This window comes from Nocardia concava NBRC 100430 (assembly GCF_000308815.1).
Classification (GTDB): Bacteria; Actinomycetota; Actinomycetes; order Mycobacteriales; family Mycobacteriaceae; genus Nocardia; species Nocardia concava.
The window spans coordinates 1-225769 of sequence record NZ_BAFX01000075.1 but is presented as its reverse complement, the minus strand read 5'-3'; the positions used below and the strand labels follow the sequence as shown (position 1 = coordinate 225769).

The 225769-nt window shown below is 67.2% G+C and carries 238 protein-coding genes, 1 pseudogene and 1 riboswitch (1 of these 240 cut by a window edge); of the genes and pseudogenes, 118 read left to right on the top strand and 121 right to left on the bottom strand.

Features of this window, described 5'->3' with window-relative positions; translation table 11 throughout:
• Positions 1–224, top strand: the final stretch of a protein-coding gene (locus ON43_RS16935) for an MFS transporter (RefSeq protein ID WP_083913469.1). Its footprint begins 1129 nt before the window's first position; the window shows 224 of its 1353 coding nt (coding positions 1130–1353); its start codon lies beyond the left edge, outside the window; it ends in the stop codon at positions 222–224.
• 13 nt (positions 225–237) lie between these two features.
• Here ON43_RS16935 and ON43_RS16930 read toward each other — a convergent pair whose 3' ends face one another.
• Positions 238–831, bottom strand: coding sequence for a phosphotransferase family protein (locus tag ON43_RS16930; protein ID WP_051178533.1), 594 nt, complete (start codon positions 829–831; stop codon positions 238–240).
• Positions 832–978: 147 nt separating this feature from the next.
• On the opposite strand from ON43_RS16930, the gene ON43_RS16925 reads away from it, so the two are divergent.
• The 4 genes from ON43_RS16925 to ON43_RS16910 all read left to right on the top strand — a co-directional run bounded on the left by ON43_RS16925 (position 979) and on the right by ON43_RS16910 (position 4534).
• The gene (locus ON43_RS16925) at positions 979–1614 is read left to right on the top strand and encodes a TetR/AcrR family transcriptional regulator (RefSeq protein WP_245568627.1); all 636 of its coding nucleotides are present in this window, start codon (positions 979–981) and stop codon (positions 1612–1614) included.
• An 88-nt stretch (positions 1615–1702) separates the two neighbouring features.
• Complete coding sequence (locus ON43_RS16920) at positions 1703–2830, top strand: phosphotransferase family protein (RefSeq protein ID WP_040808414.1); 1128 nt, start codon at positions 1703–1705, stop codon at positions 2828–2830.
• Positions 2831–2882: 52 nt separating this feature from the next.
• Positions 2883–3971, top strand: coding sequence for a TIGR03857 family LLM class F420-dependent oxidoreductase (locus ON43_RS16915; RefSeq protein ID WP_040808413.1), 1089 nt, complete (start codon positions 2883–2885; stop codon positions 3969–3971).
• A 71-nt stretch (positions 3972–4042) separates the two neighbouring features.
• Positions 4043–4534, top strand: a complete 492-nt coding sequence (locus tag ON43_RS16910; protein ID WP_040808412.1) for a nuclear transport factor 2 family protein — start codon at positions 4043–4045, stop codon at positions 4532–4534.
• Between the two features lie 71 nt (positions 4535–4605).
• Here ON43_RS16910 and ON43_RS16905 read toward each other — a convergent pair whose 3' ends face one another.
• From ON43_RS16905 to ON43_RS43380, 3 genes are all read right to left on the bottom strand, one after another.
• The gene (locus ON43_RS16905; protein WP_051178532.1) at positions 4606–5136 is read right to left on the bottom strand and encodes a LysM peptidoglycan-binding domain-containing protein; all 531 of its coding nucleotides are present in this window, start codon (positions 5134–5136) and stop codon (positions 4606–4608) included.
• Positions 5137–5259: 123 nt separating this feature from the next.
• Positions 5260–5829, bottom strand: a complete 570-nt coding sequence (locus tag ON43_RS16900; RefSeq protein WP_040808410.1) for a hypothetical protein — start codon at positions 5827–5829, stop codon at positions 5260–5262.
• Positions 5830–5839: 10 nt separating this feature from the next.
• Positions 5840–6844 carry a papain-like cysteine protease family protein gene (locus ON43_RS43380; protein WP_083913468.1) on the bottom strand — a complete coding sequence of 335 codons (1005 nt, stop codon included), beginning with the start codon at positions 6842–6844 and terminating at the stop codon, positions 5840–5842.
• 345 nt (positions 6845–7189) lie between these two features.
• On the opposite strand from ON43_RS43380, the gene ON43_RS16885 reads away from it, so the two are divergent.
• Complete coding sequence (locus ON43_RS16885) at positions 7190–7981, top strand: SAM-dependent methyltransferase (protein WP_040808408.1); 792 nt, start codon at positions 7190–7192, stop codon at positions 7979–7981.
• A gap of 13 nt (positions 7982–7994) precedes the next feature.
• On the opposite strand, the gene ON43_RS16880 is transcribed toward ON43_RS16885, so the two are convergent.
• The 3 genes from ON43_RS16880 to ON43_RS16870 form a co-directional block, all read right to left on the bottom strand.
• Complete coding sequence (locus tag ON43_RS16880) at positions 7995–10094, bottom strand: amylo-alpha-1,6-glucosidase (RefSeq protein ID WP_040808407.1); 2100 nt, start codon at positions 10092–10094, stop codon at positions 7995–7997.
• Positions 10091–11275, bottom strand: a complete 1185-nt coding sequence (locus ON43_RS16875) for a glycosyltransferase family 4 protein (protein ID WP_245568638.1) — start codon at positions 11273–11275, stop codon at positions 10091–10093. Before ON43_RS16875 ends, ON43_RS16880 begins: the two co-directional genes overlap by 4 nt.
• A gap of 257 nt (positions 11276–11532) precedes the next feature.
• Positions 11533–12309: an AraC family transcriptional regulator gene (locus ON43_RS16870; protein ID WP_083913466.1), complete on the bottom strand. Its 777-nt coding sequence runs from the start codon at positions 12307–12309 to the stop codon at positions 11533–11535.
• A gap of 54 nt (positions 12310–12363) precedes the next feature.
• Between ON43_RS16870 and ON43_RS16865 the strand changes: the two genes are divergently transcribed.
• Positions 12364–13374 (top strand): zinc-binding dehydrogenase, encoded by a 1011-nt coding sequence (locus ON43_RS16865; RefSeq protein WP_086007961.1) that lies wholly within the window; start codon positions 12364–12366, stop codon positions 13372–13374.
• A 9-nt stretch (positions 13375–13383) separates the two neighbouring features.
• On the opposite strand, the gene ON43_RS16860 is transcribed toward ON43_RS16865, so the two are convergent.
• Entirely contained in the window at positions 13384–14037 is a 654-nt protein-coding gene (locus tag ON43_RS16860; protein WP_157514072.1) for a hypothetical protein, read from the bottom strand.
• A gap of 178 nt (positions 14038–14215) precedes the next feature.
• Between ON43_RS16860 and ON43_RS16855 the strand changes: the two genes are divergently transcribed.
• From ON43_RS16855 to ON43_RS16830, 6 genes and pseudogenes are all read left to right on the top strand, one after another.
• Positions 14216–15496, top strand: a complete 1281-nt coding sequence (locus tag ON43_RS16855; protein WP_051178582.1) for a glycosyltransferase 87 family protein — start codon at positions 14216–14218, stop codon at positions 15494–15496.
• Between the two features lie 87 nt (positions 15497–15583).
• A complete protein-coding gene (locus tag ON43_RS16850) occupies positions 15584–18559 on the top strand; it encodes an ATP-binding protein (protein ID WP_040808405.1) in 2976 nt (991 codons plus the stop codon).
• Positions 18560–18613: 54 nt separating this feature from the next.
• On the top strand, positions 18614–18994 hold the full coding sequence (locus ON43_RS16845; RefSeq protein ID WP_040808403.1) for a cupin domain-containing protein: 381 nt from the start codon (positions 18614–18616) through the stop codon (positions 18992–18994).
• A gap of 12 nt (positions 18995–19006) precedes the next feature.
• Positions 19007–19291 carry a hypothetical protein gene (locus tag ON43_RS16840; RefSeq protein WP_040808402.1) on the top strand — a complete coding sequence of 95 codons (285 nt, stop codon included), beginning with the start codon at positions 19007–19009 and terminating at the stop codon, positions 19289–19291.
• Entirely contained in the window at positions 19288–20727 is a 1440-nt protein-coding gene (locus ON43_RS16835; RefSeq protein ID WP_040808401.1) for an amidase, read from the top strand. Before ON43_RS16840 ends, ON43_RS16835 begins: the two co-directional genes overlap by 4 nt.
• A 38-nt stretch (positions 20728–20765) precedes the next feature.
• Positions 20766–21447: pseudogene (locus ON43_RS16830) on the top strand (PAS and ANTAR domain-containing protein).
• A gap of 11 nt (positions 21448–21458) precedes the next feature.
• Here the strand turns inward: ON43_RS16830 and ON43_RS16825 are convergent.
• From ON43_RS16825 to ON43_RS16805, 5 genes are all read right to left on the bottom strand, one after another.
• Positions 21459–22415 (bottom strand): alpha/beta hydrolase, encoded by a 957-nt coding sequence (locus ON43_RS16825; RefSeq protein ID WP_245568626.1) that lies wholly within the window; start codon positions 22413–22415, stop codon positions 21459–21461.
• Between the two features lie 119 nt (positions 22416–22534).
• Entirely contained in the window at positions 22535–23290 is a 756-nt protein-coding gene (locus tag ON43_RS16820; protein ID WP_040808399.1) for a fumarylacetoacetate hydrolase family protein, read from the bottom strand.
• A 4-nt stretch (positions 23291–23294) separates the two neighbouring features.
• Positions 23295–26210, bottom strand: a complete 2916-nt coding sequence (locus ON43_RS16815) for an FAD-binding and (Fe-S)-binding domain-containing protein (protein WP_040808397.1) — start codon at positions 26208–26210, stop codon at positions 23295–23297.
• A complete protein-coding gene (locus tag ON43_RS16810) occupies positions 26207–27541 on the bottom strand; it encodes an MFS transporter (protein ID WP_083913465.1) in 1335 nt (444 codons plus the stop codon). Before ON43_RS16810 ends, ON43_RS16815 begins: the two co-directional genes overlap by 4 nt.
• A gap of 52 nt (positions 27542–27593) precedes the next feature.
• Positions 27594–28760 (bottom strand): pyridoxal-phosphate-dependent aminotransferase family protein, encoded by a 1167-nt coding sequence (locus ON43_RS16805; protein WP_040808396.1) that lies wholly within the window; start codon positions 28758–28760, stop codon positions 27594–27596.
• Positions 28761–28852: 92 nt separating this feature from the next.
• Here ON43_RS16805 and ON43_RS16800 point away from each other — a divergent pair, with 92 nt between their 5' ends.
• Both ON43_RS16800 and ON43_RS16795 read left to right on the top strand, forming a co-directional pair.
• Positions 28853–29590: an IclR family transcriptional regulator gene (locus tag ON43_RS16800; RefSeq protein ID WP_040808395.1), complete on the top strand. Its 738-nt coding sequence runs from the start codon at positions 28853–28855 to the stop codon at positions 29588–29590.
• A gap of 80 nt (positions 29591–29670) precedes the next feature.
• The gene (locus ON43_RS16795; protein ID WP_063712563.1) at positions 29671–31122 is read left to right on the top strand and encodes an HNH endonuclease signature motif containing protein; all 1452 of its coding nucleotides are present in this window, start codon (positions 29671–29673) and stop codon (positions 31120–31122) included.
• A gap of 489 nt (positions 31123–31611) precedes the next feature.
• Here the strand turns inward: ON43_RS16795 and ON43_RS16790 are convergent, their stop codons facing one another.
• A complete protein-coding gene (locus ON43_RS16790) occupies positions 31612–32346 on the bottom strand; it encodes a glutamine amidotransferase (protein WP_040808658.1) in 735 nt (244 codons plus the stop codon).
• Positions 32347–32432: 86 nt separating this feature from the next.
• Between ON43_RS16790 and ON43_RS16785 the strand changes: the two genes are divergently transcribed.
• Positions 32433–33086, top strand: coding sequence for a class I SAM-dependent methyltransferase (locus ON43_RS16785; protein ID WP_040808394.1), 654 nt, complete (start codon positions 32433–32435; stop codon positions 33084–33086).
• A gap of 86 nt (positions 33087–33172) precedes the next feature.
• Here ON43_RS16785 and ON43_RS16780 read toward each other — a convergent pair whose 3' ends face one another.
• From ON43_RS16780 to ON43_RS16760, 5 genes are all read right to left on the bottom strand, one after another.
• Positions 33173–34306 carry a polyprenyl synthetase family protein gene (locus tag ON43_RS16780; RefSeq protein WP_083913488.1) on the bottom strand — a complete coding sequence of 378 codons (1134 nt, stop codon included), beginning with the start codon at positions 34304–34306 and terminating at the stop codon, positions 33173–33175.
• A 181-nt stretch (positions 34307–34487) separates the two neighbouring features.
• A complete protein-coding gene (locus tag ON43_RS16775; protein WP_051178528.1) occupies positions 34488–35468 on the bottom strand; it encodes a terpene synthase family protein in 981 nt (326 codons plus the stop codon).
• Between the two features lie 186 nt (positions 35469–35654).
• On the bottom strand, positions 35655–36431 hold the full coding sequence (locus ON43_RS16770) for an ABC transporter permease (RefSeq protein ID WP_040808393.1): 777 nt from the start codon (positions 36429–36431) through the stop codon (positions 35655–35657).
• Positions 36428–37078: an ABC transporter ATP-binding protein gene (locus tag ON43_RS16765; RefSeq protein WP_245568625.1), complete on the bottom strand. Its 651-nt coding sequence runs from the start codon at positions 37076–37078 to the stop codon at positions 36428–36430. Before ON43_RS16765 ends, ON43_RS16770 begins: the two co-directional genes overlap by 4 nt.
• Before the next feature lie 9 nt (positions 37079–37087).
• Complete coding sequence (locus ON43_RS16760) at positions 37088–37663, bottom strand: TetR/AcrR family transcriptional regulator (protein WP_040808392.1); 576 nt, start codon at positions 37661–37663, stop codon at positions 37088–37090.
• 73 nt (positions 37664–37736) lie between these two features.
• Here ON43_RS16760 and ON43_RS16755 point away from each other — a divergent pair, with 73 nt between their 5' ends.
• From ON43_RS16755 to ON43_RS16745, 3 genes are all read left to right on the top strand, one after another.
• Positions 37737–38957, top strand: coding sequence for an FAD-dependent monooxygenase (locus tag ON43_RS16755; RefSeq protein ID WP_040808391.1), 1221 nt, complete (start codon positions 37737–37739; stop codon positions 38955–38957).
• Between the two features lie 117 nt (positions 38958–39074).
• Positions 39075–40046 (top strand): hypothetical protein, encoded by a 972-nt coding sequence (locus ON43_RS16750; RefSeq protein ID WP_086007960.1) that lies wholly within the window; start codon positions 39075–39077, stop codon positions 40044–40046.
• Between the two features lie 123 nt (positions 40047–40169).
• Positions 40170–40616, top strand: coding sequence for a nuclear transport factor 2 family protein (locus ON43_RS16745; RefSeq protein ID WP_040808389.1), 447 nt, complete (start codon positions 40170–40172; stop codon positions 40614–40616).
• Here the strand turns inward: ON43_RS16745 and ON43_RS42540 are convergent.
• From ON43_RS42540 to ON43_RS16730, 3 genes are all read right to left on the bottom strand, one after another.
• The gene (locus ON43_RS42540; RefSeq protein ID WP_051178527.1) at positions 40577–41179 is read right to left on the bottom strand and encodes a hypothetical protein; all 603 of its coding nucleotides are present in this window, start codon (positions 41177–41179) and stop codon (positions 40577–40579) included. The genes ON43_RS16745 and ON43_RS42540 overlap by 40 nt on opposite strands.
• A 29-nt stretch (positions 41180–41208) precedes the next feature.
• Positions 41209–41775, bottom strand: a complete 567-nt coding sequence (locus ON43_RS16735) for a hypothetical protein (RefSeq protein WP_051178526.1) — start codon at positions 41773–41775, stop codon at positions 41209–41211.
• 70 nt (positions 41776–41845) lie between these two features.
• Positions 41846–42727, bottom strand: a complete 882-nt coding sequence (locus tag ON43_RS16730) for an LLM class F420-dependent oxidoreductase (protein WP_040808388.1) — start codon at positions 42725–42727, stop codon at positions 41846–41848.
• A gap of 204 nt (positions 42728–42931) precedes the next feature.
• Between ON43_RS16730 and ON43_RS16725 the strand changes: the two genes are divergently transcribed.
• The 5 genes from ON43_RS16725 to ON43_RS16705 all read left to right on the top strand — a co-directional run bounded on the left by ON43_RS16725 (position 42932) and on the right by ON43_RS16705 (position 47151).
• A complete protein-coding gene (locus ON43_RS16725) occupies positions 42932–44152 on the top strand; it encodes a helix-turn-helix domain-containing protein (RefSeq protein WP_040808387.1) in 1221 nt (406 codons plus the stop codon).
• A 243-nt stretch (positions 44153–44395) separates the two neighbouring features.
• Positions 44396–45913: an aldehyde dehydrogenase gene (gene adh, locus ON43_RS16720; RefSeq protein WP_040808386.1), complete on the top strand. Its 1518-nt coding sequence runs from the start codon at positions 44396–44398 to the stop codon at positions 45911–45913.
• A gap of 67 nt (positions 45914–45980) precedes the next feature.
• The gene (locus ON43_RS16715) at positions 45981–46388 is read left to right on the top strand and encodes a DUF779 domain-containing protein (RefSeq protein ID WP_040808385.1); all 408 of its coding nucleotides are present in this window, start codon (positions 45981–45983) and stop codon (positions 46386–46388) included.
• A gap of 149 nt (positions 46389–46537) precedes the next feature.
• Entirely contained in the window at positions 46538–46819 is a 282-nt protein-coding gene (locus ON43_RS16710) for a hypothetical protein (protein WP_157514070.1), read from the top strand.
• An 83-nt stretch (positions 46820–46902) separates the two neighbouring features.
• Positions 46903–47151, top strand: a complete 249-nt coding sequence (locus ON43_RS16705; RefSeq protein ID WP_040808383.1) for a hypothetical protein — start codon at positions 46903–46905, stop codon at positions 47149–47151.
• 3 nt (positions 47152–47154) lie between these two features.
• Here the strand turns inward: ON43_RS16705 and ON43_RS16700 are convergent, their stop codons facing one another.
• A complete protein-coding gene (locus ON43_RS16700; protein WP_040808382.1) occupies positions 47155–47970 on the bottom strand; it encodes a class I SAM-dependent methyltransferase in 816 nt (271 codons plus the stop codon).
• 62 nt (positions 47971–48032) lie between these two features.
• Complete coding sequence (locus tag ON43_RS16695) at positions 48033–49586, bottom strand: succinic semialdehyde dehydrogenase (protein ID WP_040808648.1); 1554 nt, start codon at positions 49584–49586, stop codon at positions 48033–48035.
• A gap of 204 nt (positions 49587–49790) precedes the next feature.
• Here ON43_RS16695 and ON43_RS16690 point away from each other — a divergent pair, with 204 nt between their 5' ends.
• Entirely contained in the window at positions 49791–50468 is a 678-nt protein-coding gene (locus ON43_RS16690; protein ID WP_245568624.1) for a cupin domain-containing protein, read from the top strand.
• Between the two features lie 286 nt (positions 50469–50754).
• On the opposite strand, the gene ON43_RS16685 is transcribed toward ON43_RS16690, so the two are convergent.
• Positions 50755–51237: a hypothetical protein gene (locus ON43_RS16685; RefSeq protein ID WP_157514069.1), complete on the bottom strand. Its 483-nt coding sequence runs from the start codon at positions 51235–51237 to the stop codon at positions 50755–50757.
• A complete protein-coding gene (locus ON43_RS16680; RefSeq protein ID WP_040808380.1) occupies positions 51234–52736 on the bottom strand; it encodes an alkaline phosphatase in 1503 nt (500 codons plus the stop codon). The genes ON43_RS16685 and ON43_RS16680 overlap by 4 nt, the downstream gene beginning before the upstream one ends.
• A 261-nt stretch (positions 52737–52997) precedes the next feature.
• On the opposite strand from ON43_RS16680, the gene ON43_RS16675 reads away from it, so the two are divergent.
• From ON43_RS16675 to ON43_RS16650, 6 genes are all read left to right on the top strand, one after another.
• Entirely contained in the window at positions 52998–55361 is a 2364-nt protein-coding gene (locus tag ON43_RS16675) for a sensor histidine kinase (RefSeq protein WP_040808379.1), read from the top strand.
• Positions 55339–55737: a roadblock/LC7 domain-containing protein gene (locus ON43_RS16670; protein ID WP_040808378.1), complete on the top strand. Its 399-nt coding sequence runs from the start codon at positions 55339–55341 to the stop codon at positions 55735–55737. The genes ON43_RS16675 and ON43_RS16670 overlap by 23 nt, the downstream gene beginning before the upstream one ends.
• A gap of 166 nt (positions 55738–55903) precedes the next feature.
• Complete coding sequence (locus ON43_RS16665; RefSeq protein WP_040808377.1) at positions 55904–58516, top strand: sensor histidine kinase; 2613 nt, start codon at positions 55904–55906, stop codon at positions 58514–58516.
• Positions 58494–58919, top strand: coding sequence for a roadblock/LC7 domain-containing protein (locus ON43_RS16660; RefSeq protein WP_040808376.1), 426 nt, complete (start codon positions 58494–58496; stop codon positions 58917–58919). The genes ON43_RS16665 and ON43_RS16660 overlap by 23 nt, the downstream gene beginning before the upstream one ends.
• On the top strand, positions 58919–59293 hold the full coding sequence (locus ON43_RS16655; protein ID WP_040808644.1) for a DUF742 domain-containing protein: 375 nt from the start codon (positions 58919–58921) through the stop codon (positions 59291–59293). Before ON43_RS16660 ends, ON43_RS16655 begins: the two co-directional genes overlap by 1 nt.
• Positions 59274–59867: a GTP-binding protein gene (locus tag ON43_RS16650; RefSeq protein ID WP_040808375.1), complete on the top strand. Its 594-nt coding sequence runs from the start codon at positions 59274–59276 to the stop codon at positions 59865–59867. The genes ON43_RS16655 and ON43_RS16650 overlap by 20 nt, the downstream gene beginning before the upstream one ends.
• A gap of 74 nt (positions 59868–59941) precedes the next feature.
• Here the strand turns inward: ON43_RS16650 and ON43_RS16645 are convergent, their stop codons facing one another.
• From ON43_RS16645 to ON43_RS16620, 6 genes are all read right to left on the bottom strand, one after another.
• Positions 59942–60298 (bottom strand): immunity 51 family protein, encoded by a 357-nt coding sequence (locus ON43_RS16645; protein ID WP_040808374.1) that lies wholly within the window; start codon positions 60296–60298, stop codon positions 59942–59944.
• A gap of 34 nt (positions 60299–60332) precedes the next feature.
• Positions 60333–61295, bottom strand: coding sequence for a glycoside hydrolase family 5 protein (locus ON43_RS16640; protein WP_051178524.1), 963 nt, complete (start codon positions 61293–61295; stop codon positions 60333–60335).
• A gap of 1 nt (position 61296) precedes the next feature.
• Complete coding sequence (locus ON43_RS16635) at positions 61297–61869, bottom strand: PadR family transcriptional regulator (protein ID WP_051178523.1); 573 nt, start codon at positions 61867–61869, stop codon at positions 61297–61299.
• A gap of 120 nt (positions 61870–61989) precedes the next feature.
• Positions 61990–62673 carry an acireductone synthase gene (gene mtnC, locus ON43_RS16630; RefSeq protein ID WP_040808373.1) on the bottom strand — a complete coding sequence of 228 codons (684 nt, stop codon included), beginning with the start codon at positions 62671–62673 and terminating at the stop codon, positions 61990–61992.
• Positions 62670–63248, bottom strand: coding sequence for a 1,2-dihydroxy-3-keto-5-methylthiopentene dioxygenase (locus ON43_RS16625; RefSeq protein WP_040808372.1), 579 nt, complete (start codon positions 63246–63248; stop codon positions 62670–62672). The genes mtnC and ON43_RS16625 overlap by 4 nt, the downstream gene beginning before the upstream one ends.
• Positions 63249–63270: 22 nt before the next feature.
• The gene (locus tag ON43_RS16620) at positions 63271–64932 is read right to left on the bottom strand and encodes a bifunctional S-methyl-5-thioribose-1-phosphate isomerase/methylthioribulose 1-phosphate dehydratase (RefSeq protein WP_040808371.1); all 1662 of its coding nucleotides are present in this window, start codon (positions 64930–64932) and stop codon (positions 63271–63273) included.
• A gap of 213 nt (positions 64933–65145) precedes the next feature.
• On the opposite strand from ON43_RS16620, the gene ON43_RS16615 reads away from it, so the two are divergent.
• Positions 65146–65427, top strand: a complete 282-nt coding sequence (locus tag ON43_RS16615; RefSeq protein WP_157514068.1) for a ribbon-helix-helix domain-containing protein — start codon at positions 65146–65148, stop codon at positions 65425–65427.
• 50 nt (positions 65428–65477) lie between these two features.
• Positions 65478–65840, top strand: a complete 363-nt coding sequence (locus tag ON43_RS16610; protein ID WP_051178522.1) for a hypothetical protein — start codon at positions 65478–65480, stop codon at positions 65838–65840.
• Positions 65841–65865: 25 nt separating this feature from the next.
• Here ON43_RS16610 and ON43_RS16605 read toward each other — a convergent pair whose 3' ends face one another.
• Positions 65866–67110, bottom strand: a complete 1245-nt coding sequence (locus tag ON43_RS16605; protein ID WP_040808368.1) for a KasA/KasB family beta-ketoacyl-ACP synthase — start codon at positions 67108–67110, stop codon at positions 65866–65868.
• A 39-nt stretch (positions 67111–67149) separates the two neighbouring features.
• On the opposite strand from ON43_RS16605, the gene ON43_RS16600 reads away from it, so the two are divergent.
• Positions 67150–67743, top strand: a complete 594-nt coding sequence (locus ON43_RS16600; protein WP_040808638.1) for a TetR/AcrR family transcriptional regulator — start codon at positions 67150–67152, stop codon at positions 67741–67743.
• Here ON43_RS16600 and ON43_RS16595 read toward each other — a convergent pair.
• Both ON43_RS16595 and ON43_RS16590 read right to left on the bottom strand, forming a co-directional pair.
• On the bottom strand, positions 67712–68239 hold the full coding sequence (locus ON43_RS16595; protein ID WP_040808367.1) for an NUDIX hydrolase: 528 nt from the start codon (positions 68237–68239) through the stop codon (positions 67712–67714). The two genes, ON43_RS16600 and ON43_RS16595, sit on opposite strands and share 32 nt — an antisense overlap.
• Positions 68240–68329: 90 nt before the next feature.
• The gene (locus tag ON43_RS16590) at positions 68330–69541 is read right to left on the bottom strand and encodes an MFS transporter (protein WP_051178521.1); all 1212 of its coding nucleotides are present in this window, start codon (positions 69539–69541) and stop codon (positions 68330–68332) included.
• Positions 69542–69687: 146 nt separating this feature from the next.
• Here ON43_RS16590 and ON43_RS16585 point away from each other — a divergent pair, with 146 nt between their 5' ends.
• The 6 genes from ON43_RS16585 to ON43_RS16560 all read left to right on the top strand — a co-directional run bounded on the left by ON43_RS16585 (position 69688) and on the right by ON43_RS16560 (position 73676).
• Positions 69688–70065, top strand: coding sequence for an ArsR/SmtB family transcription factor (locus ON43_RS16585; protein WP_051178520.1), 378 nt, complete (start codon positions 69688–69690; stop codon positions 70063–70065).
• 20 nt (positions 70066–70085) lie between these two features.
• A complete protein-coding gene (locus ON43_RS16580; RefSeq protein ID WP_040808366.1) occupies positions 70086–70493 on the top strand; it encodes an NUDIX hydrolase in 408 nt (135 codons plus the stop codon).
• Positions 70494–70633: 140 nt separating this feature from the next.
• The gene (locus ON43_RS16575; protein WP_040808365.1) at positions 70634–71755 is read left to right on the top strand and encodes an NAD(P)H-dependent flavin oxidoreductase; all 1122 of its coding nucleotides are present in this window, start codon (positions 70634–70636) and stop codon (positions 71753–71755) included.
• A gap of 155 nt (positions 71756–71910) precedes the next feature.
• Complete coding sequence (locus tag ON43_RS16570; RefSeq protein ID WP_051178519.1) at positions 71911–72408, top strand: sensor domain-containing protein; 498 nt, start codon at positions 71911–71913, stop codon at positions 72406–72408.
• A 207-nt stretch (positions 72409–72615) separates the two neighbouring features.
• Positions 72616–73416 carry an HNH endonuclease family protein gene (locus ON43_RS16565; protein ID WP_040808364.1) on the top strand — a complete coding sequence of 267 codons (801 nt, stop codon included), beginning with the start codon at positions 72616–72618 and terminating at the stop codon, positions 73414–73416.
• A 35-nt stretch (positions 73417–73451) separates the two neighbouring features.
• Positions 73452–73676, top strand: coding sequence for a hypothetical protein (locus tag ON43_RS16560; RefSeq protein ID WP_051178518.1), 225 nt, complete (start codon positions 73452–73454; stop codon positions 73674–73676).
• Between the two features lie 3 nt (positions 73677–73679).
• Here the strand turns inward: ON43_RS16560 and ON43_RS16555 are convergent, their stop codons facing one another.
• The 4 genes from ON43_RS16555 to ON43_RS16540 all read right to left on the bottom strand — a co-directional run bounded on the left by ON43_RS16555 (position 73680) and on the right by ON43_RS16540 (position 77813).
• Positions 73680–74132, bottom strand: coding sequence for an SRPBCC domain-containing protein (locus ON43_RS16555; RefSeq protein WP_040808363.1), 453 nt, complete (start codon positions 74130–74132; stop codon positions 73680–73682).
• 61 nt (positions 74133–74193) lie between these two features.
• Positions 74194–75126, bottom strand: coding sequence for an endonuclease domain-containing protein (locus ON43_RS16550; protein ID WP_157514067.1), 933 nt, complete (start codon positions 75124–75126; stop codon positions 74194–74196).
• A 74-nt stretch (positions 75127–75200) separates the two neighbouring features.
• The gene (locus ON43_RS16545) at positions 75201–76343 is read right to left on the bottom strand and encodes a serine hydrolase domain-containing protein (RefSeq protein WP_040808362.1); all 1143 of its coding nucleotides are present in this window, start codon (positions 76341–76343) and stop codon (positions 75201–75203) included.
• Between the two features lie 66 nt (positions 76344–76409).
• Positions 76410–77813, bottom strand: coding sequence for an MFS transporter (locus tag ON43_RS16540; protein ID WP_051178516.1), 1404 nt, complete (start codon positions 77811–77813; stop codon positions 76410–76412).
• A gap of 100 nt (positions 77814–77913) precedes the next feature.
• Here ON43_RS16540 and ON43_RS16535 point away from each other — a divergent pair, with 100 nt between their 5' ends.
• On the top strand, positions 77914–78390 hold the full coding sequence (locus tag ON43_RS16535; protein WP_040808359.1) for a winged helix-turn-helix transcriptional regulator: 477 nt from the start codon (positions 77914–77916) through the stop codon (positions 78388–78390).
• An 18-nt stretch (positions 78391–78408) separates the two neighbouring features.
• On the opposite strand, the gene ON43_RS16530 is transcribed toward ON43_RS16535, so the two are convergent.
• Positions 78409–79518, bottom strand: a complete 1110-nt coding sequence (locus ON43_RS16530; protein WP_083913463.1) for a winged helix DNA-binding domain-containing protein — start codon at positions 79516–79518, stop codon at positions 78409–78411.
• 334 nt (positions 79519–79852) lie between these two features.
• Positions 79853–81019 (bottom strand): thiolase family protein, encoded by a 1167-nt coding sequence (locus ON43_RS16525; protein ID WP_040808357.1) that lies wholly within the window; start codon positions 81017–81019, stop codon positions 79853–79855.
• A gap of 187 nt (positions 81020–81206) precedes the next feature.
• On the opposite strand from ON43_RS16525, the gene ON43_RS16520 reads away from it, so the two are divergent.
• Both ON43_RS16520 and ON43_RS16515 read left to right on the top strand, forming a co-directional pair.
• Positions 81207–81878, top strand: a complete 672-nt coding sequence (locus ON43_RS16520; protein WP_040808356.1) for a YoaK family protein — start codon at positions 81207–81209, stop codon at positions 81876–81878.
• Between the two features lie 71 nt (positions 81879–81949).
• Positions 81950–82537, top strand: coding sequence for an HdeD family acid-resistance protein (locus tag ON43_RS16515; RefSeq protein ID WP_040808355.1), 588 nt, complete (start codon positions 81950–81952; stop codon positions 82535–82537).
• 87 nt (positions 82538–82624) lie between these two features.
• On the opposite strand, the gene ON43_RS16510 is transcribed toward ON43_RS16515, so the two are convergent.
• From ON43_RS16510 to ON43_RS16490, 5 genes are read right to left on the bottom strand one after another with little or no spacing between them, the layout of a single operon-like run.
• On the bottom strand, positions 82625–83503 hold the full coding sequence (locus ON43_RS16510) for a phosphoribulokinase (RefSeq protein WP_040808354.1): 879 nt from the start codon (positions 83501–83503) through the stop codon (positions 82625–82627).
• Positions 83504–83557: 54 nt separating this feature from the next.
• Positions 83558–84634: a class 1 fructose-bisphosphatase gene (locus ON43_RS16505; protein WP_040808352.1), complete on the bottom strand. Its 1077-nt coding sequence runs from the start codon at positions 84632–84634 to the stop codon at positions 83558–83560.
• 16 nt (positions 84635–84650) lie between these two features.
• Entirely contained in the window at positions 84651–85763 is a 1113-nt protein-coding gene (locus tag ON43_RS16500) for an AAA family ATPase (protein WP_245568623.1), read from the bottom strand.
• Between the two features lie 25 nt (positions 85764–85788).
• Entirely contained in the window at positions 85789–86211 is a 423-nt protein-coding gene (locus ON43_RS16495) for a ribulose bisphosphate carboxylase small subunit (protein WP_040808351.1), read from the bottom strand.
• A 16-nt stretch (positions 86212–86227) separates the two neighbouring features.
• Positions 86228–87676 (bottom strand): form I ribulose bisphosphate carboxylase large subunit, encoded by a 1449-nt coding sequence (locus ON43_RS16490; protein WP_040808350.1) that lies wholly within the window; start codon positions 87674–87676, stop codon positions 86228–86230.
• Between the two features lie 123 nt (positions 87677–87799).
• Here ON43_RS16490 and ON43_RS16485 point away from each other — a divergent pair, with 123 nt between their 5' ends.
• Complete coding sequence (locus tag ON43_RS16485) at positions 87800–88675, top strand: LysR family transcriptional regulator (protein ID WP_245568637.1); 876 nt, start codon at positions 87800–87802, stop codon at positions 88673–88675.
• Positions 88676–88759: 84 nt separating this feature from the next.
• Positions 88760–89191, top strand: a complete 432-nt coding sequence (locus ON43_RS16480) for an Imm63 family immunity protein (RefSeq protein WP_040808349.1) — start codon at positions 88760–88762, stop codon at positions 89189–89191.
• Positions 89192–89200: 9 nt separating this feature from the next.
• On the opposite strand, the gene ON43_RS42535 is transcribed toward ON43_RS16480, so the two are convergent.
• Positions 89201–89596, bottom strand: coding sequence for a DUF3291 domain-containing protein (locus tag ON43_RS42535; RefSeq protein ID WP_157514066.1), 396 nt, complete (start codon positions 89594–89596; stop codon positions 89201–89203).
• Positions 89597–89708: 112 nt separating this feature from the next.
• On the opposite strand from ON43_RS42535, the gene ON43_RS16470 reads away from it, so the two are divergent.
• The 6 genes from ON43_RS16470 to ON43_RS16445 all read left to right on the top strand — a co-directional run bounded on the left by ON43_RS16470 (position 89709) and on the right by ON43_RS16445 (position 96885).
• On the top strand, positions 89709–90725 hold the full coding sequence (locus ON43_RS16470) for a zinc-dependent alcohol dehydrogenase family protein (protein WP_040808348.1): 1017 nt from the start codon (positions 89709–89711) through the stop codon (positions 90723–90725).
• Positions 90726–90949: 224 nt separating this feature from the next.
• Positions 90950–92716, top strand: a complete 1767-nt coding sequence (locus ON43_RS16465; protein WP_040808347.1) for an MFS transporter — start codon at positions 90950–90952, stop codon at positions 92714–92716.
• Positions 92667–93179 carry a MarR family winged helix-turn-helix transcriptional regulator gene (locus ON43_RS16460; protein ID WP_218003284.1) on the top strand — a complete coding sequence of 171 codons (513 nt, stop codon included), beginning with the start codon at positions 92667–92669 and terminating at the stop codon, positions 93177–93179. Before ON43_RS16465 ends, ON43_RS16460 begins: the two co-directional genes overlap by 50 nt.
• Positions 93180–93228: 49 nt before the next feature.
• Positions 93229–94524 (top strand): hypothetical protein, encoded by a 1296-nt coding sequence (locus ON43_RS16455; RefSeq protein WP_040808345.1) that lies wholly within the window; start codon positions 93229–93231, stop codon positions 94522–94524.
• Between the two features lie 106 nt (positions 94525–94630).
• On the top strand, positions 94631–96244 hold the full coding sequence (locus tag ON43_RS16450; protein ID WP_040808343.1) for an FAD-binding oxidoreductase: 1614 nt from the start codon (positions 94631–94633) through the stop codon (positions 96242–96244).
• The gene (locus tag ON43_RS16445) at positions 96241–96885 is read left to right on the top strand and encodes a TetR/AcrR family transcriptional regulator (RefSeq protein WP_051178514.1); all 645 of its coding nucleotides are present in this window, start codon (positions 96241–96243) and stop codon (positions 96883–96885) included. The genes ON43_RS16450 and ON43_RS16445 overlap by 4 nt, the downstream gene beginning before the upstream one ends.
• Here ON43_RS16445 and ON43_RS16440 read toward each other — a convergent pair.
• Positions 96830–97501 carry an SGNH/GDSL hydrolase family protein gene (locus ON43_RS16440; protein WP_040808342.1) on the bottom strand — a complete coding sequence of 224 codons (672 nt, stop codon included), beginning with the start codon at positions 97499–97501 and terminating at the stop codon, positions 96830–96832. The two genes, ON43_RS16445 and ON43_RS16440, sit on opposite strands and share 56 nt — an antisense overlap.
• Before the next feature lie 20 nt (positions 97502–97521).
• Positions 97522–98943, bottom strand: a complete 1422-nt coding sequence (locus ON43_RS16435; protein ID WP_040808617.1) for a DHA2 family efflux MFS transporter permease subunit — start codon at positions 98941–98943, stop codon at positions 97522–97524.
• A gap of 134 nt (positions 98944–99077) precedes the next feature.
• On the opposite strand from ON43_RS16435, the gene ON43_RS16430 reads away from it, so the two are divergent.
• On the top strand, positions 99078–99701 hold the full coding sequence (locus tag ON43_RS16430) for a TetR/AcrR family transcriptional regulator (RefSeq protein WP_040808341.1): 624 nt from the start codon (positions 99078–99080) through the stop codon (positions 99699–99701).
• 5 nt (positions 99702–99706) lie between these two features.
• Here ON43_RS16430 and ON43_RS46225 read toward each other — a convergent pair whose 3' ends face one another.
• From ON43_RS46225 to ON43_RS16380, 10 genes are all read right to left on the bottom strand, one after another.
• Complete coding sequence (locus ON43_RS46225; RefSeq protein ID WP_245568622.1) at positions 99707–99850, bottom strand: hypothetical protein; 144 nt, start codon at positions 99848–99850, stop codon at positions 99707–99709.
• 320 nt (positions 99851–100170) lie between these two features.
• Positions 100171–101331 (bottom strand): helix-turn-helix domain-containing protein, encoded by a 1161-nt coding sequence (locus ON43_RS16420; protein ID WP_040808340.1) that lies wholly within the window; start codon positions 101329–101331, stop codon positions 100171–100173.
• Between the two features lie 79 nt (positions 101332–101410).
• The gene (locus ON43_RS16415; protein WP_051178572.1) at positions 101411–101911 is read right to left on the bottom strand and encodes a hemerythrin domain-containing protein; all 501 of its coding nucleotides are present in this window, start codon (positions 101909–101911) and stop codon (positions 101411–101413) included.
• Between the two features lie 261 nt (positions 101912–102172).
• On the bottom strand, positions 102173–102829 hold the full coding sequence (locus tag ON43_RS16410) for a maleylpyruvate isomerase N-terminal domain-containing protein (RefSeq protein ID WP_040808613.1): 657 nt from the start codon (positions 102827–102829) through the stop codon (positions 102173–102175).
• Between the two features lie 27 nt (positions 102830–102856).
• Positions 102857–103687, bottom strand: coding sequence for a dienelactone hydrolase family protein (locus tag ON43_RS16405; protein ID WP_040808338.1), 831 nt, complete (start codon positions 103685–103687; stop codon positions 102857–102859).
• Positions 103688–103708: 21 nt separating this feature from the next.
• A complete protein-coding gene (locus ON43_RS16400; RefSeq protein ID WP_040808337.1) occupies positions 103709–104137 on the bottom strand; it encodes a CBS domain-containing protein in 429 nt (142 codons plus the stop codon).
• 89 nt (positions 104138–104226) lie between these two features.
• Entirely contained in the window at positions 104227–105597 is a 1371-nt protein-coding gene (locus ON43_RS16395; protein WP_040808336.1) for a dihydrolipoyl dehydrogenase family protein, read from the bottom strand.
• A gap of 33 nt (positions 105598–105630) precedes the next feature.
• Positions 105631–106809: an FHA domain-containing protein gene (locus ON43_RS16390; RefSeq protein ID WP_040808334.1), complete on the bottom strand. Its 1179-nt coding sequence runs from the start codon at positions 106807–106809 to the stop codon at positions 105631–105633.
• Positions 106806–107249, bottom strand: a complete 444-nt coding sequence (locus ON43_RS16385; RefSeq protein ID WP_040808333.1) for a hypothetical protein — start codon at positions 107247–107249, stop codon at positions 106806–106808. The genes ON43_RS16390 and ON43_RS16385 overlap by 4 nt, the downstream gene beginning before the upstream one ends.
• Positions 107246–108787, bottom strand: coding sequence for a hypothetical protein (locus tag ON43_RS16380; RefSeq protein ID WP_051178513.1), 1542 nt, complete (start codon positions 108785–108787; stop codon positions 107246–107248). The genes ON43_RS16385 and ON43_RS16380 overlap by 4 nt, the downstream gene beginning before the upstream one ends.
• A 126-nt stretch (positions 108788–108913) precedes the next feature.
• Here ON43_RS16380 and ON43_RS16375 point away from each other — a divergent pair, with 126 nt between their 5' ends.
• From ON43_RS16375 to nuoN, 14 genes are all read left to right on the top strand, one after another.
• Entirely contained in the window at positions 108914–109333 is a 420-nt protein-coding gene (locus ON43_RS16375; RefSeq protein ID WP_040808332.1) for an Rv3143 family two-component system response regulator, read from the top strand.
• Positions 109334–109634: 301 nt separating this feature from the next.
• Entirely contained in the window at positions 109635–110015 is a 381-nt protein-coding gene (locus ON43_RS16370) for an NADH-quinone oxidoreductase subunit A (RefSeq protein WP_033090134.1), read from the top strand.
• Positions 110016–110126: 111 nt separating this feature from the next.
• Positions 110127–110681 carry a NuoB/complex I 20 kDa subunit family protein gene (locus ON43_RS16365; protein ID WP_040808330.1) on the top strand — a complete coding sequence of 185 codons (555 nt, stop codon included), beginning with the start codon at positions 110127–110129 and terminating at the stop codon, positions 110679–110681.
• A complete protein-coding gene (locus ON43_RS16360) occupies positions 110678–111475 on the top strand; it encodes an NADH-quinone oxidoreductase subunit C (RefSeq protein ID WP_083913462.1) in 798 nt (265 codons plus the stop codon). The genes ON43_RS16365 and ON43_RS16360 overlap by 4 nt, the downstream gene beginning before the upstream one ends.
• Positions 111475–112806 (top strand): NADH dehydrogenase (quinone) subunit D, encoded by a 1332-nt coding sequence (nuoD, locus tag ON43_RS16355; protein WP_040808329.1) that lies wholly within the window; start codon positions 111475–111477, stop codon positions 112804–112806. Before ON43_RS16360 ends, nuoD begins: the two co-directional genes overlap by 1 nt.
• Positions 112803–113498, top strand: coding sequence for an NADH-quinone oxidoreductase subunit NuoE (gene nuoE / locus ON43_RS16350; protein WP_040808327.1), 696 nt, complete (start codon positions 112803–112805; stop codon positions 113496–113498). Before nuoD ends, nuoE begins: the two co-directional genes overlap by 4 nt.
• Positions 113495–114817: an NADH-quinone oxidoreductase subunit NuoF gene (gene nuoF, locus ON43_RS16345; protein WP_040808325.1), complete on the top strand. Its 1323-nt coding sequence runs from the start codon at positions 113495–113497 to the stop codon at positions 114815–114817. Before nuoE ends, nuoF begins: the two co-directional genes overlap by 4 nt.
• Complete coding sequence (locus ON43_RS16340) at positions 114814–117282, top strand: NADH-quinone oxidoreductase subunit G (protein ID WP_083913461.1); 2469 nt, start codon at positions 114814–114816, stop codon at positions 117280–117282. The genes nuoF and ON43_RS16340 overlap by 4 nt, the downstream gene beginning before the upstream one ends.
• 7 nt (positions 117283–117289) lie before the next feature.
• Positions 117290–119050: an NADH-quinone oxidoreductase subunit NuoH gene (nuoH, locus tag ON43_RS16335; protein ID WP_040808324.1), complete on the top strand. Its 1761-nt coding sequence runs from the start codon at positions 117290–117292 to the stop codon at positions 119048–119050.
• Positions 119047–119925: an NADH-quinone oxidoreductase subunit J gene (locus tag ON43_RS16330; protein ID WP_083913460.1), complete on the top strand. Its 879-nt coding sequence runs from the start codon at positions 119047–119049 to the stop codon at positions 119923–119925. Before nuoH ends, ON43_RS16330 begins: the two co-directional genes overlap by 4 nt.
• Positions 119922–120221: an NADH-quinone oxidoreductase subunit NuoK gene (gene nuoK, locus ON43_RS16325; RefSeq protein ID WP_040808323.1), complete on the top strand. Its 300-nt coding sequence runs from the start codon at positions 119922–119924 to the stop codon at positions 120219–120221. Before ON43_RS16330 ends, nuoK begins: the two co-directional genes overlap by 4 nt.
• Position 120222: 1 nt before the next feature.
• Positions 120223–122112 (top strand): NADH-quinone oxidoreductase subunit L, encoded by a 1890-nt coding sequence (nuoL, locus tag ON43_RS16320; RefSeq protein ID WP_040808321.1) that lies wholly within the window; start codon positions 120223–120225, stop codon positions 122110–122112.
• Positions 122109–123725 carry an NADH-quinone oxidoreductase subunit M gene (locus ON43_RS16315; RefSeq protein ID WP_040808319.1) on the top strand — a complete coding sequence of 539 codons (1617 nt, stop codon included), beginning with the start codon at positions 122109–122111 and terminating at the stop codon, positions 123723–123725. The genes nuoL and ON43_RS16315 overlap by 4 nt, the downstream gene beginning before the upstream one ends.
• Positions 123722–125335 carry an NADH-quinone oxidoreductase subunit NuoN gene (gene nuoN, locus ON43_RS16310; RefSeq protein ID WP_040808318.1) on the top strand — a complete coding sequence of 538 codons (1614 nt, stop codon included), beginning with the start codon at positions 123722–123724 and terminating at the stop codon, positions 125333–125335. The genes ON43_RS16315 and nuoN overlap by 4 nt, the downstream gene beginning before the upstream one ends.
• Before the next feature lie 59 nt (positions 125336–125394).
• Here nuoN and ON43_RS16305 read toward each other — a convergent pair whose 3' ends face one another.
• Entirely contained in the window at positions 125395–126126 is a 732-nt protein-coding gene (locus ON43_RS16305; RefSeq protein ID WP_245568620.1) for a VIT1/CCC1 transporter family protein, read from the bottom strand.
• 237 nt (positions 126127–126363) lie between these two features.
• Here ON43_RS16305 and ON43_RS16300 point away from each other — a divergent pair, with 237 nt between their 5' ends.
• On the top strand, positions 126364–126687 hold the full coding sequence (locus ON43_RS16300) for a hypothetical protein (protein ID WP_040808317.1): 324 nt from the start codon (positions 126364–126366) through the stop codon (positions 126685–126687).
• On the opposite strand, the gene ON43_RS16295 is transcribed toward ON43_RS16300, so the two are convergent.
• Together ON43_RS16295 and ON43_RS16290 are read right to left on the bottom strand one after the other, a co-directional pair.
• The gene (locus ON43_RS16295) at positions 126688–127503 is read right to left on the bottom strand and encodes an alpha/beta fold hydrolase (protein ID WP_040808316.1); all 816 of its coding nucleotides are present in this window, start codon (positions 127501–127503) and stop codon (positions 126688–126690) included.
• A gap of 96 nt (positions 127504–127599) precedes the next feature.
• The gene (locus ON43_RS16290) at positions 127600–128151 is read right to left on the bottom strand and encodes a carboxymuconolactone decarboxylase family protein (RefSeq protein ID WP_040808314.1); all 552 of its coding nucleotides are present in this window, start codon (positions 128149–128151) and stop codon (positions 127600–127602) included.
• A 535-nt stretch (positions 128152–128686) separates the two neighbouring features.
• Between ON43_RS16290 and ON43_RS45760 the strand changes: the two genes are divergently transcribed.
• Both ON43_RS45760 and ON43_RS16280 read left to right on the top strand, forming a co-directional pair.
• Complete coding sequence (locus ON43_RS45760) at positions 128687–129178, top strand: hypothetical protein (RefSeq protein WP_174416470.1); 492 nt, start codon at positions 128687–128689, stop codon at positions 129176–129178.
• 141 nt (positions 129179–129319) lie between these two features.
• A complete protein-coding gene (locus ON43_RS16280; RefSeq protein ID WP_040808312.1) occupies positions 129320–130165 on the top strand; it encodes an immunity 49 family protein in 846 nt (281 codons plus the stop codon).
• An 81-nt stretch (positions 130166–130246) separates the two neighbouring features.
• On the opposite strand, the gene ON43_RS16275 is transcribed toward ON43_RS16280, so the two are convergent.
• The 4 genes from ON43_RS16275 to ON43_RS16260 all read right to left on the bottom strand — a co-directional run bounded on the left by ON43_RS16275 (position 130247) and on the right by ON43_RS16260 (position 133320).
• Entirely contained in the window at positions 130247–130729 is a 483-nt protein-coding gene (locus ON43_RS16275; protein WP_157514065.1) for a hypothetical protein, read from the bottom strand.
• Between the two features lie 311 nt (positions 130730–131040).
• Complete coding sequence (locus ON43_RS16270) at positions 131041–131793, bottom strand: pentapeptide repeat-containing protein (RefSeq protein ID WP_051178511.1); 753 nt, start codon at positions 131791–131793, stop codon at positions 131041–131043.
• 308 nt (positions 131794–132101) lie between these two features.
• Positions 132102–132983, bottom strand: coding sequence for a PhzF family phenazine biosynthesis protein (locus ON43_RS16265; RefSeq protein ID WP_040808310.1), 882 nt, complete (start codon positions 132981–132983; stop codon positions 132102–132104).
• 16 nt (positions 132984–132999) lie between these two features.
• Positions 133000–133320: a DUF1330 domain-containing protein gene (locus ON43_RS16260; RefSeq protein ID WP_245568619.1), complete on the bottom strand. Its 321-nt coding sequence runs from the start codon at positions 133318–133320 to the stop codon at positions 133000–133002.
• Positions 133321–133411: 91 nt separating this feature from the next.
• On the opposite strand from ON43_RS16260, the gene ON43_RS16255 reads away from it, so the two are divergent.
• The 4 genes from ON43_RS16255 to ON43_RS16240 all read left to right on the top strand — a co-directional run bounded on the left by ON43_RS16255 (position 133412) and on the right by ON43_RS16240 (position 136766).
• Positions 133412–134314 carry a LysR family transcriptional regulator gene (locus ON43_RS16255; RefSeq protein WP_040808309.1) on the top strand — a complete coding sequence of 301 codons (903 nt, stop codon included), beginning with the start codon at positions 133412–133414 and terminating at the stop codon, positions 134312–134314.
• Between the two features lie 301 nt (positions 134315–134615).
• Positions 134616–135452, top strand: coding sequence for an alpha/beta fold hydrolase (locus ON43_RS16250; RefSeq protein ID WP_040808307.1), 837 nt, complete (start codon positions 134616–134618; stop codon positions 135450–135452).
• Positions 135453–135479: 27 nt separating this feature from the next.
• The gene (locus tag ON43_RS16245; RefSeq protein WP_040808306.1) at positions 135480–135839 is read left to right on the top strand and encodes a VOC family protein; all 360 of its coding nucleotides are present in this window, start codon (positions 135480–135482) and stop codon (positions 135837–135839) included.
• 87 nt (positions 135840–135926) lie between these two features.
• A complete protein-coding gene (locus tag ON43_RS16240; protein ID WP_040808305.1) occupies positions 135927–136766 on the top strand; it encodes an NAD(P)H-binding protein in 840 nt (279 codons plus the stop codon).
• Here ON43_RS16240 and ON43_RS16235 read toward each other — a convergent pair.
• Complete coding sequence (locus tag ON43_RS16235) at positions 136727–137923, bottom strand: DUF418 domain-containing protein (protein WP_040808303.1); 1197 nt, start codon at positions 137921–137923, stop codon at positions 136727–136729. The two genes, ON43_RS16240 and ON43_RS16235, sit on opposite strands and share 40 nt — an antisense overlap.
• Before the next feature lie 108 nt (positions 137924–138031).
• Positions 138032–139612, bottom strand: coding sequence for an FAD-dependent monooxygenase (locus tag ON43_RS16230; protein WP_040808302.1), 1581 nt, complete (start codon positions 139610–139612; stop codon positions 138032–138034).
• Positions 139613–139698: 86 nt separating this feature from the next.
• On the opposite strand from ON43_RS16230, the gene ON43_RS16225 reads away from it, so the two are divergent.
• A complete protein-coding gene (locus ON43_RS16225) occupies positions 139699–140409 on the top strand; it encodes a TetR/AcrR family transcriptional regulator C-terminal domain-containing protein (protein WP_040808301.1) in 711 nt (236 codons plus the stop codon).
• Here ON43_RS16225 and ON43_RS16220 read toward each other — a convergent pair.
• The 3 genes from ON43_RS16220 to ON43_RS16210 are packed head-to-tail and all read right to left on the bottom strand — an operon-like array spanning position 140381 to position 142460.
• Positions 140381–141319 carry a hypothetical protein gene (locus ON43_RS16220; protein ID WP_157514064.1) on the bottom strand — a complete coding sequence of 313 codons (939 nt, stop codon included), beginning with the start codon at positions 141317–141319 and terminating at the stop codon, positions 140381–140383. The two genes, ON43_RS16225 and ON43_RS16220, sit on opposite strands and share 29 nt — an antisense overlap.
• Before the next feature lie 8 nt (positions 141320–141327).
• Complete coding sequence (locus tag ON43_RS16215) at positions 141328–141546, bottom strand: hypothetical protein (RefSeq protein ID WP_040808299.1); 219 nt, start codon at positions 141544–141546, stop codon at positions 141328–141330.
• Positions 141547–141587: 41 nt separating this feature from the next.
• On the bottom strand, positions 141588–142460 hold the full coding sequence (locus ON43_RS16210; RefSeq protein ID WP_040808298.1) for an NAD(P)-dependent oxidoreductase: 873 nt from the start codon (positions 142458–142460) through the stop codon (positions 141588–141590).
• 78 nt (positions 142461–142538) lie between these two features.
• Here ON43_RS16210 and ON43_RS16205 point away from each other — a divergent pair, with 78 nt between their 5' ends.
• Positions 142539–143219 (top strand): hypothetical protein, encoded by a 681-nt coding sequence (locus tag ON43_RS16205; protein ID WP_157514063.1) that lies wholly within the window; start codon positions 142539–142541, stop codon positions 143217–143219.
• A gap of 13 nt (positions 143220–143232) precedes the next feature.
• On the opposite strand, the gene ON43_RS16200 is transcribed toward ON43_RS16205, so the two are convergent.
• Genes ON43_RS16200 through ON43_RS16190 form a run of 3 tightly spaced genes read right to left on the bottom strand, consistent with a single transcriptional unit; the run spans position 143233 to position 145845 of the window.
• Entirely contained in the window at positions 143233–144174 is a 942-nt protein-coding gene (locus ON43_RS16200) for a LysR family transcriptional regulator (RefSeq protein ID WP_040808296.1), read from the bottom strand.
• 14 nt (positions 144175–144188) lie between these two features.
• Complete coding sequence (locus ON43_RS16195) at positions 144189–144758, bottom strand: DUF308 domain-containing protein (protein ID WP_040808295.1); 570 nt, start codon at positions 144756–144758, stop codon at positions 144189–144191.
• Between the two features lie 28 nt (positions 144759–144786).
• Positions 144787–145845 (bottom strand): glycoside hydrolase family 113 protein, encoded by a 1059-nt coding sequence (locus tag ON43_RS16190; protein ID WP_051178510.1) that lies wholly within the window; start codon positions 145843–145845, stop codon positions 144787–144789.
• Positions 145846–145949: 104 nt separating this feature from the next.
• On the opposite strand from ON43_RS16190, the gene ON43_RS16185 reads away from it, so the two are divergent.
• Entirely contained in the window at positions 145950–146594 is a 645-nt protein-coding gene (locus tag ON43_RS16185) for a TetR/AcrR family transcriptional regulator (RefSeq protein ID WP_040808599.1), read from the top strand.
• Here the strand turns inward: ON43_RS16185 and ON43_RS16180 are convergent.
• On the bottom strand, positions 146581–147234 hold the full coding sequence (locus ON43_RS16180; RefSeq protein WP_040808293.1) for a maltokinase N-terminal cap-like domain-containing protein: 654 nt from the start codon (positions 147232–147234) through the stop codon (positions 146581–146583). The genes ON43_RS16185 and ON43_RS16180 overlap by 14 nt on opposite strands.
• Before the next feature lie 77 nt (positions 147235–147311).
• Positions 147312–148448, bottom strand: a complete 1137-nt coding sequence (locus ON43_RS16175) for an epoxide hydrolase family protein (protein WP_040808292.1) — start codon at positions 148446–148448, stop codon at positions 147312–147314.
• Positions 148449–148586: 138 nt separating this feature from the next.
• Here ON43_RS16175 and ON43_RS16170 point away from each other — a divergent pair, with 138 nt between their 5' ends.
• Positions 148587–149909 (top strand): cytochrome P450, encoded by a 1323-nt coding sequence (locus tag ON43_RS16170; RefSeq protein WP_083913459.1) that lies wholly within the window; start codon positions 148587–148589, stop codon positions 149907–149909.
• An 18-nt stretch (positions 149910–149927) separates the two neighbouring features.
• Here the strand turns inward: ON43_RS16170 and ON43_RS16165 are convergent, their stop codons facing one another.
• Complete coding sequence (locus ON43_RS16165) at positions 149928–150554, bottom strand: DUF4232 domain-containing protein (protein WP_245568618.1); 627 nt, start codon at positions 150552–150554, stop codon at positions 149928–149930.
• A 39-nt stretch (positions 150555–150593) separates the two neighbouring features.
• Positions 150594–150998: a MerR family transcriptional regulator gene (locus ON43_RS16160; protein ID WP_063712570.1), complete on the bottom strand. Its 405-nt coding sequence runs from the start codon at positions 150996–150998 to the stop codon at positions 150594–150596.
• Positions 150999–151063: 65 nt separating this feature from the next.
• Here ON43_RS16160 and ON43_RS16155 point away from each other — a divergent pair, with 65 nt between their 5' ends.
• Positions 151064–152020, top strand: coding sequence for an MBL fold metallo-hydrolase (locus ON43_RS16155; RefSeq protein WP_051178507.1), 957 nt, complete (start codon positions 151064–151066; stop codon positions 152018–152020).
• Between the two features lie 4 nt (positions 152021–152024).
• Positions 152025–152633 (top strand): GNAT family N-acetyltransferase, encoded by a 609-nt coding sequence (locus tag ON43_RS16150; RefSeq protein ID WP_040808290.1) that lies wholly within the window; start codon positions 152025–152027, stop codon positions 152631–152633.
• A 65-nt stretch (positions 152634–152698) separates the two neighbouring features.
• Here ON43_RS16150 and ON43_RS16145 read toward each other — a convergent pair whose 3' ends face one another.
• The 3 genes from ON43_RS16145 to ON43_RS16135 all read right to left on the bottom strand — a co-directional run bounded on the left by ON43_RS16145 (position 152699) and on the right by ON43_RS16135 (position 155337).
• Positions 152699–153490, bottom strand: coding sequence for an SAM-dependent methyltransferase (locus ON43_RS16145; RefSeq protein WP_040808590.1), 792 nt, complete (start codon positions 153488–153490; stop codon positions 152699–152701).
• A 117-nt stretch (positions 153491–153607) separates the two neighbouring features.
• Positions 153608–154228, bottom strand: coding sequence for a hypothetical protein (locus ON43_RS44840; protein ID WP_157514062.1), 621 nt, complete (start codon positions 154226–154228; stop codon positions 153608–153610).
• 197 nt (positions 154229–154425) lie between these two features.
• The gene (locus tag ON43_RS16135) at positions 154426–155337 is read right to left on the bottom strand and encodes a coiled-coil domain-containing protein (RefSeq protein WP_245568616.1); all 912 of its coding nucleotides are present in this window, start codon (positions 155335–155337) and stop codon (positions 154426–154428) included.
• 515 nt (positions 155338–155852) lie between these two features.
• Between ON43_RS16135 and ON43_RS16130 the strand changes: the two genes are divergently transcribed.
• Positions 155853–156698, top strand: a complete 846-nt coding sequence (locus tag ON43_RS16130; protein WP_040808288.1) for a hypothetical protein — start codon at positions 155853–155855, stop codon at positions 156696–156698.
• Positions 156699–156728: 30 nt separating this feature from the next.
• Here ON43_RS16130 and ON43_RS16125 read toward each other — a convergent pair whose 3' ends face one another.
• Positions 156729–157619, bottom strand: a complete 891-nt coding sequence (locus tag ON43_RS16125; RefSeq protein ID WP_051178504.1) for a CPBP family intramembrane glutamic endopeptidase — start codon at positions 157617–157619, stop codon at positions 156729–156731.
• 175 nt (positions 157620–157794) lie between these two features.
• Here ON43_RS16125 and ON43_RS16120 point away from each other — a divergent pair, with 175 nt between their 5' ends.
• Positions 157795–158148 (top strand): hypothetical protein, encoded by a 354-nt coding sequence (locus ON43_RS16120; RefSeq protein ID WP_051178503.1) that lies wholly within the window; start codon positions 157795–157797, stop codon positions 158146–158148.
• Here the strand turns inward: ON43_RS16120 and ON43_RS16115 are convergent.
• The gene (locus ON43_RS16115; RefSeq protein ID WP_306304971.1) at positions 158145–158804 is read right to left on the bottom strand and encodes a DUF6194 family protein; all 660 of its coding nucleotides are present in this window, start codon (positions 158802–158804) and stop codon (positions 158145–158147) included. The genes ON43_RS16120 and ON43_RS16115 overlap by 4 nt on opposite strands.
• Between ON43_RS16115 and ON43_RS16110 the strand changes: the two genes are divergently transcribed.
• Positions 158738–159412: a MerR family transcriptional regulator gene (locus ON43_RS16110; RefSeq protein WP_051178502.1), complete on the top strand. Its 675-nt coding sequence runs from the start codon at positions 158738–158740 to the stop codon at positions 159410–159412. The two genes, ON43_RS16115 and ON43_RS16110, sit on opposite strands and share 67 nt — an antisense overlap.
• A 34-nt stretch (positions 159413–159446) precedes the next feature.
• On the opposite strand, the gene ON43_RS16105 is transcribed toward ON43_RS16110, so the two are convergent.
• On the bottom strand, positions 159447–160607 hold the full coding sequence (locus tag ON43_RS16105) for a serine hydrolase domain-containing protein (protein ID WP_040808286.1): 1161 nt from the start codon (positions 160605–160607) through the stop codon (positions 159447–159449).
• Positions 160608–160775: 168 nt separating this feature from the next.
• Between ON43_RS16105 and ON43_RS16100 the strand changes: the two genes are divergently transcribed.
• The gene (locus ON43_RS16100) at positions 160776–161210 is read left to right on the top strand and encodes an SRPBCC family protein (RefSeq protein ID WP_040808285.1); all 435 of its coding nucleotides are present in this window, start codon (positions 160776–160778) and stop codon (positions 161208–161210) included.
• Positions 161211–161220: 10 nt separating this feature from the next.
• Here the strand turns inward: ON43_RS16100 and trxA are convergent, their stop codons facing one another.
• From trxA to ON43_RS16080, 5 genes are all read right to left on the bottom strand, one after another.
• A complete protein-coding gene (gene trxA, locus ON43_RS16095) occupies positions 161221–161562 on the bottom strand; it encodes a thioredoxin (RefSeq protein ID WP_040808284.1) in 342 nt (113 codons plus the stop codon).
• A complete protein-coding gene (locus ON43_RS46805; protein WP_281033320.1) occupies positions 161559–161693 on the bottom strand; it encodes a thioredoxin domain-containing protein in 135 nt (44 codons plus the stop codon). The genes trxA and ON43_RS46805 overlap by 4 nt, the downstream gene beginning before the upstream one ends.
• Before the next feature lie 145 nt (positions 161694–161838).
• Positions 161839–162162, bottom strand: coding sequence for a hypothetical protein (locus tag ON43_RS16090; protein ID WP_157514060.1), 324 nt, complete (start codon positions 162160–162162; stop codon positions 161839–161841).
• A 13-nt stretch (positions 162163–162175) separates the two neighbouring features.
• Positions 162176–162478, bottom strand: a complete 303-nt coding sequence (locus ON43_RS16085) for a hypothetical protein (RefSeq protein ID WP_040808281.1) — start codon at positions 162476–162478, stop codon at positions 162176–162178.
• A gap of 40 nt (positions 162479–162518) precedes the next feature.
• Positions 162519–163748 carry a serine hydrolase domain-containing protein gene (locus tag ON43_RS16080; protein WP_051178501.1) on the bottom strand — a complete coding sequence of 410 codons (1230 nt, stop codon included), beginning with the start codon at positions 163746–163748 and terminating at the stop codon, positions 162519–162521.
• 86 nt (positions 163749–163834) lie between these two features.
• Here ON43_RS16080 and ON43_RS16075 point away from each other — a divergent pair, with 86 nt between their 5' ends.
• A complete protein-coding gene (locus ON43_RS16075) occupies positions 163835–165850 on the top strand; it encodes an ArnT family glycosyltransferase (RefSeq protein WP_040808279.1) in 2016 nt (671 codons plus the stop codon).
• 45 nt (positions 165851–165895) lie between these two features.
• Here the strand turns inward: ON43_RS16075 and ON43_RS16070 are convergent, their stop codons facing one another.
• The gene (locus ON43_RS16070) at positions 165896–166639 is read right to left on the bottom strand and encodes a TetR family transcriptional regulator (protein ID WP_040808278.1); all 744 of its coding nucleotides are present in this window, start codon (positions 166637–166639) and stop codon (positions 165896–165898) included.
• Positions 166640–166733: 94 nt separating this feature from the next.
• On the opposite strand from ON43_RS16070, the gene ON43_RS16065 reads away from it, so the two are divergent.
• A complete protein-coding gene (locus tag ON43_RS16065) occupies positions 166734–167990 on the top strand; it encodes an FAD-dependent monooxygenase (RefSeq protein ID WP_051178500.1) in 1257 nt (418 codons plus the stop codon).
• Positions 167991–168046: 56 nt separating this feature from the next.
• Here ON43_RS16065 and ON43_RS16060 read toward each other — a convergent pair whose 3' ends face one another.
• Positions 168047–169075 carry a fused (3R)-hydroxyacyl-ACP dehydratase subunits HadA/HadB gene (locus ON43_RS16060; protein ID WP_040808583.1) on the bottom strand — a complete coding sequence of 343 codons (1029 nt, stop codon included), beginning with the start codon at positions 169073–169075 and terminating at the stop codon, positions 168047–168049.
• Positions 169076–169246: 171 nt separating this feature from the next.
• On the opposite strand from ON43_RS16060, the gene dinB reads away from it, so the two are divergent.
• Both dinB and ON43_RS16050 read left to right on the top strand, forming a co-directional pair.
• A complete protein-coding gene (gene dinB / locus ON43_RS16055; RefSeq protein ID WP_040808277.1) occupies positions 169247–170476 on the top strand; it encodes a DNA polymerase IV in 1230 nt (409 codons plus the stop codon).
• A gap of 19 nt (positions 170477–170495) precedes the next feature.
• On the top strand, positions 170496–171293 hold the full coding sequence (locus tag ON43_RS16050) for a HugZ family pyridoxamine 5'-phosphate oxidase (RefSeq protein WP_040808276.1): 798 nt from the start codon (positions 170496–170498) through the stop codon (positions 171291–171293).
• A 9-nt stretch (positions 171294–171302) separates the two neighbouring features.
• On the opposite strand, the gene ON43_RS16045 is transcribed toward ON43_RS16050, so the two are convergent.
• On the bottom strand, positions 171303–172169 hold the full coding sequence (locus tag ON43_RS16045; protein WP_040808275.1) for a class II glutamine amidotransferase: 867 nt from the start codon (positions 172167–172169) through the stop codon (positions 171303–171305).
• A 111-nt stretch (positions 172170–172280) separates the two neighbouring features.
• Here ON43_RS16045 and ON43_RS16040 point away from each other — a divergent pair, with 111 nt between their 5' ends.
• Both ON43_RS16040 and ON43_RS16035 read left to right on the top strand, forming a co-directional pair.
• The gene (locus tag ON43_RS16040) at positions 172281–172475 is read left to right on the top strand and encodes a hypothetical protein (protein WP_040808274.1); all 195 of its coding nucleotides are present in this window, start codon (positions 172281–172283) and stop codon (positions 172473–172475) included.
• A 56-nt stretch (positions 172476–172531) separates the two neighbouring features.
• Positions 172532–172963: a nitroreductase family deazaflavin-dependent oxidoreductase gene (locus tag ON43_RS16035; RefSeq protein WP_218003282.1), complete on the top strand. Its 432-nt coding sequence runs from the start codon at positions 172532–172534 to the stop codon at positions 172961–172963.
• 92 nt (positions 172964–173055) lie between these two features.
• Here the strand turns inward: ON43_RS16035 and ON43_RS16030 are convergent, their stop codons facing one another.
• Entirely contained in the window at positions 173056–174270 is a 1215-nt protein-coding gene (locus ON43_RS16030) for an epoxide hydrolase family protein (protein WP_281033318.1), read from the bottom strand.
• Positions 174271–174293: 23 nt separating this feature from the next.
• On the opposite strand from ON43_RS16030, the gene ON43_RS16025 reads away from it, so the two are divergent.
• The 3 genes from ON43_RS16025 to ON43_RS16015 all read left to right on the top strand — a co-directional run bounded on the left by ON43_RS16025 (position 174294) and on the right by ON43_RS16015 (position 179845).
• Positions 174294–175523, top strand: coding sequence for a site-specific integrase (locus tag ON43_RS16025; RefSeq protein WP_051178499.1), 1230 nt, complete (start codon positions 174294–174296; stop codon positions 175521–175523).
• Between the two features lie 83 nt (positions 175524–175606).
• On the top strand, positions 175607–177271 hold the full coding sequence (locus ON43_RS16020; protein ID WP_040808271.1) for a hypothetical protein: 1665 nt from the start codon (positions 175607–175609) through the stop codon (positions 177269–177271).
• 102 nt (positions 177272–177373) lie between these two features.
• Positions 177374–179845, top strand: a complete 2472-nt coding sequence (locus ON43_RS16015) for a patatin-like protein (protein WP_083913457.1) — start codon at positions 177374–177376, stop codon at positions 179843–179845.
• Between the two features lie 27 nt (positions 179846–179872).
• Here ON43_RS16015 and ON43_RS16010 read toward each other — a convergent pair whose 3' ends face one another.
• The 3 genes from ON43_RS16010 to ON43_RS16000 all read right to left on the bottom strand — a co-directional run bounded on the left by ON43_RS16010 (position 179873) and on the right by ON43_RS16000 (position 180755).
• Complete coding sequence (locus ON43_RS16010; RefSeq protein ID WP_040808269.1) at positions 179873–180175, bottom strand: putative quinol monooxygenase; 303 nt, start codon at positions 180173–180175, stop codon at positions 179873–179875.
• Positions 180176–180238: 63 nt separating this feature from the next.
• Complete coding sequence (locus ON43_RS16005; protein WP_040808268.1) at positions 180239–180538, bottom strand: hypothetical protein; 300 nt, start codon at positions 180536–180538, stop codon at positions 180239–180241.
• A gap of 7 nt (positions 180539–180545) precedes the next feature.
• Positions 180546–180755 carry a transcription termination/antitermination protein NusG gene (locus tag ON43_RS16000; protein ID WP_040808267.1) on the bottom strand — a complete coding sequence of 70 codons (210 nt, stop codon included), beginning with the start codon at positions 180753–180755 and terminating at the stop codon, positions 180546–180548.
• A gap of 67 nt (positions 180756–180822) precedes the next feature.
• Between ON43_RS16000 and ON43_RS15995 the strand changes: the two genes are divergently transcribed.
• Positions 180823–181389 (top strand): mycothiol transferase, encoded by a 567-nt coding sequence (locus tag ON43_RS15995; RefSeq protein ID WP_040808579.1) that lies wholly within the window; start codon positions 180823–180825, stop codon positions 181387–181389.
• Positions 181390–181408: 19 nt separating this feature from the next.
• Here the strand turns inward: ON43_RS15995 and ON43_RS15990 are convergent, their stop codons facing one another.
• Positions 181409–181744: a MerR family transcriptional regulator gene (locus ON43_RS15990; RefSeq protein ID WP_040808266.1), complete on the bottom strand. Its 336-nt coding sequence runs from the start codon at positions 181742–181744 to the stop codon at positions 181409–181411.
• A gap of 234 nt (positions 181745–181978) precedes the next feature.
• Here ON43_RS15990 and ON43_RS15985 point away from each other — a divergent pair, with 234 nt between their 5' ends.
• Complete coding sequence (locus ON43_RS15985) at positions 181979–182242, top strand: hypothetical protein (protein ID WP_040808265.1); 264 nt, start codon at positions 181979–181981, stop codon at positions 182240–182242.
• Between the two features lie 90 nt (positions 182243–182332).
• On the opposite strand, the gene ON43_RS15980 is transcribed toward ON43_RS15985, so the two are convergent.
• The 5 genes from ON43_RS15980 to ON43_RS46220 form a co-directional block, all read right to left on the bottom strand.
• On the bottom strand, positions 182333–182935 hold the full coding sequence (locus tag ON43_RS15980; RefSeq protein WP_218003281.1) for a GNAT family N-acetyltransferase: 603 nt from the start codon (positions 182933–182935) through the stop codon (positions 182333–182335).
• An 84-nt stretch (positions 182936–183019) separates the two neighbouring features.
• A complete protein-coding gene (locus tag ON43_RS15975) occupies positions 183020–183613 on the bottom strand; it encodes a GTP-binding protein (RefSeq protein ID WP_040808263.1) in 594 nt (197 codons plus the stop codon).
• Entirely contained in the window at positions 183588–183935 is a 348-nt protein-coding gene (locus ON43_RS15970; RefSeq protein ID WP_040808261.1) for a DUF742 domain-containing protein, read from the bottom strand. The genes ON43_RS15975 and ON43_RS15970 overlap by 26 nt, the downstream gene beginning before the upstream one ends.
• Positions 183932–184366, bottom strand: a complete 435-nt coding sequence (locus tag ON43_RS15965) for a roadblock/LC7 domain-containing protein (RefSeq protein WP_040808260.1) — start codon at positions 184364–184366, stop codon at positions 183932–183934. Before ON43_RS15965 ends, ON43_RS15970 begins: the two co-directional genes overlap by 4 nt.
• The gene (locus ON43_RS46220; protein ID WP_040808258.1) at positions 184363–185928 is read right to left on the bottom strand and encodes an ATP-binding protein; all 1566 of its coding nucleotides are present in this window, start codon (positions 185926–185928) and stop codon (positions 184363–184365) included. The genes ON43_RS15965 and ON43_RS46220 overlap by 4 nt, the downstream gene beginning before the upstream one ends.
• Positions 185929–186315: 387 nt before the next feature.
• Between ON43_RS46220 and ON43_RS15955 the strand changes: the two genes are divergently transcribed.
• Complete coding sequence (locus tag ON43_RS15955) at positions 186316–187290, top strand: aldo/keto reductase (protein WP_040808577.1); 975 nt, start codon at positions 186316–186318, stop codon at positions 187288–187290.
• Here the strand turns inward: ON43_RS15955 and ON43_RS15950 are convergent.
• The 3 genes from ON43_RS15950 to ON43_RS15940 all read right to left on the bottom strand — a co-directional run bounded on the left by ON43_RS15950 (position 187287) and on the right by ON43_RS15940 (position 189405).
• Positions 187287–188033, bottom strand: a complete 747-nt coding sequence (locus ON43_RS15950) for an aquaporin (RefSeq protein ID WP_306304970.1) — start codon at positions 188031–188033, stop codon at positions 187287–187289. The genes ON43_RS15955 and ON43_RS15950 overlap by 4 nt on opposite strands.
• Positions 188034–188125: 92 nt before the next feature.
• Positions 188126–188542: a helix-turn-helix domain-containing protein gene (locus ON43_RS15945; protein ID WP_040808573.1), complete on the bottom strand. Its 417-nt coding sequence runs from the start codon at positions 188540–188542 to the stop codon at positions 188126–188128.
• Positions 188543–188691: 149 nt separating this feature from the next.
• Positions 188692–189405, bottom strand: a complete 714-nt coding sequence (locus ON43_RS15940) for an RNA polymerase sigma factor (protein WP_218003279.1) — start codon at positions 189403–189405, stop codon at positions 188692–188694.
• A gap of 153 nt (positions 189406–189558) precedes the next feature.
• Here ON43_RS15940 and ON43_RS15935 point away from each other — a divergent pair, with 153 nt between their 5' ends.
• Genes ON43_RS15935 through ON43_RS15925 form a run of 3 tightly spaced genes read left to right on the top strand, consistent with a single transcriptional unit; the run spans position 189559 to position 192004 of the window.
• Entirely contained in the window at positions 189559–190107 is a 549-nt protein-coding gene (locus ON43_RS15935) for a hypothetical protein (RefSeq protein ID WP_040808256.1), read from the top strand.
• Entirely contained in the window at positions 190104–190661 is a 558-nt protein-coding gene (locus ON43_RS15930; protein ID WP_157514058.1) for a class I SAM-dependent methyltransferase, read from the top strand. Before ON43_RS15935 ends, ON43_RS15930 begins: the two co-directional genes overlap by 4 nt.
• A 20-nt stretch (positions 190662–190681) precedes the next feature.
• Positions 190682–192004, top strand: a complete 1323-nt coding sequence (locus tag ON43_RS15925; protein ID WP_040808253.1) for a family 1 glycosylhydrolase — start codon at positions 190682–190684, stop codon at positions 192002–192004.
• Here ON43_RS15925 and ON43_RS15920 read toward each other — a convergent pair.
• A complete protein-coding gene (locus ON43_RS15920; protein ID WP_063712561.1) occupies positions 191988–192425 on the bottom strand; it encodes a group I truncated hemoglobin in 438 nt (145 codons plus the stop codon). The genes ON43_RS15925 and ON43_RS15920 overlap by 17 nt on opposite strands.
• Positions 192426–192739: 314 nt before the next feature.
• On the opposite strand from ON43_RS15920, the gene ON43_RS15915 reads away from it, so the two are divergent.
• The gene (locus ON43_RS15915; protein WP_040808252.1) at positions 192740–194098 is read left to right on the top strand and encodes a family 1 glycosylhydrolase; all 1359 of its coding nucleotides are present in this window, start codon (positions 192740–192742) and stop codon (positions 194096–194098) included.
• A 454-nt stretch (positions 194099–194552) separates the two neighbouring features.
• On the opposite strand, the gene ON43_RS47160 is transcribed toward ON43_RS15915, so the two are convergent.
• From ON43_RS47160 to ON43_RS15900, 3 genes are all read right to left on the bottom strand, one after another.
• The gene (locus ON43_RS47160) at positions 194553–194933 is read right to left on the bottom strand and encodes a cold-shock protein (protein WP_063712560.1); all 381 of its coding nucleotides are present in this window, start codon (positions 194931–194933) and stop codon (positions 194553–194555) included.
• On the bottom strand, positions 194923–195153 hold the full coding sequence (locus ON43_RS15905) for an Rv3202a family protein (RefSeq protein WP_040808251.1): 231 nt from the start codon (positions 195151–195153) through the stop codon (positions 194923–194925). The genes ON43_RS47160 and ON43_RS15905 overlap by 11 nt, the downstream gene beginning before the upstream one ends.
• A gap of 111 nt (positions 195154–195264) precedes the next feature.
• Positions 195265–195687, bottom strand: a complete 423-nt coding sequence (locus ON43_RS15900) for an Hsp20/alpha crystallin family protein (protein WP_040808567.1) — start codon at positions 195685–195687, stop codon at positions 195265–195267.
• 144 nt (positions 195688–195831) lie between these two features.
• Here ON43_RS15900 and ON43_RS15895 point away from each other — a divergent pair, with 144 nt between their 5' ends.
• Positions 195832–196182, top strand: a complete 351-nt coding sequence (locus ON43_RS15895; protein ID WP_040808250.1) for a MerR family transcriptional regulator — start codon at positions 195832–195834, stop codon at positions 196180–196182.
• Between the two features lie 21 nt (positions 196183–196203).
• On the opposite strand, the gene ON43_RS15890 is transcribed toward ON43_RS15895, so the two are convergent.
• Positions 196204–196881 (bottom strand): MerR family transcriptional regulator, encoded by a 678-nt coding sequence (locus ON43_RS15890; RefSeq protein WP_040808249.1) that lies wholly within the window; start codon positions 196879–196881, stop codon positions 196204–196206.
• Positions 196882–196981: 100 nt separating this feature from the next.
• Here ON43_RS15890 and ON43_RS15885 point away from each other — a divergent pair, with 100 nt between their 5' ends.
• Positions 196982–198712, top strand: a complete 1731-nt coding sequence (locus ON43_RS15885) for a GMC oxidoreductase (RefSeq protein ID WP_040808247.1) — start codon at positions 196982–196984, stop codon at positions 198710–198712.
• A gap of 80 nt (positions 198713–198792) precedes the next feature.
• On the opposite strand, the gene ON43_RS15880 is transcribed toward ON43_RS15885, so the two are convergent.
• Positions 198793–199266 carry an HAD family hydrolase gene (locus ON43_RS15880; protein ID WP_040808246.1) on the bottom strand — a complete coding sequence of 158 codons (474 nt, stop codon included), beginning with the start codon at positions 199264–199266 and terminating at the stop codon, positions 198793–198795.
• Between the two features lie 221 nt (positions 199267–199487).
• Between ON43_RS15880 and ON43_RS15875 the strand changes: the two genes are divergently transcribed.
• From ON43_RS15875 to ON43_RS15855, 5 genes are all read left to right on the top strand, one after another.
• A complete protein-coding gene (locus ON43_RS15875) occupies positions 199488–200033 on the top strand; it encodes a DUF2599 domain-containing protein (protein WP_051178498.1) in 546 nt (181 codons plus the stop codon).
• A gap of 167 nt (positions 200034–200200) precedes the next feature.
• Positions 200201–201478: an aminotransferase class V-fold PLP-dependent enzyme gene (locus tag ON43_RS15870; protein ID WP_040808244.1), complete on the top strand. Its 1278-nt coding sequence runs from the start codon at positions 200201–200203 to the stop codon at positions 201476–201478.
• Positions 201475–202737, top strand: coding sequence for a heavy-metal-associated domain-containing protein (locus ON43_RS15865; RefSeq protein WP_040808243.1), 1263 nt, complete (start codon positions 201475–201477; stop codon positions 202735–202737). Before ON43_RS15870 ends, ON43_RS15865 begins: the two co-directional genes overlap by 4 nt.
• On the top strand, positions 202734–204158 hold the full coding sequence (locus ON43_RS15860) for an alanine racemase (protein ID WP_040808241.1): 1425 nt from the start codon (positions 202734–202736) through the stop codon (positions 204156–204158). Before ON43_RS15865 ends, ON43_RS15860 begins: the two co-directional genes overlap by 4 nt.
• Positions 204158–205483 carry a pyridoxal-phosphate dependent enzyme gene (locus ON43_RS15855; RefSeq protein ID WP_040808240.1) on the top strand — a complete coding sequence of 442 codons (1326 nt, stop codon included), beginning with the start codon at positions 204158–204160 and terminating at the stop codon, positions 205481–205483. The genes ON43_RS15860 and ON43_RS15855 overlap by 1 nt, the downstream gene beginning before the upstream one ends.
• Positions 205484–205490: 7 nt before the next feature.
• Here the strand turns inward: ON43_RS15855 and ON43_RS15850 are convergent, their stop codons facing one another.
• Complete coding sequence (locus ON43_RS15850; protein ID WP_157514057.1) at positions 205491–206981, bottom strand: hypothetical protein; 1491 nt, start codon at positions 206979–206981, stop codon at positions 205491–205493.
• Positions 206982–207150: 169 nt separating this feature from the next.
• Between ON43_RS15850 and ON43_RS15845 the strand changes: the two genes are divergently transcribed.
• From ON43_RS15845 to ON43_RS15830, 4 genes are all read left to right on the top strand, one after another.
• On the top strand, positions 207151–207441 hold the full coding sequence (locus ON43_RS15845; RefSeq protein ID WP_157514056.1) for a hypothetical protein: 291 nt from the start codon (positions 207151–207153) through the stop codon (positions 207439–207441).
• Between the two features lie 65 nt (positions 207442–207506).
• Positions 207507–209375, top strand: a complete 1869-nt coding sequence (locus ON43_RS15840; protein ID WP_040808235.1) for a Na+/H+ antiporter — start codon at positions 207507–207509, stop codon at positions 209373–209375.
• A 79-nt stretch (positions 209376–209454) separates the two neighbouring features.
• Positions 209455–209919 (top strand): hypothetical protein, encoded by a 465-nt coding sequence (locus ON43_RS15835; RefSeq protein WP_040808234.1) that lies wholly within the window; start codon positions 209455–209457, stop codon positions 209917–209919.
• Positions 209916–210233, top strand: a complete 318-nt coding sequence (locus ON43_RS15830; protein WP_040808563.1) for a winged helix-turn-helix domain-containing protein — start codon at positions 209916–209918, stop codon at positions 210231–210233. Before ON43_RS15835 ends, ON43_RS15830 begins: the two co-directional genes overlap by 4 nt.
• A gap of 2 nt (positions 210234–210235) precedes the next feature.
• Here the strand turns inward: ON43_RS15830 and ON43_RS15825 are convergent, their stop codons facing one another.
• The gene (locus ON43_RS15825; RefSeq protein ID WP_040808232.1) at positions 210236–210658 is read right to left on the bottom strand and encodes a hypothetical protein; all 423 of its coding nucleotides are present in this window, start codon (positions 210656–210658) and stop codon (positions 210236–210238) included.
• Positions 210659–211216: 558 nt separating this feature from the next.
• Here ON43_RS15825 and ON43_RS15820 point away from each other — a divergent pair.
• Both ON43_RS15820 and ON43_RS15815 read left to right on the top strand, forming a co-directional pair.
• Positions 211217–211615, top strand: a complete 399-nt coding sequence (locus tag ON43_RS15820) for a hypothetical protein (RefSeq protein WP_040808231.1) — start codon at positions 211217–211219, stop codon at positions 211613–211615.
• 97 nt (positions 211616–211712) lie between these two features.
• Entirely contained in the window at positions 211713–212339 is a 627-nt protein-coding gene (locus ON43_RS15815) for a TetR/AcrR family transcriptional regulator (protein ID WP_051178564.1), read from the top strand.
• Here ON43_RS15815 and ON43_RS15810 read toward each other — a convergent pair whose 3' ends face one another.
• Positions 212340–212678, bottom strand: a complete 339-nt coding sequence (locus ON43_RS15810) for an ArsR/SmtB family transcription factor (RefSeq protein WP_040808230.1) — start codon at positions 212676–212678, stop codon at positions 212340–212342. It lies immediately after the preceding gene.
• An 88-nt stretch (positions 212679–212766) separates the two neighbouring features.
• On the opposite strand from ON43_RS15810, the gene ON43_RS15805 reads away from it, so the two are divergent.
• Positions 212767–214002 carry an MFS transporter gene (locus tag ON43_RS15805; RefSeq protein WP_083913454.1) on the top strand — a complete coding sequence of 412 codons (1236 nt, stop codon included), beginning with the start codon at positions 212767–212769 and terminating at the stop codon, positions 214000–214002.
• Positions 214003–214159: 157 nt separating this feature from the next.
• Here the strand turns inward: ON43_RS15805 and ON43_RS15800 are convergent, their stop codons facing one another.
• Together ON43_RS15800 and ON43_RS15795 are read right to left on the bottom strand one after the other, a co-directional pair.
• Positions 214160–215311, bottom strand: coding sequence for an RNA-guided endonuclease InsQ/TnpB family protein (locus ON43_RS15800; protein WP_040808228.1), 1152 nt, complete (start codon positions 215309–215311; stop codon positions 214160–214162).
• Between the two features lie 189 nt (positions 215312–215500).
• Positions 215501–215947: an LLM class flavin-dependent oxidoreductase gene (locus ON43_RS15795; RefSeq protein WP_051178497.1), complete on the bottom strand. Its 447-nt coding sequence runs from the start codon at positions 215945–215947 to the stop codon at positions 215501–215503.
• A gap of 117 nt (positions 215948–216064) precedes the next feature.
• A riboswitch (M-box (ykoK) riboswitch) is annotated at positions 216065–216239 on the top strand.
• Between the two features lie 209 nt (positions 216240–216448).
• On the opposite strand from ON43_RS15795, the gene ON43_RS15790 reads away from it, so the two are divergent.
• From ON43_RS15790 to ON43_RS15780, 3 genes are read left to right on the top strand one after another with little or no spacing between them, the layout of a single operon-like run.
• Positions 216449–217162, top strand: coding sequence for an MgtC/SapB family protein (locus ON43_RS15790; RefSeq protein ID WP_040808226.1), 714 nt, complete (start codon positions 216449–216451; stop codon positions 217160–217162).
• The gene (locus ON43_RS15785; protein WP_040808225.1) at positions 217159–218898 is read left to right on the top strand and encodes an ABC transporter permease; all 1740 of its coding nucleotides are present in this window, start codon (positions 217159–217161) and stop codon (positions 218896–218898) included. The genes ON43_RS15790 and ON43_RS15785 overlap by 4 nt, the downstream gene beginning before the upstream one ends.
• A gap of 15 nt (positions 218899–218913) precedes the next feature.
• Positions 218914–220233: an ABC transporter ATP-binding protein gene (locus ON43_RS15780; protein ID WP_040808223.1), complete on the top strand. Its 1320-nt coding sequence runs from the start codon at positions 218914–218916 to the stop codon at positions 220231–220233.
• 6 nt (positions 220234–220239) lie between these two features.
• Here the strand turns inward: ON43_RS15780 and ON43_RS15775 are convergent, their stop codons facing one another.
• The 4 genes from ON43_RS15775 to ON43_RS15760 all read right to left on the bottom strand — a co-directional run bounded on the left by ON43_RS15775 (position 220240) and on the right by ON43_RS15760 (position 223562).
• Positions 220240–221004: an SDR family NAD(P)-dependent oxidoreductase gene (locus tag ON43_RS15775; protein WP_040808221.1), complete on the bottom strand. Its 765-nt coding sequence runs from the start codon at positions 221002–221004 to the stop codon at positions 220240–220242.
• A gap of 81 nt (positions 221005–221085) precedes the next feature.
• Positions 221086–221841: a MerR family transcriptional regulator gene (locus ON43_RS15770; protein WP_281033317.1), complete on the bottom strand. Its 756-nt coding sequence runs from the start codon at positions 221839–221841 to the stop codon at positions 221086–221088.
• 118 nt (positions 221842–221959) lie between these two features.
• Positions 221960–222757, bottom strand: coding sequence for a CPBP family intramembrane glutamic endopeptidase (locus tag ON43_RS15765; RefSeq protein ID WP_040808218.1), 798 nt, complete (start codon positions 222755–222757; stop codon positions 221960–221962).
• A gap of 70 nt (positions 222758–222827) precedes the next feature.
• Positions 222828–223562 carry an SDR family oxidoreductase gene (locus ON43_RS15760; protein WP_040808557.1) on the bottom strand — a complete coding sequence of 245 codons (735 nt, stop codon included), beginning with the start codon at positions 223560–223562 and terminating at the stop codon, positions 222828–222830.
• A 130-nt stretch (positions 223563–223692) separates the two neighbouring features.
• Between ON43_RS15760 and ON43_RS15755 the strand changes: the two genes are divergently transcribed.
• On the top strand, positions 223693–224568 hold the full coding sequence (locus tag ON43_RS15755) for an AraC family transcriptional regulator (RefSeq protein WP_245568610.1): 876 nt from the start codon (positions 223693–223695) through the stop codon (positions 224566–224568).
• 8 nt (positions 224569–224576) lie between these two features.
• Here the strand turns inward: ON43_RS15755 and ON43_RS15750 are convergent, their stop codons facing one another.
• A complete protein-coding gene (locus ON43_RS15750) occupies positions 224577–224993 on the bottom strand; it encodes a PPOX class F420-dependent oxidoreductase (protein ID WP_040808217.1) in 417 nt (138 codons plus the stop codon).
• A 78-nt stretch (positions 224994–225071) separates the two neighbouring features.
• Here ON43_RS15750 and ON43_RS15745 point away from each other — a divergent pair.
• A partial coding sequence (locus ON43_RS15745) for a class I SAM-dependent methyltransferase (protein WP_157514055.1) occupies positions 225072–225769 on the top strand: 698 nt, incomplete at its 3' end.

Sequence of the window (225769 nt, the reverse complement as noted above, 5' to 3'; positions counted from 1 at the left end):
TCGGCGCGCCCTTGCTCGGCTGGATCACCGACACCTACGGCGCCCGCATCGGCTTCGCTGTCGGCGGCGCGATCTCCGCCCTCGCCGCCCTCGGTATCGGCCTGATCCTTACCCGTATCGCGGGCGTGCGCCTGCGCGAGCTTCATGTACCTTCGACATGGCGCGAAGTGGTGAATCTCCAACCGCCGCAGCGCGATAGCGGCCGCGAACCGGTAGCGGCCTGAGTCGGTTACCCGGCTAGCAATCGATCGGCAACCAGCCGGGCCACGGACGCGGGCCGATGTCGCCGCGCACGGAGGCGAGGCGGCAGGCCGCCTGGGCGCGTTGGCGGGGATCGGTGGTCGCGATGCGGGCGGCGGCGATGGCCATCGCGAATTCCTGGATATCCCGGAGCAGATAGAAGCGGCCGCAGCGGGCGACGTCCTCGCCGTAGGTCCGGCAGAATTCCACATATTGCGTCGTGGCCAGCCAGCCGAATGACCAATATGCCATCGCCACCGGGATCAGATCCCATTCCGGCGGGCCGACGGTGGCCGCGTTCGAATGCAACGGGGTCGCGCAGTCGTCACCGCCGGTGAGCACGCCGTCGATGCGGGTCGAGCCGTGGATGACACATCGGGATCTGCCCTCGGGCAGGCCGTGCCAGCGGCCTTGCAGTTCCGAAAGATGCCCGCGCAGCCATTGCCGATCCTCGCTACCCAGACCGCGTGCCGCGTCGATTCCGCGGGCCAGTCCGGTGAACGGATCGAATTCGGCCGACTCGACGTCGCCCGGTGGCGGGAGTTGGTGGACGTGTTTCAAGGTATCGGCCAGCCGGATGAGTTCGAGCATCGCGGGCCCCCTTCGCTGAACACCAAGCGGTATGGGTGTTTTCATGGAGTTCGCAGCCGCGCCGAGTCTGGATCGCAGCCTGGGGCAGGAATCGTGTTGCTGGTCCGGCCGCGGACCCGGCCAGCAAACCACCGCTATCGTCATCACGTGGCCGAAGTGGGATCAACAATGCAGTCCGCGGCGGGGACTCGCCTCAATAGGAAGGGGCGCGAGACCCGGCAGCGGCTGCTCGACGTCGCCATCGGGTGTCTCGCCGACGGATCGGGCGAACCGCTGTCGGCGAATCGGGTCGCCAAGGAGGCCGGGGTCAGCTGGGGCACCTTGAAGCATCAGTTCGGGGATATCGACGGGCTGTGGGCCGCGGTGCTGGTCGAGCTGACCGACCGCACCGGCGCGAACAGCCCTGAGGTGTGGCCGCAGATCACGGGCACGATCCGGGAACGCGTGTGGGAGATGGTCGATGCCATCTGGACCATCCTGGACACCCCGATCGGGCGGGCGGTCGAGACGCTACGCGCGGGCCTGCCCAACGATCAGGTCGAGCGGCAAGCCGCCTTCCCTCTGACCGCAGCGGCCATGGCCGCGTACGAGGACGCCTGGCTGAAGGCCTTCGAATATTCGCTGGCAGACCTGCCTTTGGACCCGCAGAAGGTGTCCAGCGTTCGGTCCCTGATTCCAATGGCCATGCGCGGCATCAATAACGAGCGCCGCCTGTCCTCGAGCTCCGAGGTGGCCGCGGCACGCCACTGTCTGGTCGATGCGATAGCGGCCTACCTGCAATAACAGAGATTCTTTGAGAACCCTCGTTGACAATTGCGGGCGGGAGGTCCAGGGTTACCTCCAGCTTTCGCAATCCAGTCAGGAGTGATCCATGTCTCCGTCGCCCGACGACAAGGGCATGCGGCTGCAGCGCAGCAGCCGCGACACCGCAACCCTGATCCCCCGCCTCACCGAATGGGTGGCCGAGCAACTGCCGGGCGGTGCGGACCCCGAAATCACGCTCGGTTCGGGCATAGACAGCAATGGCATGTCGGCGGAAACCCTGACCCTGACGCTGAATTGGCGCGAATCCGGTGCCCCGCAGTCGGTCGAGTTGATCGCGCGCATGGCCCCCGCGCCCGGCGACTTCCCGGTCTACGAGCACTACGACCTGCAGGGTCAGTTCGACGTGATGCGGATTGTCGCCGAGGCCAGCGGGGTCAGTGTCCCGAAGGTGCGGTTCCTCGAACCCACCGGCGAGGTGCTGGGCACCCCGTTCCTGCTGATGGACCGCATCGACGGCCTGGTGCCGCCGGATGTCATGCCCTACACCTTCGGCGACAACTGGCTCTTCGACGCCACCCCCGAGCAGCAGCGCCAGGTGCAGAACAGCACCCTGGAAGCGCTCGCCAAACTGCACGCGATCCCGGATGCCGCAACGACTTTCGGGTTTCTCGACCCCCGCTACCCCGGCGCGACCCTGCTCGAGCGGAACCTGAACCGCGCCCGCGCCTGGTACGAATTCGCCGTCCGTGACACCGGTCCCTCTCCCCTGGTGGAGCGAATCCTGAAGTGGCTCACCGCGAATCTCCCCGAGCCCGGCGAGACCGTGCTCTCCTGGGGTGACGCGCGACTCGGCAACTGCATGTACCGCGACTTCGCACCGGTCGCCGTCCTCGACTGGGAAATGGCGACCATCGGCCCCCGCGAACTCGACTTGGCCTGGCTGTTGTTCGGCCACCGTACTTTTCAGACGATCGCGAACAACTTCGGCTTCCCCGGCATGCCGGATTTCATGCGCGAGGACGACGTGAAGACCGCCTACTCCGAGTACTCGGGCGTCGAGATCGGCGATCTCACCTGGTACACGATGTTCGCCGCCCTGAACTACTGTGTCGTCCTCATGCGCGCTGGCGGCCGGCAGGTCCATTTCGGCGAGATGGAGCGCCCCGACGACGTCGAGGTGTTCCTGCATCACAAGTCGCTCGTGGAACAGCTGCTCGCCGATCTCGGCGCCTGATTCACCGCAACACCATCATCCTTCCGAAACGCTCTGGGGAAGAACAACTCTCATGGTCGAACAACTGAACGAACTCGCCTATTACTGCATCACCCGCCACCCCGCCGACGCCCGCGTGCTGTTCCCGGAGGCCCGCACCGCGGAGGAGATCGGCCTCGGCTCCTGCATGATCGGTGAGCGCATGACCGTCAAGGACTCCGCGGTCCTGTCCGGCGGCCTCGCCGGCTGCACCACCGATCTCGGAATCGCCGCTGCCGCAACGAATCACCACACCCGCCATCCCATGGTGACCGCCACCATGGGTTCGACCATGCAGGCCCTCACCGAGGGTCGCTTCGCCATGGCCTTCGGGCGCGGCATGGCGGCGAACTGGAAGGCGATCGGCCTGCCCGCCGTCACCGAGGCCCAGCTCCGGGATTTCGTCGGTATCCTGCGCCGCCTCTGGGCGGGCGAGACCATCGTCAACCATGACGGTCCCGCCGGTTCCTGGCCGGTGCTCTACCACCAGAACGGACTGGACGACGCGCCCCCGATCGGCTTTGTCGCGGTGGGGCCCAAGACCATGGAACTGGCGGGCGCCATCGGTGATTTCGTCGTCCTGCACACCTTCTTCTCCGACGAGGCGACCGCGAATTCCGTTGCGGCCGTGCGCCGTGGCGCCGAGCGCGCGGGCAAGGATCCCGACAGCGTGCGCATCTGGTCGTGCCTGGCCACCGCGAGCGATGCGCTCTCCCCTGAGGATCAGCTGCGCCGCCGCACCGGCCGCTTGGTCACCTACCTGCAGGCCTACGCCGGCATCCTCATCGCCGCCAATGGCTGGGATCCGGCGGTCTGGGAGCGGATCCGCTCGACCCAGCTCTACCAGGACGCGGCGGCCGCGGGCCCGATCGACGCTTCCGCCTCGGTCGAGACTCTCGAGCAGCTCGACGCTCTCATTCCCGACGAATGGCTGGCCTCCGCCGCCTACGGCACGCCGAAGCAGTGCGTGGAGAAGATCTCCCGCGAATACGACCTCGGCTGCCATTCGGTGATCATGCACGGCGCCAGCCCGCACGAGCTGGTCTCGGTCGTCGAGCACTATCGCGCCAACCGGCCCACGTTGCGCCGCGCGGTGGCGGCGAATCCGGGCAAATTCGCCTGAGTGCCCGATCGGCGGGCCGCCGCCGATTACCGTGGTTAAGCGATAGTGATTAACGCGAAAGGAATTGCGCCATGGGTAAATTCAGCCGAGCCGAGCTGGAAGAGGCGCTGCACCACTACAGCCGGGTCGTCGACCGTTGTTCCGAGACCGGCGACTGGAGCCCGTTCGCGGACCTGTTCGTCGAGAACGTCGAGTACATCGAGCACGCCTACGGCACCTTCCATCACCGCGAGGACGTGCGCGCCTGGATCGTCGAGGTCATGAAGCCGTTCCCGCACATGCGTTTTCCGCACGAGTGGATCGCCTACGACGAGGACAATGACGCCATCGTGGTCGGCATCAAGAATCTGCTGGACCATCCCACCGAGCCCGGCGTCGAATTCTGGTTCCCCAACACCACCCGTCTGGTCTATGCCGGTGACGGATTGTTCGCCAGCGAGGAGGACATCTACAACCCCGCCCGCGACGCGGCCCGCGTCATCGGCGAGTGGATCAAGGCGGGCGGCGTCATGCACAGCACCCCGCAGGTCGAGATGAAGTACATCGTCAAGCCCTCGGTGTAGCGACGCGCTTGTGCCGGGCCCAACGAAATCGGGCCCGGCACAAGCGTTTCGGTTCGGGTACCTGCCTCCTGTCAGGGGATGGTGAGTACCTGCCCGACGCTGATCATGTCGGGGTTGTCGAGTCCGTTCGCACGGACGATTTCCATGAACCGGTCGCGACTGCCGAGCTCACGCTCGGCGATCGCCTCCAGCGTGTCACCGGCCGCGACGGTATACGGGTGAGGCCCGGGCGTACCTGTCGGCATCGATACCTCGTCGGCCGAGGTGGGTATGTCGGTGGCCGTCCGGCTGGCCCAAACGACCTTGTCACCGGCATACATCACCAGATTCCGGTCCGGCAGCAGCACCAGCCGGTCGCCGCCCTTGCCGTTCGTCCCGGTCGACCAGGCGGCACTGCCATCGGACTTGTAGAGCACGAAATTGCCGTCGTCCTGCATGACACTGCGCTGCACATCCTGCCCGTGTGTCCCGGAGGCCCATACCTCGCCGCCGGGCTCGGTCAATGTCAGATTGCCGTCGTTCTGCAGGGTCAGGGAGTAGTCCCCATTCTGCAGGGACTGCCCCAACCCCAGCTCATCACCGATCCGCACCATATCGCTCACGACTGTTCCTTTCGAAGAAGGTTCACTCGCTCTCGATCAATGACATTCCGACCACGATCCATGCGGTGATCAACGGTACGCCTGCCCGGAATACGCCCGTGCCGAGCACCGCCGCGGCGGGGGTCAGGCGGGCGGGGCCGTGGTGTGGCGGGCCAGCTCGGACAGTTCGGCGAGGAAGTCCGCGGTGGGAACGGGCTTGCCCTCCTTGCCGATTGGCGATGGTTCGAGGGGGACCAAGAGGTCATCGGTCGGCGAATGCAGCCATAGCGCCATCACGTAGAGGGCGGGAATGCGCAGCAGGCGCAGTTCGTATCCCTTCTTCTCCAGCTGGGGCAATCTGCGGATGGTTTTGACGGCCTTGTCGGTGCCCAGGACGAAGGGGCCTTCGGTGAATTGGGAGACTTCCTGGGTGCCGTCGGGGGCGGGGGTGGTTTCGGCGCTGGCGATGATCTGGTTGCCGTCGGTGACCAGGTAGCGCCAGCCGACGGAGTGGGCGCGGTCGAGTCCGGCGTTGGCGGCGAGGTCGTCGAGGCTCATGGTGAAAACCTCGTGCGGCGTGGACAGGTCGAGGTTTTCCTTGCGGGCGTTCTTCAACGCCTTGGTGGAGAACTTCCCGTGGTCGGCGAAGGCGTGCAGGCGTCCCTTGATCTTGTCGGGTACGTCGGCGGGCGGTTCGGGCAGATCCAGTGGCATGGCGTGCTCCTCAGCGCTGGGTCTTGTAGGAATGGGTCCAGGATCCGGTGCCCTGGTAGCGGTTTCGGTAGTTGTCGTAGGTGACGTCGGAGTCGCCGTACCAGGGATCGGCGACGCTGACGTAGTCGACCCCGCCGGAGACGAAGCGTCCGCGCAGCACCATGAAGTGCCCGCCGCCACCGGCCCAGCCGATTCGCGTCCCCAATGGCGCGGGCCTGGCGAGCTCGGTGGCCAGCTGCGTGATGGTCAAGGGCGAGCCCAGGATCTGATTGAAGTGCCCGACGCGCTGCAGCGCCCGATCCAGCCACCACGGCTGATTGCAGGGTGCCACCGATCCCGCGCCGCCGCAGCAGTCGTTGCGGCCCACCTCCGCATTGACGACCGTGCACTGGGTCCACGCGGTCGCGGCGTCGTAGTAGGCGGCCACGCTGGTCGAGGTCGCGGCCCAGCACCACTGGGTCTGCTGCTGGTGCTGCATCGCGAAATCGAGCCGCTGGTCGGCCAGTTCGAGGAAGTACTTCTCGTGGATGCCGCCGTCGGCGGCGAACTGGCAGTTGACGATCCCGCCCCCGCCGGCGCTGTAGGCGGTGACGCCGGTGCCGTTGAGCCGCAGATACACCTTCGGGAACCCGATGGATTCGAAGGAGAACGATCCGTCGGATTGCGGGCTGGCATGGAATCTCTCATACGGCCCCGGACCGCCGGTGCTGTACTGGCAGTTGACCGTTCCGCCGCCGGAGGCGGTCTGCGAGGTCACCCCGCTGCCGTCCATCCGCAGGTAGACCTTCGGAAATGCCGCCGACTCGAAACTATACGAGCCATCGGTCTGCGGCCGGACCTTGAACTTCTCATAGGATCCGGCGGTGTATTGGCAATTGACCACGCCGCCTCCGGAATCGGTGCTGGTGGTCACCCCCGAGCCGTCCAGCCGTATGAAGACGTTGGCGAAGGCCGTCGACCGAATGGTGATCGGCGCATCCCCCAGGCTGGCGAGATCGGCTGCTGACAATGGCATGATGAGCCTTCTTTCGTCCGCTTCATCCCGTGTCCGGCGCGGATTCCCTTCCGTCGATGGCGATTTCGTCCGCGCCGGTGAGATGTGTCCAGTTGAGCGCATACCACCCGGCGCAGGAAGGGTCTTTGGTCCCGAAACGGACAGTTATTCGGACGCCGTAAATCAGCGAAACCGGTTGGCTTGCAACATAACTCGAGAAATTTTGATCGACGGGCGAACCGCTCTCCGGGCGTCCTCGGATTCGAGGTGACTTTTCGTGCCGCGTATCTGACCGATCGGGCCGTCCGCGGGACTAGTCTGTCCGAATAATCAAGTAGTACGTCCGGCGGTCGAAGCGGTGATTGGATGAACGGAGAGCTCCCCCTGGACGTCCCGCACACCTCCCGGATTTACGACTACTTCCTCGGCGGCAAGGACAATTACGAGGTCGATCGGCAGGCTGCGCAGGAAATCCTGAAGGCGTGGCCCGATATTCGCACCGCGGCCCGGGTCAACCGCCAGTTCATGCACCGCAGCACCCGATTCCTGGCCGAGGCCGGGATCCGCCAGTTCCTCGATATCGGCACCGGGATTCCCACCGAACCCAACCTGCACCAGATCGCCCAGCAGACCGCCCCGGACTGCCGCGTCGTCTACGTCGACAACGATCCCCTGGTGCTGGCCTACGCCCGCGCGATGATGATGAGCGGCGAACAAGGCGCCACCACCTACATCCACGGCGATGTCACCGACCCCGCGGCCATCCTCCGCGATCCGGACCTCACCGATATCCTCGATCTCACCGAGCCGGTCGGCCTGAGCCTGATCGCCCTGCTGCATTTCGTCGAGGCCGACGTCAACGCCATCCTCGCGACCTTCCTCGACGCCCTGGCCCCCGGCTCCTACCTCGTGATCTGCACCATCACAGCCGATTTCGCCCCCGCCCAGGTAGCGGCCGCCCAAGACGTCTACCGCATCCGCAAGATGCCCGCCCAGGTCCGCACCTACGACGAAGTCACCGCCTGGTTCAAGGGCCTCGACCTGACCGAACCGGGCATAGTGCCCCCGCATCGCTGGGGTCTCGCCGATACCGTGGAGATCCCGCACTCCTTCGACGCGAAGATCTCCTGCTACTGCGGGGTGGCGCGCAAGCCCTGAGCGAGCGGTTGCCCTACAGCTGATTCAGCTGCCAGTCCGGCGGCAGCCCTTCCACTTTGGCGTCGGTGCCGCGCGCCTCGATGGTCACCGTCGCCGGGCCGAGCCGCAGATCCGTCAGCCGAATCGTGCCCGCTCGCTCGGGCAGGCGGGGCGCGATGGTGAGGGTGCGGGCGGGTACATCGGGGGCCAATCCCAGGAACGAGCGCATGAGCAGAAGCGGTGCGGCGCTTGCCCACGCCTGGGGTGAGCACGACGTGGGATACGGTACAGGGGAACGGAATTCGGTGCGGGGGAAGCCGCAGAACAGCTCGGGTGGGCGGGCGCCGAATTCCAGGATCGCTTCCAGGAGGCCGGTGGCCAGTCGGACGCTCAGGTCGAGTGCACCAGGGATGTGGCCGTAGCGGATCAGGCCGGCTACCGCGATGGCGGTGTCGTGGGGCCAGACCGAGCCGGTGTGGTAGCCCATCGGGTTGAATCGGCGGGCCATGGATGACAGTGTGCGCAAACCGAATCCGCTGTCGAGGTCGGTGGCGCCGAGGCGCTCGATCAGTTCGGCGGCGCGTTCGTCGGGGACGATGCCGGTCCACAGGCAGTGACCGGGATTGCTGGATACGACGTCGACGGGCTGTTTCGCGCCGTCGAGGGCCATGGCGTAACAGCCGTGCTCCGGCATCCAGAAGGCCTCGTCGAAGCGGGTTTTCAGGTCGGCCGCCTGCGCGCGGAGACGTTCGGCGGCAACACGGTCGCCCGCGGCCTCGGCCAGCTCGGCGCGACCGAGCCGGGCGGCGTAGACATAGCCCTGCACCTCGCACAACGCGATGGGTGGTTCGGCCAGGCGGCCGTCGGCGAAGCTGATCGCGTCCCAGCTGTCCTTCCAGCCCTGGTTGGCCAGACCGCGATCGGTCTTGCGCCGGTACTCGACGAAACCGTCGCCGTCGGGATCACCGTCGGAGTCGATCCAGGCCAGGGCCGCGTCCGCCGCCGGAAGCAACTGCGCGATGGCCGCGCCGTCGACACCCCAGCGCCGGCATTCGGCCAGCAGCATCACGAACAGCGGTGTGGCGTCCGCGGTGCCGTAGTAGACCGTGCCGCCCAGCACCCGATCACTGCCGGGACCGTGACGCCGCTCGTGCATGATGCGGCCCGGCTGCTCCTCGGTGAGCGGATTCGACTCGACCCCTTGCAGTTTCGCCAGCTGCCGCAGGGTACCCAGCGCCAGATCGGAATCCAGCACCAACGCCATCCAGGAGGTGAGCAGGCTGTCGCGACCGAACAGCGCCATGAACCAGGGCGCGCCCGCCGCCACGTAGGAGGTGCCGTCGGCCGGATCGTCGAGGCGCAGCACACCGAGATCGGTTTCGGTGCGCTGCAGGATGGTGTTGAGCCCGGCACCGCTCGCGGTGAGGGTCGTGGTGCTGGCGCGCCAGCGGCGAATCTTGTCCGCCGGGCTCTCCTCGTCGCCGTCGTCGAAATTCATCGGGGTGGCGCGGTGGTCGATGATCGGCTGGCAGTACACCGTCGTGCACCAGCTGCCGTGCGCCGGGACCACCACCTGCCAGGTCAATGAGCCGGGCTGGATCTCGGGATTCTCGGTGGCGGTGAGCACGACACCGCGACCGTGCCGGGCGCGGTCAGTCAATCGCAGCCCGTCCTCGGTGGCGGCGGATTCGCAGCTGCCGCCACCGACGCGTCCCTCCTTGACCGCGAACAGATCCGCGAAATCGGCGTCCACGCCCAGGGCTACGTGCACGGCGGTGTCCTCGTCGCCGAGGTTGCGCACGGTGATGATCTCGCGCATCCCCTCGCCGATCATCCGGCGCCGCTGCACCAGCACGGTGGCGTCGGCGATGCCGTGCGGCGGCGGTTTGCGCGCGACGAATCGCGCCCGGAACGGTTCCCGCAGCACCACCGAAAGCTGTTCCGGCGGCAGGCCGTCTACGCGCAGCTCCCAGCGCGACAGGATGCGCGCGTCACGATAGAACAGGCCGTGCGCGGTGCCCGAATGCATATCCCCGAGTTGGTCGGACAGGCAGAAGGCGCCGCCCTCGACCAGCGTGACCACGCCGGCGCCACCCTCGATGAGGACGGGTGGGCCGGCGTTGAAAACACTCACGCGCGTCCGCTCGGCAACTGGAGCGGCCGGGTCGCGGTCGGTGTCCGCCGACGAGTGCGCCGGACGACAGGCCGAGGCGCCGGTTCGGTCGCCTGCTCGATCACCCGGCGATAGGCAGCCTCGTACCCGGCCGCGAATCGGTCTGTCGCGAACAGGCTTTCGACGCGTTCACGGCAGGCGTACGGGTCGATCTCGCCGACACGGGCAATGGCGTCGGGCAACTCCTCCGGGTCGTCGCAGATCCACCCGGTGACGCCGTGCTCGATCACCTCCTCGACCGCGCCGCCGCGCAGCGCGACCACCGGCGTACCGCAGACCATGGCCTCGATCATGACGATGCCGAACGGCTCCTCCCACTGGATCGGGAACAGCAGACACCGTGCGCCGGCGAGCAATTGGCGCTTGGCCACGGCATCGGCCTCACCGAACACATCGTCGCCGTCGGCGAGCAGCGGGGCCACGAACTTGCTGAAGAAGGTGCGCTCGGGCAACTCGTTGCATTTGCCCGCCAACACCAGGCGCAATCCTGCGGTGTGCGCCGCCTCCAGGGCCAGATGCGGTCCCTTGTAGGGCGCATATCGTCCCAGGAACAACGCGTAGTCGAGCTTTTCGGTGCGGAATGGCCATTCTTCGGGGCGAATCGCATTGTGCACCCGCGCTATCCAATTCAGATCCGGTGCCAATGACCGCTGCCGGTCGCTGATCGCCACGAGCCGCACGCTCCGATCGAAAGACCGGTAGTACTCGTGCATTTCGGGATCGACCGGGCCGTGTACCGTGACGACGGTGGGAATGCCGAGCATTCGATACGCGGCCGCATTGCCCGGACCGGCGAAGGTGTGATCGTGCACGATATCGATCGGATCCCGGGCATGCAGATCCTCGATGATGCGCCAGGCCTTCATGGCATTGACGATCTCCGGATACGGCTCGCCCAACCGTCGGGTCTGCACCTCATCCCACACGCGGATGAACTCGGCCTTCGTCCCTGCCCGCCCCGCGCCGAGCAGGGTGACGCGATGGCCGTGCGCGACCAGCTCATCGGCCAGCGCGGCCACGACGGCCTCGACGCCGCCGTAACCCACCGGCGGGATATCGAAATACGGTGGTGCCACGAGCACGATATGCAGGGGCCGACTCGCGGCGGCGGCCACATGCTGTGGCGAATTTTCGGGTCGAATCTTCAGTAAATCCAGAGCATTCGCAAGCGATTCCTCGGACGGAAGTTCGCTACTCATTTCAAGACTCCTCGTAGTGAGTTGAATTGAGCCAAACCCTCGTCTACCGTGACACGAACACCCTGTGTCGGCAAGGATTTCATGTCCGATTCGAACCGCCGTAATTCAAAAGTTATGGGAATGTTTATGTCAGCGAATTTCGGGGTACCTCAATCGACTCCAGGAAATTTGAAATGCATTTTCCGGCGTATCGGAATGTTCTAGGCGCTGCGATAGCGGCCCGGGGTGGTGCCGACCAGGTTGGTGAAGGCCGCGATGAAGTGGCTGGGGTTCGACCACCCGCAGGCGTGGGCGGTGTGGGTGGCGTCATGGCCCTCGGCCAGCAGAATCAGGGCGTGGTAGATGCGGAGCTGAGTTCGCCACTCGTAGAACGTCATTCCCAGCTCGGTCTGGAACAGGCGGCTCAAGGTGCGGGAACTGGCGCCGATCGCACGGCCCAGCTCGGCCAGCGAGGTGTTGTCGGCGGGATGGTCGTAGAGGCGCTGGGCGAGCGCGCGCAGGCGGTCATCGCGGGGTTCGGGCAACTGCAGCGGCTGTTCGTGCGAGTCCTGGAACTCATCGACGAGGACCCGGCGCAGGCGGGTCTGCGCGGCGTTGTCGTACCTACGCTCGGCGTCCGGACCGGTCAGGGCCAGGACGAGTTCGCGCGCCAGGTCGGAGACCGCGAGGATGGCGGGCCGGTCCGGGATCGCGCGGGCCAGCGCCGGCGGCAGGAACAGGATTCGCATGTCGGTGTCGCCGTGTGCGCGGTGGTAGTGCGCGAATTCGGCTGGGGTCCAGGCGATTCGGTTGGCGGGGACGATCGAGGTACCGGCCTCGGTGTGCACCGACAGCACGCCGCGCGCCGCGTACACCAGATGCCCGCGCGGATGGGAGTGCGCCGCACTCGTGCCGCCCGACGGCCACAGATGCGCCCCGCCGGTGGACCACAGCCGCGAGGTCGGGCCGGTTTCTGATGCTTGGCGGCGAGCGGGCATAGGTTGGCATTCTATCGGTAGCCCGCCGCACCGCCACCCGGCCAGAGTGGGGGCATGCGCGAAAACACGAGCACGACCGAAAACATCGGCACCACAATGCGAGCCGCGGTCTGCGTCGGAGCCGGCGGCCCCGAAGTACTCGAGCTCCGCGAACTCCCCGTGCCGCGGGTCCGGGAAGGCTGGAGCCTGGTGCGAATCATGGGCACCGGCCTGAACCGATCGGAATTGCGTACCCGCCAAGGACATTCGCCGTCGGTGCGCTTTCCGCGGGTACTCGGCATCGAATGCGTGGGCATCGTGGCGGCCTCGACCGACCCCGGGCTGCCCGAGGGTACGACCGTGGCCGCGGTCATGGGTGACATGGGCCGCGAATTCGACGGCGGCTACGCCGAATACGCCCTGCTGCCCAACCCTCTGTTGATGCCGCTCGAAACGACCCTGCCCTGGGACGTGCTGGCCGCCCTGCCCGAGACCTACCTGACCGCGCAGGGCGCACTGGACGCCCTGGGCATCAGGTCCGGCGACCGGGCCCGCCTGCTGATTCGCGGCGGGACCTCCTCGGTGGGCATGGCCGCGCTGTCCATCGCCACCGGCTACGGCCTCGAAACCGCCGCCACCACCCGCAGCCGGGACAAGGCCGACGCGCTCACCGCGGCCGGCGTCGACCATGCCGTCCTCGACGACGGTGCGGTCGCAGCGCGAGTGCGCGAATTCTGGCCCGACGGACCGGATTACATTCTCGACCTCATCGGCACCGCCACCGCCGCCGACTCGCTGCAATTGGTCCGCCGAGGCGGAACGGTCTGCATGTCGGGCACTCTGAGCGGCTGGCTGATCCCCGACTTCGAGCCGATCGCGCTGATCCCGCCCGGAACCAAGCTCACCGCCTTCCACAGCGACACCTACAAGGGCGCGACCGCACTGCTGCAACGCGTCGTCGATCAGGTCGAAGCCGGTGTCTACCGCACCAATATCGACCGCGTCTTCCACCTCGACGAGGTCGTGAAGGCGCACCACTACATGGAGGACAACCAGGCCACCGGCAAGCTGGTCATGCTCCCGTGACGTCGATGACTAATGCCTGATTTTGCCGCCCCAGTTGTAGGTCTTCTTGTCGTACGGAGAAGTGGCCTGGTACAGCGTGAAGACGGTGTCCGCCGCGGGCAGCACGCTCATGGTGCACTGGTACATCTTCGCGCCGGTGGGATGGACCGGGCTGGCGATCTCGGAGACTGTGAAGTCGAGTTTTCCGCTGGTGCGGTTGATCCGGCCGTGCAACGCCCCGGGTATTCCCGCCGGTGCGCCGATCGGATACGCGGCCTCGTACCAGGTTCCGGGCTTCCCGGACTGTGCGGGGTATTCGTAGCCGATGACCCAGAACCTGAGCTCCGAGACCGCCACCTGGTTGGCGTTGCGCAGCACATTGTGCAGTTGATGCTGATTGGCCTCGCTCACGTAGTAGCTCATCTGGATCGGGGCCTGCGGATCGCCGTCCCAGTGCAGGCTTTCGATGATTCCGCAGGTGCGCATCTGTTTCGTGGCCGGCTCGTAGGCGATTCCGATGCCCGGGTACTGCGGAGTGTCGGGGTAGGTCGCCGGGGTCAAGACGTCCGGTGCGAGTTTGGTGGTGGCGTCGACGTGTAATCCGATCAGATAGCCGCACGGTTGTGGTCGCGGGTGCTTGTCGGGCGCCGCGGCGTATTTCCAATCCAGGCTGTAGTCGTACATTTTCGTCATTGTCCGCGCGACGGTGATCGAACACTTGAAAACCATTGTGCGACAGCATGATCGAAAGCAATTCGACCGGAACCGGTTGGTATGTCGTGGTGGCGCCGGGTGGCGAGCCGCCGCCGAGGTCACTACGGTGGGCCGGGCAATCGGGAAGGCCCAGACAATGGGGGTGAGCATGCCGGTATCGGCGTTCGACCAGGTGGCAGTCACACGGAAGGCTGCGCCGCAGCGGCGCTCGATACCTCTGCCGGTGGTGTGGGTGGTGGCGGCGCTGGGTGCGCTGGCCGGGTGGTACTACCTCGGGCAGGTGGCCGCCGCACCGAAGATGATGCTGCATCTGGTCGATCTCGGCGCCTACCAGGTCGCGGCCGAACGCGTGGTGGACGGGATTTCGGTCTACGACAACCCGTTGCGCGGGCACACCCGCGGGGTGTTCGAATTCGTCTACACGCCATTCGCCGCGCTGATGTTCGCGCCGCTGGCGTTCCTGCACGGATCGGTGTTCACCTGGGTCGGCGCGCTCGGCAATTTCGCCCTGCTCATCGGCTCGGTGTGGGCGGCGCTCACAGTGCTGGGCTACCGGTGGGATCGGCGGATGCTGATCGTGGGCCCGGCGGTCGCCGGACTGCTGACCCTGTGCGAGCCGATTCGCGAGACGATCGCCTTCGGCCAGGTCAATATCCTGCTGCTGCTTCTCGTGCTCGCCGATATGGCCCTGCCCGATTCCTCCCGCTGGAAGGGCGCGCTCACCGGTATCGCGGCCGGAATCAAGCTCACCCCGGTGTTTTTCGTGCTTTACCTGCTGGTCACCCGCCGATTCCGGGCCGCCGCCACCGCGATCGGCGCGCTCGCGGCCACCATGCTCGTGGGTGTGGCAGTGCTGCCGAAGGATTCGCTGACCTTCTGGAGCGGCGCCTTCGCCGACCCGACCCGCGTCGGCGTGCCGGAGAATCCGCAGAACGAATCGCTGCGCGGCATGATCGCCCGGTCCTTCGGGGCCGGCACCGCGGATCAGCTGTTGTGGCTGGCCGCCGCGCTGGCCATCGCCGCGGTCTGCCTGCTGCTGGCACGGTGGCTGTGGGCGAGCGGCCGCGAACTCCCGGCCGTCACGCTGTGCGGCCTGACCAGCACCGTGGTCTCCCCCTACAGCTGGATCCACCACTGGGTCTGGCTGGCTCCGCTGCTGATCTACCTGGCCCACTTGGCGATTCGCCACCGCAACCTGCCCACCGTGGCGGGCCTGCTGGTGACCTTCACGGTCTGCTCGGGCGGCGTCTTCGACCTCGTCGATCTGCACTACGGCAGCGTCTTCGACGTCCCGAGCCACGGCTTACTCGGCGTCTTCGACCACAACGCCTACATCTGGCTGACCATGGTCCTGTTCGCGGCGACCGCCCTGTGGCTGTACCGCACGCAGGTGGTGACCCGATCGGACCGGGCCGAGTCGCTGCGCTGACCGGTTTTCCCGTTGAAGATCATCCGTCGCGACCCGGACGTACAATTCGGCCAGATTCTCTGCTCGACCCGCTGAGCTGGAGGTGAGTTGTCCGCAACCGCCGCTCCGGGCACGACGGCCACGGTCGTCGCGCGGCTCGAAGCGGTGCGCGGGGGTAGCGGCGGCCTGGTCCTGGTGACCGGTGAGGCCGGAATCGGCAAGACCCATCGGGCCCGCGAATGGGCCGAGGTGGCCGAAGCGGCCGGATTCACCGCGGTCTGGGCGGTGGCACAGCCCGGCGCACCCGCTTACTGGCCGTGGATTCAGGTGCTGCGGGCGCTGTCGGTGTCCCGGGTCCTGCGCGATGTCGACGAAACGCTGGATCTGCGCGCACGATTCGAACTGTTCGAGCAGGTGACGGTCGAATTGGTGGAGGCCGCGGACCGCTCCCCGCTGCTGATCGTGCTCGACGATATGCACCGGGCCGATATCGCATCGGTGCGATTGCTGCACTATCTGGCCGAATCACTGCGACGCGCTCGGGTGCTTGTCGTCGCGACCCTGCGGCCCGTCCCTGGCGACGACGGCTGGGCCGAAGTCCTCGCCGCCGCCGAGGCGCAGCCCGTGCCGCCGTTGGGCGAGGCCCAAGTGGCCGAACTGCTCGCGACCGCGACCAACTCGTCGGCGGATCACCTTGCCGTGCAACGCATTCTGCTCCGCACCGGAGGCAATGCCTTCTTCGTCCGCGAGCTGGTCGGGCTCGTCGCGCACGATCCGCAAGCCCTGGAACAACTCCCGGAGACCGTCCGCGCGGTGGTCGCGGCGCGCGTGGCCGCCCGGTCGGCCGCCTGCCGTCAACTCCTGGCGGTGGCGTCGGTGCTCGGCATCTCCTCGCCGCTGCGGCGTGTGCTCGATGTCCTCGCCGAGCCCGTGGCCGAGGTCGGAGACCTGCTCGACGAGGCCGCCGCCGCGGGCCTGCTCGTGCTGGTCGACGGTGAGACGGTGCGGTTCGTCCACGAGATCGTGCGTGACGCGGTGTACGGGAATCTGCCCACGGCGCACCGCCACTACTGGCATGCGGAGGTCGCCGCGCGCATGTCCGCCGAGCAGCATCCCGAACCGGCGGCCATTGCCGACCACTGGCGTCGCGCCGGACCGGAGCATGCCGCCGAGGCTGGACGGTGGTGGCAGCGCGCCGGGGAGCAACGGCTGTCCGCTCTCGCGTATGAGGATGCCGCGCAATGCTTCGACCGTGCGTTGGAGTCCGTCGACGACATCGGCATCTGCCAATTGCGACTGGGCGACGCCTGTCTGGCCACCGGAGATGTCGAGCGGGCCCGGGCGGCCTACCTGGCGGCCGTGGCCACCGGACGACGCGACGGTGATGCGGACCTGGTCGCCGCGGGCGCGCTCGGCCTCGGATCCGGTCCGGCGGGGTTTGAAGTGACGCTCCAGGATCGGGAACAGATTTCCGCGCTAGAGGATGCTCTCGCTCTGCTTCCTGCGGAATCCGCGGCCACCCGCGCCAGAGTCCTGGCCAGATTATCTGTGGCACTGACCTATTCGACCGACAGTGGGCGGCGCGCGGAGTTGGCCGAGAGTGCCCTGCAGACCGCACGAGCCGCTGATGATGAAGCCGCCCTCGCCGCGGCGCTGGCCGCCCGCTGCGATATCCGCTCCGGCCCCGAGCACGTGGCCGAACGCCTGACCGACACCGAGCAGATCATCGACATCGCGCAGCGTGAGCGCGATGCGTCCCTGGAACTGGTCGGTCGCCGCATGCGGATTGTCGCCCGGCTCGAGCTCGGCGATATGGCCGGATTCGGCGAGGACGCCAGACAATTCGAGATTCTCGCCCGGTCCCTGCGGCAGCCGCTCTACCTCTGGTACGGCCCCCTGTGGCGGGCGATGACCGCCCTCGCCGCGGGCCGGTTTCCCGTCTGCGCCGAGGAACTCGCGGAAGCCACGCGCCTGGGTGAGATCGCGGGCAGCGCCAATGCCTTCGTGCTCACCTCGACCCTGCGCTGGTGCCTGGCCGCGGACACCGCGGACCGAGACGAACTCATCGAGCTCGGCCACCTCCTCGACGACATCGACGCGGTCTGGGTGTCGTTCACCAAGGCACTGGTGCACACACAGCTGGGCAATGTCGACGAAGCCCGCACCCAGCTCGATATCGCGGCACGCGAACGCGAGGCGCTGCCCCGCGACGGCAATTGGCTCGCCACCCTCGCCCAGGTCGCGGAGACGCTGGGCGTCGTCGGCCCGCACCCGATCGCCGAATGGGTCTACGAACAGCTACTCCCCCACGCGGGATTGTTCGTCGTGGAGGGCATCGGCGCGGCCCTGCGTGGATCCGTCGAGCGGCATCTGGGCCTGGCGGCCGCGACACTGGGCCGAAACGATCTCGCCGCAACGCATTTCGATCGAGCCTTGGCCGCGAACCGCCTCCTCGGAGCGCCGCTGCTGGTGGACAAGACGCTCGCCGACGCCCAGCGCTCACCTGCCAGCACACCGGCCGTCACGGAGGCGCACTTCGTGCGTGCGGGTGAGCTGTGGGAGTTCACTTTCGGCGGGCGCGCCGCGACCGTCCGCGACTGCAAAGGGCTGCACGATATCGCGCGGTTGCTGTCGCGGCCCGGAGTGCCCATTCCGGCGCTCGACCTCGTCGCAGCCCCGGGCCGCTCGGACGGCCATGCCGAAAACCTTTATGAGCCGGGCGATCTCGGCGAACTCATCGACGACCAGGCGCGCCGCGACTATCGCCGCCGACTCTCCGAACTCGAAGCCGAGGCCGACGCCGCCGACGCGGCCGGAGACACCGCGCGCTCGGCCCGCATCGCCGCCGAGCGTGACGCCCTGGTCGCACAACTCAGCGCCGCGTTCGGACTCGGCGGCCGCCCCCGCCGCACCGGCAGTCCCGTCGAACGCGCCCGCACCACGGCCACCGCCCGCATCCGCGACGCCATCCGCCGCATTACCGCGGTCCACCCCGAACTCGGCCGCCACCTGCGGCTCTCGATCAAAACCGGCACGGTCTGCTGCTACGAACCCGACGGTGAGGTCCGCTGGCTCACATCGTGAGGCCGTTTCTCACGCCTCCCGAGTAGCAACCGCTACTCACCGAGGAGGCATCCGATGCCACGCACCACCAAGTCCGAAGCGCCCATCGCCGTCGACGAGGACGTCATCGAGGCCCGCTATGTCGAACTCAACGGCTACACCGTCGGATTCGAGACCTTCAAGCAGGATTTCGATCCCGCCCCGCTGTTCACCGGACTGCCCGATGACCGCTGCCAGTGCTCGCACTGGGGCATCGTGGTCAGCGGCCGCCTCGTGCTGCGCTACGCCGACCACGAGGAGACCTTCACCGCCGGCGACGCGTATTACGCCGCGCCCGGCCATCTTCCGCTGGTCTTCGCCGGTTCGGAGGTCATCGAGTTCAGTCCGACCGAGGCGTTCGGGCAGACCATGAGCGTGTTGGAGCAGAACATGCAGTCCGCGGCCACCGGATCGTGACGGGAGGCGGTCATGTATCTCGCGGCTTACCATTTCGACGGCGATCCGGGCGTGCTCGTCGCCGCCTATCACCGGTTGATGGCCGATTTCCCGGAGGAATCGATCCTGCTGCACGCGGCCGTCCGCCGCGCCGACGGTCTCACCGTCTATGACGCCTGCCCCGATGTCGAGACCTTCCGCGCCTTCAGCACCGGTCCCGAGTTCCGCGAAACCCTCACCGCCGCAGGGCTTCCCGCGCCGCGGATCGAGCCGCTGGGTGAGGTCGAATCGAGCCGGGTCCGGGAGGTGACGATATGAGCGCCCCGGTCGTCCACGACCCGCTCGCCGCACTGGACGCCACCGCGCAGGCCGCGCTCGTCCGGTCCGGCGAGGTCCGGCCCGAGGAGTTGGTGCGGGCGGCGATCGACCGCATCGAGCGACTGAATCCGACGCTGAACGCCGTGGTCGACACCTGCTACGAGCAGGCGCTGGCCGCGGCGGCCGCGGCCGGCGGTCCGTTCGCGGGCGTGCCGTACCTGCTGAAGGACCTCGTCGTTGAGATGGCGGGCAGCCCGCTGACGGAAGGCTCGCGGTATCTGCGCGGGCACGTGTCGTCGCTGGATTCGGCCCTGGTCACGCGGCTGCGGGCGGCAGGGCTGGCCATCGTGGGCCGGTCGAACGCACCCGAGTTCGGGATGACCCCGACGGTCGAGTCGGAACTGCACGGTCCCTGCCGAAACCCTTGGGACATCACGAGATCCACCAGCGGATCCAGCGGCGGCTCGGCCGCCGCGGTCGCCGCCGGGCTCGTGCCGATGGCACACGGGAACGACCTCGGTGGTTCCCTGCGCTACCCCGCGTCGGCGTGTGGCGTGTTCGGATTCAAACCCACCCGGGCGCGGGTTTCGCTGGCACCGCTGTACGGAGACGTGATCAACGGCCTGGCCGTCGAGCACGCGATCACCCGCTCGGTGCGCGACAGCGCCGCCCTGCTCGACGCCACCGCGGGCGCGGAACCCGGCGACCCGTACCTCGCACCCGCCCCGGCTCGGCCCTTCGCCGAGGAGGTCCACATCGACCCGGGCCGCCTGCGCATCGCCTACACCGCACGCACCGCCGACGGTACGCCCGGCCACCCCGATTGCGTTGCCGCGCTGAATGACGCGGTGGCGCTGCTGGTTTCGCTCGGCCACGAGGTGGTCGAGGCCGACCTTCCCGGACTCGACGACCAGGTGGGCGCGGCCATCGGCACCATGTATCAGGCGGCGGTCGCCTGGATCGTCGCCCACTGGACCCGCCGCCTCGGACGCGCACCGGCCAACGGCGAACTGGAACCGCTCACCGGCGCGTTCTGGCAAGGCGGGCAAGCGGTTTCGGCGGCCCAGTACCTGCTCGCCATGGAGGACCTGCAACGCTTCGCCCGGCGGGTGGCAGCCTTCCTCGGACCGTACGACGCCTGGCTCACCCCCACCCTCTCGACTCCGCCTCTACCGCTGGGTGAGATCACCTCCACCCCGGAGGACCCCATGCGCGCACTGCAGAACGGTGGCCGCACAGTCGGCTATCCGGGTGTCGTCGCCAATATCACCGGCAATCCCGCCATGTCGGTCCCGCTCTGGTGGAACTCCGACGGCCTCCCGATCGGCGTTCACTTCCTCGGCCGCTACGCCGACGAGGCAACCCTGTTCCGCCTCGCCGCCCAACTCGAATCGGCCCGCCCCTGGTCGACCCGCGTCCCACCCGTCAGCGCGTAAGACCACACTCCCGGCGATGTCCAGGCCATACTGTGCGAATGGTGTCGCCCCAGGGATTCCCGGCCGTACCGTCTTCGGTCCCACCGTCGGGTGGGCAGTCGGCGCGGCCCACGGCCGGGAGCTTCCGGTTCTGGTTCGCGAGCCGGCGCTGGGAGTGGTCGCCCGAGGTCTATTCGATGCACGGCTATCAGCCCGGCGAGGTCGAACCCACCACCGAACTGCTGCTCGCGCACAAGCATCCCGACGATCGCGAACATGTCGCGGAGACCATCGCCCGCTCGGTCAGCGAGGGCAAGCCCTTCTCGAGCCGGCACCGCTTCATCGACACCCTCGGCAAAGAGCACCAGGTGATCGTGGTGGCGGAGAGCATTTCCGACAGTTCGGGAAACCCGGTCGGTACCGCGGGCTTCTATATCGACCTCTCCGACACCCTCGCCGAGGCCGAACGCGACGCCCCTCGACCAGCGCCTACCCGAGCTCGTCGAGGCCCGCGCCGTCATCGAACAGGCCAAGGCCGTCCTGATGCGCATCTACGGCATCAGCGCCGAACAGGCCTTCAAGATTTTGGTCTGGCGCTCGCAGGAGACCAACGTCAAACTGCGAGTCCTGGCCGCCCAATTGATCGCCGAACTCCCCTCGGTCCCGCCGCCGTCGCCCGCCATCGTGGCCGCCTTCGATCATCTCCTGCTGACCTTGCACCACCGCATCCCCGAGCTCTGACCGCCGCGCGCTCAGGCTCCGATCGCGGCGGCCATGATCGGCCAGAATTCGTGGAGATCGTCCTGCCAGTAGCCCCACGAGTGCGTGCCCGGATGCGAGCGATAGGTCGCGGGGATGCCGAGATACGACAGCCGCGATGCCAGCCGACGGGTGCACTGGCTGGTCGCGGCCTCGATCGCGCCGCCCTCGATGATCTGGGTCAGCAGGGTCTGCGTGCTGCCGTCGACGCGGTAGTCCTCGAGATTGTCGTGGCTGCCGGGAATCCCGGTGCCGCTGGAGAGATACAGCGTGTGACCGCGCAGCAGATCCGCGTGCAGCAGCGGGTCATTGTCGGCCCAGGCGGGGCTGCCCAATGGGCCCCACATGTTTTCGATATCGCCGCCGCCGTGCACGTGGGTGACCAGGTAGATGTAGGCCTGCCCGAGCGGGGTGCTGGTCTCGGCGCATCCGCTGAAGGCCCCGACCGCCCGGTAGAGCTGCGGGGCGGCCTCGGCGAGGGCCAGCGCCGCGGTGCTCGACATCGACAGTCCCACAAGGGCATTGCGGCCGGACGAATGCAGCACGGCCTCCATGATCGGCGGCAATTCGTCGATCAGGAATGTGCGCCACTTATTGCGGCCGAGGACGGGATCGTCACGCTGCCAATCGGTGTAATAGGTCGAGCCGCCGCCTTTGGGAATGACCACGGTGACACCGGTCGCGGGGGCGAAGTCCTGTAAGTCGGTCATCTGCGGCCAATCGACATCCTGTCCGGCGAGGACCGCGCCGATCAGCAGGTATGCCGTCGGGCGGCCCGCGCTGCCGCCGTCGGGTATCAGGACATCCTGTTCGATGACGCGGTCCATGGCCGCCGAATAGACGAAGATCGCGAGTTCGTTCGGGCCGCGCTGTTCGATGTGATCGAGATAGGCGCAGTCGGCTTGCGCATTCGAGACGGCCATGGGGACCAGGGCGAACAGGATGGCCATGACTGCCGTGTGAACCGTATTCCGCAGCGTACGAGAAGGTCTCATCGGCCCGGCAACCTTTGTATCGGCATATTCGGTTGCTTCTCAGGTTAGGAAGTTCAGCACCCTTGCGTTGTGGGTCACGGTATTGATTCGGTCACGGTATTGCGCAGCGTGCCGATTTCGGTGATCTCGACTTCGACGGCATCGCCGGGGACCATTGCGCCGACTCCGGCGGGACTGCCGGTGAGCAGAAGATCGCCGGGCTGCAATGTGATGAATCGGGTCACGTAGGCGAGCAACGCCGGGACGTCGAACACCATGTCCGCGGTCGATTCCGATTGCACCACACGGCCTTCCAGCCGGGTCGTGATGCGCAGGTCGGATGGGTCGTCGATCTCGGTCTCGATCCACGGGCCGAGTGGGCAGAACGTGTCGGTGCTCTTGGCGCGTGTCCACTGGCCGTCGGCCCGCCAGTCGTGGGCGGTGACGTCATTGGCGCAGGTATAGCCGAGGATGAAGTCCGCTGCCCGGTCGGCCGGAACCCGCCGGGCGGTGCGACCGATGACCACGGCCAGCTCGCCCTCGTACTCGAGCCGTCGCACGTCGACCGGTCGGCGGATCCGGGTCCCGGGTCCCGTGATCGCGTTGGGCGCCTTGAGAAAGAGGGACGGCTGCTCCGGTAGCGCCCGTCCTTGCGAGGCGAGGTGCCCGGCGTAGTTGCTGCCGGCGCACACGATGGTGGCGGGTTCGCACGGTGCCAGCAGTTCCAGCTCCGGCAATCGCGCGACCAGCTCTCCGGGCTGCGCTGCGCCCCAGGGGAACTCGTGCACCCGATCGCCCCGCAGGACCCCGCGCCCGACCCTTCCGTCGAGCGCGTATCGAACGATCCGCATCCTGTTATCCGTTCTCCGCCAGTGCTTCTCGCACCAGCTCGACCGGATGCCACGCCGTCCGTCCGGCACCGTGGAAGATCTGCTGCCGGCACGAGACTCCCGTCGCGGCGACAATGGTGTCGTCCGGTTCGGCGGCCAGGGCCGGGAACAGCCGATCCCCGCCGACCGCCAGAGATGTCTCGTAGTGCTCGGATTCGAAGCCGAAGGACCCGGCCATGCCGCAGCAACCGGAGTCGATCTCTTCGACGACGGCTCCTGGGATCCGTCGTAGCAGGGCCATGGTGGCGGCGGTGCCGACCTCGGCCTTCTGATGGCAGTGCCCGTGGAACACGATCCGCCGGCCAGCGAAGCGTGAATCCTCGCGCAGCCGCAGGCGTCCCGCATCGATGGCCTCGACCAGCAGTTCTTCCACCTGCTGCACGCGGGCGGCGACCGCGCGCACCGATTCCTGATACGGGAGCAGTGCGCGATGCTCGTCGCGGAGCATGAAGAGGCACGAGGGCTCGCAGCCGACGATCGGCGATCCGGGAATCGTCGTGGTGGTCAGTGAATCGACCAGTGCCGCTGCCTTTTTCTTCGAGTCATCGAGCAGGCCCTTGGACATGCTCGACCGCCCGCAGCAGCCGCTGGCCGCCAGCTCCACGTGCCAGCCCGCCCGTTCCAGCAGTTCTATCGCGGCCTGCCCGATGTGCGGCTCGGTGAAGGTGGTGAACGAATCGGCCAGCCAGTTCACCGTTCCCATGGGCGCGGGCGTGCCGACCGGGTCGCGCCGCCCGAACCATCGAATCAGGTTGGCCCGCTGGAACTCCGGGAGCGGCCGGGCCGCCGTGATGCCGAGTGAGCGGTCCAGCAGGCGGCGGAGTGGCCGGATGCGGCCGGGGACATTCGATACCGGCGCGGTCGCCGACCCGAGCCGGTTGAGCGCCCGGATCGACCCGAAGATCCGGGAGCGCAGCGGCGTCCCGTGGATCTCGTGGTGATGCGCGAGCGTTTCCGCCTTGAGCGAGGCCATATCCACGCTCATCGGGCATTCGGTCTTGCACGCCTTGCACATCAGGCACAGATCGAGGATCTCGTGCAGCCGCTCATCGCCCAGCGCGGCATGCGGGTCCGATTCCGACAGCGCCTTGACCAGTGCGTTGGCGCGGCCCCGAGTGGCGTGCTCCTCGTTCTTGGTGGCGATGTAGGACGGGCACATGACGCCGGGTCCGGCCTTGCGGCACAGGCCGATGTTCATGCAACGATCCGCCGCGCCGCGCATGCCGCCGACGACCTCGAATCTCAGCTTGGTCGTGATCGGTGGCGCGGGCGGCAGCGCGTCGCGGTCGCGGAGATTGTCGGTCATGGACGGCGCGTCCACGATCTTGCCCGGATTCATGATGTTGCCGGGATCGAAGAGCCGCTTGACCTTCCGCATCACCTCGTACAGCTCATCGCCGAAGATCTCGCGATTGAACTCGCTGCGCGCCAGCCCGTCCCCGTGCTCGCTGGAGTTGACCCCGCCGTACTCGGCGACGAGATCCTTCACCGCCTCGGCCACCGCCCGCATCCGCACCACCTGCTCCGGGTCGGTCAGATCCACGAACGGGCGGATGTGCAGGCAGCCCACCGAACAGTGCCCGTAGAACCCGGCGTCCATGTGGTGCTGGTCGAGAATCTCCTTGAACCGCTTGGTGTACGCGGCCAGGTGCACCGGGTCGACGGCGGTGTCCTCCACGAACGCCAGCGGACGGCGTGTGCCCTGACCGGCCGCCATGAGCAGCCCGAGACTGGACTTGCGGACCTTGAGCAACGCTTTCTGATCGGCGGGCCGGACTGCGCGCAGCGTGTGATAGCCGTGCCCGTTCTTGCGCCAGAGTGCCTCCAGCTCATCGAGTTTCGCGATCAGTGCCGACTCGTCGTCGCCGCTGAAGGAGACGAACAGCAGCGCGCCCGGATCTCCGACCAGGATGGTGCCCAGTTCCGCGTACTCGATCTTCTGCCGCGAAAGCTCGAGGATCGTGCGGTCCATCAGCTCCACTTGATGCGGGTCGCAGCTGAGCGCGTCGGTGGTGGCGGCGATCGCGCTCGGAGTGTCATCGAAATGCCCGACCGCGTAGACGGTGTGCGCGGGCTTGGGCACCAGATCCACCAGCGCGTGGGTCGCGATCACCAGGGTGCCCTCGGCCCCGACCACGAACTTGGCCAGATCGAAGGGCGTGCCGTGCCCGAATCCGACCAGCCGATCGAGGCGATACCCGCCCGCGCGCCGCCAGAACAGTGGCATCCCGGATCGAATGGCCTGCTCATTGGCGATGACCAGCTCGGGGAGTTCGCGATAGATGCGGCCCTCGAGCGTGTCCGCCGCGGCCCGCAGTTGCCGCTCTGCTTCGTCGACGGGTTCCAGCCGTGCCCGCGAGCCGTCGGCGAGTACCACGTCCAGTGCCCGGACGTGATCGATGGTCATGCCGAAGGTCAGCGAACCGCTTCCGGCGGAATTGTTTCCGATCATCCCGCCGATGGTGGCGCGATTGCTGGTCGAGGTGTCCGGCCCGAACATCAGACCGTGCGCTGCTGCGGCCTTGTTGAGCTGATCCTGCACCACGCCCGCCTCGACGAGGGCGGTCCGGCTCTCGGCGTCGATGATGATCCGATTCAGATGCCGCGACATGTCCAGCACCAGGCCGGGTCCCACGGTCTGACCCGCGAGGCTGGTTCCGGCACCGCGCGCCACGATCGGCACGCCGTGCTCGGCCGCCACTTGCACCGCAGCCTGGACGTCTTCGGCGTGCCGTGGAAAGGCAACGCCCAGTGGGGTGATCGCGTACATGCTGGCGTCGCGGGAGAACAGATGCCTGCTGTAGTCGTCGAAGGCGACCTCACCGTCCATGGCGGCGCGCAGGGCCTGTTCGAGTTTTGTCGCCTGCTCGAGTGTCGTCATTGGAATTCCTTGTTGTCCAGGGTCAGCGGCTGTCTCGGCGCCGGCGGGGCCGCGGGGACGCCCTGTGTCGCGGCCCGCAGGGGCTTGCGCAGGGTCAGCACCAGCAGCGCCGCGATCCCGAACACGACCCCGAAGAACACCTGCGTGAGTGCGTATCCCCCGCCGCTGAGGTCGCTGAGCCAGCCGCCGATATACGGTCCGAAGAAGCTCCCCAAGTTCCCGACCCCATTGATCAACCCCATGCCCGCGCCCGCCGCGGCGATCGGCGTGAGTTTGGTGACCGTCGCCCAGAACGGGCCGTACCAGGCGATGGACGCCGCAGTGCCGAAGATCATGGCCAGCAGCACGATCCACTTCTGTTCGGCCGAAACGAAACTCGCGCCCGCCAGAATCAGGGCGGCCGCCCCGAGCACCACCGACATGTGCGCGATATGCCCGCCCCGGCGGTCGGCGGAGCGCCCGACCAGGATGATGGCCGCACCGGCCGCGAGCTGCGGCAGGATCGCCACCAGCCCCACCTTCATATCGGTGTGGAAGGCCTTCTTGAGCACGCTCGGCATCCAGAGCGTCAATCCGAGCAGGCCCATCTGGGTCATGGTGTAGATGAGTGCGAACCGCCAGACGATCCGAGAAGTGAACGCCGCCTTGAACGTTCCCCTCGGCTGCAGCTGCTCGCCTTCCTGCATGCGCGCGTTCTCGATGTACTCACGTTCGGCTTGTGATAGCCAGCCCGCCTTGGCCGGGGTGTCGCGCACGATCGCCAGCCACGCGATGAGGCCGACGATCAGTGGGGCGCCGCCCTGGATGATGAACATCCACCGCCAGTCCAGATAGGTGAGGATGACGCCGGAGAACGGTGCGGCGACAATGGCCGCGATCGGGGTGTAGAGCTTGAAAATCGCGAAGGCGCGGCTTCTTTCGGCGAAGGGGAACCAGGCGCGAATGGTGGTCATGAGCGCGGGCTGGACACCGCCTTCGGCGACTCCGAGGAGAAATCGAGCGAGGAGCAGTTGGCCTACCGAATGTGTCAGGCCCGAGGCCATGGCCGCCACACTCCACAAGACCATGAGAATTGCGATCCACTGCCGGGCGCTCCAACGCTCGGCCATGTACCCGCCGGGAATCTGTAGCAGTAGATATCCCCAGAAGAAGATGCCGCTGGCCAATCCCTGCTGCGCCCCGGTGAGGTGCATATCCGTTTTCAGGTGCGGCAGCGCGAAACTGATATTGGTGCGGTCGATATAACAGATGACGTAGATGAAGACGACGACCGGAAGAATATAGGTCCATCGCTTCATGTGGGACAGTCGCCGGACAGGGGAAGTCCGCATCACGACTACCTCCTCGGAGTCGAGAAAGAAAAGAATTGGTGCGCTGGGGAATTCACTCCCCGCGTAGCACCTCGAGGGCGTCCTGCAGCCCACCCGGATCCACGGTGATACCGGCCAACTCGAGGCCCATCTGCACCCCGGCCAGGGTTCCGGCCAGCGTCAGATCGTTGAGATCGCCCAGATGCCCGATCCGGAATACCCGGCCGGCCAGCTTGCCGAGACCGGTGCCCAGCGACATGTCGAAGCGGTCCAGGATGATTCGCCGCACCTTGTCGGCATCGTGCGCACCGCCGACCAGGACGGCGGTCAGGGAACTGGAGTATTCGCGCTCATCGGCGCACAGCACCTCGAGTCCCCAGCCGCGCACGGCGGCCCGAGTGGCGGCGGCATGGCGATCGTGGCGCGCGAAAACGTTCGCCAGGCCTTCTTCTTCGAGCATCAGGCAGGCCTCCCGCAGGCCGTAGAGCAGGTTCGTGGCCGGGGTGTACGGGTAGAAGCCGTGCTCGTTGGTCTCGAGGATGGGCGACCAATCGAAGTAGGAGCGGGGCAGTTTCGCGGTGCGGGAGGCGGCCAGTGCCTTCTCGCTGACGGCGTTGAAGCCCAGGCCCGGCGGCAGCATCAGACCCTTCTGCGAGCAGCCGACGGTCACATCGACGCCCCATGCCTCGTGCCAGTATTCGATGGAGCCGAGCGAGGAGATCGTGTCGACCAGCAGCAGTGCGGGGTGATCGGCCCCGTCGATGGCCGCGCGAATCTCCGGAATCCGGCTGGTGACGCCGGTCGAGGTCTCGTTGTGCACCACCATGACCGCTGAAATGCGGTGCGCGGTATCGGCGGAGAGGATCTCGGCGACGGCCGCCGGATCCGCGCCGTGCCGCCAATCCCCCTGCACGAATTCCACCTCGAGCCCCAGCCGTTCGGCCATCTCTCGCCAGAGAGTTGCGAAATGGCCGGTCTCGAAGGCGAGCACGCGATCGCCGGGTGACAGCGTATTCACCAGCGCCGCTTCCCATGCTGCGGTGCCGGAGGACGGATAAATGATCACCGGCCCGGTGGTCCCGAACACCGGCTTCAGTCGCTGGAGCAAATCTTTTGCGAGATCGGCGAATTCAGGACCCCGATGATCAATGGTCGGTTGTGCGATGGCCCGCAGGATCCGATCGGGAACATTGGTCGGGCCGGGAATCTGCAGGAAATGGCGTCCACTGTGGGCTGTCATAGCGGGAACTTCCGTCCTGTGCCGTGATATGGCACACTGTGCCGTGAAAAGGTGCAGCAAGGGTAGGGATGCGAGATGAAGGAGTCAATACCTTGCGAAATGTCTTGAACACCTTGCGGGTTCTCGAGGAAGTCGCCGCCCGCCAGCCCATTGGAGTGGGCGAGTTGGCCCGCGTGCTCGACCTTCCCAAGAGCACGGTGCAGCGCGCCCTCGTCACCCTCGACACCGCCGGCTGGATCCGCCCGGCCGCCGGGGAGGTCACCCGCTGGGTCATCACCACGAAAGCGCTTGCGGTGGGCGGCAGTGCGGGCGGCGACCGGGGGCTGCGCGGCACCGCCCTCCCGATCCTCGAGGACCTCCGCCGCCACACCGGCGAGACCGTGCACCTGACGATTCCGGAGAACGGCAAGATGGTGCTGATCGAGCGCCTGGAGACCGACAAGCCGGTCCGCACCTCCATGGCCCTGGGGCACGCCCTCCCGATGCACGCTTCTGCCAACGGCAAAGCGGTCCTTGCCTTTACGCCCGCCGAGACTCTCCGGCCGCTACTCCGCGACGACCTCCCGCGCTATACCGACACCACCATCACCGACCCCGACGCCCTCCGTGTCGAACTGAATCACATTCGAGCCCAGGGCTTTGCGGTCAACCGAGGCGAATGGCGCTCCGACGTTGGCGCCGTGGCCGCGGCGGTCCTGACACCCGAGGGACACCCGATCGCCAGCCTCAGCGTCAACCTCCCCATCGCTCGCCTGACTCCGGAGTCCGAACCCACCTTCGGCGCAGCCGTAACCGCCGCCGCGACAACGCTTTCGGCCCGCCTCATTTGACTCATTTTCAAGTCTGAAAGCCGTTGTATCACAATGGAATTCGGCTTCCATGGCGATCTTTAGGGGCGTAGAATTAGCACATGGGTTCGAAAGGAGTGACATTCGACGGCTGCGGCCTCACCGACATGGTGGCCGCAGTACAGGCCTTCGCCGACCGCATCCTGGGCGGTGAGCTGACAGCGTTCTCCGACGAGGAGATCGTGACGATGATGCAGCAGGTCGAGACCAGCAAACGGCAACTGTCGTCGCTGGATTCGAAACTGATCATCGAGGCGACCGATCGCTCGCTGCCTGAAACCTCCGGTGCCGGAAGCCCGGTGGCGTTCCTGCGTCACACCCTGCATTTGACCCGCCACGACGCCTCGACCCGCATCAAGATCGCCCAGCAGGTCGGCGAATTCCACCAGGCGAACGGGCAACTCGCGCCGCCGGTGCTGGAAGTCACCGCCGAAGCCTATGAGGCAGGCGACATCTCACGTGATCATGTCCGCAACATCGTCGACGTGATGAACCACCTGCCCGCCGATGTGCCGGTCGAAACCCGCGCGGAGACCGAGCAGATCCTGGTCAACTACTGCTGCGAGGGCTGGCCCGATGACCTGCCCCGCATGGGCCGCGAAATCCTCGCCCGCCTGGATCCCGAAGGCACCGTGGTCAGCGACGCCGATCGTCACCGTCGCCGCGGGATCAAGGTGGGGCGTCCCGGGATCGATGGGATGTCTTGGATCGAGGGCTGGATCACCCCGCAGTTGCGGGCGTTGTTGGATGCGTTCTTCGCCAAGTACGCCCGCCCCGGCATGTGCAACAGCGACGACGCCGACAGCCCGAAGGTGTCCGACGCTCTCATCGACTCCAAGGTGCTGGATGCCGCCGCGCGCCGCGACCGCCGTGATGCGGGGCAGCGGGTGCATGATGCGTTCATCGCCCTGTTGCAGCCCGATTTGGATCTGCGCAAGCTCGGCTCCCACCGCGGCATGCCCGTCCAGGTCACCCTGCAGATGAACCTCAATGATTTGGAGCGGGGTTCGGGTCTTGCGACCACCGCCTCCGGCGTCCAGATGTCGATCAACGAAGCATTGAAGATGGCCGGTGGTACCCGCCCGGTGTTGATCGTGAACGACGACAAGGGGATTCCGCTCTACCTGGGCTACGGGCAGCGCATCGCGTCCACTGGGCAGCGGTGGGGATTGCTCGCGCGCGATCGTGGCTGCACCTTCCCCGGCTGTGATGCTCCGGCGGATATGTGTGCCGCGCACCATGTCACCGACTGGGCCAAGGGTGGCCCGACGGATCTGGACAACCTGGCGCTGGTGTGCGATCACCACCACGCTCTGGTGAACGACAGCGTGAACGGGTGGAAGACGGTGATGTTGGGCAAGGAGTCCGCCCAGCGTGGCCGGATCGGGTGGATCGCGCCGAAGGCCCTCGATCCCACGGGCACACCGCAGGTGAACGAGAAGCATCACGTCGGGCAGCGGGTCGCCGCTGCGGTGGAAGCCAGTTGCCGGGAGTGGGGTTCAACGGCTGCGTGAACCCCGGCTGCTCGTGTCGGGCTGGTGTGCGCAGGGACGGGGAAGTGTGGTCACCTCGCCTGCCCTACCGGACTTGGGCTGACGCCGGGTCGGGAGCCGCCCCCGCCGATCCCGGCCCACGGACTGCACGCATCACCTTCACAGACAACAGAACAAGAACCAAACCCCAAGCACCAGTGATCATTGACAACTCCACAGGGTTTCTCACCCCGTCTGTTCGTCGAGCGGCACATCCTGGAGGGCCTTTGTCCGGTTCCTCCCTAATCCCACCTCCAGGATGTGCCTCTCGACGACAGCAACCGGGCGAATCGGACACGCGCCGGGCGTCTTTGAGTGTTGTTCCCCGGGCCGCTGCGCGCCCGAGCCTCGAGGGGGCTGGTGCCGCCACCGAGGCGCCCAACCCAGCCCCCTCCCCACTCCTCCTCCTGGCATCTTTTGTCTTTGTTTCTTTTCTCTCTTTATCTTTTCTTCTTTTGTCTCTTGTTCTTTCTAGCCCTGGTACCGAGCGACGAAGCGACGCAGGATCTCCTGCGGCACCGTGATGTGTTCCCGATGGCCGAGCTCGGTCAGTGAATCGGCCTCGCTGGGATCGAAATACCCTTCGTGCCTGTAGATTTCGATTCGCAATGCCAGCCCGTGGCCATCGAGCTCCGGGTGGAACTGGGTTCCGTACACGTTCTCGCCAACCCGGATCCCCTGAACCGGACAACCTTCGGACCGAGCCAACAGAACCGCCCCCGGCGGGACATCCTGGCAGGACTCCTTGTGTCCCACGAACGCTCGGAACCTTTCTGGAAGCCCATGCAGCAGAGGATCTTTCACCGCGCTCTCGGTCAACTCGATAGTCGTCGCACCGGCGGTCTCGGCGTAACGTTCGGTACTCACCCGCCCACCCAACGCGTCCGAAAGCATGCTCAGCCCGTAGCAAGCCCCCAGGTACGGAAAGTCTCGCCGGACCACCTCGAGCAGTAGCTTCTTCAGCTTCGGCTCGAACACCTTCTGATAGTCGTACTTCTTGGATTCCGGATAGCTGAGGTTGCTGGGTCCGCCGCCGACGATGACTCCCCAGTAGTCGTCCAGATCCAGATCCGGCATCCCATGATTCATCTCGACGCGCTCCACGTCAGCGGCGGCGAGTCCGCCCGCGTCGAGGATGGCTTCATACTCCTGATCGGAGGCCGCTTGCTCGGGTCGCAGCTGCAACAGCAGACAAGGCTTGGGCATGCCCACATTGTCAATGCTGCGCCTGCCGGGTTTGACGCCTATCGAGGGATTGACCTCGAGTGGGCTCGAGGTTGCACGGTGGAACCATGACAAGACCGGCAGAATTCTGGAACACCGTCTATGACGAGGACACCGCGCCGTGGGTGATCGGCGAACCTCAGCCCGCGATCGTGGCGCTCGAGCGTGCGGGCGAGATTCAGGGCCGGGTCCTGGAACCGGGCTGCGGCGCAGGCGAACACACCATACTGCTGACCAGTCTCGGCTACGACATCCTCGGCATCGACTTCTCCCCCAGTGCCATCGAATACGCCCGGGCCAATGCCGAGGCCCAGGGAGTCCCGGACGTTCGCTTCCAGGTCGAGGACGCCCTGACCCTCGCCGACAACCCGGACTTCGTGGCCGCCTACGACACCGTCATCGACAGCGCCCTCTTCCACGTCTTCGGCACCGAGCCCGAGGCCCGATCCGCCTACGTTCGCAGCCTGCACGCGGTCTGCAAACCGGGCGGCGTGCTCCACCTCCTGGCCCTCTCCGATGCCGAACCCGGCTTCGGTCCCCGCATCAGCGATTCGGTGATCCGCGAATCCTTCGGCGACGGTTGGGAATTGGAGCGACTCGAGGCCACCCGCTACCGAGGACGTGAGACCGCCTTGGTCGGAGGTCAGGCCGCAGCGCCGGGTGTGAATCCGGAGGATCTCGTGGATGTTGCTGCCTGGATGGCACGTATCCGAAGGCTTTGATAGAGTCTGGCTACCTCACCAGGATATTTCCGAAAAGCCAAAGTACCTGTAACCGACGGTTACAGGTACTTTGCTTTTAGATCCTCTCAGTGATCGCGATAGGCGACGAGCTGCGCCAGAGCCGTCAGATCCTCGGAGGCGTATTCCTCCGGTAGTGCCGCGAAGGCCGCGTCCAACGCCGTCGAGGCACGACGCAGCGTCCGCTGCCGACCCCCTGCCTGCTCGATCATGTCCGCCGCCCGCGCCGCGCGGGACGCGGTCATGGGATGGCGGGAGTGATAGAGCCGCGCCAGATCGCGGCCCGCGGCCGTCTCGGATTCGAGGGCGCAGACCACCGGGAACGACTGTTTGCGGTGAATCAGATCGCTGTGGGCCGGTTTTCCGGTGACCTCCGGATCGCCCCAGATGTCGATGAAGTCATCGACGAGCTGGAAGACCAGACCCAGTTCGGTGCCGAAGGTGTGCATGGCGGACACGACGTGATGATCGGCTCCGGCGCACAGCGCACCTAGGGCGCAGGCGCAACCCAGCAGGGCGCCGGTCTTTCCGGCGGCCATGGTCAGGTACTCGTCGACGGTCACGGTCGGCCGGGTTTCGAACGAGCAATCCTCGTATTGGCCGCGGCACAACGTGACCGTGGCCCGGGACAGCCGGATGACCGCCTCGGAGGTCACCGTTTCGGGCGCGCCGTCGCACATCACCCCCAGCGCGAGCGCCTGCAGCGCATCACCGAGCAGCGTGGCGCTGGTTTCGCCCCAGATCCGCCAGACCGTCGGGCGGCCGTGGCGGAACGGATCGGTATCCATCACGTCGTCGTGCACCAACGAGAAGTTGTGCAGCAGTTCGACGGCCGCGGCGGCGTACACCGCCTCCTCGATACCGCCCCCGCAGGCGCGGGCCGCGGCGAAGGTCAGCGCGGGCCGCAATGCCTTGCCCTGCACGCCTTCCACATCGACGCCGTCGGGATCACACCACCCGAAGTGGTAGCCCGCCATCCGGTCCAGCGGCTCCGCCAGTGAACGGACCGCGGACCGCAGCACCGGATCGATCGCGACCCGGGCCTCGGTCAAACGTCTCCGGGCTCTTCGTTCGGTCGGCCCGTCGAGCGGGCGGGATAGGGATTCGGCGGCGCGCACACGGATTTCGTCATGACCGGCGAGGGCGGTCGCGGCCGGGCGGGACAATCCCCACCGGCGCTTGCCCTCGAAGTGCTGTCCCATGGTGAATTTGATCGGTTTCGACGCTCGCATAATCGGCCCCGCTCTCTCGGACACGGATACCGCAGCCACCCGGGAGGCAGCTGGGCAGCCATGCTTAGAAGAAGCTCATAGTCCCATCACAACCCGAAACCTGGGGGTTGCCTGCGGATTCCAGTTCGGCAACGGCCGTGGTCTCGTAGTCTCAGGTCAACGGCAGACCGTGTTCGAGCGCTTCCGCGGGTGCGCTCATATAGCGGGCCGCCTGATAGTGGTAATCGTGGTTGGCGCGCACGTAGACGGTGTAGTTCCCGGCGGTGGCCAGGATGTCCGCGCGCTCGCCGCCGGTGATGCCGGCATCGCTCAACTCGGTCGGCAGCCGCTCGACCGCATCGAGCATGCGCTGCACGCAGTCGGAGAGCATCTCATTGACCAGTTGCTGAGCCTGAACTCGACTGTGCCCGTAGTGATACTGAGCCAACAGCACCGAATTGTACAGATAGCCGGAGGCCTCGTCCGAGGCGACGGAGAGCACATCGTTGAACAGACCCATATGCTCGACGGCCGCCTCGCGCAGACCGCGCATAGCCGGCAGATGTCTCGCCGCCGCGGTCAGATCGACACCCTCGGCCCGCTCACTGATATCCAGAAATACGAACAGCGCCACCCCGTCTCGTCGATGCGCGCGGTAGGTCTCGAGATCGGGCAGATTGCCCGAAAGCCGTCCCACGCTCTCCGCGTAGTAGGTCCACAGCCAGGCGCGGATCTCACCGCGCACACTCTCGCGCCACGTCGTCGATCGGCCGTGGCACAGCCGCTCCCAGAGGTCGGCGAACGCCACGGCCAGCACCCCGGAAGGCGTTGCGGTACCGTCCAGTACGGATTCAATGGCGGTAATCGCGTCCAAACACCGCCGGGGATCGGGGATCTCGATATCGAACTGGTCGTCCACGATGAAAGCCCAGGCGGTGTACTGGCTCAGCAGCGTCAGCTCCCCCACCTCGGCACGTGGGCACCACAGTGCGTACATGCGGGCCGGGCGGGTACGCTGCATCCGGCGGCGGGTGAGCTCGGTGGGCACCAGATCGTATGCTTCCAGCCAGGACCACATGCCGGCTTCGGCTTCGGGTTCCGCCGGGTTGACCCCGGCGGCGTCGAACGGCATGAAGAATTCGAGTGCTTCCATACGAAACTACCTATCCCCCAACCATTTTATCGAGGACATCGTAACGATAACGGCATTTCGGACGCTTGCACTCGCATCTGAAATCCCACTCATTAGGATTCTGCGGGCTGGGTGGTCGTCAATCGAGCAACGACACAGCGGCAATCCAGAACCGGCACGCACTGTCAGCCCGATGGCACCGGGGGGTCAATCAGCCAGCGGCACAAGGCGTTGCGCGTCATCGAACAGGGTACGCTCGGCCACGCGGGTCGCGGCCAATGCCGCCAAGGTGGTCGCGGCGAGCAGCATGTACATCACCACGATCTGGTAGCGGATGGCCGTGAGTGGATCCACGCCCGCCAGAATCAAACCCGTCATCGCACCCGGCAGACTGATCAGGCCGACCACCTTGGTCGAATCGATGGCCGGGATCAACGCGGTCCGCAACGCCGAGCGCTGGTTCGGCAGGAACGCCCGATGCGCCGAAAGTCCCAGCGCCAGCCGTGCTTCCACGGCATCGCGGGCGCGCCGGGCATCCTCGACCAAGCGGCGCAAGGCGATTCCGGTCGCCTGCATGGCCGAGGACACGATCATGCCGCCCACGGGCACGACCACGCGGGCCTGGGTGGAGATGATGCCCAGGACGATCAATGACCCGAGGGTGATGGACGCGCCGAAGGCCACTCCGATGGTCGCCGAGCGGACGGCGTGCGGCAGTCCCGAACCTCGTCGACCCGCCACCTGGCCCGCGATGACGATCATGAGGATCACCCAGCCGAGGGCGCCGGGCAACCCGGTGTGGCGGAACAGGATCAGCAGGATCGCGCCCACCGCGACGAGCTGCACCCCGGCCCGCGCGGCCGCGATGAGCAACTCCCGCGTCAGATTCAGCCGCTGCCGATAGGCGATCACCGCCGCCAGCCCGACCAGCAGCAGCGATGCGCCGACACCGGTCCAGTCGGGCACCGAGAGACCCTCGGTCATGGCTGGTTCCCCGCTTTCGCGCCGCGCGTGAGCCGACCACCGGTCAGCGTCCACACCTCATCGGATACCTCGGCCACGAACCCGGGGTCATGGCTGACCAGCACCACACTGCCGCCCGATCCCACATGCCCGCGAATCAATTCCGCGATCGCGAGCGCCGATGCCCCGTCCAGTGCGGAGGTCGGTTCATCCAGCAGCAGTACCTCGGGTTGCACGGCGAGCGCCCGGGCCAGGCAAACCCGTTGCGCCTCACCGCCGGACAGCTCGGCGCACCGCCGGGCCGCGAACTCGCGGGGCAATCCGACCGCCGCGAGCAATTCCTCGACCCGGTCCGCGCTCACCTCACGCCCGACGCGGACGTCCTCGCCCACGGTGTCGGTGAGCAGCACCGGCCGTTGCGGCACCAGGCCCACCCGGCGCCGCAACTCCAGCACATCCAGCTCGACCAGCGGAGTGTCATCCAACAGCACCCGCCCGGTGTCGGGCTCTCCGAAGCGATTCAGCAGCCGCAGCAACGTCGTCTTGCCCGCACCGCTCGGACCCACCACGGCCGTACACCGTCCCGCGGCGAAGGTCGCGTCGACCTCGCTCAATATCGAGGCGGACCCGTGTCCGAGGCTCACTCGGTCCAAGACGATGCTGGGCACGACCCCACCCTAGGCCGGAGTCGACCCTCGAGCTGGAGTCGAGGCCGTGATCCGCCGCAACCCTTCCGCGAGATCGGCCCCGGTGGGCGCGGTCTCGGGATCGATCAGCGATTGGGCCGCGACACCGATCAACAGCGCCTGGTAGAGCGCGCCGACCGTCCGGCCCGCGTCCTCATCCTCGGTCCCGTTGAACAACCGTGCCAGCCCCGTGCGCGATTCATCGGTCGTCGCGGCGAGCTGTGCGCGCGTCTCCGGATGCGAGAGTGCGTCGAAGGTGGCCGCCCACAGCCCGCGATGGGTCGTGACCGACTCGCGCACCGCATCCCAGTGGGAGGCGAAGCGCCGCAATGGATCCGGATCCGCGTCCGCCGCATCGCCGAGCGCGCTGCCGAGTTCGTCGCCCCACTCCCGAGTGGCCTCGGCGAGCGCGGCGGTGAGCAGCGCCTCCTTGGATCCGAAGTGGTAGCCGATGGCCGCCATGCTCACCCCGGACGCGGTCGCTATATCGCGCACGGTGGTGCGGGCGTAGCCCTTGTCGAACAAGCACGCCCGGGCGCCGGCGAGCAGATCCTCTCGATTTCCCATGGCCAACACTCTAGCGCATCCGCCTGAGACAAATGTCTTGCGCATTTGCCCAACACCGTTCTATGGTTGGGACATGCAGCAGATGAGCTCCAAGAACGTCCTGATCTCCGGCGCGAGCATCGCGGGTCCCGCCCTCGCCTTCTGGTTGAAGCGCTACGGGTTCAATCCGACGATCGTCGAGAAGTCCCCCACCCTGCGTCCCGGCGGCCAGGCCATCGATGTGCTCGGCACGGCCACCGAAGTGGTTCGGCGCATGGGCCTGCTCGAGGCGGTGCACGCGCGCAGCACCGGCAAGCGCGGCACCTCCTACGTCGACGCGAACGGCAAGGCGCGCGCCACCATCTCCAGTGAGGAGTTCAATGGCGTCGGGGCCAACGGCGACACCGAGATTCAGCGCGGCGATCTGGCCGAGGTGCTCTACGAGGCCACCCGCGCGGACGTCGAGTACCTGTTCGGCGATTCCATCGCGGAGCTGTGCGAGGACGAGCACGGCGTGCACGTCACCTTCGAGCACTCCCCCGCCCGCACCTTCGATCTGGTGATCGGCGCCGACGGCGTCCACTCCCACACGCGCAAGCTGGTTTTCGGGCCCGAATCGGACTTCGTCCACCACATGGGTTACTACATCTCGATTTTCACGACCCCGAACCTGCTGGACCTCGACCACTGGGAACTGGACTACAACACCCCGGGCACGATCGCCGGCAGCTACAGCGCCCGCAACAACACCGAGGCCAAGGCCATCTTCGCGTGGGCTTCCGACCCGCTCGACTACGACTACCGCGACAACGACGCCCAGCGCCGCATCCTCACCGAGACCTTCGCAGGGCAGGGCTGGGAGGTCCCGCGACTGCTCGCCGCGCTGCCCGACGCCCCCGACTTCTACTTCGACGCCATGGCCCAGGTCCGCATGGACAGCTGGTCCAAGGGCCGGATCGCCCTGGTCGGCGACGCCGGGTACTGCGCCTCGCCGCTCTCGGGCCAGGGCGCGGACCTCTCACTGGTCGGCGCGTACGTGCTGGCCGGTGAATTGGCCGCCGCCGCAGGCGATCACACGGTGGCCTTCGCCCGCTACCACCAGGAGATGCGGCCCATGGTCGACGCCTGCCAGAAGTTCGCCGAGGGCGTCGGCGGCTGGTACGCGCCGAACAGCAAGGCGATGATCGCCTTCCGCAACCTGAACGTGAAGCTGCTCCCCTACCTGCCCTGGCGCGGACTCATCGGCGGCGCACCCCAGAAGGTGGCGCGGACCATTGATGCCAAGGATTACCGGATCGGCGACCGCACCGCCTGACCTGGGTACGGTGAGCTCGTGAGCACGCGGATATTCGCTTCCAGAATTCTTGCGGCCGTGGGGGATCCGAGACAGCCTGGGCCCGCGACCACGCCCGGACAGGATGCGGTCACGGCCGTGACGTCGGCCTGGCTGATCGGCGGATTGATGACCGACGCCTGGGCGCATTCGAATGTGCCGGAGCTGGAATCGTTCTTCACGCCCTGGCACGCGGCGTTCTACGGAGGCTTCGTCGCCACCGCGGCCTGGGTGCTGTGGTTGGTGTGGCGGAATCTGCGGGCCGGTCTGCGGGGATTCGCGGCGGTGCCCACGGGATATCGGGCGACGGTGATCGCGCTCGCGGTGTTCGCCTTATCGGGGCTCGCGGATATGACCTGGCATCTCGTCTTCGGGATCGAGGAGACGATCAATATCCTGTTCAGTCCCAGCCATCTGGGGCTGGCCGCGTCGATGTTCATCATCGTGACCTCCCCCGTGCGGTCGGCGCTCGCACGAGCGGAACTACCCGCGGCACCACCGCTTCGGCTGTTGTGGCCCGCACTGCTGGCGGCCGGGCTGGCCGCGGCGCTGGTCATGCTTTTCCTCGGTTACGGCAATGCCGAGGTCCGGACTTCCGGATTCATCGTCGGCGTCTTCTCCTCCACCGAGTTCCCGCTGGTGGATTTGCAGGCCTCGAATCTGGTGATCACCAATCTGGTGTTGATCGTCCCGCTGCTGTATCTGGCTCGGCACTGGCGACTACCGTTCGGCGCGGCGCTATTGACGATGGTGCCCACGGTGATTCTGTCCGGAGCCGAGTCGTCCCTGCGCAACAGCACCATCCTGTGGACCTTCGTGGCCGCGGCCGTCGTGGTCGATGGGCTGCTGGTGCTGCTGCGCCCGAGCGGCGACCGTCGCGCCGCCTATCAGCTCTTCGCCGCCCTGGCCCCGCTGCTGACCTGGGCTTTGTACTTCGCGGTGGCCTCCTGGAAGATCGGTGAGCTGCCCGGCATCGTCGAGTTGTGGACCGGCGCACCGGTTGTCGCGGCCCTGCTCGGCTGGCTGCTGGCCGCGTTGCTGCTACCGCCCCGTTCTCCCGCCCGGCAATGACGGACCGGTCTGAACGAGATCTATTGCATCCCCGTATCTTTCGGAAAACGCAAGATCAACGCTCGCCTCGCCGTACGGTGGCCCACCGTCCCTGAACAGTTATCGGCACGACTCGGAGGCACCATGCTGTCCCTGCAGGAGATTTCGGACCGCCTGGAAATCGAGGACCTCATGGTCCGCTATTCCCATGCCGTGGACACCCACCAGTGGGAGCTGCTGGACGAAATCTTCACCCCCGACGCCCACATCGACTACACCGCCATGGGCGGGCCGGCCGGTGACGTGGAATCCACCAAGAAATTCCTCGCCACCGTGATGCCGAATTTCTCCGCCTTCCAACACCTGATCAGCAATTCCTCCATTCGCGTGGAGGGTGACCACGCCACCGCGCGCACCATGTGCCACAACCCGATGCTGGTCACCCACGCCGACGGCACCCGCCAGCTCATGCTGTGCGGACTCTGGTACCACGACACGTTCGTCCGCGTGCAGGGCGAATGGCGCATCCAGCAGCGCGTGGAGGAGAAGAGCTACATGTTCGTCGCGCCCGACGCCGTCCCCAAGAGCTGATCGAACAGCTCGCGGTAGCCGCGCAGCGCCTGGCGCATCTCCTCGGTGTCGGCGGCATCACCGCGCGCCCACCGGCTTTCGAGCTCCTCGCGCCGTCGCGAGCACCGATCGGTGAGCTGCTGCAGCGCGTCGGCCACCAGCGCGTCCGCCCGCGTCACGGCATCCTTGGGATCGTCGACGAACTGCGTTTGAACCTCGCGCCACTGCTCGCGCAACTTCGCGGATCCGGAATCGGCTTGCGTATGGCCGTTTCCGGGATGCTGCGCCCGCCCGGGCTCGCCCTCGGCGAACAGCCGCTCGCCGGGCTGCCGTCGGACGCCGGGCTGCTGTTGTCCCTCGGGCTGCTGTTGTCGCGGCACGGGATCCGCAGCGCCGAACATCGGATCGCCCCCGGGGTGATGTTGGCGTGCGGCGGGGTCGGCGAACGGCCGGTCGGTGGTGCCCTGCTGCTGCTCCATACCGGTCCGGGGATCGAAATACCCCTGGTCATCACGGGTGGGCTCACCCTCGCGGGTCGGCGGGCCGGGCTGGAATTCGTTGCGCGGGTTGGGTTCCTTGCTCATGGCAGTACCTCGATGGTGAAGACGGGCTATCAGTGGTGGGGTCGGGCGTCGCCGGAGTGGCCGCCGTCGAGTAGATCGGCGAACAGTTCGCGGTAGTGGACGATGGCCGTGCGCATGTCCTCGGTGGAGACCGCACCGCGTTCGGCGCGGACGGCGATGTCGTGCGCGCTGCGGAACTGGCCCAGCGGGCGGGCATGTTCCACCGAAAGATCCGCCAGCTGCTGGTCATAGCTGTCGCGCGGATAGCCGCGATCGGTCATCGCCTGATTGACCAGCCGGTCGGCCGCATCGAGCGCGCCGCTCGGGTCATCGATGAACTGCTCCTGGATATGCGTCCACGCCGCCTCGTAGCGGTGCTTCTCGTCCGGTGACAGCTCGCGCAATTCCAGTTGGTCGTGGCGCTTTTCGCGCTCGACCAGCTCCTGCTCGGCGACCTTGCGGTTCTGCGCTTCCTGGACGGTCCGGTCGTATTCGGGGCCGAAGCGCTCCCGCAGCTTCTTGCTGCGTGTGCGGGGTCGTAGTGCCGCCATGACAATCAGCAGCACCACGACCACCACCGCGATGATGATCACGACGACCCATGCTGTGCTCGACATTCGATCCTCCTGGTCGAGTCCGCTCTGTGCCGACGTAATGCCTCGCCGCCGCGACCTCAAACCGGAACGATCACTCCCCCTTCAAGAGCTCGATGATCGGGGCGAGCTTGCCCATGTTGTGTTCGAGCACGGTGATGTAGTTGAACCCGAAGCGCTCCCGGCGCTCGCGCAATGCCTCGGCCATCTGCTCGGCGGTGCCCAGCAGGATGACGGGCAGATCCTCCACCGCGCCGTCGAAGCCGAACGGAAGGTGCTCGGTCAGGTAGGCCATGGTGGCCTCGCGCTCCTCGGGCGCGGCGATGCCCTGGACGAGCAGATTGAATTCGACACTGCCGTCCCGGTTTCCGAGCAGCCCGCGCACGTAGTCGGTCTTCTTCTCGGTCGCGTCCGCGTCGGCGAGGGTGAGTTTGCCGCTGTCGGCGGAACTGGCGCCGGTGAAGGCGACGATGTCGGCGTGCTCGGCGGCCAGCCGCAGCGCACGCTCACCCCAACCGGCGAGGAGCAGCGGCGGCCCGTCGGGCTGAGCCGGGCGCGGCTTGTACTCCGGATCGGCGAACAGCCTCCGCAGGGTCGTGACGGTCTGCTCGAGATGGGTGACCCGCTGGCCCGGGGAGGGGAACGGCATTCCGGCGGCCTCGAATTCGGCCTGCACATACCCCGACCCGAGCCCCAGCTCCACGCGCCCATCGGTGAGCTGATCGAGTCCGGCCACGTCCCGCGCCAGCAGCACCGGATTGTAGAAGGGCGTATTCAGCACGAAGGTGTTCAACCGCGGCCGTTCGGTGACATCGGCGGCCAGCATGAGCGCCGGGAACGGCGCGGGCAGGCCGAGATGATCGGGCACGCCGATGACGTCGTAGCCGAGCGCCTCGGCGCGACGGCACTTCTCGATCCAGTCGGTGCGGGAGGACGGTGCCGTGAGGTTCACGCCGAAGCGGAAAGGGAGGACCATAGATCTTGTCTACCAGTGGAATCCGGCGTCGAGCATCCGTCGAGGCGAACGGGGCCGAGGGCACGTCATCGGGGTGCGGCGAAGGCTGCGAAGCCGCACCCGATGAATTACTGCACGGACTGCGGCGAATGCCGCCCGTGCGGCGGAACCGCGCGCCATCATGGGATATTGCCCGGTCCGGACGCACCGCGAGGAGTTTGCGCCATGACACAGCTGCCCGCCCCGGCGCATCAGCGTGCGGAGTTGGAAAAGGCGTGGGCGCGTTGGACGTCCGGGTCCGGCCAGCCGCCCCCGAGCACCGATGTGGTGCTGCGTCACGAGGTGGTGGAGTCCTGGGAGCGGTCGCTGCGCACCGTGGATCCGGCCCGCGCCGTCGCGCCCGCCACCGATCGGGACGAATTGGGTTCGCGCTGGGCCGAATCGCCGTTGCGCACGCCGATCACCGAGATGGCGGGTGAGCTGCGGGCGCTGGCGGAGGATTCGGGGCTGGTCGCGGTGGTCACCGATGACACCGGGACCGTGCTGTTCAGCTGTGGCGACCGGTCGGTCCGCCGACGGGCCGAGACCGTCAATCTCGCGCCGGGCGGCTGCTGGGACGAACCGTACATGGGCACCAGCGGCGTGGCGCTCGCACTGCACAGCGGCCGGCCCGAACAGGTCTGGGCCGCGGAGCATCTGGTGGAGGCCCTGCACGGCTGGGTCTGCTACTGCGCGCCCATCCGGGCCGCCGACGGCCGCCAGCTGGGTGTCCTGGATCTATCGACGTATTGGGATCGCTCTCATCCACTCATCCTCACGACCGTCCGAGCCCTGGTGACTGCCATCGAAGCCCGAGTGCATGCCGGACAGACCCGCCCCACCGGGCACACGCGATTGGAATCGCTGGGTGTGCCGCGGCTCTACAAGGCGGGCAAGCAGGTGTCGATGCGCCCGCGGCAGCTGGAGATCCTGACGCTGCTGGCGCTGGAGCCGGAGGGCTTCACCCCGGATCGCTTGCACGAGGCCGTCTATGGCGAACGGTCGGTGTCCTCGAGCACCCTCAAGGCCGATGTCTCCCGGCTGCGCGCCGCCACCGACGGCCAGATCGCCGACCGCCGCTACATGCTCACCGAACCCCTCGCCTGCGACGCGGTCGAACTGCTGGCCGCACTCGAGGCAGGCGACCTGACGACGGCGGTGCGGCTGTATCGCGGCCCGCTGCTGCCGGATTCGGATGTCCCGGGCATCGTGCAGTGGCGCGAGCATCTCGACGTCTGTCTGCGCACCGCGGTGCTCGCGGACCGCAATCCCGAGCACGCCCTGCGCTTCGGTCAGCGCTGCCCCGACGATATCGAGATCCACGAGCACGCCCTGCAACTGCTCCCCCACGGCGACAGCCGCCGTGCGCTGGCAACCGGTCGGCTGCACACCGCACTGCACGCGTAGGCAGTCCGGGCTCGGCCCTTCGGGCCCGGCGATCACGCATCGGGTGCAAGCTCGCACACTGCGCCACGCACACCGAGTCCTCGCCCGAATTGTCGGTTACCGCAGGCGAATTCGCAGGTCACCGCTCGGCAATCGAAGGCAGTGACTCAGCAACGTTTCGCCAACCGGACGCCAACCTCCCGCCAACCTTCGCGGTTCATAGTGACCCCCGTCACCGCAGATATGCGATCAGGGAGCCGCGCCATGATCTATGCCAAGCCTGGCACCGACGGGAGCATCGTCAGCTTCAACCGCCGCTATGACAACTTCATCGGGGGTGAGTGGAAACCGCCGATCGAGGGCAGATACTTCGACAATCCCTCGCCGATCGACGGTGAGACCTTCTGCGAGGTGGCGCGTTCGGGCTCGGCGGATATCGATATGGCCCTGGAGGCCGCGCACCGGGCGGCCGACGCCTGGGGTGCCACATCGGTGACGGATCGTGCCAACATCCTCAACAAGATCGCCGACCGGATCGAGGCGAACCTGGAGAAGCTCGCCGTCGCCGAGACCTGGGAGAACGGTAAGCCGGTCCGCGAAACCCTAGCCGCCGACCTGCCTTTGACGGTGGACCACTTCCGCTACTTCGCCGGGGCGATCCGGGCGCAGGAGGGCACGATCTCCCAGATCGACGCCGACACCGTCGCCTACCACTTCCACGAGCCGCTCGGCGTTGTCGGACAGATCATTCCGTGGAACTTCCCGATCCTCATGGCCGCCTGGAAGCTGGCCCCCGCGCTGGCCGCCGGCAACTGCGTGGTGATCAAGCCCGCCGAGCAGACCCCGGCCTCGCTGCTGCTGGTGATCGAGCTCATCGCCGATCTGCTGCCGCCCGGAGTCGTCAACGTGGTCAACGGATTCGGCGTCGAGGCGGGCAAGCCGCTGGCGTCGAGCCCGCGCGTGGCCAAGGTCGCTTTCACCGGTGAGACCACCACCGGCCGGTTGATCATGCAGTACGCCAGCGAGAACATCATTCCGGTCACCCTGGAGCTGGGCGGCAAGAGCCCGAACATCTTCTTCCCGGATGTGCTGGCCGCCGATGACGACTTCCTCGACAAGGCGGTCGAGGGCTTCGTGATGTTCGCGCTCAATCAGGGCGAAGTCTGTACCTGTCCGTCCCGGGCGCTGATCCACTCGTCGATCTACGACGAGTTCATGGCTCGCTGCATCGAGCGCACCAAGGCGATCAAGGGCGGCAATCCGCTCGATGACTCGACCATGATCGGCGCGCAGGCCAGCAACGACCAGTACGAAAAGATCCTCTCCTACGTCGATATCGGCCGCAAAGAGGGCGCGAAGGTGCTCACCGGCGGCGAGATGCGCAAGGTGGAGGGCTTCCCCAATGGGTACTACATCGAGCCGACCATCTTCGAGGGCCGCAATGACATGCGGATCTTCCAGGAGGAGATCTTCGGTCCGGTGGTAGCGGTGACCCGCTTCGACAACGAGGTCGAAGCGGTCACCATCGCCAACGACACCCTCTACGGCCTGGGTGCGGGCGTCTGGAGCCGCGACGGGAACACCGCGTATCGGATGGGCCGGGCCATCAAGGCCGGCCGGGTGTGGACCAACTGCTTCCACGCCTATCCGGCGCACGCGGCGTTCGGCGGCTACAAGAAGTCCGGTATCGGCCGCGAGAACCACTCCATGATGTTGGACCACTACCAGCAGACCAAGAACCTGCTCGTCTCCTACTCGGCGCAGAAGCTCGGATTCTTCTGAGGCGCACGCCATGACGGGCATGGGACACCGCCGAACCAGACGGGCCGCACAGTCTGCGAGGAGCGTGATGAAAGCAGGTTCCGTATCCAGAGTGACCATCACCGAAGCCGCGACCGACATGCTGCAGCGGCTCATCGACCACCACGGTCCGGTGATGTTCCACCAATCCGGCGGCTGCTGCGACGGCAGCTCCCCGATGTGTTACCCCCTCGGCGAGTTCCGGGTGGGCGCGGCCGATGTGCTCCTCGGTCGCGTCTTCCCGGACACGGCGTTCTGGATGAGCGCCGACCAGTTCGAATACTGGCGCCACACCCACCTCACGGTCGATGTCGTCCCCGGCCGCGGCGGTGGTTTCTCCCTCGAAGCCCCCGAGGGAGTCCGATTCGTCATCCGGTCACGCCTGTTCACCGATGCCGAAGCAGCGGTGCTGGAAGCGGCTCCCGCTCCGCTGCGAGGCAACGAACTGGCCGGATGAAGAAGGGTGGCGCGGCCGGTTTCTCCGGGTCGGCCGCGCCATCGCAAACTCGCCGCGCGTCGGCCGTGACACGCGCGAACTCGCGAAAAGCCAAGCTATACAGGACAATTCGGGTTCCCATGGGGGTTGGTGCGCAATAGTCTTGGAACATGAGTTCGAGTCCGGCCTCCAGGTCCTGGTCGACAAGCCATACCAGCAGCCATACGATTGGCAATATGGGTAAGGCGACATTCGTGATTCCGGATGACCTGCTAGTAGCAGTGAAGCGGTGTGCCGGAGTCGGCAAGCAATCCGAATTCGTCACGCGCGCCATTCGACGCGAATTGCTGCGTCTCGAGGTCGAAGCTATTGCCGCCGCCGAGGCGGCAGCGGGGGGACCGGACCTCAGCTTCGAGAAAGCCTTTGAAGAGGACGGATTCCCGAGCCCGTGACAACGCCGCCCATACCTGGCTATGGTCCGCAACGACGTGGGGAAATCTGGACAGTTCGGGCCCCGAAAGGCCCTGAGTTCTCGGTGATCGTCGCCGATCCAGATTGGCTGGCCGCGAAAAGGCCTGTCATTGCGGCCTTTCAAGTGATCGCCCGAGCTGAGCGATTGACGGATCTCGCATTGCTGTCCATGGACCTTCCGGACGGCCGCGTAGCTGCTTCCTACAAGCTGGTAACGCCGTTGCGGGAGCGCTATTCGGTACTTGAAGGACAGCTGAGCGGCGCGGATCTGGATCGTTTCGAGACATTGATCAGCCGCCGCTGGGATCTCTGACGATTACCGCGGGACGCGGCCTGTGCCGATCCAGGCGGTGGTGGAGAGTGGGGTGCCCGGGGTGTAGTGGCGGCGGAGGTAGTCGATCATGATTTGCTCCTGGGCGGCCCATTCGGTTTTGTCGGTTCGGCGGCGCATGGCTTGCAGGGGTGCGCTGCCGCGGGTCATCTTTTCCCACATCTGATCCGCGTCGGAATAGGTGAAGGACTCGGCGCGCGGGCGCACGGTCACGTTCTCGAATCCGGCTGCCAGGAGCTCCTTTTCGAACACTGCGGGGTTCTCGAGGCTTTCCATGTTCGCCTGCGGTGCGGGGAAGCCGGGGATTCCGGCCTGGTATGCCTCGAAGAGCAGGGTCATCAAGGGTGAGTCCGCGACGGGGGCCCAGCTCGACACCACCACGGTGCCGCCGGGGCGCACCACGCGGTGCAATTCCGCGAAACCCTTCGCGCGATCGGGGAAGAACATCAGGCCGAACATCGAGAAGGCGGCGTCGAAAGTGTTGGCGGCGTAGCGCAATTCCTGACCGTCGCCGACGCCGGTGAGGACGTTGCTCACTCCGCCGCGCATGATCGCGGTTCGTAGCCGCCGGATCATCGCCGGGGAGAAGTCCACCGCGACGACCTCGCCGACCTTGGGCGCGGCCAGCAGCGCGAGCACTCCCGGCCCGGTCGCGACGTCGATGACCCGGGAACGCCGGGTCAGGTCGACCGAGTCGACGGCGTGAATCGCGAACGGGCGCATCAGATCCGACATGATGTCGTCGTAGTTCTCGGCTATCTGGTCCCACGCGTCCGGCGCGGCAAGTGGGTTCTGCGACATTCGACCACCCTTCCGACGGGTACAGCGTACGCGCGCCGGGCGGGTGGTCCAGTCGAGGCTTGTCAGCGGCCGGGGAGGAAGCGGAAGCTGCGGGCCAGGGTCATGAGCAGGCGCTGCCACTTGTCCTGGGGTAGGAAGGCGGGGGCGTCGAGGTTGAGGAAGCGGGTGACGACGATGGACTGGGGTTCGGTGAACTTCAGGAGGCCGTCGGGGCCGTGGCGGCGGCCGACGCCGGAGATGCCCATGCCGCCCATGGGGGCGCCGGTGGTGCCCCAGGCGGGGGCGTAGCCCTCGTCGACATTGACTGTGCCGGCGTGCAATTGCTGGGCGATGCGCTCGCCTTCGGCCTTGCTGGAGGCCCAGACGCTGGCGTTGAGGCCGTATTCGGTGTCGTTGGCTCGGGTGATCGCCTCGTCCACCGAGTCGACCGGGTAGATGGAGACCAGCGGGCCGAAGGTCTCGTTGCGGCCGCATTCCATGGCGTCGGTGACATCAGCGAGGACGGTCGGTTCGAAGAACAGCGGGCCGAGGTCGGGGCGGGCATTGCCGCCGGTGAGGACCTTCGCGCCCTTGGAGACCGCGTCGGCCACGTGCTTGGTGACCGTCTCCAGCTGGGATTCGGAGATCAGGCTGCCGATATCCGTCGAGAAGTCGTATGCCGCACCGAGTTTGGCGGCCTTCACCGCGGCGACGAACTTCTCGGTGAACTCGTCGGCGATCGGGCGCTCGACGTACATGCGCTCGATGGAAATACAGAGCTGGCCCGCGTTGGAGAAGCAGGCGCGGACCGCGGCCTTGGCGGCCTTGTCGAGATCGGCTCCGCGCGTGACGATCATCGGGTTCTTGCCGCCGAGTTCGGCGGAGAAGCCGATCAGGCGGCGACCGCACTGTTCGGCCAGGGTGCGACCGGTTGCCGAGGAGCCGGTGAACATGAGGTAGTCGCACTGGTCGACGATGGCGGTGCCGACCACGGTGCCGGGACCGGGGACCACGGCGTAGAGATCACGCGGGAGCCCGGCGCGGATGAACAGTTCGGCATTGGCCAGCGAGGAGTACGGGGTCTGGCTGTCGGGCTTGACCACCACGGCGTTTCCGGCCACCAGCGCGGGAATCGAATCGCCGACCGACAGCAGCATCGGGTAGTTCCAGGGCGCGATCACGCCGACAATGCCCTTGGGAACCGCCCGCACCGACGCCCGGTTCAGCACCGGGAACGCGCCGGGCACACTGTGCGGTGCGAGCAACTGCGGTGCCACCCGGGAGAAGTAGCGGGCCGCGAGCATCAGGCCCATGACCTCTTCCTGCGCCGCCCACCGCGCCTTGCCGGTCTCGGCCTGGATGATGTCCATGAGGAATTCGCGATTCTCGACCACCAGCGCCCGGTAGCGCTCCAGCACCTCGGCGCGCTGCTTGGGCGTGCGCGCGGCCCATTCGACCTGGGCGGCACGGGCTTTGGCGATGGCGGCGCTGACATCGGCGGCGGTCCCGACCGGCACCGAGCCGAGGGTCGCTCCGGTGAACACCTCGGTGATCGCGCGGGTCGCGTGCTCCTGGGTGGAATCCACGGCCGCGAACGAACCCAGCCGTTCGAATACCGCGGCAGCCGGCACCGGCATCATCGCCTCCTACTTACGAGTAACTTAGGGATACACACAATCTACCCCGTGTCACCCGCACCGGGCCGCGACTGTGTGATCCCGGCCGTTCGCATCGGCCATGCGGCCGGAAATGTCGGTATCGCCGCAGATTTGCCGATTCGCCCGGCTATCCGGGAGTAATGTTCTCGGCGGGGTGCTTTGATCCAGAAGGAAGTGCCCACGATGACCAGGTTCGTTCAGGCGATCGAGTTCAAGACCACCCATATCGACGAGTTCAACGAGAAGCTCGACGCCTGGCTCGCCGCGACGGCGGGCAAACGCACGGCGCTGCACAGCATGGAGACCAAGGATCGCGACCGCGCCGATACCTATCTGCAGATGGTCGAATTCCCCTCCTACGCGGAGGCGATGCAGAACTCCGATCTGCCGGAAACTACCCGCTTCGCAGAGGAAATGGCCGAACTCTGCGACGGGCCGGCCATCTTCCGCAACCTCGACCTGCTCCGCGAGGATGACTTGTCCGACGGCCAGGGCGCCCGGACGCTGATCGTGAGAAGTCTCGACAACCCCGACGAAACCCGGCCGTTCGAAGCCGGAGCCGGTCGGCTGGATCTGATCGAAACTCCGTCCGGCGCGGTCGGCCGCGCCGTGTTCGAACCGGGCTGGCGCTGGTCCACCCACGTCAAACCGATCGCCGGAACAGACACCTGTCAAGCCATGCACGTGGGCTACTGCCTTTCCGGACGAATGCACATCCGCATGGACGATGGCAGCGAAACCGATGTCGGGCCCGGCGATTTCATGTTCTGCCCTCCAGGCCACGACGCGTGGATCCTCGGCGACGAGGCGTGCGTGATGCTCGATTGGGCCGCCGCGGCCGATTACGCGAAACGTCATTGACCCGGATCGGTGACGACGAGATCGAGCATGGGGCGATGCGGCACTCCGCTGCGAGCGGGGTGCTGCATCGCTGTCCGTAATGCCGGGATAAAGACTTCTACCTGCGCAATCTGTAACCGATCGGGTGCCCGCGGCGAACAACAGGCAGTAGTACCCCGGGCAGGGATCGCGTATCACCCGGAAAGAGATTCGGTGGGCGAAGGCAGCGCCCGCCGATCCGGCCGCGATCCCGCATCCGCACGAGGGGTGTGGATGCGGGATCACCGGAAGCCGGTGCGGCCCTGCGCTATTCGTTCACCAGGACCGGAATCGAGAGCACTGCCGCCGCGACCGACGCATCGGACGGGGCCGAGGTGATGGCGAAGGAAATACCATCGTTGCTCGGCACATGAGGGCCGCCCGAGACCGGCTCCTCATCGGCATGGGCAAAGGTTCCGGTACCCACCAGACGGCCGCCCGCGTCGTAGAAGGCCGCGTTCAGCTCCAGCGCGAGCACATCGCTCACATCGGTGGTGATGGCGAGAGTGCCTCGCACCGTGGCGCCCTCGAGCCGCGTGCCGCTCAACCGCACCCGGTCGGTGAACGGCCCCGGCGACAGCCGCACCTCACCGGGCGCGACGGATACCGCCGCGGCGGGCGGCTCGGCCGTCCGCGGTGCGGCCGCGGGAGCCGCCGCGGGCTTCGGTGCCGGAGCCTCGGGCGTGGACGAGCAGCCCACGACCGACGCCGCCAGCAGACCCAGGATCAGCACACCGGCCGCACGCCTCACGGCAGCAGCGCCTTGTGCATCTTGGTGTACAGCGAGGTGTTGTCCTGGCTGGCCGCGAACACCTGCGCGCCCGGACCGAACGCGTAGATCTGCACATCCGCGCCGGTGTGGTTGCCCGACAGGTAGGTCAGCCACAGGCTCGCCTCGGGCGAACCGTCCTGCACGCCGGCCGCGTCATCGGGGGTCCGGAAAGTCGCGGGCGCGAAGTTGCGCGGATCCGCCTGTCCCGCACCGTTGATGAACCCGGTCGAACGCGCCGGATCCTTCACGTTCTCCTTGCCGTCGCGGCCGGGCTTGCTGTTGTTGGCCGGGTTGGTGGCGTCGACATTGGTCGGCGGCGCGACGGCCTCGGCATTGGTGAAGGTGTTCTTCTCGATGATGTTGAAGCCCGCGCACTCGTGGTCGGCGGTCACGATCACCATGGTGTGGCCGTCCTTCTTGGCGAAGTCCACGGCCGCGGCCACCGCGTCGTCGAACGCCTTGACCTCGTCGAGGGTCTGGGCGGCGTCGTTGGCGTGCGAGCGCTTGTCGATCAACGCGCCCTCCACCTGCAGCAGGAAGCCCTTGCCGCCCTTGTTGTTCGAGAGCAGGTCGATGGCCTTGGTGGTCATCTCGGCCAGCGTCGGCTCCTGCTTCTGCGGGGCGCCGTCGGGCAACGCGTTCTTGGCGTTGGTGACGGTCAGGTTCCCGCGGTTGAACAGGCCGATCACCTTCTTGCCGTTCACCGACTTCAGGTCGGCGGCGGTGGCAACCTTCTGGCTCTCGGCCGTCTGCGCCTTCAGCGCCGGATCGCCCATGCTGCCCAGCACCTGATAGCCGTTGTCCTGCATGACCTTCTGGTCATCGGGCTCGAAGCGGGCCAGGCCGCCACCGAAGATGACATCGGCGGTGTTGTTGCGGGCGATCTGCTCGGCGATCGGGGTGACCAGCATCTTGTCCGCCGGCTGCGCCTCAAAGCTGCCGTCGGCCTTCTTGGGCAGGCAGCTCGATTCGCTGAACGTCGGTCCCTGGCAGCCGCGCAGCAGGGAGTGACTAAACATGGCGGCGGGGGTGGCGTCGGTGATCTCAGCGGTGCTGACGTTGCCGGTCGCGAATCCGGCCTGCTTGGCCTGCTCCATGAGCGTGGGCACCGGCTTGCCGTACGCGTCGACGCCGATGGCGGCGTTGTAGGTCTTCACACCCGAGGACCAGGCGGTCGCCGAGGACGCCGAGTCGGTCACCAGCGACGGCTGGGCGCTGTTGGGTTCGACCGCGTAGGTCGCGACCGCGCCCACGTAGGGCAGCTGCTCCATGTTCAGGCGGCCGTTCGCTCCGACGAACCGCTGTCGCGCGGCGGTGACATGGGTACGTCCCATGCCGTCGCCGAGCAGGTAGATGATATTGCGCACCTCGTTGTCGGCCTTCTTGTCCGACCCACAGCCGGCGACCAGGGACGCCCCGGCCACGGCGGCCGTGATGGCGGCGATCGCGCCCAGCCAGGCGCGCTTTCGGTTCTGCACTTCGTCTCCTCCGTCCTCGCGCCCGGGTCACCGTGCGCGGCCCGCTGTCCCGGGCGCGGCTGAAGGTAGTGCTGCAGGTTTGCCCGCTCGCGACTCACAGGAAGCCCACAGTTGGATCGCAGGTAAACGAATGATCTTGGTGCCGCGTCGACAGCGCGGCCGTCACCCGGCTTATCGGTGCCCGGTCGGCGATGTCAAATCCCGTCCCGCACAAAAGGACTCACATCGCAGCGGCCCCCGCACCGCAGTTACGTTGCAGCGATGCGCTTTCCGAAGTTGGGGGTTCGGACCCGGATCCTGGCCATCGCGCTGGTCCCGAGCCTGGCGCTGGTGTTCATCGGCGTCGGCGCGGCCGGCACCCTGGTGGACCGCTCGCATCGGGCCCGCAACTGGGCCGACGAGATGCAGGCCGGTATCGCGCCCACCCGCGAGCTGATCGAGGCCGTCGAGGCCGAACGGCAGCTCACGTTGTGGCAGATCGCCGGTATGGATATCGATGTGCGGCAGCTGACCACGGCCCGCCAGCGCCTGGACAACGCGCTGCGCGTGCTCGCGCCGACCCAGTCGACCCTGACCGCCATGGGCCCGGAGTCCATGGGCAAGGCCACCGACGCCATCGCCCAGGTGACCAAGGCATTGGCCGGACTGCGCTCGGGAATCGACACGGGCACGGTAGCGCTCGCCGATGCCTATGCCTTCTACAACCGCATTCCGCAGAGCGTGATGGCGGGCGTGGAGGTCGCCCAGAAGACCGCGCCCGACGCGGCCACCGCCGTGGAACTGACCCAGGCCGCCGACGTGTTGCACAGCCTGGAAGCCATGAGTCGCGCCTACGCGCTGGGCGCTTCGCTGATCGAGGGCAACAACCTCTCCCCCGCGCTCGGCATGGAATACCTCAGTCTGGTCGGCTATTACCGCACCCGGGTCGACGGCATCGCCACCTCGCCCGATGAAGAGCAGGCTGCCGCCGCGAAGGCGCTGGTCTCGAGCGCGGCCTGGCAGCGGCTCGGCATGATCGAACCCGTACTGGCGCAGCGCACTCTGCCCCAGGCCGACACCTCCGGGTCCGGCGGTGCGGCGAAACGCGCCACCCCGCAGTCGCTTCCGATCTCGATCGCCGACTGGCAGCGCAGCTCCGAGGAGGTCACCCACGGCCTGGCCGACCTGTGGCAGGCCGAGAATACCGAGGCCCAGCACCTGGCCAGCGCCGCCGCCTCCGACACCACGCGCAAATCACTGTGGGCCGGGATCGGCATGGTCGTGGTGGCTCTGGTCGCGATCCTGGTCGCGCTGGTGCTGGCCAACCGGATCATCGGCAGGCTCCGGCGTTTGCGCGACCGCACCTTCGCCCTCGCCGACGAGCAGCTGCCCGAAACGATGCGGCGGCTGGCCGCGGGCGAACACCTCGACGCCGAGGTCGAAACACCCACCCTGGACTTCGGCCACGACGAAATCGGCCAGGTGGCCGAGGCTTTCGGCCACGCCCACGCGAGCGCCGTCACGGCCGCGGTCACCGAGGCCCGCACCCGCGAGGGCGTGAAATCGGTGTTCCTCAATATCGCGCATCGCAGCCAGGTGGTGGTCCACCGCCAGCTCGAGATCCTCGACGCCGCGGAATCGCAGCAGGAGGATCCGGCGCTGCTGGACATCTACTTCCGGCTCGACCATCTCGCCACCCGGGAACGCCGCAATGCCGAGAACCTGATCATCCTCGCGGGTGGCCGCCCGGGCCGCCAGTGGCGCAATCCGGTGCCGCTGCTCGAACTGGTGCGCAGCGCGGTCGGCGAGACCGCCGACTACACCCGGGTCCGAACCGGCCGCCTGCCACAGGCTTTCATCGCCGGTCTGGCCGTCGCCGACCTCATCCACCTGCTGGCCGAGTTGATCGACAATGCCGCCAGTTTCTCCCCGCCGCAGTCGCGGGTGGAGATCTCGGGCGCGTCGGTCGGACGCGGTGTCGCGGTCGAGATCAGTGACCAGGGCATGGGCATCCCGCCCGCCGACCTGGAGCGGCTCAACGATCTGCTGAGCGCGCCACCGGATTTCGCCGTGACCAGCCTGTCCGAGGATTCGCGCCTGGGCCTGTTCGTGGTCTCGCGGCTGGCGGCCCGGCACGCCGTCTCGGTGCGCCTGTCGGACTCCGATTACGGCGGCATCCGCGCGATCGTGCTGATCCCTTCGGCGGTGATCGAGGGCGAAATCGCCGCCGCCGAACCGAAACCGATCGAACGGCAGCCGCAGCGCAGCGCTGAACTCGAGCAGGCGGCCGCCCAAACCGCCGTGGAGTATCCCGGTGCGGGACCGGACTGGGCCGATCGGGTCAACCAGTTCCGTGCGTCCAACCGGGACCACTCGGCGGGCATTGCCGCGCCCGCGGTCCCGGCCGAATCTCGCCCGGAGCTGCCGCGACGACGCCGCCAGGAGAACCTCGCTCCCGAATTGGCCGAGGCGCCCACCCCCGAGACCACCCCCACGCCCTCCGCCGAACGCAGCGCCGAACAGGCGCGAGACCTGTTCTCGGCCATCGAGAACGGCACCCGGCAAGCGCGGCTGGCCGATCCCGGCGCGCACCCGGCCACCCCCTCCCGACAGAAAGACGACGGTGAACACCTCCCCCGCTGGTGATTTCGATTGGCTCCTCGACGATCTCGTCGACAAACTCGCGGGGGTGCAACACGTCGTGGTGCATTCCACCGACGGCCTGCTGCTGGGCCGATCGGCCGGGCTGAGCCGCGAGGACGCCGAGCACTTCAGCGCCATGTCCTCCACGCTGTTCGGGCTGTCCCGCAGTGCCGGACACCGATTCGACGGCGGCGCGGTGCGGCAGGCCGTCATCGAGCTCGATCGCGCGGTTCTGTTCGTGACGGCCGCGGGCGCGAACGCCTGCCTGGCGCTGCAGGCGGGGTCCGAAGCGAACCTGGGCATGGTCGCGTACGAGATGAACCTGACAGTGCATCGCGTCGGTTCCTTCCTCTCCGCAGCGCCCCGCCACCGCGCCTGAATCTCGTGAATTCCGCTGCGCCGCCTTTGATTACCGATCGCGGCAGAGGCCTGAGCAGCGGCAATCCCTGCGATGCACACGCATACATGAATCCGGAAGTCAATCTTGTTCCCGCTCAGCGGGACCCACGCGGCGAATGTGACATACGTCCCGTTACCTTTGCCCGATGTTCAGAGCGAGGCTCGGGGTCCGGACCCGCGTGCTCGCCATCGCACTCGTCCCGAGCCTGGCGCTGCTCGCGATCGGTGTGGGTGGCGCGGGGTACCTGGTGGTCGAGGGCAAGCACGCAAAGGAATGGGCGGAGGCGTTGACCAACGCGGCCCCCACCACCTATGACCTGATTGCCGCGGTGCAGCAGGAACGTCAGCAGTCCATCGCCCAGATGAGCGGCGGTGAGGACGCCAACCCGAAGACCTTGGCGCAGGCCCGCGTTCGCCTCGACAAGGCGTTGCAGGGCCTGGCCGCGATCACCCCGACCATGGCGAAACTCGGCCCCGCCGGCATCGGCAACGATGTGGGTGGCTTGACCACCCTCAGCACCCAGCTCGCCGGTGTGCGCGCGCAGATCGACGCCAATGGCATGGGCGTCTCCGACGTCTATTACTTCTACGGCAAGCTGCTCGAGGTCGTCTGGATCGGCACCCGCATGGTGGCCGACAATGCTCCCACCTCCGAAGTGGCGCTGGAGGTCGCGAACGGCCTGCAGGTCGTGCAGGCTTCCGAGATGCTCTCGCGCGAGGCCGCTGTGGCCGAGGTGCTGCTCGCGGGCGGCACGCTGCCGCCCGAGCTGGCCATCGAATTCTCCCGGGTGGCCGGTACTTACCGCGTGAACCTGGGCGTCCTGGCCGGTGGTGACGGTGGCACCGGTGACAAGGACATGCAGGCCCTCATGAACGATCCGGACTGGACGAAGATCGTCATGATGGAGAACACGCTGATCTCGCGTGCGCTCGATCCGATCACCGTGCCGCCCAGCAAGCCCGGCGCCGCACCGCAGCTCGCGCCCCTGACCTTCACGCCGCAGGAATGGCACGACACGGTCAACAAGCTCAACACCCAGATCCTGCACCTGTGGGACCAGATGAGCAGGCACAACGAGGGTTTGGCCGCCGAAGAGGGCGACCGCAACGCCCGCGACTCCGCGCTCGCCGGCGGTGGCATGCTCGCGGTGTCGGCGCTGGCCTTCCTGGTCTCGCTGGTGCTGGCCAACCGGATCATCCGCCGGCTCAAGGGCTTGCGCAACGAGACGCTGGTACTGGCCGACGAGGGACTGCCCGAGATCATGGCCAAGCTGCGCGAGGGCAAGCCGGTCGATCCGGTCGCCGAGGCCGCGGTGCTGGACTTCGGTTCCGATGAGATCGGCCAGGTGGCAAAGGCGTTCAACCACGCGCACGCCGCCGCCGTGACCGCCGCCGTCACCGAGGCCCGCACCCGCGAGGGCGTCAAGGCGATGTTCCTCAATATCGCCCACCGCAGCCAGGTCATCGTGCACCGGCAGCTGGAGATCCTCGATGCCGCCGAGTCGAAGCAGGAGGATCCGGCGCTGCTGGACATCTACTTCCGCCTCGACCACCTGGCCACCCGCGAACGCCGCAATGCCGAGAACCTGATCATTCTCGCGGGCGGTCAACCGGGCCGGCAGTGGCGTAATCCGGTGCAGCTGCTGGAAATCGTGCGCTCGAGTGTCGGTGAGACCCTCGACTACACCCGAGTCAAGATCGCCCGGCTGCCGGAGGTGTCCATCGCGGGCAGCGCCGTGGCCGACCTCGTGCACCTGCTCGCCGAGCTGGTCGACAATGCCGCGGCCTTCTCCCCGCCGCAGTCGCAGGTCGAGGTGCGCGGCGGCATCGTCGGCAAGGGTGTGGCCATCGAGGTCATCGACCAGGGCATGGGCATGCCCGAGGCGGAGTTCGCGCGGATCAACGAGATCCTCCGCGACGCACCCGATTTCGGTGTCAGCATGCTGCCCGACGACTTCCGCCTGGGCCGCTTCGTGGTCGCCCAGCTGGCCGCGCGCAACGGCATCTCGGTGCGGTTGACCGAATCGGACTACGGCGGCGTGCGCGCCATCGTGCTGGTGCCCAACAGCCTGACCGTGCAGCCGTCGGGCCGCACCGGCGAAATCCCGGCCGTGGCACGGCAACTCGATGTACCCGAGGCCTCGGCGGCGTCGCGGGCGGTGGCGGCGCTGCCGCAGCTGCCGGCGGCTCCCGCCTCGCAGATCTCGAACTACGAGCTGCCCATCGTCGGCTACCAGGCCGAGCCCGCCCCGCCGGTCGCCCCCGCCGCGCCGGTCAACCCGGTTGCGCCGGTCGCGCAGACGCCGCCGCAGTTCGAGCCTTTCGGTCCGTCGACCGGATCGCATGTGCCGCCGGTGATGTCCTTCGGTGCGGCCACGCCGTTCGACCCGCCGACCAACCCGCGGCCCGCGCCGGAACCCCCTACTCCCCCCGTACCGCCCTCGGAAAACGGTTTCCGGGCACGCGAATTCGGACGTTCCCATTACACTGGCTCCGACGTCCGGCCCGCGCTCCCGCGTAGGCGCCGGCAGGCAAGTCTCGCACCGGAATTGGCGCAGGAGCGCACGACCACCGAGTCGTCCTCCGAGTCCACCCGCACGGCCGAGCAGGCCCGAGACCTTTTCTCCGCCATCGAAAACGGAACCAGGCAGGGCCGCAAGGCCGATCCCGGTTCGTTCGGGCCTGAGTCGCAGGCGCTCTTTGGGCAAACACAGTCGGAACGACAGGAAGGCGACGGTGACCACCTCAAACGCTGGTGATCTCAACTGGCTACTCGATGATCTGGTCGACCGGCTCGCAGGCGTCCGTCACGCGGTGGTGCATTCCACCGACGGGCTGCTGCTGGGCCGCTCCTCCGCCATGAGCCGCGAGGACGCGGAACACTTCGGTGCCATGTCCTCGACCCTCTACGGTCTGGCGCGCAGCGCCGGCGGCAGATTCGACGGCGGCGGCGTCCGCCAGGCGGTGATCGAGCTCGAGCGCGCGGTGCTGTTCGTGACCGCCGCCGGCAGCCACGCCTGCCTCGCGCTGCAGGCCACCGAACAGGCCAACCTCGGCATGGTCGCCTACGAGATGAACCTGACCGTCCAGCGCGTCGGCAACTACCTGTCCACCACGCCCCGGCAGAACCTGGCCGGACAGGGCAACCCGCGGCTGTCATGATGCCGGGGCCGGGGGAACAGTGGTTCGATGACGCGGCCGGTCCGCTCGTGCGCCCCTACGCGCGGACCGGTGGCCGAACCATGGGCGCGGGGCACGATCTGGACATGCTGACGGTGGTGGTGGTGCCCAATACGGCCCCGCCGCTGCGGCGCGTCGAGCCGGAGTACACCGAAATCGTGCGGTTGTGCCGGCTCCCGCTGTCGGTAGCCGAGGTGTCGGCCGCCCTGCGGCTGCCCTTGGCGGTGACGAAAATCCTGGTGGGGGACCTGATTTCAGACAACATACTCAACTTCCGGGCCCCGGCCTCCCCCGAGGCGGCACCCGGTGACCTCAACATTCTGCGAGCGGTACTCGATGGCATTCGAAAACTCTGATACCGCCCAGCCCATGGCCGCCTCGGTGAAAATTCTCATCGCGGGCGGCTTCGGCGTGGGCAAGACCACGATGGTGGGGGCGATCAGCGAGATCACCCCGCTGCGCACCGAGGAACTCATTACCGAGTTGTCCGCGGGCGTGGACGATCTGCGCGGCGTGGAGGGCAAGACCACCACCACGGTGGCTCTCGACTTCGGCCGCATCACCATCGACCAGAACCTGGTGCTCTACCTGTTCGGCACCCCCGGGCAGGACCGGTTCTGGTTCCTCTGGGACGAACTTGCGCGCGGCGCGCTGGGCGCGGTCGTGCTGGCGGACACCCGCCGCCTCGAAGGCTCCTTCGCCGCAATCGATTTCTTCGAACGCCGCGGCGTCGCCTTCACGGTGGCGGTCAACTGCTTCGAGGGTGCGCCGCTCTACACGCCCGCCGAGGTCCGCGAGGCCCTCGACCTCGACGAGCGCATCCCGGTCCTGCTCTGCGATGCCCGCGACCGCGGCTCCTGCAAGAACGTGCTCATGACCCTGGTCGAGTACCTGATCGACCGCGCGGCCTCCACCGGCGCGCGGGTCTGATCCGCTTCCGCAGCAACGAGAATCGCGTCCACCCGAACTCCGGGTGGACGCGATTCTCGGTTTCGTGGACTCGGTCAGTCGAACCATTCGGGGTCGCCGGCTGCGATCAGTTTGCGCAGGGCGGACGGATCCTGGAGAGCTGTCTGCAGCAAGGTGCCGAGTCGGCGGAGGGCCTCGGCGTCCTCGCCGTAGGCGACGAACATTCCGGCCTCGGGGTCGAAGTTGATTCGTTCGGCCAGCCCGGCCTCCTGCGTCGCCACCGCCGAGCGGGCCACCCCGGCCCAGCCGTAACCGCCCCCGTCGTAACCGAATTCGGCGAAGACCGGTTCGGTGCTGAGCATGTTGTTGTCGGAGAGCATCAGGCAGTAATGGCCCGGCTTGTGGTCGTACTCGAAGAACACCAGCGGTGCGAAGGTCTCTCGATCGGTCACATCCGCGACAGTAACCGCTGAGACCGACAAACGCTCAGGCCAGGACCGCCCGCGCATCACCGGTCAGCGCTTCGAGCAGTGCCTTGTTCCAACCTCCGGAGGCCATGTCGTACAGGGCGAAGCTCGGGCCGAACGACCATGCGCCCCAGGAGAATCCGCGTTCCTCGGCGAGCAGGCGATTGAACGCGGTCCAGCGGGCCCGGGATGCGTTGTCGGCGTGCACCGAGGTTCCGAATTCGCCCAGGAAGATCGGACGGTCCGCCGCGGCGGCCCAGGCGGCGATCCCGTCGAATCCCGCGGTCAGCTCGGCCCGCTGCGCTGCTGTGCCGTCCCAGGTGTTGCCGAGCCAGGACTTCGGGTCGCCGAACGGTGTGGTGCCGAGCCATTCTTCGCCCTGCATGGTGAAGGTGATGGGCCAGTACTGGTGCACGGTGACGATGAGATTGCGGTCGGCGGCCGGCAATTCGAGCTGGGGCAGGGTGCGGGCGTTGTTGTACGCCCCAGGGCCCAGGACGACCGCTCGGTTCGGGTCGACCGCGCGCTGCGCCGCCAAGATGCGCGCGATGTAGTCGTTCCAGACTGCGTCGAGCGCATCACGCGGTTCGGCCAAGGGCTCGAGCAGGATTGACTCGGGGTGATCGGCGAACCGGGTCGCGACTTGATCCGTGATCGATAGCAGCCGATCCAGATGCTTGGGCGGATCCGCCATCAGCTCCGGATCCAGAAAGTTGGTGAGCACTAACGCGAGCCCGCGGTCGGTGGCCTGCTCCGCCAGGGTCGTGACGCGATCGAGCACCGAGCCCTCGATCCGGAAATCGGTTCCGGTGTGCGCGGCCCAGCACACCCCGAGTCGCACCGCCGTGAATCCGGCGTCCCGGCACAGATCGAGTTCCTGCTCCCCCACCGGTAGCGTCCATCCCTGCTCGATATCCGCCCCCAGATCGAGCCCGAGGTTGATGGTCCGCGCCAGCAGCCGGTTGGTGTCTTCGATAGCCATGTCACTCAATTCCTTTCGGCCAAACCAAACGACCCGTTCGCAGGTCGTCCGCGAAATTGACCAGCCAATCGCGCTCGGCGCGCCGCAGCGTCTGCCCGTAGGTCTGGTCGGTGAGGAAGATCGGCGGGACGTCCCCGGCGGCGGCCACCGCCGCGTCGACGGCGTCGATCTGCGCGTCGATCCGCTGGGCGCGCCGCGTCACCAGGTCGATGACCTCCGCCTCGGGCAGCGCGAACATGAACAGCAGGGCGGTGGTGAAGGCGGCGTGATCGTGTACCGGGTCGCTCAGGAGTTCGCGCAGCCACTCGGCCAGGGTGTGCAGGCCCGCGGCGGTGATCCGATAGACGGTGCGCTCGGGCCGGTTCCCTTCGCGCGCAGCGGCTCCCGCCTCGATGAGTCCCGCCGCGGCCAGGCGTGGCAGCGCGTCGTACATCGAGGCGTTCTTGAGTTTGAGCACCGCGTCATGACCGCGCTCGCGCATGACGGCTCGCATCTCATAGCCGTGGCGCGGTTTCTCCGCCAGCAGTCCGAGCACGGCCAGAGTCACCGGAGTCCGCAACAACCGTGGCGCCATACCACCCCATTGGTCGAAATCGTCTAGTCGAATTCGACTATAACTCCGGGCGTGGGAAAGCGCAGCGCCCCGCCGAATCCAGGATTCGGCGGGGCGCTGCGGAAATGCTTGCGGGAACGGTCAGTTGAGCTCGACGTCGGCGAAGTCGCTGATCCAGCGGTGGTCGCCGCGGGGGCTGTTGGGCTCACCCGGGCGGGTCACGCCGATGGCCTGCCAGCCCGCCGCCACGGCGGCGTCGACTTCGTCCGGATGATCCGAGAGGAAGAGAATCTGTTCCGTCGGAACGCCGATGGCGCCGGCGATCTTCTCGTAGGAGGAGGCTTCGCGCTTCGGGCCCGCCGTGGACAGGTCGAAGTGGCCGCTGATGAGCGGGGAGAGGTCGCCGCCGCGGGCGAAGGCGAACCAATCCTTCTGGTTGCGCACCGAACCCGAGGAGTAGATGTAGAGCTCGAGTCCGGCGTCGCGCCAGGCGCGCAGCACCGGGGGCACGTCGGGGAAGAACTCGCCGTGCAGCGAGCCATTGCGGAAGCCCTCGGCGCAGATGATGCCCTGGGCGGCCTTCAGCGGCTCGGACTTCACATCGGTGTTCAGCCAGTTGATGAGGATCTGCGCGACCTCGGCGGCATTCGCGTCCGGGCGCTGGGCCTGGGCGCGGGTGGCCTCCAGAATGGGATCGGCCGCGCCGCCCTCGTTTTCGGCCAGCCAGCTCGGGAGCCGGTCGCGGGTGTAGCCGTAGAGCTCCTCCCGCACCGAACTGGTCGGGCTGGTGGTGCCCTCGATATCGAGCACGACCACCTTGATCATGCCGGGGCCAGCAGTTCGTCGAGGGTCGGGAAGCCGCCGGAGATCTTGTCACCGGTGAAATCGCCGATCCAGCCGTCCTCTTCCTCGAAGAAGCGCACGGCCACGAACTCGGGGCGGGTGCCCATGTCGAACCAGTGCAGGGTGCCCGCGGGGACGGACACGAGATCGCCCGCGGTGCAGACGGTCGCGAGGACCTCATCGCCCAGGTGCAGGTAGAAGCAACCCGCACCGGCGGCGAAGAAGCGGACCTCGTCCTCGGCGTGGCGGTGCTCGTCGAGGAATTTGGTGCGCGCGGCGACGGCCTTGGCGGGCCATTCCGGGTCGGCGTCGTCGGGGTGGATGCGGGCCACGTCGATGAACTTGTAGCGGCCGTCGGCGTTCAATTCGTCGATGCGCGACTGGTATTCGGCCAGCAGTTCCTCGGTGGTGGTAGCGGCGCTGAAGCCCTCCAGCAGCGGCCAGCGCTCGAAGGTGATGCCGCGCTTGCCGAGCTCGGCGGCGATCACCGCGTCGTCGGAGGTGCGCAGGATGACGTCACTCGAGTCCTTATCGGACATGATCTGCAGCAAAGTCATAGCAGGGTTCCTTTCTCCGGAACTAATTCTGGCCCACCGGGATCTCACGGTGACCGGTCAAATTGGTCAGCTCGCACATGGCCTCAAGGCACTCGGCTCGATCGCGTGCCTGCGCGAGGGTCGCGCCCCAGGCGGTGATGCCGTGCCCGGCGATGAACAGCACGGGCGGGGCATCCGGATGCTCGGTCAGATACTTCTCGATGTCCACGCCGATCTGCGGGACATCGGCGTGATTCGGGAAGACCGGGATGTCGATGACATCCGGGCGGGCCGAACCCAGGCCCTTGATCAGCTCGTAGCCCGCGAAACGGGTTGTGGTGACGCCGGATCCGGCGGTCTTGATCGACACGGCGGTGGCGTGCGGCGGATGCACGTGGACGACCGCGTCGGCGCCGCGGGTGCGGTAGACGGCGGTGTGGATGGTGGTCTCGGCGGATGGCTTGCGGCCGGAGGCGTCGACCGGCTTGGAGTCGACGACCGCGACGGTCACCATGTCGGTGGCGGTGAGCTCGCCCTTCGACAGGCCGCTGGCGGTGATGACGGCCGTATCGCCCTGGCGGACAGAGATATTGCCCGCCGTGCCCGGCATCCAGCCGCTGGCGTACAGGCCGCGGGCGATATTCGCGATTTCGGCGCCCGCTGCAATCGTGCGCGCCGTGTCAGTCGAGGCGGCGGAAGTCCGGGCGGCACTCGGGTCGGCGAGCACGCCGAACTCGGTCACCACCGCGGTGACCAGCTCGGCCGGGGTGACATCGAAGGCCGGGTTGAACGTCTTGGTCCCTTCGGGAGCCGTTGCGACGCCGCCGAATCCGGTCACCTCGGCGGCCGCGCGCTGCTCCACCACGATGTCGGAGCCGCGCGCGGTCGAGATATCGCGCGTCGATTCCGGCGCGACCACGATGAACGGAATCCCGTGATGCTTGGCCGCGATCGCCAGCATGTAGGTGCCGATCTTGTTGGCCACGGCTCCGTCGGCGGTGATCCGATCCGCGCCGACGACCACGGCGTCAACCTGCTCGGTAGCCATGGCCCACGCGGCGGCGGAATCGATGGTGAGCCGATGCGGGATACCGGCTTCGGCCATCTCCCACGCGGTCAGCCGTGCGCCCTGCAGCAGCGGGCGGGTCTCGTCCACGATCACCTCGGCGAGCGCGTCGCGCTGGTGCAGCACTCGCAGCGCGCCGATGGCGGTCCCCCACGCGGTGGTCGCGAGCCGACCGGTATTGCAGTGCGTGAGCAGCCGCAGCGGTCGATCGCCGCACAGCTTCTGAATCAGATCCGCGGCCTCGGTGGCGGCGGCCAGATTCACACGCCCGTCCTCGGCCAGCATTTCCAGCGCCTCGTCGAGCATGGCCTGCACGCCCTCGGACAGCTTGGCGAGCGTGCGCTGCACACCCCACGCGAGATTCACCGCGGTCGGCCGGGCATCGGCGATGCGCGCGGCCTCGGCTTCGACCCGCGCGGCATCGACCACGCCATCGGCCGAGGCGGCCAGCGCCGCGATCACCACACCGAACGCGCCGCACACGCCGATCGCGGGTGCGCCCCGCACGGCCAGGGTTTTGATGGCATCGATGACCTCGTCGACCGTCGTGATCCGAAGCTCCCGCACCTCGTGCGGCAGCGCCCGCTGGTCGATGGTGACGAGCACACCGTCGGCCCACGCGATCGAACTCTGATCCATCTAGTTATGTCCTCTTGACTGTGTGATTGCGGCAGCGCCCACGGCCGCGGGCACACTCCACCGTATCGAACCCGGATCGACGCCTGACCGGCAGGTTTCGGATCAATGCAATCCGAATGCGCGGTTTCCGCCCGGAATGCGCGCGAGGACGGTAATGCGGCGCTCGGCGTTGTCAGCTCGCGTCCGGCGCACATACCGGATTACTCTCGCGGTATGGCTCGACAGCGTCGCACCCGGAAGATCACCGTGACGATGCCGGAGGACATAGCCGCCACCCTCGACGACTGGCGCAACTCCGGCCGCATTGCCTCGATCTCGAGTTTCGTCGCCGAATCCGTGAAGGCCCGCGTCGACCGCGCCGAATCCCTGGCGAGACTCGAGAACGCGCTCGGCGGCCGCCCGCCGCTGGACCTGATCAACCGCGCCCGCGCCGTTCAAGGCTTGCCCCCCTTATCGGATGAGGAGGAGGCCTCCGGCGACCGCGGCGCGGCATGACCCCCGCCGCTGCCCCGACGCTCGGGGGCGTTGTCTTCGATACTGCGGCGTTGACCGCCTGGGCCCATCGCGTCGCCTATGTGCAATCGGTCGTGTGGGCCACCGCGGATGCCGGCCACACGATCATCGTCCCTGCCACCGCCTTGGCCGCGGCCCGCGCACTGATTCCGCCGGGCCGCCTGGACATCCTCTCGGTGCTGCTGGATCTGCCGAATACGGTCATCCAGCCTCTGGACCGCCCCGCCAGCGATCACCTCGGCGACACATTGGCCGATCGGCCGGACGCGGATGCCCTGATTCCCGCCGGGCACGCCACTCTGGAAGCGGTGAGCCGGGATTGGCCCTGCCTCACCGACCGGCCGGACACCCTGCGCAAGCTGGACCCGCGGGTTCAGACCGACAAACTGCCCTGATCGGCTCGGGCGCAACTGGTTTCGCTCAGGCTCGGCCGAGTGCGAGGGTGACGTTGTGCCCGCCGAAGCCGAACGAATTGCTCAGCGCGTAGCGCAGATCCTGATAGCGCGGCTTGTCGGCGACGACGTCGAGGTCGGTATCGGGGTCCGGGGTCTCGAAATTCAAAGTGGGCGGGACGATCTGCTCGTTGAGCGTCCGCAATGTGAGCATGGCCTCCAGTGCGCCGACCGCGCCGATGGAATGGCCGAGGGCTGACTTGGGCGCGTACACCGAGGCTTTCGGTGTGACCGCCATGATCGCCTTGGCCTCGGAGGCATCGCCGACCTGCGTGCCGGTGGCGTGGGCGTTGATGTGGTCGATATCCGGGCCGGTCAATCCCGCGGTCGCGAGGGCCTTGCGCATCGCGCGGGCCGCGCCGTCGCCGTCGGGAGCGGTGCCAGTGATGTGGTAGCCGTCGGAGGTGATGCCCGCGCCGAGGACCCGGCCGAGAATGCTGGCACCCCGCGCCCGCGCATGTTCCTCGGATTCGAGGACCAGCAGCGCGCCCGCCTCGCCGAAGACGAACCCGTCCCGATCCTTGTCGAAAGGCCGTGAGGCGCGCTCGGGTTCGTCATTGCGGGTGCTCATGGCGCGCATCATGGCGAAACTTGCGATCGGCACCGCATCGATGTGGCCCTCGACGCCACCGGCGACCACCACGTCCGCCTCGCCGGTCGTGATGAGCCGCCAGCCGTGCGCAATCGCCTCGGCGCCTGACGCGCACGCGGAAACCGGTGCGTACACACCGCCTTTCGCCCCGATCTCCAGTCCGACCGTGGCGGCGGACCCGTTGGGCATGACCATCGGCACCGTCATCGGCGGAACCTTCCGATAGCCGCCTGTCTTCATCAGGTCCACGGCATTGACCAGCGCCTCACCACCGCCCAGCCCGGTGCCGACGGCCACCGCGAGCCGTTCCGCCTCGACCGCGGGCGTCCCCGCCTCCTGCCAGACGCGGCGCGCCAGCACCAATGCCAACTGCTGCACGAACGACATCCGCCGCTGTTCGATCCGGGTCAACTGCTCCCCTGGGTGCTGTACCAGCCGCCCGCCGATCCGCACAGGAAGATCATTCGCGGCGACGAAATCATCTGTGAGCGTGCCGATTCCGCTATCACCCGCGAGCAGCCGCGACCAGGTCGACTCGAGATCCGCGCCCAGGCAGGTGGTAGCCGCCATCGCGGTCACGACGACACCCCGCCGAGTTTCTGTACCAGTTGTTACAGTCATGCCGACATGGATACCTGTAGCACCCGCTACAGTCAACTTGTGCCCCGCCCACTCGACCACGCCCGCCGCGCCCAACTCCTCGAGGGCGTCATCGCCTACATAGCCACATATGGCCTGGCCGAACTCTCCCTCCGCCCGCTAGCGGACTACCTGGGCACCAGCTCCCGAATGCTGATCCACTACTTCGGCACGAAAGAGGCAATGCTGGTCGCCGCCTTGGAAACCCAACGCCCCGACATCCCCGCCCTCTTCTCCGACATCGACTCCGCCGAAGTCCTCCGAGACCGCCTCTCCGCCTCCTTCGCCCTCAACACCGCAGGCGAAGCCGCAAGCAGTCTTCCGGTCCTACTCCAGGTCCTCGGTGCCGCAACCGTTCCCAACAGCCCCTTCAAGTCCTATGCCACGGACGCCATCGAGGTCCTGGTTACCGCAATGACGGCCTCCCTCGCCCGAATCGACCCCACCCTCCCCCACCCCGAAGCCTCCGCCACCCTCCTCATCTCCGGCATGCGCGGCCTCCTCCAGGACTGGTGGATCACCGGCGACACCACCCGAGTCCAGCGCGCCGTGGATCTCCTGGTGTCCCAAGCCATTCCGCCCCTCAACGGGGGTGTAGGGAGGCGGCGAGGGTGAGGAGGTCTGGGAGGTGGGGGCCGTCAGTGGCTGCTCGGCGGATGGCCTCGGAAAGAGGAAAGGCCGCGACCTCGAGGATGGTCTCGGCGTCATCGGGATTGGTGGGTGCGGTCGTCAGGGTGACGTCGGCGGTACACCAGAGCCAGGCCTTGTTCGGGTGGGGTTGCCAGGGCCGGTAGGGCGTGGGGTGGTCGGTAGTGGCGTAATGCGCGCCGAATTGATGGATGGGGCCGGCCAATTCGGCACCGGCTTCCTCGGCGAGCTCCCGGATGACGCAAGATTCGATCGATTCTCCTGCCTCGCGGGTGCCGCCCGGCAGGATCCAGACGTCACGATCATCGCGACACAGGACGACGCGCTCACCAACGAAGCAAACAACGTGAATGTTCGTAACCAACTCATCAGGCGGAAGCTCGGTAGAAAACTGAACATCGAGCCCACCCCACTCCCACCGAGCCGGCGCATAGAGCACTGGAAACCGATCCGCAAGCGTCATCCCCCGACGCTACCGCCCCCTCGGATCGATGAGAATGCACTGGTGGACACAAACGTCGAGAAGACTTGTCCACCAGTGCATTCTCACGGGCTAGGCGGGGGCTTTTGTGGGGTGATTGCGGCGGATTGCCAGGGTGGCGATGGTGGACAGGGTTAGGAGGGTGAGGGCGAAGGTTGTTGTGCCTGTGGGGAGGCCGATGGCATCGCTCAGGTAGCCGGCGCTGACCGGGAGTAGGCCTGCGGGGATGTAGCCGCCGATGTTGAAGGCCGCGTTGGCTTCTGCGAGGCGGGTGGTGGGGATCGCGTCGCTCAGTAGGGAGAGGCCGCCGAGTTGGCCCAAGCCTTGGCCCGCCCCGGCGAGTAGGGCCGATGCGATCAGGGCGATCGACGACTGGAGTTGGACCGCGATTATGAGGGCCAGCATGCCCGAGGCGGTCGCGGCGGCGGAGGTGAGCATGGTCGCGGGGCGCGGCAGGGAGCGGGCGGCGAATTGGACGGCGGTGGCGGTGGAGAACATGGCGAAGGCCATGGCGCCGGCGATGATTCGGCTGGTGGTGCCGAGGAGGCCGGAGAGCAGGGCCGGGCCGAGGGAGAGGACGAACGAGGTCGCGGTGATGCCGGGAGCGAAGACGGCTACGCCCAGCAGGAGTTGACGGACATTCGCGGCGGGGACGCCCGGGATTCGGATCCACGACCCGGTGCCGCGATGAGTCGGGCGGACGAGCGGCATGCGCAGGACGGTGACGAAAGCCGTTGCCAGCAGCGCGATCTCCACGAGGAAGACGGTCACCGTGGGCGCGGGGACGGCCTCGGACAAGACTCCCGACAGCAGTGGGCCGACCCCTGCACCCAACACCATCGCGGTGGAGGCGAAAAGGGCGCCGAGATGCTTGCGGTCGGGACCCGCGACATCGGTGACGGCGGCCATGCCCGCCGAGACCGCCGCGCCGACCGGGATTCCGGTCAGTAGACGGGCGATCATCAAGGCGATGACATTCGGTGCGGTCGCAAAGATCAGACAGGCGATCGCGGCGAGCACCAACGCGGGAAGCAGGACCGCCTTGCGGCCCAGGCGGTCCGAGGCCACTCCCGACACCAGCAGGGACCCGAGTAACCCGACGATGTAGAACGCGAACACCACGGTCATCGTCCCCTTGGTGAATCCGAATTCGCGCTGCCACAGCACGTAGAGCGGCGTCGCCGCGTTCGAGAGCACGAAGACCGCCGTCACCGGCCAAGCGGCGAGCCAGATCCACCACCTGGGCGCGAGCGCACGCGGCGATTCGGGACTGGTCGATTCCACCGCTGACGTCGGACGGGATTGTGTCGCAACCACTTCCAGCACCTCCACTCATAGTTCGAACAAACTCGAACTAGTACGAATGAAGTCGAACATAGCATGCTGTACGATCAAACTCGTACAAGCGCCGACCGTGGAGGAGCTCGCCGATGCCGACCAAAGTGCACCCCGCGCAAACCTTCTCCCTCCCGCCCGAACCGGCGGTCGTACCAGATCCGCTACCCGAGCCCGCGACAGAGGATCTGCGCCTCGAGGTCGTCATGGGCGCCCTCAGTGACCCGCTGCGGCTGTCCATCGTCCAGAAACTGCTGCTCGAATCCGAGGACTACGACCACTCCTGCGGCTGGTTCGGCATCGACCGCCCGAAATCCTCACTGACGCACCACTTCAAGGCCCTGCGCGAGGCGGGTGTCACACGTCAGCGCCAGTACGGCTTGGAGCGCCGTAGCCAAGTCCGCATCGACGACCTCGAAGCACGCTTCCCGGGCCTACTCGCCCTCGTCGCCGCCTGGCAACCCGCAGACTGACCGCCCGCTAAGCTGCGCGAATGCAGACGGAGCGGGAGCAGCGGCTGATCGACACGGTGGCCTGGGTGCGGATCGAAGACGGAAAGATCTTGTGCGCCAGGCCGCGCGGCAAGGATGTCTTCTATATCCCGGGCGGCAAACGCGAGGGCGCCGAGACCGACCTGCAGACCCTCGTTCGCGAGATCCGCGAGGAGTTGACGGTCGAGATCACGCCGGAAACGGTCGCCCACGTCGGCACCTACGAGGCCCTGATGCCCGACGCCGTCGTCCGTATGGCCTGCTACACCGCCGAATACTCCGGCACCCTCGCGGTCAGTAGTGAGATCGAGGAGATCGCCTGGTTCACCTTCGCTGACCGGCCGCACGTGCCACCCGTGGACCAGTTGCTGTTCGACGATCTCGCGGCCGACGGCCTGCTCGCGCGCTGATCAACGCTGCGAAAACTGGAACATGTACGCAACCTGTACTCGCCGGTAATCATACACAGTCTGGTCACAATGTAGAACATGTTCTAGTGTTGTGGGCACAACGTTTCCAGTGCCGGAAAGTTCAGAGGAGCCCACCACCAATGCGTACCGAGATCTGTGATCGCCTCGGCATCGACGTGCCTATCTTCGCCTTCACCCACTGCCGCGACGTGGCCGCCGCGGTCAGCAATGCGGGCGGTCTGGGTGTGCTCGGCGCGGTCGGTTTCACCGCCGAGCAGCTCGAGGTGGAGCTGCAGTGGCTCGACGAGCACGTACAGGGTGTCTACGGCGTCGACCTGGTCATCCCGTCCAAGTACGAGGGCAAGGGTGTCGAAGGCCTGAGTCCGCAGGAGCTGGAAGCCCAACTGGCCAAGCTGGTTCCGCAGGGTCACCGCGACTTCGCGGAGAAGATCCTCAACGACCACGGCGTGCCGCACCTGCCGCCGGAGGAGAAGCACAACCAGCTGCTGGGCTGGACCGCCACCACGGTCGCCCCGCAGATCGAGGTCATCCTCAAGCACCCCAAGGCCAAGCTGGTCGCGAACGCACTGGGCACCCCGCCCGATGACGTGATCAAGCAGATCCAGGACTCCGGCCGCCTGATCGGCGCGCTGTGCGGTTCGGTCAAGCACGCGCTCAACCACAAGAACGCCGGGCTGGACTTCGTGGTCATGCAGGGCACCGAGGGTGGCGGCCACTGCGGTGAGATCGCTTCGATGGTGCTGTGGCCGCAGGTCATCGACGCCATCGGCGATATGCCCGCGCTCGCCGCGGGTGGTATCGGCAATGGCCGTCAGGTCGCGGCCGCGCTCGCGATGGGTGCCGCGGGTGCGTGGACCGGTTCGCTGTGGCTGACCGTCGAGGAGGCCAATGTGCCGCCCGCGCAGATGCAGACCTACATCGACGCCACCAGCTCCGACACCGTGCGCTCGCGCTCGTGGACCGGCAAGCCGTGCCGCATGCTCAAGAACGACTGGACCGAGGCCTGGGAAGCGCCGGAGAACCCGAAGCCGCTGGGCATGCCGCTGCAGATGATGGTCGCCCTCGATGGCGTCAAGCGCGGCCACCGCTACCCGGAGCAGGCCAAGGACGTGAACTTCAACCCGGTCGGCCAGGTCGTCGGCATGATGAACAAGATGGAGCGTTCCGCCGACGTGGTGCAGCGGCTCATCACCGAGTACCTGGAGTCCTGCGAGCGGCTGAACAAGCTCAACAACGCCTGATCCGGGGCGGTGACGCCGTCTGCTCAGCGGGCGGTGACACCGCCTGGATCTCAGCGCAATTCGGCGCGTCGGGTAGGGGCTGCCCGGCGCGCCGACGCGTATCCGGAATCGCCCGGCTACCTGTTCGGACGACCGACCAGCGTTAGTGTGTCGGTATGGGGAAGGTCGAGCGGGTCCTGCGGGCCGCGTACTACGCGCTGCTCTCGATCTCGGTTGCCTTCGCGCCCATCGGGGTTCGGGCGCGAGTGGTGCGCCGGGTGTTTCGGTCGCCGTTCGAGCTACGCGATCCCGGTCCGTGGCGGACCGTCCTGCATTCGATACTGGCCTTCGCCATGGCCTTGCTGGCCTGGTTCGCCGCCTTCCTGATGATCATGGCCGCACTGCGGGGCATCTTCTATCCGCTGATCGCCGCGCACGATTACGAGCACTCCTGGGGCGGGCCGACATTGGCGGGCGCCTGGGCGGTGCACTTCGTCGGGGGCGCGCTGCCGTTCCCGTTGTGGATTCTGCTCATCGCCGGTTTCGGAAAGCTCGAACAGGCGCTCGCTCAACGGTTGCTGGCCCGCACCGGCCCCTGGTGGTCGCTGCCGCTGGCCGTTCTGCTGCTCGCCGGCGGCGCGGTGTTCTTCATAGCCTGGTTGCATCAGATCTAGCGCGACACGGTCAACGCGCCGACAACCGCGCGGAAATCCCTGCACCACCATTGTTTTCGATCTTGGCGCAACGGACCATGGAATTGCGGCGAGTATGCCGCGAGTCCGGTTCCGGGCGCGCGAGCGTGGAGCGCGGTGTGACACCGGTCTCCGAAACACACGTGCGACTTGCCGTTTCGGGTCGCTGATTGCCAAGGTTTGCGGGATATGTTGCACAAGAAGCCTTCCCCAGCCCTGCGCCGCTTGCTGCAAGCGGTGGTGTCGCTTTTGGTCGTGGTCGCGATCGCCGTCCTGGTCGCCGTCCTCGAAAAGCACGGCGGCAACGACAAACCCGACTCCAGCGGTCCACCCATCCCCGATCGCGGCGGTCAGCCGGTCGGATCGGCCAAGGAGATCACCAGTCTCCTGGGAAAACTCAAAGTGGCCGATGAGCTAGCGATGACCGGCTACTCGCGTGAGCGATTCCCGCACTGGGACACCGAGAAGCCCGAGCACGGATTCGGCGACGCCTTCGCCCAATACAGCAAGTGCACCACCCGGGAGGTCGTGCTGCTGCGCGACGCCACCGGGCCGGTGAAGCTGGATCCGAGCAGCTGCAAATTCACCCTCGGCAAGGACGGCGGCTGGCGCGACCAGTACGGCGTCCCGGACAAGAAGACCAACGGCCTCAAGCCCTACAAGTGGACCACCGACTCCTCCGGCCTCGACATCGACCACATCGTGGCGCTCGCCGAAGCGTGGCGTTCGGGCGCCGCGAAATTCGACGACGACACCCGCCGCCATATCGCCAATGACGCGCTGAACCTGGTGATTTCCGATCCCACCGCCAACCGTTCCAAGGGCGATCAGGATCCGTCCAGCTATATCCCGCCCGGAACTTTCCGGTGCGCCTATATCGGGCACTACATCCAGGTGAAAGTAAAGTACGGATTGAACGTCGATGCCAAGGAACAGACCGCACTGCAGTCCGCGGTGCAGGACTGCGTCAGCAAGGGAGAGTTCACATAGTCGCCATCGTCGAAATCCAAAGCCACGCAGCCGTCATGACCCGGGAAGAGGGAACGGTTTCCGGGGATCTCGATGTGACGCTGGACTATTCGGGCCACGGGCTGGTGCGCTACCGCGGCACCGCCACCTGGTACACCATCGGCAATCTGGAGGACGAGGAACCGCGCAGCTGGTCGAGCGTGGAGGATCTGGCCACCGCAATCGAGAACGAGAGCGGTAGCCGCGACTCCTTCGGAAACACGGCCCCGTTCGAGGCGTGAACGCTAGTCGCGCACGGCCTTCAAGGCTTCGGCCCGCGTCTTCACGGCGTTGGTCATGCCCTCGAACCCGGTGGTCAGCGCCTTGCCGAGCAAGCCGGAGACCACCGGAGCCAGCGGCCCATTGAGCTGGAAGTGCGACAGGTAGCGGGTGCGCCCGTCCGCCAGCGAGGTCAGGACATGCGACCGCTCGCTGCTGAGCAGCCCCAGCGGCGCGGGCTTCATCCGGTAACTGAATTCCTCACCCGGCGTGACGGAATGAATGAACTCCCGCTGCTGCTTAGGCTTCGGCCCCACCAGCCGCACCTTCATATCGATCGGCGCCCCCGGCTCGAGGCTGGTCCTGCACTCCAGGCAGAAGGGATTCCACTCCCCGTACTTCTCCACGTCGGTGAGCACCTGCCAAACCAGCTCGGCGGGCGCGTCGATCTCCACGGTTCTGTCGATGACAAAGGCCATGCGAGAACCATACTGAAACAAGTTCCACCCCGCCCCCCGACCCCATCCCCCGAGCCGCCCCCTAACGCCGCTGAGAATGCACTGGTGGACACAGTTTCTCGATGTTTGTGTACGCCAGTGCATTCTCAGCGGGGACGGGGGCTCCGGCTTCGCGGAGGGCTGTGGCTACTCGGGTGAGGAAGAGGGGCGAGTGGGTGTGGAGGTGGGGGGCTGTGGCGCGGATGATTGTCCAGCCGAGGGATCGGAGGTCGGCGTGGCGGTCTATGTCGTGCGCGTATTGGCGTCTGTCGGTCCAGTGCTGGCTGCCGTCATATTCGACCGCCACTTTCCATTCGGGCCATCCCATATCCAGGCGCGCGACGAACCTGCCGTTGTCGTCGAAGACCGGAATCTGAGTCACGGGGCGTGGAAACCCGGCCGCCATCAAGAGGAGCCGCGCCTTCGACTCCTGCGGCGATTCCGCCCCTGCATCGACGTACTCGATCAACGCGCGAAGTCGAGCGATCCCGCGCGCACCCGGGTGGTCCGTACATACGTCCAGAATCCGCGCAGGCTCCAACCTTGTGACGTGGCACAGCGAATCCAGTACCTCGACAGCGTTTCCGAGCGGTAGCCGCCGTCCGAGGTCGTAGCCGGTCCGCTCGGCCGATGTCGCCAACACCGTGCCTATGCTCACGATCTCGTGCGGCAGCAGGTCGTACTGCCTGACAAGGATTCCCCTCGGTGCTCGTGTGAGACCGTCCGCGACCAGCTCGGCCGGTTCCTCCGCGAACCAACCCACCCCTAGTAAGGCCAGCGCTGAGAACCCGGCCAGCACAGCGCCACTTCCACCCCAGCAAGCGGCGGCCAGCGTCCGCACTCGGAAATCCATCTCCACGTCCTTGGGTACATAAACGTCCGGGTACACGCGCCGATACGACCTCCTCAGCTCGTATTGGCTGACGGTTCCCGCCCGCATTGCCGAGCTCCCACGGATCGGCATCCCGAATTTCATGCGGGCATTTTGTGCGGTGACCGCTGGGAGCACCCCGTCCTTTTGAACTTCGCACCCCCCTGATACTCGCCGGGCTACGGGCAGAGGGCGTGGGTGAGGAGGGTGAGGATGTCGGGGTCTCTTTCGGGGGAATCGGTTAGGGCGATGGTGGCGGCGCGGCCTTCTCGGGTGGCGCCGGTAATGGTGAGGTAGCCGGAGACCTCGCCTACGTGGCCGAAATAGTGGGCGCCGCAGGAGAGTTGGGCGCCGCCGATGCCCAGGCCGTATTCGATGGGGTTGTCGGAGGAGCGGGGCAGGGTTGTCAGCATTTCGCGCAGTTGGGGGTCGGGGACGATGGTTCCGGAGAGCAGGGCCAGGAAGAAGTGGTTGAGGTCGTTGCCGGTGGAGATCAGGCCGCCCGCGGTCCAGGCCACCGACGGTTCGGAGCGGGTGACGTCGGTGGGGATGCCGGCGACGAGGGTGTAGCCCTCGGGGTGGGGGCCGCGGATGCCGGTCTCGCCGGGGGCGGGGAGGTAGGTGTCGGTGAGTTGGAGCGGGGTGGTGATGCGGCCGGTTAGTTCGTCGGAATAGGTTCTGCCGGTCAACTTTTCGATTAGCATGCCCGCGACGATGAAGTTGGTGTTGGTGTACTGGAATCGCTCCCCCGGCGCGAACTGCGCGGGTTTGCGCAGCGCGATGGCGATCTCCTGGGTCGGGGTGAAGGTGCGGCCCTCGGTGGCCGCGCGGACCTCGTCGAGTTCGGGATCGTCGGCGAGTTCGGGTAGTCCGCTGCGGTGTTGGAGAAGCTGTCGCACGGTGATCTGGCGGCCGTCGACGCCGTTGCCGTTCAGCAGGCCCGGGAGGTAGGTGTCGACGGGCTCGTCCAGGCGCAGCTTGCCCTCTGATACCAGCTGCAGAATAAGTGCCGCCGCAAAGGTTTTGGAGACGCTGCCGATCCGCACCTGCTGCGGCGGGGCCATGGGGATGGGGGCCTTGGTGGCGCGATCGGCGACCCCGGCGGTGAGGGTTACCGTCTGGCCGTTCTCGGTGAGCGTGGCGATCACGCCGGTGGTTCCGTCGCTCACCAGCTTGTCGATATCGGTGCGGATTCGGTCGACTCGTTTGGGCGACACCGCCATCGGGGTGGTGGACACCGGCTGCGGGGTCGTGGTGCTCACCGTCCCGCAGCCTGCCGCGCCGACCGTCAGCAGCGCTGTCACCATCAGCCCGATTCGCATACTCCGACCGTAGGGACGGCCGGGGCGCCGAACATCCGGACAACCCCTGAGACCGCCCCTGAGAAGCTACCCGGAGACCGGTGCGGGCTTGGGCATTCGCGCGGCCAGGCCGAGCGCGCCCGCCACCACGGATGCGGCCACAATGGCGTACCAACCGTGTTGGAACGCTTCGAGAGTGGCGTGCAGGCCTTCGGGGGAACCCAGCACCGCCACGAATACCGCCACACCCACCGCCATGCCGATCTGCCGGGCCATGCTCAGCACCGCCGATCCCGTAGCGAATCGCTGCGGCGGTAGTCCCGCCGTGCCCGCCGCGACGCTGGTCGGCATGGTCAGACCAACGCCCAGTCCGGTCACCAGCATGCCGCCGAGCAGTCCGGCGGCGTAGTTCGGCTGCAGCGTGATCGCCTGCGCCCACCACACGAGTCCGGCCGCGAACGAGACTCCACCCAGCGCCAGCACCGGCCCGGCGCCCACCCGGGCGATGAGCTTGCCCGCCGACACCGCGACGAACGGCACCATCAGCGGACCGGGAGCGATCGCCAGTCCGGTCTTCAGCGCCGACCACCCCCACACGCTCTGCATCCACAGCACCGCCGAGAGCAGCATCCCCGCGAACGCGACATTGAACAGCAGCGAATTGCCCATCATGAGAGCGAAATTCGGCACCCGCAGCAATCCGGGATCCACGACCGGACTGTGATGGCGGCGCGACGAGATCACGAACACCACCGCGAACACGACCGTCGCCGCGAACGCGCCGATCACGCCGACTGAACCCCAGCCCCAGTCCGGCCCCTTGACCACCGCGAGGATCAGCGAAGCCACCGACGCGATCAGCGCCAGCGCCCCGAGCCCGTCCGGCAGCGCGCCACCCGAGCCGGCGGGCCTGGGCAGCAGCCGCACACCGACCACCAGCGCGATCACGCCGATCGGCACATTCACCAGAAACACCCAGCGCCAATGGAATTCGACGAGCACGCCGCCGATCACCGGCCCCAGCGCCGCACCCAGCCCGCCGAAAGCGACCCAGAGCCGCACGGCCGTGGCCCGCTTTTCGGGCGGTGTGGCCGCCATCAGCAGGCCCAGCGAGGACGGTGTCAGCAGTGCCGCGCCCGCCGCCTGGGCGACCCGGAAGGTCACCAGCGCACCGGTATTCCACGCGACCGCGCACAGCGCCGACCCCAGCACGAAGATGCCGAGCCCGGCCAGGAATGTGGTCTTGTTCCCGTTCCGGTCGCCGAGCCGCCCGGCGGGCACGAGCAGGGCTGCGTAGACGATCGAATACGCGTTGAGCACCCACGAGAGTCCCGCGATGCGCGCCCCGGAGAAATCCTCGGCGATCCGCGGCAGTGCCACATTCACGATGAACAGGTCCAGGCTCGACAGCACCACGGCCACCGCGACGATGCCCAGCACCAACCGCGGATCGACAGCCCGCCGTTCCTCTTGCACGACAGCGGTACTCATCGATCTCCCCCGCCCGGCCGGCAACCGACCCCAGTGAGTTTCTTCATGAGACCGACCATAGGTCAGTGAGTCTCTTGAAGCAACTGACTATGCTGTGTGTATGCGGCGAACCAGCTTCGAGGACATGAACTGCTCCATCGCCCAATGCCTGGAGGTGGTGGGTGAATGGTGGACCCTGCTGATCGTCCGAGATGCGCTCTTCGGCGTCACCCGGTTCGATGACTTCCGCTCGCGGCTCGGCATCGCCCGCAACGTCCTCACCCAACGCCTGGAACACCTTGTCGCGCAGGGCATCCTGGAGAAGACCCCGTATCAGGAGAACCCGGTTCGCTACGACTATGTGCTCACCGACAAGGGGCGCTCGCTATGGACGATCGTGGCCGCCATGCGGCAATGGGGTGACGAATGGGCCGCCCCCGACGGTCCCCCGATCGAGGCCGTCCACAAGACCTGCGACCACGTCATGACCGTCCAGCCCGTGTGCTCGGAATGCGGCGATCACCTCACCGCGAAGGACCTTCGCCTGCAACTCGGCCCGGGCGCGCACGATCCGGACCTGCTGCCGAGCCGTACGTAGAGAAGACCTGCGACCGGTTCAGGCCGGGCGGACGGCGTGCACCGGCTGGCCGGTGGCCGCCGCGATGCGGGGTAGCTCGGCGGTGATCTGCGCGGTCGGAACCGGTGCGCCGTCGAACATGGAGACCACCAGATCGCCCTTGTCGAGGTCCCAGGTTCCGGCGATGCGACCGCCGACCAGAACGAGCGGCGAGATCCAACCCGCCGTGCGGCTGACCTTGGCGCGATGATCGCCCGGGAGCAAGGCGGTGTCGCCGGTTCCGGGTCCCAGGACGTACTGGTCGAATTGGCCGAGGAGATGAACCGCGGAGGACGGCTTGATCTTCCGCAGTTCGTCGAGGTGTTCGGTGAGGAAGAAGCCGGTGCGCCCCTCGACGTCGACCTCGGTCAGCTCATCGCTCAGCGCCGAAAACCAGCGCCGCACAGTCGTTTTGCTCAGGAAGCCGCGCGTCAGCCAGTTGTTGAAGATCTCGGGCGTCGCGGGCCCGTACGCGCCCAGATAGGTGCGAATGACGAGCGGCGCAGCTGTGTCGGGATCCGGAATACCGGACCATCCGGGAATCACATGGGCCGGATTGCTGAACGTGACCGAGGTACCCCGACTCGATCCGTAGCAGAGGGCTCCCTGCCAGGCCAGCGGCTTGAGCATCGACCCCCACCCCGACCTCAGATGCGCCTCCAACGGCTGAAACCGAGGTTCGGCGATGAGTTCCCCGACCAACTCGTCGCGCGTGAGCACCCTGCCATCGAGAATCTCACCGACCGCCTTCACCATCGCGGCGACATCCTCCGGCGTAGCCCCGGCAGCCTTGGTCCACGCCGGTTTCTCCCACGTCCGCGCCGACGCCATCAGGGACAATGCCGCCGCCCCTACCTCCGGCGTGAGCGCATGCAGCGTCCCCCGCATGGCCCACGTCTTCATCAGCTTCCCCTCCCCCAACGCCTCCATGACCGCTCCCGGCGTTCCAGCCGAACGTCGCAGCGCCACAGCCGTTTCCGCCGCCGAGGTGACCTGCGCCTGCACCCCGCAGAGCCGCTCGACCACGGCCACAACGTCACCCTTGGTGCGCGGCTCCACGAACTGCCGCCGCACCCGCCACCCGAAAACCTGATCCCACGAAACCTTCACAACGCCTCCCACCCGTCCCGCGCGGCCGCACAACCGACCTCAGCTTAGAACCGCACCCCGACACAATCCGCACTCTCCCGCAGGAAGTCGGGCCCGCCGCGATCGTTCACGTCGCTCGGGCCGACCGCTCGTGCCGCGGACGCCGCTCCGGATCATGTTGTCGTAGGAGCGGCTTCGACCGGTTCCTCGGCCGGTGGGACTACGAAGACTTCCCGGGTCCGGCGGCCCCCTACGCCGCCGGACCCGCCGCCTCCCGACCCGGATCGGGCGCATGAACCCCCAGTTCGCGCCGGTGCGCCGCACTGCCGATACCGCCGCAGTGCGGCGGCAGTCCTCAGAGGCGTTCGATGATGGTGGCGTTGGCGAGGCCGCCGGCTTCGCACATGGTCATGAGGCCGTAGCGGCCGCCGGTTTGCTCGAGGTGGTTGAGCATGGTGGTGAGGATGCGGGTGCCGGAGGCGCCGAGGGGGTGGCCGAGGGCGATGGCGCCGCCGCGGGGGTTGAGTTTGGCCGGATCGGCGGCGAGTTCGTGGGCCCAGACCAGGGGGACGGGGGCGAAGGCCTCGTTGACCTCGTAGGCGTCGATGTCGTTGATGGACAGGCCCGCTCGGGCGAGGACCTTGCGGGTCGCCGGGATGACGGCGGTGAGCATGAGCAGCGGATCATCGCCGGTGACGGCGAAGGAGTGGAAGCGGGCGCGGGGCTTCAGGCCCAGCTGGGCGGCCTTCTCCTCGCTCATGATGAGGGCGGCGGAGGCGCCGTCGGTCAGCGGCGAGGAGTTGCCGGAGGTGATGGACCACTCGATTTCCGGGAAGCGGGCCTTGAATTCGGCGTCGACGAAGGCGGGCTTCAGACCGGCCAGGCCCTCGACGGTGGTGCTGGGGCGGATGGTCTCGTCGGCGGTGAGGCTGCCCGCGGCGACCAATTCGTTGTCGAAGCCGCCGGATGCGGCGGTGGCCGCGGCCAATTGGTGCGATCGCGCCGCGAATTCGTCCAGCGCCGCCCGGTCGAACTTCCAGCGGGCCGCGATCACCTCGGCCGAAATACCCTGCTGCACAAGCCCGTTCGGGTACCGGTGCGCGATCGGCCCCCGGTTGGCGTCCTTGCCCTGGGCGTTGGAGAACATCGGCACCCGCGACATGGATTCCACACCGCAGGCGATGGCGATGTCGTAGGCCCCCGCGATCACGCCCTGCGCCGCGAAATGCGCCGCCTGCTGTGAGGATCCACACTGCCGATCCACCGTCGTGGCGGGTACCGACTCCGGAAATCCGGCCGCCAGCACCGCGGTACGCGAGATATTGAACGCCTGCTCACCGCTCTGCGTGACGCAACCGCCGATCACATCATCGACCAGTGCCGGATCGATCCCGGTGCGCTCGACCAGGCTCTGCAGCACCCCGGACAGCAGTGTCGCCGGATGCACTTCCGACAGGCCGCCACCGATTTTCCCCTTGCCGGAGGGGGTGCGGACGGCGTCGACGATGACGGCGGAAGTCATGACTTCTCCTAGTTCCCACTGTACGGACCGGACGCGAATTCCGGTTAACATATGCACTGTACCGCACCGTGGCGCACGCCGTCAGCCGCGCGGATTTTCACCTCCCGGCCATCGTGATTCAGGTTGCTAGCCTGTTGCTGTGACTGCGACACGCAATCGGAACCCCGAACCCTTCTGGGACCTCGAGATGCGACTGTCCGCGGTGCTGTCGGTTCTGGCGGGATTCATCGGCGCGGCCGCGTACACGCACTCCGAGGGCTACTTCGTCACCTTCATGACCGGCAATACCGAACGCGCCGTACTGGGCAACTTCGCCGGTGACCACGTTCTCGCGCTGGGCGCGTTCGCGATCATCGCCTGCTTCCTGGCGGGCGTCTTCGTGGCCTCGCTGTGCCGTCGCTTCTGGTGGACCAATCACCCGCACGGCGCGACCATGCTCACCACGGGCGCGCTGCTGGGTGCGGCCATCGTCGACGCGTTCCTCGAGGAACGTGGGATCGGCCTGGCCCCGATTCTTTTCGTGGCCTTCGGCATGGGTTCGATCAATACCTCGTTCGTGAAGAACGGCGAGGTGTCCATCCCGGTCAGTTACATCACCGGCACGCTGGTGAAATTCGCTCAGGGCGTCGAGCGGCACGTGGCCGGCGGCGGCACGGCCCGCGACTGGCTCGGCTATGCGACGCAATATCTTTCGTTCGCCGCGGGCGCGCTCATCGGCGGCCTGGTGTCACTCGTGATCGACGGCTACTACATGCTCAATGCCGCCTTCGTCGGCTCGCTGCTGGTGTCGGCCTATACCTGGCGCGCGGACATTCGCTGGGTCCGGCGGAATGTCCGGATTTCCGCGGAAGAGGATTGAGACACGTCACAGCCGCGCAACACTTGGTTAATTAAGCGCAATTCGCCCTAAGTGGTCATATTCTGACCTGCATGACAACCAGCAAAGAGGGAGTTAACGAGGGGCCGGTTCAAGCACTGGCCCGCAGTGCGTGGCAGTCGATCCTGGTCACCGGTCTGCTCTCGGTGGTGCTGGGCATCCTGATCCTGGTGTGGCCGGGACCCACCCTGGTCGTCGCCGGCGTCCTTTTCGGCATCTACCTGCTCGTGTCCGGTGTCTTCCAGCTGATCGCGGCCTTCGGTCTGCACGTCAGCGCCTGGATGCGGGTGCTGTCGTTCATCACCGCGATCCTGTCCTTCATTCTGGGTTTCTTCTGCTTCCGCAATGAGTTCCAGGCCATCGGCCTGCTGGCCCTGTGGATCGGCATCACCTGGATCTTCCGCGGCACCGCGGTGCTGGTGGCCGCGGTGTCCGATGCCCTGATGCCGGGCCGGGGCTGGCAGATCCTGTTCGGCATTCTGCTCATCGTCGGTGGTGGCCTGCTGATCGTGGAGCCCTTCCGCTCCATCGGCGCACTGGTCATCGTGGTGGGCTGCTGGCTGATCGCCATCGGTGTTTTCGAGGTGATCACGGCCTTCACGGTGAAGAGCCGCGCCAAGGATGTTCCCGCGGGGCTCTGAGTCTTCGAGGGGTTCACGGCGCACCACAACCATCCACGGCGGTCGCCCTTCGGGGTGGCCGCCGTTTCTGTTGCGCCACAGGCGATCTCAGCGCAATCGTTTGGGCCGCTTGTCCATCAGCCGCAGAATCAACGGCGTGAAGATCAGCTGCATGGCCAGATCCATCTTCCCGCCCGGCACCACGATGCTGTTGGGCCGTGACATGAACGAATCGTGCAGCATGGACAGCAGATATGGGAAGTCGATCACCTTCGGATCGGCGAAGCGGATCACCACGAAGCTCTCGTCCGCGGTCGGAATGGTCCGGGCGGTGAACGGATTCGAGGTGTCGACCGTCGGCACCCGCTGGAAGTTCACATACGTCCGCGAGAACTGCGGGCAGATGTGCTTCACATAGTCGGGCATGCGCCGCAGGATGGTGTCGATGATGGCCTCGCTGGAGTATCCGCGTTCGGTCTTGTCGCGGTGCACCTTCTGAATCCACTCCAGATTGATGATGGGCACCACGCCGACCAGCAGATCCGCGTAGCGCGCCACATCGACGTCCTCGCCGACCGCCGCGCCGTGCAGGCCCTCGTAGAACAGCAGATCGCTGCCCGGCGCGAGTTCCTCCCACGGTGTGAAGGTGCCCGCGGGCTGTCCGAAGGGTTTGGCCTCATCGTCATCGTGCAGATACCGCCGCACCGCGCCGACCCCGGTCTCCCCGTACTCGCGGAACAGCGCTTCCAGCTCGCTGAGCAGATTCGCCTCCGGCCCGAAATGCGAGAAGGTCAGATTGCGCTGCTGTTCGGCCTCGGCCATGGCCAGCTTCATCTCGTTGCGGTCGTAGCGATGGAACGAATCCCCTTCCACGATGGCCGCGTTGATTCCCTCGCGGCGGAAGATCTCCTGGAAGGTTCGCGTGACGCTGGTCGTCCCCGCACCGGACGACCCGGTGATCGCGACCACGGGATGTTTGACCGACATGGCACCTCCTCGATTGCCGGACAACAGATTTCGCGCATGCCCGCGCGAGAGGGATCAATGCCGGGCCGACCGGAACAGCGAACGCGAACCGAACAGCGAGGCGTCGAAACTCGGCCCCTCCTCCGGCTCGCGGTGATAGCGCTCGATCCGCTCGACCTCATTGCGGGACCCGAAGATGAACGGAATCCGCTGGTGCAGCTCCTCCGGTCGCACATCCAGCACCCGCTCGTGCCCGGTGGTCGCCGCGCCGCCCGCCTGTTCGACGATGAAGGCGATGGGATTGGCCCCGTACAGCAACGAGACCCGGCCCGGACGATCCGGATGCCGGGTATCGCGCGGATACATGTACAGCCCGCCGCGGGTCAGGATGTGGAACGTGTCGGCCACCAGCGAGGCGACCCAGCGCATATTGAAGTCCCGTCCGCGCGGCCCCTCGACCCCTTCGAGGCATTCGTGGACATACCGGCGCACCGGTCGCTCCCAGAACCGCTCGTTGGCGGCATTGATCGCGAAACCCGAAGTGTCGTCCGGAATTCGCATGCGCGGGTGGGTGAGCACGAACGCGCCCACCTCACGGTCGAGGGTGAATCCGTCCACGCCGTTGCCGGTGGTCAGCACCAGCATGGTGGCCGGACCGTAGAGCGTGAAGCCCGCACACACCTGCTGCACGCCCGGCTGCAGGAAGTCCGCACCGGTCGCCTCGCGCCCGTCCTCCGGTGCCCGCAGCACGCTGAAGATCGTTCCCACCGGCAGATTCACATCGATATTGCTCGAGCCGTCCAGCGGATCGAAGGCCAGCAGATACTTCCCGCGCCGGTACTCGCTCGGCACCGGATGGCAATCGCGCATCTGCTCCGACACCAGCGCCGAGAGCGGCCCGGTCCACTGACTCTCGGCCACCATCACGTCATTGGCGATGGCATCCATCTTGCGATGCACGGTGATCGGCAGATTCTCGGCATCGGTCGCACCCAGCGAGCCGATGATGGCTCCCCGGGTGACCTGGTTCGCGATGATCTTGGTGGCGGTGGCGAGCACATTGAGCAGCGCCGAGAACTCCCCGGACGCGCCGGGCTGGCGGTGCTCGGACTCGATGGTGTAGCGGGTGAGGGTCTTCAGTCCTTCGGGCACAATCGCTCTCAATTCGTCATGGAGGGGCCCCCTCGTCAGCAGACCCGTTCGAGTCGGTAGGGGCGTCCGCGAACACGCTGCTGCCCAGGACGTCGCCGTCGGTCAGCGTGATGAGATCCGTGCGGCCGACCGGCCGGTGCAGCTCCACCAGGCGCTTGGCCTGACGCAGCCGGCACCGGTCGAGGGCATTGCGCACGCTGCGGGCATTGGCGAAGCGGGGGCGGGCCATGCGCAGCAGCAGATAGCGCGAGAATGCCTCGGCGGCAGCGGGATCGAAGCGGAAATTCTCCTGGCGCACCATGAGTTCGGCGATGGCCATGAGTTCTTCGTGGGTATAGTCGGGGAACTCGATGTGGTGGGCGACCCGGGAGGACAGGCCCGGGTTGGCGGAGAAGAAGGTCTCCATGCGATCGGGATAACCGGCGAAGATCACCACGAGGCTGGTGCGCTCGTTCTCCATCTCCTGCAACAGGATTTCGATGACCTCCTGCCCGTAGTCGCGCTCGTTCTCCGGGCGGAACAGGTAGTAGGCCTCGTCGATGAACAGCACTCCCCCGGCGGCCTTGGCCAGCGCCTCCTTGGTCTTGGGCGCGGTATGGCCGATGAACTGGCCGACCAGGTCGTCGCGGGTGACGGTGTGCACCTTGGGTTTGCGGATGTATCCGAGGGCGTGCAGCATCTCGGCCATGCGCAGGGCGACGGTGGTCTTACCGGTGCCGGGCCCGCCGGTGAAGCTCATGTGCATGGTCGGGCGGGTAGCCTGGAGCCCGAAGCGCTGACGGGCGCGATCGATGAGCAGCAGGGCCGCGATTTCCCGCACTCGCCGTTTGACATTCGCCAGGCCGACCAGTTCGGCATCAAGGCGGGCGAGCGTGTCCTCGACGTCCTTGCCCGCGATATCGGTCGACAGGTCCAGCAGCGCGTCGTCAGCGAGTTGCGACGGCGGGCCGTCAATTGGACGGAGCAGGTGGTCGGCCGCCGAATCCTCCGGTCCGGGAGGGTGTCCGGCGGCCGTACCGCGCACCGGTGCGGGGCTCGTGACCCCGGGTCGATGCATCTGGAACCCGCCCGCCGGACGGCCGGCTGCAGGCTGCCGGCCGTCCGGAACCGCGGGGCGTTCCGCGCTCACGATATCCTCCCGTTCCGAAACGTCTTCAGCCGCCATACCTTTCGCCCGGACGGTCGTCGGTGGCATAGGCGTGGAAGCCGTAGTGCTGGCGACGGTCGTCGGATTCGGCGCGATCCAGGCGGAAGCCCGGCTCGTTGACAGGGCGCTGCACGATGAAGCTCAATGCCGTGGTCTGGCGGCCGTAGGAGGCGTCGTAGGCGTTCACGCGAATGTAGTGGCGCGGGAACGTGGCCCGGCAGGCGTTGATCTCGGCGAGTACACCGTCGGGCTCGTCCAGATCGAACAGCGGCAGGCCCCACATCTCCCAATAGCTGTTGCGCGGATGCGGATCGTCGGTGTACTCGATCGACACCGGCCAGTTGTTGAGCAGTGCGTAGCGGACCTGGGCGGCGATTTCGGTGTCGTCGAGATCCGGCAGGTGCGAGAAGGTGCCCTGGCGCAAATGCATTGGTGGTCCTCGACTTTCAGCGCGTGGCCGTGGGGACGGCGTCGGGGGCGTCGGTGGAGGTGTAGTCGAAGGTGACATCACCCCAGGTCGCGAGCGCGACATCGAGCGGGCGGCAGAGTTCGGCGGCGCGGCGCAGCACGTCCGGGCCCTCCTTGAGCAGATCGCGACCCTCGTTGCGCGCCTTGACGACCGCCTCGAGCGCGACCCGGTTGGCCTCCGCGCCCGCGGCGATACCCATCGGATGTCCGATGGTGCCGCCGCCGAATTGCAGGATCACGTCATCGCCGAACAGGTCCAGCAGCTGATGCATCTGACCGGCGTGAATACCGCCGGAGGCCACCGGCATGACACCGGGCAGGCTGGCCCAATCCTGATCGAAGAAGATGCCATTGGCCGGATTCATCGGCACATGGCCGTCGCGCAAGGTGTCGTAGAAGCCGCGCACCGAATGCGGGTCGCCTTCGAGCTTGCCCACGACCGTGCCCGCGTGAATGTGATCGACGCCGATCAACCGGCACCACTTGGCCAGCACCCGGAAGCTCACGCCGTGCGTCTTCTGCCGGGTGTACGTGGAATGCCCGGCCCGGTGCAGATGCAGCAACATGCCATTGCGGCGCGCCCACTTGGCCATGGACTGCATGGCCGTGTAGCCGACCGTCAGGTCCATCATGATGATGCAGCTGCCCAGCGACTTGGCGAACTCGGCCCGCTCGTACATGTCCTCCATGTCCGCGGCGGTGACATTGAGGTAATGGCCTTTCAATTCACCGGTTTCGGCAATCGCGCGGTTGACGCCCTCCATGGCGAACAGGAAACGGTCGCGCCAGCGCATGAACGGCTGCGAGTTGATGTTCTCGTCATCCTTGGTGAAATCGAGACCGCCCTTGCAGGCCTCGTACACCACGCGGCCGTAGTTGCGCGCCGACAATCCCAATTTCGGTTTCACCGTGGCGCCGAGCAGCGGGCGGCCGTATTTGTTGAGATATTCCCGCTCCATAACGATTCCGTGCGCGGGACCCTGAAAGGTCTTGACATATGCGACGGGAATCCGCATGTCCTCCAGGCGCAATGCCTGCAATGGCTTGAAACCGAAGACATTGCCGATGACCGAGGAGGTGAGATTGGTGATCGAGCCCTCCTCGAACAGGTCGAGGTCGTAGGCGATGTAGGCGAAGTACTCCCCCGGACGGCCCGGCACCTCGTCCACCCGGTAGCACTTGCCCTGGTAGCGGTTGTGCGCGGTGAGGCGGTCGGTCCAGACGACCGTCCATGTCGCGGTGGAGGATTCGCCGGCCACCGCGGCCGACGCCTCGACCGGGTCCACGCCCTGCTGCGGGGTCACCCGGAAAACCGCCAGCACATCGGTGTCCTTGGGCTGATAGTCGGGCGCGTAGTATCCCATCGAGGCATACGACTGCACACCCGGATCCCACCGGCTGCGCTGATCATCGTCAGATCCGGCCATCTTTCCTCCTGCGAACCGGGTTGGGCCACTTGTGATTCCCAGGATGACGGGGCCGTTAACGACAAACAATTCGATTGTTTCTGTTCTCGCTCAACCTTTTCGTCAGGTTTGCTACTGTTGAGTATGGGTACGGTGAGCGCGGTGCGCATGGAAACCTTTCTCGCCGTTGCCAAGCACTCCAGCATTCGCCGCGCCGCGGCGCAGTTGCACATCACCGAAGCGGCGGCCTCGGCGGCCGTGGCACACATCGAGAAACAACTCGGGGCCAAACTTGTGGCCAAATCCGGGCGGGGCATCGCGCTCACCGAGGCGGGGCGGGTGTACGCGGACTACTGCCGCAGCATTCTCGGGCTGATGAAGGAGGCGCACGCGGCGGTGCGCGAGGCCGAGACCGGTCGGTTGCGTATCGGGGTGGTGGCGACAGCCGGGGAATACGTGCTGCTGCGGCTGCTCGCCTCGTTCCACAACCGGTATCCCAGTATCGAATTGGCGCTGTCGATCCAGCCGCGGGATGTGCTGTTCCTCGAATTGACCCACCACGAAACCGATCTCGTGGTGGCGGGGCGGCCGCCGCGGGACGCGGGGCTGGTCACCCGGGCGCGGCGGCCGTGCCAGCTGGTGGTGGTCGGCGCGCCGAAGCTCTGGCCGGACCCCTGTGAGGCCACCTGGCTATTGCGTGGCAAAGGATCCGGTACCCGCGACACCACGCTCGCATTGTTCGACCGGCTCCAAATCCGGCCGCCCACACTGACTCTCGGCACGCACGGGGCTGCGCTGGCCGCCGCGCGGGAGGGGCTGGGCATCACCCTCATCCACTCCGATGCCATCATCACCGATCTCGATGCCGGGCAGCTCGAGGTGCTGGCGGTGGAGGGCACACCCCTCAACCGGCCCTGGCATGTCGTCACCACCCGCACCCCGACGCCCACCGCCCGGCTGTTCCTGTCCCACATCACCGATCCGGACCGGGTCGGCGACAAGGCGTTCCGTGGCGTATGAGGCAAAGAGGCGTCTGAGCTGGTCAGCGACTCGCGGGCCGACCCCTGCGCAATCCGAAGATCAACTTCGGGCAAGATTGTCCGGGTGCCATTCGACCCCGAGGAAATTCAGCAGTCGGTGCTGCTGTGGGTCGACCGCCTCCACCGGGTCGCGCCCCGCCCAGCCGCCCACGTCCCGCCCATGATCGCGGGCCACCACGGCCACCTGGACTTCGCCGAGCCGTTCTTCCGCGTCACGCCCGATCGCCTCAGTTTCGAGGCGTGGGAGCGCAACAAGCAGATCCTCGACAAGCCCACGACCTCGCCCGAGGAGCTCTCGTACTGGGTCGTCGACCATATGGCCCGTCAGATCGCCCTCGACACCGTGCACCAGCATGCGGCCCGGCCGCCGACGCACGACGCGCGGCGGATCTGGTTCCCGGAATGGCATCGGCTGGTCTCGGCCGTGCACCCCGAGTGGGGCGGGCGGACGCTCACCCATATCAATGGGATTCTGGCCGAGTACCCCTTCCACTGACGTTCGACGTCACGCGCCCGGGGCGGTGAGCCGGGCGCGGGCTTCCGCCCAGGACAGCGGCAGGTTCTTGCCCGCCTCCTTCGACTCGACGAAGCGTGGGTTGCCCACGCGCCCAGCCATATCCGCGAGCATCTCGGCGTGGGATCCGGCGCGCACGAAGGCCTCCATCGCGTCCTTGTCCGACCAGGCCGACAGGGTCCGGAAGGTCTTGACGGTCAGCAGGGCGTCGAGGCTGTAACCGGCGCAGCCCGGGGCGTCCTTCAACTGGCTTCGGATCTTCAGAGTCCAGCGCAGGAACCGCGGTATGTCGGCATACCGTTTCAAGGGCAGTTCGGAGGTGAGCACATGCAGCTCCGCGCCGTCCTCGGGCTTGTAAACACCGCTGGTCCAAGGCAATTGAGGCATGGCGATCAGCCTGACAGTCCGCCCGGTCCCCCGCAAGCGCAGCGCTGGCGAATCGGTGGCTACCATGGCGTGAGGTGTGTCTTCCGGCGCTTTTCGGCGAACAGGAGATCTCATGCGAGGCACCGTCTTACACGCGCCGTTCGACATTCGATTCGAGGAGCGGCCCGATCCCTGCATCGAGCAGCCGACCGACGCGATCATCCGCACCGTCGCGACCTGTGTCTGCGGCTCCGACCTGTGGTCCTATCGCGGCATCAACCCGGTTACCGAGCCGCGGCCGATGGGGCACGAATACGTCGGGATCGTCGAGGAGGTCGGGGCCGAGGTCACCTCGCTGCGGCCCGGCCAGTTCGTGGTCGGCGGCTTCGCCTACTCGGACAACACCTGCCCCAACTGCCGCTACGGCATCCAATCGGCGTGCATGAACGGCGGATTCATGGGCACCTGCCAGGCCGAACTGATCCGGATTCCCCTGGCGGGCGGCACGCTGGTCGCCTTGCCCGAGCAACCGGACGCGGATTTGGTGCCGAGCCTGCTGACCCTCTCCGATGTCATGGGCACCGGCTGGTACGCCGCAGTTGCCGCGGAAGTCCGGCAGGGCTCGACGGTCGCCGTCGTCGGCGACGGCGCGGTCGGACTGTGCGGCGTCCTGGCCGCGAAAGAACTTGGCGCCGAACGCATCATCGCCATGAGCCGCCACGAATCCCGCCAGAAACTGGCCCTCGACTTCGGTGCCACCGACATCGTCACCGAACGCGGCGACGACGGCGTCGCCCGCATCAAAGAACTCACCAACGGCACAGGCGCCGACGCCGTCCTCGAATGCGTAGGCACCGCCGAATCCATGACCCAGGCCCGCCACTCCACCCGCGTAGGCGGCACCGTCGGCTTCGTAGGCGTCCCCCACGGCATCCAAATCTCCGGCGACGACCTCTTCCGCACCCACGTAGGCCTCCGCGGCGGCCCCGCCCCCGTCCGCCGCTTCCTCGCAGACCTCATCGGCCGCGTCCTCGACGGCCACATCACCCCCGGCAAGGTCTTCGACCTCACCCTCCCTCTCGGCGAAGTCGCCGAAGGCTACGCCGAAATGGACGAACGCCGAGCCATCAAAACCCTCCTCCTGCCCTGAGGGTATGCCGCGGCCCACAGCCGGTTTCAAGATCAGGGAGCTCTCAGCGTTGAAATCTGTCCGATTTCGAGCGCTGAGAGCTCCCTGATCTTGGTATCGGAGCTGGTGGGGGCAGTGGGCGGGGATGGGTGTCCGGTGAGTGGGGCTTGTCACCATTTCGTTAGTTAGCGACATGCAACTATATTTGGGCGCGTTGTTTGTTCGTTGACTTGCGGGAGGCTCTGATGGCTGCGGCCCCAACCACCGGTGTGGATGCCGGTGATGTCCAGACCATTCGGAGGCGGCTCCGGATCGAGCATGATCATCCGCATTACAAGTGGGTGGCCCTGTCGAATACGACGTTGGGGATGCTCATGGTGACGATCAACTCGTCGATCGTGATCATCTCGCTGCCGGACATCTTCCGAGGGATCGATCTGAACCCGCTGGCGGCGGGGAATGTCAGCTACCTGCTGTGGATGATGATGGGCTTCTTGCTCGCGTCCGCGGTGCTGGTGGTGATGTTCGGGCGGCTCGGGGACATGGTCGGGCGGGTGAAGATCTACAACTACGGGTTCGTGATCTTCACGGTCACGGCGATCGCGTTGTCGTTCGATCCGTTCACCCATGGGGGTGGTGCGGTGTGGTTGATCGGGTGGCGGGTGCTGCAGGGCGTCGGTGGCGCGATGCTGATGGCCAATGCGGCGGCCATCCTCACCGATGCGTTTCCGGCCGAGCAGCGCGGATTCGCGCTGGGGATCAATCAGGTTGCGGCGGTGGCCGGTTCGTTCCTGGGGCTGCTGCTGGGCGGGCTGCTCGCGCAGTGGGATTGGAAGGCCGTGTTCTGGGTGAGTGTGCCGTTCGGCATTCTCGGGACCGTGTGGTCGTACCGGTCGCTGCACGACAATGGGCAGCGGAATCCGGGCTCGCTGGATCTGCCGGGCACCATTACCTTCGCGGTGGGTCTGACCGCGCTGCTGACCGGCATCACCTATGGCATTCAGCCGTACGGGGATTCGAATACCGGCTGGTCCAACCCGTGGGTGCTGGCGGCGGTGTTCGGCGGTATCGCGGTGCTGGCGCTGTTCTGCTGGATCGAGACCAAGGTGGAACAGCCGATGTTCCATCTGTCGCTGCTCAAGAATCGGGCGTTCGGGCTGGGTAATCTGGCGGGGCTGATGTCGTCGCTGGGGCGCGGTGGTCTGCAGTTCATGCTGATCATCTGGCTGCAGGGCATCTGGTTGCCGCTGCACGGGTTCGACTTCGAGTCGACGCCGCTGTGGGCGGGTATCTACCTGCTGCCGCTGACGGTGGGATTCCTTGTGGCGGGACCGGTTTCGGGCAAGCTGTCCGACCGTTACGGGCCGCGGCTGTTCGCGACGCTGGGCATGGCGATCACCGCGGTGACCTTCGTGCTGCTGGTGGTGCTGCCGGTCGACTTCTCCTACTGGGCGTTCGCGGTGGTCATCGCGCTCAACGGTCTGGGCTCGGGCATGTTCGCCTCCCCCAATACCGCCGAGGTGATGTCGGCGGTGCCGGCCTCGCAGCGCGGTGTGGCCTCCGGCATGCGCGGCACGCTGCTCAATGGCGGTATGGCGCTGTCGATCGGTGTGTTCTTCTCGCTCATGATCATCGGCTTGTCCAATTCGTTGCCGGGCGCCATGAATTCGGGTCTGCAGGAGCAGGGCGTGCCCGCCAACGTCGCGGAGAACATCTCCGGTCTGCCTCCGGTCGGCAGCCTGTTCGCGGCCTTCCTGGGTGTGAACCCGATCGAGGCGCTGCTCGGCCCGACGGGCATCCTCGACCATCCTGGCGTGCACAAGGACGTGCTCACCGGCCAGGAGTTCTTCCCGCACTTGATCTCCGGACCCTTCCACTCGGGTCTCGTCGTGGTCTTCCTCGGCGCCGCGATTATGATGCTGATCGGCGCGGTGGCCTCGTGGTTCGCCGGTAGCCCGACCGTTGCGGACGAGGCTGCCGAGCTCCGGGAAGCCGCCCGCGAGGGAATCTGAGACGGAGGAGATCACGCTGCCCGAGCCGACGAGCGTCGCCGACCCCGACCAGCTCACCGAAGCCGCCGAGCTGTATCACGCCATCGGCCGCCTCCTGCGCCTGCTGCGCCAGTCCGGCGACCTCGGATCACTGAGCCCCGGCGCGGCATCGGCCCTGGCCTCCCTCGCCCGCCAGGGCCCGCTGCGGCTCGGCGACCTGGCGGGTATCGAGCGGGTCAGCGCCCCGACCATGTCGCGGATAGTGACCGGCCTCGAGAAGGGCGGGTTCCTGACCCGGGACGCGGATCCGGAGGACGGTCGCGCGCAACTGCTCACGGCCACCGCCGCCGCGCACGACCTGGTCACGGGTCTGACCTCGGCCCGGATCCAGCGTTTCGCGGGGGCGATGGAACATCTGACCCCGGCGCAGCGCGAGGCGGTCAGGTCCGGACTGAACACCCTCATCGAAGCCCTCGACACCTAGCAATTGTCCAGTGCGCCAGCGACTTCGGTGTCACTGCTAGATTGCGGGAGTGGCAGGGATTTCCTTCGACGAGGCGGTCGTCGCACTGGCCGAAGCACCGGAAGGCGATTCGCGCGAACGCCTTTGGATGATGCTAGGCCTTCCGCCCGACACCGAAGTGCCCGAGTTCTTGCCCGGGGCATCATCGGCGATCCTGTACTCGTGCGCGGTCGCCTGGGATGGTGTCTCCGAGGGTTGCGGTACCGACGACGTACCCGCGGGAGACTGCCGTCATCTGCCCATTGTTATTGCCCTGCTGGGTAGTTCACTCGATGAGGTCCGCGAGCGGGCGAGGTCGGTGCTGTTGGCGTTCGGTCTGCCCGTGGTGGGAGCGTTGCGGGCGATACCGCCCTCGAACCGGTTGGCGCGGCGGGAAGCGTTGGCGGTGCTGGCCGAACTCGGCTGGCATCTGATCAAGCGCGAAGATCTGGTGATTCTGGAGCGATTGATCCGGATGAAGCAGGTGCTCGAGCCGCTCGAACCGCTGGACTTCGAGCGGCTGTCCGGATCGTGGTTCGCGGTGCCGACCAGCGATCAGGCCGCGGTCCTGGCCGCCTTCGACCTGTATGACCCGGTCCCCGCGACGCTGCGGATGGGATTCGCGCCGTGGCTGGGAGTCAGGCCCGCACGGCTGCCCTATGAGACGGCGATGAGCCTGCACGGTCTCGATTTTCGTGACACCCCGAGCCGGAAGGCGTTCATCCGGGAGCACACCGGAGAAGCCTATCCCGAAGTCTTCGTCACCCCGGCGCTGAATGGCTGGACCCTGTTGTGCTACGCGGACGACATCATCGGCCGGAGTCCGGAATCCCGCGTCCAGCGGCGACTGTTCACGATGCCCGCGCAGCAGCGGTTCGAGTTGCATCGGTGCCTGGAGGAATTGAGCCTGCGATTCGGATCGGCACACTGGTACGAGCAATTCGTGGACGACTACGCGCCGGGGCGATGGAGTCAATGGTGTGTCGCCCGCGACGGTGAGGTTCGAATGCACTGCCTGTCCGGCGGCCAGGTGACGGTCTACCGGTCCCGGGCGCGGCCCGCATCCGAGGAGGCCGACCAGGTCGAGGCCTATCTCGACATGGTGCGCGAGCACCCCGGCCGGCGTGACCCGTCCGAGGTCGACGAGGACGACATCGAAGGCGGAGATCCCTTGCAGGATCAGCTATTCGGCGCCCGCGGAGCTTCGGGCCGGCTGTCGGTGGACCTGACACGCCTCGGACCACTCACTCATGTGCAGGGCACCGGAGTGCTGGCCGTGCCGGCACACCTTCGACACCGGATGCGCCGCGGAGTGCTGCCGATCTAGCTCGCGACCCAAGGTCTCGGCCCTCGCGATCTTCTGCTGGACATTGAATTGACTCCTCAGTAAATTACGGCGCGTTCAATTAGGTGCCGGTCGAAGGAGCGAGCCGATGGCGCGGTCATGGTGGGGTTGGGGCAATGTCGAGGACGCCGTGATCGGAGCGGAGCGCGCCAAGCTGACTCAGCGGGTCGCGGCGATGATGCCGGGCGCGGATCTGACCGTGCACGAGCCGCCCGCACTGGAGTCCCTGCCGGTCCCCGCGCCGCGTATCGCAGCACCAGAGGCATTGGCGGCGTTGGCATCTCGGGATCTCGCCGATCGCGTCTCGCACGGAACCGGGCAGGCGTTCCGGGATGTGGTGCGCAATCTGCTCGGCCGCGTCGACAGTGTGCCCGATCTGGTGTTGCGGCCCGGGACCGAACAGGATGTCGTCGATGTGCTGGATTGGTGCACGGGTGCGGGGATCGCCGTGATTCCGTTCGGCGGAGGTACCTCGGTGGTCGGAGGTGTCGAACCGCGGGCTCTCGGGGACTACGCCGGGGTGGTGTCGCTGGATCTGGGCCGGTTGAATCGGGTCGTCGAGGTCGATCGCACCAGTCGTGCGGCACGGATACAGGCGGGGATTCTCGGGCCCGCGCTGGACGGCTCGTTGCGGCCGGAAGGATTGACCCTGCGTCACTTTCCGCAGTCGTTCGAGTTCTCCACGCTCGGCGGGTGGCTCGCCACCCGGGCGGGCGGGCATTTCGCGACCGTCTACACCCATATCGACGACATGGTCGAATCCATGCGGGTCGTGACGCCGACGGGGATCAGCGAATCACGTCGCTTGCCCGGTTCCGGTGCGGGGCCGTCGCCGGACCGCATTTTCCTCGGTTCCGAGGGCACGCTCGGTGTGATCACCGAGGCCTGGATGCGGCTGCAGGACCGCCCGCGTTGGCGCGCAACGGCTTCCGCGCTGTTCGACGACTACGGTTCGGCCGTGAACGCGACCCGCGTGATCGCGCAGTCGGGATTGTTCCCGACCAACTGCCGGCTGCTCGATCCCGCCGAGGCCTTCCTCAATGCCGGGACCGCGACCTCGGGTGGTGTGCTCGTGCTGGGATTCGAATCCGCCGATCATCCGGTGGACGAGCCGATGCGCCGGGCAGTGGAGATCTGCGGGGACTTCGGCGGCAGAGCGCCCGAGGGCGTCGCGTCGACCGACTCGGAGGAGAACTCGACGCCCGGCGGGGCGGCCGGGACCTGGCGGTCGTCGTTCCTGCGGATGCCCTATCAGCGTGACGCGCTCGCCGCGCAGTCGATGATCGTGGAGACCTTCGAAACCGCTTGCACCTGGGATCGATTCGAGCAGCTGCGGGCCGCAGTTCTGGACGCTGCGCAGGCCGCGTTCGCCGGGCTGGGGATCACGGGCGTGGTGACCTGCCGGTTCACCCACGTCTACCCGGATGGTCCCGCACCGTATTTCGGTATCTACGCCGCGGGTAGCTGGGGGCGGACCGTGGAGCAGTGGGATGAGATCAAAGCCGCTGTGTCGCAGGCCTTGGCGAGCAATGGCGGAACGATCACCCACCACCATGCGGTGGGACGCGATCACCGTCCCTGGTACGACCAGCAGCGGCCGGAACCCTTCGCCCGCGCGCTGCACGCGACGAAAGCCGCTCTGGATCCGGCGTACATCCTCAACCCGGGCGTACTGATCGACCGCGACGAGGCGGCGCGATGACAGGTCCCGCCGCGAGCCGCGCGGGTACCAAAGGCGTTCCGCGGGAGCAGCGTGAGCAGCAGCTGCTCGATATCGCCACCCTCGAGTTCGGTAACCGCGGCTACGCAAATGCCTCCCTCGCCGAAATCGTGTCAGCAGCAGGCGTTTCCAAGCCTCTTATCTACGCCTACTTCGGCTCCCGAGACGAGCTGCATGCCGCATGCGTGCATCGGGCGGGCAAGGTGCTGGTGGCCGCCGTCGCCGAGGCCCAGGCCGCGCAGGGCGCACACAACAAGGCCCTCGCGACCCTGACCGCGATCTTCCAGGCGCTCGACGGCCGCACCCAGAATTGGCGAATCATCTACGACAGCACCCTGCCCAGACCCGGTGCCGCCTACGAGACCGCCCGCCACTACCAAGACGCCCTCAACACCATGGGTTCCGAGGGCGTCGCCGAGATCCTCGCCGACGCCGGAATCCTCGGCCCGGAAGACCATTCCCTGCTGCTGACACTGTGGTTCAGCATCGTCTCCACCACGGTGTCGTGGTGGGGCGACCACCCGCAGAACACGCCCGAGGACATGACCGACCGCTGCGTGCGACTGTTCACCGCCGTGTCGACAGGATATGCGCGAGCCGACGAACCACCTCGGTCGCGATGACCGCTTGACCCGAGGTCGAGAAGTGGATCCGGTCCGCGCTCAGGAGATTCTCGCGGTCGTTGACCGGGTGGTCCCAGAAGTCGATGACGACGGCGTCGTACTCGGCGGCCACTCGCCTGGTGATGGCGTTCATCCCGCGAATTCGCTTGTCCCAGTCCGCGATTGTCGGCACGACAAAGGCTCTGCCGGGGATGAACGTCGTCAACAAGGCACGGGTGCCCGCTGCCCGGTCGTACATGAGACGCGTCGCCTTCTCGATCCGCTCGAAGTCCGGAGTGCGTCGGAAAATGTCGTTCGCGCCGGAGGGTAGATGCAGCAAGTCCGGACCGAATTCGGTGATGCGGTCGAGTTGGTGTGCGACGGTCTCGTCCGTGGTGACTCCGATTCGGGCTAGGTTGAGGTACTCCAGATCTGGACGCACCCGTCGCAGAATCTCGGCGACCCGATCGGACCAGCCCTTGTCGGCATATCCGGGCGTCGGGTCGCCGGTTCCGGCGGACAAGCTGTCGCCGACGACGCCGTATCGTCGCCATGGCGCGTCGAAAAGCAGTGCGGCGGAGGTCAATTCGGATTGGCAGAGTGGATCGGTTTGTTCGGTCAATGTCTGAACAGACATGGTCACCTTCTCGAGTTCGATTACGGCTGACGAGTGCGCGGCGTGATGCCGAAAGCTGTTGCCGCGCCGAGCACCGCGACTACGGCGATGAACAACCAGCCGTGCTGGAAGACGCTCACCATGCGGTCGGCCGGGACGTCGAGCGATCCGAGCAGCGCGACCAGGACGGCGACACCCAGCACATAGCCGAGCTGGCGAGCGGTGTTCACCACGGCACTGCCGGTCGCGGACTGGTCGGGCGGCAGATCCACCGCGGCGGAAGCGATCATGCTGGGCAGCGCGAGACCGATCCCGACGCCGGAAATCATCCAGCCCGGCAGCACATCGGCGGCGTAGTGCACCGGTGTGGACGCCGTGGCCAGTACGAGCACCACACCGAGTGCGAGCAGCAGATTCCCCACGGCCACAACGACACCGACCGGCATCCGCTTGATCAGGCGCTGGCTGACGGCGGCGAAGATCGGCACCATGAGCGGTCCGGGCATGATGGCCAGACCGGTCTCGATGGTGCTGAAGTGAGCCGCGTTCTCCAACCACAGGGCGATGCTGAGGAACCACGCGCCGAAGGCCGTGCAGAACGCCAGTACGGTCGCATTGGCCCAGACGAAGGTCGGAACCGCGAACAGGGCGGGCGAGACCACCGGATCCGAATGCCGCAACATCCGAACCACGAACAGGGCCACACTGACCGCTCCGAGAGCCAGTGCACCGACCGTTGCCGCACTGGCCCAAGACCATTCGCTGCTCTTTACCAGTCCTAGTGACAGTGCTCCGATCGCCACGATCAGCAGCGCCACCCCGAGCAGGTCCGGTACCCGAGCCGATATCCGCTGGCGCAGATTCGGCACCAGCCGCAGGGCCGCGATCCCGGCCACCACGCCCACCGGCAGATTGATCAAGAACACCCAGCGCCACGAGGCCTCGACCAGCGCTCCGCCGACGACCGGACCCACCGCCGCGGCGAAGGAAGACGTTGTCGCCCAGATCTTCACCGCGCCCGGCACCCGCGCGGGCGGCAGCACGGTGAGCAGCAATCCCAGACTGGCCGGAGTAAGCGCGGCCGCACCGACCGCCTGCAACACCCGGAACGCCACCAGCGCCCAGAGTGTCGGGGCCACCGCGCAGGCCAGGCTCGCCACCGTGAAAACGGCCAGCCCGACCAGGAATCCGGCCTTGCGCCCGAACCGGTCCGAGAATCGCCCGGCCGGAATCAGCAGGGCCGCATAGACAATCGCGTATCCATTGAGCACCCAGCTCACGTCGGCCAGTGACGAGCCTCGATACGACTCCCCGATCGCGGTGAACGCGACGTTCACGACGAAAACGTCCAGCATCGCCATGAAGGCGGCCGAACACAGGATCCATATGAGCGCTGTCGGGCGGTCCCGGACCGCCGGCGCTCTCTCGGTGGTCGCTGTCCCCGTCGCTGCTGTGCCATCCATCAGGCTTCCCTCCAAATCGGCACCGGCCTCGGCATCGCGCCGATTCTCACCGCTGCAATTCAAACAATACGGTCGCCCGTATGTAAATCACAAGAGCCTTTGACGTGCCGGAACGATGGCATACGATCGACTGTATGGATACCTCCGGCCCGGCGACGACCCCGGAAACCACCGACGGTCGGCTACAACGGGGCGCCCGATCGCGGCGTGCGGTGACCCGCCGCGCGGTCGATATCGCCTCCCTCGACGGACTCGACGGCCTCAGCTTCGGTCGCCTCTCCGACGACCTGAGCCTGAGCAAGGCCGGTATCCAAACCCTGTTCCGGACAAAGGAAGCCCTTCAGCTGGCCACCGCCGAGGCGGCCCGCGAAGCCTTCGTCGACGCGGTCATCCACCCCGCCCTCGACTCCCCCGCCGGCCTCCCCCGCCTCCGCGCCCTCATCGACAACTGGATCGAATACGCCTCGGCCCCACTGTTTCCCGGCGGCTGCTTCTGGGGCGCGAACCTCCCGATCTTCGACAGCCGCCCCGGCCCCGTCCGCGACGCGCTCCGGGACCAACAGCGCGCCTGGCTCACCACCCTCGCCACCCAATTCCGCCAAGCCGTCGACGCCGGTGAAATCCCCGAAACCGACCCCGACACAGCCGCTTTCCAGACGAGCGCCCTCCTCAACGCCCTCAACGTCTGCCTGCGCCTGGGCGACGACACCGCCACTGCGCTGACCCGCCGCGCGCTCGACTCCCTACTCCGCCCCTGACCCGTTCACCGCGAACCCATGTCGGCCGCGCCGTCGGGCGGGATGAGCCACCGCGCGAATGTCTGCTCCGGGCTCACCGTGATGACATCGGCCCGCTCCACGAGATCCCCCGGCACCCCGCCATTCTCGAAATGCTCGAGACTCGGCACGATAACCGCATCCACCCCCAAATTCGCCACCAACACCCGCAACCGATAAATCGGCCGATCGGTATGTGGCCCGAACACCGCCACCCTCCGCAAGTCATATCCCAACCGCGCGGCCAACCGCCGAATCCGCACCTCATCCCACTGCCGCCGCGCCCCCGACACATCCTCTCGCAGATAACCGATCGCCCCGGGAATCATGGTCCGCCCTCTCAGTGCTCGATACCGCTCGCCGCTTCGGATGGTGGATTCAGCTTCGGTCCACAGGAATTCAGCGGCAATGGCACTTTCGCTGGAGGCGGCGCGGAAGTGCCACCGGGCAATCAGTACTCGAGGTGGATGAGATCGGCGAGGGAGCGCATATCGGGGGTGAGGGTGCGGCGCTTGCCGATCATGCGGGTGAGGAGGTCCTTGGCCAAGCGTTGCTCGACGAGCCAGGGGCGGGCCTCGCGGGAGAGTTGAAGGAGGATGTCGAGGGCGGGGTCGGGGCGGTGCAGGGTCAGGTGCGCGTCGGCTACGTCGAGAAGGTGCCGGTTGCGATTGTCGGAGGTGGGGCGCAGGCCGGTGGGGACATCGCGAGCCAGGCGGAGCGCGAGGTCGGGGCGGTCGTCGATGACGGCGTTCTCGACGCGCTTCATGGCGACCGTGGCCGGGCCGAAGAGAGTCCAATAGTCGTGGTAGACGGTCGGTTCGCGCTTGACCGCGACGGCGGCGGCCTGGGCGAAGCGCATCATGTCCTCGGCGTCGTCGGGCCGGTTGTCGCGGATGGCGGCGGCCGAACCGCGCAGCAGCAGCCAGCCCCAGGTGGAGAGCTCGCGCTCGGAGGCGGTCGAAATTCGCGGCTCGATCCGGTCCGCCCACGTGACGGCGAGTTCGTCGACCTGCTGGAATCGCCGCTCCACCAGCAGCAGCCAGCACAGCGTGACGACAACGGAGGCGGCGTCGAGCACATCATCGGTTGATTCGGCGGCCGCCAGCGATCGTTCGAGAACCGTGCGCGCCGTGCGTAATTGCCGCGTCTGCACCATTACCGAGCCGGCGAGCTGCAGAATCCGAGCCTGCAGCCGAGGCGGGGCGCTGCCTGAGAATTCGACCAGCCCCGGCAGTACCCGCGCGAGTTGCTCGTAGTCGTTGTCGTGGTACATCCGCACGGCCGAATTCAGCGACTCCGCCACATCGCCTGCGGTGACCGGCTCTTCGGAGGAAGGCTCGCGCGGCGAATTTATGGCCCGCCGGGTCTCGGCCCAGAACTCGCCGTTGCGGCTTTCGGGCGGCCGCGGTTCGTCGCCGATCAGCGCCGTCAGCGGACACCCCAGCCCAACCGCGAGTCGCCGCAACGTCTCGATCCGGGCGTCGTCCCGCTCGCCCTGCTCGATCTTCCGAATGAACGACACCGAAACCCCGGACCCCGCAGCCAGTTCACGCTGCGTGAGCCCCCGCCGCTTCCGCACCGATCGCAAGCGCTGCCCCAGGTCGCCGCTCATGATTTCAGCGTAGAACCACCCGGCCCTGTCCCGCAGCGATCGGGAGGGCAGCGGGTCGGACAGAGGACGGGTCGACCGATCAGGACTTTTTCGTGTTGGAGAGGCCGAAAAGGGATTCGGCGGGGTGTGGGGTGGCGAGGGTGTTCAAGGCCTCGACTATTCGGCGTTCTTCCCAGCGGAAGTGGGATTCGAGGATTGCTGCCAAGCCGGATAGTTCGTGTTGGACGGTGGGGGCGTTGTTGGGTGTGAGGGTGGTTAGGAGGGTGTTCAGTTTGCGGATGATGTTGGCTACCAGGACGTGGTCTTCGCGGAGTTCTGTTAGTACCGGTGTCAGTTCGGGGAACTGGCGGCCCAGTTCGGCGAACGCGGTGTTGTCTTCGCTGGTGTGGTGGTTGGTGAGGGCTTGGCAGAAGGCTGTGCAGTGGGCTCGGAGGTTCGCGGGGCGGGATGTTTTGCCGGTGATGTAGGCGTCGAGTTCAGTTGTGAGGCGGGATAGTTCGGTGCGTAGCCAGTTGTGGACTTCGATCAGTTCTTGGCCGAGGGCTTGGGCACGATCCGTGTGGGGGTTGGGTCGGGGCATGGTGGGTCCTTTGATCGAGGGGTGGCGCGGCTCGACGCCGCGGCGGATGGCCACAGGGATGGGTCGGCGCTGCCGGTGAATTGGTGTGCTGCTCACGCGCGTAGGAGGCGCGCGGGAAATGGGGTCAGACGACCCGGATGTGTGGACCCATGGCAGCCTCCTCGATCACGGTGCCTCCATGCCAACCGCCGTCCACTTGGCGGCGTCACGCGACACCGCCGACCAGAATACCTGGACCGTCGGCGGCGACGGGGCAGCGCGTTATCCGATGGAGAACGGCAGTTTCGTGGCCAGGTCGCCCAGTTCGGCTCGCTGCGCGGCAGACGGGGTGCGGCGTCCGGTGCCGATCAGGAGCGCGTCTTCGTCGGAGAACGTTTGAGGGAACGTGGTGCCGGTGATCTGCTCCAGCATCTCGCGGGTTCGGGCGAGGCTCTCGGCGGATGGGCGCGGCACGTGGGGCAGGTGGGCGATCAGGTCGAGGTGGTGCAGGGTCCATTCCAGGACGTAGGCGTCGAGATAGTCGGCGGCGGTGAGGACTTGGTCGCGGGTGCTGACCCGCAGGGTCGGGTCGCACAGTTCGGCGGCGCGGCCCGCGGCCGAGCCGACATCGTCGAGGTGGAATTTCAGCAGGGCCGGGTCCTCGTAGGCGGCGGCCAGCCGGACGGTCAGGGCATCGAGTGGGTCGTCACCGGTCGGCGGTTTCGCGGGGACCTCCCAATAGGTCACCGCGTTGCGGGTCGGTTCGGACTCGGCGGGCGTCACAAGAGTGATCAGGACGTCCTGGGCGTCGATGATCAAGTGGCACACCAGGTCTCGCACCAGCCAGCCGGTGCAGCCGGAGGGCTGGGCGAAGTCCTCGTCCGAGAGGTCGGCGACCGCGGTGCGCAATGCTTTCCACGACTGCGAGAAGAGGTCCACCATCGCAAGCTAGCAGCCGCGGGGTCGCTACGCCGTCGGTGCTGGTTGCAGGCGGTCGCGGAGATAGGCGAGTATCTCGTCGCGAGCCTTGATCGTGGGGTGGCCTGCTTCGTCGACCAGGTGGGCGGTCACCACGCTGTGCGGTGTCTTGACGATGTGCTCGAAGAAGGGCGGCGGCTTGGGGTTGGCATGTTCGCCGGAGAGGACCCGGCCGTCGAATCGGTCGCCGAGGAGTTGGGTGTAGGCCGCGAAACGCTGGCCGGTGCACCACTTGTCATTGTCGAACCGGTAGGCCAGGGCGCGCAGGTCGTCGCGTTCGAACCGCTCCGCGATCGCCGTCGCGTCCTCGGGCGACAACTCCAGACCCGCCGGATCATCGAGCGGAAGCGACGGATGGTTGATGACCGGGGCGATGACCGCAGGTTCGAGAGTCATGGTGAGCGCGAAGTTCCCGGTGAAGCACATGCCCACCGCGCCGACGCCCGGACCGCCGGATTCGGCGTGCGCCAGGCGGGCGAGGGCGCGCAGCCAGGTGGCGATCGGGCTGGTGCCGCCGCCGGCGAAGGCGCGGAATTCCTTGCTGACGCACGCCTTCCGCATGATGGGCTCGCTGAGCTCCACCGACGGGTACGCGCCGTCGACGCCGAACAGCGACGGGATGTAAACGGTGAAACCCGCATCGCGCACCCAGCGGGCGAAGCGCGCCACGTCCGGGCTGATGCCCGGCATCTCGGGCATGACGATGACCGCGGGGCCGGTACCCGCGACGTAAACGGCCTTGTCATCACCCTCGAGGCTGATCACTCGCCGGGTGAAATCGGCGAGCGTGTCCTCGCGCGTTGAATTTTCGAGTTCCACAGTGGGATGTTAACCGGGATATTAACCGTGGAGGTAGCGAACCAGCGCCTCACGCTCGGTTTCCAGCTCGGAGATCTGGCTCTTGACCACATCGCCGATGCTGACCACGCCGATCATCCGGCCGTCCTGCAGGACCGGCAGATGGCGGATGCGGTGTTCGGTCATGGTGGCGTTGAGGGTCTCCACGTCATCGTCGGGTGCGCAGGTGTGGACCGCGGCGGTCATGATCGAGCTGACGGGCGCGTCCAGGAGGTCCGCGCCGTGAGTGTGCAGGCGGCGCACGATGTCTCGTTCGGAGACGATGCCCGCGATGCTGACGTCGTCGGCCGAGACGACGACCGCGCCGACGTTGTGCGCCGACAGGACCCTGAGCAGTTCACGCACAGTTGCATCCGGTGCAATCGTGACTACGCCGCTGCCCTTCCGGCGCAGAATTTCCGAGATTCGCATATGTCCACCGCCCAACGCTCGGGACTACCAACGGCTACCAGAATGACTCCGATGCCCGAGCGTGAACAGCAACGATTACGAGCAGATGCCTAACTGGAAGCAAGAGCATCGAGGGCGGATTCGATGGCGCGGTGGAAGGTCGGGTAGGCAAGGATCATCTGGCGCAGCGTCGCCGTCGGTACCTCGGCGTGGACCGCCACGGCCAAGGCGCTGAGCACCTCTCCGCCCTGCGGACCGGCCGAGGTCGCACCCACGAGCACGCCGCGATCGGCATCCTCGACGAGTTTGATGAAGCCGTCATTGCCCGCCTTGTGAATCCAACCGCGCGTGGAGGCAGGCACTTCCGTGCATCCGGTGCGGATTCGCAGTCCGGCGTCACGAGCTTGGGCCTCAGTCATACCGACCGCCCCGACTTCCGGATCGGTGAACGTCACCCTCGGCACGGCGCGATACTGGGCGACCTCGGTCCCGTCGCCGAGGATGTCCTGCGCTGCGATCCGAGCCTGATACATGGACACGTGGGTGAAAGCGCCCTCGCCCGCGATATCGCCGATGACCCACACCCTGTCGGCCGCTCGCATCCGATTGTCGACGGGGATTGACTTGGCCCCCTCGTCCAGCCCGACCGCCCCGATTCCCAAGGCCGCCAGATCGGTTCGCCGCCCCGTGGCGACCAGCAGGCGCTCGGCGCGCAGCGATTCACCATTGTCGAGTTCGAGGGTGAACTCCCGGCCATCGTGGCGAACGGCGCTGCCGCGCACGCCACTACGCACGTCGATGCCCTCGCGCTCGAACACCTTCGCCAGCAGCTCGCCTGCCTCGGGCTCATCCCGTGGCAGCAGTCGTCCGACCACGCTCACCCGCGCCCCGAAGCGCGCGAAGATCTGCGCGAACTCCACGCCCACCGGTCCCCCGCCGAGCACGATCAGCGATTCCGGCGCCTCGGTGACCGTCACCGCGTCCCGATTGGTCCAATACGGTGTCCCCGCCAGCCCGTCCAAGGGCGGAACCGCCGGAGCCGTACCCGGATTCAGCACGATGCCGCGCCCCGCCTGGAACACCCGATCACCGTGCTCGGTCGTCACGGTCACCTCGCCGGGCCCGGTGATCTTCCCCCAGCCGCGCACGAACGTCCCGCCCGCCTTCTCGAACCGCTCGACCGCGACGGTATCGTCCCAATCATCGGTGGCCTCCTCGCGAATCCGCCGAGCCACCGGCCCCCAATCGGCCGTCACGGCCGCCGTCCCCGCCATCCCGTCCACCCGCCGCGCCTCGGCGAGCAGCCCCGCCGACCGCACCATGATCTTGGTGGGAACACAGGCGTAGTAAGGGCATTCACCGCCCACCAGCCGCCCCTCGACCCCCACGACGTTGAGCCCGGCCCGAGCCACCCGCGTAGCCAGATCCTCACCGCCCGGTCCCATTCCGATGACGACGACATCCACGGATTCGGCTGGCACTAGCTCTCCTTCGTTCGGCGATCCGCTACGACGCTATCGCCCGTGCTGGGAGTCGAAGGTGAAGACCCGCCCGCCCAGCAGCAATTGGCTGCCGGGTTCCAGCACGGTCGCATGCCCGGGTGTCGCGCGCACCCAGTCGGATCGGCCCGGTGGGCGGACGTGGGTGCCGTTGGCGGAGCCTCGATCCATCACCAGGACATCCCATTCCACCAACCGGATTTCGGCGTGCACGCGGGACATGCCTCCCGAGGCGTCGGGGATACGGATCGCCTGCGCGCCGCGGCGGACCTGTTCGGAGCGCTCCGGTTCGCGGCCGATCACCAGATCGGAGTCCAGGACGTAGGAGGTTCCGTCGTCCAGGAGCAGCACGCCGAGCGGGGGCCGAATGCCCTCGGTCAGTACCAAGGTCAGCTGCTCCATACGGATACCGCACACCGCGCAGAACGACACGCGCGGATCGTTGAGATGCCCTTTCGCGCATTTGTATCCGTACACCAGCGTCCCCACGGCCGGAGTTGCGGGCGCTGCTACTTTGCGCGTACTGCCGGAATTCGGTTCCCGTCGACCTGAATTCGGCTCTGGCCGAGCGGGTTCGGGCCGGCCGTTGCGTGGTTCCGGATCGCGCACACGACGCCCGGAATCGACCCGTGCCCGGCGAAGTCCGGGTCCGCCACGGCGAGCGGGCTTTTCGGACTTCTCCCCCAGCCACAGCACCGCGCCCGAGCCCGGCATGCGCCCGGAGTTCAGCGACCACACACCCGGCTGCGGCAGATCTTCGCGCGGTGTCTCCTCGTCCACGAACACCGCGGCCGCCCGCATCGGTGCGGGGCTGACCACCCGGTCGACGGTGAATCCCGCGTCGCGGCCGTGCAATACCTCGCGATGGTCCTCGCCCTGGAGAATGGCGGTGACTCGCCCGTGCAGGAATACGGCCAGCCCGCGATTGCCCGGCGTGAGCACCCCGAACTCCACCCGTTCCTCGTCCTCACGACCCATGAGCCAGGTGCTCACCAATCGCGCGAAAGTGCGCCCGGTGCGGCGGGTTTCCCGCGAAGCCGCCTCGACAACCATTTCGAGCAGTTTGTCCAGCACCGCGACCGGCTCGGATTCGGCGGTCAGCGCTCTCGAATCCCGGTGGGCCACAACCACGACCACCCCGTCCTGGCTGGCCACCAGGTGCGGCCCGGGCACGACCTCCACGCGGCCGGTCATATGACCCGGCCCCCGTTGTACCGCCAGCGCGGCAGCAGCACCCGGATCGGACCGTTGACGAACATCCAGAACACCAGCCACGTCAGCGTGAAGTCGATGAGGAAGGCGAGCGCGCCCGGGCGCAGATTCCGCGGCAGCACGATTGCCGTGTAGCGCACCAGCATCCACATGAGTAGACCCTCGTTCACGATGGTCACCAGCCCGAACAAGGTCGGCCAGTCCTTGTCCCATCGGAACTGCTGGAGCCCGTGATACAGCAACTCCCACCCCACACCGACCAGTATCACCGCGATCAGCACGGTGAGGGTCACCCGGTAGCCCTGTTCGACCGACAGCCGCCCCATGGGTAGCAGCGGCGTCAGCACCGCCGCGACCAGGAATCCGATCACCCCGAGCACCAGCACGCGAGTCTGTATGCGCCCGTTCAGCGTCGGAGTCATTCCGCGATCTTCCGATTGTTGACCCACAGCCACCACTGCCGCACCGACCGCCACGGCGTCAACCGGCTACAGAATCCCAGGCGGGCCAGATCGTCGGCGATCTCGAGCGCCGCGTACTGCAACCCAAGAAATGAGTCCACCGCGGCGTAATAGCCACCCAGCGTGGCGCTGCCCGAGGCGTACATACGGCCGTTCCCGCTGCGCGTCCCGATCAACTCGAAGGTGCGGTCCACATCCAGCCGCCCGAGCGGATTGCGCCGCGCCCCCGCATGATCGAGCAGATCGGCCAGCAGCCGATGCTCGCGAATATCGGCCTCCAGACCGGTGCAGTCGATGATGTAGTCGGCATGGGTGTCGATCGGATGCGACGCCATCGGCAGCGACGAATCCGATTCCGGCAGCACCGTAGTCACCACCCCCGGCCGGGTCCGATCCGGCCGCAGATTCCGCGCCGACCCGACCATCACCTGATACCACCCCTGCGCTCGCCCGCGCGCCAGCTGCTCCTGCCATGCCGCCCGCTTGGGAGTCGTGGTGCCGCCCATGGTCTTCAACGCCTCGGCGCGCTCGCGCCCCTCGAGTTTGCGCAGGCGCTGCTTGAGCTGCCCACCGAAGGCGGCCTTGGGAAAGTTGAACGCCTGATACGCCCACCCGTCCCCGCCCGCACGCCGCGCCAAACCACTCGGCCCGTGCGGCCCGGCCACATAGGTCCGGAACAGATGCAGGATCTGGGTGTTCAGCCGCAGCCGATCCCGATCGTCGATCAGCCGCTGCAGCACCCGGCTGGCAACAATCCCGCTGCCGCGCACCATGACCGTCCCCGGCCGCCGCTGCAACGCCTCGTACACGTGCTCGTGCGGCTCATAGGCGTTCACCACCCGCGTCGGATCGCGATACCGCTCCCGATACTCCTGCAGATCCGGCAGCAACCGGAGCCCCGGATACCCGACCGCGATATGAACATAGCTGCTGCGGAACGCGATTCGCTTCGTCGCCGAGCGGCCCTCGGGTGGCGTGAAGACGGTGAAGTACCCGCCGCCGTACCGCTTGCGCACCATGCGTACTTGCCCTTTGTGCAAGGACCGCGCGAACTCCACCCGCTGGAACTCCCGCTCCAGCGCCGTGAACACCTGCCCCGCCCGCGGCGTGTAGTAATCGACGAAAACCGGCTCGGTCAGCACATTCCACAGCGGTTTCAGCGATTTGTCCGCTATCGCCTCTCTGACCGCATACGACGGGAACCCCCACAAATTGTCCGGCGTCCCGCCGGAGTCGCTGCGCAACCGCTCCCCACGCGGAATCTGCGACATCCGGGTCAGGTACTCGTACGACGCCCACGGGACATCCTGCGGCCCCAGTACCGCCATGGCCGCCCCCGGCACCCCGTAGATCCGCAACGCGTCGAACAGGGTGAACGACCCCAGCCCGCTGCCCACCGTCACCAGGGGCACATCGATGACCGGAATCCCCGCCTGCCCCACCAACTCATCGGTCCACACGTCGGTTTCGATGAGGCGTTGCGTGATGTCTCCCCTCATTTGCCGGATGCTACCGGTCGCGTCTTACCGATAGCCTGCCAACGACTTATTGCGAGACAGGCGATTCCGCGACGCGCCCACGAGTTCCGGCGAAGCTGCCCCGCGCGCCCCCACCAGCGACGTAGCATGCGGAACGTGGCCGAAGCCAAACGCCCCGCCGCGGTGCGGGTCCTCGTCTACAGCAATGACGCCGATACCCGGAGCCAGGTGATGCTGGCCCTGGGCAGACGGCCGCACCCGGAACTGCCGCCCATCGAGTACCTCGAGGTGGCCACCGGACCGGTCGTGATCGAGCGCATGGACGCGGGTGATCTGGATCTGCTGATCCTCGACGGCGAGTCGGCCCCGACCGGCGGGCTGGGTCTGGCCAAGCAGCTCAAGGACGAAATCGCCGACTGCCCACCGATAGTCGTGCTGACCGGCCGCCCCGACGATGCGTGGCTGGCCAATTGGTCGCGCGCCGAGGCCGCGGTCTCGCATCCCATCGACCCCATCCGGCTCACCGATGCCGTGCTCGGTGTGCTCGGCGGTAGCTTCGCGGCCTGACGCTCCATCTTCCGCGGCCTGATTCGGGGCCGATCTTCGCCAGCCCGGCGAACAGGGCATATCCACGTCACGTGACATCCGCGATTGCGTCGATTCGGTCATAAAAGACCGTTCCGAATTCGATCAAACGCAATCGCGAATCGTCATGTATCTTCTGGTCCGGGTTGTAATCTGTGCCGTAGCTCACACGAGCGCGGGCATCGGTATCAATGACGATCACACCGAATCAATGACACCGCCGCCTCACTCGCTGCTGCCATCCGTCATGCGTTGTCCAGCTCGCAGGAGGGGTAGTTCCGTTGTGAATATAGAAGTGCCGACCCTTGTACTCGGTGCGGTCGCCGCCGCGTTCGGGGTGTTCTCGATCTTCCTGGCGGCCCTCATCGGCCCCAAGCGCTACAACCGGGCCAAGCTCGAAGCCTACGAATGCGGTATCGAACCCACGCCCCACGCCGTCGCCGGCGGGCCGGGAAATGCTGCGGGCCAACGCTTTCCGGTCAAGTACTACCTGACCGCCATGCTGTTCATCATCTTCGACATCGAGATCGTGTTCCTCTACCCGTGGGCCGTGCACTTCGATGCGCTCGGAGTGTTCGGACTGGCGGCGATGGCGTTGTTCATCTTCAACGTCTCGGTCGCCTACGCCTACGAGTGGCGGCGCGGCGGGCTCAGCTGGGACTGATTGGCGCACAACGGGTATCGCGCCACCGGTTGGTTCGATGACAAGCGCCGATCCACGTACAAGACGCCCCGCACTCGCCGGGGCGTCCCGATCCGGGAGATGTAGTCCGACATGGGTCTCGAGGAGAAACTGCCCAGCGGGTTCCTGCTGAGCACGGTGGAAGATTTGGCCGGCTATCTGCGCAAGAGTTCGCTGTGGCCGGCGACGTTCGGCTTGGCGTGCTGCGCGATCGAGATGATGGCCACCGGCGGCGGGCGATTCGATATCGCCCGCTTCGGCATGGAGGCGTTCCGCGCCTCCCCGCGCCAGGCCGATCTGATGATCGTGGCGGGCCGGGTGAGCCAGAAGATGGCCCCGGTGCTGCGCCAGGTCTACGACCAGATGACCGAACCGAAATGGGTGCTGGCCATGGGCGTCTGCGCATCCTCGGGCGGCATGTTCAACAACTACGCCATCGTGCAGGGCGTCGACCACATCGTGCCGGTCGACATCTACCTGCCCGGCTGCCCGCCGCGGCCGGAGATGCTGTTGAACGCGATCCTGAAGCTGCACGAGAAGATTCAGGAGATGCCGCTGGGCGTCAATCGCGAGGAGGCCGTGCGCGCGGCCGAGGCCGCCGCGCTGGCCAGCACCCCGACCATTCAGCTGAAGGGGCTGCTGCGATGACCTTCGATGCACCCGCCGGCACGGAATCTCCCCCGGAGGATGCCGTGAAACCACACGGTGAGAACACCCCGTCCAATCCGTACGAGCCGGACGAAACCCCCGCTGCCGCACCGGAATCACCGGCTGCGGCCGCTCCCGTCGATGAGGTCATCGGCGTCCGGCGCGGCATGTTCGGCGTCAAGGGCACCGGCGACACCTCGGGCTACGGCCGCCTGGTGCGCACCATCAAGCTGCCCGGCGGCACCCCGCCACCCTACGGCGGCTACCTCGACGAGATCGTGGTGGAACTGCGAAACGCGTTGACGGCGGCTCGTTTCGAGGAGGCCATCGAGCGGATCATCGTCTTCCGGGGCGAACTCACGCTGCATGTGCGCCGCGAACACCTGCTCGAGGTGGCGAAGACCTTGCGCGACAACGAGGCCCTGCGCTTCGAACTGTGCCTGGGCGTCAACGGAGCGCACTACCCCGACGACAAGGACCGCGAACTGCACGCGGTCTATCCGCTGAACTCCATCACCCACAACCGCCGGGTGCGCCTGGAAGTGTCGGTGCCGGACGCCGATCCGCACATCCCGTCGCTGTATTCGGTCTATCCGACCAATGACTGGCACGAGCGGGAGACCTACGACTTCTTCGGCATCCTCTTCGACGGCCACCCGTCGCTGACCCGCATCGCCATGCCCGACGACTGGCGTGGCCACCCGCAGCGCAAGGACTATCCGCTCGGCGGAATCCCGGTCGAATACAAGGGCGCGCGCATCCCGCCGCCCGATGAGCGGAGGTCGTACTCCTGATGAACGACATCGACACCAAGTCCCAGTCCGCCACCGCGGATCGCCCCGAACGAGCGGTCACCGTCGTCGGCAACGACTGGGACGAGATTCGCACTGCCCTCGACGGGGTCGCCGAGGAACGCATCGTCGTGAACATGGGCCCGCAGCACCCCTCCACCCACGGGGTGCTGCGGCTCATTCTCGAAATCGAGGGTGAGACCGTCACCGAGGCGCGCTGCGGCATCGGATACCTGCACACCGGAATCGAGAAGAACCTCGAGTACCGGCCGTGGGTGCAGGGCACCACCTTCGTCACCCGCATGGACTATCTGTCGCCGTTCTTCAACGAGACGGCGTACTGCCTGGGCGTGGAGAAGCTGCTCGACATCACCGACGATATTCCCGAGCGCGCCAATGTCATTCGCGTCATGCTCATGGAGCTCAACCGCATCTCCTCGCACCTGGTGGCGCTGGCCACCGGCGGCATGGAGCTGGGTGCGCTCACCCCGATGCTGTTCGGGTTCCGCGAGCGCGAACTCATCCTGGACGTGTTCGAGACCATCACCGGTCTGCGCATGAACCACGCCTACATCCGGCCCGGCGGCGTCGCCCAGGATCTGCCCGACGACGGCGTGCAGAAGGTGCGCGAGCTGCTGGACCTGCTGCCGAAGCGGTTGCGGGACATGGAGTTGCTGCTCAACGAGAACCCCATCTGGAAGGCCCGCACCCGCAATGTCGGCTACCTGGACCTGACCGGCTGCATGGCGCTCGGCGTCACCGGTCCGGTGCTGCGGGCCACCGGGCTGCCGCACGATCTGCGCAAGTCCCAGCCGTACTGCGGTTACGAGAACTACGAATTCGACGTCCAGGTCGACACCGGCTGCGACTGCTACGGCCGCTACCTCATCCGCGTCAACGAGATGAAGGAGTCGGTGAAGATCGTCGAGCAGTGCCTCGACAAGCTGCGGCCGGGCCCGGTCATGGTGGAGGACAAGAAGATTGCATGGCCTGCCGACTTGCAGCTCGGGCCGGACGGTCTCGGCAACTCGCCCAAGCACATCGGCAAGATCATGGGCACCTCCATGGAGGCGCTCATCCACCACTTCAAGCTGGTGACCGAGGGGCTGCGCGTCCCGCCCGGTCAGGTGTACGTGGCGGTGGAATCCCCGCGCGGTGAGCTGGGCGTGCACATGGTGTCCGACGGCGGCACCCGGCCGTATCGGGTCCACTACCGCGACCCCTCTTTCACGAATCTGCAAGCGGTGGCGGCGATGTGCGAGGGCGGCCTGGTCGCCGACGTGATCGCCTCCGTCGCCTCCATCGACCCGGTGATGGGTGGTGTCGACCGTTGACCGAGATCCTTTTGAATCTGACCGTGCGGCCCATCCCGTATCCGGAGAAGGTGCACGACCGGCTGCAGGTGGAGGCGCAGGAGATCATCGCGCGATACCCGCAGTCGCGTTCGGCACTGCTTCCCCTTTTGCATCTGGTGCAATCGGTGGAGGGGTATGTGTCGGGCACCGGCATCGAATTCTGTGCCGAGCAGCTGGGATTGACCGATGCCGAGGTCACCGCGGTGGCCACGTTCTATTCGATGTACCGGCGTACGCCGACCGGTGACTATCACGTCGGTGTCTGCACGAACACACTGTGTGCAGTCATGGGCGGGGACGAGATCCTCGCGGAACTCAAGCAGCACTTGGGGATCAAGCACGGCGAGACGACCGCCGACGGGGCGGTCACCCTCGAGCACATCGAGTGCAATGCTGCCTGCGATTACGCGCCCGTGGTGATGGTCAACTGGGAGTTCTTCGACAACCAGACCCCGGAATCGGCCAAGGAGCTGGTGAATTCGCTGCGACGCGGCGAGCCGGTGACCGGATCGCGCAGCGGCATTCCGCTGTGCACCTTCCGTGAGACCGCCCGCATTCTCGCCGGATACGAGGATCAGCGGCCCGGGGCCACCGACGGCGCGGCCGGGCCCGCGACCCTCGCCGGTCTGCAGGTCGCCGAACAGGATTCGACCGACGGAGGCGCTCAGTGACGACCGCTCTCACCCCCGTCCTCTCCAAGCACTGGGCCGATCCCGAGGGCTGGACCCTGGCGGCGTATCGCCGTCAGGGCGGCTACCGGGCGCTGCCCAAGGCGCTGAAGATGCAGCCGGACGAGGTCATCGCCACGGTCAAGGACTCCGGTCTGCGCGGCCGTGGCGGCGCGGGCTTCCCCACCGGCATGAAGTGGGGCTTCATTCCGCAGGGCCCCGGACCCGAGGGCGCGCCCACCAAGCCGCACTACCTGGTGGTCAACGCCGATGAGTCGGAACCGGGTACCTGCAAGGACATTCCGCTCATGCTGGCGACGCCGCACACCCTCATCGAGGGCGTCATCATCGCCGCCTATGCCATCCGCGCCTCGCACGCGTTCATCTACGTGCGGGGCGAAGTCGTGAATGTGCTGCGCCGGTTGCAGGCCGCGGTCCAACAGGCTTATGCGGCAGGCTATCTCGGGCAGAACATCCAGGGCTCGGGCTACGACCTGGAGATCGTGGTGCATGCCGGTGCGGGCGCGTACATCTGCGGTGAGGAGACCGCGCTGCTGGATTCGCTCGAGGGCCGCCGCGGCCAGCCGCGTCTGCGTCCCCCGTTCCCGGCCGTGGCGGGTCTCTACGCCTGCCCGACCGTGGTCAACAATGTGGAATCCATTGCGTCCGTGCCGTCTATCATCGCCAATGGCGTGGAGTGGTTCCGGTCCTTCGGCACCGAGAAGTCGCCCGGATTCACCCTCTACTCGCTCTCGGGTCACGTGACGCGACCGGGGCAGTACGAAGCACCCCTCGGAATCACGTTGCGGGAGTTGCTGAAATACGCGGGCGGCGTCCGCAAGGGCCACACGCTGAAGTTCTGGACCCCGGGCGGCTCAAGCACGCCGATCTTCACCGACGAGCACCTCGACGTCGCCCTCGACTACGAGGGCGTCTCGGCGGCGGGCTCGATGCTGGGCACCAAGGCGCTCCAGATCTTCGACGACACCACGTGTGTCGTGCGTGCGGTGCTGCGCTGGACCGAGTTCTACGCCCACGAATCCTGCGGCAAGTGCACCCCCTGCCGCGAGGGCACCTACTGGCTGGTCCAGTTGCTGCAGCGCCTGGAGAACGGCCAGGGTCACGAAACCGATCTGGCCAAGCTGGCGGATATCGCCGACAACATCAACGGCAAATCCTTCTGCGCCCTCGGTGACGGTGCGGCCAGCCCGATCTTCTCCTCCCTGAAGTACTTCCGCGACGAGTACGCCGAGCACATCCGCCTCGGCGCCTGCCCGTTCGACCCGGCCCGGTCCACCGTCTGGGCCCAAGGAGCGCGATGACCTCGACAGTGAGCTCCACAACCGGCGGCGGGGTGGCACCCGCCGACATGGTGACCGTAACCATCGACGGCACGGAGGTTTCCGTGCCCGCGGGGACGCTGGTGATCCGGGCCGCCGAGCTCATCGGCACCCAGATCCCGCGCTTCTGCGACCATCCGCTGCTGGACCCGGTCGGCGCGTGCCGGCAGTGCCTGGTAGAGGTCGAAGGGCAGCGCAAGCCCGTCGCCTCCTGCACCCAGGTGGTGGCCGACGGCATGGTGATCCACACCCAGCTGTCCTCCCCTGTCGCCGCCAAATCGCAGGAGGGGGTGATGGAGCTGCTGCTCATCAACCATCCCCTCGACTGCCCGGTGTGCGACAAGGGCGGTGAGTGCCCGCTGCAGAACCAGGCCATGTCCAACGGCCGCGCCGAATCCCGCTTCGACGGCGAGAAGCGCACCTACCCCAAGCCGATCCCGCTGTCGGCAGCCATCCTGCTGGACCGGGAGCGCTGCGTGCTGTGTGCACGCTGCACCCGGTTCTCGCAACAGGTGGCCGGTGATCCGTTCATCGAACTGATGGATCGCGGTGCGCTGCAACAGGTCGGCATCGCGGCCGGGGAGCCGATGGACTCCTACTTCTCCGGCAATACCGTGCAGATCTGCCCGGTGGGCGCGCTCACCGGCAGCACCTACCGATTCCGGGCACGGCCGTTCGACCTGGTGTCGAGCCCGGCTGTGTGCGAGCACTGCGCCTCCGGGTGCGCGCAGCGCACCGATCACCGGCGCGGCAAGGTCATGCGGCGGCTCGCCGGTGATGACCCGCAGGTCAATGAGGAATGGAACTGCGACAAGGGACGATTCGCGTTCGCCTACGCCACCGAGCAGGACCGGCTCACCACGCCGCTGGTCCGCAGCTGGGACGGCAGCCTGCAGCCCGCGTCGTGGTCGGAGGCCATCAACGCCGCCGCGCGCGGATTGGCTTCGGCGCGCGGGAATGCCGGTGTGCTGCTGGGCGGTCGCGTCACCCTCGAGGACGCCTACGCCTACTCGAAGTTCGCGCGGGTCGCGTTGAACACCAACGACATCGACTTCCGGGCGCGCGAGCACTCCGGTGAGGAGGCCGACTTCCTGGCCGCCCGCATCGCCGGACAGGGTGTCACGGTCGACTACGCGGCCCTGGAGCGTGCACCGTTCGTGCTCCTGGTCGGGTTCGAGGCCGAAGAGGAATCGCCGATCGTGTACCTGCGGCTGCGGAAGGCGGCCCGCAAGAACGGGACACCGATCTACTCGCTCGCCCCGTACGTGACGCGGGGTCTGCAGCGGATGTCGGGCACCCTGCTGCTCACCGCGCCCGGCGCCGAGCCGCACGTGCTCGAATCCATCCGGACCGGCGAAACCGATGAGACCACAGCCGGTTACACGCGCCTGGGCGAGGTCGCCTCGCTGCTGCGCGAGCCCGGCGCGATCATCCTGGTCGGTGAGCGGCTCGGCGGCATCCCGGGCGGACTGTCCGCCGCGGCGCGGCTCTCCGACGAGACCGGCGCGGCTCTCGCCTGGATTCCCCGGCGGGCCGGGGAACGCGGCGCACTCGAGGCCGGTGCACTGCCGGTGCTACTGCCCGGCGGGCGTCCCATCGCGGATCCCGCTGCGCGCCACCAGGTTCGGGAAGCCTGGAACTGCGAGGACCTCCCCGTGACCCCGGGCCGGGACACCTCCGCCATCCTGGCCGCGGCACCGACGCTGGGCGCGCTGCTCATCGGCGGCGTCGAGGTCGGCGATATGCCGGACCCGCATGCCGCGCTGCGGGCCATCGACGCCGCCAGCTTCGTGGTGTCGATGGAATTGCGGCGCAGCGATATCAGCGACCGCGCGGATGTCGTCTTCCCGGTGGCCTCGGCCATGGAGAAGGCGGGCACCTTCCTCACCTGGGAGGGCCGCCACCGCCAGTTCGATGCCGCCCTGCGTGATTCCACCGTGCGCCGCGAGGCCGCGCCGATGGCCGAATACCGGGTCCTCGACGCCATCGCCGCGGATATGGGCATTCGCCTCGGCCTGCCCGACGCCGCCAGTGCCCGAGCCGAATTGGCGGATCTGGGCGCGTGGGACGGGGCGCCCGCCGCGACTCCGGTGCACCGCCCGCACCCGATCGCCCAGCCGAATCCGGGCACCGCGGTGCTGTCGTCGTGGCGCATGCTCATCGACCGCGGCCGACTGCAGGACGGCGAACCCAACCTGGCCGGGACCGCCCGCACCCCCGTGGTGCGGCTGTCGGCCCACACCGCCGCCGAAATCGGCGCCACCACAGGCGATCCGGTGACGGTCGGCAACGATCACGGCCACATCACCCTGCCCCTGGTCATCACCGAGATGCCCGATCGCGTGGTGTGGCTGCCCATGAATTCCCCCGGGTCGGACGTGCTGGTGCAACTCGGCACCACACCCGGCCACCTCGTGCGCATCCGTCGGGAGGACCACCGTGAGTGACCTGAGTATGTTCGGCCACGATCCGTGGTGGCTGGTTCTCGTCAAATCGATCGGCATCTTCGTATTCCTGCTGCTGACACCGATGATCGCGGTGTACGCCGAACGCAAGATCGTGGCCTTCATGCAGATGCGCGTCGGCCCCAACCGGGTCGGGCCGCGCGGTTCGCTGCAGTCCATCGCCGACGGCGTGAAGATGCTCCTCAAGGAGGACATCATCCCGGCCATCGTGGACAAGCCGATCTTCATTCTCGCGCCGGTGATCTCACTGATTCCGGCCGTGATGGCGTTCGCGGTGATCCCGTTCGGGCCGCAGGTGACGATGTTCGGGCACAAGACCCAGCTGCAGCTGACCGATATGCCGGTGGGCGTGCTCTACATCCTGGCCATGGCCTCGGTCGGCGTGTACGGCATCGTGCTGGCGGGCTGGGCGTCGGGCTCGACCTATCCGCTGCTGGGCGGGCTGCGCTCGACCGCGCAGGTCATCTCCTACGAGATCGCCATGGCGCTGTGCTTCGCGGCGGTGTTCCTGCTCTCCGGAACCATGGCCACCTCGGGAATCGTCAAGGCGCAGTACGGAACCTGGTACGTCTTCCTGCTGCTGCCCTCATTCCTGATCTACGCGGTGTCCATGGTCGGCGAGACCAACCGCGCGCCCTTCGACCTGCCCGAGGCCGAGGGCGAACTGGTCGGCGGCTTCCACACCGAGTACTCCTCGCTCAAGTTCGCCATGTTCATGATGGCCGAGTACATCAACATGGCGACGGTATCCGCGCTGGCCACCACCCTGTTCTTCGGCGGCTGGCACGCACCGTTCCCGATCAGCCTGTGGGCGGGCGCGAACTCGGGCTGGTGGCCCATGCTGTGGTTCACCGCCAAGGTGTGGACCTTCCTGTTCGTGTTCATCTGGCTGCGCGGCACGCTGCCCCGACTGCGCTACGACCAGTTCATGAACCTGGGCTGGAAGCTGCTGATCCCGGTCTCGCTGGCCTGGGTCATGTACGTGGCGACGCTGAAGGTGCTGCAGGACAACGGGACCCACATCCAGACGGCGGGCATGGTGATCGGCGGGATCGTGGTCGCGCTGGTGCTGATCGGCATGGTGCTGCGTGCCGGCCACGCCGGTGACGACCGCACCAAGGCCTCGCCGGATCCGGACTCGACCCGGGCCTACTCCGATTTCCCGGTGCCGCCCATGCCCGCGGAACCGCCCGCTCCCACGGCGAAACCCGGTCTGCTGGAACCGCTCGGCGGCTTCCTGGTCACCGGCGCCACCATGTTCAAGAAGCCCAACACCGAGCTCTACCCCGAGGTGAAGACCCCGACCGCGCCCCGCTATCACGGACGCCACCAGCTCAACCGGCATCCGGACGGGCTCGAGAAGTGCATCGGCTGCGAACTCTGCGCGTGGGCCTGCCCGGCCGACGCCATCTACGTCGAGGGCGCGGACAACACCGAGGAGGAGCGGTTCTCACCCGGTGAGCGCTACGGCCGCGTCTACCAGATCAACTACCTGCGCTGCATCGGCTGCGGCCTGTGCATCGAGGCGTGCCCGACGCGGGCGCTGACCATGACCAACGAGTACGAGCTCGCCGACGACAATCGCGCGGACCTCATCTACGAGAAGCAGAACCTGCTCGCCCCGATGCAGCCGGGCATGGTCGCCCCGCCGCACGCCATGTACCCGGGCGCGGACGAGGGGGCCTACTACCGCGGTGAAGTTCCCGGTGCGCCAAGCGAACTCGCCGGAGCCGAAGGGACGAAGAAATGATCGACCTCACGGCCCAGCAGACCCAGCAGATCGTCACCCACACCTCCACCGGTGAGGCCGTGCAGTTCTGGATCCTCGCGGTGGTGGCGGTGGTCGGCGCGCTCGGCATGGTCTGCGCGCGCAAGGCCGTGCACTCGGCACTGTGCCTGGCCGCCACCATGATCACGCTGTCGGCGTTCTACATCGCCGAGAGCGCGCTGTTCCTGGGGATCGTGCAGATCGTCGTCTACACCGGCGCGGTCATGATGCTGTTCCTGTTCGTGCTCATGCTCGTCGGCGTGGATTCGGCGGAGTCGCTGCGGGAGACGCTGCGCGGGCAGCGGCTCGCGGTGATCATCGTGGGCATCGGGTTCGGCATGCTGCTCATCGGCGGCATCGCGCGCGGGGTGACCGGCAAGAGCGTCGCCGAGACCGGGCCCGGGCTGGGCGGCAACGACACCATCGGCGCGCTGGCCGAGCTCATCTTCGTGCGCTACGTGTGGGCGTTCGAGCTGACCGGGTCGCTGCTCATCACCGCGACCATCGGGGCCATGGTGCTCGCGCACCGCGAGAAGTTCGGGCCGCCAACCGATCAGCGCACGCTGTCGAAGGAACGGTTCCGGCAGGGCACGCGGGTCACGCCGCTGCCCACGCCCGGCGTGTACGCCCGCCACAATGCCGTCGACGCGCCCGCGCGGCTGCCGGACGGCTCCTTCGAGGAGCTGTCGGTCAGCACCATCCTGCGGCACCGCCGCGATCGCGCCCACACCGAGGCCGTGGTGCTCACCGTCGGCAACGGCAACGGTGACGAACTGGCCTCGAACGGCAACGGCCACAACGGCAATGGCCACAACGGCGCGAACGGCAACGACTCCCACGAGGAAGGCTTGCGGTGAATCCGGACAACTATCTGTATCTCTCGGCGCTGCTGTTCACCATCGGCGCGGCCGGAGTCTTGGTGCGGCGCAACGCCATCGTGGTGTTCATGTGCATCGAGCTCATGCTCAACGCGGTGAACCTGGCCTTCGTCACCTTCGCCCGGGTGCACGGCAATCTCGACGGGCAGGTGTTCGCGTTCTTCACCATGGTGGTCGCCGCGGCCGAAGTCGTGGTCGGACTGGCCATCATCATGAGCATCTTCCGTGCCCGCCGCTCGACCTCGGTCGACGACGCGAACCTGCTGCGGTACTGATATGGATACCGCGCAGATGATGCTGTGGCTGCTGCCGGCGCTGCCGCTGGCCGGGGCCGTGTTCCTGTTGCTGGTCGGCAAGTTCAGCGACAAGTGGGGGCACACGGTCGGAACGCTGATGGCGCTGGGCTCCTTCGGGGTGGCGGTGTGGGCGTTCACCGAGATGCTGGATCGGTCGAATGCCGAACGGGCCGTGCACTACACGCTGTTCGAGTGGGCGCCGGTCGCCGGGCTGAAGGTGGACTTCGCGCTGCAACTGGATCAGCTGTCGATGTGCTTCGCGCTGCTGATCACCGGTGTCGGCTCGCTGATCCATATCTACTCGATCGGGTACATGGCCCACGACGAGGGGCGGCGACGATTCTTCGCCTACCTCAACCTGTTCCTGGCCGCCATGCTGGTGCTGGTCCTCGCGGGCAACTACCTGGTGCTGTACCTGGGCTGGGAAGGCGTCGGTCTGGCGTCGTACCTGCTGATCGGGTTCTGGTACCACAAGCCTTCCGCCGCAACGGCGGCCAAGAAGGCGTTCGTGGTCAACCGGGTCGGCGACATGGGGCTGGCCATCGCGCTGATGATCATGTTCGCCACCTTCGGGTCCATCGACTTCGGCACGGTCTTCGGGGCGGCCGGACAGGCGAGCACCGGAACCCTCACGGCTATCGGGCTTCTCCTGCTGTTGGGCGCGTGCGGTAAGTCCGCGCAGGTGCCGCTGCAGTCCTGGCTCGGGGACGCGATGGAGGGTCCGACCCCGGTGTCGGCGCTCATCCACGCGGCCACCATGGTCACCGCCGGTGTGTACCTGATCGCGCGGTCCAACCCGATCTTCGATCTTGCGCCCGGTGCACAGGCTGCCGTCATGGCAGTCGGTGCAGTGACTTTGCTGTTCGGTGCGATCATCGGCTGCGCCAAGGACGACATCAAGAAGGCCCTGGCCGCGTCGACCATGAGCCAGATCGGGTACATGGTGCTGGCCGCCGGACTCGGGCCGGTCGGTTACGCGGCCGCGATCATGCACCTGCTGACCCACGGTTTCTTCAAGGCCGGGTTGTTCCTCGGTGCGGGCTCCGTCATGCACGCCATGGACGACGAGACCGATATGCGGCGCTACGGCGGGCTGCGCAAGCTGCTGCCGGTCACCTACGTCACCTTCGGGCTCGGATACCTTGCGATTCTGGGTGTTCCGCCGTTCGCGGGGTTCTGGTCCAAGGATCGGATCATCGAGGCGGCGTTCGCGCACGGCGGGTTCGGCGGGATCGTCACCGGGATCGCGGCGCTGTGCGGTGCGGGTGTCACCGCGTTCTACATGACCCGGGTCATGATCTTCACGTTCTTCGGTGAGAAGCGCTGGAAGGAAGGCACGCATCCGCACGAGGCGCCCGCCTCGATGACCGGGCCGATGATTCTGCTGGCCTTCGGATCCGTGTTCTCGGGCATGATCTTCGCCTACGGGTCGTCGCTGACCAACTGGCTGGCCCCGGTGGTCGGCGAACACCACGGCGAACCGTTCATCCCGGCCTGGGCGATTACCTTCTTCGCTTTGGCCGTGGTGGCTGCGGGCATCTGGGTGGCCTACGACCAGTACGCGGGCAGCCCGATTCCTGAAACCGCCCCGGACGCAACGCCGCTCGTGGTGGCCGCGCGCCGCGACCTGTACGGCGACGCCGCCAACGAGGCCGCGTTCATGCGTCCCGGTCAGCACCTGACCCGGTCGCTGGTCTTCGTCGACAACCGCGGGATCGACGGGCTGGTCAATACGACCGCGGCCGTCATCGGCGGACTGTCGGCTCGAATCCGGCGGGTGCAAACCGGATTCGTGCGCTCCTACGCCCTGTCCATGTTCACCGGCGCGGCCCTGGTGGTCGCCGCCCTGCTGGCGGTGAGGTTGCTTTGAGCGATTTTCCTTGGCTCACCACGCTGTGGGCGGTTCCATTGGCGGGAGCGGCGCTGTCGCTGCTGTTCCCAGCGGGATGGCGTACCGGGGTGCGGAGTTTCGCGCTGCTGGTATCGCTGGGCACGCTCGGTGTCGGTATCTGGTTGGCCACCCAGTTCAAGACCGGTGGCGAGCAGTACCAGTTCGTTGAAAAGCACGAGTGGATCCCGGCTTTCGGGGCCGGCTACACGCTCGGGATGGACGGCATCGCGCTGGTGTTGGTCCTGCTGACGGCCGGGTTGGTGCCGCTGCTGCTCATCGCGGGCTGGCAGGACGAGCGCGAGGTCGGCAGCGGGCCGCGGGTGGCGCACATCTATGTGGCGCTCACGCTGGTGGTCGAATCGATGGTGCTGATCTCGTTCACCGCGTTGGACATTCTGCTGTTCTACGTGTTCTTCGAGGTCATGCTCATCCCGATGTACTTCCTCATCGGCGGGTTCGGCCCGCGGACCGGGGATCTGGCGGCGCGGCAGCAGCGCTCGCGGGCGGCGGTGAAGTTCCTGCTGTACAACCTGTTCGGCGGGCTCATCATGCTGGCGGCGGTCATCGGGCTGTACGTCATCACCGCGCGGGACAAGCTGGGCAGCGGGGGCGGCGGGACCTTCGACTTCCGGACCGTCATGGAAGCCGCCAACTCCGGTCACCTGGGTGCGACGCCGGGAGTTTTGAACGCGCTGTTCCTCGGGTTCATGTTCGCGTTCGCAGTGAAGGCTCCGCTGTGGCCGCTGCACACCTGGCTGCCCGATGCCGCCGTGGCGGCGACCCCGGCCAGTGCGGTGCTCATGATGGCGGTGGTCGACAAGGTCGGGACCTTCGGCATGCTGCGGTACTGCCTGCTGCTGTTCCCCTCGGCCACATCGACTTACGCGCCGTTGATCAGCGTGCTCGCGGTGATCGGGATCATCTACGGGGCCTTGCTGGCGATCGGGCAGACCGATGTCATGCGGCTGATCGCCTACACCTCGATCTCGCACTTCGGTTTCATCATCCTCGGCATCTTCGCACTCACTACACAGGGCGGGACCGGGGCGACGCTGTACATGGTCAACCACGGCATCTCCACGGCGGCGCTGTTCCTGATCGCCGGATTCCTGGTGTCGCGCCGGGGTTCCCGGCTCATCGCCTCGTTCGGCGGGGTGCAGAAGGTCGCGCCGATTCTGGCGGGAACGTTCTTCATCTCCGGTCTGGCCACGCTCTCGCTGCCCGGGCTCGCGCCGTTCATCAGTGAATTCCTGGTCCTGATCGGGACATTCACCCGATACCCGGTGGCGGCGATCTTCGCGGCCTCGGCTTTGGTGCTGGCCGCGCTGTACGTGCTGTGGATGTACCAGCGGATGATGACCGGGCCGGTCAAGGAGGGCAATGAGCGCCTCTACGACCTGCTCCCCCGCGAGATGGTCGTCGTGGTGCCGCTGATCGTCGCGCTGCTGTTCCTGGGCGCGTATCCGAAACCGGCGCTGGACCGGATCGATCCGGCCGTCGCCCGGACCCTCACCACCATCGGCCAGCACAACCCGGCGCCGGCCGTGCAGCCGGAAGCCGCCCAGACGAACACCGGAGGTGCCCACAAATGAGTGGAGGTGTACTGCTCGCGGCGACCGTCCCCGCGCCGAGCATCGAGTATCGGGATCTGTCGCCGATGCTGATCGTGTTCGGGGTCGCGGTCGCGGGTGTGCTGGTGGAAGCATTTGCGGCCCGGCGGTTCCGGTATGTGATCCAGTTGGTGCTGGGGCTGGGCGGATTGGCCGTGGCGCTCGGCGCGGTGATCGGGCTGCGGGATGTCCGTGAGACCGCGGTGGTGGGAGCTGTTGCCATCGACGGGGTTTCACTGTTCCTGCAGGGCACCATTCTGGTGGTCGGGATTCTCGGGCTGCTGTTCATCGCCGAGCGGCGGGCCGACCGGATGCCGGTGCGGCGTGAAGGGCCCGGTACTTGGAGCCTCACCGCCTCGCGGGCCGGGGTGGACGGGTTCACCCCGCAGGCGGCCTCGACGCCGGGCAGCGCGGATGAAATCGCCGCCACCAAGGCCGGAGTCGCGACCACCGAGGTGTTTCCGCTGACGCTGTTCGCGATCGCGGGGCTCATGCTCTTTCCGGCCTCGAACGATCTGCTGACGATGTTCGTGGCTTTGGAGGTCTTCTCGCTGCCGCTGTATCTGCTGTGCGGGCTGGCGCGTCGTCGACGTCTGCTCTCCCAGGAGGCGGCGCTGAAGTACTTCCTGCTGGGCGCGTTCTCCTCGGCGTTCTTCCTCTACGGCATGGCGTTGCTCTACGGGTACGCCGGGACCATCCGGCTGGAGGGGATCGCCGAGGCGGTCACCCGCGACGCCGGAAACTCGCACATCCTGGCCACTCTCGGGGTCGCCATGCTGGCGGTCGGGCTGCTGTTCAAGATCGGTGCGGTGCCGTTCCAGTCCTGGATTCCGGACGTCTACCAGGGTGCGCCGACCTCGATCACGGCATTCATGGCCGCTGCCACCAAGATCGCGGCAGTCGGTGCGATGTTGCGCGTGCTGTATGTGGCGGTGCCCGATCTGAAGAACGATTGGCGTCCGGTGCTCGCGGCCGTCGCGATCGCCACCATGGTCGTGGGCGCGATCCTCGCGGTCACTCAGACCGACATGAAGCGCATGCTCGCGTATTCCTCTGTCGCCCATGCCGGTTTCATCCTCACCGCACTGGTCGCGGCGACGTCCTCCGGTGTCTCGTCCACGCTGTTCTACCTCGCTGTCTACGGCCTCGGCACGCTCGGCGCCTTCGCCATCGTCAGCCTGGTCCGGGACGAAAACGGTGATGAGGCAACCGGTCTGCCCGACTGGGCGGGAATGGGCCGCCGCTCCCCCTGGCTGGCGACCATCTTCTCGCTGTTCCTGCTCTCCTTCGCCGGTATCCCGCTCACCAGCGGCTTCATCGCCAAGTTCGGCGTTTTCGCCGCGGCCACCGGCGGTGACGCGGCCACGCTGGTGATCGTCGGTGTCATCTCGAGTGCGATCGCGGCCTTCTTCTACATCCGCGTGATCGTGCTGATGTTCTTCACCGACCCGCCCACGACTCCGCCGACGGTCGTCTACCCCACCATGACCAGTACGGTCATCGCCATCACGGCGGCAGCCACTTTGGTTCTCGGCATCTTCCCGCAACCCCTGCTCGATCTCGCCAAGAACGCCGCCACCTTCACGCACTGACACCGGAATAGAGAAGGGCCCGCAGCGCGATTCGCTGCGGGCCCTTTTTCGTTCTTCGATCAGATGGCTATGCCCACCAGGTGACCGATCACGTAGGTGGTGATCATCGCCAATGCACCGCCTGCAAGTACGCGCACAGTGGCGCGAGCGACGGGCGCTTGGCCCAAATGCGCGCCGACCGCGCCGGTGAGGGCCAGGGCAGCGAGGACCGCCGTCATGGTCAGCGGGACTCGCATCGCCTGCGGGGTCAGGATCGCCAGCAGTGGGAGGAGGGCGCCGAGGGTGAAGGACAGTGCCGACGAGAGGGCCGCATGCAGGGGGTTGGTCAGTTCGTCCGGGTCGATGCCCAACTCGGCTTCGGCATGGGCGGTGAAAGCGTCTCGGGCGGTGAGCTCTTCGGCGACGGCCTGGGCGGTGGCGGCGGACAGGCCCTTGGCCCGGTAGATGGCCGCCAGTTCGGCCAGTTCTTCCTCGGGTTGTTCGGCGAGTTCGCGGCGTTCGGTTTCCAATAGTGCGCGTTCGCTGTCGCGCTGGGTGCTCACCGAAACGTATTCGCCCAGGGCCATGGACACAGCGCCGGCGGCGAGGCCGGCCACGCCCGCGGTGAGGATGGCTGTGCTATTGCTCGTGGCGGCGGCCACACCCACGACTATGCCTGCCACCGAGACGATTCCGTCATTGGCTCCCAGAACACCCGCGCGTAGCCAGTTCAGACGGGTCGCGAATCCCGTCGCGGCATGTGGTTCGGCCGGATGCGCGACGGCCACCGAACCGTTGAAATCGTCCCTCACCAGGGGAACGGTAATGCTTCACACGAATTCCCGCCAGCAAAGAAAGGCTCACCGAAATTAGGTAATGCATTGCATACCAAGCATTTTCGGGCCGAATAGGGGCGGAGTGACGCGGGACACCGGGGTCGCGACACGTTTGCGACAGGCGGTTTCTCGGCGGATCAGCCTATACGTGCGACAGGTTCGCCGTAGCGTTGACATCGGCGCGAATCGGAAACAGTCGAGAGAGCGGCGGCAATGCGGCCACAACCGGCAGCGATCGGATACCTGCGGCACGACGTGTCGGGGGCACAGCGGCAGTGGGACGAGGCCCAGATTCAGCATCTGGCTCGCCGGCTCGGCTACGACCTGTGCAAGACACTGGTCTTCGGCCCCGAAACCGATCGGCCCTATGTGCGCGTGCGCACAGTGCTGTCACGGCTCGAGGCCGACGCCGTCATCATTCCCAGCCTCGCGCATTTCGGCGGCCGGATTCCCGACGATATCGTGCAGGTCGCCGACATCATCACGGTGAGTCCCGAGAACACCTACGCGCGCTGGGTGATTCCGCCCATCGAATAGCTAGTCGAGGATCTCGCGCAGACGCTTGGCGAAGGCGTCCGGCTGTTCCAGGAATCCGGTGTGGCCGCCCGGGAACATTGTCGGCTCGATGTTCAGTTCGCGGCCGAGAGCGCGGGAGGTGTGGTCGCAGAACTTGTCGGTGGACTCGTCGCCGATGCCGATGATGATGTTCGTCGGGGTGTTGCGCAGGGCGTCGAGGGAGGGCTGCCAGCCGGAGGTGGTGCGCAATTCGTGGCGGTAGAAGAAGTCGTCGGATTCGATCGAGCGGGGATCGCGCTCGCCGCCGAACATCTGCTGGAGCACCTCTTCGGGCATGAACAGGCCGGTCATGGCGAAGAACTTGCGGACCGCGCCGAGTACGTCGCCGGTCTCGTAGACCGCGATGATCTCCTCGGTTTTTGCGCGGATCTCGTCGCGATCGTCGAGCAGTTCGCGCAGCGGCGGCTCATGGGCGATGAGCGTGGGGACCAGGTCGGGGCGGGCGATGGCCAACGCCAGACCCGTGATCGCGCCGCCGCTCGAGCCGAGCACGGTCGCCGGGCCCTGCCCGATATGGGTGATGACCCGGGCCAGATCGTCGGCCCGCAGCTCGGGGGTCGAATCCTTGTCCGTGTCATGGAGAGTGCTGCGGCCGTGCCCGCGCGGGTCGCTGCACAGCACGGTGTAATCGGTGGCGAGCAGCTCGGCCACCGCCGCGAACGGGCCCGACTCCATCGGGGCGCCGATCAGGGCGATGAGCGGGCCGCTGCCGCGGACCTCGTAGTAGATGGTGCCGTCCGGGACGGCGAGGGTTCCGGAGGTGACGGGTGCGGTCATGGCTGCTCCAAGCTGTTGACGACGCGGACACCACTGATGACGGTACGACCGCATCGAATTCATCGCCGCCCGAACGCAATTCCCGTCTTGAATCCGTCAATCCTGCCGACGCGGTTCAGGCAAGGCGCAGGCCATACCCTCGGCCATGCCCGTCGGGCGCACGCCCAGCGCCTGATTCACCCGCGCCCGCTGGTTCTCCCACGCGATGGCGGCGGCGAGCTCGGCCAGCTGGCCCTTGCTGATCCGGGCGAGCAACTGGGTACGAATGTCCTCGAGATCCAGCGAAGTCGGCGTCACCGTAATGGCCTCGGCATAGGAGATGACAAGCTTCTCCAGCTTGTTGTAGGCATCGCTGTCCCGGTATTTCGGCAACTCGGTGACCTGCGCCTCGGTGACCCCGCCGAAATGCGCCAGCGTCGAACCGATGTCCAGACAGAACTCGCAATTGACCAGAGCCGCGGTCTTGAGCTCGGCCAGCTCCTTGAGATGCGGGTCCAGCCGATTGGAGAACATCAGCATGGTCTCGTAGATCATCGTGCCGATCAACAACAGCGGCCGCCGGACCAGCCACCCGGCCAGATCGCCCTGATTGCGCCGCGCGCGCCGAAATGCCTTGATGTAGTTCCAGATTCGGGTGATGGCTCGCATGCTGTGTCCCCTTCGCTAACGCGGATCCTCCCAATGGATCCATCCTAAGACGAAAACGACACGCCGTAGTAGAGATTTGCCCGAATCGGTGATCGAGCTCGACCGCCCTCGCGGGGCGGCGCACCGGGGCATCGGACTTCCAGGAACGCAGAATCCGCAGCGCCTCGTGACTCGGCGACCCTCCGCCGCGGTTTAGGTGACCAGCGTCTGCTCCCGGGCCGTAAGCACCCGCAGCACTTGCCAATCCCGCTCCCCCACCAACTGCATCAGGCGCGATCACCCGGAGTCCGCGCCGCGGCCATGCGTAGTCGGTCGGCAGCTTCGGCTGCAACCTGATCCGAATTCACGAACACCCGCGAATCCGAGGCTCCAGGAACACCATTCGCACCAGCGCCCGCTGCGCCACCGGTATCTCCTCGAAACGAGGGCATTCGGACAGGACGACGGATCAGCCTGCCAAGAACTCGAGGCGGTTGCCGACTGGGTCACTGGTGTGGAATCGGCGTCGACCCGGAATCTCGGCCGGATCTGCCCAGTGGATCTCGTGGCCGGCAGCCGTGACCGCAGTCGCGACCGCGTCGACATCCGCGACGAAGGCGGGGTGAGCTTTGCGCGCTGGGTGGAATGGATCTTCGATGCCCACGTGCAGCTCCCCGTCCGGACCACCACGGCCCGGGACCGTGAACCAACAGCCGCCGCGGACAGCGAGCAACGGGGGTTTGGGAAGTTCGGTCCAGCCCAGGACGCCGACATAAAACGCTCGCATGCGATCTTCGGCACCTGGCGGGCAAGCGATCTGGACGTGATGAATCATTTTCCCCTCCTGACATCCCTTACAGGACAACCGTACTGCTTGATGTCGGATGGCGTCTGCCTGAAGCATCCGGAACTGCCGCGGACCGCGCTGACCGAACCGGCCAACGCGGCGCGGCGGAAGGTCACCTGGCCAAGCCCGTTTGAGGTCGGCCGAACACACTCCATTGCCGATGAGCGAGCCTGCTCCTTACGCGGGCGAACCCTTCCATGACCTTTGCAAAGAACACTCGCCGTTCGCGATCGGCTCTCGGGCTGGCGACTCCTCGCAGTGGGCCTGAGGATAACGTGGGTATCCGCCCTTCATCGCCGGTCTCGAAACGGCTTTGCGGACACTAGCTTTGCGAGGAATCCAGTGACAGTTTCGCTCCCACGCCATGGCGCGCCACTACCCGACCATGAGCGGCTTGCTCACGATGCACGGGCCGAGGCATCGGCGTTCATCGAGGTACTCGAACGATCGCCGGAGATGATCGATGTTGCGCACGGCCTTGCCGAGTTGAATCTGCAGGCGCGCTGCTGGATTGATGCGGAAGCGGCAGCTGCGGAGACATGGGAGGCCGCGGTTACGGCCATGGAAACGGCTACGGCGATGTTCGCCATCACGAGCTCAGACATGGGCAGCGTGGAATGCAGGATCGGCGACAAGCAACTGACCCTTCCGAGGATCGGATTGCGGACGTGCGCTCACGTGGGGAACTGGCTTAACGCCTTCTACCTGGCCGCCGCGTGCCGTGACGGCGATCGTATTACCGAACTGTGCGGGGTCTCGGTGGATGCGTTGCGGTCGGTGGGCGGTGCGGACGAATTTCTGTACCTGTGGGCCGAGATCCTGCAGGCATTCTGGACCGGGCGAGAAGGCTTGGAGGACAAGTTCCGTGCCGTGTTCGAGGTATCGGCCCCCGAGGTAGCCATCGGAACACCGCGTGAGCTGCTGCAATTCGTGCTGTACCCGCCGATCGACGTACTTTACCGGTACCTGTTCAATGACGTTGAGGCCTTCAACGAGTCACTGGCTTGGGCTCTCGAACTCCATGCGCTCTACTGGACTTCGGAGGCCGACCGGATCGAAGATGTTGCCGGTGGGCTGTCACTCCCTTTGCTTGCCTTGGCCTGTTTCGCTTTCGACGCCGAGATTCCCGTGGCGGTGGAATCAGGCTATCTGCCCAAGTATCTGATGAACCGTGCCTGGTTCAACTGATTCAGAACCCACGTCCCGACAACCATCGTTGCAAAGCACAACATCCTGAACTGCCGATGATCGTACGAGTTCGGGCGCGATTCACAGTGTGGGACCGATCACGGAACGCAGTCCCTGGTTGAGACCGTCGTCAGAGTCGGGGTCGTCGGCCCACTCTTCGGGCAGATGCACCTCGTAGGGTGTACGACCCCATGCTGATCCGTCCCACCAGCGAACGAAAGTCACGATGTAGGAACTCAGATCGACCCTGGGGTGAGGGGCCCTGCGGTCAACCGCCAGTGCCCAGTCGGGGGCGTAGGCCCAAGGGTCGAAGTCGGTTTCGAACAGCTGGCTGGATTCATCCCCACCGAAGAGCAACGCCCGGTTGTCGTCAACTCGCACCAGAACGAACCAGTTCGACGAGCCGTCTTCATTGATCAGCCGATCTCCGGCCGACCACGGTGGGATCTCCGAACCCTTCACCTCGATCACCTGGGCGCCATCCCCCTGGCGATTCAAGAACGCGTGGCCCTCGGCGGCGACACGAGACCACAGCTCTTCGGCCTGAGGCAAAGCAAATTCCATGCGCAGCAACGTACTACGCTGCGCAGACACTCCATGAGATACGTCGGCATTCGCACTTCAGATCATGAGCGAACACCGGGCTTCTGCCTTCGATCCAGACGAAGAGCGTCCGGGTGAGAACTTACTCAATCCCCAAAGTTTCACAATCAGCGTGCACGGTAATGCCGCGGATAGCGCGGTTCGAATCGGCCAGACGGTCGGCCCCTGAAGATCGCTGGGGCCGACGGTCTTTGAGCTCCGAGCGGTGGGGCCGTGCCCCAGCCGCCGAACGTCCGACTCTGCCGATGAGCGAGCACGCTCAGATCAGCTGTCTACCTAACAGCCTCGCTCGGCGGGAAGTCGATGGGATTGGCGAATTCGCTGCCCCAGAGATCGATAGAGCCCTGGAACTGCGTGTCGGTGAAGTCCGCGACGGCGGTTATGGATGCGCGCTGGAAATTGACCGTGCCGGAGAACCTCGCGCCTCCGAAGTCGACCGGACCGCTGAATCTTGTCTCGCTGAAGTCGGTGACGACGCCGAACTTCGCTCCCGTGAAGTCGACCGCGCCGGAGAAGCGGGCGTGCTGGAAGGTGACCCAATCGAAGGTTGCGCCACTGAAGTCGACGTTGCTGTCGAACTCCGCGAGTACGAAACTGGGTGTCTCGTAGAAAGATGCGCGCGCGAAATCGACTGTGCCGCGGAACTTCACACCCTCGAAGTCAGCACTACCGAACACCGCACTGCGGAAGTCGGCGTCCTCGAGAGTTGCTCCGCGAAGGTCGAAGACGTGCGCAGACCAGTCGACTGCGTAGTCTGGCTGCAAACGTGTGGATATCGCCTGGGTGATCGTGCGGCGGGCGGCCTGATCGTCTTGGCGGTAGGTCCGAAGGTACCCGCACAGACTGTCGATGCAATCCTGGCGGCCTCGCCAATCCCATTCATCTGCCAGGTTGGCCAGCGCATGCACGCCCGCGATGCGGTCAGCGATGTCGTCGGCGCCGAGCTGAGAGGTAGCGGTGTCGAAGCGTTCGAGATGACTACGCTCGGCGCGGCCACGTCGAGGGCGGAGATCGAAGCCGAACATTCCGGCCACGATACCGTCGAGGATCTTCTACGGCTCCCGGTGCGACTTCCTTTGCTTAGCAGTTCTAAAGAGGCGGTGTCCTGTAATGGCTCCCCTTTAGGTCAAGTCCTGAGTGGGGTTTGAGGGTTAGCCTGTTTGGTGGGCCCGGGTTGTGGCTTGTCCGAAGGATCGAGTGCGGGTTGAAGCTCGGTCGCGCTGGAGGCAGTAGTCGTTCCCGATTGCCCTCCCGGGCCCGCCCATTCGCGACGTCGCTGGTCGGGTCGATGTGCTCAGAGCTCAGGCCAGGGGGAATCTACCGTGAGCAACGGTTAGTAAGAGCGTCCAATCCCGTTGCGGACCACTGCTAATCCGCCGATGCGGGTTGTGATGCCTGTTGGGGTGCGGCGGGCCGAGGCGAGCACGGTGGCTGGGTGGCCGAGGGTGTCGCCCTGCTCTACCTCGATTGCTAGCGACTGGGCTCCGGTGGTGTCGAGTAGGTGGGCCGCTAGGCAGCCGGTGCTGTTGGCGTTGGCGATGTCCTCGTCGACGCCGATCGCGGGGGCGAACATCCTTGCCACACAGGGTTGGTCGGCGACGGGCGGTGCGTAGACGAAGCAGCCGAGGAATCCGTATCGATGGCACGCCGCTGTCAGCCTGCCGAGGTGGGGGCGGACTCGGAGCAGTGCCGGGCGGTCGCGGACCGGGACCAGGATGCGTGGTGTGCCGGGGGTGGCGATCCGGGGCGCGGCGGTCGGATGCTGGTCGTCGGTGGTGAGCCCGAGCGCGGCGATGATCGCGGTGCGCTCGGGCGGTGACGGGTGGCGCAGTGCGACCAGGCCCTGGTCGAACCACACCTCGATGCCGGCGGGGCGGCGGATTGCGACGGTGTCGAAGGTGCGGCCGCCGGTGTGTTGGCGGTCGCGCAGCTCGCCCAGTGCGGTGCGGGTCAACCGAACCGCCTGCGCGGCAACGGTTCCGTGGCCGCAGCCGGAGAGTTCGGCGGTGGCGGTGAAGAACCGGACCGGGCGACCACCGTCCGGCGTCCGCTCTCGGCCGAGGAACGCGGCGTGCGAGGTGCCGACGGCGGCAGCGACCGCACGGCGCTCCGTGTCGGTGGCCGCCGGGTCGTCGTCGGTGACGGCCGTCGGGCTGCCACCTCGGCCGTCGCGCCGTACGCACGCGTCGACCACGGTGATATCCGGCCAGGACATCGGGGAGCGTTCTGCCTCAGTCGCCTTCGATGATGCGGAAGTCGCGTTGGAAGCCGGCGGGGAGGGCTGTCAGCGCCTTTTGGTAGGCCTCGCTCTCGTATGCCGCGACGGCCTTTTCGAAGTTGTCGAACTCGACCAGGACGACCTTTTGGGTGATTCCGGCCTCGTGGGCGACGACTCGACCGCCACGGGACAAGACGCGTCCGCCTGCGGCGTGGACGGCCGGACCGGCGAGCTTGTTGTAGTCGGTCAGGATCTCGGGGTCGGAGATTTCGGGGTAGACACTGATCCAGTAGCCCTTGGCCACGGCAACCTCCGCGTTCGGTTCAATCGTCATATGCGCAGGTTAGGGCCTAGCGGGTGGTCGAGGGAAAGAGCGGGGCGGGATAGGCTCAGAACGGATCGTTATCAATCGACGGGGAGGGCATGTGGCGCCGGATACGGTGAGCCTGCGGTACTTTCTGGTGCTGGCGCAGGAGTTGAACTTCACCCGCGCGGCCGCACGGATCGGTATCGCACAGCCCGCGCTCAGTGCCCGGATGCGCCGATTGGAGGCGGAACTCGGTACGCCCCTACTGATTCGGAATACCCGTAGCGTCGAATTGACCACGGCCGGTGCGGCTTTGGCGGAGTCCGCACCGCCCGCGCTGGCGGCGCTGGACCGAGCATGGGACACCGCGCGGAATGCGGGGGCCGGAGAACTCGGCACGCTGCGCATCGGATACAGCCTCAGTGCCGGGGCCGAGACGGCACCGGCACTGGTGGACAGGCTCATTCACAGCAGCCCGGGACTCGAGGTCGGCGCGGTACCGATGACGACACCCGAGATCTCCGCCGCGGTCGCGGACGGCCGCATCGATGCGGGGATCACTCGCGGCGAACAGCCGGGTCGTGGCGTGCGCCGATTCCTGCTGCGGCGGATGCGCGTCGGGGTCCAAATGGCACAGCATCATCCACTGGCCGAACACCCGGAGATCGATATCGCCGAGGCGGCCGCATATCCGCTGCGACTGCCCGACCGCGCGGCCAACCCGGCGGTCCACGATCAGCTGTCCGGCCTGTTCCGCGATATCCGGCCGCACCCCCGATTCGTCACGCCCGCAGTCTCTTTCGACATGTCGCAACGCGATCTACGCGACGGGCTCACCCTCGCGCCCTCCGGTGAGACCGCGATCGTGACCCAAACGAACGGTCTCACGTGGCGACCGTTGCGGGGCGCACCCGGCATGACCTTCCACCTGGTCCTCCCGCGCGTGCAGTCGCCACTACACCGCCGGATCCGCACCGTCGCCAAAACCCTGGCGCACGAACTGAACTGGCTCCCCGACTGACGAAAGCGCACCGCGAACCCGAACTGCGCTGCGGCGTTCCTGGGGGTCCCGTCCCCGGGGACGACTCCTCCTGGTTGAGCCGGGCCCGGGCCGCGAGGCTCGATGCCATGACAACACTTTCCATGGATACCGCCGATGCCGGACACAAGGCCGCCGACGCCATCGGGGTTGCCTGCCTCGCCGCCCTCTGACCAGCCTGGCCGCCGCGAATCGGGGTTGGCCCACCCGCCAAACCTATGTATCTTAGGAAACGAGCTACGGAACATAGGTTTGGCGGGTTGATCGCGGTGAAAGAGGAGAGATGGCAGTGAGATCCGAGCAGTTGCGGGTGCCTGGCGCGACGCTTTTCTACGAGGTGCGCGGGAGCGGGCCGCTGGTGGTGTTCATTCCGGGTGGGGGCGGGGATGCGGCGTCGGTGGATCCGATCGCCGAGGTGCTCGAGGATCGGTTCACGGTGGCGTCGTTCGATCCGCGGGGATATTCGCGCAGTGTGTTGGATGGGGCACAGGAGACGCAGCGGGTCGAGACGCAGAGTGATGATGTGTTTCGGCTGTTGAGCCATCTCACCGATGAGCCTGTCTTGATCGTCGGCGGGAGTTCTGGGGCGATTGTGGGGTTGGATCTGCTGGCCCGGCATCCGGATCGGGTGGCGCGGCTGGTGGCGCATGAGCCGCCGTGTTTTGCGGTGCTTCCCGATGCGGCTGAGCAGCGCGCCATGATCGAGGAGGTGCATACGCTCTTTCGGACCGAAGGCCTCGCGGCCGCGTCGGCGCGGTTCCTGGCCGGGATCGGCAATGCGATGAAGCCCTCCCCCGAGGTGTCCGAGTTGCCGCCGCGGACGGCGGAGATGTGGGCGCGTCTCATGGCGAACGGGCCGCTCATGATGGAGTACGAGCTGCGTGAATTCACTTCCTACATACCCGATTACGCTGGGTTGAGCGCCGTGGCGGACCGGCTGGTGCTGGCCGTCGGGCGTGAGACCCGGGGATGCCTGCCGTACCGGCCCGCGGTGGAGATCGCCGAGCGCATCGGTATCGAGGTGACCGAATTCCCGGGTGCGCACAATGGAATGCGTACCGAAGCAGCCGAATTCGCCGAGCAACTGGCCGAGACTTTCGCCGCTCACCTGCGGGTTTAACGTCTCGGCCGCTGTTAGCGTCAGCACATGATCACCGGTGCGCACACCATCCTCTACGCCAGCGACGCCGAGGCGGCACGGGCCTTCTTCCGTGACGTCCTCGGCCTGGCCCACGTCGACGCGAACGACGGGTGGCTGATCTTCAAATCGCCACCGGCGGAACTCGCCGTCCACCCCACCGACCCCGCCGACAGCGGCCGCGCCGAGCTGTACCTGATGTGCGACGACCTCGACGCGACCATGGCCGATCTCGTAACCAAGGGAGTCGAGTTCACCTCCGAGGTCGCCAATGCGGGCTGGGGCCTGCTCACCCACCTGCGGGTGCCCGGCGCCGGGGAGATCGGGCTGTACCAGCCCCGGCATGCCACGGCCTACGATCTGCCCTGAGCTTCATCCGGATTCGTTCCAGCCGTTCGCTTTTCGTGTAAGCCTGTACTGAGGCCCCGAAATACGGGACAGCAGGGAGAGGCTCACATGATTCTGGTGACGGGCGCGACCGGCAATGTCGGCGCCGAACTCGTGGCGGCGCTGGCGGACGGTGCGGAACCGGTGCGGGCGCTGGTACGCGATCCGACCAGGGCCACACTGCCCGCCGGAGTCGAGGCGGTAGCGGGCGATCTGGGCGCACCGGAATCCCTGGCGTCGGCCCTCGACGGCGTGCGGGCGCTGTTCCTGCTGCCCGGCTACCCCGGCATCGCGCAGGCCGCGGCCAAGGCGGGTGTCGAGCACATCGTGCAGCTGTCGGGTGTTTCCGCGGCCACCGGTGACACCGGCAATGCCGTCACCCGCTACATGATGGCCTCCGAACAGGAGGTCACCGAGTCCGGCGCGGCCTGGACCATCCTGCGCCCGTGCGCTTTCGACTCCAACGCGCTGCGCTGGCTACCGCAGCTCAATGCCGGGGACTCGGTGCGCGTCCCGTTCCCGACAGTGCGTACCGCGAATCTGGACGCCTTCGATCTGGCGGCGGTGGCGGCGCGAGCCTTCGCCGATCCCGCATTGCGCGGTGAAGTCCTCTGGCCCACCGGACCGGAATCGCTGCTACCCGCCGAGCAGATCGCGATTCTGGGCGAGGTCCTGGGCCGCGATCTCGAATGCGTGGGCCTCAGTGACGAGGAGGCGCGCGCCGACATGTTGAAGAACACGCCCGTCGAATACGTGAACGCCTTCTTCGATTTCTATGTCGACGGCGCCATCGACGAGTCCATCGTCCGGCCCACCGTGCAAGAGGTCACCGGACGCGCCCCGCGAACCTTCCGGCAGTGGGCCACGATTCACGCCGACGCCTTCCGCCAGGCGGGCACCGACAGGTAGGTCGCCGCGCGCAGCAGCCACTCGACCGGACCGTACGGATGCCGCCGCAGCCACCACATGCTCACCCGCAGCTGCACGAGATAGGTCGCGACCGCGATCACCACGACGAGTGCCGGCGGCACCCGATCGGCCAGGGCCAGACCGTAACCGGTGTAGATCAGCATCATCACCACCGACTGCCCGATGTAGTTCGACGCCGCCATGCGCCCCGCGGGCGCGAGCCACGACACCGGACCCGCCCACCGGAACCGGACCAGCCAGACGATGCCCGCCATGTAGCCGAGCGTCAGGAATGGATTGCTCAGCTCCTGCAACCCGAACCAGAACGTGGGCAGCACCGGGTGCACCGTCGAGAGGATCACGGTGCCGACGGAAATCGGCAGCCCCACACCGAAACCGACCAGCAGGGCGCGCGGCAGCCAGCGGCTGATCCATTCCGGGTCCTCGAACACACGCCGCTTGCCCGCCGCGAGGCCGACCAGGAACATCCCCAGTGCCGGAATGCCCTGACCAATCCATGTGAACAGCATGAACTTCGGTCCGAACGACAGCTGCGCGGCGAGGGTGTCACCGAAATTGCCGGTGAAGCCATCGTGCATGCGCTGCAAATCGAAGATCTCCCCGATTCCTGTCAGCCCGCCATTGCCGGGGATGAATGCCAGCGCGGCGAACGCGAAATACAGCACCAGCCCGGTGATGAACGCCGTCCGCGGCCGAATTCCGCGCAGCAGCACCAGGATCAGGCACAGTCCCGCGTACAGCGTGAGGATGTCGCCGAGCCACAACAGCAGCACATGGGCCAATCCGATGAGAAACAACGCCAGACACCGCCGCAGTAATCGCGGCACAGGCGCGGCACCGGTCCGTCGCGCCGCCGCGATCTGCAGGGTGAACGAATAGCCGAACAGGAACGCGAACAGCAGATAGAACTTCCCGAGGAACAGTCCGTCGATCAATCCGTACGCGAACCGGTCCACGGTGCCGTCGAACATCGGATGCGGATCCTTGCCCGCGCCGGGCGACGACCAGAGCATGGTCGCGACCACGGTATTGGTGACCAGAATCCCGAAGAGCGCGAAGCCGCGCAGGCTGTCGACGACGCCGATTCGTTGGCCTTGGACCGCACCGGACACCTGCGTATCGACCTGCTGGGACATGCTATCCACGCTAGGGCTGGCGCGTTGCCCGGCACATCCCTCGCGGACCCTGATTCCCATGCGACCTCAGCGGTATTGACAGCTGTCCACAGTCATCCCCTGGCCGGACTAGCGGCGCGCGAGCACCCGCTCGAGCACATCGGTCAGAACCTCGGCCGGGGTCCCGGGCAGTGTGGCTGTCCGCCAGGCGATCATCTGATCGGGACGCACCAACACTGCACCGGATGCATCAATGCCGACAGTGCGCAGCCACTCGGACTCGGCGGCCGGAATACGATGCACCGTCAGGTCGAGCGCGAGCGTCCGTCCCACCTTCCGCGCGGCGTCCGCCCAGCTCTGATCAGCGGTCAGCAGCGTGACACCCGAGACCAGGTCCAGCGTCGACACCCGTTCACCGTCCTGCTCGAGCCAGCGATGCGGCAGCCGGGAGCCCGGCGTGCCGTCGAGCACCAGCGAAACATCTTCGGTATCGGGCAGTTCCGGCTGCGCGCCGATCACCGCGGCCGAGTCGTACCGGTACCCGACGTGCACCAGCGGCGCGTTGAGCACACCGCCCGCCCGGCGCGCGGCCACGATCTCCGGACCGTTCTCCCAGTGCAATCGCGGATCCGGCCAGCGCAGCAACGCCTGCTCGAGCGTCATGGCCGCGACCGCGTGCCGCTCGACCTCATAGGTGTCCAGCAGCCCCGGACCGGCCCAACCCTGCTGCACGGCCGCGATTTTCCACGCCAGATTGTGGGCGTCGGCGAACCCGGTATTGAGGCCGAACGCACCCAGCGGCGACACCGCGTGCGCCGCATCGCCGACGAGGAACACGCGCCCGTCCCGGAACCGATCGGCCAGCAATCCCCTCGGCCGCCACGGCAGGACGCTCACGACCTCCACCTGCACGTCGGGATCACCGATCGCCGCGCGAATCAGGTCGACGCAGCGCTCCTCGGTGAATTCCTCGACTCCGTCGGTGCCCGGGACGTGCAAGATCCACTCCTTGGCGGCGTCGACGGTCACGAGCATCCCGCGCACCGCCGGATTCTCGATATTGCAGGTCACGAACCGCCGCCCCCGCAGGTACGGGGTCAGATCGGCACGGAACAACAGACTCATATTGGTGTCGCCGAGCGGTCCCGGGCCGCTCGTGCCGATGCCCAGGGCCGTGCGGATATCGCTGCGCACGCCATCGGCCGCGATCAGGTAGTCCGCATGCACGACCTCGCCGTCCGAGAGCACCGCGCGCACCCCGGATTCGTCCTGGGTGAACGACTCCAGCCGCGTCGAATACCGCACCACCGCACCGCGTTCCCGCGCGGCGGGCAACACCACACTGTCCAGCAGATGCTGCGGGCACGGGCCGCGCAGAATGCCAGGACTCGTGTCATCCTGCGCGGCCGGGACCGCGGGCGCGGGTCCTTGCATCGACTCGAAATCCATATCGGCGAGGCTGGTCGCACGCACCTTGCCGACCATCCCGGTCAGATCGATGCTCAGCGCGTACACCGCGTCCTGCAGCCCCTCCGCACGCAGCATCTCCGTGGTCCGCCGCCCCACGCCGGTGGCGCGCGGATGCGGCGAGGGGCCGTCGAGCTGGTCCACCACCAGCGGTGCCACGCCCTTGCCCGTGAGGAACAGGGCGGCGGCCAAGCCGACCGAGCCGCCACCCGCGATCAGCACCGGAATCTTGTTCTCTGCCATCACAATCCCCTTATGGATACACCGTAGCCGTTCTGGATACACCGTAACCACAGTGTTAGGGTGAGCGCAACGGAAGGAGAAGCGCGATGACGGAGGACACGCCGCAATTGGTGTGGAGCAAGGAGCGGCGCGATCCGGCGCGGCGCGCGCCGAGCATCGATCGCATCGTCGGCACCGCGCTCGCCATCGCCGATGCCGAGGGCCTCGAGGCGGTGTCCATGCGCCGGGTGGCGAGCGAGCTTGCCTCCGGTACCGCCTCGCTCTACCGATACGTCGCCAATCGCGACGAACTGCTGGACCTGATGATCGATGCGGCACAAGGCGAATCGGAGCAGCCGACCTTGTCGGGCGACGGCCGGGCCGACCTCGCCGCCGTCGCCCGTCAGATGCGCGACATGCTGCTGCGGCACCGCTGGCTGGGACCCGAGCTCGCGGGCCGACCCGCGCTCGGCCCGAACGCTTTGCGCCGCTTCGATATCGCCATGGCCGCCGGAATCGAGCTCACCGCGGACATCAGCCTGGCCGCGCAACTGATCGACACCGTGTCGGCCTATGTCTTCGGCGCGGTCAACCAGGAGCTGGCCGAACTGCGGGCCCAACGACGCACCGGGCTCACCGAGGAGCAATGGCGGGCCAGTGTCGCCCCGTATATGCAGGAGGTCATCGCCAGCGGCGAGTACCCCCATCTCACCCGGCGGATGCGCGAGGCGGAGGACCCGACGGCAACGCAGAGTTTCGAATTCGGCCTGGCGTGCGTGCTCGAGGGTGTCAGTCGAGCCGCGCGCCCGCCTCGGTAACCCGGCGCAGCAGTTCCTCGAATCGGCCGTCCTGTTCGGCCACGGCAGCGGCGGCGGTCAGGTACTCCTCGGTCCAGACGTCGAGTTCCAGGAACTTGTTCAACTGCTCCGGGGGCATGGCGGCGGCGATGGGAATCAGCTCGGCCCAGGCGTTCTCGCGCGCGGCGGAGGTCACGATGTAGGCGAGCACGTCGGCGTCCATCCCGGCCGTCACCTCGGCCACCCGCACCAGGGTCTCGTCGCCGAGCAGGGCCAGGACGGTGAGCGCCTCGGTGAACAGGTCCTTTTCGTATCCGGCGCGCAGGACATCCCGGATGCGGTCGTCTTCCAGATTCGCCAGCACGAACTCGAAACGGTCCGCCACCGTGTCGAGTTCGGCATTGAACGCGACCATCAGCAGGTCCTCACCCGATTCGATATAGGGCAGTACCGCCAGCAGTTGCGCGTCCGAGGTCGCCACGATGAACCGGGCCAAGGTCACATAGTCCTTGCGGCGCAACAATTCCCGCAGTACCGGCACCAGTACGTCGGTGTCGAAGCGCTGGACGATCGGCGTGGCGGCGTCGGGATCGACATAAGCCGAGACATCGGCGAGGAACTCGACCGGTACATGCCCGATCAGGTCCACGGCCCGATCCGGGCTGAGCGAGCTGGCCACCATGCCGCACAGCATGGGCCCGAAGAACCGGGTCGCGATGGTGACCGCGAGACTGTTCGGAATCATGCCGCTGACCCACGCCAATCGCTCGAACATGGGCCGATACGGCGCGTCCAGCGCCCGATACATGCCGCGCCGCAAGCGCCGCAGCGCGACCGGATCACTGTCGAGCAGAAAGTCCAGATCCTCGGGCGTGATGTGTAATTCGCGAGCCAGCTTCACCACTTCGGCACGGGATGCCAGACTCGTCATGCGTCACCTCAGGTAAAGAGCACGCGGCGCGCCATCCGCCGCAATAATGGCGGCACCAGGGTGAGTCCGTTGTCGATGGCCGCGCTCAATTCCCGCTCGCGCCGATCGCGCGCCCTTTCGAAGGCCGCGCACAGCACCGCGTACCGCCCCTCGTCGAGCTCCCCCAGTGCTTCGATATCCGCGCGCGGAACCCGACTGATCCCCGACAGTCGATCCAATTCCGACACATCGCCCAGCCTATCCGAATTGCTTTGGGCGCATCGATCTTTCAGCCGCGAAGCAGATCGATGACCTTGGTCTCGGAGAGCTCGCCGTGCCCGGCGGCGACCAGGCGCTCGAAAATCTCCAGCGCGGTGTGCCCCAGCGCCGCCGGGGTGCCGACCGCATCGGAGAGTTCGACGCCGATGCGGGTGTCCTTCAGGCGAAGTGCCGCCGTGAAGGCGATATCGCGATCATGGCTGCCCGCCAGCATCTCCCGGCACATGCGGATCACCGTCGGACTCGCCGCGCCGCCGCGCGACAGTGTGGCGCCCACCGTCGCCGGATCGAGTCCGGCCAGCTCGGCGGTGCGCAATGCCTCGGCGGTGGCGGCGATCTGGATCGACCCCAGCAGGTTCTGGATCAGCTTGTAGCTGGTGCCCGCACCGACGTCCCCGAAATGGACGATGTCGGTGCACAACGGTTCGAGCAGCGGACGGGCCTCCTCGAGATGGGCGGTATCGGCCCCCACGAACAGGATCAACTCGCCGGCCGCCGCGGCGTCCGGCAGTCCGGTCACGGGCGAATCCAGATACCGAAGACCGTGTGCCGTCGCCTGTTTCGCCAATTCCAGCACCCACGGCCGGGAGATGGTCGAGAACTCGACTGCGAACGCGTTGGCCGTGTACTCCCCCGCCAGCGCCCCGTCCTCGCCGAGCCAGGCCGCCCGCGACGCATCGTCATCGGCCACCATCGCGAAGATCGCCTCCGCGCCTCGCACGGCTTCACGCGGCGTCGCCGCGAACGTCGCTCCCGCCGTCACCAGTTCGCCAGCCTTCTCCGGCGACCGGTTGAACACCGTCACCTCATGCCCCGCGGCAACCAGCCGCCCGGCCATCCCCGCACCCATCCGCCCCAGCCCCAGAAACGCAATCGTCGCCACGCGCGAACCATACAGAGACCGGTTCCGTCCGGCTAAGTGGATTTCGGGATCGGATCCGATCCCGGGTGGGGGAAACACATGATCTGGGCGATTTCGCTTGCACCGCTGGTGCTCTGGCTCGTCGGGGCACGGACCGCGCGGGTGAGGCTCGCCGTCGGTGTGCTGCTCGCGCTATCGGGCGTGGCTCTGGTCGCGGTGGGGCGGGGCTGGATCCTCGGTACGGAGCAGACGACTGTCGAGGCCGGGTTGATCGTGGTGATCGGAGTGATGCTCATTTGCGGACTGGTGCTGGACCATCGTGCGGCCGGCCCCGGACCATCGCCTGTCCGCACTCGCATCGCGGTGATCCTCTGTGGCGCGTACGTTCTCACCACCGTCGTCTTCGGCGGGATAGCCATTCTGGCCGCGCACGGCCAGCGCGCGTCGGTGCCGTCGAGTTCGGAACTCCTGCCGCTGCCCGCGGGGCTCGTGGTCGTGGACAACCACTCGCAGGGTTGCGGCACGTCCCCGACCATCTGCGGCCGCATTTTCGAGATCGGCAGTGCGAATGGCAACGACGGCGGGGTGGCCGCGACGCTCATCCGGCATCTCGGGCAGGAGCACGGCTGGCCGGAGAAGGGCTCGGATCCGGACCCGCACGCCATCTGGAATCAGTGCCGAGAAGCCGGGTGGGGCTTCGATCGCCACCAGCTGTGCGTGGCGGTCCAGGATCACGGCACGACGGCGACCGTGTGGTTCGAGACCAAGGCCGACAACTGATCACCGATCGGGGTCAGCGCGAAACATGCTGGGCCCATTGGGGTTCCCAGATATCGGCTCTAGAAGTCTCCGCATACCTGACAGTGAGGTGTTCGCGGAGGGTGGCGAGGGCGGGATGGGGGTTGTCGGCGCGCCAGATGAGTGACAGCGGGTAGATCGGAGTGGGGTGGCGGATCGGGATGCGGCGGAGGTCGTAGCTGTCGGGCCACAGGAACCGGGTTCCTTCGCCGACCAGCGTTGCCAGATCGGGAGAGTCGGCGAGCTCGTCCAGCAGGGACTCCTTCGCGAAGACCGGGCCGAGGACGTCGAGGGTGAAGCCGAAGGTAGTGGTGAGTTCGGTGTAGTAGTCCGCGGTTTCGCCGTGGGAGGGCAAGCCCGGGATGCAGATCCGGTGGCCCGCCAGTTGCGAGGGCGTGAGAGTGCGGGCATCGGCGAGCGGGTGGCGGGGGCCGACGAGGAGCTCGTGTGGCTCGTCGATGACCCGGGTGGCTCGGACCGCTTCGGAAAGCCGCAGGTGTGTGGGGATGGCGTGGAAGGTGGCGTCGACCGTTCCGGACTCGATGGCGGCGACGGCGGTGTCCACGTCGCCTTCGAGTGTGACGATATCGAGTTCGATGTCTGGATGGCCGCGGTGGAAGTCCTGCAGGAGACCTGCGGTGACGATGCGCCGGGCCACTACATCGACGCGCAGCCCACGCCGGCCCGGTCGCACCGAGGCCTCGGCGCGGACGGCTACCCGGAGCAGTTCTCGGGCATGGGGCAGGAAGGCCTCGCCGTCGACGGTGAGCCGCGCGCCGCGAGCGGTGCGCGCGAAGAGCCGCACTTCGAGATATTTCTCCAGTGCCGCAATGCGTTTGGACACCGCCTGCTGTGTGATCGACAGCTCGGCGGCGGCGTCCTGGAACTGACCGGCTTCCGCGACGGTGACGAAGGTGCGCACGGCGGTGAGATCCACCCGCCACACCCTACTTAGACGACGGACGGTTCCGCGCCCCGCTCCACGCGCGCGCCCAGCAGCATCTCCGAGACCCCGAGCACGACTGTCAGCAGGCCGACCGAGACCGACAGCGCCGTCATGGACTCGTAGGGAATCACCACGATGATCACGCCGACCACCAAGGTCGCCAGCCCGACCAGCTCCAGCCGCCCCGCGCCCTGGAACTGCTCCGACCACACCCCCACAATGGCCAGCACGATCCCGCGCACCACCCAGCCCATACCGATCCACAACGACAGCAGCGCAACGGATTCGCCGCTACTGAACGTCCAGGCCGCCAGTCCCAGCGCGATGATCGCGCTCGCCGCCTCGGCCAGCTTGAGCGGGGTGCTGATCCGCGCCCCGAACGCCACGACCAGCTGCACCGCCGCGGACGCCACCAGCACCAGCCCGAACAGGGTGCCCGCGACGGTGGCCGACTTGCCCGGCCACACGGCCAGCACCACACCCAACACGATGGAACAGCCGCCGGTCACGACCAGCGACTGCCAAGCCCAGTCGGCGAATACGTCGGTTCGCCCTTCGAATCGAGTGGCGGGCATGCACCCATGATATGACCGAAATGCCCAGCTAAATGGACGTTTGCATGATCCCCGGCGCGTCGTGCGCGCTGCCGTAGGACCGCGCGACGGCGGTGAAGGCCGCTTTGGGTTCCCAGGTCATGTCCGGATAGGTGGTGCCGTGCCGGTCCTCCAGGACCTTCACGATGCCGAGGCTGGCGCGATCGAGGTCGTCGCGGGGATCGCCATCGGGGCGGTGCGGGTGGCTGTGCAGGGCGAACAGGAATACGAAGGTGCTGTCGACGCCTTCGCTGTCGAAGATCTCGAGCAGTTCGCTCAGGTAGGTTGCCTGCCCGGCCTCGTCGCGGGGGTAGTCACCGTTCAGCCGAATCGCAGCGCCGCCCGCGTCGTACTCCACGATCTCGTTGCTGCGCGGCGCCACATCGGCCGCGCCCTGCCAGGTGGCCGTGCCGAATCCGGTGACCGCCAAGGGTTTTCCCTGTGCGACCAGATCGCGCACGCCCGCGCGGAACCGATCGGCGACCTCGGCGGAGCGGATGAGTTCGATCGAGACGATGTCGAACGGCGTCCAGTCGATCCGCTCGAACGGTATGGCGCAGTAGGTGATCCGGCCTCCGAAGTGCTCGCGCACCACGGCGACGGCCTTGCCGAGGAAGTCGTCGAGCCGGGCGACCAGCTCACCGACTCGCTCATTGCGGCCGTACGGGTCTCCGAGCAGGGATTCGAGCCGCTCCCAGACGGTGTTCCCGGGCAGGAATTCCGGGTTCATCAGGCTCAATTCGACGCCGGTGACGAACACGACCTCGGCTCCCGTCTGCCGCAGCCGCTCGGCGCGGCGCGCGCAGTCGGCGAACAGGGACAGGATCTGCGCATTCGTTTGTTCCAGGGGGTAGGGCGAGAACCACACCTCCAGCCCGAGTTCGGCGGCGCACCGGGCCGCCAGTTCCAGCCGGTCGGCATCACCCCCGACGATCTGAACGGCGTTGCAGTGCAGATCATCTCGGATGATGGTCAGCTCCCGCCGGACGATCTCGGGGTCGAACTCCTTCCGTGACGCCTGCCCGTTCTGGATGAAGCCGGTGTCGTAGGTCATCCCTCTGGCTCGCATATGCCTGATCCCTTCGGTCGTTGGTTGGCAAACGCCAAGGTAGCCGCAAAACATGCGTGCACGCAATATTTCGCACACGCACGTTTATGTGGCAGGATCGAATCGTGCCAACGAGACCGGCGGGATTGCGCGAACGCAAAAAGCAGGCCACCCGTGCAGCGCTGCGGGAAGCCGCGCTGCGGTTGGCCCGGGAACAGGGACCGGACAATGTGCGGGTCGAGGACATCGCCGAGGCGGCCGGCGTCTCGCCGCGGACCTACAACAACTACTTCTCGAGTCGTGAGCAGGCGATCGTCGCCGCCGTCACCGCCGAGCGGGAGACGAGCATCGCGGCGATGGTGGCGGCTCGAACCCCGGAGGTTCGGCTCGCCGACGCCATCGTCGAGGCGATCGTGGCGCAGTACACCGACCCGGACGAAAGTCGCCGCGACGCACTGTTGTTCATCACCACGCACCCGGCACTGCGCGAGGCGTACCTCAGCAGCACCGGCTCGATCTCGAAACCCCTTGCCGCCGCGATCGCCGAACGCCTCACCGGCAGCGATGAACTCACCGCCCGCGTGCTGGCAGCCGGTGTGACCGCCGCCGTCCGCGTCGCACTCGAGCAATGGCTACAGCCGATGGTCGGTACCTCGGCGACCACCGGCTTCGTCGTCGCGTCCGGCTCGCTGCCCGGCCTGCTCCGGGCCGCACTCACCCCGCTGCTGCCCGCATTCGACGCGGCCGAACAGGACCTCAGGGCGCGCTGAGGAAGATCCCGCGCCGCAGCGTGCCGTCGGGGGCCACCCACGGGGCGTCGACATGGCTGCGGTCGGAATGGGTGGGCGCGCCGATGCTCAGACGGCGGTGCAGGCGGATCAGTTCCGCGCCCGCGTTGGTGGAGCGGTCGGAGTCGAAGGCGATATCGGTGTGGGCCTCGGTGTCGATGACCGTAGGCCGGAATCCCGCTGCGGGAGTGAGGATGTCACCCGGCACCAGGTGCACGGTCAGGTCGGGGGTGTCGCTGGTGTTCTGGTCCTGCGGGGTGGCCTTGCCCGCGAGCAGGTGCGCGGCCTGTTCGATGAACACCGGGTCGTGGGCCGCGTCGTAGAACCAGCGCGGGCCCAGGACACCGTGCTCGGCGGTGCCGATGAGGGCGTGGTCGAGACCCTCGACGGGAGCGCCGCGGTAGGTCATGGGAACGAGGTAGACAACCGGTTCGGCGCCCGAGGTATCGGTGATGACCATGAGCTCGATGCCGACCTCGCCGTCGGGATCGTCGAGGCGGAAGCCGCCGGATTTCGTGAGGGCGGGCTCCCCGGAGCCGAGATACCAGTGTCTGGTGGGCAGCCACCGCGTCAGCAACTCCAGTTTTCCGGGCTTCACGGTCGTCTCATGGATCTCCGCCATGCGCCCATCCTGCCAGAAGCGCCGGACTGGCGGCCGAATCTGGTGCGGCTGTGGATGATTCGGTTTTCGGGGATCGCTCAGCGGAGTTTGCGGAAGAACTCCCGCAGGTCGGCGGTGAGCAGATCGGGGGCTTCCATGGCCGCGAAATGGCCGCCGCGCTGGAATTCCGACCAGTGCACGAGCGTGTTCTGCCGCTCGGCGATGCCGCGCACGGTGTGATTGCCGGGGAAGACGGCCACGCCGGTGGGGACACCGGAGTTCGACGGTTCCGCGCCCCACTGCTGGGATTCCTTGTAGAGGCGCATCGACGATCCGGCGGTGTCGGTGAACCACAGCACCGACAGGTTGGTCAGCAGCATGTCGCGGTCGATCGCATCGGTCGGGGTCGCCTTGGCCGGATCCTTGAAGGTGTTCACGACATCGAGCACCCACGCCAGCAGGGCGGCCGGGGAATCGGACATGGCCGGGGCGAGGGTCTGCGGGCGGGTGGAGTGCATGCCCGCGTAGCCGGAGGTGTCGCGGCTGCTCCAATCCTGCAGGTAGGCCAGCTTTTCCTGGTCGCTGGCGCTGTAGCCGGAGCCGTCGTCGTTCCAGGACGGGATGGTGATCGGGTCGTTGAGGTGGACACCGACCACGTGCTTAGTGGCAATGCGGCCCACCTGGGGCGCGATGAACGAGCCGGCGTCGCCGCCCTGCGTGCCGTAGCGGTCGTAACCCAGCGCGGCCATGAGCTTCGCGATCAGCTCGGCGCTGCGCTCGGTCGACGCGTCACCGGCGCGGTGGGTCGGCCCCGAGAAGCCGAAGCCGGGCAGGGTCGGGATCACCAGGTGGAAGGCATCGGCCGGATCGCCGCCGTGGGCGCGGGGATCGGTGAGCGGGCCGATCAGCTCGGTGAAATCCTCGAAGGGCCAGCCGTGGATGAGCACGAGCGGCAGCGCATCGGCTTCGGGGGACCGGACATGCGTGAAATGCATTCGCTGCCCGTCGATCTCGGTACGGAACTGCGGCAGCCGATTCAGCGCGGCCTCGTGGGTGCGCCAGTCGTAACCGCTCCCCCAGTACTCGCACAGCTCCCGCACGTAGGCGGTGGGAATGCCGTAGGTCCAGCCCACGCCGGGCAGCTCCTCCGGCCAGCGGGTGCGGGCCAGGCGGGTGCGAAGATCTTCGATGTCGGTGTCCGGAACAGCGATTCGGAAGGGCTCGGTGGGAGTCATGTCTCCACCCTAGGAAGGATGTAGGTCCGCTCCGGTCCTATACCGGCGGCCGTTCCGCTGCGGCCCGCCTGCGTTCTACGCTGTGAGACAGAGCGATTCAGCCGCGACGAGGCGGCGCATGCGAAAGGGATCGGCACTGTGAGCACCGCTTATCCGCCCGGACCGCCATTGCCGAGCATCGTGCAGACCGTGCTGTACGCCAAATGGCGCGGCGCACTGCTGCAAGGGGCGGCGCGCCGGTACGGCGACGTCTTCAGCCTGCGCCTGGTCGCACCGTATGCCGAGAAACTGGTGATCTTCTCGCGGCCGGAGCACATCCGGGAGATCTTCGCCGCCGACCCGGCGGATCTGCATGCCGGCGAGGGCAATCGGCTGCTCGGCCGCATCATGGGCGAGCATTCGCTACTGCTCACCGACGAGGACGAGCATGCCCGGGCCCGGCGGCTGCTCATGCCCGCATTCGTCGGTTCGTCGCTGCGCGGGTATCGCACGGTGGTCGACGCCATCGCCAAGACGCATGTCGACCGCTGGGCCTCCGGATCGACGGTGCACACCCTGGACCGCATGAACGACCTGACACTCGATGTCATCATGCAGGTCGTGTTCGGCATGACCGATGAACGCCGCCGCGATGAACTCGCACCCCGGCTGCGCCGCATCGTGAATATCAATCCGCTCATCTTCTTCGGCTGGAAGTACCCGTTCCTGGAACGCCGCGGCATGTGGAAGCGCTTCGTCGACAATCAGATCGCCATCGACGAGCTGCTCTACAGCGAGATTGTGGAGCGGCGCGCGCACCCGGATCTGGAGGGGCGCGCCGATGTGCTGTCGCGGCTGCTGGCGGTCGGGTCCGGTGAGAATCCCTCCGACGCACCGCTGTCCGACGCCGAACTGCGCGATCAGCTGGTGACGCTGCTGCTGGCCGGGCACGAGACGACCGCCTCCGCGCTGTCGTGGGCGTGCCACGAGCTGGCCGCCAATCCGGAGATTCAGGCGCGGGCGCGGCGCGCGGCCCACGATGGTGACGAGAAGTATCTCGAGGCGGTCCTCAAGGAGGCGATGCGCCTGCATACGGTGATCGCCGCGACCGGACGGAAACTGACCCGCGACATGACCATCGGCGGCCTGGACCTGCCGAAGGGCACCGTGGTGTCGACCTCGATCCTGCTGGCGCATCAGCGCACCGAGGCCTTCCCGGACGCACTGACGTTCCGGCCGGAACGGTTCCTCGACGGCGAGGTCGCCGTGAATACCTGGCTGCCGTTCGGCGGCGGGGTGCGCCGGTGTATCGGGGCCGGGTTCTCGCTCATGGAAGGCACGGCGGTGCTGCGGGAAATCCTTACCCGGCACCGGCTTTCGCTGCCCGCGGGCGCGGGGCACGAGAAGTCGCGGATTCGAAACATCACCCATGTCCCGGCGGATGGTGCACGCGTGGTGGTGACCGCCGACAGTTCGGTGTAGCGACGGGGGTTGTGGCCGTCAGCCGGTGACCGGGTGGACGTGCAGGGCACAGCTGTCGATGGTGACCGCGACGGTGCGGGTGTCGGTCGTATTGGGCGGTGTCACCAGCAGACTCGTGTAGAGCGGGCATCCGCTTCCGGAGCTGTCGAAGGCGACGCCCTCCACCACCGCATTGGCCGGATGGCCGGACAGGAGCGTCACCGCCGGCGGCTCGTCGCTGCCCTGCGGCAGGCCGCCCATATAGCCGCGTGGTGTGCGGTCGGCGTGCAGCAGCGGTCCGCCCGCGCCCGTATCGACGCCGGGGTATCCGGTCAGCGTGCAGGGGGCCGCACCGGGGGCCAGCGCGAAGGTGATTTTCACGCCGCGGTGTCCGGTGCCCGGCGACATGACCTCCGCGGTGACATCGACCTGTCCCTTGCCGCACGCGGCGTACGGGGCCAGGGCCGTGGGAGTTCCCGGGGGCGTGGTAGCCGAGGCCCCGGTGGTTCCGGTCGGGTCGACGCTACCGTCCGGCATCGCAGTGGTGGTCGCCGTCCGGCTGGTCGTGGTGAAGAACGGCGGTGACTGGGTGTTCGAGTTCGAGCAGCCCGCCGCCAATGCCATCGACCCGACGGCAACGACGAAAATCCCTCCGCGAAAACGCATTTCCCAACTCCTCCCGGTTCGGAAACAGCCCACTCCAGCCTAGGCGCGATCCGCGAACTCGGCGGTCGGCCGCGCATGCTCGCGCACCGCGAACTCCGTGCACTCCGGACAGTCGCTGATGACCGGATGACTGCACGCGCCCAGGTGCTCGAGGAATCGATCGGTCGCCTCCAGTAGCGCGATGCGCTCGCGCACCTCGGCCCGCCGTCGCGCGATCATGGCCATGCGGTCATCGCACGCCCCCAGCCCGAGCTGCCGAATCTGGTCCAGCGACAACCCCGTCCGCTGCAGTTTCTGGATCACCCGCGCGTAATCCAGAATGTGCTCGTTGTAGCTGCGATGCCCCGACGGGCTGCGCGGCGGCGCGAGCAGCCCGACCGACTCCCAGTGCCGCAGCACGTGTGTCTCCACACCGAGCGCCGCCGCGGCGTCACCGATTCTCATGTCCTGGACCGTGGCCACGATTCACCCCTTTACTTCATGTCGACCTTAAGTATTAGCGTGCCAGCATGTCCGATCCAGTACGCAATCCCAGCTTGTTCCAATGCTGTGCCGCCGTAACCACTTCCATCACCGGCGCCATCCGCCCGCGGCGCGCCGACCAGCGGTTCCTGCGGTCGCTCACCGATGCGGGACTGCCCACACCCCAGCGCACGGTCACCGTGACCGCACTGCGGCAGACCGAGCGTTCGGTGCCGACCTCGGCCGTGGTGGAGGGCGTTTTCCACCCGAAGCGCATCGGCAGTTCGCTGACCTCGTTCGTCATCCAGCACCCCGACGCCACCTTCATCGTCGATCCCAGCTTCTGCCTCGACGCCGAGCACCGCGCGATCGCGCAGCTTCCCGGTCTGCTGCGTCCGGCGGTGCGCCCACCGGCCGACACGATTCCCACCATCACCGCCCTCGAGGCCGAACCGGGCCTGCCCGCCCTCGATTTCGCGCTGCCGACCCACGCGCACTGGGATCACGTCTGCGGCCTGCTGGATCTGCCCGGACTTCCGGTCCACATGCACAGCGTCGAGAAGGACTGGATCACCACCGGACCCGTGGCCCCCGTCGGCGGTGTCCGCGACGGACTGCTCGACCGGCCCATGGTCGAGTACGAGCTGGACGGTCCGCCGGTGCTGACCTTCGCCCGCAGCCGTGACCTGTTCGGCGACGGCAGCGTCGTGCTGGTCGACCTCGCCGGGCATACGCCGGGCAGCGTCGGCGCGCTCGCGCACACCGCGCGCGGCTGGGTGCTCTTGGCAGGCGATGCGGCCTGGCATGCGATGCAGGTCGAGAAGATTCGCCAGAAGTCCGGGTTCCCGGGCATTTTCGTCGACGTGGACCGCGATCTCACCTTCAAGACCCTGCATCGACTGCACCTGGCCCAGCGACTGGTGAAAGTTGTCCCCACCCATGACCACGCTGCCGCACAGCATTTGACCACGCAGTATCAGGAGGCCGCCGAACCGCTACCGTGATGGCATGGGGATCACCGTGCGCCCGGCGCAACTGTCCGATATTCCCGAGTTGTCGCGTGTGCTGGGCATCGCGTTCTCCGACGATCCACTCATCGAATGGCTGATTCGCGACGACGCCACCCGCGCCCGCCGCACCTCGATCCTGTTCGCGGCCCAGGCCCGCCACCACTTCATCCCGCTCGGCGGGGTGGAGGTGGCGTGCAATGACGCGAATTCCGTAGTCGGCGCGGCACTCTGGGCCCCACCCGGCCACTGGCACGTCGAGGACGCGGCCACGATGCGCCAGCTCCCCAGCCTGCTCCGCGCCTTCCGCCACCGCCTGCCCGCCGCGGGCCGCATGGCCGACAGAATGATGGCCGCCCACCCGCGCGAACCGCACTGGTACCTCGGCGTCCTCGGCACCCTCCCCGGCGTCCGAGGCCAGGGCTACGGCCAAGCCCTCCTCAACTCCCGCCTCGACCGCTGCGACGCGGAAGGCATCCCCGCCTACCTCGAATCCAGCAAACCCAGCAACGTCCCCTACTACGAACGCTTCGGCTTCGAAGTCACCGCCACCCTCGACGCCACCGCCGGCGGCCCACCGCTCTGGTCCATGTGGCGCAATCCCCGCTGAACGAGAATGCGCTGGTGGACATCGCCTCTCGGCGTTTGTGTCCACCAGCGCATTCTCACCGGGTATTACGGTTTGCGGGCCATGGCGCCGACTACTAGGGATTCCCAGATAGTTAGGTCGGGGCGGGGGGAATCGGGGTCGGCGGGGTCGGGGCGCCATCGGGCGCAGGGGCGGAGGCCGTCCTCGTCGATAGTGAGGGTGCCGAAGCAGGACAGGATTTCCTGGTCGGTGCGGAAACGGCCGCGGCCGAAGGCTTCCAGGATCTTGTTCGCGGTGGCGACGGCCTCGCGGGTGGTGCCGGATCTGAACTGGGAGGCGTAGATTCGGCTGCCCGAGGCGATGCGGTCGGTCCAGTACTGGACGATGCCCGTCGGATCCTCTTCGTCATTGACGAAACTGAGGGTGATACCGAACAGCAGGGCGACCGGCTCGTCGAAGTTGATCAGCCGCTGGACCTCGACGTGCTTCTCGATCCCACCGGGATCGCGAATGTCGGCCTCCAGCACCACGATTCCCTCGTCGACGGCCAGCAGGGCCCGGCCGTGCGCGACCACGAACGGGTCGTCGTCGATGTACACGACGTGGGCGTCGGGCTGCACCTGACGCACGATCTCGTGCACATTCTGTGCGGCGGGCAGACCGCAGCCCATATCGATGAACTGGCGGATGCCCGCCTCGGCCATCACCTTCGCGGCCCGCAGGATCGCCTGCCGGTTGGTGATGGCCAATTGCTCCGATCCCGGTAGGTCCTCGATGAAGTAGTCACCGAGATCCTTGTCGACACCGTAGTTGTCGCGCCCGCCGAGCACGTAGCTGTATACGCGTGCCACGCTCGGCCGAGATTGCCGCGCTCGCATGGCATTGATGTTCAACCTTCACACCCCTCTTTCCCCACCGACGATACCGCTATCCACCAGGTAATCCTGCGGCATCCACGCAACTGTCGCCAGTTGTCCGCGCGCGGCGGAACGGGTCTATTTCGTGGTGGTCGCGGCGGCCGGGGTGGTCGGTAGGTCGGCGGTGGTCGTGGGGGCTGCCGTGGTGGCCGGGGCCGTGGTCGTCACCGGTGCCGCGGTGGTGGTCGCGGGGGTTGTCGCGGCCGCTTCGGTGGTCGTGGTCGCGGGCACGGTGGTAACCGAGGTGATGACGACGACCGGATCCGGGCAGTGGCCGAGTTGCTCACCGAGGATATTGATTTCGGCGTTGCTGCGCGGGTCGCCGGCGTAGTTGATCTGGTCCGTGCACTTGACGTACGGGGCCGGGCCGGGCTGATCGGTTGCCGGATCGGTGCCCGGCTGGGCGGGCGAATTCGCCTGCGGCGGTTGCCCGTTGCCGCCCTGAGGGGACTGCTGTCCCGGATTCCCGCCGCCCGGCTGGCCCGCGGGAGCACCCGGAGCTGCGCCGGGACTCGTCGATGCCGGTACCGAACTCGTCAGTGTCACCGACGTTTTCACCGAGGTCCCCGTCGCCGACGACTTTCCCGAATCGCTCGAGCAACCCGCCACCAACGCCACCACCGGCGTCACCGCGAGCACCGCGATTCGCGTCACCATCCGCACGCGCGACCGACCGTTCCACCCCGCCAAAGCGGACATCAAATCCTCCTGAGGGCGCAGCCCCAGCCCCGACTCATCCGCTGCACCAGAACAACTTTCACCGGTCCGCACATCGAACCGGCCAATACGAACCAAGGGGTATCGACACCCCCGGATCGACCCTATGGGCTCGGGTTGGCGGAGGGAATCGGGCTCGATGCCCCTACTTCTGTGGGGGATTTATCGATTGCGGCGTTTCATTTATCGATCGAGGCCGGTGTGCGCTGCGCGAGCAGGGCGTCGAGTTGCTTTTCCGCCCGTTCGGCACGGGCGAGGATCTGGGTGCGCGCATCGTCCAGGGCGGCAAGACGTTCGGCGGCTTCCTGGCGGGCCTTCACTACGGCGGCGGCCGATTCCTTGCGGATGGCGGTCACGTCCTCGGCGGCCTGGCGGCGCACCTCGGCGAGCTCGGTGCGCAGCCGGTCCAGTCCGCCGCGTGCCTGCTTGAGCTCGTCCTTGGTCTCGGCGACGACCTGATTGCGTTCGGCCACCGCGGCTTCGGCGCGTTCGATGGCGCGCTCGGCATCAGCGGCACGCTGGACGGCGAGGTCGCGCTCCGCGCCGGCGGCGGTGATGCGCTGGCCGCTGTCGCGGCGGACCTGCTCGATCTCGGCGGCCGCCTTGGAGCGCGCCAGCTCGATATCCTCGTTCGCCTGCTGCCGGGCCCGCTCGACGTCCTCGGCGGCTTCACGTCGGATGGTGCGGATTTCGGCCTCCGCCTCGGCGCGCGCGGCGAACACGTCATCGGCCGCCTGCTTGGTGACCCGCTCGACCTCCTTCAGCGCGTCATCGCGGGCGGCGATCGCCTCGTTGATCCGCGCTTCGGCCTCTTCCGCCGCCAGCGCCGCATCCTCGGCCGCCGATTCGGCTGCCGCCCTTTCCTCCTCGGCCTCCCGCCGCTTCTGCTCGGCGGCCACCGTCGCCATCTCCGCCTCGGCAATCCGCCGGGCCGCATCCGCCTGCACCGCCTGGACCTGCGCCTCTGCCACGGCAGGATCTGCGAGCGTGGACAATTCGGCCACGGCCGCGGTCAGCGTGGTGCCCAGCTGATCGGCCAACGTGCGGAACTGTCCGAGCAGCTCATCGGCGCGAAGACGGGCCACGGTCACCGGACCCTGTTGCGTCACAGTGACGTTCGTGCCCGGGGTTTCCCCCTTCGCTTGTTGCCGTCGCTGCCGTTCCCGCCAGGCCCGCCACCGCGTGTGGTCGGGGTGCTCACAGTATTCCGACGGCCTTCCCGGCCCTCCGGCGCGAGTGATCGGTTTAGCGCAGCCCGGGTAGTTGCAGATGCTCGACACAAGGGAATCGTAGCGTTGGTTTCGTCAAATCCAACGGAACAACACGAAACGAAACCCCAAGGGACTCAAATCAACTGATTCCGTTCTGACCGCCGATAAGTGAACGTTATCGGGGGTCAGGATTCCCGCTCCCCCGTTTTGACCTCGCCAACAATACGTTTGCGTTTGGTCGCAGCCAACGCTACTAAATAGCAGCGAATCTCACGAAAAACTGTGCTCGGTTGTACGCCAGTACCAGAAAGCCTCGTTAGTCGTTCGTTGGTGGATGCAGAGTCTCGCCGCCGATCCTCGGTGCAGGAACAAGCCACCAGGAAGGTGAGAAGACCATGACCAGTGCCCCCAAGCCCGTGGTGAAACGTGCCGTAATGGTCGCGTCGGCGTTCGCACTCGGCGCCGGCGCGCTGCAGATCGCGGCTGCCCCGGCCTATGCCGTCGCGGGACCGACGACCAAGTACGAGTGCCGTGACGTGCAGACTCCCGGGAAGCTGTTCCCCGGCGATGAGGTCGCGTGCACTCTGACGGTGAGCACCGCCGGGAACGACGCGTTCAGCAATATCGTTGCCGAGGTGACGATTCCGGACAGCACCGTCTATCAGTCCGGCGGCACCCGCCAGGGCAACAAGGTGGTGTTCAACCTGGGTGAGGTCACCAAGACCAAGAGCGGGTCCGCCACCATGACCGTCATGGTCGCCACCCAGACCCCCGACAAGACCAATATCGCCAGCCAGGCGGTGGTCAAGGGCTTCGCGCCGAACGGTGCGTTCGACACCAACTCGCAGTCCAACACGCTGGTGACCACCACCGCCGGCACCGGACAGGCCGCGAAGATGGTCGCCAAGGAAGATCGCGCCTCGGTGAACACCGCGGGTCGCGCCGAGACGCCCATCGCCGAACTGGTCGATGCCCCGGCCGGGGTCACCCCGAAGATCGAGCTGGTGACCAGCACCGAGCCCAAGAAGGGTTATGTCGGAGCGTCGATCATCGACAACGGCCAGAAGATCGCCTGGACCGCCCTGTGCACCGCGACCGCGACGGAGAAGACCGAGTCCTTCACCATCAAGATCACGGCCCCGGGTCAGACTCCGGTCTTCGCGAAGGAGACGGTCCTGCTCGGCGACAACGTGGCGAACCAGGGCTTCGTCCCGCCCGCCAACTGCGCGCCCAAGCCCTGATCCTCGGCTGATCCGCGCATGCGGACCTGATCAGACGCGGTCGGTGTGGCTCTCGGAAGCCGCACCGACCGCGTTTCCGTGTGTATCAAGACTTTTGAGCCGACCGGTCAACACTCTCCAGGCGGCAACTACGCCCAGGGGTACGGCGACGATCGCGGTGAGGACCATATCGCCCAACTTCGCCGCCAGCAGCTGACCGGCGAGCAGCGACAGCACCATATTGTTTCCGGCATGGGCCAGGCTGGCGGTCCAGATGCTGCGGCTGCGCTGGTACAGCCAGGTCAGGATGGTCTCCTGGAACAGGAAGGAAACGGTCCAGATGGCCAGGCCCAGCGCCACATTGGTGAAGTTGATATAGCCGACGAACGCCAGCGGGTAGTGCCAGATCGCCCAGATCAGCCCGGTGGCCAGCACCGACTTCAACGGGTTCCCAGGGAACAGCCGCGGACGTAGATAGCCGGTCCAGCCGAATTCCTCGCCCCAGTAGATCGGCATGAGCACCACCACGAGGCCCAGCAGCAGGGGTACTTCCACCGCCAGCGACGCTCCCGTATCCGAGCCGGGCGCACCGGAATCCGGCCACCACAGTCCGGTAACCACGGCCAGCGCGACAGTCGCCGCGGCCAGTCCCAGCGGGCCGAGCCAGGCGGCCAGGTACCAACGCTTGTTCGCCCGCAATCGCAGGGCCAGACCGGCATCGGCGAATCCCTCACGGGTGACCCAGCGTCGGACGATCACCGCCGCGACGGCCGGAGCCACTCCCATGGGCAGCTGCACCACCGGATTGATGATCGAGAGTCCGAGACCCACCACTGCGAACAACTGCCACAGCCATGAGGCGCCGAAGGCGATCAGTAGAAAGGCCCCCACCCCACGGGGATTGGCGACAACCGTCCCGCACTTGCGCGCAACCAAGGTCATGACCCAATCCCAGCAGGCCGGGTCGGTGCGATCAGCGGTGTGAGCCCCCGGATTCCGGGTGGGGCCAGCCACACTGCGGGCCAGGCGACACGGGCGGCAGGGTCGTCGACCGATGCGACTAACCTGGGTAGGTCATGCGGTTGCGCTGGGTCAATGCGGAAGGACGGAGTCCGAGGTGTCCGAGGAACCGATCAGCTGGGATCGTCTGAAGACGCGGCGGCCCACCGATGCCGATCGTGACGCACTGCGCACGGAGTGGGTCGACCGGGCCCTGGAGGTTCGGCGCAATGGGTGGGACGCCTACCGGTCCGAATGGTCGAGCGGCGACCTCGCCGGTGTCGCGTATCTGCTGGGCGATACCGCGATGCTGGAGGAGCTCGAGGAGTACGAGGGGTCGGTGCTGACCCGCTTCGCCGGAAATCTGTACGGATTCAACGGTGCTCGCAAGGACATCGAGGCCGGACTGGTCGGCACCCAGGCGTGGGTAGCGACCGTTCAGAAGGAACTGAACGGTCGCGGTTCCGCCTAGCTCTCGACGGAATCCGTATCGAGGGAATCCGCGCGGCGGTCGAAAGCGACACGGGCACGCTCATGGGCGGTGGTCAGGAGCTTCTCGACAGCGGTCTCGGTGCCGGTCGAGGGATTCACGACCGATAGCCAGGCGGCGCTCGAGTACATCGGGTGTGGGATCCAGGTGTCGGCTCGGCCGGCGTCGGCAGGGTGCTGGGCGGTCTCGCGTGGGGCGTAGCCGAGGGTGTCGATGAACGCTGCCTTGCCCGCGCTGATGTTGAGGCGGAAGGCGCCGGGGCGGTTGAGGTCCGAGGCTGTGTCGTCGGGGTAGTCCTTGGTCACGATGGTGGCGAAGGGCTGGGTTCGGGTGGGGATCTGGCCGTCGGGGGCGTAGTAGAAGAACTTGTCGCCCCAGGCGAGCTCCGGGAAGGTGCTGCCGGGTCCAGGGGCGAGGGTGAGGACTCCGCCCAGGTTCTCGATGAACTCGGTGATCTCGTCGATATCTATGAGTTCTATCGTGAACTTGAAGTGCTTGTGGAGACTTGGGCGCAGAAACCGGAGGTCGGGTGGGTCGAAGTCGCAACTCGACGGTTTTTCGTACCGCGGAGGTGGCGCGGCTGTCGGGGTACTCGGTGCAGCAGATCCGCAATCTCGAACGGGACGGGGTGCTGCCACCCGCGACGCGTACGCCGAGTGGATACCGGGTATATGACGACATCCATGTGGTGTCTGCTCGCGCCTATCGCGCTCTCGCCGCCGGAGCGGGACCGGTCGAAGCCAAGACGATAGTGCGCGCGGCGCACGACGACTCCCCCGCGACCATGCTCGGCCTACTCGACTCGGTGCATGCCGGTCTCGCCACCGAACGCCGCGACCTCGCCGCCACGCGGGCCGCGGTGCGGCACATCAGCGAGGAGCCGATCGCCGATGTCCGCGGTGCGGATGCGATGACCATCTCCGAACTGGCCGATGCCCTCGGCCTGCGCACCTCGACCCTGCGGCATTGGGACACAGCGGGATTGGTGTGCCCGGGCCGCGCGCCGACCCGCGACGCCCGCACCTACGCGCCCTCCGATGTCCGCGACGCCCGCATCGTCCATCAGCTCCGCCGCGCGGGTTACGGCATCCCCGCTCTGCGCATCCTCATGACCGAATTCCGGGACGCCCGGCGCTGGAGCGATGTCCTGACCCGGCTCGAAGTCCGCGACGCGAGTATCGAATCACGCGCATTGGCTCTGCTCGAAGGGGCGGCCGAACTCCACGCCTTGCGTGCGCTCGCTTGACCGGTCGCAACCTGGGCAAGGGTTGGCGCGTCTGTCAGCACAGAGCGTGATCGATCAGTGCTCCGGCCGTCTTCTCTTGCGCCAGAATGCGTTCGGGGGTGTCGCCCAGAGCCTCGGACATCGAGACGACGACGCTGCGCGTGCCATCGTCGGTGACGCCATTGAGGGTGATGTATCCGCCGTCGCCGCCCTCGTGACTCCAGTAGGTGCCGCCGCACGACAGCGGGCGCTGCGCCAGGCCGAGTCCGTATCGGCCGCCCGGCCACATCTGTTCGAACTCCGCGCTCACGGGAACGGTCTGCTTCATCGCGGCCAGTTGGCGGGCGGGGAGCAGGCGACCCCCGAGCAGTGCGAGGAAGAAAGTGTTCTCGTCGCGGGTGGTGGTGACCCAGGACAGGTCTTCGGGGTCGATCGGAATCTGCTCGGTGACATCCACCCGGGAATCGGCGCTGAAGAACTGGTAGGCCTTGGCGTGCGGGTCGGGAAGTGTGGATGCCGTTCCGAGCCAACGGGTTCCGTCGAGGCCGAGGGGTCGCACGATGCGGTCCTCGATCTCCTTATGGACGGGCCGACCGGTCACCTTCTGGGTGATCATGCCGAGCAGGATGTAGTTCGTGTTGGCGTACGCCCAACCCTCGCCGGGCGCGAAGTCCGGCGCGTGGGCCATGGCGCGTGCGACCAGCTGCTCGGAGGTGTAGAAATCGTGGCGCTGCTGGTAGTACTCGTCCGCGGTGGTGTATCCGGGCAGGTCGTCGTGGATTCCACTGGTCTGCTGCAGCAATTGCCGCAGGCTGATCCGGCCACCGTCGTTGCCATTGCCCTGCATCACTCCGGGCAGCCAGCGCTCCACGGTGTCGTCCAGCCCCAGTTTGCCCTCGGCCTCCAATTGGAGGATCACGGTGGCGACCAGCGTCTTGGAGGTGCTGGCCATGCGGAAATAGCCGTCGGCCGAGACCGGGTCGCCGGTGTTCAGATCGGCGACACCACTGGTAGCGACCGTTTCGCGACCGTCGGCCGCGATCGCCCGAGCCTGCACCCCGCTGATCCCGAGCGCGTGAATCGCCTCGACATCCTGGCGTAGCTGTCCTCCGGACGCCGAATCGTCGGTCTCGACGACAGCGGCAACAATGCCGGCGGCCAGTACCGCGCCGACACAGAGGGCAATGGCGAGACGCTTGCGCGAAGTCGAACTCATTGCCTGAACGCTAGTTTCATGAACCAACGCGGCGGATCCGGCAAACACCCCGAAATCCGGGTGGGGGTACTCCCCCAAGCCCGGGTCAGCGACTGTCGCGTTTATCCAATCGCAGGTCGCCGAGTCGGCCTAGCGTGGAATCAACATCAATGTGAGAGGCGGACCATCATGACGGACATTCCCGATGCGGTTGCCACCACCACTGTGCCGCACCCACCCGAACGCGTCTGGCAGGCGCTCACCGACCCCGCCGAGATCACCGAGTACTTCCTCGGCACCCACGTGGTGACCGATTGGCAGGTGGGCGGTGACATCGTGTGGCGCGGCGAGTGGCAGGGCAAGACGTACGAGGATCACGGCCAGGTCCTCGAGTTCGAGCCGGGGAAACGATTGAAGGTGAGCCACTACAGCCCCCTCACCGGGCTGCCCGATGTCCCCGAGAACTACCACACCGTCACCTGGACGCTGGAACCCGCGCCCGGCGGAACCACAGTGACCATCCGGCAGGGCAACAATAAGAACGAGAGCGAAATCGCGGAATCCGAGAAGGTCTGGCAAACCGTCCTCGACGGCCTCGAACGGTTCCTCGCACAGGCGAATTGACCCGATCGCCCTAACTGACCGCAGCCTCGGACAACGCGGCATCCAGTTCGGATAGCAGCCTCTTCTTCGAGCGGGCGCCGACGAGGGTCCGGACGAGGCGGCCATCATGGAACAGCAGCAACGTCGGCTGGGACATGACCTTGTACTCCCTGACAACACCGAGGTTTCGGTCGGAATCCAGCTTGTAGATGGTCAAGCTGTCCGACCGCTCGACCGCGATCTCGGCCAGCACCGGATTGATCATGCGGCACGGCGGGCACCATTCGGCCCAGACATCGACCAGCACGGATCCCTCGTGTCCCAGGACCTGAGTCTCGAAGGTGTCGTCGGAGACGGAAGCGATATCGCTCATAGGGAATCAGCCTTCTCGTGTAGCCAGCGCAGCAATTCCGCCACGTGTTGGTCCGGAGGGAAGATCGGGTAGAAGACGTGCTCGATCACGCCGTCCCGGATGATGAGGGTCATGCGCTTGTACAGCCGCACACCCTCGAATTCGAAGGTGTGCGCCGGTAGTCGGACGTCTGGCTGGACATCCTGAAGACGCTCTGCATCCCGGCCGCCAGCAGCGCGCCGAACCGTCGTGGAGATCTGGGCGACCAGTTGGCGAGCCGAAACCGGCGGATCGAGGTCAGGACGCTTTACGGTGGTCGTCGTTCTCGTGATGGGCGATGACAGCGAGGATTTCGCGCACCCACGCGGGCCGCGGCTCCCCCGTGCCTGCGGTAGCGATGTCGCGTTCGATCAGCGACCGAATGTAGGCCGATTGAGATAGTCCCAACGCCGACGCCCTCGCCTTGCACGCGAGATCGAGGTCGTAGGGCATCTTGATGGACCTCGGAACAACTACCTGCTCGGCGTCGGGCCCGATGGCCATCCCCAGATCGGCCTCGGTGACCGTTTCACCGCTGTACACAAGGCTGTCCTTGATCGCGGCAACCTCGGCGGGGCTCATGTCGTCAAAATTGTCAGTCATTGTGGGTCGCCTCCCAACTTTCGAACTCCGCGGTTTGCTCGTCGGTGAGACGGGTCGCGTCGAAGATATAGATGTCGCGCCCGGTATGGCGAGCGAACACGGCCAAGGCGTCGCCGGTATCGGTTCGGCCCCAGATGACGAGCGTGCGCAGCCCTGTCGACGGCGAGTGGGCTAGTTCCAGCCGAACTCGCCGCTTGCCGGTCTGCCAGGCGTTGACCAGGTCGAATACGTCATCGATGTTCACGCCGGTCTTGGCCAACATCTGCGCCAGTGCCCAATACCACTCGATCGCCACAGTACGAGACTACCTTTGGAACTACCGGTTCGGGGTGGCCTCAGCGAGTGGGGTGCATCGTCGCGGAGATCTGGGTGACCAGTTGGGTTGGGCGGGGGAGGTCGGCTTGGGCTTTGCCGTTGGTGAGGATGGCGGCGGAGAGGGAGCGGGCGGGGTCGGACCAGGCGTATTGGGTGGTGAGGCCGCTGCGGCCGAAATGGGATTCGGTGTGGCGGCCGAATTTGGAGCGGCGGGCGCCGAGTTCGTAGCCCGCTACGGAGACTCGGCCCGCTACGCCGGGGAGCCAGGGGGCGGGGCGCGTTGCCGCGGCCAGGGTTTCGGGGTTCATGATGCGGATGCCGTCGAGTTCGCCGCCGCGGGTGAGGATCTCGTAGAAGCGGGACAGTTCGGTGGCGGTGGTGACGAGGTTGCCGGAGGGGAGTTCGGCGGTGAGGAAGGCGCGGGCGGCGGCTTCGTCGGTTGGGCCGGACAGGCCGCCGCCGAGAGCCCGACCGGCGAGGTGCCGCCAGATCTTGTTGGGCCCGGGGCCGACCCTGACGCTGGGGACCACCAGGTCGACGTCTTCGGGTCGGACGCCGAAGTTGTTCCAGCGGAAGCCGAGTGGATCGAGCACCTGTTCGCGGAGATGGTCGCGCATCGACTTGCCGGTGGCGCGCCGGACCAGCAGCCGCTGGATGAGTCCGCCGGTCATGGCGTGGTAGACGCGGAAGCGGCCGGGCTTCCAGCTGGGGACCAGATCGGCCAGGCCGCGCACGGCGAGCTCCTCATCGAGAACCATGTCCGCCCCGCGATAGGGCGCGGTGATGAACGGGACACCCGCGGAATGCGACAGCACATCGCCGATCGTGATCCGGTCCTTGCCGTGACTCGAGAACTCCGGGACGTATGCGCACACGGGATCGTCGAGCGCGAACGCGCCCTGCTCGATGAGCATGAACATCAACGCCGCGGCAACACCCTTGGCCGTGGAGAATCCGCAGAACGGTGAATCGGGTGTCACCAGGCGCTTCTCGGCATCGGGTGCATCCTTGGGCGCATTGCCCCACCCGTATCCGATGGCCCGGTTCAGCACGATGTGTCCCCGATGTCGCACGCACACCTGGATGGCCGGGGTCGTGCCCATCCGATACCAGTCCTGCACCGACTGCCAGATCGCGTCGATATCGCCGCGCGTGAGACCCGCGTCGGCCGGATCGGATTCGGGTCCGAGGGTGGTCACCGCGTCGAGGTCCGGGTCGATCCGCACCAGCGCTGTCATACCTGCGGTCATTCGACCAGCATAAAGAGATCTTGCTTCACAGGATTCTCCCAGCGAGGAGCCAGACTCCTCACCGCCTGGTCGGACAGACTCTCGCGGTGACCGTGACCACTGCCGAGTTGGCCCCGTCCGAACCGACCGCCCCCGCGACAGAGACATCTGTTGACCTCGCACCGGCCCGCTGCTGGGAGCGGGTGGCGTTGGCACTGCTGCTGATCGGCACCGGTGTCGCGTATCTGTGGAACATCACCGTCAACGGGATGGGGAACAGCTTCTACGCGGCGGCGGTCTGGTCGGGCTCGCAGGATTGGAAGGCGCTGCTGTTCGGGTCGCTGGATCCGGGCAACTTCATCACCGTCGACAAGCCGCCGGTTTCGCAGTGGGTGATGGGGCTGTCGGGGCAGCTCTTCGGATTCAGCGGTGCGAGCATGCTTGCACCGCAGGCAATTATGGCGGTGGGCGCGGTCGCGCTGATGTATGGGGCGGTCACGCGGGTGACGCTCAGTCGTGGGGCGGGGTTGCTGGCGGGGCTGGTGCTCGCGGTGACTCCCGTGGTGGCGTTGATGTTCCGGTTCAACAATCCGGACGCGGTGATGGTGCTGCTCATGACGGCGGCGGCCTATTGCACGGTGCGGGCGCTGCCCAAGGCGAGCCTGAGGTGGATCGTGCTGGCCGGTGTCGCATTGGGATTCGCGTTTCTGGCCAAGATGCTCGAGGGGCTGATGGTGCTGCCCGCGCTCGGGCTCGCGTATCTGATCGTCGCGCCGACGACGCTGCGTACGCGGCTGCTGCATTCGCTGGCGGCGCTCGCGGCGCTGATCGTGTCCTCCGGCTGGTTCGTGGTGCTGACCATCCTGTGGCCCGCCGACTCACGGCCGTACCTGGCCGGATCCAAGGACAACACCTTCATGGATCTGGTGCTGGGCTACAACGGTTTCGCCCGCTACCTGGGCAAGAACCATGCGGGCGGCAGCGGCAGAAACCCCTTCGAGATGCCCGAGGGCTACCAGATTCCGGAGGCGCTGAAGCAGGGCGGATTCGGTCCCGGCGGATTCGGCAGTGGCCCGGACCGATTGTTCACCGGGGAGATCGGATTCGAGATCTCGTGGCTGCTGCCCGCAGCGCTGCTGGCGTTCGTGCTGGTGCTGGTGTCGCGCGGACGGCGGCCGCGCACCGATCTGATGCGTGGCGCGACACTGGTGTTCGGCCTGTGGCTGGTCATCGACGGGGTGCTGTTCGCGGCGATGAAGGCGGGCATGCACGCCTACTACACGCTGGCCATCGCACCGGCGATCGCCGGTTGCTTCGCGCTCGGCGTGCACGAGCTGTGGCGGCGTCGGGGCGAGGCGTTCGGCCGGGTCGGCGGCGCGGCGCTGATCCTGGCGGCGGGCGTGTGGGGTTTCGTGCTGCTGCAACGCAATTCCGGGTGGCAGCCGTGGCTGCGCTGGACGATCCTGGCCGTCGTCGTGATCGCGGCGCTCGGACTCATCGCCCTGGCGTTGCCGCCTGCCGCGCGCTGGAATCGTCTCCGGGCCCGCGCGACGACCGTGCTGCTCGTGGTCGGTGTCATTGCGGGCCTGGCCGGTTCGACCGCCTATGCCGCCGCGACCCTGCCGCAGTCCCACACCGGCGGCAGTCCGGTCGTCGGCCCGCCGCGCCCGAAGAAGGCCGGACCAGCCGATCCGTTCCGCCGCCAGCTGGCGATGCTCTCCGGCGGCGAGGCCGACCCGAACCTGGTCGCTCTCCTGCAGAGCACCCATACCCGCTGGTCCGCAGCCGTCGACCGGTCCTCTCCCGCCGCCGGTCTCGAACTGGCCAGCCGCACACCGGTCCTGGCCATCGGCGGCTTCACCTCCGCCGACCCGGTCCCGACCCTGCCGCAATTCCAGGACATGGTCCGTGACCACGAGATCACCTACTACCTGGTCCCCGAGGTGAAACTCCCCGACTCGTGGCGCGTCGACCCGTCGGCTCCCGCACAATCGACTCCCCAGCAGGGCATTTGGCGTCCCGCGGGCAACAAGGAAATCCTCGACTGGGTGACCGCCCACTACACCGCCACCCAGAAATTCGGTGACCTGGCCGTTTACGACCTGACCGCCGAACCGCGCTGACCGACTCGAGCGAAGCCGTCTCATAAATATCTCGTATTTATGAGACTAATCGTCGGCCATCGTGAGATGCCGGTAGACGGTCGCCCGGGATACGCCCAGCTCGGACGCGATCTCATCGACGGTGAAGTCACCGGTGTCGCGCATGCGACGAGCGGATTCCACCATTGCCGAGGTCATCGCCCCCGGACGGCCGCGGCCGGGCCGACGATGCGCAGTCTCCTTCGCGACCTCGGCCCGTGTCCCGCCGCGTCGAGGTCGCGAGCCCAGGAGTCGTTGCGCGCCCTCGAGAATCGCGGCTCGCACCTCGCCCTCGGGCTGGTCCGCGAAGATCACCACCGGATCACTGAGCGCGGCATACACCTGCGCGGCACGCACCCGCGCGGCAAGGTCGGCGTCCGGTCCGGCGATCAGCTCCTGTGCCGACAGCGCGATGTCACGCAGTCGCGCATAGGTCCCGTCGTCGGCCGATAGCGCCTGATCCTGCATGTGCATCCGCAGCAATCGGGTATGCCGCAGCCACGTATCGAGCAGCCCCTCCACCACCGCCCAGCGCCGCGCGTCCACATCCGTCATCGGCCGGATCGACTCCAGCAGCGCCTCGGTCTCGACCAGCAACGGCTCGACCAGCGCCACGACAATGTCGCTCTTGCTCGGGAAGTGATAGAGCACAGCGGTTTTGGTCAGCCCCACCCGCTCGGCGATCTCCCGCACCGAGACGTCATGGAACCCGCGCTCGGCGAACAGGGTGAGCGCGGTCCGCAGGATTCGGGCACGCGAGTCGTCGGTCATGAGATCCGATCCTACCCCTTGACTGACCGTTGGTCAGTGACTTATCTTCGAATCACTGACCAACGGTCAGCATTTTTGAGATAGGGAGTTCGTCATGTTGAACCAGAAGATCCTGATTTCCGGCGCCGGTATCGCGGGGCAGACGCTGGCGTATTGGCTTGCCCACCATGGCTTCCAGCCAACCATCGTGGAGCGGGCGCCCGGGCTGCGGACCGGCGGCCAGGGCGTGGACATTCGCGATCAGGCGATCGAGGTGGCCGAGCGCATGGGCATCATGGACCGGGCGCGGGCGCTCGCCGCCGATGTGGCCGGTATGCGGTTCGTGCGTGCCGACGGCGACGAGATTGCCCGCATCGATATCGGAGGCATCAAGGAGAAGAACGAGAGCGCCGAAGTGGAGATCATGCGCGGCGACCTGGTGCGGATTCTGCACGAGATCACCACGGACACTGTCGAATACCTCTTCGACGACTCCATCCAGGCCCTCGATCAGGATGACGACGGTGTCACCGTCACCTTCGCGAAGGGCTCGTCACGGCGCTTCGATCTGGTGATCGGCGCGGACGGTCTGCACTCCGCGGTCCGGCGGCTGGCCTTCGGCCCGGAATCGGATTACGTGCGCTTCATGGACCACTACTTCGCCTTCGGGAATGCCGACGCGGCGCTGGGCCCCGACCGGTGGGTCACGGTGCACAACACCCCCGGCCGGATGTCGGGCGTCTACCGCTCGGGCAACCACCCGCAGGCCAAGGCGTACCTCATCTTCCGCAGCCCGCAGCGTGAGGTAGACCTGCGCGACCAGCAGGCGGCCCGCGCGCTGCTGTCGGAGGAGTTCGGCGGCGAAAAGGCCTGGCACGTACCCGAATTGCTGGCCAGCGTGATCGCCGACCCGGACGCCTACATCGATGCTCTCGGCCAGGTCCGGATGGATTCCTGGTCCACGGGCCGGATCGCGCTGGTCGGCGACGCCGCCTATTGCGCCTCCCCGGTCTCGGGCGCGGGCGCCGAAATCGCCTTGATCGGCGCCTATCGCCTGGCCGGTGAACTGGCCGCGGCCGCGGGCGATCACCGCATCGCCTTCCAGCGCTACGAACAGGGCCACCGGCCCCTGATCGACCGCAAACAACAGGTCGGCCCCAACCTGCGACTGATGGTGCCGAAGTCCCGGCTGGGCATGGTGGTGCGCAACACCATCACCCGGCTGCCGCTGCTCGAATCGATGGCCGGCATGGAACGCATCATGTCCCCCAAGGCCACCGAGTCCCTGCCTCGGTACGGATCCGCCGCGGATTCGACGAGCGTTTCGGAGGGTCCTGCCGCCAAAGGCGCATCGCACGTCTCGACGACGTAGCCGTCAGGACGGACAACGACGAATCCGGCCCCGGGGAAGGGGCCGGATTCGTGACGTCAGGGCAGGCGGACTTCGGCGGTGGCCAGGCCGAAGACCTTGCGGCCGGCCGATTTCGCGACGATGACGACTACGGCGGTGCGGGCGTCGAAGTCAAGGGACTTGATGCGGCCGGTGAACTCCACCGCGCCGGGGGCACCCGATTCGATGATCGTGTAGTTCGACAGCCGGACGCTGTAGCGGGTCAATGCGCCTGGGTCGCCTAGCCATTCGGTGACGAAGCCGGCGCCCAGGCCCATGGTGAGCATGCCGTGGGCGATCACGTCCGGGAGACCGGCAAGGGCGGCGACCTCATCGTGCCAGTGGATGGGGTTGGCGTCGCCGGAGACCCCGGCGTAGTTCACCAGGTCGCCGCGGGTCAGGCGGACGGATCGGACGGGGAGCTCGGCGCCGACGCTGAGATCCTCGAAGCGGAAGGCGCTGCGCGGCACCCGGGTCCGTGAAATCGTCGAAAGACGCGGAGCGGTTCCCGAATTCGGTTCCGAAGGCCCGTCCGGGTCGGCGTCCGTGGTTCGGGACGTATCGAGGCCGCTCATCATGACGCGTTCGATCGTGGCGCTGATATCGGCATTGACGTCTTCACTGGTGAGCCCGACGACCGTGGTGTGCATGATCTGCACGATGTCGCCGGTCTGATCGGTGAAGGTGTTGGTGATGGTGAGCAGATCCTTGCCCGCGATGCGCCGGACCGTGGTCAGTTCGACATCGCTGACCAATCGGTCGCCGGTCACGATCGGCTTGTACATCTCGAAGACCTGATCGGTCTGCACGACCACGTCGTAGCCGGTCAGCACGGTTTCCAGCAGCCTGCGGTTGGCCAGCATGGCGGCGGTGGAGATGAAGGTGGTCGGCGCGATCAGGCCGGTGTAGCCGAACTCGCGGGCCGCGTCCTCGCTCCAGTGCGCGGGATGGAAGTCCTGCACGGCGCGCGCGTACTCGCGGATCTTCTCCCTCCCGACCTCGTAGTAGTCGTCCGTCCGATAGCGATGACCCACGAGACCCAACACATCGAACGCCGCTTCCACCAAGGCCACTCCTCCATCCGGATTGTGTCGACCACCCGGAACCGGTACCGGCGGCACCGAATTCACGAGTGAAACCTCACCATCTCACACGACCGCGCACTGCTGCCGAAAATGTCGAACCTCTGCGCCCGATCCAGGGACCTCAACACATCAGACCGATGGGTATGCGAACATATGTTCGTGTCCGGTCCCGTGGTGAGCCCCAGCGACCGCCCCGAGCGGGCGGCCATTCTGCATGCTGACCTGGACTCCTTCTATGCCTCGGTGGAACAGCGTGACAATCCGCGCCTGCGCGGCCGGCCCGTCCTCGTCGGCGGCGGAGTCGTGCTGGCCGCCAGCTATGAGGCGAAGGCCTTCGGGGTTCGGACGCCCATGAATCTGCGGCAGGCGATGAATCTATGTCCGCACGCTATCGTGGTGCCGCCCCGGATGTCGGCGTATTCGCAAGCCAGCAAGCAGGTTTTCGAGATCTTCCGGGACACCACCCCGGAGGTCGAGGGTATTTCGATCGACGAGGCGTTCCTCGATGTGGCCGGACTGTGGCGGATCGCCGGGGCGCCGGTGGATATCGCGCAGCGGCTGCGGGCCCGGGTGCGGGCGGAGGTCGGGTTGCCGATCTCGGTCGGGGTGGCGCGCACCAAGTTCCTCGCCAAGGTGGCCAGCGCGGTGTCCAAACCCGATGGGCTGCTGGAGGTTCCGCCGGACAAAGAGCTGGAATTCCTGCATCCGCTGCCGGTGGAGCGGCTGTGGGGTGTGGGCGAGGTGACCGCGCGGGAGCTGCACGAACGCGGCATCACGCGGGTGGGTCAGCTCGCCGAGTTGGGTGAGGGGCCGCTGGCCGCGGTGCTCGGACCGGCGGTCGGCAGGCATTTGCACGCGCTGTCGTGGGCGCGGGACCCGCGGCGGGTGGATACCGGTCGGCGGCGGCGCTCGATCGGTGCGCAACGCGCGCTCGGGCGCCGGCATCGCAGCGATGAGGAGATCGAGGCGTATCTGCACGGTTTGGCCGATCGGCTCGGGCACCGGTTGCGCACGGCGCGGCGGGTCTGCCGAACGGTGGTGCTGCGCATGCGTTTCGATGATTTCGGGCGCGCCACCCGCTCGCACACCCTGCCCGAGGCGACCGATCGCGGGGCGGTGATCCTGAGCGCGGCGCGCACCCTGCTCGAGACCGCGCAGCCGCTGATTCACGAGCGCGGGGGTCTCACGCTGATCGGGCTGTCGCTGACGAATCTCGACAATGCCGACACCATGCAGCTGTCCCTGCCGTTCGAGGCGCGGGCGGAATCGACCTTGGATTCGACCCTGGACGCGCTGCGGGACCGTTTCGGCGCGGGCACCGTCACCCGCGCGGCACTGCTGCGCCGGGGCGAAGGGCTTTCCGTCCCAATTCTTCCCGATTGAGCGGCGTAGCCTGTCCCCCATGGCCCTCGACCACGGCGACCCGGGTGACGCGCCCTCGGCTCCCCCACCGCTGACACCGATCGCGATCACCACCCGCCCGACCCCCGCCGACGAGGCCAGAACGGTTGCGGCGGCGACGAATACGGCCACCTTGGCGACGCTGACCACCGATGGCGGACCGTGGGCCAGCTTCGTCACCTACGGACTGCTCGCGGGCCAGCCGGTGCTGTGTGTCTCGCGGCTGGCCGAGCACGGCCGCAATCTGGCCGCCGATCCGCGCGCGAGCGTCTCGATCGTCGCGCCGGACCTGCCCTCGGATCCGCTGGCGGGGACGCGATTGACCTTGGCGGGCATCGCGGAACGGCCCACCGGCGAGGAGGCGGTCGCGGCGCGCGAGGCGCATCTGGCCGCGGTTCCCTCCGCCAAGACCTATATCGACTTCAGCGATTTCACCGTGTGGGTGCTGCGCGTGCAGCGCGCCCGCTGGGTCGGCGGTTACGGGCGCATGGATTCGGCCACCGCCGAGGAGTATGCCGCCGCCACCGCGGATCCGATCATTCCGGCCGCGGCCCGCGCCGTCGCCCACCTCAATGACGACCACGCCGATGCGCTGCTGGACATGGCGCGGGCGCGTGGCGGTTACCCGGACGCCACCGCCGCGGTCTGCGAGCGCGCCGACCGCTACGGGCTCGATCTGCGGGTCACCACGCCGCGCGGGATCGCCGTGACGCGTATCGGGTATCTCGCACCGATCGATTCGATCGCAGAATTGCGTGCGGCGACGGTCGATTTGGCGCGCGCCTCACGCGAGGACTGACCCGCGAGATCAGCGCGCGCTCTGCGAGGCGGCGACGTTCGCGTCCAGGTGCGCGAGGGAAAGCAGATGCCGGGGCGGGGAATCCACGATGATGCTCGACCGCACCTCGAGTCGCCCCGTCACGTGGAGCAGTTCGCCGGGAGCCATCGCCCGCCAGCCCGGATCCTGGTCCATGGGCTCGCTGGCGATGACGACGGCGGGGTAATCGGCGAGGGTGCCGCTGTGGGTGCGGATGCCAGGACCGCCGCGATGGTCGAGATGCTGATCTCCTTGTGCGCCACCGGCCGCGCGCCGCAGAACGTACAGCTCGTGGGTGTCCGGGTAGCGCAGCGCCCACAGGCCGGTGGCGGTGGTGAGGATCAGATTGAGCGCGTAGACCGGTAGCCGGTCGGCTATCCATCGGACCGCATCGGTGATTCCGGCGGTGACATCGCCGGAGTGGTGGTCGACGCGTTTGGTGATGAGCGCGAAGAATCGCTCGGAATCGGTGTCGCCGTGGACAAGTCGGCGATAGTCACCGAGTTCGGTCTCGAGTTCCTCGAGTCCCTGCAGCACCCCGTTATGGGCGAACAAGCGCCCACGCTGCTCGAACGGATGCGTGTTCCTGGTGCTGAGCCCACCGGTGGAGGCGAATCGCACATGCGCCACGAATGTCGCCGATTCCCGCTCGCGTGCCTCCTGCGCGAACAACCGATCCGAATAAGCCGCGATCGGTTGCTTCTCCACCAACGGCGCACCCTCGGCGGTGAATGTACCGAGCCCGACTCCGTCCGGTTCGCGGTGACTTTGCTCGGACAGACTGTCGGGCGCGTCCAGCAACCAGAACGTCGCGCGCACCCGCTCCGGCGCGGCTGACAATCCGAACAGTCGGCACATGAACGTCTCCTCACGCAAGAGGCGAAGCTACTCGGACTGCACGACAGTCCGGCCCTTCTGGGGGATGATTGGGCCATGTCGGACACGCCGTCTGTGCTCGAGCATCATCGTATGCCCGAGCACGACGCCATGCGCCTCTCGGGCACCGTCGAGGCCATGATGTGGATCCACCGCAATTGCATCGAGGGCGACGGCGATAGCGAGCAGTCGTGCGGGCGGCGGCAGCAGCTACTGGATCTGCGCACCAAATACGGCTGGGACTGGCCTCTTCCGAAGCCGGACGCCGCATGGCGATTGCAACACTGAGTCGTGGTGCGCCCGCGTAGCGGAATACGCGGCGCGCCAGGGCAGTTGAAGCGCGCGTGACCGACATTGCCCGTCAGCGGCTGAACGAGGACATAATCCAGCAATTCCGCGAGGGCGGCGGGCGGGTCGGCGGGCAGTTCGCCGACACACCGTTGCTGCTGCTCACCACCGTCGGGGCCCGAAGCGGCGAAGAGCGGACCTGGCCGCTGGCGTATCAGCGCGATGGTGAGCGCGTGGTGGTGTTCGCCGCCAACGGCGGACGGGCGCATCGACCCGGCTGGTACCACAACCTGATGGCCAATCCGGCCGCGACGGTCGAGGTGGGGACCGAATCCTGGCGGGTCACCGCCACCGTGCTGACCGGGGACGAGCGGAACCTGTTCTGGGAACGCCAGCTTGTGGTGTCCCCGTTCCTGGCCGATTTCCAGGCGAAAGTCGATCGGGAGATCCCCGTCCTCGCCCTGACTCGCACGTCCGATCCGGCCTGATTGCCCCGATTGCCGGTGCGGCGGCGCAAAGGCCCCTGACACGATTTGTCGCCGGCGTCGGCACACTCTTGTTGTCAGCGACGGCCACCTTGTCAGCGACGGCCACGGAAGGTCCGGCGGAGATCCTCGGTCCATTCCGCCGGGATCTCCCACGGGATGAAGTGGCCGCCATGATCGTGGGCGGTGACGTTCACGAGGTTGTACCACTGGCCGCGGTCGCTGTCGCGGAAGTGCTGGGCGCGTTGGGCGGTGGTGACGCCGGGCGGGTTCTCGTGTGCGACGAAGGTGAGCCCGGTGGGCGCCTCGACGACCGGCCAGCGGTCGTGCGACGGAGTCCAGGGATAGCGATTGTGGTTGGCGTACAGGCGCATCGAGGTGCCGATAGTGTTGGTCGCCCAGTAGATGGTCGCGTGGGTGAGCAGTTCGTCCTTGGAGAACACGGCTTCCACGTCGCCGTCGTTGTCGCTCCAGTGCATCCAGCGCTCGAGGATCCAGGCCAGCATGCCCGCCGGTGAGTCCGACAGGCCGTGGGCCAGCGTCGCGGGGGCGAGCATCTGGGCGGTGAGGTGCACGGCAAAGCGCTTCTCCAGCTCGATGATTCGCGCGTGGACGTCGGCTGGCAGGCCTTCGGGGATGGGGCGGCCGCCGGTGATGTCCCAGGCGCGCTCGCCATTGAACAGGTCCAGGCGCTGGCCCGAACCGATGTGGATGCCATACAGGGAGTCGGCGTATTTGTGGCCGAGCTGACCGGTCACGAGCGCACCGACATCGCATCCCGCGGCGGCGTATCTGCGGTGGCCCAGCACCTCGGTCATGAGGGTGTGCCAGAGGTCGGCGATCTTCCAGTAGTTCAGGTCCGGGCGCTGCGGGATCGGGGTGGAGAAGCCGAAACCCGGCAGTGAGGGGACGATGACGTCGAAGGCGTCGGCGGGGTCGCCGCCGTGGGCCGCCGGGTCGGCGAGCGGGTCGATGACCTTCGACCAGTGCCAGAAGGTCCAGGGCCAGCCGTGGGTGAGGATCAGCGGGGTCGGGTTGTCGCCGGTGCCGGGTCTGCGCAGGAAATGGATCGGGACGCCGTCGATCTCGACCCGGTAGTGCTCGTAGGCGTTCATCGCCTTTTCCTGTGCGCGCCAATCGAACTCGTTGCGCCAGTAGTCGACCAGTTCACGCAGGTAGGCGGTGGGTACGCCGTAGAAGCCGTCGGCGTTGCCGTCGTCGTCGTACCAGCGGGTCAGGGCGAGGCGGTGGCGGAGGTCGTCGAGTGTTGAGTCGGACACGCGAATCGGGGTCTGCTGCAACGGGAACACCTCTTCAATCTAGGGTCGGGGGCATGCCAGATCCGACGCAGGTCAGCCCGGAGTCGCCGGAGGAGCGGGGCGCGGTGATCGCGGTGCCCGAGGAGGTGCGCGGGGAGCTGCGGCGCGGAGTGCGCAGTGTGCTGGTCGATGCGGCAGCATTGCGGCTGGTGCGGGACCGGTTCGACGAGGTGCAGGCCGGGTCGCTGCGGCGGTATCTGGAGGCGTCGCAGTCGGCGAATACGTTGCGCGCCTATCGAACCGATTGGATCGCGTGGGCGGCGTGGTGTGCGGCGGAATCGCGGCAGGCGCTGCCCGCCGATCCGCTCGATGTGGCGGTGTATCTGGCCGCGGCCGCCGACGCGCGCCGGGAGAACAGCGAATGGGCCTTCAGCGCTGCCACTTTGGAGCGTAAGGCGGCCGCGCTGGCCGCCGTTCACGCCGCGAACGGGCTGCCGTCGCCCACCCGCGCCGATGTGGTGCGGCTGACCTTGCGCGGTATCCGCCGCACCCGGCGCAGCCAGCCCAAGCGCAAGCGTCCGGTGCTGCTGCACACCCTGGACCAACTGCTTGCCGAACTGCCTCCGCCGGGGTGGCCCACCGAACCGGCGCGACGGCGCGACACCTTGCTGCTGCTGGTCGGCTTCGCGGGTGCGTTGCGGCGCAGCGAAATCGCCGCGCTACGGGTCACCGACGTCATGGTGACGACCGACCACACCACCGGTGAACCGCTGCTGTTGATCCAACTTCCGACCACCAAGACCGACCCCACGGGCGTGAACGAACAACGCGTGGCGCTCCCGCGCGGTCAACGTCCCCGCACCTGCCCGGTCTGCGCCTTCGCGGACTGGACCCGCCTGCGTGAAATCCACACCGACGCCGACCTCCGCAGCTGGCTAACCACCAGCCCGCCCCCAGATCCCCACATCCACCGCTGCCACGGCTTCACCGGAACCACCCTCACCGACCCGGATCTCCCCCTCTTCCCCTCGATCTCCCGTCACGGCGGCATCGCCTCCACCGCGATGTCGGGCCGCGCGGTGGCCGAGCTCGTCAAACGCTATGCCGCGCGAGCAGGCCTGGACCCCGCCCTCTTCTCCGGCCACTCCCTGCGCGCCGGCTTCGCCACCCAGGCCGCCCTGGGTGGAGCCAGCGACCGCGAGATCATGCGCCAGGGCCGCTGGTCCAACCCCCGCACCGTCCACGGCTACATCCGCACCGCGAACCCCTTGGAAGACAACGCCGTAACCAAACTCGGCCTATAGAGCGGCTGGGGAGGGATCGGTCCGTGATGCGGAAATGACGCACATGTGATCACCGTTTCCGCTGCTTGACCGATTCTGTCGGCATGCGATCTCTTCTCAAGCCGACCGCGGCCGCCGCCACCTTGCTCCTCGGGCTGACGCTGGCCGGCTGCGGCGGCGATACCGGGTCCCCGGCCGCGGCCCCCACGAAGTCGTCGAAGGGCACGGGCACGACCGGCACCGAGCCGGACTACACGCCGACCGGTGCGCTGCTGGCCGATTCCGGATTCCGGCCCGCCGTCAATGGTTTCGGCTTCCAGAACTACGGCAACGACGAGAATCCGGCCAACCTGACCCCCGCCACCATGCGCACCCTCTTCGGTGACGCGGTGTGCGCCAATGTCCTCGACGGCGCGTGCGCCCTCATCCCGCAGGCCGAGGCCTGGATGGAGCAGCAGAACAAGGGCATGGGCGGCGGCCACTGCTACGGCATGTCGGTGGCCAGCCTGCTGCTGCACTCCCAGGCGCTGACGCCGTCCACCTTCGGCGCGGCCAGCACGCCCGAACTCGGGCTCGCCAACAATCAGAAATTGCAGGAATTCATCGCGAAACAGTTCGTCGGACAGAACTTCGCGGAGGTCAAGGCAGGCCAGATCAAGGGCACGCCGTCGCAGATCGTCGACAAACTCGTCGAGGTGCTCAAACCCGGGGCGCCGGAAACCTATTCGATCGGCTTCTACAAACGCGATATGACCGGCGGCCACGAGGTCACCCCGTACGCGATCGAGGACAAGGGCGCCGACAAGGCCGCCATCCTGATCTACGACAACAATTACCCCGGCATCACCCGCCATATCGACGTGGACCGGAAAGCCAATACCTGGACTTACGAAACCGCCTCGAACCCCGCCGAGCCCAGCGAACCGTACGAAGGTGACGCCACCACCGGCTCCCTCGAACTCGACCCCACCAGCCCGGCCCAGCACGTCGTCGCCTTCCCCTACACCGGCGATGAAGCCAAGGGCGGCAAGGGATCCGCGCAAAGCGGCGTCCCCACCCTCGTCTACCTCGACGGCGACCCGAAGGACCACGGCCACCTGCTCATCACCGATGACACGGGCCGCCGCATCGGTTTCGTGAACGGCAAGCGCGTCAACGAGATTCCCGGCGCCCGCTTCCTCGAGAACAAGTCCAACAATTCCACCTACGCCACCGAACCTGACTACGAAATCCCCTCCGGCATCCACTTCACGATCACCGTCGACGGCACCGGCATGAAGAAATCCGACCCGACCGACGTCGTCATCCTCGGCGACGCCTTCGAGGTAGCGGTAACCGGCATCAAACTCGCCCCCGGCGCGAAATCAACCATCGACATGTCCATCGACGGCGACCGCATCACCTATTCCTCCACCGACGCCCAGTCCCCCGACATCGAGATCGGCGAAAACTACGAACAAGCCGACTACACCTTCACCGCCCAACACGCAGCAGTCGCCCCCAACGGCACGGTAACCGTCACCCTCCCCCTGGACCGCAACGTCTTCACCGTCGACGCCACCAAATCCGGCACCAAGTCCGACATCGGCATCCACCTCGAACGCACCGACGACCACTCCGAACGCACCTTCGACAAATCAACCATCGCTGTACCCGCGGGCGGCACCGCAGCCCTCGACTTCGACGCCTGGGATACCGGCAGCACCACCATCGCCCTGACCGTAACCGACAACGGCACCCCCCGAACCACCCCACTCACCACCAAGTAGCGGCAGGTCTCGTCGAAGGAGTAGTGCGATACGCAGGTGTTTGTTGCTGTCGAGGATTAGGGTGGTGATATCACCTGTTGGTGGCTCTGCGAGGGGGGCTCGATGGCTCAGAATGCTGAACTGCGGATTGCGCTTGTTTGTTATGGGGGCGTGTCGCTGGCTATTTATATGCATGGCATAACTAAGGAACTGCACAAGCTTGTTCGGGCGTCTCGGGCGTTCGATGAGAGGGGTGCGGGTAATTCGGAGGCTGTTAATCCGTTTGTTGATAACACGGGGGCGGCTGTTGATACGGAAGGGGTTTACTTCGAGCTGCTTTCGCGGTTGAACCGGGAAGGGCGGGCATTGTCGGTGGGGATCGACATCATTGCGGGGACGTCTGCCGGGGGGATCAACGGGGTGGTGTTGAGTAAGGCGATCGCGCAGAATGCCGATCAGGGGCAGTTGAAGAAGTTGTGGATCGAGCATGCCGATCTGCGGGAGCTGCTGCGGTGGCGGATCGGCGGCACGCTGCGGTTTCGGATCGCGCTGGCGGCCACGGTCAAGATCGTGACGTTCTGGTCGGAGCGGGCGGTGCTCAATGGCGGGCTGATGTCGCGGCTGTTGTATCGGGCGCTGGCGGATATGGATGCGAAGAAACCGGTTGGGTGGGCGGCGAATTCGTCGGGGCCAGTGGCCGATACATTGATTCCGCCGGGCGGGGAGCTGTCGTTGTTCGTGACCACGACGGATCTGAAAGGGTTCGATGTCGCCGTGGCGTCGAGCAATGGCGGTGTCGGACAACGTGACCGCCAGCATGCGCAGGTGCTCCAATTCCTCCGCGACGACGACAATACGACGGCGTTCGGGCCGGACGCGACGCCCACACTGTCCTTCGCCGCGCGGGCGACCTCCGCATTTCCCGGCGCATTCGAACCGGTCAATACCGAAACCTTTCCGACGGAGGCGGAGTGCCCGCCGGGTACCACCATCGATATCCGCCGATTCCGTTACAGCTACCCGGAACTCGGGCTGGAGGCGGAGCGCACCTGGTTCGCCGATGGCGGCGTGCTGGACAACGCACCCTTCGATCTGGTCGTCGACGCGATCGCCCGCCGGCGGGCGGCGACGCAGGTGTATCGCCGGTTGGTCTATCTCGAGCCGGATCCCGGCTGTGCGCTCACGGCCCCACCCGCGGGCACGAACGACGGTGCCGCACAGCCCAATTGGGCCAAGGAGCTCCGCAAGATTCTCACCGGAATCAGGGGCAGCCGGTCGTTGATCCCGGATCTGATCCGGCTGCGGGACATGAACGAACGGATCGCCGAGGTCGGGGCCATCAGTACGCAGCAGGAGGTCGAGGTGCTCGACCACATCACCGCGGCCCTCACATCGATGCGGGGTCAGGAACGGCCGACGCCGCGTTCGGGCTCATACGGTCTGACCGAGGCGATCGACGCGGCGCCGGAGCCGGACTTCTTCCACTCCGAGGCCGAGTTCCGCGAGGTGTTCACCCGCATGCACGAGCAGGCTGTCACCGCGCTGGGCTCGACCTGGAACACCTATCAGCGACTGAAGGCCGATACCGCCGCCCGCTGCCTCGCCGACGCGATCGTGGCGGAGTTCGCCCTGCCCGGCGAGTCGGGGACCGCGGTGTTCATTCGCTGCGCCATCGCGTCCTGGCTGCGCGGCCAACCCTATTGGAGCGCGGCGAATTCCAAGGATCTGTCGGATTTGCTGCAGGGAATCGACACGCCCTACCGGCACCGCCGGCTGTTGTTCATCGTGGCCGGTCTCAACCAGCTGTATACGGTCGACGGCGGGCCGCCGCGCGAGGACATCAACAACCTCAAAGGCCAGGCCTGGGAGCAATTGGAGAAGATCGCCAAGGCGCCCCGTGAGGCGGTCGCAGGGATGAAAGAGCACGGTCTGCTCGCCTTCCTGAACCCGGTTCAGTTGCAACAAGGCACTTTCCAGGGCGAGCGGTTCACCGCGCCGGAGGATTTCGCGCACAAGGCGTCCGCGCAGTTCAACGACCTGTTCAAGGCCTACAGCGCCCACCTGCGCGACACTCTCGAGAACGCCGGACAGCGACTGTGGAAGCCGTTCGCGGACACCACGCCGAATTGGACCAAGCGCGATCGGATCCTGCTGGCCAGTCGCTACCTGGGCTTCGCGCTCTGGGACGGGCTGCTGTTCCCCACGATCTCGCTGTCGGAACTGCCGCAGTTCACCCCGATCCCGCTGGTCCAGTTCAGCCCCCTGCGGGCCACGGCGCTCAAACCGCCTGACGGCGAGGGCAAACTCAAAGGCGTTGCGCTGCACCATTTCGGCGCGTTCGCCCACGCACCCGACCGGGAGAACGACTACCTGTGGGGCCGCCTCGACGCGGTCGAACTGATCCTGCGCACCATCGACGAAACGTTCCCGAAGGCGCACCCGGTGGGACGAGAACTGCTCCCCCAGGCATTGTCCGCGGTGCTCGCGACCGAAACCGACCTACGGCGGATCCCGCCGGAGCTGACGGCGTCGCTGCGGGAGCAGATCACCGCACTCGGCGCCGAAAACGAGGGCGGGACCGCGCGCTGGCCATAGCGCGGAACCGCCGACCGACTACGGCTGTCAGGCCACCGGTTCCGCGGCCAACTCGATGACCTGGGCGGGGCCGGCGCGGAACGCCGGACTTGCCGCATCGGCCTCGATCATGTGGGGAGTGACGTCGTGGGCGGCGAGTGCTTCCTTGGAGGCCCACTCCTCCAGCAGCACAAAGCGATCCGCGTCGCCGCTCACCCGATGCAGGTCGTACTGCAGGCAGCCCTGCTCGGCGCGGACGATCGGCGCGAGCCGTTCGAAGGCCGCCACCTGCTCCTGCCCGCGCCCGGGCTGGGTCGTGATCATGATGAGAAGTCGTACAGAATCTGACACGCGCGAAAGCCTAGGTCCCCGGGTCCGATCGCGCGCGCCAAGATCAACAACGACCGCCCACGATCACCCCTTCAGTCGCGCGTGCAGACGATCGAACCGGTTGCCCAGCTCGGTGTATTCGTCGAGCCACCCACTGCTGGCCGCGATTTCGCAGAAACTGCCGGTCGGCGCGAACAGGTAGCCCAGCTCTCGCAGCCCACTCGGATCTCCCTGTCGCAGCCGCGCGGCATGCTGATCGAGATCGCTCACCAGCTCGTCGACCTCGTCGTAGCGCCGTTGCCAATCCAGGATCTGCGGTGTGGCCCGCACGATCGCGCGCACCCGTTCGAGAATGGCGATGATCTCCGCCACCTCCGACTGCATCGGAAGGTCAGCCCAATTCGACTTCGTGGAATCCGACGGTGAAGCTGTGGCGGCGTTCGCGCAAGACATTGCCCTCGCGATGGACCGAGCCCTCCGTGAAGTCGATCCGCAGCTCTTCGCGGCGGGGATCGACGGATTGCACCACCCCGCACACGCCGGTGAACGGCCCCTCCGGGAAGTACACGACATCGCCGGGACTGAAATCGGTAAGGCTCACGCCGCCACAGTAATCCACCGCGATGATCTATGCCCGCAGGCGCCGCGCGGTGATCTACCGTGGCGGAATGACCGATAGCGAGACGCCGTGGGAGCCGCCCCTGGCGGGCACCGAGGTCGAGCACCTCATCGGCGCGCTCGAACGCCTTCGCACCACCTTTCGCTGGAAATGCGATGACCTGGATGCGGTCGGCCTCGACACCCGTATCGGCGCGTCGGCCCTGACCCTCGGCGGCCTGCTCAAGCATCTCGCCCGCGCCGAGGACGAGATGTTCACGGCCAAGCTCTCCGGTTCCCCGCCCAGCCCGCCGTGGGACACCGTCGACTGGCGCGCCGACCCCGAATGGGATTTCACCTCGGCCGCCGCCGACTCGCCCGCCGATCTCTACCGCCTGTGGGACACCACGGTCGACCGCTCCCGGTCGAAACTCAACGCCGCCTTGGCAGATGGCGGCCTCGATCAGCTGGTCCACCTCTCCTGGCCCGGCGGCCGCCACCTCAGCCTTCGCCGCCTGCTCTGCGACCTCATCGAGGAATACGGCCGTCACACCGGCCACGCCGACCTGCTGCGCGAATCCGTCGACGGCCGCGTCGGCGAGGACCCGCCACCGGGCTGGCGCCCCCGGTCCCGCTGACCTCGAGCGCTGACGGCGGCTACGACGCGGGCGCGTCTCGCAGGCGGTCGCGCTCGGCGGTGAGCGCCGTATTCGACTCGCGCAGTACCGTATTGGCGTCCTCGAGGTCGAGGATGCGCCCGATCCCGACCAGGTTGATCCCCTGACCGGCGAGGGCGATGATGCGCGCCAGCCGCGCGAGATCGTCGCCGCTGTACCGGCGGGTGCCTCCGCTGCTGCGGGTCGGAGTGATCAGGCCGTGCTGCTCGTACAGGCGCAGGGTCTGCACCCCGACCCCGGACAGCTCGGCGGCCACCGAGATCGCGTACACCGCCTGTCCCGACAGCGGCAGATGGCCTTGATCGCTCACCGGCATCCGGTGCTCCCGTTCTCGTCGTCACCGCCTGGTCGCGGTTGCTCCACATTACCTCTGCCCAGATCTTGCACTCAGATGACGAGAGTGCTAAACAATATCTCTGTCAGATGACATAGATTATCTGCAGACCGATTGCACAGTGACATCAGACCTCTTCCGGCGACGGGTGGGCCCGTTCAGCGGGCAGGCTTGCGGGCTCACCCGACCCATCGGCTCAGACAGGAGGATCCGCCGATGTCCAGCCTGGAACAGCGCTTCGCCGAGTTCATCGCCCAGCTGCGCGGACTCGACACCGCCGCCGCGGCCGAGCAGGCCGACGCGCTACGCACCCGGCTCGAGGCATTGGAGTTCGAAATGCGCCTCACCCCCGCCGCGACCCCGCGCCTCGCCGCGCTCACCGCCCGCTACCGCGAGGCGGCCGAGCTGCTCGTCACGTTGCTGTCCGCCCCCACCGCGCAACCGAACCGACGGGGCCGAGATCCGGCGGTAGAGACCTGAACCAGGGATGAGAGGACTTGATGTCACCGATCGAGGAGGTGTGGATCCTTCGATGGCCGCGGCTGATGCCCCGATCGAAGCCGCCACACGTCAGCGCAGAGCCAGCGAGTCCGCGAGAACCGAACGCACCGCACCCCATTCGGCGGCGAGGATGGAGTAGTAGGCGGAATTGCGGACGGTGCCATCGGCTCCGGCGAAATCGCCCCGCAGGATGCCGTCGAATTGGGCGCCGAGGCGTTCGATCGCGCGGCGGGAGCGCTCGTTTCGGACGTCAGTACGGAAGCGGACCCGGTGCACCTGCCAGGTGGTGAAGGCGTGGTCGAGCATGAGCAGCTTGGCCTCGCGATTCGCGCCGGTGCGCTGCGCGGAGTGCGCCAGCCAGGTGGAGCCGATCTCGACGGCATCCGGGGTCGCCGGGGGCTCGGAGTGCCACGGCCACTGCTCGAGATGAAAACTGCTGCTGCCGATCACTTTACCGGTGCCGGCCCACCGCATCACCAGGGGCAGTTGCCGGTTGGCGTCCCGGGCGGCGAGTTGCTGTTCGACCAGCCGACGCATGCCGTCCTCGTCGGCAGGCAGGTGCGCGAACGCGTAGGACTCACGTGATTCCACCGCACCGGCCGCCAAGAACGGCACATCCTCCACCGACAGCTCGGTCAGCTGAACGATCTTCCCCGACAACACCAACGCCACGACCCACCCCAAGACATCTGCGCCACACGGCTTTCCGCCGCCATCGGTGAGCCTACAATGCGCGCGATTGCCGACGGCAAGTGGTCAGCGTGGGTCGATCAGGTGCTCGACCAGGGTGATGAGCGATTCCAGGCAGGGGGCGCGGTCTCGGGCGTCGAGGCGCATGAGGGGGGTGCCGGGGTCCAGGTCTAGGGCGTCGCGGACTTCGTCGAGGGGGTAGCGTGGCGCACCCTCGAAGTCGTTGACGGCCACCGCGTAGGGGACGCCGCGTTCCTCGAGGATGGATAGCGATTCGTCGGCCTTCTCGAGGCGGCGGGTGTCCACCAGCACCAGCGCGCCCAGCGCACCGACGGCCAGGTCTTCCCAGATGGGAACGAAGCGGCGCTGGCCGGGCGTGCCGAAAAGGTACAGGGCCAGGCGCGGATTCAAGGTGATGCGGCCGAAGTCCATGGCGACCGTGGTGGTGGTCTTGCCCGGCAGTCCGGCCATATCGTCGACGCCGACGCTGGCCTCGGTGATGGTCTCCTCGGTGCGCAGCGGCCTGATCTCGGAGACGCTGCCGACGAACGTGGTCTTCCCGACGCCGAAGTTCCCGGCCACCAGCAGTTTTACGGTGCGGGTGACGGTCTGCGGCACATAGTCGACGACGCGCTCATGCGGAGAGAGCGCGGAGTCCATGGAGTACCTCCTCCAGAAGAGCTTGTCCCGGCAGTTCCTGCGCCGGGGTCGGGATGCTGAGGTGCCCGCTGTCGAGCAGGTCGGCGACCAGGATCTTCACCACCGAGGGCGGCATATCCAGATGCGCCGCCAATTCGGCGAGCGTCAGGACGCCGCGCCGGGCGAGCCCGAGGATGCGGCGGGCGTCGGGGGACGCGCCGGGGGCCGGATCGGCCACCGCGACAACCAGACTGACCAGATCCAGCGCCCGCGTGGGACGGGATCGGCCGCCGGTGCGCACATACGCCCGGACCAGATCGGGGTCGCGCCGCGGCCGGCTCATGCGCGGGGCAGGTCGGCCCTGGTCCGCGACATACTGCCGAGTTCGCGCCCGACTCGCACGGCCAGTTCGTTCATGCGGTGCGCGACCAGGCTGACGTCCACGTCCTGGGTGGTCGAAACCCCCAGCAGCGCACCGGCTCCGGCGGCGGTGATGAAGATCATGCCGTCGGCGTACTCGGTCATGTTCTGGCGCACCGCGTTATCGGCGGTGCCGCCGCAGAATTCCGCGAGCGCCTTGCCCAGGGCGCGCAGGCCCGACGCGGCCGCGGCGAAGCGTTCGGCGTCGTCGATGCTGACCCCGCCGGTGTGGGCGATGCGCAGACCGTCCTCGGATAGCAGGACCGCGAACCGGACCCCGGGCGCTTCGAGATCATCGAGCAACCAAGCAAGCCGGTTGGTTTCACTCACGGCCGTCGCGGGCGTACCGGTCACGATGTCATCCCTTCGGAGTGCTCGAACGCGGCCGCTCGGCCACGTTGGGAGCCGCTGTACCAGGCAGCGGCGATATCGGGTCGCGCGGAACCGGATTCCGTCGTGACCGCGCGGACGGTGGCCGCCACGGACACCGTCGCGGAGCGGCGGCGCCGCTTGGGCAGGCCGCCGGGGGTGAGGTCGGAAGGCACCGAATCCATGGCTACCAGTGTGGGTTCCGGCTCCGGCGCGGGGACCGGAGCGGGTGCGGGCACGGGGGCCGGGGTGGCCACCGCGATCGGCGCCGGCGCGGCCAGCAGGGTCTCCGGAATGAAGACCATGGCGCGCATGCCGCCGTACATATTGGGTCCGTCGATGTAGACGGAGAAGCCGTAGCGGCGAGCCAGCGCGGCCACACCGGGGAAGCCGACGCGCGGGGTCGGTCCCAGCGCGTGGATGTCGACGACCTGGTCGCCGGCGAGCACCCGGCGGGTCTCCTCCAGCTGCTCCGGGTTCATCCGGACACCGGCGTCGTCGATGATCACCGTGACGCCGTGGTGTCCTTCCTGGAAACCGATGTCCACGTAGGAGGTCGGCGGCGAGTAGCGCAGCGCGTTGTCGAGCAGGGTCGCGACGGTGTGCACCAGCGGCTCGACCACGCGGCTCACCACCGGGCGCTCCAGCTCGGTGGCCCGCACGCGGGTGTAGTCGCGCACGCGGCCGGTCGCGCCGCCCACCACATCGGTGAGGGTCTGCTGCGGCCAGCGGCGGCCGGGCAAACCGCCACAGACGATCACATAGGACTGCGCCTGACGGATCATCTGCTGCACGGAATGGTCGATGCGGGTGAGGGTTTCGAAGGTCTCGTCATTGCGGTGGCGGCGCAGCGCGGCGCTGACCACCTGGCTCACGTCCGCACCCAGGCTCACCACCGAGGCGCCGAAGGCGCGCACCGCGGCCGAGGTGGCATCGCGCGCCGAGGCTTCCACCTGCGCGCGGGCCGCGTCGGCGGCCTCGGCCACGGCGACCCGCGAGGACTCGACGGCCTGCGCCACCGCGACCCGGGAGGCCTCCTCGGCCTGGGCGATGGCCACCTGCGCGGTTTCCTCGGCGCGCTGGGCCAGCTCCTCGGCCCGGTTCGCCCGTTCCTCGGCCTGCGCGACCGCGGTCTGCCGCTCGGATTCGATCTGCGCCACCGCGAGCTGAGTCTCGGACTCGGCCTCGCGCCGAACCCGGTCACGGGTCTCGGCGGCAACCTTCATCAACTCCTCGCCGCAACGGGCGGTCCACTGCCACACCAGCTCAGCGATGCGCGATTGCTCGAGGACCACGGGCAGATCCACGGTGGGATTGTCCGGGTCCGAGCGGCGCACGGCCGCACCGATGGCGGGCACCACATTGTCGGTGAGGTTGGCGATCATCTCCTCGACCGCGGCGTCGCGTTCGGCCTGGTCGGCGCGCAGTGCGGCAATCCGTCCGCGTTCGATGCGAACAGCCCGCCACAGCAACAGCAGCCCGACCATGGCCACCAGTAGCACGGCGGCGAGAACCCAGGAAAGCAGCACGGCGTTGTCTTGATTCATCAATTCTCTTGTCGTCCGGCCGATCCTGAAATCGGCGGAGCCACCATAGCAGAATCCTCTGTCTCCCCTTACCTTTCGGTATCTCCGAGCAAACCGCAACCCGGACCCCGTGCAGCTCATCGCATTTCAGTGCGAATCCTCGCTGCGGAAGAACCCAGGCGACCGGTCGGATCGAAGCCGAGGTCCACGCGGGGACACCTGGTCATGTGACCATCAGGCCGTCGCCCGACCCTGCCCAGCAACGGCCCGCCCGCTGCACCGCACCCCGCCCGTCAGCAATCTCCCAGCTCACACGGGTCGCGCGCGATCGCGATCCATTTGGGAATCAATGGAATTGATCGGAATTCCGATTGGTCGGGTTCGCCGGGGGCTGACAGCATGGGCGGTATGCGTGAACAGCGGCTCGGGGATGGTTTGTCGGTGGCGGGGATCGGATTGGGGTGCATGGGATTCTCCCAGGGGTACGGGGAGGCCGACGACGCGGAATCGACCGCGGCGATCCGGGCCGGTGTCGAGGCGGGGATCACCCTGTTCGATACGGCGATGAGCTATGGGCGCGGGCACAACGAGCGTCTGGTCGGCCAAGCGCTGGCCGGTCTGGATGTCGCAGTCGCGACGAAGTTCGGGATCGTCCGGACCGAGACCGGGGTCGGGCTCGACGGCAAGCCCGAGCACGTGGCCGGATACTGCGACGCCTCGCTGGAGCGGCTCGGGCGCGAGGTGATCGACCTGTACTACCTGCACCGGATCGATCCGGAGGTGCCGGTGGCCGAAACCGTCGGCGCGATGGCCGAATTGGTGGCGGCCGGGAAGGTACGCCACCTGGGCATTTCCGAGGCGACCCCCGCCCAGCTGCGCGAGGCGGCGGCCGTGCACCCGATCGCCGCGGTGCAGTTCGAATGGTCGATGCTGTGGCGCGAACCCGAGCGCGATATCGTGCCGGTGGCCCGCGAACTCGGCATCGGCCTGGTCCCCTACAGCCCCCTCGGCCGCGGCTTGCTCACCGCCACACTCGATTCCACGACCGTGGCGACCAGCGATTTCCGCCGCAACGACCCGCGCTTCCAGGGCGAACATCTCGACGAGAACCTGGCCCAGGTCGCCGCGCTGCGGGAACTGGCCGCCCGCCTGGGCATTTCGGCCGGGCAGCTCGCCCTGGCCTGGCTGCTGGCCCAGGGCCAGGATGTGGTCCCGATCCCCGGCAGCCGCCGCGCGACGCGCATTCTGGAGAACGCGGCGGCCGCGGCGATCGAGCTCAGCGCCGAGGATCTGACCGAACTCGAGAAGCTGGTCCCGGCCGACGGCTGGTCCGGCGACCGCACCTCCTTCGCGGTCCCGACGACCAGCCGCGGCGGCGACTAGCGGTCGGCGGCGGGCCGGTACAGCAGGGTCATCAGGCTGAGACCGGCCAGGCCGCCGAGGATTTGGGCCGCGATGAACGCGGGGACCGAGGCCGGGGCGATGCCGGTGAAGGAGTCCGACAGCATGCGGCCCAGGGTGAGAGCCGGATTGGCGAAGGAGCCGGAGCTGGTGAACCAGATGGCCGAGCCGATGTAGGTGGCCACGGCGATCGCGGTGACGCCGCGACCGTGGCGGGCCGCGGCGAATCCGACGGTGATGAGTCCGGCGGCGGCGAGGATCTCGCCGATCAGGTGTCCGCCGGTGACGCGGTGCTGGGTCGCGATCTGCAGCGCGGCGCGATCGAACATGGCATTGGCCAGCAGCGCACCGAAGATCCCGCCGGCGCACTGTGCCGCGATGTAGGCGCCCAGTTCGCGGGTGCTCAGCCCGGTTCCGCGGCGGCGCCCGCCCAGCCAATCGGCCAGCGACACCACCGGATTGAAGTGCGCGCCCGAGATCGGCCCGAACGCGAGGATCAGCACCGCCAGCCCGAAGGCGCTGGCGGTGGAGTTCTCCAGCAGCCGCAACCCGAGATCACCGGGCGACATCTGCTCGGCGGCGATACCGGACCCGATCACGACCGCGGAGAGCGCGGCGGTCCCGGCGAACTCGGCCACCGACCGCCGCGCCAGTGACATCCCGGCGCCCTCGGGCGCGCTCTGCTCACGGACGGCATCGATCACCGGAAGTTCATGGTTTGGCACCCGATTACAGTGCCAGACCAGGCCTTTTACCGGACCACGCGACGGCAGAATATATCAAATACATTCGGTCGGTTCCGCGCTGTCGCAGGCGGTCATTCGGTGCCGCCGGTGCCCACCTCCGGCAGGCCCTCGGTGATGCGCAAGCGGTCGGCCATGACGGCCAGCAGGTTCTGCGACTCCTCGCTCAGGTCGAAGGCGCGGGTCGAGAGCTCGCGCAGGCTGTGGAACTGCAGGCGGGACAGCAGGGCGTAGTCGGCCTCGGCGGCGGAGAGCACGTGGTCGTCGGCGAAGTAGCCGGGGCCGACGCGGAAGTAGCGGGCCAGGGCGGCGACGGTTTCGACCGACGGATCGGTGCGCAGGCCCGAGCGCAACTGGCTGAGGTAGGGCTTGGAGATGGGGTGGCCCCAGGCCGTGAGTTGCGCGGCCACTTCGCCATTGGTGTGCACCCGCTCGCCGGGGGCGCGCACGGTGGCGAACAGGGAATTCAGGCGCGCCGCGAAATTCGGCAGCACCGGCGGCGCGGGGGTGCGGGGGGTGTGCAGTTCGGCGGCGCGGCGCGGGATGCGGGCGTAGAGCCGCTGCAGGGCGGGCTCGTTGAGCGAGGATTGATCGAGTAGTTCGGCGACGCGCGCCACCAGGTCGGGGGCATGGTCGTGGCTCATCGGTCCGTCTCCTTGCCGTCGAGGCCGGTCATCCAGCCGTGGTCTTGTCTCAGGCGGGCCCAGCGCGCTTCGACGGCCTTGACCGACGGGAAGCCGAACAGGTGCTGGATTTCGCTGCCGCGCAATCCCATCGCCTTGCCCCAGACCAAGCCACGGTCGCGGTCGCACAGGCCTGCGAGGCGACTGCGGAAGGCCAGCCGGTCCACCACCGAACCGGCCACGTCCTCGGTGGAGGCCAGCACGTCCATCAGATCCGGGCCGTCCTCGGTCACGATGGCCACCGAGGCCGCGCTCTGGAACTGGTACAGGTCCCCGGTACGGCGGCTGCGGCGGAACTGCTCCACGAACGCCATCACGCACGCGCCGATGAAATAGCTGGCCAGGCTGCTGCCCAGATCCGGATCCCAGCCGTCGCCGTCGATCGCGTTGCGCCGGAAGCGTTCCAGCGCCCGGGTGACGGTCTCCTGCACGAAGTCCTCGGCGAAGCGGGTCTCCACCAGCAGCCGCTCCTGTGGGGTGGGCCGCAACGGCATCCGCTTCTGCTCCGCCACCGTGAAAACCCACCCGCTGCGGACCCACGGCCCCAGTACCGCCAACCCGTGGCGAACCAGCCTGTCCGCCAACAGTTTCCAGGCGGGCCCCTCGAATCCGGCCTTCCGAACCAGCTCGAACAGCTCATGGTCGACCGGATATCTCTCGGGATCGGTCATATTGTAGGCGTCCTCACCCTGCACCTCCTGATCGCTGACGAACACGTTATAGCGGTGGCAAACATGGTGCCCCTCTTTCAGCTAATGGCCAGTATTCGCCAGTGTGTAAATCGTTCCTTGACAGGCTGTTTGATGTAAACGCATCCTTGACACATGAGTGATGCCCAGCACAGAGATCCCGCTGATGAGCGCGCGATCCTGGCAAAACTGTTGTCCACCAATGCCGAATTCGTCACCGAGGTGCTGCGTCCCGCCGAGGGTAGGCCCGCGCCGTCGGTGATGGCGGCGCTGCGGGCGGCGCGCAGTCTCGACGGGGTCGTCGACGATGTGCTGCGCTCGCTGGTGCGCCAGGCCCGCGACGAGGGCCGCACCTGGGCCGAGATCGGCGAGATCTTCGGCACCTCACGGCAAGCCGCCTTCCAGCGCTTCGGCGGCGCGAGCGGCGGCGGGTTCCAGATTCCGCCGATCCCGATCCCGGAGATTCCACCCATGCCCGAGATGCCTCCCATGCCGGAGATGCCGGACTGGTCGAAACTGCCTGGTATGGGCAAGATTCCGGGCATGGGGAAGATTCCGGGCTGGCCGTTCGGCGGGCACGAGCGCCACGGCCACCGCCCGCCCGGTGGGCCGCACGGACATCCGCACCATGGACCCGAGGGCCACCGCGGGGAGCGGGATCCGTACGACGAGCCCGGCGAATGAGAGTGGCGACCGTGTCCGGCGCCGAGACCGCGCGGGCTCGCTGCGATCGAGCGCGCCGGCGGTTGCTCGCGGTGGCGCGCTGTCGCTACGCCGAGGATCGCCTCGCCGATGCGGTGTCGTCGGGTACCCGCCAGTTGGTGCTGTTCGGCAGCGCGCTGGACACTTTCGCCTCGCATAATCCCTACCGCGATGTGCGAGTGCACCGCGTCGCCGCCGCATCGACCGAGATCGCCCTGCAGGCACCGGGATTCGACGCCCGGTCGGTCACCTTCGCCGTTCATCTCGGCGGTTCGGTGATGGCACTCGATGCGAGATTGCGTCTGCTGCGGGCAGGTTCGGCGGGTACGGAGATCGTCTTCGACATCGTGCCGGAGCAGGCGGGCCGCATCGACCGCCTGCTGCGCGGGTCGGGCTGGTCGGTCCTGGAAGAGCTGGACGGGAGTGCCCTGGCCGCCCGCTATCTGGCCGACGCGCCCGACCGGTCCGATTCGCTGGAACCGCGGCTGGTGTGGGCGCGGGTCGGCGATAATGCCGGACGCCTGCCCAATTCGTAGTCCGCCGGACGAGGAGTGCCATGCGCTCGTACACCCGCCGCCATGCCGTCGCCGCCCTGGCCGCCACCGCGACCGCCCTGCTCGCGAGCACCACCCCGGCCTCCGCGACGCCTCCGGCGAGCCTGCCCGGACTCGGCCCGGACTTCTCCTGGGGCGTGGCCGCGGCCGGATTCCAGAACGAAGGCCATGCGCCGGACAGCAATTGGCGGCGGTATGTGGCCACCCACCCGGACTACGACCCCTACGGCGAGAGCGTCGACTTCTACGACCGCTACGCCTCCGACCTCGCCCTGGCCGAGAACTTGGGCGTCAACACCTACCGGCTCAGCATCGAGTGGGCGCGCGTGCAGCCGCGGCCGGGAACCTGGGACGAGGCCGGATTCGCCTTCTACGACAAGGTGATCGCCGCGATCCGGGCGGCGGGCATGCGCCCGATGATCACTCTCGACCACTGGGTGTACCCGGGCTGGGAGGCCGATCAGGGTGGCTGGGCCCGCGCGGGCATGGTAGAGGACTGGCTGACCAATATGCGCACGGTGGTGGACCGCTACGCGGCGGCGGACCCGATGTGGGTGACCATCAACGAGCCCTTCGCCTACATCATGAACGAGGTCCGCAACGGCGGGCTGCCCGCCGCGGACATCCTGACCATGCAGGCGCGGCTCGCCCAGGCGCACAACGGCATCTACGACTACATCCACGCCCGCCAGCCCGGCGCGATGGTGACCAGCAATGTCGCCTACGTGCCCGCCGCGGACCCGATCGTCAACGGCGGCATGCTCGATCTGATCGCCGGCAAGCTCGATTTCGTCGGCATCGACTACTACTACGGCCTGTCCCCCGACACCGCCGCCCGGTACACCGCCTTCGCCGCCAACGAGCTGTGGAAGCTGCCGTTGCAGGCCGACGGCCTCTATTACACGTTGCGCCACTTCGCCGATCGCTTCCCGGGCAAGCCGCTCTACATCGTGGAGAACGGCATGCCCACCGACAACGGTGCGCCCCGCGCCGACGGCTACACCCGCGCCGACGACCTGCGCGACACCGTCTACTGGCTGCAGCGCGCCAAGGCCGACGGCATGAACGTCATCGGCTACAACTACTGGAGCCTCACCGACAACTACGAGTGGGGTTCCTACACACCGCGTTTCGGCCTCTACACCGTCGACGTGCGCACCGACCCGAGCCTGACCCGCCGCCCCACCGACGCCGTGGACGCCTACCGCGCCATCACCCACGACGCCGGTGTCCCGGCCGGGTACCTGCCCACCCGGCCGCCGGCGACCTGCTCGCTGGTCGACGCCCTCGACAGCTGCGCGGACCCGGTCACCGTCCCGAGGTAGCGCCGAAGGTGCTCGACCACACCCAGATTCGTGATCCGTTGCGCCGCGGTGCGCTGCGCCGGGGCCGCGGGGTGACGATGTCGTCGGCGAGCGCGGTGGTGGCCTCGAGGATGCGGTACGCGACATCGGTCGCCACCCCGGCCGCGGCGAGGGCGGCGGCGAGATGGCCCACCACCCGGTCGAAGTGGCGGCGGGTGATCCCCAGCCCCTGATGGATCTGGCGGATCGGGGCGCCGCCGTAGACGGCGGGCCCGCCGAGCACGGTCGAGTAGTAGTCGATCTGGTGCTGTTTGACGCGGTCGAGGTCGACGCCGACGAAGAACTCGGTCAGCTCGGCGTCGGCGCACACGCGCCGATAGAGGTCGTCGACCACCGTGGTGAGGGCGGGCGTGCCGCCGATGCGATCGTAGATGCTGGGCATGCGTGTTCCTTCTCTGGCTGGTTGCACCGGACTGTGACTCCCCCTCCTGAAACTGCTTGGGCCACAGGCCGGTACCCCTCGAAAGGTAGGCGTGGCGGAGCACACAGCGACACTGCCGGTCGCGAATGGTGGCGCAAAGCGGCTGGTGAGGGCGTCGCGCCGGTTTTCCGGACCGGAAATCCGGGCCATGACCGGCGGCTGACCGGACGAACCGGACAGCGCGACACGCCCTCCACCGACCCGGAATTCAGCTAACTGACAGCTACGCTCCGAATTGGGACATTCCGACCATCCGTCCCGGAGGAGGACACCCGATGCGCAGACCCCTGCACGCCCTCGTCCTGGCCGGACTCGCCGCGGCCGCGACGCTGCTGCCGGTCGCGGGTGTCGCACAGGCCACCCCGGCCGTTCCCCCCGCCGCACCGGGCTCCCACGGTGGGCTGGGTCCGGACTTCCTGTGGGGTGTGGCCGCCTCCGGCTTCCAGTCCGAGGGCCATGCGCCCGACAGCAACTGGATGCACTACATCGACGGCAATCGCGGCTGGGACCGCTACCGCAATTCCATCGACTTCCGTTCCCGCTTCCAGAACGACATCGCCCTGGCTGCGAGCCTGGGCTCGAAGGTGTTCCGCATCGGCATCGAATGGGCGCGCCTGCAACCCGAGCCGGGCGTCTGGGACGAGGACGGGTTCGCCTTCTACGACCAGGTCGTCGACGATATCGTGGCCAATGGCATGGAACCCATGCTGACGCTGGACCACTGGGTGTATCCGGGCTGGGAGGCCGACCGCGGCGGCTGGCGCAATCCGGGCATGGTGGAGGACTGGCTGGCCAATGCCCGCAAGGTCGTCGACCGCTACACCTCGCGAAATCCGGTGTGGGTCACCGTGAACGAGCCGGTCGCCTACATCATGCACGAGGTGCGCCAGAACGACACCGACGCCGACGCCATGCTCGACAAGGTCGCCGAGGTGCACAACCAGATCTACGACTACATCCACCAGGTGCAGCCCAAGGCGCTGGTCACCAGCAATGTCGGCTATGTGGCGGGCGCGGAGTCGCAGGTCAACGGACCGCTCATGGAGCGCATCGGCGACAAGCTGGATTTCATCGGGGTGGACTACTACTTCGGCTACGAGCCGCCCAAGTCCAATACCGTGAATCTGCCCGACGGTTCGGCCGCGCCGCCGGCGGGCATGTGGGAGCTGCCGATCCGGCCCGAGGGCATCTACTATGCGCTGCAGCACTATTCGCGCCAGTTCCCGGGCAAGCCGCTGTGGGTGGTCGAGAACGGCATGCCCACCGAGGACGGCAGGCCCCGCGCCGACGGCTACACCCGCTCGGACCACCTGCGCGACACCGTCTACTGGCTGCAGCGCGCCAAGGCCGACGGCATGAACCTGGTGGGCTACAACTACTGGAGTCTTACCGACAACTACGAGTGGGGTTCCTACACACCGCGTTTCGGCCTCTATACCGTCGATGTGCTCACCGATCCGAGCCTGGCCCGCAAGCCCACCGACGCGGTGGACACCTATCGGCAGATCATCACCGCCAACGGTGTGCCCAAGGGCTACGAACCGGTGCGTTTCCCCTCCGACTGCCAGCTGGTCGATCCGCCCGCCAGCTGCGACTCCCCCGTCACCGTTCCCACCGCGACCCCCGCCCCGTGACGGCGTCCGGGCGCTGATCGCGGGAACCAGTAATTCGGGCCGCCCGATTACGGGCGGCCCGAATCATTGGTCAGTGAGCGGTTACTGGCCGTGCGGCCGGTCGAGAGCGGCGCACGTAAGGGCTGCGAGCGTGCGGATGACGGGGGTCGGGTGATCGCGGGGCAGCCGGATCGGCGGGCATGACGGGCTGCATGATCGTGTCCCACCAAGGGTGCAGCGGGCTGGGGTCGGGCCAGTACACCACTGACGAGTCGTCGGGATCGATTGCGGCGGCGGGTATCCGGCGCGCGGGGTTGCGAGGGCGCGCGTGGCCGCTCGTCTGGGGCGGATGTGTGGAACTCATAGCGATCACCGGAGTTTGGTTGTGCTGGTCAGGATCTGTGATGCGGTCGCGTTCCGGGCGAGCGGTCCCTACGGGCGATGGCGGATCGCCCACCGCCCGTAGGGATCCGGCTCACGCGGCGCGCGCCCTGCAGCGGGCCCGGTACGGCCGATCGGCCCGGGTTCGCGGCGATCGGCCGCTGCCCGCCGCGGGTATGGGCAGGGCATTGGTGGTGCGGGTGTAGGGGACGACGCGGGTGGCCTCGGGGCCGCGATCGGTGTCGGTGGCGGTGAACACCACCAGCTGCCCGGCACTGAGGGTCTTGAGTCCGGGGACCTCGATCACCCGGTAGTCGACGAACACCGCGGGACCGGCATCGGGTGTCAGGAACCCGAAGCCCTTCTCGGTGTTGAACCAGGCGACGTGGCCGTGCTCCCAGTGCGGCAGTTCCCCCGCGTCGTGGGCATGCGGCTCGCACCGGGAGGCGGCGTGGATCGGGCTGTCAGTCGGCATCGTGGTCGTAGTCGTCATCGCAGTCCAGTGGGGTGATCCAGGCTTGGTCGATACGGTCGGTGAGTGCGGCGTGCTCGAATGCGCCACGCACGATTTCCGGCGGCGGCACCAGCGCGGTCGGATCCAGTCCGGCCTCGTGGTCGCTGTCGCGGACGAGAAGGTTCTGTTCGGCACGGTCGAAGTCGCTGCCCGCCGGGGCGAAGATCGCGGTGCTGCTCATGGTTCTCCCTCCTCTTGTGTCGATGGTGTTCGATGCGGTGAAGGGCCGGGTGAGCCCGCAAGAACCACAGCAGACCGGGCCCACCCGTCGACGGACGGAATCCGAACGGACTCAGGCGTTGATGGCCTGAGGCTCGCCGTTCTGATGGCTGATCTCGATCTTGCGGGGCTTGGCCTTCTCCGCGACCGGGATCACCAGACGCAGCACGCCGTCGCGGTAGTCCGCGCGAATGGCGTCGGTGTCGAGGTCCTCGCCCAGGAACAGCTGGCGGGAGAACACCCCGCGGGTGCGTTCCGCGGCGATCATCGAGCGGTCCGGATCCAGTTGCGGGCGTGACGCTTTCACGGTCACCACATTGCGTTCGATATCCACGTCCAGGGATTCGGCGTCGACGCCGGGCAGGTCGAGTTCGACGTAGAAGTCATCGCCCTCGCGCCAGGCGTCCATCGGCATGGCCGCCGGACGGGCCGATGTGCCGAACATCTGCTGGGTCAGGCGATCCAGATCCCGGAACGGATCGGTGCGCATCAGCATGGTCGCCACCTCCACTCACTCCATTCTCTCTAGGTGGTGTAGATAACCTCTGCCATCTGGCTTAGATTTGTTTTAGCACTCACGACAATCGAGTGCAAGCCTCCTGCTGAGGTAATCTGTTGACATCGAGAAAGAAGGAGCGGGATGCCGGATCGACACGACCCTCTGACCAGCGGCGGCAGTGGTCACCGGCCGGGCCCGGGGCAGGCGGTGTACGGGATCTCGGTAGCCGCCGAACTGGCCGGGATGGGTGCGCATTCACTGCGCTTGTACGAGCAGCACGGGCTGGTCACCCCGGCCCGCAGCGCGGGCGGGACCCGCCGCTACAGCGATGACGACCTCGCCCGGTTGGCGCGCATCGCCGAGTTGGCGGGCCAAGGGATCAACCTCGCGGCGATCGCGCGGATCCTCGACCTCGAGGATGCCAATACCGAACTGCGCCATTCCAATGCCGCGCTCACCGCCGAACGCGATCGGCTCCGCGAGACACCGTGATGCTCTGCGACACACCGTGATTCAGAGGTCGAGTTCGCGCACCGCGCGTTCGATCTCCTCGACCAGCGTGGCCCCGCCGACCTCGTGGGCCGCGGCGCGGAACCGGTCGCGGAAGCGATCGAGGTCGTAACCCACGCCCTCACCGGAGTACTCCGCGCCCGAGGCCTCGCGGACCGCGCGGATCATCTCGTCGGCCAGCGCCGCGATATGGGTGCGAATCAGCTTGCGCAGCACGCCCGACAGCGCGATATCGGTGCCCACGTCGTAGAGGATCAGCGCACCCGAGAGCATGGCCGGTTCGGGCACCCGCCAGCGCTCGCCTTCGCGTTCGAGGTAGCCGACCGCGATCAGATCGTCGAGGATCTCCGGGCGGCGGTCACCGAGCAAGGCGGTCAGGCCCTCGTCGTCGAGCACCGTCCCGGCCTCGGGGTCGCCGCTGTAGCGCGGATCGAAGACCTCGCGCCAGTCGCCGTCGCCGGGCACCTCGGCCTCGAACACCTCCCGGATCGCGTCCAGGCGCAGCCCGCGCGCCTGCATCGCGGTGATCGCGCGCAGTCGTTCCAAGTGGTCGGGCCCGTAGACCGCTTCCTTGCCGGCCCGCCCGGGCTTGGGCAGCACGCCGACCGAGTGGTAGTAGCGGATGGTGCGGGCGGCCACACCGCTGAGTTCGGCGAGTTGCAGGCGGCTGTATCGATCCACGCGAACAGCATAGATACCGTTATCGGCGAACGTTGACAGCCACAACTGTCCGCGTTAGCGTAACCGCCGCCACACTGTCGACGACGACAAGGGAGTTCTGATGACCCAACGCGACACCGATTTCGACGTACTCATCGTCGGATCGGGTTTCGGCGGCAGTGTGAGCGCACTGCGCCTGACCGAGAAGGGTTACAAGGTCGGGGTGCTCGAGGCCGGTCAGCGTTTCACCGACGACCAGCTGCCCGACACCAGCTGGGATCTGAAGAACTTCCTGTGGGCGCCGAAGCTGGGCTGCTTCGGTATTCAGCGCATTCATCCGCTGCGTGACGTGCTGATTCTCGCGGGCGCGGGCGTGGGCGGCGGGTCGCTGAACTACGCCAACACCCTCTACGTGCCGCCGACGCCGTTCTTCGAGGACCCGCAGTGGCGCGACATCACCGACTGGCACGACGAACTCATGCCCTACTACGAGCAGGCCCGCAAGATGCTCGGCGTGGTCACCAATCCGCACATGACTCCCGCGGACGAGGTCTTCAAGCAGGTCGCCGACGACATGGGCTGTGGTGACACCTTCGTGCAGACCCCGGTCGGCGTGTTCTTCGGCGAGCCGGGCAAGACCGTGCCCGACCCGTACTTCGGCGGCGCGGGCCCGGAGCGCACGGGCTGCATCGAATGCGGCGAGTGCATGACCGGCTGCCGCCACAATGCCAAGAACACGCTCGTCAAGAACTACCTGTATCTGGCCGAAGCCGGTGGCACGCAGGTGATTCCGATGACCACGGTCACCACCGTGCGCCCGCTGCCCGACGGCACCTGGGATGTGGAGACCGAACGCACCGGCGCCTGGTTCCGCAAGCAGCCCAAGACCTACACGGCCAAGCACGTGGTGCTCGCCGCGGGCACGCGCGGCACCCAGCAGCTGTTGTTCGCCATGCGCGACAAGGGCGTGCTGCCGAAGCTGTCCGCGCGGCTGGGCGTGCTGACCCGCACCAACTCCGAATCCATCGTGGGCGCGGCCACCCGCAAGGTGAATCCGGAGGTGGACTTCACCCGCGGTGTCGCCATCACCTCCTCGATCCACCCGACCCCCGACACCCACATCGAGCCGGTTCGCTACGGCAAGGGCTCCAACTCGATGGGCCTGCTGCAGACACTCATGGTCGACGGCGGCGGCAGGATTCCGCGCTGGCTGCGGTTCCTGTGGACGGTGCTGCTGCATCCGCTGACGCTGCTGCAGTTCATGTCGGTGAAGAACTGGAGCGAGCGGACCATCATCTCCCTGGTCATGCAGCATCTGGACAATTCGATCACCACCTACACCAAGCGCGGACTGTTCGGTCGCAAGCTGACCTCCAAACAGGGCCACGGCGAACCGAATCCGACCTGGATCCCCGCGGGCAACCAGGTCACCCGCGCGGTGGCCGACAAGATCGGCGGAGTCGCGGGCGGCTCCTGGGGCGAGGTGTTCAATATCCCGCTCACCGCGCACTTCCTGGGTGGTGCGGCGATCGGATCGGACGCCGAGCACGGTGTCATCGACGCCTACCACCGCGTCTACGGGTACCCGACGCTCAGCGTGGTCGACGGTGCGGCGGTGTCGGCGAATCTGGGTGTGAACCCGTCGCTGACGATCACCGCGCAGGCCGAGCGCGCGGCGGCCATGTGGCCCAACAAGGGTGAGGTCGATACCCGCCCGGCGCAGGGCGCGGGGTATGCGCGAATTGCACCCGTTGCACCTTTGCGGCCGATGGTGCCCGCGAGCGCTCCGGCGGCGCTGGTGCTGCCGATCGTCGAAATCCGGAGCGGCGGGGCCGAATCCACGCCCGCCTGACCAGCACAAACACAGAAGGTCCGCCGATCATCGGATCGGCGGACCTTTTTCGTTCAATGAGATACCGAGCGTGCGTCGTGTCAGCGGGCGTGGATGTGGGCCATCGGGGAGGTCGGGGGCGGCACGTCACCGATGGGCGCGCGGAATTCCTGCAGGGCGGCAAGCACATCCACGTGGCGGGCGGCGTAGCAGCGCACCTGCGGCAGCGCGTGGGCGACCTCGCTGCGCTCGAGCGGTTCGGCATCGATGTAGCCGACCTGGTCCAGGCCCACGCCCAGGGTTTCGGCGATGCGGCTGATGGCCGCGGACTTGCGGCCCCAGCCGACCTCGACGGCGGCGAAGCGCTCGGCCACCCCGTGGCGGCGCAATTGCTCTACCGTCCAGGCCCATTCACCGCGCGAGGCGATGGCGTGCATGACACCGCGCTCGTTGAGGATGCGCAGCGAGCGCGCGGCGTCGGCGCGCAGCGCACCGGCGCTCGAGTCGGACACCACCCCGTCCCACAGGGTGTTGTCGCACTCCCACACAAGCAGTTTCACGTTCGCGGCGTTCATGAGCCCCTACCAGTCAGCAACCATCCGGTACCAAGGGTGCCGGACGGTCCCCTCTTTCACGAACCGCCCTGCGCGTGCCATCGTAGGGGCTGTCTGGGCCAATGCACCAGCTCGGGGCAAACCCGGAACGCTGAAGTTCCTATTACCCTGCGCATTCGGTGCGCACCTGATCGCCGCTGGTAGCGTCGGATCCGGGCGGGACGGATCGGAGGATAGGGTCGATGGCCATGCGGCGGCGCTGGAAACTCGCGAGTGGCCCGGCTGCGCTCGGACTGGCACTGGTACTGACCGGTTGTGGCGCGGCCGAGGAGTCGGCTCCGGTGGTGGTGAGTTCGCTGACGCTGGAACCGCGCCCGACGACCACACTGCCGCAGCCCACCGGATCGGCCGCGCCCATCGCGGCGCCGTCGCCGACCGCACAGGCCGCAGCGGGACTGCCGACCGCGGATCCGTACCCCGATCAAGCGCTCATCGATCACACCGAGTGGACCGACGAGATCGACGGCCGCCGGCTGCGGGTCTATCCGACCCAGGCCGGACGCAAGGACACCTTCCCTGCCGCATTGGACCGGGCCTGGCAGGAAGTGCTGGCCGCCGCGCCCGACGGCGATACGCCCGGCATGTTCGATCAGTTCCGCTGCCACTGGGAGTGGGCGCGGGTGGTCGCGCCCGACAAGACCAGCTGGAATCTCGAACCGTGGCGGCCCGCGGTCGGCTACGACGCGACGGTGTCGGCGATGTGCAATCCTGGCGGCCCCGAGCGCTGAACGTTCGCGCTGCCGCGTAGAGCCTTTCCTTCGGCGTGGTAACGAAGCCGTACCGACGAAACCGCTTGCCCGCGAGAACCTTCGAGCGCTCGCGTTTTTGTGCGTATCGTTGAAAAGGTCCAGCGTTGGGGAGGGTCCAGCGCGAACTCCTGGGAGGGAGGGCACCGGTGCGCGCCTCCGCACCCGCGACCTCTACACCCACGCCGCCCGCCGCCCGGGAACCGGCGCGTCCCCCGGTGCGCCGACTCTTTCCCGCCCTGGGCGAAACGTCCGATATCTACTTGGATTCGGCCTCGACCACCCAGAAGCCGCTGCCGGTGATCCGCGCGGTGCACCGGTATCACAGTGAGCGCACCGCCAATGCCGGGCGCGGCACCTATCCATGGGCGACGAGCCTGACCCGCCGCCTCGAGGAGGTGCGCGAGCGGATGGCCGAATTCATCGGGGCCGCACCCGATGAGGTGGTGTTCACCGGCGGGTCCACGGCCGGATTGAACGCGGTGGCGCTGTCGTGGGCGCTGACCAATCTGCGCGACGGGGACGAGATCCTCTACAGCCCACGCGATCACGCCTCGAATGTGTATCCGTGGCACCATCTGCGGCGATTACTCGGCGGATTCGGGCGAACCATCCGGTTGGTGCCGTATCGGACCAACCAGCTCGGTGAGGCCGATATCGAGGATGTCGCCGCGCGCATCAGCCCGCGCACCCGGCTGATCACCGTGGGCCATCTGCATCACGTGTTCGGAGCCCTCACCACGCTCGAAGAGTTGCGCGGGGAGATCGATCCGGATATCGCGCTGTGCTTCGACTGCAGCCAGTCCGGTGGGCATCTGCCGGTCCGGGTCGAGGAATTGGATGCGGATTTCGCGGTGTTCTCCGCGCACAAGATGTTCGGCGCGCCCGGCACCGGCGTGCTCTACTGCCGGCGACGGCGGCATGCCGAGCTGACGCCGTTCCTGCCCGGCGGCAATTCCGCGGTGGCGCTGGGTGATTCGGGGCTGCTGGCCGGGTCGATGCCACAGCTGCTCGAGGGCGGCACCCACAATCTTCCGGGCATTCTCGCGCTCGGGGCTGCGCTGGATGTGCTCGAGGAGCTCGGGCTGGACGCGATCACCGAGCACAATCGCGCCTTGACGCAGCGGTTGATCACCGGCCTGCGCGAGGTCCCGGGCGTGGAGTTCCTGCCCGGTCCGGCCTATGCGCCGTGCGAAACCGGCTACGGGATCGTGTCTTTCACCCTGGACGGGATCACCGCCACCGATCTGGGGTTCGTCCTGAGCGAGCTCGGGTTCCTGGTGCGCACCGGAGCGCACTGTGTGCCCGCCGATGATGTGCCGATGGACGAGGATTCGGTGCGCGTCTCGACCCACGTCTACAACACCTTCGACGAGATCGACCGGTTCACCGAGTGTGTCGCCACGATTGCCGAGGAGGTCTCTTGACAACGAATGGCCCCGAACCCCGCTACGACCGGCGCGCCGCCTCCCGGGTGCTGGCGGCGCTGGCCCGGCCCGGGCTGGGCGCGCCCGTGGTGCTACCGCCGGTGCGGCGCATCGAATACAGTTGCGCGCCACTGCAGCCGGAGCCGGGATCGCATCTGACGCTGTCGCAGCGGCTGTATCTGGAGCGGTTCATGCGGCCGTGCCGCGCCGAGCAGGTGACCAGTGCGACCCACCGCATCGCCTGGACCGATTCCGATGGCATCCCCAATACCGGGCACTTCCACACCGGCGGTCTGGGCCCGATCGTGCCGATCGCCATGCGCGAGACCGTGCTGACGCTGTGGCACGCGCTGGAGGCCGATACCGCGCTGGCCCAGCGCATGACGGAGCTGAGCCCGCGCGACGAGGCGGTGCTCGCGGGCACCACCACCGACCATGAACCGTTCGAGATCTTCCGGGTCGGCATCGAGGCGGCCGGGCGCGCGCTGGCCCAGCACGCGCTGCTGGCGCGGTGGACGCCGTATCGGACCCCGGCCGAATTCGCGGTGGGGATGCGGGATTCGGGGATCTACGGTGCGGTGGCGACCCGCTGGTTCTGGGAGCTGCAGGCCTCGAGCTACCGGCGCGGCATGATCGCGGTCACCCTGGCAACCCAACCCGATGGGACCGTGCGGTATTCGGCGGAGACGGTGGCCACGCTGCGCGCCATGAAGGACATGACCATCGAGGACGCGCACCGGGTCATGCGCCGCGCCACCCACGTCGAGGGATTGAGCGTGGCCGAGGCGATCGCGAAGTATCACGAGGACCTCGATGTGATCTCGCGCCAGTACGCGCTGCTGCCGCCGGGGACGCGGCCCGCGTGCCTGGCGGCCATGCCGCATCAGCTCGACGGGGAGCATTACAGCATCCTGCCGCTGGTCATCGACAAGTTCACCGATGCGTTCACGCGCATCGTGGACCGGGTCACCGTCGCCGAGGTGCCCGCCGACACCGGTTCGGAGACAGCCGAACTGAGCGCCGAGGACCGCGTGTTCTACGTGCCCGACATGACCTGCAAGCACTGCATCCGCACCGTCACCGGCGTCCTGGAGTCGATGAGCATTGGCGTGGCCGAGATCGATCTGATCAGCAAGCGTGTGATCGCCGAATTCCGCAGCCCCCGCAATCGCCACCGCGCCTTCGAGGCGCTGCGCGACAGCGGCTACAACCCGACCCTGGCCACACCCGCGCCGGCGGCCAGCGAAACGGCAGTATGAGCACTGCCGCGGCGCCGGGACTCCCGGCGAAGATGCATGCACTGGTGCGGGCTTTCCTGGCCGAACCGGGCGCGGTGGCGGCGGCCGTCGTCGAGTTCGGGTCGCCGGCACATCTGGTGTTTCCGCAGGTGTTCGCCGAGAACCTGGAGCGGTTGCGGGCGCAGCTGGCGGGACGGGTGAGCGGGTATCGGATCTGCTACGCGCACAAGGTGAATCAGTCGCGGGCGTTCGTGGCGACGGCCGAGGCGGCGGGGGTGGGGATCGATGTGGCCTCGGAGGCGGAGCTGGCCAGTGCGGTGGGGGCGGGGTTCGGGCCGGGGCGGATCGAGGTGACCGGGCCCAAGGGTGAGGGGTTCGTGCGGGAGCTGGTGGGCAGCGGGGTGACGATCAATGTCGACAATCTGTGGGAGCTCGAACGCATTGCGGCCCTGGCGCGGCCGGAGGCGCGGGTGCCGGTGCTGGTGCGGGTCAGTGGGTTCGCGGGCACGCCGGTGAGCCGGTTCGGGGTGCCGGTGCATCGGGTGGAGGCGGTGTTGAAGGTGCTGGCGGCCGAGCGGGAGCGGATCGAGTTCCGGGGGTTCGCGTTTCATCTGGATTCGGGTGAGCCCGCCGAGCGGGTGCGGGCGGTGGAGAGTTGCCTGGTGTTGACCGAGCGGGCGTACGCGGCCGGATTGACGCCGTCGGTGCTGAATATCGGGGGCGGATTCCGGCAGGTCTTCACCGCCGACGCCGATGCGTTCGATGCGTATGTGCACGCGCTGCGCGAATCGCTTTTGGGGCGTGGGGAGCCGATGACCTGGGGCGGCAACACATTCGGGTTCCATCTCGAGGATGGCGCCGTGCACGGGACACCGGTTTTTCACAAATACGCTAACACTGTGGATGCCGAGCGGATGCTGGCCGACCTGCTCGATACCGGGCTGGAGTCACACGGGGGTCGCACCATCGCGCAGATCGCCGGGGAGAACCTCCTGGACATCTGGCTGGAGCCGGGCAAGGCGCTGGTGGATCATGCCGGAATCACCTTGGCCCGGGTGGAATTCGTGAAGGAGACCGCCGATGGCAGCACGCTGGTCAATCTGGATCTCAGCCGTGACACGGTGACCCCGGCCGATCAGGAGGTGATGGTGGATCCGATCCTGGTGCCCGCCGGTCCGGTCACGAATTCCGGTGCGGTGGGGGTGTTCCTGGCCGGGCGGCTGTGCCTGGAGCGGGATCTGGTCACCAATCACAAGGTGTGGCTGCCGCAATGCCCCGCGCCGGGGGATTTCATCGTGTTCCCCAATACCGCCGCCTATCACATGGATTTATCGGCAGCGCGTGCGTCCATGCACGCGGTGCCGCCCAAACTCGCGGTGGCGCAACGGTCCGGGACGTTCCGGGTGTGCCGCGACCTCGACTACCGGCACGAGGTGGCCTGATGCGCTACGACCACATCACCGAACTGATCGGCAATACTCCCCTGCTGCGGCTGGATCCGGCCGTGCACGGGCTCGCGCATGTGGAGCTCTACGCGAAACTCGAGTCCTGCAACCCGTTCGGGTCGGTCAAGGACCGGGTGGCGTGGGGCATGATCCGCGACGATCTCGATGACATCCTCGCCCGCAAGCAGACGTTCATCGAGGCGTCGAGCGGCAATACCGCCAAGGCGCTGCGGATTCTGGCGGCCATGCACGGGATCGGGTTGCGGGCGGTCACCAATCGCATCAAGGTCGCCGAGGTGCGAGAGCTGTTGCAGCTGTTGGGCACCGATATCGAGGAGCTGCCCGGGCTGTCCGAATGCCCGGATCCGACCGCGCCCAATGACGTCTATTCGGTCATCGAATCCACCATGGCCCGCACGCCCGGCGCCTGGTATCACCCCTCGCAGTACACCAGCGAGAAGAACATCGAGGCCCACTATCAGGGCACCGGTCGCGAGATCCACGAGGACCTTGCCCGCGACGGCATCACCCGGGTCGACTACCTGATCGGCGGCCTGGGCACCACCGGCTCCACCCGGGGCACGGCAACCTTTCTGCGCAAACACAATCCGGAGCTGAAGACCATCGCCGTGGTCTCCGAACGCAGCGACTTCATTCCCGGCATCCGGTCCGAAACCGAGATGTGGGATGTGGGGTTGTTCCAGCCCGACTTCTACGACCGCATCATCCCCATCGAATCCACGCGCGCGGTCGACGCGACCATGCAACTGGCCACCGCCCACGGCGTCCTCGCGGGCCCCACCAGCGGGGCCACCTATGCCGCCGCGCTGGACCACCTGAAAACCCTGGCGCCCCAATCCGATCCGCTGGTGGCGGTGTTCATCGTCTGCGACCGGCTCGAACCGTACCTGTCCTACATCCGCAAACGCCGCCCCGAACTCTTCGGCAAACCCGGCCGCGCGCCGGCACCGACGCCGGACGAATTGTCGGCCACCCCGACCCTGTCCCCCGACGCCCTCGAATCCCTGGACCTGACCTCACGTCCGACGATCGTCGACACCCGGGGCGCCATGGCCTACCGCATCGCCCACATCCCCGGCGCTTTGAACATCCGCGACGACCAGCTCGACGACGTGCTCGTCCAGGGCATCCCGTTCTCCCGTTCGCGGCCCGTGGTTTTCGTCTGCCCGGTCGGCGAGATCTCCCTGCGTTTCGCCGCGCTGGCCCGCCGCTCCGGCTACGACGCGCTCAGCCTCGCGGGCGGTATCACGGCGTGGCGGGATGCGGGCAAACCCATGGAATCCGCGCCGCGCCCCGACTGACTTCCGCTCAGAGTCGCAACGGCGCGCCCGCGAGCAGGTCCAGCATCCACCACAGCGCTGCCCCACCCGCGAGCACGAACAGCGAATACAGCAGTACCTCCCCGAGTTCGCGCGTCCACAACGCCACGAGCAGCGCTTCGACCAGATAGGTCAGGCTCGCGATCAGGATTGCGGCGAACACCAGCCACACGGCCGCTTGATGCCCGCCCAGCCGGTCCACCGCCGCGGCCACCAGCAGCATCGGCGCGATGCCCAATACCGCCCAGAAGAAGCCGAAGACGAACAGATTCACCGCGTGCTTCGAAAGATCCACCGGCGGTTCGCCATCGAGAACATCACGCCACGTCGGGCGGATCCGGCCCAGATGCACGACGGCGTGCAGCACCGCCGCCACCGCGCAGGTCACCAGGACCATCTGGAAGGCGACCAGGGCATCGTGCCGATCACGCATCGGCGTCCGCCACACCCAGACCGCGGGCAGCCACGCCGCGATCGTCATGAGCACCAGTGCCGCAACCGCTTCCGGTCGGGCCCGGAGTCTACGGCGCAGCTCTCCCGGCGGCAGGGCGCGACGTTGGTAGGCGTACAGCCACCACAGCCCGAACAGGGACGCGACGCCGATCGCCGGGGTGAGCCAACGCCACCAGAGCGGGCTCGCGAAGATCGACACCAGGCCGAGCCCGATGGACGCGCTCCACACACACGTCATCGGATGGGTGACCGCCGCCCACATCTGCTCGGCGCGTTGTAGTCGCGGATCGACCGGTTCCGCCGGTTCGAAGTCCTCTTCCTCGTAGTCTTCGTATTCGTCGTCGAGCTCATCGAATTCCGATGGCGGCAGCGGCCATTCACCGGTATGCAGCGATCCCGGACACAGCACCGGACTGTCATCGGCACGGTAGGCGTAGTCCACATCCACCACGCCGCGCCAGCGCATCCACCGCATCCGCGCGGTGATGGCCAGCCCGTGCCACGGCTCCTCGCAGTACGGGTTGGGGCACTCGGGAAAGGTCGGATCGCCATAGCTATAGCCGACGCGTGGTTCGCCCTCGCGCATGCTGTCCTCGACCAGCTCATCGATGTCGTCGAGCACCCGCCCGTAGTCATCCCGCGCAGCCGGGATCGTGCTGTCGGGCTCCGGTGTCGCCTCCAGTGGCAGATGCGAAATGCTCACCGGCGAAGTCGGTTCCGGCACCCGTGCTCGCCCTGCGGGCTGGGTCCACAACGGCCGCAACCGAATCGAGTGCACCCCGCCGACCACACACAGCACCGTCCAGGCGAGGAAGAACAACACCGGATGCGTGTCCTTCGACCAGTGCGCCACCCCGCGCACCACCGTGTACCCCAGCGCCGCCAGCGCCAGCCGCCCCGACCGCGCCCGCAGCGCGAGCAGGACGAACACCGGCGTCGTCAGCAACCCGCACGACCACACCGGCATCAACGCCAACACCCAACTGAGCCACACGGGATACCCGCGCCGCCCCACCCCGAACCTCACCAGCCGATGGTAGGACGCCTACCCGACATCCCTCACGTCCATATTCACCAAGATCAGGGAGCTGTCACCGCGAAATTTCGCCCGATTCACCGCACTGATAACTCCATGATCTCGATGCCGAACCGGCGGTGCCGGATTGTCCGTATCGGCCTCGACAGGGCGATTCGGGGTGAGTAGCGCTAAGGTGCGCAGGGTCGAGTTCAGCAGTCTGGCAGGGAGATTCACCATCAGCATCGAGCGAACCGCGGGGTTGCCCGCGGGCCTGCACATCACTCGGAACGTTTGCAACGCCGTAGCGGGCGTGTGTTTCGCGGCGGGGGTGGTGGCCATCCTCGCCGGGGTTTACACCGGGGCGGGGACCGGGCTGCAGGTGATCGGCGTGGGTTTGTGGGTCGGGACGCTGGTGGCGCGGATCGGGGTGTTCGCGATTTCGCGGTCGCGCACCGGACACGCCGAGTAGGGAGCGCTGTCCGGCTCGGGCGAGCCGGTGCGGGAAACCGGGTCCGGGACTGGCACGATGGTCGGGTGGAGTGGGCGTTCGGACTGGTCGTTCTGGTGTCGGGGGCGGTGGCTTTGGCCGCGGGAGCGCGGCGACTGGGTCTCGGTGAGCCGTTCGTGCTCACCGTGGCCGGGGTGATCGCGTCGTATCTGCCGTTCGTGCCGGAGTTCGATATCGAGCCCGAGCTGGTGTTGCTGGGGTTGCTGCCGCCGCTGTTGTACACGACCGCGATTCGGACTTCGCTGGTGGATTTCCGGCCGAAGAAGACCTCGATCACGCTGCTGTCGGTGGGGTTGGTGCTGTTCACCGCGTTCGCGGTGGGCGGGGTGGTGTATTGGCTACTGCCGGTTCCGTTCTCGGCGGCGGTGGCGATCGGCGCGATCGTGGCGCCGCCCGATGCGGTCGCGGCGACCGCGGTGGCACGGCGGGTGGGGATGCCCCGGCGCATCGTGACCGTGCTCGAGGGTGAGTCGCTGTTCAACGACGCGACCGCGCTGGTGACCCTGCGGACCGCGGTGGCGGCCATGGCGGGCAGTGTGACCATGTGGGAGGCGGGCGCGGACTTCATCGGCGCGGCCGGCGGCGGCGCGCTCATCGGAGTGATCGCGGCGATGGTGCTGGCGTTCCTGCGACGACGCATCACCGACCCGGTGCTCGACACCAGTGTCTCGCTGCTCGCCCCCTGGATCGCCTACCTGCCCGCCGAAGGCGTGCACGCCTCGGGCGTGATCGCGGTGGTCACCTGTGGGCTGATCCTGGGGCACGGTGCGCCGCAATGGCAGAGCGCCGCCTCGCGCATCGCCGAGCACACCAATTGGCGCACCATCGCGTTCCTGCTCGAGAGTGCGGTGTTCCTGCTGATCGGCCTGCAGGTGCGTCACCTCGTGGAGGCCGCCTGGCACAGCGACCTGCCGCATTCGACGCTGCTGCTCACCTGTGCGGCGGTGCTGGTGACGGTCATCGTGGTGCGGCCGCTCTGGGTGTTTCCGACGAACTATCTGACCTGGCAGGTCGAGGGCAGACGCCAGGGCAAACCCAAGCCGCTGTGGACCGGATCGGCGGTGGTGTCGTGGGCGGGCATGCGCGGGGTGGTGACGCTGGCCGCGGCGCTGCTGCTGCCCGGTGACACACCGGAATTGGCGACCCTGCAGCTGCTGGCGGTCGTGGTGGTGGGCGGAACCCTGCTGCTGCAAGGACTCTCACTGCCCGCGCTGGTGCGGGTGCTGCGCCTGCGCGGCCCCAGCCAGGCCGAGGATCTGCTGCAGGAGGCGAATCTGTTGCAGCAGGCCACCGCCGCGGGATTGAAGGCCCTCGAGGAGAACATCGCCCCCGAGACCCCGCCCGATGTCGTCGACGCGCTGCGCAATCGCGTGGTGGTGCGCGCCCAGGCGGCCTGGGAGTTGCTGGGCCGCTCCGAATCCCAGCGCGTGACCCCCAGCGGTGAGTATCGCCGCCTGCGCCTGGCCATGCTGACCGCCGAACGCGAGACCGTGCTGCGCATCCGCGACGCCGGGCAGGTCGATCAGGAGGTGCTGCAGGCGGTCATGGCCACCCTCGATATCGAGGAATCCACCATCGACCGCATCGCCGAGGCCGACGGCGACGACGGCACGCCGCTGCAGTCCCCCGTCACCGCGGGCGCCTGCGAGCACCTGCGCGAGGCCCCGTGCGTGCGCGTGCCCGACACCCCGGACGCCTGCGGCGAATGTCTCGACGAGGGTCTGGTGTGGGTGCATCTGCGCATGTGCCTGGAGTGCGGTCACGTCGCCTGCTGCGATTCCTCGCCGGGCAACCACGCCACCAAGCATTTCGACAGCACCGGCCACCCGGTCATGCGCAGCGTCGAGCCGGGCGAGTCCTGGCGCTGGTGCTACCTCGACGAACTGCTCGGATAACGCTACGACCGGCGGCGCTTGACTTTCCTGCCAGGAAAGTGGACTCTTACTTTCCAGGCAGGAAAGTAAGGGAGGAATCGTGGACGGCATCGCTCCGGATCAGGCCCGCGCCGCACTCGAGGCGGCTCGGCGCGCCCAGCGGCAGGTGGCCGAGGAGGTCGGGTTGCCGCGCTGGTACTGGTGGGGAATGGCTTGCGGCTGGGTCGCTTTGGGGTTGCTCGGCGACTTCACGCCCGCCTGGCTCGTCGCGGTGGCGACCTTGCTGTTCGGCGCGGCGCATTCGACCGTGGCGTCGCGCTGGCTCGACGGGCGGCGGCGTACCGGGCAGGTGCAGGTCAGCCGGGCGGTCGCGGGTCGGCGCACACCGCTGGTGGTGATCGGAATGCTGCTGGGGCTGGTCGGTTTGACCATCGTGGCGGCGCTGGCCCTCGACGCCGACGGCGTCGGACATTCGAGCACCTGGTCGGCGATTCTGATCGCCGCGATCATCGGCTTCGGCGGGCCGGAGATCCTGCGGGTGCTACGCGGTTGGGCGCGCGCATGACCGACGCCCGCTTCGACGAACTGATCCATCCCAGCACCCGGCTGAGCCTGGTGGCGACCCTGGCCGCGGCGGACTGGGCGGAGTTCGCCTTCCTCAGGGACCGACTGAACCTGTCGGATTCGGCGCTGTCGAAACAGCTTGCGACACTGGAGGAAGCGGGCTACGTCGCCACCGAGCGCCGTCTCGACGGCAAGCGCCGCAAGGTCCGGGCCCGGCTCACCCCGGCCGGCCGTGTCGCCTTCGAGGGGCACATCGCGGCTCTGCAGGAGATCCTCGCCGGCGCCACCGCCCCCGAGGATCGGGCGCGCCAGTAGTTCTAGTTCCGGTCGGCCATGGCCTTGGCCGACCAGCGCACCGCGTACCCGACCACCAGGCACGGCAGCGACATCACCACGAAAACCGCCGCCGCGACCACGAATCCGCTCGCCACACCCAGAATCCACGACGCCAGATTCGGGTCGCATCCCGCGCTGAGCCCCGGCACCGAGGTGCACTCGTGAAAGGTCCGCGGCCCGGAATACCGGCCCCACACCGCGATTCCGCCCCACACCAGCAGGGCGACGAACAGATTGAACAGGTACCCGCACCGCACCAGCTTGCGCACGAAGATCAGCGCACCGAGCTGATCAGAGTAGAGCCCGTCGGCGATGTCCTCGCTGACCCCCAGATGCCGCCCCCACGGCGAGGGTTCGGGGATGGCCTCGGCGGCCGGGGAATTGACGTACTGGCTTTTGGCCATAATGCTCGCGACGCTTCCTTGCACTGACTGTATCGATCAGCCGTGATCATTCCAGCGCGGTCGGTTTCGCGAAGACTTTGCGGCGGAATAGTGGTCGTTCACAAACACGCCAATGCCGTGTCCTGTCGCGTGGACGCCAGCGGGTGGCGTCGCCGAACCGGGATCGGGACCGGTTCGGCGACGCCGGTTTTCGCGGCACCCGGTGCGGGGTGGGACGCGGATGCGAGCCTCGGGGAAGCGGACTCGCGGCGCCGGTCGACGGGGGCGTCTGCGCATTTGCGCCCCTCGCTGATTCGGACAATCAGAACGTTAGCGAGACGGTAGCTATCCGGCGAATCGAACGGGGAAATTAGGGGATCGATAGGGGCTGTGGGGTTTTCGCTTCAACTTGCCGGAGCCGAGCGGTTGCGGGCGATCATGGGTCGGGTCGCGGGTTCGAAAGGTCCGGAATGAGTAGTCCGATCCGCGCGTGTCGGGACCCCTGAACGCAGACACTGCCTATATGCGCCAATGGCGTCGCAATTCTCATTCGCCCTAAATCTGGGGAGATGATCGACGATGATCCGGTCACGGAAGTCGGCCCTCACCGCATGCACCACCTTCGCCGCCGCCACCGCGGCACTCATAGTGGCCGCGCCCGACGCGGCGGCCTACGTCAGTAGCGTCAATATCGCCACCGGCACGACCATCGGCGGCGGATACGGCACCAATTGCTCGTACACGGTCACCGTGAACGGCAGTCCGAACGAGTATGTCTGGCTCTACGACAACCTTTCGGCCGGCTTCAATCCGCAGCAGTTCAGCCTGGGCAGCGGCGGCAGCGCCACCTCCAGCTGGACCCCGACCTCGACGGGTGTGCACTTCGTGCAGGCCTGGAGCTACAACGGGTCGCAGTGGGCCGTGGTGACGGTGAAGAACGGCATCAATCTGGGCAGCGCCTGCGTGGTCACGGGCTGAGCCCACCGCTGATCGCTACCCACCGTTTCTATCGATACTGATCGGTCTGGTGCCGGGTGTGCATGCCAGCCCGGCACCGGGCATTACTCTTGACCCGGTGCAGACCGAGCAACCGCCCTCCGACGCCGAGCCCCGCATCTGGGGTGGCACGACCCTCACCGAACGCCGGGAGGCCCGCCGCGCCGCACTGCTCGAGGCCGCACTGGATCTGATCGGCGAGTCCGGGGCGGGCGCGGTCACCATGCGCGCGGTGTGCCGGCGCGCCAACCTGACCGACCGCTACTTCTACGAATCCTTCGCCAGCCGAGACGAACTCCTGGATGTGCTCTACCGCCAGATCGCCGACGAGTTCCTGGCGCCGATGACCGCCTTCGCGGTCGGCGACGACCCCCGCCGCGATCGCGCGCTCTCTGAAGCACTGGTGGACAAGGTGCTCGAGGATCCGCGCAAGTCGCGGCTGTTCCTGGTGGAGCCGTATTCCTCGACGGGACTGGGCCAGACGACCATCGCGGTCATGCCCGCCTTCACCCGCCTGATCCAGGACCACCTGTTCGCCCACATCGCCGATCCGGTCCAGCGCCGCCTGGCCGCGGTCACCATGGCCTCGGGCAATGCGGGCATGTTCTCGGCCTGGCTCAACGGCACGCTGCGCGCCACGCGCGAGCAGATCGTCGATCACCTGGTGCAGACCATCGACGCCTACCGCGGGGTCTACCGCGGCTGACTACCCCACGGTGGCGTTGCGGCCGTGGGCGATCGCCATGTCCAGCAGTCCCGGGAAGCGGGCTTCGAGGTCTTCGGTACGCAGGGTGTTGAGGCGACGGGTGCCCTCGTCGCGCTGATGGATGATCCCGGCCTCGCGCAGGGTCTTGAAATGGCCGCTCTGGGTGGATTTGCTGACCGGCAGGTCGAAGGTGGCGCATGCCAGCTCCCGGCCCTGCGCTGCGGCCAGCCGGGTCACGATGGTCAACCGGATGGGGTCGCTGAGCGCGGCCAGCACGGTGGTGAACCGCAGTTGCTCGCGGTCGGGATGCACCAGTTCGGTCGCGGTTCGACTTGCCATGGGTGCCAGCGTAATCGATATGTTCACAAATTCCGAACATGCTGTTATGTTCGAATCTTCCGAACATGTTTGCGCTGGAAGGGGAACCATGACGTCCGAGCTTCGCGCCACCGATACGGATCCGGATGCCGCACAAGCTGATTCATCGCTCGCCGCGACTCGTGGCCGATGGCCTTTCCGGGGTGCGGCCTACAGCATGTTGATCCTGTTCACCGCCACCAATGTGCCCACGCCGCTCTACCACGGTTACGCGCAGCGGTTCGGCTTCTCGTCGTTGATGCTGACCGTCGTGTTCGCGGTCTATGTCGCGGCGCTGATCCCGTCGCTGCTCATCACCGGACCGGCCTCGGATGCGCTGGGCCGGCGCCGGATCCTGTTGCCCGCATTGGCGGTCGCCGCGTTGGGTACGCTCGGCTTCGCGCTGTCCACCGACGTCGTGTGGCTGCTCGCCGCGCGCATCCTGCAGGGCTTGGCGTTGGGGGCGGCTTCGGGAGCGTTGACCGCGGCGCTGGCCCAACTCGAGCCGAGCGGTGACCGCCGGCGCGCGTCGCTGGTCGCGGGAGTGGCCTCGGCGGGCGGGATGGCGTTGGGTCCGCTGCTGGGTGCGGTTGTGGCGCAATATCTTCCGCATCCTTACGTGACGCCGTTCGCGGTGGTATTGGTGCTGTTGATCCCGGCGGCGGTCGCGATCGCGGCGCTGCCCGTGACCGGTGTGCGCGGGCGTTGGCGGCCGCGTCGGCCGAGTATTCCCGCCGGGATGGGCGGGATCTTCGCGACCGCGGGGACCGCGACCTTCCTCGGTTTCGCGGTAGTCGGCGTGTTCCTGACCTTGGTCCCCACGTATGCGGCCACCCTGTCCGGCAGCGCCAATCTGGTGATCGGCAGTGGCGCGGCGGCGCTGCTGCCGATCGGCTGGGCGGTGGCGCAGCTGCTGGCCTACCGCAAACCCGAACGGCCGCTGGAGGTTACGGGCCTGCCGCTGTTGGCGATCGGTCTGGTGCTGCTGGCGATCGCGGGTACGGTGTCCTCGTTGCCGCTGCTGCTGGGCGCGACGGTGCTGGCCGGGGCGGGGCACGGGCTGGTCTTCCTGAGCGGGCTGACCGCGATCAATGCCGCCGCGCCCGCCGACCGGCACGCCGATGTGGTTTCGACCTATTACGTCATGGGTTACTGCGGCACCGGCGGCCCGGTGATCGGAGTCGGCCTGCTGACCGGCGTGACCGGATTGCTCACCGCCGTGCAGGTTTTCGCCGGTGTGGTCGCGGCCGCGTGCCTGGTCGTGCTGGCGGTGCGCATCCGCCTGGGCGCGGCGCGAAAGCGTTAGCGAATCCGAGCGCCTTCCGTCACCGCGCGCCGCCCGCACGCGCGCGTGTTCGAAGGCCGCGATTTGACGTCCTCCCCGGCGTGATACGCCGGGATGCCTGCCAGCGCCATTTCGGGCGCTCTCGGTGGGTTCCTGTTTCGCTGAGACTTGCCGACCGCTAAGCGGCAGGGCTTACGGTCTCTCCGCAGGCGTTTAGCCTCTCCGCCCGTCCGGCGGCGAGAATATTGTTCGAAGCATTGAGATCACGATCCAGCACCGCCCCACACGCCGGACAAGTCCACATCCGAACATGCAACGGCTTGGGACCGTCACGGTGTCCGCACGGCGAGCAGATCTGCGACGACGGAAAGAACCTGTCCACCTTGGCGAAATGCCGCCCTCGCCGGGCGGCCTTCTCCTCCAGCATGTTGGTGAATATCGCCCAGCCCGCGTCGTGCACCGACTTCGCCAGCCGGGTGCGGACCAAGCCCTTCACACACAAGTCCTCGACATAGATCGCTTGATTTTCGCGAACGATCGCCGTGGACTGCTTGTGTGCCCAATCTCGACGTATGTCAGCCACTTTCGCATGCGCCGCCGCCACCTTCACGCGGGCTTTGGCGCGGTTCGCAGAACCCTTCTGCTTACGCGAAAGACTCCTCTGCGCACGACGGAGCTTCCGCTCTGCTTGACGCAGAAACCTCGGAGACTCGATCCGCTTACCGTCGGACAGAACCGCGAACGTGGTCAGGCCGAGGTCGATGCCCACCTCGGCGTCGACCACCGGCAGCGGCGAAGCATCCACCTCGACGACGAACGACACGAAATACCTACCAGCCGCGTCCTTGATTACAGTCACCGACGACGGATCCGACGGCAACTCCCGCGACCACGCGATCTTCACGTCCCCGATCTTCGGCAGGCGCAGTTTCCTGCCTTCGGTGATCGCGAACCGGGCGTTGCGGGTGAACCGGACCGACTGCCGGTTGTCCTTGCGGGACCGGAACCGCGGCGCCGCCACCTTCGGGCCCTTGCGTTTGCCGGTTACCGACTGAAAGAAGTTGCGGTAAGCGGTATTCAAGTCCGCCAGGGCCTGCTGCAACACCACCGCTGACACCTCGCCCAACCATTCCCGCTCCGGGGTCGCCTTGGCGGCGGTCAACCGCTTGGACAACTCGCCGTTCGAGATATAGGGACGCTTGGCCTCGAATGCGGCCCGCCGCGCTGCCAGCGCGTCGTTGAACACCACACGTGCGCAGCCGAATGCCCGCGCCAGAGATTCCTGCTGCCCCGGGGTCGGATACGCGCGGTACTGGTAGCGCAGCTGCACAAGACGCAATCTATCGGCACCCACCGACAAAAACTTCCATGATCTACCGAGCGCGCTCTGACCCGGCGACCTCCTCCCCCCGCGCCCGCGTTCAGCAGCGGAATGTGAGGTTGCTGAACGCCTTTGGATTCGTTGAACGCCTCGTGCACCCGATAGAACTCGCCTTCGAAGGTGGTGGTCGGCCGGGGTTCACAGCGACCGGATGATGTGGGCGGCCTCGTCGAGTTGCCGCAGCCGGGTGGGCGCGTCATCGAATCGGTAACCGTAAGCCCGGTATTCGTCCTCGTACCAGCCCGCGCCGATCCCGAAGGTGAGCCTGCCGCGGGAGACGACATCGAGCGTGGAGGCCATCTTGGCCTGCAGGGCGGGAGTGCGATAGTTGTTGCCGGTCACCATCTGCCCGATCCGGATACGCCGGGTGTCACGGGCCAGCGCGGTCAGGGTGGTCCAGCTTTCGAAGATGTAATCCGGCGCGGGCGGGAACGGCACGAAATGATCGGCGACCCACACCGTCTCATACCCGGATTCGTCGGCGGCGCACGCCAGGTCGGTGATGGTTTCGAAGGCCGCGACCGGATCGGTGTACCCGGCGAAGTTGTGCCCGAGTCCGGTGGGGAGATAGAGGCTGAATTTCATGCCGATACCGACCGTCTCCGGCCCGGGAAAGTAACTCCACGCAGGTGGGGCGAGCGAGCGACGGCGATCACATCGGGTTGCCGATCGCCGAAACCCGGTGTTTACTGGCCCCCGCAAGGTGCCGTTCGTTAGCTGAGGCTCCTTCATGGATACAGGCCGGCGATCCCGAACGTCGAGAGACGCCCCGGATCAGGACAGGTTGCCCCGAGTTAAGGGGCCGCCCCGACCGGCTCCCGCCTTCCGAGGTGGGTTTACGCCGTGGAGTGCTGAAGGTCTTACGAGGGGTGGTGCCCGTTCCGGCGATTTCCGCCGGTCCCACCCTCCCGGCATGGCGTTGCGCGGTGTTCGGAGGAGGTGGTGGTCGTGCCCGACGGATCGGATCGAGTTCCGTTAGCCAATCGTTCACTCGGCGACACTGCCGCAATCATCCGTGCGCTACCGCTGTGCCTGTAGCGTCCGGTTCGGAGTGCGCCGTCATCCCCTGTTTTCGGGAGATCGCAAATGACCACGTGGGAAATGCTGCTGCGGCTCGGCACCGGTGTCGGGTTGGGTGCGGTGATCGGGTTCGAGCGTCAGTTCCGGGCGCGCATGGCCGGATTGCGCACCAATGCGCTCGTCGCCGCCGGGGCGACATTGTTCGTGCTGTTGTCCGCGCACGGCTTCAATGGCGCCTCCGCCGATCCGACTCGTGTTGCGGCGCAGATTGTTTCGGGTATCGGCTTTCTGGGCGCGGGTGTGATCCTGCGCGACGGGTTCAATATCCGCGGGCTGAACACCGCGGCGACGCTGTGGTGTTCAGCGGCGGTCGGGGCGCTCGCGGGGGCGGGCATGTATTCGACCGCGGCGGCGGGCTGTGTGGTGGTGGTCGTGGTGAACACCGCGTTGCGGTCGGTGGCGCGCACGGTGGATCGGCCGATCGCCGACGGGCCCGAGGCGCAGGAGGCACTCTACGCGTTCACCGCCGACACCGATGACGCGCACGAGGCGCATGTGCGGGCGTTGCTGGTGCAGTCGTTGACGCGCACCGATTTCCGGCTGAATTCCATCTCGAGCCATGACACCTCGGCGGGCCGGGTGCAGGTGCGCGCGGAGCTGACCGGGGATCGGCGCGATGACCGGCAGATGGAGGCGGCGGTGAGCCGGTTGAGCCTGGAGCCGTCGGTGACCAGTGTCGGCTGGCGCACGGTGCCCGCGGCGGTGGAGGCCGAGCAGTGAGCGCGAGCTTGCGGTCCTATCCCTCGCGGGGTGCGCTGGATCGGCCGAGGTCGCGGTGGGCGGATATCGCGGTGTTCGCGGGCGCGGCGGTGCTGATCTGGATCGTGGTGAAGGTGTCTGCGGGCATGCATGTGCCCTTCGACGAGAACACCGCGCCCACAACGATTTCCACCGATCCGAGCCAGCTGCCGTATTACGCGGCGCGGTCGCTGCTGCGCATGTTTCTGGCGTTGGGGCTCTCGATTGTGTTCACCTTCGTCTACGCGACGGCGGCGGCGCGGTTGCCGCGCGCGGAGAAGGTCATGCTGCCGGCGCTGGACATTCTGCAGTCGGTGCCGATCCTGGGTTTCCTGTCGGTGACGGTGACCGGGTTCATCGCGTTGTTCCCGGGGTCGTCGCTGGGGTTGGAGTGCGCGTCGATCTTCGCGATCTTCACCTCGCAGGCGTGGAACATGACCTTCGCCTTCCACCACAGCCTGATCTCGCAGCCGCGGGAACTGGACGAGGCCTCGCGCAATCTGCGTTTGTCGCGCTGGCAGCGGTTCTGGCGGGTGGATGTGCCCTCGGGGATGTTCCCGCTGGTGTGGAACGCCATGATGAGCTTCGGTGGCGGCTGGTTCTTTCTGACCGCGGCCGAGGCGATCAGCGTCAACAACCACTCCTACGCGTTGCCGGGCATCGGCTCCTATGTCGCGAGCGCGACCGCGGACTCCGACACCGGCAAGGTGATGCTGGCGATCGTCGCCATGGTGGTGCTGGTGATCGGGCTGAATGTGCTGTTCTGGCGGCCGCTCACGGTGTGGGCGGAGCGATTCCGGGTGGAGGACAGCGAATCCGCGGATGCGCCGCGCTCGCTGATCCTGGATCTGTTGCGCCGCAGTCATATTCCGGGACTGCTGGGGCGGGGGTTCGGGCCGCTGGTGTATCCGATGGATCGGGCGCTGCGGGTGTTCGGGCTGGCGGAGTATCCGCTGTATGTGGCGCCGGCGCGGCGCCGCGCCGCCGATATCGCGTTCAATCTCGTGGTGGGTGCGGCGCTGGCGGTGGGCGTGGTGTTCATGGGCCGCTATATCGCCGAGACCGCGGGGTTCGGGGAGGTCGGGCATGCGGCCTGGCTGGGGTCGATCACGCTGTTGCGGGTGATCGTGCTGCTGATCTTCGCAACCCTGGTGTGGGTGCCGATCGGGGTGTGGATCGGGTTGAATCCCAGGGTGTCGCGGCTGGCGCAGCCGATCGTGCAGGTGCTGGCCAGTTTTCCGGCGAACTTCCTGTTCCCGCTGGTCACCGCGGTGCTGGTGGCCACGGGCGCGAGCCTGCAGTGGGCCTCGATCCTGCTCATGGCGTTGGGCGCGCAGTGGTACATCCTGTTCAACGTGATCGCGGGCGCTTCGGCGGTGCCCAATGATCTGCGCGAGGCGGCGGCGAATCTGCGGCTGCCGCGAATGTTGTGGTGGCGCAAGCTGATTCTGCCCGCCATCTTCCCGAGTTTCGTGACCGGTGCGATCACGGCCGCCGGTGGCGCGTGGAACGCCTCCATCGTGGCCGAGATCGTGAAGTTCGGTGACACCACCTTGTCCGCGACGGGCCTGGGCGCCTATATCGCCGATGCCACCCGTGACGGGGATGGTCCGCGCATTCTCATCGGCGTGCTGGTGATGAGCGCCTATGTCGTCGGTATCAACCGGTTGTTCTGGCGCCGGCTCTACGCGCTGGCCCAACGCCGCTACTCGCTCTGATCGGAGGAGCCTCTAATGACCACCACTGTCACCACCGGCGAGGTCCTGATCGACCTGCGTGATGTGGACATGTCCTTCACCGGGGCCTCGGGCGAGCGGCTCAATGTGCTCGATCAGGTGAATCTGCAACTGCGCGAGGGCGAGATCGTGGCGTTGCTGGGCCGGTCGGGCTCGGGCAAGTCGACGCTGCTGCGGTTGATCGCGGGGCTGCTGGCCCCGACCAGCGGTGAGGTGCTCTATCGCGAGGAGCCGTTGCGGGGGTCCAATCCCGGTGCGGCGCTGGTGTTCCAGTCGTTCGCGTTGATGCCGTGGCTGACCGTGCAGGACAATGTGGAGCTCGGGTTGGCGGCGCGCGGGGTGGCGCCGGGGCCGCGGCGGCAGGCCGCGTTGGAGGCGATCGACCGGATCGGGTTGGACGGGTTCGAAACCGCGTATCCGAAGGAGCTTTCCGGCGGTATGCGCCAGCGCGTCGGTTTCGCGCGGGCCCTGGTGCTCGAGCCGGACCTGTTGCTGATGGATGAGCCGTTCTCGGCGCTGGATGTGCTGACCGCGGAGAACCTGCGTACCGAGCTGGTGAATCTGTGGTCCACCAAGGACTTTCCGACCAAGTGTGTCTGTATCGTCACCCACAATATCGAGGAGGCGGTGCAGCTCGCGGATCGTGTGCTGGTGTTGAGTTCGAATCCGGGGCGGATCATCGCCGAGGTCGCCGTCGATCAGCCGCGCCCGCGCAACCGGCGCGCACCCGGCTTCGCGGCGCTGGTCGATCAGATCTACGGTCTGCTCACCGGGCGCGACACCGAAATCGCTGCGGCCCCGGCCGATACCTCGACCCCGTTCGCGGTCCCGCTGCCCGATGCCTCGGTCGGCGGTATCGCCGGTCTGCTGGAGCTGGTGTACGGCAACAGCGGCCGCGCCGACCTCCCGGTGGTGGCCGATGAGCTCAACTTCGAGCTCGATGACCTGATGCCCCTGGTCGACGCCGCCGCGCTGCTGGGCTTTCTGCTGGTGGAATCCGGTGACGTCATCCTCACCAATGTCGGCGCGAACTTCACCAATGCCGATATCCAGGCGAGTAAGTCGATCTTCGCCAACCAGGCCCGCCGCCGAGCTCCTTTGGTGCGCACGATCTGTTCGGCGTTGGTGGGCAATCCCGAGGAGACGGTGCGCGCCGATTTCATCCTGGATCTTTTGAAGCGCGGCTTCTCCGATGAGGACGCCCGCCGTCAGCTGGAGTTGGCCATCGACTGGGGCCGCTATGCCGAACTCTACGACTACGACACCGATTCCGGCCGCATCACCGCCGACCCCGCGGCCGACCTGCGCGCCTCCTGACCGGGTTCAGACGATGGCGGCGGGGATGACGGTGGTGAGCCCGCCGTCGACCAAGAGGTCCTGGCCGGTGATGTAGGCGGCGTCCTCGGAGGCCAGGAACGCCACCGCGCCGGCGATATCCTCGCTGCGCCCGACGCGCCCGAGCGCGACCAACGATGCCGCCCCGGCTTGCGCTTCGGGTGAGGCCTCGGCCCGGAATGCCGGGGTGTCGACGTATCCGGGGCTGACCGAGTTGACGCGAATTCCCCTGGGCGCCAACTCCGATGCCAGTGTCCGCGCCAGATTCTGCACCGCCGCCTTGGTCGCCGAGTACAGCGCCGCGCTCGGTGCACCGCGATAGAGCGCGAAGGACGCGTTGATAATGATCACCCCGCCATCAACCACCAGCGGCAACGCATGCTGCACGGTGAAGAACGCAGCCTTGAAGTTGATCCCGACAACTCGATCGAACTCCTCCTCGGTCACCGCAGAAATCGGTTGGAACGCACCGATTCCCGCATTGACGAACACCACATCCAACCGCCCGAACCGCTCCCCCACCACCCGCACCAACTCCTCGAGATCGGCCTGCTCCGTGGCATCCCCGGCCACCCCCACCGCCCGCTCCCCCAACTCCGCCACCGCCGCATCCAGCCGCTGCTTGTCCCGCCCGGTAACAATCACCCGAGCCCCCTCCGCCACCAACCGCCGCGCAGTAGCCAACCCCATCCCACTGCTCCCCCCGGTGATCAGCGCAACCTTGTCCTGAAACCGAATCCCGTTCTGTGTCATACCTTCACCCTGCCGACCCCCGCGACGAGCAAACAGTGCGTATTTATGGTGGGTGTGCCACCACCACCTTCACGCCGTCGGCTACGTGAGCCGGGTGTCGGCGAAAACCACCATCGCGTCACGGTAGTAGGTGGCCAGTCCAGCGGCGATTTCATCGAAACTGGCGGTGGCGGTGGGGTCGTCGAGGTAGGTCTGGGCCAGGTCTTTGAACATCTGCGCGTCCGGGGTCCAGGTGGCACTGACAAGTTGGTACGCCGCGTCGATCTCCGACTGCACGGCCGCGTCGCTGACGGGTTTCCCCGCAGTCATCAGCTCAGCCATGCGGATCATCGCGGCGGTCGTTTCCCGCTGCATTCGCGTAATCTCCGCATCCGGCAGCTCGCCGCTCCTGGCCTTCGAGCGCTCGAGCGCTTCGGCCTGATCAGGCCAGCGCTCCAGTACGTCGGCCTCGTATGGCTCCGGGTCGAATCCCTCGAAAAGATTCTCCGGCCTGTTGATCTCGGGCACGGCCGTGGTTCCTTCCTGCGCCTGGAGTCCGTCGATGGTGCGAGCGACCGTGTGCAGCACCCGATCGAGGCGGTCGCGCTCGCGCAGCAATCTCGCGTAGTGTTCCCGCAACGCGACCAAGCGATCGGTCTGCCGATCGAGGATCGCCGCCACCTCGTCGAGCCCGAGATCCAGCTCCCGCAACACCAGAATCTGCTGCAGCCGCAACAATTGCGCCTGCTGGTAGAAGCGATATCCGTTGCTGCGTACCCCCGCAGGCGGCAGCAGCCCGATCTCGTCGTAGTGCCGAAGCGTCCGCGTCGTCACCCCGGACATCCGGGCAACCTCCACAATCGACCACGACACGACCGACTCCTCATCACACCGAACCCCGCCGGTCCATCCGGCACCTCGACGCTAAACATTCACGCAGCGTGAACCTCAAGCTTCAGGCTTCAGGCAGCTGATTTCACCGAGCCGGTGTGGCAGCGGGTTCGATGCTGTGGCGTTTGAGCAGGAGGATGATCGTCAGAAGGGGGTAGACCAGGATCGGGAGCAGGGTGCCCGGGTAGAGGGTTTGGTCGACGAGAATCGCGGTGCCCGTGAGCAGGGTGAAGTCGAACAGGCCGTGGATGATCGAGTTGGCGATATTGCCGCGGGTGACGCGGCGGATCAGGTAGAAGAAGTAGCCGGCCGCGCTGACGACGATGGCCTGGAAGATCGCGGAGGCTCCGTGGGTGATGCCGTTGGCCAGGTGCACCGCACCGAACACCAGGCTCGACCACAGCGCGACCCGTCCTTCGGTGAGACCGTGGTCGCGCAAAACCACAACCCCGATGCCGCGAAACATGCCTTCCTCGCCCCACCCGACGAACTGCGTCGCGATCAGCAACACGACAACGAACAGCCAGCCCTTCTCCGAGAGCGCGTGATAGGCGATACCACCGGCAATGGCCACCAGAAACACGATCGGCACCACCCGCACCCACGACTGCACAGGCCGCTCGTCGCGCAGCACCGGCCGCAACCAGCCAAGGTAGGCAATCACGCCATAGGTGAAGATCAGCGCCACCCCGAGGGGAATGATCATCCCGTAGAACACCGCACGGGTAGAACGAAAGTCACTCTCGCCACTGACCTGCTTCATCCAGATCCCACCGCCCTGAATGATGGCCAGATAAGCGATGACGACAACGGCGTACATCCGGTACGACAGTGAGCGTCGTCCAGCCGGACCGACCGACGCCTCGGTATGCAGCGTGCTCATGTGATCAACATAGAACTGACACGGCCATTTTCGACGACTCCCGCACCGCACGGATTCCAGGTCGTGCCGGTCAGAACATGCCGCCGCCGGCGTGGAGGGTTTGGCCGGTGATCCAGCGGGCGGCGTCGGAGGCTAGGAAGGCGACGATGTCGGCGATGTCGGTGGGGTCGGCGAGGCGGCCGAGGGGGATGTCGGCGGCGATGGCGGAGAGTTGGGCTTCGGGGACTGTGGCTGCGACCGTTTCGGTGCGGGTGGGGCCCGGGAGCACGCTGTTCACGGTGATTCCGCGCGGGGCCAGTTCCGTTGCCAGGACTCGGACCAGTTGGTCGCCCGCGGCTTTGCTGGCGGCGTAGAGGCCTGCGTTCGGACGGGGAAGCACCGCGGCGCCGCTGGAGATGACGATGATGCGGCCGTGGTCGGTGACGTGTTGGGCGGCGGCGCGCAGGGTGGTGAAGGTGGCTCGGGTGTTGGCGTCGAAGACGTGGTCGTAGTCGGCGTCGGTGGCCTGGGCGAGCGGGGTGAAGTGGGTGACGGCCGCGGTGTGGACGACGACGGCGGGGGCGTCGTAGTGGTGGCGGGCGGTGTCGAAGAGGTGTTGAACCTGTTCGGGGACAGCGACATCGGCGGGGACGGCGGTGGCTTCGCCGCCTGCGGTGCGGATGGTGGTGACGACGGTGTCGGCCGCGGCGGCGTCGGAGCGGTAGTTGACGATGACGCGGGCTCCGTGTGCGCCGAGGCGTTCGGCGATGGCGCGGCCGATGCCTCGGGCGGCGCCGGTGACGATGACGGTGGGGTTCTCGGACAAGGCGATCTCCTTCGGATGATCCGTATTGCGTTGCCCCACTGACGTTATGGGGCGAGAATGATCCGAACCATGGCTGAATGTGCCCGGAACATGCTCGATCGGATCAGTGGGTGGGATGGAGATCGATGTCTTGAGTGATGCGGTCGCCGCTTTGACGGTGGCGCCGGCCCTGTCGGTACAGCTGCGCACGCGCACGCCCTGGGGTCTGAGGTTCGGCGGGCGGCGCGGCTTCGGCTTCCATGTCGTCGTGCACGGTGAGTGCCTGCTGCTGCGCGAGGGTGCGCGACCGATGGTGTTGCGCGCCGGGGATGTGGTGTTGATGCCCGGCGGGGCGGTGCACGCGCTCGCGGATTCGGTGGCGTCCGAACCCGTCGAGCTGGTCGTGGACCGGCGCGTCGAACGCGTCACGGTAGGAGGTGAAGGCGCGGAAACCGTTGTGGTGTCGGGCGCTTACCGGATCGAGGCGGGCCTGCGGCACCCGCTGCTCGCGGGGCTACCCGACGTGGTGCATCTGCCCGGGCCCCGCCAGGATCGGCTGGGTGCGGCGGTCGAGTTGCTCGCCGCCGAGATCGAGGCACGCGATCCCGGCGGCGATGCCATCGTCACCGCACTGGTGGACGCGTTGCTGATCTATATCCTGCGCGCCTGGCACGACGGCAATGCCACGGGCTGGACCGCTGCGATGGCCGACCAGGCGATCGGGCACACCCTGCACCGCATGCACTCCGACCCCGCCGAACCGTGGACGGTGGACCGCCTGGCCGCCGAGATCGGTGTGGCACGAGCGACTTTCATCCGCCGGTTCACCCGTTTGGTCGGCGAGCCGCCGCTGACCTATCTCACCCGTTGGCGGATGATCACTGCGGCCCGCCTGCTCCGCCGCGACCGCGCTCCCCTGGCCGCCGTCGCCCGAGCGGTGGGTTACCGCTCGGAATTCGCGTTCGCGAAGGCCTTCAAGCGCGAGTACGGGATCGCGCCGGGCGCCTACCGCACGCAACGGGGTTGAGAGCTCGCTCAGGCGACGTTGCGGGCTCCGCCGTCGGGATCGGCGGGGTCGATGTGCCAGCTGTGGATGCGGCGCGGGTGGATGCGGATGATTTCGTGGGAGAACCAGTCCGGGGCCACGGGGATGTCCTCGACGGTGAGAATCTCTGCGACACCGCGGATTTCGACACCGCGCCCCCACCCGGGTTTCACCTCGCCCGGGTCGTTGGGGGTCATGTCGTCGATGACGATGCTGACGTGTTCGTTGCCGCGGACATTGCGGTAGCGCTGAGCGTTGGGGTTCGGCCCGCCGATGTCGATGGTGCCGTCGGCGTTGAGCCGGAACCCGACGGCGACCTGGTTGGGGTGATTGCGCTTGGTGACGGTGGCCAGCCGGGCCAGCGATTGCGTTGCGAGGTAGGCCCGTTCGGCGTCGGTGAAAGGCATGACACCCACCGTAGAAGCTCGAGCACGGTTGAGGTCAAGGCTCTGGACTCGGCGACAAACAGAATCTATATTCCGTTTGTGGGAGTGAGTTTCACCGCGCGCACCATGGCGCTGCAACGAGCATTCGAATCCGCCCGTTCGGCCGAATCCCGGCTTTTCACCGATCCTTTGACCGACGCGTTCCTGCCCCGGCCGCTGCGCGCGCTCGCGGATCTGGCGCGCCTGCCGGTGCTGGGCGGGGCCGTCCCGCGGCTCTACGACCTCGCCTTTCCCGGCCCGCGCCCGTCCGCGGTGGCCCGCACACGGCTCATCGATGACACCGTCGTCGATCTCGTCCGAGCAGGCGTGGGGCACATCGTGATCCTCGGCGCGGGCTTCGACAGCCGGGCCTGGCGACTGCCGCAGTTGCGCGCGACCCGGGTGGTGGAGGTCGATCGACCCAATACGCAGACGGCGAAGGCGGCTGCCGTGCGCGCGGCGGGTGAGAGCGTCGATCATGTGCGGTTCGTGCCGGTGGACTTCGAAACCGATGATCTGACAACCGCATTGCGCGGGGCCGGTGTCGGGTGCGGTGAGCCGGTCGTCTTCGTGTGGGAGGGCGTCACCAACTACCTCACCGCGCAGGCCATGGACGCCACGCTCGCCGCACTGCGCGGTATCGGCGGTGCGGGCAGCATGCTGTTGTTCACCTACGTGCATCGCGGCGTCCTCGACGGCACGGCAACGTTTCCCGAGTCTCGCCGCTGGGTGAAGAGCGTGGCCCGCGTCGGTGAGCC

Coding starts and splice junctions, on each gene's coding strand:
- ON43_RS16930 (WP_051178533.1), bottom strand. CDS start 831: ATGCTCGAACTCATCCGGCTGGCCGATACCTTGAAACACGTCCACCAA.
- ON43_RS16920 (WP_040808414.1), top strand. CDS start 1,703: ATGTCTCCGTCGCCCGACGACAAGGGCATGCGGCTGCAGCGCAGCAGC.
- ON43_RS16915 (WP_040808413.1), top strand. CDS start 2,883: ATGGTCGAACAACTGAACGAACTCGCCTATTACTGCATCACCCGCCAC.
- ON43_RS16910 (WP_040808412.1), top strand. CDS start 4,043: ATGGGTAAATTCAGCCGAGCCGAGCTGGAAGAGGCGCTGCACCACTAC.
- ON43_RS16900 (WP_040808410.1), bottom strand. CDS start 5,829: ATGCCACTGGATCTGCCCGAACCGCCCGCCGACGTACCCGACAAGATC.
- ON43_RS43380 (WP_083913468.1), bottom strand. CDS start 6,844: ATGCCATTGTCAGCAGCCGATCTCGCCAGCCTGGGGGATGCGCCGATC.
- ON43_RS16885 (WP_040808408.1), top strand. CDS start 7,190: ATGAACGGAGAGCTCCCCCTGGACGTCCCGCACACCTCCCGGATTTAC.
- ON43_RS16870 (WP_083913466.1), bottom strand. CDS start 12,309: ATGCCCGCTCGCCGCCAAGCATCAGAAACCGGCCCGACCTCGCGGCTG.
- ON43_RS16865 (WP_086007961.1), top strand. CDS start 12,364: ATGCGCGAAAACACGAGCACGACCGAAAACATCGGCACCACAATGCGA.
- ON43_RS16860 (WP_157514072.1), bottom strand. CDS start 14,037: ATGTACGACTACAGCCTGGATTGGAAATACGCCGCGGCGCCCGACAAG.
- ON43_RS16855 (WP_051178582.1), top strand. CDS start 14,216: ATGCCGGTATCGGCGTTCGACCAGGTGGCAGTCACACGGAAGGCTGCG.
- ON43_RS16845 (WP_040808403.1), top strand. CDS start 18,614: ATGCCACGCACCACCAAGTCCGAAGCGCCCATCGCCGTCGACGAGGAC.
- ON43_RS16840 (WP_040808402.1), top strand. CDS start 19,007: ATGTATCTCGCGGCTTACCATTTCGACGGCGATCCGGGCGTGCTCGTC.
- ON43_RS16835 (WP_040808401.1), top strand. CDS start 19,288: ATGAGCGCCCCGGTCGTCCACGACCCGCTCGCCGCACTGGACGCCACC.
- ON43_RS16825 (WP_245568626.1), bottom strand. CDS start 22,415: ATGGCCATCCTGTTCGCCCTGGTCCCCATGGCCGTCTCGAATGCGCAA.
- ON43_RS16820 (WP_040808399.1), bottom strand. CDS start 23,290: ATGCGGATCGTTCGATACGCGCTCGACGGAAGGGTCGGGCGCGGGGTC.
- ON43_RS16815 (WP_040808397.1), bottom strand. CDS start 26,210: ATGACGACACTCGAGCAGGCGACAAAACTCGAACAGGCCCTGCGCGCC.
- ON43_RS16810 (WP_083913465.1), bottom strand. CDS start 27,541: ATGCGGACTTCCCCTGTCCGGCGACTGTCCCACATGAAGCGATGGACC.
- ON43_RS16805 (WP_040808396.1), bottom strand. CDS start 28,760: ATGACAGCCCACAGTGGACGCCATTTCCTGCAGATTCCCGGCCCGACC.
- ON43_RS16795 (WP_063712563.1), top strand. CDS start 29,671: ATGGGTTCGAAAGGAGTGACATTCGACGGCTGCGGCCTCACCGACATG.
- ON43_RS16790 (WP_040808658.1), bottom strand. CDS start 32,346: ATGCCCAAGCCTTGTCTGCTGTTGCAGCTGCGACCCGAGCAAGCGGCC.
- ON43_RS16785 (WP_040808394.1), top strand. CDS start 32,433: ATGACAAGACCGGCAGAATTCTGGAACACCGTCTATGACGAGGACACC.
- ON43_RS16780 (WP_083913488.1), bottom strand. CDS start 34,306: ATGGGACAGCACTTCGAGGGCAAGCGCCGGTGGGGATTGTCCCGCCCG.
- ON43_RS16775 (WP_051178528.1), bottom strand. CDS start 35,468: ATGGAAGCACTCGAATTCTTCATGCCGTTCGACGCCGCCGGGGTCAAC.
- ON43_RS16770 (WP_040808393.1), bottom strand. CDS start 36,431: ATGACCGAGGGTCTCTCGGTGCCCGACTGGACCGGTGTCGGCGCATCG.
- ON43_RS16760 (WP_040808392.1), bottom strand. CDS start 37,663: ATGGGAAATCGAGAGGATCTGCTCGCCGGCGCCCGGGCGTGCTTGTTC.
- ON43_RS16755 (WP_040808391.1), top strand. CDS start 37,737: ATGCAGCAGATGAGCTCCAAGAACGTCCTGATCTCCGGCGCGAGCATC.
- ON43_RS16745 (WP_040808389.1), top strand. CDS start 40,170: ATGCTGTCCCTGCAGGAGATTTCGGACCGCCTGGAAATCGAGGACCTC.
- ON43_RS42540 (WP_051178527.1), bottom strand. CDS start 41,179: ATGAGCAAGGAACCCAACCCGCGCAACGAATTCCAGCCCGGCCCGCCG.
- ON43_RS16735 (WP_051178526.1), bottom strand. CDS start 41,775: ATGTCGAGCACAGCATGGGTCGTCGTGATCATCATCGCGGTGGTGGTC.
- ON43_RS16730 (WP_040808388.1), bottom strand. CDS start 42,727: ATGGTCCTCCCTTTCCGCTTCGGCGTGAACCTCACGGCACCGTCCTCC.
- ON43_RS16725 (WP_040808387.1), top strand. CDS start 42,932: ATGACACAGCTGCCCGCCCCGGCGCATCAGCGTGCGGAGTTGGAAAAG.
- adh (WP_040808386.1), top strand. CDS start 44,396: ATGATCTATGCCAAGCCTGGCACCGACGGGAGCATCGTCAGCTTCAAC.
- ON43_RS16715 (WP_040808385.1), top strand. CDS start 45,981: ATGAAAGCAGGTTCCGTATCCAGAGTGACCATCACCGAAGCCGCGACC.
- ON43_RS16710 (WP_157514070.1), top strand. CDS start 46,538: ATGAGTTCGAGTCCGGCCTCCAGGTCCTGGTCGACAAGCCATACCAGC.
- ON43_RS16700 (WP_040808382.1), bottom strand. CDS start 47,970: ATGTCGCAGAACCCACTTGCCGCGCCGGACGCGTGGGACCAGATAGCC.
- ON43_RS16695 (WP_040808648.1), bottom strand. CDS start 49,586: ATGCCGGTGCCGGCTGCCGCGGTATTCGAACGGCTGGGTTCGTTCGCG.
- ON43_RS16690 (WP_245568624.1), top strand. CDS start 49,791: ATGACCAGGTTCGTTCAGGCGATCGAGTTCAAGACCACCCATATCGAC.
- ON43_RS16675 (WP_040808379.1), top strand. CDS start 52,998: ATGCGCTTTCCGAAGTTGGGGGTTCGGACCCGGATCCTGGCCATCGCG.
- ON43_RS16665 (WP_040808377.1), top strand. CDS start 55,904: ATGTTCAGAGCGAGGCTCGGGGTCCGGACCCGCGTGCTCGCCATCGCA.
- ON43_RS16655 (WP_040808644.1), top strand. CDS start 58,919: ATGCCGGGGCCGGGGGAACAGTGGTTCGATGACGCGGCCGGTCCGCTC.
- ON43_RS16650 (WP_040808375.1), top strand. CDS start 59,274: ATGGCATTCGAAAACTCTGATACCGCCCAGCCCATGGCCGCCTCGGTG.
- ON43_RS16640 (WP_051178524.1), bottom strand. CDS start 61,295: ATGGCTATCGAAGACACCAACCGGCTGCTGGCGCGGACCATCAACCTC.
- ON43_RS16635 (WP_051178523.1), bottom strand. CDS start 61,869: ATGGCGCCACGGTTGTTGCGGACTCCGGTGACTCTGGCCGTGCTCGGA.
- mtnC (WP_040808373.1), bottom strand. CDS start 62,673: ATGATCAAGGTGGTCGTGCTCGATATCGAGGGCACCACCAGCCCGACC.
- ON43_RS16625 (WP_040808372.1), bottom strand. CDS start 63,248: ATGACTTTGCTGCAGATCATGTCCGATAAGGACTCGAGTGACGTCATC.
- ON43_RS16620 (WP_040808371.1), bottom strand. CDS start 64,932: ATGGATCAGAGTTCGATCGCGTGGGCCGACGGTGTGCTCGTCACCATC.
- ON43_RS16615 (WP_157514068.1), top strand. CDS start 65,146: ATGGCTCGACAGCGTCGCACCCGGAAGATCACCGTGACGATGCCGGAG.
- ON43_RS16605 (WP_040808368.1), bottom strand. CDS start 67,110: ATGACTGTAACAACTGGTACAGAAACTCGGCGGGGTGTCGTCGTGACC.
- ON43_RS16595 (WP_040808367.1), bottom strand. CDS start 68,239: ATGACGCTTGCGGATCGGTTTCCAGTGCTCTATGCGCCGGCTCGGTGG.
- ON43_RS16585 (WP_051178520.1), top strand. CDS start 69,688: ATGCCGACCAAAGTGCACCCCGCGCAAACCTTCTCCCTCCCGCCCGAA.
- ON43_RS16580 (WP_040808366.1), top strand. CDS start 70,086: ATGCAGACGGAGCGGGAGCAGCGGCTGATCGACACGGTGGCCTGGGTG.
- ON43_RS16575 (WP_040808365.1), top strand. CDS start 70,634: ATGCGTACCGAGATCTGTGATCGCCTCGGCATCGACGTGCCTATCTTC.
- ON43_RS16570 (WP_051178519.1), top strand. CDS start 71,911: ATGGGGAAGGTCGAGCGGGTCCTGCGGGCCGCGTACTACGCGCTGCTC.
- ON43_RS16565 (WP_040808364.1), top strand. CDS start 72,616: ATGTTGCACAAGAAGCCTTCCCCAGCCCTGCGCCGCTTGCTGCAAGCG.
- ON43_RS16560 (WP_051178518.1), top strand. CDS start 73,452: ATGACCCGGGAAGAGGGAACGGTTTCCGGGGATCTCGATGTGACGCTG.
- ON43_RS16555 (WP_040808363.1), bottom strand. CDS start 74,132: ATGGCCTTTGTCATCGACAGAACCGTGGAGATCGACGCGCCCGCCGAG.
- ON43_RS16550 (WP_157514067.1), bottom strand. CDS start 75,126: ATGAAATTCGGGATGCCGATCCGTGGGAGCTCGGCAATGCGGGCGGGA.
- ON43_RS16545 (WP_040808362.1), bottom strand. CDS start 76,343: ATGCGAATCGGGCTGATGGTGACAGCGCTGCTGACGGTCGGCGCGGCA.
- ON43_RS16540 (WP_051178516.1), bottom strand. CDS start 77,813: ATGAGTACCGCTGTCGTGCAAGAGGAACGGCGGGCTGTCGATCCGCGG.
- ON43_RS16535 (WP_040808359.1), top strand. CDS start 77,914: ATGCGGCGAACCAGCTTCGAGGACATGAACTGCTCCATCGCCCAATGC.
- ON43_RS16525 (WP_040808357.1), bottom strand. CDS start 81,019: ATGACTTCCGCCGTCATCGTCGACGCCGTCCGCACCCCCTCCGGCAAG.
- ON43_RS16520 (WP_040808356.1), top strand. CDS start 81,207: ATGCGACTGTCCGCGGTGCTGTCGGTTCTGGCGGGATTCATCGGCGCG.
- ON43_RS16515 (WP_040808355.1), top strand. CDS start 81,950: ATGACAACCAGCAAAGAGGGAGTTAACGAGGGGCCGGTTCAAGCACTG.
- ON43_RS16510 (WP_040808354.1), bottom strand. CDS start 83,503: ATGTCGGTCAAACATCCCGTGGTCGCGATCACCGGGTCGTCCGGTGCG.
- ON43_RS16495 (WP_040808351.1), bottom strand. CDS start 86,211: ATGCATTTGCGCCAGGGCACCTTCTCGCACCTGCCGGATCTCGACGAC.
- ON43_RS16490 (WP_040808350.1), bottom strand. CDS start 87,676: ATGGCCGGATCTGACGATGATCAGCGCAGCCGGTGGGATCCGGGTGTG.
- ON43_RS16485 (WP_245568637.1), top strand. CDS start 87,800: ATGGGTACGGTGAGCGCGGTGCGCATGGAAACCTTTCTCGCCGTTGCC.
- ON43_RS42535 (WP_157514066.1), bottom strand. CDS start 89,596: ATGCCTCAATTGCCTTGGACCAGCGGTGTTTACAAGCCCGAGGACGGC.
- ON43_RS16470 (WP_040808348.1), top strand. CDS start 89,709: ATGCGAGGCACCGTCTTACACGCGCCGTTCGACATTCGATTCGAGGAG.
- ON43_RS16465 (WP_040808347.1), top strand. CDS start 90,950: ATGGCTGCGGCCCCAACCACCGGTGTGGATGCCGGTGATGTCCAGACC.
- ON43_RS16450 (WP_040808343.1), top strand. CDS start 94,631: ATGGCGCGGTCATGGTGGGGTTGGGGCAATGTCGAGGACGCCGTGATC.
- ON43_RS16445 (WP_051178514.1), top strand. CDS start 96,241: ATGACAGGTCCCGCCGCGAGCCGCGCGGGTACCAAAGGCGTTCCGCGG.
- ON43_RS16440 (WP_040808342.1), bottom strand. CDS start 97,501: ATGTCTGTTCAGACATTGACCGAACAAACCGATCCACTCTGCCAATCC.
- ON43_RS16435 (WP_040808617.1), bottom strand. CDS start 98,943: ATGGATGGCACAGCAGCGACGGGGACAGCGACCACCGAGAGAGCGCCG.
- ON43_RS16430 (WP_040808341.1), top strand. CDS start 99,078: ATGGATACCTCCGGCCCGGCGACGACCCCGGAAACCACCGACGGTCGG.
- ON43_RS16420 (WP_040808340.1), bottom strand. CDS start 101,331: ATGAGCGGCGACCTGGGGCAGCGCTTGCGATCGGTGCGGAAGCGGCGG.
- ON43_RS16415 (WP_051178572.1), bottom strand. CDS start 101,911: ATGCCCCGACCCAACCCCCACACGGATCGTGCCCAAGCCCTCGGCCAA.
- ON43_RS16400 (WP_040808337.1), bottom strand. CDS start 104,137: ATGCGAATCTCGGAAATTCTGCGCCGGAAGGGCAGCGGCGTAGTCACG.
- ON43_RS16390 (WP_040808334.1), bottom strand. CDS start 106,809: ATGACCGGCCGCGTGGAGGTCGTGCCCGGGCCGCACCTGGTGGCCAGC.
- ON43_RS16385 (WP_040808333.1), bottom strand. CDS start 107,249: ATGACTCCGACGCTGAACGGGCGCATACAGACTCGCGTGCTGGTGCTC.
- ON43_RS16380 (WP_051178513.1), bottom strand. CDS start 108,787: ATGAGGGGAGACATCACGCAACGCCTCATCGAAACCGACGTGTGGACC.
- ON43_RS16375 (WP_040808332.1), top strand. CDS start 108,914: ATGCGGAACGTGGCCGAAGCCAAACGCCCCGCCGCGGTGCGGGTCCTC.
- ON43_RS16365 (WP_040808330.1), top strand. CDS start 110,127: ATGGGTCTCGAGGAGAAACTGCCCAGCGGGTTCCTGCTGAGCACGGTG.
- ON43_RS16360 (WP_083913462.1), top strand. CDS start 110,678: ATGACCTTCGATGCACCCGCCGGCACGGAATCTCCCCCGGAGGATGCC.
- nuoD (WP_040808329.1), top strand. CDS start 111,475: ATGAACGACATCGACACCAAGTCCCAGTCCGCCACCGCGGATCGCCCC.
- ON43_RS16340 (WP_083913461.1), top strand. CDS start 114,814: ATGACCTCGACAGTGAGCTCCACAACCGGCGGCGGGGTGGCACCCGCC.
- nuoH (WP_040808324.1), top strand. CDS start 117,290: ATGTTCGGCCACGATCCGTGGTGGCTGGTTCTCGTCAAATCGATCGGC.
- ON43_RS16330 (WP_083913460.1), top strand. CDS start 119,047: ATGATCGACCTCACGGCCCAGCAGACCCAGCAGATCGTCACCCACACC.
- nuoL (WP_040808321.1), top strand. CDS start 120,223: ATGGATACCGCGCAGATGATGCTGTGGCTGCTGCCGGCGCTGCCGCTG.
- nuoN (WP_040808318.1), top strand. CDS start 123,722: ATGAGTGGAGGTGTACTGCTCGCGGCGACCGTCCCCGCGCCGAGCATC.
- ON43_RS16300 (WP_040808317.1), top strand. CDS start 126,364: ATGCGGCCACAACCGGCAGCGATCGGATACCTGCGGCACGACGTGTCG.
- ON43_RS16295 (WP_040808316.1), bottom strand. CDS start 127,503: ATGACCGCACCCGTCACCTCCGGAACCCTCGCCGTCCCGGACGGCACC.
- ON43_RS16290 (WP_040808314.1), bottom strand. CDS start 128,151: ATGCGAGCCATCACCCGAATCTGGAACTACATCAAGGCATTTCGGCGC.
- ON43_RS16275 (WP_157514065.1), bottom strand. CDS start 130,729: ATGGAATTTGCTTTGCCTCAGGCCGAAGAGCTGTGGTCTCGTGTCGCC.
- ON43_RS16270 (WP_051178511.1), bottom strand. CDS start 131,793: ATGTTCGGCTTCGATCTCCGCCCTCGACGTGGCCGCGCCGAGCGTAGT.
- ON43_RS16265 (WP_040808310.1), bottom strand. CDS start 132,983: ATGTCCTGGCCGGATATCACCGTGGTCGACGCGTGCGTACGGCGCGAC.
- ON43_RS16260 (WP_245568619.1), bottom strand. CDS start 133,320: ATGACGATTGAACCGAACGCGGAGGTTGCCGTGGCCAAGGGCTACTGG.
- ON43_RS16250 (WP_040808307.1), top strand. CDS start 134,616: ATGGCAGTGAGATCCGAGCAGTTGCGGGTGCCTGGCGCGACGCTTTTC.
- ON43_RS16245 (WP_040808306.1), top strand. CDS start 135,480: ATGATCACCGGTGCGCACACCATCCTCTACGCCAGCGACGCCGAGGCG.
- ON43_RS16240 (WP_040808305.1), top strand. CDS start 135,927: ATGATTCTGGTGACGGGCGCGACCGGCAATGTCGGCGCCGAACTCGTG.
- ON43_RS16235 (WP_040808303.1), bottom strand. CDS start 137,923: ATGTCCCAGCAGGTCGATACGCAGGTGTCCGGTGCGGTCCAAGGCCAA.
- ON43_RS16230 (WP_040808302.1), bottom strand. CDS start 139,612: ATGGCAGAGAACAAGATTCCGGTGCTGATCGCGGGTGGCGGCTCGGTC.
- ON43_RS16225 (WP_040808301.1), top strand. CDS start 139,699: ATGACGGAGGACACGCCGCAATTGGTGTGGAGCAAGGAGCGGCGCGAT.
- ON43_RS16220 (WP_157514064.1), bottom strand. CDS start 141,319: ATGACGAGTCTGGCATCCCGTGCCGAAGTGGTGAAGCTGGCTCGCGAA.
- ON43_RS16205 (WP_157514063.1), top strand. CDS start 142,539: ATGATCTGGGCGATTTCGCTTGCACCGCTGGTGCTCTGGCTCGTCGGG.
- ON43_RS16195 (WP_040808295.1), bottom strand. CDS start 144,758: ATGCCCGCCACTCGATTCGAAGGGCGAACCGACGTATTCGCCGACTGG.
- ON43_RS16190 (WP_051178510.1), bottom strand. CDS start 145,845: ATGCGAGCCAGAGGGATGACCTACGACACCGGCTTCATCCAGAACGGG.
- ON43_RS16180 (WP_040808293.1), bottom strand. CDS start 147,234: ATGGCGGAGATCCATGAGACGACCGTGAAGCCCGGAAAACTGGAGTTG.
- ON43_RS16175 (WP_040808292.1), bottom strand. CDS start 148,448: ATGACTCCCACCGAGCCCTTCCGAATCGCTGTTCCGGACACCGACATC.
- ON43_RS16165 (WP_245568618.1), bottom strand. CDS start 150,554: ATGCGTTTTCGCGGAGGGATTTTCGTCGTTGCCGTCGGGTCGATGGCA.
- ON43_RS16160 (WP_063712570.1), bottom strand. CDS start 150,998: ATGAGAATCGGTGACGCCGCGGCGGCGCTCGGTGTGGAGACACACGTG.
- ON43_RS16155 (WP_051178507.1), top strand. CDS start 151,064: ATGTCCGATCCAGTACGCAATCCCAGCTTGTTCCAATGCTGTGCCGCC.
- ON43_RS16150 (WP_040808290.1), top strand. CDS start 152,025: ATGGGGATCACCGTGCGCCCGGCGCAACTGTCCGATATTCCCGAGTTG.
- ON43_RS16145 (WP_040808590.1), bottom strand. CDS start 153,490: ATGCGAGCGCGGCAATCTCGGCCGAGCGTGGCACGCGTATACAGCTAC.
- ON43_RS44840 (WP_157514062.1), bottom strand. CDS start 154,228: ATGTCCGCTTTGGCGGGGTGGAACGGTCGGTCGCGCGTGCGGATGGTG.
- ON43_RS16130 (WP_040808288.1), top strand. CDS start 155,853: ATGACCAGTGCCCCCAAGCCCGTGGTGAAACGTGCCGTAATGGTCGCG.
- ON43_RS16125 (WP_051178504.1), bottom strand. CDS start 157,619: ATGACCTTGGTTGCGCGCAAGTGCGGGACGGTTGTCGCCAATCCCCGT.
- ON43_RS16105 (WP_040808286.1), bottom strand. CDS start 160,607: ATGAGTTCGACTTCGCGCAAGCGTCTCGCCATTGCCCTCTGTGTCGGC.
- ON43_RS16100 (WP_040808285.1), top strand. CDS start 160,776: ATGACGGACATTCCCGATGCGGTTGCCACCACCACTGTGCCGCACCCA.
- trxA (WP_040808284.1), bottom strand. CDS start 161,562: ATGAGCGATATCGCTTCCGTCTCCGACGACACCTTCGAGACTCAGGTC.
- ON43_RS16090 (WP_157514060.1), bottom strand. CDS start 162,162: ATGAGCCCCGCCGAGGTTGCCGCGATCAAGGACAGCCTTGTGTACAGC.
- ON43_RS16080 (WP_051178501.1), bottom strand. CDS start 163,748: ATGACCGCAGGTATGACAGCGCTGGTGCGGATCGACCCGGACCTCGAC.
- ON43_RS16070 (WP_040808278.1), bottom strand. CDS start 166,639: ATGACCGACGACTCGCGTGCCCGAATCCTGCGGACCGCGCTCACCCTG.
- ON43_RS16065 (WP_051178500.1), top strand. CDS start 166,734: ATGTTGAACCAGAAGATCCTGATTTCCGGCGCCGGTATCGCGGGGCAG.
- dinB (WP_040808277.1), top strand. CDS start 169,247: ATGTTCGTGTCCGGTCCCGTGGTGAGCCCCAGCGACCGCCCCGAGCGG.
- ON43_RS16050 (WP_040808276.1), top strand. CDS start 170,496: ATGGCCCTCGACCACGGCGACCCGGGTGACGCGCCCTCGGCTCCCCCA.
- ON43_RS16045 (WP_040808275.1), bottom strand. CDS start 172,169: ATGTGCCGACTGTTCGGATTGTCAGCCGCGCCGGAGCGGGTGCGCGCG.
- ON43_RS16040 (WP_040808274.1), top strand. CDS start 172,281: ATGCCCGAGCACGACGCCATGCGCCTCTCGGGCACCGTCGAGGCCATG.
- ON43_RS16025 (WP_051178499.1), top strand. CDS start 174,294: ATGCCAGATCCGACGCAGGTCAGCCCGGAGTCGCCGGAGGAGCGGGGC.
- ON43_RS16020 (WP_040808271.1), top strand. CDS start 175,607: ATGCGATCTCTTCTCAAGCCGACCGCGGCCGCCGCCACCTTGCTCCTC.
- ON43_RS16015 (WP_083913457.1), top strand. CDS start 177,374: ATGGCTCAGAATGCTGAACTGCGGATTGCGCTTGTTTGTTATGGGGGC.
- ON43_RS16005 (WP_040808268.1), bottom strand. CDS start 180,538: ATGCAGTCGGAGGTGGCGGAGATCATCGCCATTCTCGAACGGGTGCGC.
- ON43_RS15995 (WP_040808579.1), top strand. CDS start 180,823: ATGACCGATAGCGAGACGCCGTGGGAGCCGCCCCTGGCGGGCACCGAG.
- ON43_RS15990 (WP_040808266.1), bottom strand. CDS start 181,744: ATGCCGGTGAGCGATCAAGGCCATCTGCCGCTGTCGGGACAGGCGGTG.
- ON43_RS15985 (WP_040808265.1), top strand. CDS start 181,979: ATGTCCAGCCTGGAACAGCGCTTCGCCGAGTTCATCGCCCAGCTGCGC.
- ON43_RS15975 (WP_040808263.1), bottom strand. CDS start 183,613: ATGGACTCCGCGCTCTCTCCGCATGAGCGCGTCGTCGACTATGTGCCG.
- ON43_RS15970 (WP_040808261.1), bottom strand. CDS start 183,935: ATGAGCCGGCCGCGGCGCGACCCCGATCTGGTCCGGGCGTATGTGCGC.
- ON43_RS46220 (WP_040808258.1), bottom strand. CDS start 185,928: ATGAATCAAGACAACGCCGTGCTGCTTTCCTGGGTTCTCGCCGCCGTG.
- ON43_RS15955 (WP_040808577.1), top strand. CDS start 186,316: ATGCGTGAACAGCGGCTCGGGGATGGTTTGTCGGTGGCGGGGATCGGA.
- ON43_RS15940 (WP_218003279.1), bottom strand. CDS start 189,405: ATGACCGATCCCGAGAGATATCCGGTCGACCATGAGCTGTTCGAGCTG.
- ON43_RS15935 (WP_040808256.1), top strand. CDS start 189,559: ATGAGTGATGCCCAGCACAGAGATCCCGCTGATGAGCGCGCGATCCTG.
- ON43_RS15930 (WP_157514058.1), top strand. CDS start 190,104: ATGAGAGTGGCGACCGTGTCCGGCGCCGAGACCGCGCGGGCTCGCTGC.
- ON43_RS15925 (WP_040808253.1), top strand. CDS start 190,682: ATGCGCTCGTACACCCGCCGCCATGCCGTCGCCGCCCTGGCCGCCACC.
- ON43_RS15920 (WP_063712561.1), bottom strand. CDS start 192,425: ATGCCCAGCATCTACGATCGCATCGGCGGCACGCCCGCCCTCACCACG.
- ON43_RS15915 (WP_040808252.1), top strand. CDS start 192,740: ATGCGCAGACCCCTGCACGCCCTCGTCCTGGCCGGACTCGCCGCGGCC.
- ON43_RS47160 (WP_063712560.1), bottom strand. CDS start 194,933: ATGCCGACTGACAGCCCGATCCACGCCGCCTCCCGGTGCGAGCCGCAT.
- ON43_RS15905 (WP_040808251.1), bottom strand. CDS start 195,153: ATGAGCAGCACCGCGATCTTCGCCCCGGCGGGCAGCGACTTCGACCGT.
- ON43_RS15900 (WP_040808567.1), bottom strand. CDS start 195,687: ATGCTGATGCGCACCGATCCGTTCCGGGATCTGGATCGCCTGACCCAG.
- ON43_RS15895 (WP_040808250.1), top strand. CDS start 195,832: ATGCCGGATCGACACGACCCTCTGACCAGCGGCGGCAGTGGTCACCGG.
- ON43_RS15885 (WP_040808247.1), top strand. CDS start 196,982: ATGACCCAACGCGACACCGATTTCGACGTACTCATCGTCGGATCGGGT.
- ON43_RS15880 (WP_040808246.1), bottom strand. CDS start 199,266: ATGAACGCCGCGAACGTGAAACTGCTTGTGTGGGAGTGCGACAACACC.
- ON43_RS15875 (WP_051178498.1), top strand. CDS start 199,488: ATGGCCATGCGGCGGCGCTGGAAACTCGCGAGTGGCCCGGCTGCGCTC.
- ON43_RS15860 (WP_040808241.1), top strand. CDS start 202,734: ATGAGCACTGCCGCGGCGCCGGGACTCCCGGCGAAGATGCATGCACTG.
- ON43_RS15855 (WP_040808240.1), top strand. CDS start 204,158: ATGCGCTACGACCACATCACCGAACTGATCGGCAATACTCCCCTGCTG.
- ON43_RS15830 (WP_040808563.1), top strand. CDS start 209,916: ATGACCGACGCCCGCTTCGACGAACTGATCCATCCCAGCACCCGGCTG.
- ON43_RS15825 (WP_040808232.1), bottom strand. CDS start 210,658: ATGGCCAAAAGCCAGTACGTCAATTCCCCGGCCGCCGAGGCCATCCCC.
- ON43_RS15820 (WP_040808231.1), top strand. CDS start 211,217: ATGATCCGGTCACGGAAGTCGGCCCTCACCGCATGCACCACCTTCGCC.
- ON43_RS15810 (WP_040808230.1), bottom strand. CDS start 212,678: ATGGCAAGTCGAACCGCGACCGAACTGGTGCATCCCGACCGCGAGCAA.
- ON43_RS15805 (WP_083913454.1), top strand. CDS start 212,767: ATGACGTCCGAGCTTCGCGCCACCGATACGGATCCGGATGCCGCACAA.
- ON43_RS15795 (WP_051178497.1), bottom strand. CDS start 215,947: ATGAAATTCAGCCTCTATCTCCCCACCGGACTCGGGCACAACTTCGCC.
- ON43_RS15790 (WP_040808226.1), top strand. CDS start 216,449: ATGACCACGTGGGAAATGCTGCTGCGGCTCGGCACCGGTGTCGGGTTG.
- ON43_RS15780 (WP_040808223.1), top strand. CDS start 218,914: ATGACCACCACTGTCACCACCGGCGAGGTCCTGATCGACCTGCGTGAT.
- ON43_RS15775 (WP_040808221.1), bottom strand. CDS start 221,004: ATGACACAGAACGGGATTCGGTTTCAGGACAAGGTTGCGCTGATCACC.
- ON43_RS15765 (WP_040808218.1), bottom strand. CDS start 222,757: ATGAGCACGCTGCATACCGAGGCGTCGGTCGGTCCGGCTGGACGACGC.
- ON43_RS15750 (WP_040808217.1), bottom strand. CDS start 224,993: ATGCCTTTCACCGACGCCGAACGGGCCTACCTCGCAACGCAATCGCTG.